Origin of the sequence: Vibrio sp. HI00D65, assembly GCF_001635455.1 — a bacterium.
Lineage (GTDB): Bacteria > Pseudomonadota > Gammaproteobacteria > Enterobacterales > Vibrionaceae > Vibrio.
Genome location: NZ_LWEH01000159.1, coordinates 1 through 170,073, shown reverse-complemented (window position 1 = coordinate 170,073; position 170,073 = coordinate 1). Strand labels below are relative to the sequence as shown.

Below are 170,073 nucleotides of genomic sequence, written 5' to 3'. Positions count from 1 at the left end.
GATTTATATAGATTTAAATCACAATTACTATCGAGCAAAAAAACAAGCAATCAGATAATTATTTTCTACTTCGCGTCACAAACTGTAAAAAAATTTCATTTTCAATCAGTTCACTTACATGTATATGGCTAAAACTGTGCTACTGAAAGTATATCCATATCGTTGCAACGAGCTAGAAACTGTCATAATTTTTATTAAAAGCGTGCATTAGATAACATAACGTTCAAATTAAGTTACAACACGAAACATGAGAAAACACCTTGTAACAATGGCATTGCAGACATGACGCTCAATTAGTTTTTCTAAAAAATAGCCCCTTGTACAGGTTAGTTTTTTTCATTCGCTCTCATTGAATTTGTCCCTTACATTACGCACTCTGACCGAGGTCAGATCAAACCCACCACCCTACTTTACGTTACTTGGAGATCGCTCCCATGCAAGGTTTAGAACTCGCAATCTTTATGCAATTCTTCCTTGGGCTTGTTGCAGCCGTAAACCCAATCGGCATCATGCCTGTGTTTGTTTCTCTTACTGCTCATATGCCGCCAGAAGAGAGAAACAGGACAGCCTTTCAAGCCAATATTGCCGTTGCTGTTATCTTGATTGTGTCGCTAGTTGCGGGTCAGTTGCTCCTCGACATGTTTAGCATTTCATTAGACTCTTTCCGTGTTGCGGGTGGACTGCTATTACTGAGCATCGCGTTTTCGATGATGAGCGGTAAGTTGGGTGAAGATAAGCAGAATAAGCAGGAAAAATCTGAGTACATCAGTAAAGAACAAATAGGTGTTGTTCCTTTAGCTATGCCTTTAATGGCCGGCCCAGGTGCGATCAGTTCGACCATTGTCTATGGATCGCGTTACCCAGCAGCAATCGATACTATCGGTATTGGTATCAGCATTATTGCGTTCGCAATTTGCTCTTGGCTTCTGTTCCGTTCAGCGCCTGTTACCGTGCGCTTTTTAGGTCAAACCGGAATTAACGTTATCACCCGTATCATGGGCTTGATTCTTGGTGCACTTGGCATCGAGTTCATTGCGAACGGCTTGCTTAACCTATTCCCAGGTTTAGCATAACCACAAATAGCACATAGTCGCTTAACTGCGGCTATTTAATGTGGAACACATCTGAGGCGAGTAAAGCAATTTGGCTTTCACTCGCCTCGTTATTATGAAGCTTGTATAATGATGGTTAACGCATTTAATAGAAGACGAACCTCCCCTTATGTCACGCAAGCCACTCAAGCATCACATGTACGTTACTATTTTTGGTACCCATACACCTGCCGGACGTGCATTTGATATTTCACTGATCATTGCAATCTTGGCTTCGCTTCTGGTTCTTATTCTAGAGTCCATTCCAAATGTGATGACAGAGTGGTCTCAAGAACTTCGTTACATCGAGTACACTTTCACCGCCCTATTCACTATCGAGTATCTATTAAGGCTCTATTGTTCTCCAAAACCGAAATCTTACGCCACCAGCTTTTATGGCATTGTTGATCTGTTAGCGATCCTACCTACTTACTTAGCGATCTTCTTCCCAGGCGCTTCGTTTATGGGCGTTGTGAGATTACTGCGTGTCATGCGTATCTTCCGAGTTCTGAAGTTGGTTCGCTATCTACAAGATTCAAATATTCTGTTGCGTTCACTATTGATGGCAAGACGAAAGATTCTTATCTTCTTTAGCACAGTTGGCATCTTGGTCGTTATCTTTGGCGCTTTGATATTTGTGATTGAAGGGCCAGAAAACGGATTCACCAGTATTCCTCACAGTATCTACTGGGCAATCGTCACCATCACCACCGTTGGCTACGGGGATATGGTGCCGCAAACAGCGATTGGTAAGGCTATCGCATCTCTCACAATGTTACTGGGTTACTCTATCCTTGCGGTACCTACCGGGATAATTACCGCCGAGCTAAGTAGTGAAATGAACTCTCACAAGGAGCTAGTCAAATGTCCGAACTGCAACCGTTCAGGGCACGACCCTGATGCCCTCTACTGTAAGCACTGTGCAAGTGAACTAGCCGACCCTGACAAACGTGTCGTCTCCGACAGGGAATAAAGTAGATGCGGGATTCGAAAGGACATAAGAGTAGGTACGAGATTCGAGTGACTGGATGAGAAGAGATATAAGAGCAGCGACGAGATTCGAGTGACTGGATGAGAAGAGATATAAGAGCAGCGACGAGATTCGAGTGACTGGATGCGAAGGGATTTAATGGCAGTTTCGAGAACCGGATAATGAGAGATTAAGGGACTAGAAAGGGTGGCGTTTATCGTCACCTTTTTTGATGTTGGTTCACTGAGCCAAAACGAGATTCCCGACTACGCCCCTTCGTTGCTATCTGGAATGACGCAATTTAAGTTAGGAGAAAAACGTCATCCTCAAGAGTGAGGAACGAACGAGTTGGGGATCTCTTCCTTGTCTCATTCCAACGAGAACATTTAAGTGAAGTCACGAGTACAATTAATCAACCTTACGCGATCACAAAGCCGATGTGTTAACACCGGCTTTTGTCTCTCACGAAGCTAAGCATTCACAAAGAATGGTGCTTGCTTTAACTTTTGGATAGAAAGAGCTTTCGATTACGCTTTCTCAGCTAGGATAATTCGCAGAGTACGACGCAGTGGTTCTGCAGCACCCCAAAGCAGTTGGTCACCAACAGTGAAGGCATTTAAGAAGTCGTTACCCATAGACATCTTACGTAGGCGGCCAACTGGCACAGACATAGTGCCTGTTACTTTAGCTGGAGTCAGCTCTTGCGCCGTGATATCACGGTCGTTAGGAATCACTTTAACCCAGTCGTTGTGAGTTGCGATGATCTCTTCAATCTCATCCATTGGGACGTCTTGCTTGAGCTTGATTGTTAGTGCTTGAGCGTGACAACGCATTGCACCAATACGTACACAGGTACCATCGATAGGAATAGGCTGACCATCTAAGCCAAGAATCTTGTTCGCTTCAACGCCCGCTTTCCACTCTTCTTTACTCTGACCGTTTTCACGCTTCACATCGATCCAAGGAATCAATGAACCCGCTAGCGGAGCACCAAACTGATCTGTTGGGAATGACGATGAACGAATGGTATCAGCAACTTTCTTATCAATATCAAGAATTGAGCTTGCCGGGTTCGCTAACTCAGAGCTCACGCTATCGTTAATCACGCCCATTTGCGAGATAAGCTCACGCATGTTCTTAGCACCCGCACCAGAAGCCGCTTGGTAAGTCATGGCACTCATCCATTCAACCATGCCCTTCTCGTATAGGCCGCCCAGTGCCATAAGCATTAAACTCACTGTACAGTTACCACCAACAAAAGTATTAGTACCGCTGTGAATACCTTTCTGGATTTGAGCCAAGTTAACAGGATCAAGAGTGATGATTGAATCAGCATCCATACGTAGAGTTGAAGCGGCATCAATCCAGTAACCTTTCCAGCCCGCTTGACGTAGCGCTGGGTAAACTTTTGATGTGTAATCGCCGCCTTGACAAGTAATAACCGCATCAAGCTGCTTTAAGCTATCAATATCAAAAGCGTCTTGAAGTAGACCCGCATCTTTACCACCTAGAAAAGGGGCAGGAATACCAATCTGAGATGTACTGTAATAAACAGGCTCAATCAGGTCGAAGTCCTTCTCTTCAACCATACGTTGCATCAGTACAGAACCCACCATACCGCGCCAACCAACTAGACCTACTCTCATCTCTCACTCTCCATGTATAAATTAAAAATTGCTCTCCCCCATCTATAAGTTTTTCAGAAACAGAACTCAAGCGCTTTTTGTCAAAAAGTGTAACTTTTTCGTTTCTTTTAAGTGAACGCGATGAATCGTAAAGTTATCTCAATAGAGAGATTCAGCCTCCACCCTATTGATAGAAACACCAACCTCCCTAAATTCAGCCACTTATCACGCTAGATCTAACAATCACCCCCTTGTCACAAACAGTAAATCCCTCTGTTAAACCATGGTTAATTGGCATTTTATTTTACAAAACGGAAACAACGCTCGATAGAATTAAACATGTAACAATCATGAATTTAACAAAAATTTAGGCTATGAGACCACAACTGGTCCGATATGCAGTCAAATATCAAAGCTTAAGCGTATTTTCTCGATATAATAATCTATTTACTGTAGTGTCCATTTCGTACCCCACAATATAATGAAGCACTATAAATGCTCGAAATCACAAGAGGCTTTTATGAAGCAGAGTAAAACTCGCCTACCGAACCTGATGCAGGTATTCATCGCGTTAGGACTATTTCTATCCCTTGCTTTTTCCTTTACAGCAAAGCTTGACCTTCCAATCCAACTTGCCTTGTACATTGGTTGGTTCATTATCATGGTGCTTGGTATTCATCTTGGACACCAATACAAAGACTTAGAAAAAGCAGCACTCAAAGGAATATCTAACGGTTTAGGCGCAGTTTTAATACTTTTAGCCGTTGGCGCTCTTGTTGGTACTTGGATCTCTGGCGGGATCGTACCGACCATCATTTACTATGGTCTAAAAGCTATCCACCCTTCTATCTTCCTTTTGGCGACCATGATCATCTGTTCTTTAACAGCGTTGGCTACTGGTACTTCTTGGGGGGCTGCTGGTACAGCGGGTATTGCGATGATGGGTATTGGCCAAGGCCTAGGTGTTCCAGCGCCAATTACGGCAGGTGCAGTACTGTCAGGTTGTTACTTCGGTGACAAGATGTCACCACTTTCAGATTCAGTAATTTTGGCTTCTTCTATGTCTAACGTAGAAGTGGTTGAACACATCAAAGGCATGCTGCCTGTTGCATTAATCAGCTACGTTATTACTGGCATCATGTTTACCGCGTTTGGCTTCCACTACGCCGGTAACGTTGACATGAGCCAAGTAGAATCTGTGATCAAAGCGATGGAAGTTCAGTTCTACATCACGCCATACTCATTTGTTCCAGTACTGATCGTATTAGGTCTACTGGCTTTCCGTATGCCTTCATTCCCGGTAATCAGCTTTGGTTCTCTGCTAGGTATTATTTGGGCAGTGATGATTCAAGAAATCGACTTCTTAACAGCATTCAACACTGCATGGGCACCATTCTCTATCTCATCTGGCGTGGACTTCATTGACTCAATCCTAAACCGCGGTGGCATGTCTTCAATGCTGGGTTCGGTTGCGGTTATCGTATTTGGTTTAGGCTTTGGTGGCTTGCTAGATAAAGTCGGCGTGCTAGAGACAATTGCGAAGGTATTCGAACGCCGCGTAAACAGCGCAGGTTCGCTAGCAACAAGCACAATCGGTACGGCTTTCATGGGTAACGTATTTGGCTCTGCGATGTACGTATCACTAATCCTTACGCCAAAAATCTGTGCTAAGAACTACGACCGTCTAGGTTACAAGCGTAAGAACTTATCTCGTAACGCTGAGTTCGGCGGTACGTTGACATCAGGTATGGTGCCTTGGAGTGACAACGGTATCTACATGGCGAGTATCCTAGGCGTTGCAACGCTGTCGTACGCACCATTCATGTGGCTAAGCTTCATCTGTATCATCGTGACTATCGTAACGTCGTACATGGGTTGGTTCGTTGATAAATGTGAACCAACAGCACCAGCTATTGAAACGGAAGAAACGGCAGAGCTGACAAAGCAACAAGCCTAGTAGTCCATCGTTCAAAAACGTTAGAACGTAAAACAAACCGTTAATTATTTAAATGCAAAAAGAGCGCCTTGGAGCGCTCTTTTTTATTGGGTTACTTATTTGCGGTTCGTTTACCCAACCAATAACCGATACCTAACGGTGCGAAGAACGCCACCAAGATAAACAGAATAAAGTAGATAATCACACCTTTGATTAGCTCCATCAGCTTATCAATCGCGAGCACAACCACTTCTTGCGAAACGCGGTCTAAATCTTGAGTGAACAATTCTCTTTCAGATGTCACGATACCGGCGATCTCGATACGTTCTTTCTCGATCATCTGAACTAACGCTTCTCTTTCACGCGTCACCATCTTTTCTAACGCCACACGCTCATCACTCAGCATAGCCAGTTTTTGGTCTGTTTTGTCGCTAAGATCATTAAGCAGCGGCCGCATCTCTGCCGACATAATAGAAGCCAATGTTTGCATGTATTCAGGATTGTTCTCAATGAAGTCCTGCATGCTTGCTGACGTTTGGCGAAGGCTTTCTAGTGTCATCGACAAATCTTCACCTGTCAGTGAGCTATTCATCGCTACTAATTCTGCTTTCCAAGACATCAGCTTTGGCGTTTGATCAGCCATCAGGCTTAAACGATCTGATGCATCGCTCATCGCTTCTGGCATGGTACCTAGGCTCTGAACAATCTGTGATTCATCTTTTCCAAGATAAGTTAACCATTCTCGATAAGCAGGCGTGCTTCTGAACGTTAGATCGTTAAATGGGTTGCTCGCAACAAACTCAGCAACGAATGCTTTGCTCTTTTTAAAGTCACTTGAGCTCAGAACGCCCTTTGCTAGCTTTTTTGCTTCTTGATCGAGAGAGCGTGCAGTGTTAACCGCATGATCCGTCGTGAACAGATCCGCTCCTTCACCTTCGGCATAGAATTGATTCATTTGCGCAGTAAACACCCAAGTATCAATGAGCGCAGACATCGGAGAGGTTTGGTAAGCCGCTTGCTGTAAGCCCTGCTCAGCATGAATCTTCCAAAGCAAAACGTAAGATTGATGTAAGGTGTCATCAGCAGGGTAAGATTGCGCGATTAAATCAGCTGAGTCTTCGACTTGTGTAAAAAACAGCTTAGCGTATTCACGCGTCATGAGCCGAGCATTCAGCTCTTGTTGAGTGAGAGGCGTAGTCTGACTATCTAACTTAACTTCCAATAGAGAACAACCACTTAGTACAATACTAAGCACCAACACCATCCAACTTCGACTCGAAACTCGTAACATATAAACCTCTGACAAAGACTAAGGGCGCGGATTGTATGAACACTTCGTCAGAGTATTGTCAATATTCCCGCAAAAGTTAACGCTGATTATCTAAATATTCGACAGCGGAATCCACCGAGGCTTTTATCGCCTGCTCGAGTTCATTCAGGTCGTGTTCACTGATCGCTCGAGATTGCTTCATTGTCATCTCAATACTTGCGGCAATAATGGCTAATCTCGACGCTTTAATGCTACCTGCCACACCTTTTAAGCTATGTACAACACGTGTTGCTGAGGTTTCATCTTTGGTCAATAGCGCTTTAAATTTCTCATAGTCGTCCGCATGGTCTTGGACAAACACCCCAAGCAACAATTCAACCGACTCTGTATCACCATCGAGTGTTTCGAGCATCTCTTCAATATCAATCGCTGGTTTCGAATCCGTCACGCTAGCAACGTGTCGCTCAGCTTTTGGCGTCTCAATCGTATTTGGTTGACTTTCAATGTTCATATTCTGTTGCTGTTGTAGATAGTCTGATGGATCGTTCACTACCGTTTCTGGTACCTCTTGCTTAGTCTCGTGCTGCTGCTGCCCGGTTGCCAAAGGAGATGAATCAAGGCTACTTTCTGAAAACAGTTCCTCATCCTTAGCAGAAAATTGAACAACCTTTTCTTCGCTAGGTTCAGGAGAGGTATTCTGGTCAGCTGCAAGTTGTGGAGAGGCCTTTCTCACACCCGCACTCCAAACAATCAGAGCGACCATAGCAGCCAAACTCAGACCTAACATTGCGACCAGCAAATTAAACTGGCGCTCATGATATTCTGACTCTAACTTAATGATCTGCTTGTTCACCGAGTTCTGCTTAATCTTATCGACTAAAAAGTTCAGTTGTGCGTAATCTACGAGCAATGCGGAAGCATCAGCCAGTAACTGTTGAATCGCGTCTTGCTCTGGAGTTTTCAACTTGTAAGATTTCTCGAGAATAGAATCAAAAGCTCGGTAGGTCGCCGACGAGCTTTGGCTGTCTGAGTACATAGCCTCAAACACCACTACTCCAAATTCATTTAGCAACGGTTTTAACTTGGGAGATAACTGCTTGTCTGCACGTAACAACTTGATGTTATAGACTATCTCTTGAACCTGACTTTCGATTGGAATGAACTCGTCAAATTTGTCCAAAAACTGGTCTGCAACATAAAGCAGTTGGTTTACGTCAGGGCGGAAAAATGCGTTTTGGAAATCGGATTCGATCTGAAGTCGGATTGAATAAACTAATTGAGCGTCAAGAGCTAGCTCATTAATGCGTGAGACGCGAAGTGGTTCCGAGAAATAGAGTGACTGTCTTAATTCGTTAACGCGAATGCCCAGCTCTTCGATTTGAGCGAGAGAGTTTGTGTAGGAACGGCTTAAGTTGAGAAGTGCCAATGAAGGAAGTAGCCACAGAACCAAAATCACAACTAAGAAAGTGGCTGGTTTATTAAAGCGAGTGGGCTTTGCTACTGATTGTTCCATCTATATTCCTTGTGCGTGTTAACTTAAAGCCATTGTTGCTATGGCGAAGACACAAAGCACAAAAACAAGCGACAGCATCCTACTGCCGCTTACCTATTCACTTCGGACTATGACTTATTACGAGTCAGTTGGTCACGTAAGTTTGGCGGTGTGCCTTTAATCGTTAGTGTATCTGTCTCCGGATCATAGAAGATACGCTCGCCTAGAAGCAGACTATCAAAACTAACATTCAAACCGCCACCCGCACCAACAAATTTTGTTAGTTTACGCATAGTTGCGCGATCTGCAGGGAAACTATCTTCTAACTCGTAGCCTTGCTCACTAGTATAATCAAAGAAGCTGGTACCATCTGAGCTTGCTGGTAATTCGCCAGACAGTTCACGTACTTGAACCTCATCACCCGCCTTTAACTGCTCATTACAGTAATCAGCAACCTGCTTTTTGTAGCTGATCGCTTCTTCTTTCTCTAATTTAGAATCAGAAACAAAATCTTCTACCGCTTGCATCAGCACCTGGTTTTGCAGTTTTGCATCCAGACCTACTTCCGCTTGAAGAAAATCTAAGAAGAAGTCAGCCACTTTACGACCAACACGTCCTTTGATGTACGTTAGGTAACGATTTGATTCTTTGTCTGTCTCGTAAGTAGAAAGATCTAAGCGAGCGGCGATGTCCATTTTAGAGATATCTAAGTAGTCAGTCGCACTGATATCTAGCCCTTCTGTTACCTTTAAGCTCTGGTTTGAAGGCAGAAGACCAATGAAAAGGTAGTCAGTTGCAAGTGACTGATATTCAGCCATTACCAAGATGCCTTCATCAGCAAATGGGTATTTTGAAAGCTCGTCTTTTAGACGTTGCGCACTCTTTTGAGAAAAATTGTAAAAGTTTGTCTCACCAGCACGAAGTTGATGCAACCACTGTTGGAATTCGCTGTCAGATTTGAAAGAACCAAACCCTTTGCCTGCTTTTGAGTTAAACACACGATGAAGTTCAGCAACTAGGCTTTCAGAAGAAGCATCGTTTTCTAGAGATTCAGCACGATAGTTAACAATCAGTTCTTCCTGATCGTTCTTGCTCAGCTGGTGTAAAATTACGTTGGAAAGGTGAAGGCTCATAGTGAAAATATTACCGTTCAGGTTTCAGTTGTCGTGCATAGTAGGTTATCATAAGCCGCTTTTACTATCATTATTAGAGTCCTTATGCCGATTATATCTAAATACACAGATGAACAAGTTGAAAAAATCCTATCTGAAGTAGGTGCTGTACTATCTAAGCACAAAGCTTCACCAGAACTTTCACTGATGATCGCTGGAAATATCGCAACCAATGTCTTAAATCAGAACGTTGCTGCTTCACAACGCAAAGGAATTGCTGAAAAATTTGCCGAGGCTTTAATTTCTTCTCTTGAAGATAAAAAGTCTCACTAAATTTGATTGACGGATAAAAGAATTATAAATGGTAGACAGCGCAAACTCATATAGCGATCGTGTATCTCGACTGGTTGGTTGGGGTCACTGGTTTGCATTTTTCAACATCATTGCTGCGATGTTGATTGGTACTCGTTATATCACTCAATCTGCTTGGCCAGAAACCCTGCTGGGTCAGTTCTACTTGGCTGCTTCATGGGTTGGTCATTTCGGCTTTTTGGTATTTGCGCTCTATCTATTAGTGCTGTTCCCGCTCACATTTATTCTTCCGTCGAGGAAGTTATTACGTTTGGTTGCCGTTTGCTTTGCGACCATAGGTTTAACTGTCCTGTTGATTGATACTCAAACGTATCAAAATATAAACCTCCACCTGACGCCTGTCGTGTGGGAGGTTTTATTCAGTGGAGAGGAATCTGCATTTACGTCTGATTTGCAGCACCTCTTCATTGTTATGCCGCTTATTTTCTTATTGCAGCTTGGCCTATCTGAATGGGTTTGGCGAAAACAACGTAAACTTTCTCATAAACACATCGGCCGTCCAATTACCGCCGTCTTCTTTTTGTGTTTCATCAGTAGCCACCTGACTTACATGTGGGCCGATGCGTATTTCTATAATCCAATTACGATCCAAAAAGCGAACTTCCCACTGTCTTACCCAATGACAGCGAAAAGCTTTATGGAGAAACATGGTCTGTTAGACCGTGAAGAATATCTAGAGCGTTTAGAAGCGAACAAAGGTAATGTAAACCTTGTTAGCTACCCGCTAGAAGAAATTCAGTACAACCGCCGCAGTGATGATTTGAACATCCTGATGGTGAGCGTGAATAACCTGCGCGCAGATGCTCTTAACGAAACATCAATGCCAAGCAGCTACGCATTTGCACAACAGTCGATCAATTTCACCAACCATTACAGTTCTAGCAACGACATGTTTGGTATTTTTGGCTTGTTCTATGGCCTTCCTAGCAGCTACGCAAGCAGCATTGAAGCTCAAGGTTCGAGTTCAGTTCTGTTGGATGTATTGGATAACCACAATTACAAGTTTGCTGCATTCAGCGGTGACAACTTTGACGATGCACTGTACTCGGACATCATCTTCCGAGGCCGTAAAATCATGTCAGAGCAAGCGACGTTTAATGACCAAAGTGCAGTCCAAGCCTGGTCAAGCTGGGTGGAATCACCGAAAGCCAAGCGTCCTTGGTTCAACTTTATTGAGCTGACAACACTGGACAATTTTGCAAGCTCAGAAGCAGAGTCAGGCTCAGCGTTAACAACCGCAGAACGTTTTGCTGCTGATTACCAAAAGTCAGCTCAAGCAGCGGACGCACAGCTTGCAACCATCTACGATGAATTGGAACGCTTAGACCTTATCGATAATACGGTAGTTATCATCACCTCTAATCACGGTACTGAGTTTAACGAAACCAAGACTAACAGCTGGGGTGCAAACTCTAACTACAGCAGTTATCAGCTGCAGGTTCCTCTGTTTATCAGCTGGCCAGGTAAATCAGAGTCTGAGTACACTCACCGCTCTAGCCACTTAGATATTTCAGTAACACTAATGCAAGAGCTACTGGGTGTATCTTCAAACCCAACTGACTTTAGCAGCGGTCGCAGCTTGTTTGATGAGAGTAAAAGAAAATGGGTTCTTGCGGGTGATTCTCGTGAGTTAGCGCTTGTGACAGATAAGCAAACTACGGTTTTAGATAAATTTGGTAACTACAAGCTGTACGACCAAGATTACCAACGACTAAAAAATGTAAGCCCTCGCTTACCAGTTCTAATGCAGGGTCTCACTGAATTACAGCGATTCTACGCAAAGAATGATTAAATGATCACCAAACAAAAAAGGGAAGCCAGTGGCTTCCCTTTTTTATTGCCGTTAATGCCTAGAAAACAGGCAACAGAACAAATTTATGTAAATTAGGGGTTTACAAGATCTTCATGCCCTTATATTATTCACGCCATTGGAGGGATGGCTGAGTGGTCGAAAGCACCGGTCTTGAAAACCGGCAACCGTTAATAGCGGTTCTAGGGTTCAAATCCCTATCCCTCCACCACATTTATGAAGCCCGAGCCAATGAAATACATTAGCTCGGGCTTTTTTACATACGTTAGTTTTTGAAAAGCGTTTGCTATCACTAACGAACGCTTCCATTTTAACTTGGCGGCAGACTTCACGAGTCAACTCATCTATCAGCTTATTGGCCAAGCTCCGCTTTGGTCGCTGAGTCCAATGGGGATTCAGCTGTAATAGCTACTAAAAATGCTTTGAGAGCCTCAGCTTCTTGATAGCTTAAATTTAAAGGTCTAATTTTCTCTGATAGTTTTGGGTAATTTGGATCATACTTGCTCCAACCAAAAGGCGCGTTACTTGCCATTCCTTCAGAGTACATTGAAATAACCCCCTCAATAGTATGCACTAAACCATTATGAAACCACGGACCATGATTCATGACATCACGCAGTGATGGGGTTTTAAATAACCCAACATCGTGGCTATTACGGCTTACATCGTACTTACCTAAATCTTCATAAAAAGCTTTGTAATAGGTTAAACCAACATTTTCGAATTTATGATTGGTAAATTCAGGTCCCATATGACAATTAACACAGCGCCCATTACGACGGTAAATATCTAGCCCCCACAATGCTTGGTCAGACAATGCATCCGTTTTACCTAACTCAGCCTCTTTAACAAATCGATCAAATTGGCTCGGTTTGCTAATTATCGTTCGCTGAAAAGTTGCTAATGCCATGCTTAGCTGTTCTTGGGTAATTGTCCCAAGACCAAAAACCTCATCAAATAGGGTCGGGTAATTAGGATGATCATTTAATCTTTTGACCAAATTCGGCAATGATTCAGCCATTTCTAATGGATCTTGAATCGGCATCAACGCCTGCTGCTCTAATGTCTCTGCACGCCCATCCCAGAATAATTGTGGTAAAAATGCGCTGTTAACTATAGTCGGCGCATTGCGCTTTCCACGTTGGCGATCATGACCAATAGAAACTTCCCTACCATCACCCCATCCTTTGTTCGGTTCATGGCAATTTGCGCAGGCAATATCCTGAGCCTGAGAAAGAAACGGGTCAAAAAATAGTTTTTTCCCTAATGCCACTTTCTTTTCATCAAAAGGATTATGATTCGGAAAAATAACATGAGGCATAGTACCGAGTTCTTGATAACTGCCTTTATCATCAACGAAAGGAGCTGGCCAATGATTAGGGTGAGCCGCATAAGCTTGTCTTAAGCGAGTAATATCAGGTTTTGTGTGATTTCTAACTGAACGCGGATCCTCTATTGCACGCGGCTCGAACTCACTCGCAATCAGGAGTAGTTTCGCAGTTTGTGTCGCTTCTTTCTGAGCGGTTAATGGTGTTGGCTGGAGCGTTGCCGCCATTGGTAATTTTAACGTGCCGAGCCCTATCTCCGTCGATGTAGCAACCCAGTAGTCTCCAGCAACTGGGGAATTTAATGATTTTGAATACAGCATTTTGTATGCTCCACCACTCACTTGCTGATGCATTAATAATGAAAGTTCATCAGCTGTAGGCAAGCGCCAATCACTACGACCACATTGCTTCGAACGATTAATCACTTTTAATGCCGCTTCTATCGAACAGTCGGTTTGACCACAGTTGCTCACACTGGTATCACTCACATAATCACGCAAAGTGCTTGTCACATCACTGCTATTTGGTACTAGCCAATATACATACGAGAAACGCTTATCCCGCAAATACAAGTTATCACGGACTAAACCTCGCATGTCATCCAAACAACGCCATGGTGAATCTTGATAATCATCTTGCTGACGGTTGCGCGCGAGGGGTTGACCTGCATTATCTAATCGAATGAAACTGGTTTCTTCTGCTTGCGGTTTTATTTGTTGATTAGGCAGCGATGGATCACGATAACTACCACTGACCAACATAACTGAAGCTGGCTTACGCTTATTCTGACCCAACGATTTCTTTCGATTAGCACCAAAACTATAGCGATAAGCAATATTATCTGCTTGTTGGGCGCTGACATCATTTTGAAGCCAGTAATTCTCGAAGCTAACATGTGGAAAGAAGAATGGATCAATAGCCGCTTGGTTACGATCCAATGCAAAATCTTGTTCACTGGTTAGGTTCTGCATTTCATAAGAATATGGTAGGCGCCAGTCAGTTTGACCGCACAATTGCTGTTGGTTGGCATAATCGATAAGATTGCTGGTTGTACATGCTTTACCACTCAAAGCATCTGAGAGCGAACAATCTGCTGCAAACCCAGGTAACGTTGCTTCCCAATCTTGCCACGAGAATGTCTCAGTATTCGGTTGAATTGCCGTTAGCCAAGTGACCCCTTCATGCGTTTCTTCGTCTGAAACGCATTGCCATACCTTGGCCGCTGTTTCATCGTTAACGGCTACAAAAGCAAATCGGGGAGTTGGCTTGTTTATACGAATCATCCAATCCAGACTTTGCGCTGATGAACTATTTAAACGTTCGAGTTTAAACTGATCCGCCCCGACTAAAGCTGATGGCGCTCGATAAACAACAAGCCCATCATCAACGCTCACATTTCCCAACGTTGCAGGCTGAATAACACGCAAGGTTTCATCTGCACTCAAAACATACTGATAAGAAAAAGTCTCTCCTTGTGTTACTTGCTGCTTAGAATACTTTTTGTCTTTATCCGGCTGCGTTGGATCTATAACGGACGTTTCAGGCTTAGGTGTCTCTGGCTTTGACTCTGTTGGTAATGCCGTATTACCCGGTGAACTGTCTGAGCCGTTACAGCCAGAAACGAATATAAGTGCTGCAAGCGCAGCACTTATTACTTTATTAAAATTAATCATTATTTTTTTGCGATGTAGAAATGAGACGAACACGGAATGTACTTTCTGGGGTACTTCCAGAATTGCTCTCTGCCCATTCGGTTTGAAAGGCAACAGCAACATTTATCATTCCGTCATAAGCACTTTCTGTAGACGTCCAGTAGTAGCTGTCAACCCCTACCATAGTGTCATTAAAGATACTCTTCGTATAACCAGCACGGTAAGAAATGCCCTCCATATCATATGCAAAGCTATCAATCAGCAATGATTTGAGCTCAGATTCAGACGGCAGCCGCCAATCATTACGACCACATAATGTTTGTGTATTAACGGTTTTAGCATAAGCTCGTGCTTGCTCTAAGGTCATTAATGGTCCTTCTTTGTCAATACGTTGCCATAAGATATTGGTATTTGGTACTACAGTCTTAAAGAAGCTATCGCTAGTACAAGCCCACTGTTCTAAATCTTGATCACGTAAGGCTTGGCCTGCTTTGCCGTTTTTAATAAAACGTTTTTTCCAATTTTTATCTTCATCGCCCGCTTTATTAATTTCAGACTTTAACTGTGCTGTTATTTCACCTGTCGAATTATCCGATTCATCAGGTATAACCGCCCCACTCACTAACATTGCAAATCGCGGTTCATTAGTAGAACGAGGTGGCATTTTTACGTGTGCGAAGTCACTGCCCATCCACATTACTAACGCGTCACCCACGGTTTTATTCGAACCTTGCCAATCACCATCAAGGCCGTCATGGCCGTTTAAATAAACAGTGAAGTGATTGGTCCAATAAGCTTCATCATAGTTAGCATCCAAGTAGGGGAAGAAGAAACGATCAATCGGCGATTGACGCTTCTCATCATTCAACATCTCAGTGGTTAATACTGTTTTCCATTCATTTCGCGTTGGCATTCGCCAATCTGTTTTGCCGCATAGCTTTTGTTCATTGGCTATTTCCACTAAATTATCGGTATTACAACTTTTATCAAGCGCACAACTTGCTGGCATATAATCACGGTGATTTAGTGTTCTATCACCCCAGTAATAGGTTGAGTCAAATGCAAAGTCACCATTCGCTTGCAAGACCTGCCAAGTGAGATCTGAGCTTGTATCGGTGACACATGACCAATCACTTTCATCACGAGTCAACACTTGCAAATCAGCGGCTAACACATCGCCCGCTGCATCTAATTTTTTAAAGCGAGGAACAATTGTATCCTTATCTTTTTGGTATAACGGCAGTGCATATCCTAGGACTTGATACTGTTTATTACCCACTTGATAACTTATTTTAAAATTATAATTATGCTCAGAAGCCAAACGTGAATATATTACCGAGCCTTTCGAGCTACTCGAACTAACATTACGCTCTCCTGCTGAATCTATCATCGTTTTTGCTTGCTGAGCTGACTTATTTAACTTGCTACTGCTACTCAGCTCAAACACCATTTTACCGGATACCTGTTTAACATAGGCTCGCCCAAAATTAGTTTTTATATCCGTGACATTCGCCGCAGTTAATGCTGATATCCCCGGAGCATCGAAGGTTACACGGTCAATCGCGATTGATTTAACTTGGTCAACAGTAAGTTCTGTTATCTGCGCTTTATCACTTGAAGCCGGTTGAGTGGGCTCTGCGGGTTTATTAGGTTGGGAAGGAGTTGAAGGCTGTTGGGTAGCAGATGAGCTGTGGAAATCATGATTACATCCCGACATCAAGATCGCAGCAATAAGTGCTAACAATTGGCTAATTTTCATACTAAAGTTCTATCGTGTTTTTAGAGTGGCGCAGAATATACTCGAGAAAACACAATTGCAAATGAAAATAAATATCATTAGTGATTACATTAACACGGTAAATCATATCCACGCAACAGCCTTAGTCAATAAAAAACCAACAGCTCTCGACGAGTTTTTGTCTAAGCTGGTGCATAAACTAAAAAATACAATTTGATCTACTATCACCATAATCATCTTAGCCCCTCGCCTAAATCTATATATAAATCAAGTAATTCTAGGTAAACATACTTTTTATTAAGTTAGCTACGACAAATCATCAGCAAAGCGCACAATAAATGGCCATTCAATACAAAAATATCGAAAAACGTTCATAAATAAAGCAGTCAGTAAATAAGGGTATTTACAAGCCAAGGCCACCCTTATATTATACGCGTCATCGGAGGGATGGCTGAGTGGTCGAAAGCACCGGTCTTGAAAACCGGCAACCGTTAATAGCGGTTCTAGGGTTCAAATCCCTATCCCTCCACCACATTAAAGAAAGCCGCTGAGAAATCAGCGGCTTTTTTGTATCTGAAGAAAACCTAGCTTAGCAGACAACTATTAACTGCTAGTGCTGCTTTCAAAAGCTGCATGTGAATCGGTACCAAATCTTGGTGCTGGGTACGATAGCCTCCCCCAACAACGCACGCCATTGGAATAGACTCTGATTTTGCTAAATTAATCATGAAGCAATCGCGTTTAAAGATCCCTTGCGTCGATACATTCAAGTAACCCAGCTCGTCATCTTTGTGGATATCGACACCTGCGTCATAAATAATCAAATCAGGTTGGTGATGCGCAATCGCCAGCTTAGTCACTTGCCCAAAACAACGCAGAAACTCTTCATCTTCCGTTTCGCGACTCAATGGCACATCCAGATCCGATAATGGCTTTCTTGCAGGGAAGTTTTTATCGCAGTGGAAAGACAGAGTAATAATCTCCTCGCTCTCTTGGCAGAGTGTCGCCGTACCATCGCCATGGTGTACGTCACTGTCTACGATCAGCACCTTATCAACCTGCTCAAAGGTAAGTGCATGCTTTGCTGCCAACACCAAATCATTCAACAAACAAAATCCGCTGCCGAAATCATGGTGCGCGTGGTGATAGCCTCCGCTCAAGTGGATCGCCAAACCACTTTCAATGGCCATATCCGCAGCTAGGCAGGTGCCGCCGCTTGAATAGAGCGTCCTTTCAATCAACTGTTCGCTCCAAGGAAAGCCGATACGTCTCATCTTCGCCGCTGGCAAACTCCCAGCAACAAGCAAATCGACATAGTCACTGTCGTGGACCTGTTTGACTTGCTCAACCGACACCGGCTTTGGTTCGAACACTTCAAACATATTCTTCCAGAGTGGATCGCCATCCATTAGCGCCTCAACCGCGCTATGTAACAACTGGTATTTGTTTATTGGGTAACGATGGCCTTCTGGTAGAGGCAGCTGCGAATAAATTGGGTGATAAATTAAAGGAATCATAATCGAGTTGATAGCTTATCTTTCTCAAAATCATAACAGCCTCAGCCTTGGCGACAACCTATATTAATGATAACAATTATCATTACCTTTCAAGTGTATTCAGAGAAAGCAATGAAAAACCTAATACTTACCCTTGGGGTGATCTGTGGCTCAGCGACAGCAGTAATGATTTTTGTCGGAATGCTAATGGCCAGTTGGTGGGCCGTTGATTTTCTGGTGTTAAGCCATCAAACTTAACTAATTGAACTGTAAAGGAATCACCATGAGCGTTATTTTTATTACTGTAGCAAACCGAGGCATTGGTTTAAGCCTTGTTCAGCAATACGTGAAAAACAATCATACCGTTTACGCTACCTATCGTGTTACCTCGTCGGCGCATGAGTTACTGGCGCTCGCAGAACATCACAGCAACTTGACCTGCATTCAACTGGACATCACTGATTACCAAGCCGCCAGCAGACTACCTGCTCAGATGCAGCACATTGATATTCTGATCAACAATGCTGGCTATTACGGTCCTAAAGGTTACGGACTGGGTAACACTAACGTAGAAGAGTGGCGACGCGTTTTTGAGGTCAACACTATTGCGCCATTAAAGTTAGTTGAAACACTTCTCCCTATGCTAGAAGCCAGTGAAGTTAAAAAGATAGTTTGCTTGTCTTCTCGAGTTGGCAGCATGGCAGAAAACACTTCTGGCGGGGGCTACATCTATCGCTCTTCTAAGGCGGCTATCAACTCGGTTGTAAAAAGTTTAAGCAACGATCTAACTAGCAACGGCTTCACAGTATTGGCACTGCACCCAGGTTGGGTACAGACAGAAATGGGTGGTCCTAATGCTCTTATTGATACAAACACTTCAGCGTCTGGTCTTATTAAAGTCATCGAATCTGCCAGCACTGAAGTAAGTGGTCACTTCTTTAATTTCGACGGCAGTGAAATAGACTGGTAGGTAACCCATGAATCTTCGCTTTCTTACAAACTTCGTACAACGCTCACCACTGCTTTTAATCACCCTGTTACTCAGCGGATGTTTTGGTGAGGAACCTGGAGACTTGTTCGACGACTATCAAACCAAGGTAGCCAGAGTGCAAGATGCTGAGGAGATCAAACAAGAATGGGAATTTGAGGGGTTGCCAAGAAAGCGAGAGCTATCGTTAAACGTCCCCTCTGTTTCTATTGGGCTCATCGACAGCTATCAGCTTCGCCAATGTGGACTTTTCAACCTGATTGCTGAGCGTAACTCAGTGCTCGGAAAAGTCGCGGACGAATTCCGCAATTACGATTATCAAGTTGCTCTACTCGAAGGCGTAGGCAAGTGCTTATCAAGTGATGAGCTAGACCCAGAAATCATCGAACTCTTGAAAGGGATCGAGCAACAGAAGCTCGCACAGTTTCCACTCCATCAATGGAACCTGATCTATGCCAGTGATGCTATGCAGTCACAGATGCGTGGAAGCCAGTGGTTGCGTCAGGATATCGGTCAACAAGTAAGGCAGACGAGCGACGCCTTGGAGCATCTCAACCTATCATTAAATACACCACTTGTTTCGGGTAATACCACAGAGGTGCAAGAGGTGTTAGAGAAGAGCTCCACCCTTGGGGATCTGTACTACTCGCTTGCGCGCGCGTCGGTTGAACTCGATATCATCACCGAGCAACTCACTACTTTTGATGCCAATATCATCTGCGGAAAACAACGCGACACCACTAAGTTCCGTTACCTCAACAATGTCTTTGAGCAACAATATATTGGTAAGGTACAGCCGTACATGGCGCAACTGGATGGCTACTATCAACAGCTCGCTCCGCAGCTGGCAATGTTTGATGCTAAACCAGAACTGCACAGCTACTACTTCCCCATCCAAGATACGCACCAAGCCTTTCGCGCATCAACTCGTCGCCATGTTGATTACTGGCAACAGTTATTTGAGCGTTGTGGACGTAAAGTCGGACGCTAAGGGGAACACTTGCAAACGCTAGCTTTTAGAACCTTTTTTAGCTGAATTGCCTTTCTTTGCATAGGAACCTTTTTTGGCATAAGATTTCTTCGTTCCACCACCTTTACGGCGTTTAAAAGCGGGTATCTCAACTTTAGGGAGATGACGGAGCGATTCAGGTACTTCCCCCGTTTTCACTCGCCCCATTAAGCCATCAATCTTGCTTTCCAGCGCTTGCATGAAAGGTTGATACGCTTGGTTGCGTTCGGCCATGCCTTGCAACTGGTGTTCCCAATGTGCTGTCATGTCTGGAAAGGTCGAATCCTCAGGTAAGGCATGAATCAAGCCTCTACCTGCAGGGCTACTATGAATACTCTTACCTTGGCGCGTTAGCAGCTGCCTTTTGAATAGCGTATCCAAAATGCCCGCACGAGTAGCCTCTGTTCCAAGGCCATCAGTCTCTTTCAAAATAGCTTTCAGATCCTTGTTCGCGACAAAACGGGCGATACCTGTCATCGCTTGAAGTAATGTCGCTTCTGTGAAATGCTTCGGTGGTTCGGTTTTCTTATCACCAATGACACCTTCACGGCAGGTCAACACAGTTCCTTTATCTAGCGGTGGAACTGTATCAGTACCATCACCTTTATCTTCAGTGTCAATTTTACCCATCAACACTTTCCAACCCGGGTTGATAAGATGACGCCCTTTCGCGATGAACACACCGCCAGCGATATCAAACACTAACTTAGCATCCGCAAACACAGCTGGTGGATAGAACTGCATCAGATACTGGCGAGCAATTTGCTGATAGATTTTCATCTCATTCGCAGACAAACCATTCACCGATGATTTCTTCGGTGTTGGGATTATTGCGTGGTGAGCATCAACCTTACTGTCGTTCCATGCTTTTGATTTCAGTGAGAGATCTGCGCCTTGAGCACCACTTTGTAGCTCTTTCGCATTATTGGCGATGGCGTCTACAATCGACTCTCGCTGAGAGTAGTGCTCTTTAGGAAGATAGCGGCTATCGGAACGTGGGTAAGTGATAAGCTTGTGCTTCTCATATAAAGACTGACAGGTGTCCAACACCTGCTGAGCGCTCATACTAAAACGTTTGGAGGCATCAATCTGCAACGCAGACAGAGAGTAAGGAAGTGGCGCTGCTTGTTTGCTTTGCTTCTGCTCTGACTCTGTGGCGGTTGCAGGTTGGTTTGCGATTCGCTGAGCGACGTTTTCAACCAACCTTCGATTGAGTACACGGCCTTCTTCGTCTTGCCACGGCTTACAGGCTTCACTTGGTTTCCAGCGAGCACGAATATCAAAGCTCTGCCCGTTATTTTGGTAAGGGATCAAGGCATGCAAAGTGAAGTAATCTTTTGGAATGAAGTTTTCGATCTCTTCATCACGTCTCACCACTAAACCAAGTACTGGTGTCTGCACACGCCCTACCGACAATACGCCTTGATAACCTGCTTTTTGACCAAGCAAGGTATAAGCGCGAGTCATATTCATACCATACAGCCAATCGGCTCTTGAGCGTGCCAATGCTGAAACAGAAAGAGGGATAAAATCACGATTGCTACGCATTTGAGAGAGTGCACGTTTTACAGCAGGTAAGTTTAAGTCGCTGATAAGCAACCTTTCCATCGATTCTTTCTTGGCTTTAGAGACTTTGCAGTAATCGATCACTTCATCAACCAGCAGCTGCCCTTCTCTATCTGGGTCTCCGGCGTGAACAATTTGAGTGGCATCCTTCAATAACTTTCGGATCACCGTGAGCTGTTTGCTTGAAGTCTTGCGTGGTCTCAACTGCCATTGCTCTGGCACGATAGGAAGATCGGCCAAGTTCCATTTCTTGTAGCGGTCGTCATAAGCGTCTGGCTCAACCTGCTCCAGTAAGTGTCCAATACACCAAGTCACTACATCACCGTTGCCACATTTGATGAACCCTTGGTCTTTCTTCTGTGGATTAGGCAGTGCTGCGGCGATCGCACGACCGAGGCTTGGTTTTTCAGCAATAATTAGGCGAGACATGTTTTTCCAGATGCTACAAACAATTAAGGCCACATTATCCAATGTGACCCTAATAAATCAAGAAAAACTGGTTGTTTATACAGTTAGCATTCAACTATTCAACTTCAGCGTTCTTTATAAGAACTCAACAAACTTAGAGAAATCACGCTCTGGCACTTTCATTGGCGTACAGCCCGGACTACCTAGATATAGGAAACCAACGATCTCGTCGTCGCCTTCTAGACCGAATGCTTGATGTACTTCTGGGTGGAACATCCATTTACCTGAGCGCCAAAAGCCTTGAAATCCTTGAGCAACAGCCGCCATTTGCATCGCTTGCGCCGCGCAGCCTGCAGAAAGATGTTGTTCAATCGCTGGTACTTTCTCATGCTCGGTGACTTTCGCAATCACGGTGATCACCATAGGAGCTCGGAACGGTGCCTTTTTCACTTTCTCGATCACTGCTTCTTCGCTGTCTTCCGCTTCAGCAGCACGAACCAAGATATTAGATAGCTTTTGTAGCCCTGAGCCTTGCGCGATAACAAAGCGCCATGGTGTAAGTGCACCATGGTCAGGGGCACGCAAGCCCGCTTTGATGATGTTTTCTAACGCGACACCTTCAGGTGCTGGATCAGAGAGTTTTGCGATAGAGCGTCGGTTGAGCAGTAGATCCAAAGCATCCATTTGAAGTCCTTACTATTTCTTAATTATTTCTATACTTGAACTTTAGCACAGAATACAAACGATAATAAATCTCAACGACTGCTCATTTGACCTAAATTAGAAACAATAAAGGCTCCTAAATCTATGACTTAGGGGCCTTGTTCAAACATCTATCTAGCAGATTAGATAAGCATATTTACCGATAAGATTAAGTCTTGATAGTTTTATCTATAACTTAATCGCTAGTTCAACACCTTGACGGATAGCGCGAACAGCATCTAGCTCACCAGCATAATCAGCACCACCAATCACGTGTAGTTTGCCACCGAACTCTTGCCACATATCTTCAAACGGTCTCACCGATACTTGACCTGCACACACGATAACCGAATCAGCATCTAACACCTGATCTTGCTTACCAACGCTGATGTGCAGACCTTGGTCATCAATTTTGTTGTAGCTCACGCCACCCAACAGATTCACGCCACGTTTTTCTAGTGTGCGTTTGTGAATCCAACCTGTAGTCTTGCCAGGTCCTTTACCAACACGACCCGCTTTACGTTGCATCACCCAAACCGTTTTGTCACTGAATGAATCCGGGTAAGGGTACAGACCACCTGGGTGTTCCATATTCTTGTCAATGCCCCACTCATGCAGCCAATCGTCTAGACTGTGTGACGTTGGCTCGGTGAGCATGGTTGCCACATCGACCCCGATACCACCAGCACCAACAATCGCGACCTTTTCGCCTACTGGTGTCTTTTCGCGAATCAAGGTTTGATAGTCAACCACGTTCTCGTGATCAATACCTTCAATATTCAGTTTTCTTGGCTCTACACCTGCCGCCATCACCACTTCATCGTACTTGAGCAGCATTTCAAACGTGGCTTCAGTATCCAGCTTAAGATTCACACCCGATGCATCGATTTGGTTGGCAAAATAACGAATCGTTTCTCTAAATTCTTCTTTGCCCGGGATCTGCATTGCTAGTCTAAACTGACCACCGATACGATCGTTCTTCTCAATCAAGTCAACTTTGTGCCCGCGTTGAGCCAAAGTCGTCGCACAAGCCAAGCCTGCAGGGCCTGCGCCTACAACCGCTATTGTTTTAGTCGCTGGTGCAGGCTGAACGACAATTTCAGTCTCGTGACATGCTCGCGGGTTAACCAAACAACTCGCGCGTTTCCCTTTAAACACGTTATCAAGACACGCTTGGTTACAACCGATACAGGTGTTAATGTACTGGGCTTGGTCCTGTGCGGCTTTGTTAACGAAATCAGGGTCAGCCAAGAAAGGGCGAGCCATAGAAACCATGTCGGCCTGACCTGAGCTGATAATGCGCTCTGCTTCTTCTGGTGTATTGATACGGTTACAGGTAATCACTGGGATAGAGACATACGGCTTCACTTTTTCAGTAACCCAAGAGAAGGCACCACGTGGTACTTGTGTCGCGATAGTCGGAATGCGCGCTTCGTGCCAACCGATACCGGTATTGATAATAGTAACGCCTGCCTCCTCAAGCTTTTGAGCCAGCAACACAACATCTTCAAAGGTACTACCTTGCTCAACCAAATCCAGCATCGACAGTCGGAAGATAATGATGAAATCCTTGCCCACAGCTTCGCGAATCGATTTCACGATCTCTAGCGGGAAACGCATACGCTTATCATAAGAACCGCCCCACTCGTCGTAACGCATGTTGGTACGCTTACAGATGAATTGGTTAATCAAATATCCTTCAGAGCCCATTATTTCAATGCCGTCGTAGCCTGCCACTTGAGCAAGTTCGGCACTGTTGGCAAAGGCATTGATGGTCTTTTTGATTTGGCGAGGGCTCATTTCACTTGGCGCAAACTTGGCGATTGGTGCTTTTATACCCGAAGCACTTTGCGCGAATGGGTGCATTGCGTATCGACCAGCGTGAAGTAGCTGCAACGCAATTTTCCCGCCGTGCTTATGTACCGCTTCGGTAACAACTTGGTGCGCTTTCGCGTGCTTAACTTTGCTGAATTCAGCACTAAACGGAGATAATCTGCCACGTAAGTTCGGAGAAAAGCCGCCTGTAACAATTAGGCCAACGCCTCCTTTTGCTCGCTCTTCGTAAAACGCGGCGAGTTTATGCAGGCCTTCTTTATGCTCTTCTAAACCTGTGTGCATTGATCCCATCAATACACGGTTTCGTAACTGAGTAAATCCAAGATCGAGTGGTTCAAGTAAATGTGGGTACATGGCAGACATCACTTCTGTTATTTATCCTTGTGGTCTGACCACAGTATAGCTCAATCACCAAAAGTTCAAACGGCCGTTTACATTTTTGTAACACCGATCATAGTGCTGAAGGTATTAATCGTTCAGAAGCCCTTAATTTGACTACACTTAATGAGAATATAAATCGATTAACGCTTCTTGGTATAGTTTGAGTTAGGGAATTATCGTAGGATACTAAGCAGTTCATATGATTGAGATTAATGGTACTGCTGCTTTTTAAAGCGACATAATCTCACTGCGGAGACAGAATGAAAAAAATATTCAAATTTATAGGCATGCTCTTCAAAGGGATATGGAAGCTGATTACGTTTGTTCGTGTTGCGCTTGTTAACCTAATCTTCTTGCTCAGTATTGCCGTTATCTACTTTGTGTACTTCCACTCAGACACAGTGCCGCCAACCACGCCACAACAATCTGCTTTAGTGCTAAACCTGTCAGGTCCGATTGTTGAACAAAGCCGCTATATCAATCCGATGGATTCCGTTACCGGTTCGCTGCTGAGCAAAGATCTGCCAAAAGAAAATATTCTCTTTGATATCGTTGAAACCATTCGCTATGCCAAAGACGATGACAATGTAACAGGTATTGTTTTGGAACTTAAAGAGCTGCCAGAGACCAACCTAACTAAACTGCGCTACATCGCTAAAGCCTTAAATGAATTTAAAGCTTCAGGAAAGCCAATTTATGCGGTGGGTGACTTCTACAACCAAAGCCAATACTACCTAGCAAGCTACGCAACTAAAGTATACATGTCGCCTGATGGTGGTGTACTTCTTAAAGGTTACAGCGCTTACTCGCTTTACTACAAAACCCTATTAGAGAAGCTCGATGTGAACACTCATGTGTTCCGCGTGGGCACTTACAAATCCGCGATTGAGCCGTTCATTCGCGACGACATGTCTGACGCAGCCAAAGAGTCGGCATCACGTTGGTTGGGTCAACTTTGGAGTGCTTACGTTGATGATGTGAGCAATAATCGCCAAATTGATGCGAAGACACTCAATCCAAGTATGGACACTTTCTTGAAAGAGCTTGAATCTGTCGATGGCGATATCGCGAAACTAGCGGAAAAGCTTGGTTTGGTGGATGAGCTAGCCACTCGCCAGCAAGTTCGGCTAAAGCTTGCAGATGTGTTCGGTAGTGATGGTCAAGACAGTTACAACGCACTTGGCTACTACGAGTACCGTGCAACTATGCTTCCAGACATGAGCAGTGAATCACACGATGTAGCTGTGATTGTTGCTAGCGGCGCTATTATGGATGGCAAACAGCCACGTGGCACCGTGGGTGGCGATACAACCGCGGCTCTACTTCGCCAAGCTCGTAACGATGACAAAGTTAAAGCCGTTGTTCTTAGAGTGGACAGCCCTGGCGGCAGCGCATTTGCTTCAGAAGTTATTCGCAATGAAATAGAAGCGATTAAGCAAGCGGGTAAGCCTGTAGTTGTGTCAATGTCTAGCCTTGCCGCTTCTGGTGGTTACTGGATCTCAATGGGCGCAGACAAAATCCTCGCTCAACCAACGACGTTAACTGGCTCGATTGGTATCTTCAGTGTCATCACTACCTTCGAAAAAGGCTTAAATGATATTGGTGTTTACACTGATGGCGTTGGCACATCACCGTTCTCAGGTCTTGGTATCACCACGGGCCTAACTGAGGGCGCGAAAGATGCGTTCCAGATGAGTATTGAACATGGCTACCGCCGATTCATCGGTCTGGTTGGAGAAAATCGTGGGATGGATGTTGATGCGGTCGATAAAATTGCTCAAGGTCGCGTATGGACAGGTCAAGACGCTATGCAAAACGGTTTAGTCGATGAAATTGGCGACTTCGATGACGCGATTGCAGCCGCCGCTTCACTTGCAGAACTCGAAAGCTACAACATCTACTGGGTAGAAGAGCCTCTTTCAGCCACTGAGCAGTTTATTCAAGAATTTATGAACCAAGTTCAGGTGTCGATTGGCCTTGATATTCAGTCAATGATACCAAGCAGTTTGCAGCCTGTTACGCAACAGTTAACTCAAGATAGCCAACTATTAAGCAACTTTAACGACCCACAAAGCCGTTACGCTTTTTGCTTAAACTGCCAAGTTCAATAATTCAAGCTCAACGCTTTATTATCAAGAGGCGCCTCTGTGTGAGGCGCCTCTTTTTATTACATAATAATTCGCTATAATCGCCCACCTGTTCCCTACATCACACTAAAGTAATAATCGCCATGGAAAGAAAACACATCTATATCGCGTACACAGGCGGCACAATCGGCATGCAAAAATCGCATGATCACGGCTATGTCCCTGTTGCTGGATTCATGGATAAACAGCTTGCTGGTATGCCTGAATTCCATCGCCCAGAGATGCCCGAGTACACCATCCACGAATACTCGCCATTGATGGACTCTTCAGACATGACGCCACTTGATTGGCAAACTATCGCTGATGACATCCGCGCGAACTACGACAAATACGATGGTTTCGTTATCTTGCACGGTACTGACACCATGGCCTACACCGCTTCTGCGTTGTCTTTCATGCTAGAAAACCTTGGCAAACCAGTGATTGTGACGGGCTCTCAGATTCCGCTTGCTGAGCTACGTTCTGACGGCCAAGCAAACCTACTGAATGCACTGCACATCGCGGCGAATTACCCAATCAACGAAGTGACCCTGTTCTTCAATAACAAATTAATGCGTGGTAACCGCAGCACCAAATCACACGCAGATGGCTTCAATGCGTTTACCTCTCCAAATCTTAATCCGTTGTTGGAAGCTGGTATCAATATCCAGCTAAGCAACAATGTTGTGGTTAACGAGCAACCTGAAGGTGAGTTCAAGGTTCATAACATCACACCGCAACCAATCGGCGTAATCACTATGTACCCAGGAATCTCTCACGAAGTGATCCGTAACACATTGCTGCAACCTGTTAACGCGATGATCCTGCTGACTTTTGGTGTTGGTAATGCACCACAAAACCCAGAACTGCTTCAGCACCTAAAAGAGGCGTCAGAGCGTGGGGTTATCGTAGTGAACCTAACTCAATGTTTAGCAGGTAAAGTGAACATGGGTGGCTATGCGACAGGCTGTGCTTTAGCAGAAGCTGGAGTTGTTAGTGGTTATGATATGACTCCTGAAGCCGCACTAGCGAAACTTCATTACCTATTAAGCCAAAACCTAAGCTACGAAGAAGTGAAAACTCAGATGCAGCAAGTACTGCGTGGTGAGATGAGCTTGTAAGCTCGTTAAGGTTCACCTTGAGGAGCTACTATTCTATGAAAAGAGCAGCAGTTTAACGTGAGCTAAATCGTTTTATTATTTATAAATAAACGACTTAACGTAAAAGGGGTGGCACTGCGCCACCCCTTTGTTGTAATTTAAAGCCTAATGATTTGGGTTAACTCTCACAATATCTTCTTGATCTGACTTAAACTGTTTTTTGAGTTCAGATTTAGACTTAAAGCTAATTTCGCCACCAGCAGCAATTGTCATGTGTTGAGCTTCAGAGTTATGTTTAGATTGGTATAACATAACCGCCTGCATACACGAATCACGCTGCTCTTTGGAAAGCGCTGTTCCTTCTGGCCATTTACCCGTTTCAACTGCGTAGGTTAAACGTTCGTAGACCTCGGGTGTCATTGCGCTAAGAAGTTGTTCTGCATCCATGGTAAAGCCTTAGTTTTAACAATTTTCATCAGAAAATAACCCGTAACAGAATTGAGTCAAGAACCTGACCAATAATAAGTGCATTTGATCACAAGTGAAGGAATATGAAAATTATGAAATGGTTGGCAATTGGCTTATTACCTTTCACTCTGGTTGGGTGTCTTGAAGGAAACAAAAATACCGACCAGCTGTGCCAGAGCAATCCTGGATTGCGATGCGAACAGCTAAACATGAACGACGGACAGTGCCGCGTGGCGCGTACTGACCTTATCTGGCATCGCTTTGAAGTTCAAAAACACCCAAGCGAAATCAATAAGATCAAAGAGTTCGAATTAGTCACAGCCTATAAAAAATGTCTTGAGCTTGCCGCACAGATAGAAACGATCGATCAATCTAAACTTCAAGAACGTCGTTTTACTTCTTTAATGCACAGCATCGAAGAGTCTGAACGTATTGTCAGTGAACTGTCTCAATCAGACACGCCAGAAACACTTTACTTCTTGTGGTCACAAACCGGAGATACCAACGCTAGACGCAGTTTCTTAAAACTGGAAGGAACGGAAGCGTTAAATACAGCAGAGATGCAATATGCCCTAGCAACGTTCTACACCACTCGAGACCATGTTAAAACATTAAAACTGCTTAATAACGCATTGACCTTATCGAGTAACTCGAACGTCAACACCGAAATTTTTAAGTCGATGGCTAGTATTAACCACAGCTTAGGTAATATGGAAGAAGCGTATGTATGGGCAATGGTCGCTAAAGACTTTAACGTACCTATCGCCTCTGAATTTGAGCTTTCAGTTTTCTATCGTTTTGAAAAGCCAAAATATAAACAGCTAAATCAAGACGCAGACAAAATCGTTGAAGCGATAGAGGATGGCACTTACACGCCTTCCATCGTACCTAGCTACTGATAGAGCGATAGCACTTTTCTAACGCAAACGTCATTTGATTCTCTCTTAAAATAAAAACAGCGACCATGGTGGTCGCTGTTTTTATTTGTACTAAAGTTAACTCTCAAGTCTTGAGTTATTCATGACTGTTTCATCGATAAATGCGATCTGTAAGGATTAAACATTAGTTACAGGTTATTTCGTACTTTCGTCATTTTTGTTGAAAATTAACGACACAGAATTAACACAAAAACGTTCGCCAGTTGTCTTCGGACCATCAGGAAAAACGTGACCTAGGTGGCTATCGCAGGCACTACAACGAATCTCTACGCGCTTCATTCCGTGACTTAGATCTTCTATATAGCGTACTGCTTCGTCGTTGATTGGTGCATCAAAACTCGGCCATCCACATCCCGAGTCATATTTATTATCCGACAGAAATAAAGGGGTTTGACAACATGTGCAGCTATAAACACCTGTCTTATGGTTGTGTAACAATTTTCCGCTAAAAGGGGCTTCAGTACCACGTAAACGACACACTTCAAACTCATCGTCCGTTAGGCGCTCACGCCAGTATTCATCAGGCTTTATCATGTTTTTTTCCTTTTGAATCACGTTAATATCTCCCCACATTATCGCTTATTATATTTACTTTTTTCTATAAAGGCTTGCATATGAGTCGTTTTGTAGCACATACTTTCTCACAAGAAAACATTGTACATATACACTCATAAGTGAATCGTCATTTAGAGGTATTTTACCCAACTGGAAGGGCACAGAACCATTAGCAATGGTCAATTTTCAACCACTTACACTCAATTGTTAAGAAAAGCGTCGCTTTTTTTTGACATTAAACAAGTTAAGTCGGATTATCTATTGCAGATTTAGACTGGATTCTGTAATTTTACTACCAGTTATCTTTAATCAGAAATTAAGTTGTGGAGCAACTACAATGACTATCAAAGTAGGTATTAATGGTTTTGGCCGTATCGGTCGTTTCGTATTCCGTGCATCTGTTGAGCGCGCAGACATCGAAGTAGTAGGTATTAACGACCTTATCGACGTAGAGTACATGGCATACATGCTTAAGTACGATTCAACTCACGGTCGTTTCAACGGTACTGTTGAAGTTAAAGACGGTAACCTAATCGTTAACGGTAAAACAGTTCGCGTAACTGCTGAGCGTAACCCAACGGACCTTAAGTGGGACGAAATCGGTGTTGACGTTGTAGCTGAAGCAACTGGTATCTTCCTAACTGACGAAACTGCTCGTCAGCACATCACTGCTGGTGCGAAGAAAGTTGTTCTAACTGGTCCTTCTAAAGACGCAACTCCAATGTTCGTTATGGGCGTTAACCAAAACACTTACGCTGGTCAAGACATCGTTTCTAACGCTTCTTGTACTACTAACTGTCTTGCTCCTATCGCTAAAGTTCTTAACGACAAGTGGGGCATCGAGTCTGGTCTAATGACTACAGTTCACGCTACTACAGCAACTCAAAAAACTGTAGATGGTCCTTCTGCTAAAGATTGGCGCGGTGGCCGTGGTGCTTCTCAAAACATCATTCCATCTTCAACTGGTGCTGCTAAAGCTGTAGGCGTTGTTCTTCCAGAACTAAACGGCCTTCTAACTGGTATGGCTTTCCGTGTACCTACTGCTAACGTTTCTGTAGTTGACCTAACTGTTAACCTAAAAGAAGCTGCATCTTACGAAGCAATCTGTGCTGCAATGAAAGAAGCTTCTGAAGGCGAAATGGCTGGCGTTCTAGGTTACACTGAAGACCAAGTTGTTTCTCAAGACTTCATCGGCGAAGTTAACACTTCAGTATTCGATGCTAAAGCTGGTGTTGCTCTAACTGACAAATTCGTTAAAGTTGTATCTTGGTACGACAACGAAATCGGTTACTCAAACAAAGTTCTAGACCTAATCGCTCACATCTCTAAGTAATTACTACTTAGATAGCGTTTAGCTAGACTGTCTTTGAGAAAAGACTGAAAAGAAAAGGCGGCTCTAAAGTCGCCTTTTTTGTACCCGTTGTTTATGAAGCACTTCTGCACCAATGAAGATGATGCTTAACAAATGGCACATTTTTCCGGTACGAGATTCAATTCAAATGCGAGAACTACCCGACTTTTTGCTTGAGTTTGAGCATCTCGAATTTGAATTCAATTTCCCTTAAGAAGGATTATGTAATGGATTTATCAACTCTTCCTGCACTGGCTGTACTTTCAGACAACGTGACAATAGTTGAGCACCAAGGTGTAAGACTGGTTCGTGTTATCCACGACAAAGCAAATGCTGCCATTTCATTGTTCGGTGGCCATGTTGTGTCATTCCAACCACAAGGCCAAGAAGACCTAATTTGGATGAGTCAACAAGCTAAGTTTGATGGCAAAACAGCACTGCGTGGTGGTATTCCAGTATGTTGGCCTTGGTTTGGTCGCATTGCTGCACCAGCGCACGGTTTTGCTCGTTCAAGTGAATGGCAATTAGTTGAACACCGTGAAAGTGAAGCGGGTGTGATTGTCAGCTTAGGCCTGAAACCTAGCGAAGAGACGTTGGCAGTATGGCCTCATCAGTTCGACGCTCAATTAAATGTTGAGATTGGCAATGAGCTTAAAGTGACTTTGGATGTGAAGAATACCGATGAGCAACCATGGACTTTCTCTGGCGCACTGCACACTTACCTGAACGTTGTAGACATCCATAACACAACCACCACGGGTATGGGCGCTGAGTACATCGACAGCCTGCAAGATGGCAAAATCTGCCAAGGCGGTACTGAGCTTATGCTAACCGACACCATTGATCGAGTGTACACTCAACCAGAAGCTCAAATCTTGGTTACGGACAAAAAACTTGAGCGTACTCTATCGGTTGAAAACCAAGGCCATAACTCTGCGGTTTTATGGAACCCATGGGCAGAAGGTGCTGCTGGGATGGGTGACATGCAAGACGATGGTTACCTGACCATGCTATGTGTTGAATCAACACTGCACGCGCCAAGTTTAGAAGCAGGCAAAATACTTCAGCCTGGCGAGAGCCACCAGCTGATTACAATGATTTCTGTTCAGTAACCTGTTCAGGAAACTATTCAGGAAACTGTTCAGTCATCAGTTCACTACGCAAGACACATTAAAGGCCGGTTCACTCCGGCCTTTTTATTGCTTTCAAGCGGCTAACGATCAAGCTTAACTCTGAGAATATCGAACTAACGTCTCTCTATAGAGTGACAGCAGCGCTTTATCATTTACTTTAATCCCGACCTTCTGCGCCGGGAATGAACTCCACTCATCATTCATGTAACTGCGCTGGTCGCTTTTCTGGATGGTCATGCCCTCTGCAGGTCCATCAGTGACCACTCTAATCGCACCACTTCGACACTCAAACAAAGAAGGTTGGATGGCATAAGCAATGGCTGATGGATCGTGAACGTGGCAGCCTTCCATTCCCACTTTTTCGGAGTAGAACTTCAAATAGTAACGGCTTATATCCCAGATGAACTGCCCGACCTCTCCAGCATCATCTCTTAATTCATCCAAGTATTGAGCAGTAAAGAAGCTCTCTTCTGTTACATCAAGCCCGATAACCGTTACAGGCCATGATGCCGTGAAGACCTTGTCTGCAGCATGAGGATCATCGTGTATGTTCGCTTCAGCAAACGGCGTCACATTGCCTCTGTGGTCATTTTCGCCAAAGGCTCCGCCCATAATGACCACTTCCTTAACCAATTCGACAATGTCAGGGGCAGCTTCCAGCGCCAAAGCAAGGTTAGTGAGAGGTCCTACAGCCACGAGTGTAATCTCTCCCGGCTCAGCACGAACACTATCAATAATGAACTGATAAGCGGGCTTCTCAATCTCTGAAACATCTAACGCGCTTGGTGCTTTCACATCACCAAAACCAGTTTCGCCATGTACGACTACAGTAGCGCCAACTGGGTCTCTGACTAAAGGCTTATCTGTGCCCTTTGCCACCAGCGCATTCATACCAAACTTTTGCTTTAGATAAAGCGCATTCTGAGTGCCGTTGCCTATCGTCGCATTGCCATAGACCGTCGTAATCCCCACCAGCTCAATCTCTGGATGAGCTTCAGCAAATAAAATGGCCATTGCGTCATCGATGCCTGGATCTGTGTCGAGGATAATTTTCTTCTTCATATCAGTTTCTTATTCACGCTATTGAAGAGTGAACCATACCCAGAAAAACGGCAGACAAACGTGACCGAAATCGAAGCAATGATTTTTAATGTTGTCAGCCCCAACACTCCGTATCTCCAAAGCCACTATGGTGGCTTTTTTATTTAGCCTGACGGAGTCCTTTTTGATAGAATCTGCCGCCCTACTCTATGCTCTGAGATCGTCATGCACTACCAATGCCCTCTGTGTCACCAACCTTTATCTCAAAACGATCGTACGTTTAAGTGTGAAAAGAACCATCAGTTCGATTTAGCAAAAGAAGGCTACGTCAACCTGACGCCTGCACATCATAAACGTTCAAAAGATCCAGGTGACAACAAAGAGATGATGCAAGCACGTCGTCGTTTCCTAGAAGGCAACCATTACAATCCTATGCGCCAAGCTGTTGTCGGATTATGCTCTAGCTACCTGCCAGACACAGATCCTAGCCTGTTGGATATTGGCTGTGGCGAGGGATATTACACCAATGAAATCGCGTTGAGTCTTCAAGATAAAAGCGGTGCGATTTTTGGTCTAGACATTTCTAAGATTGCTATCAAATACGCGGCTAAACGCTACCCAGCAGTCGACTTCTCTGTTGCCTCTAGCCATCGCATACCCTTTGCTGAAAACAGCTTAGACGGCATTCTACGCATTTATGCACCATGTAAGGCAGAAGAGCTCCAACGCACAATTAAAGACAATGGTGTCGTGATTACAGTAACACCGGCAAGCCGACACCTATATCAGTTGCGTGACGCGATTTATGATGGTGTGCGTTTACACGATGAAGATCCTGAATTGATCGAAGGTTTTACTCTTGAGTACCAAGAGCATCTAAACTATATGATGGAACTATCGGGGTCTGATGCATTCGACCTGCTACAGATGACGCCGTTTGCTTGGAAAGCGACTGAAGAGTTTAAACAACAACTCACCAACGCAGAGCAATTCAACTGTGAAGCTGACTTTATGCTAAGAGTGTATCGCAAATATATTTAATTGATATTGATTATCGTTTGCATTGAAATCTCATCTTGCCTCCTTTAGTATGCGTGTTCTTCAAGGAGGCATTTCATGCAACGTATTATTCTTATCGGATTAGCCACTCTTCTCACAGCTTGTGCTAATCAACCCTCAGAAAACAGTTCTCAAAAAGTAGTTCAACCGGAAACCGTTTCCACCTACTACGATTACCAGTTTGCCTCACCACAAGGCGAAGCACTCTCACTTAATGCTTTACCTCAAGAGTTGCTAGACGCTGACGTCATTCTTATTGGCGAATGGCACACTCACTCCGCCATCCACCGCTTTCAGACTGACTTCTTAAAAGCGCGTCAAAATGCAGACTCAAACATTGCCCTATCAATGGAGCAATTTACCCGCGAGCACCAAAATACGCTTAACCAATACCTAAATGGTGAAATTGGTGAACAGGTCCTTATTTCCAAGGCTGCCGCTTGGCCAAATTACGAAAGCGATTACCGCGCACTAGTAGAGTTCGCAAAAGCGAATGACTTAGATATTATCGCGGCAAACGCGCCCAAAACCTTTGTTCAATGTATTGGCCGTAAAGGGTTACCGTACCTAGACCAACTTTCTACAAAGCAACGTGACTGGGTGGCCGATGAAGTAAATACTGGCGATAGCCCATACAAAGACAAGTTCATGGCATCGATGCACCACGGCACACCTGAACAAACTGAAAAGCAGTTTGCCGCTCAAGTGACTTGGGATGAAACCATGGCGGAGTCGATTGTCGATTACCTAGCAACGAACCCTGGTAAACAGGTTATTCATGTCGCAGGTAAATTCCATACTGAAGGTGGTTTAGGCACAGCCGCTTCTATCTCGCGTCGCAATCCTGACCTGCAAGTTGCCATCATCACACCAGTCGAAGCCTTGTCTTCGGATTCAAGTGATTACCAACTACAAGTATTGTCTCCACCCGTGCGTTTTGTTCAGAAAGAGAACCGTATGAAGGCATACAAACACCTCTCTAAACGCAGCTCAGACCTACAATGTGACTAAGCTCGCTTAGCTTCTTAGGTTAAACATAGGTATCGGCATAGGAATTGCTTATTTAACAAGCAATTTTGATCAAGCAGAAGAAAATGTAATGTGCGAATAAAAAAACATCACTATCGATGATTAATTGCACAAGTTTTTCACACCTCTGCCGATACTATGTTTAAGGATAGGTAAGGAGATCTATATGACGCCAGTAGGAACGAGTAACACTCAGCTGTATTCACCTTCGCAGATGAACGCTAAGAGTTCAGCTAGCGAAGCTGAAAAGCCTGCGCCGCTTAAGGTTGAGCAAAACACGGTTAAGCTTTCTGAAGAGGGCAAAGCGCTCTTATCTGCTCTTAAAGAAATCGAGAAAGAAGCGAAGAAAGTTGAAGCAGAAAACGCGACCGTTACCGATAAAGTTGAATCATTTGCTCACGGCGCTCTAGGTATGGATCACCCAGACAAGATCGAAGAAGAGGATGACGGTTCTTATTCAGCGGGGCAATACTTGTCCGCAGCGGCAACGGTCGGCGGCATTCTTCTTGCTCTAATATAGCCTTACCTGCTTAGTTCTTTGATCGTATTTTATTCAAAATAAAAGCGATTTGTCGTCACGACAATAGACCCGATTAGGTCAGAAAAACGAGTTCATTCCATAATTCCGCTCTCATTTAAATGGAATAATACTCGTGAAAAACACTTTTGAGCTTATCGATAAACCAACCTTCTTTGGTGCGATTGCACTACTCCTCACGATAGTTTTCCCGCTCATTCTGTTCCCAGCTCAAGGTGCAGATTGGATTGCGATTGCGAAAACATTCATGACCGACCAACTTGGTTTTCTATACCTTGCGCTCGGCCTCGCGGCTTGTACATTTATGGTGTACGTGGTGTTCAGTGATATGGGACAAATTAAACTTGGCGAAGCTGATGAAGAACCTGAGTTTAAAACCGCTTCTTGGGCTGCAATGCTGTTTTGCGGTGGTATCGGTGCAAGTATCTTGTACTGGGGCTGTATTGAGTGGGCTTACTACTACCAATCCCCTCCTTTCCAATTAGAACCTGGCAGTGAAGAAGCAGTGCGCTGGGCTGCAACTTACGGTCTGTTCCACTGGGGACCTATCGCATGGTCTATCTACCTGATCCCGGCAATTCCTATCGCTTACTTCTTCTACGTACGTAAACAACCTGTTCTAAAGATCTCAAGTGCATTAATGCCTGTTCTTGGTGAACACCGTAGTAAAGGCGTACCAGGAAAGATCGTTGATATCCTATTCATTTTCGGCCTATTAGGCGGCGCAGCAACAACCTTAGGTTTAGCAGCTCCTCTAATCACTGAAGGCTTGAATCACCTGTTTGGCTTGCCGAAAAACAACCTGACACAAGTGACTGTTCTTTTAGTGTGTACTGCTATTTTTGCTTACTCGTCTTACGCGGGTTTAGAAAAAGGCATTAAGATCCTAAGTAACATCAACTTCTGGGGTGCAATGGGTCTATTGGCATTCGTACTGATTGTCGGCCCGACGATCTTCATGCTGGAAACAGGCTTAGATTCGATTGGTCGTCTGCTGTCTAACTTCTTCGTAATGGCGACATGGGCTGAACCATTTGGTGGCTACGGCACATTTGAAAACACGCACTTCCCACAAGACTGGACGATTTTCTACTGGGCGTGGTGGCTAGTATTTGCACCAAGCATGGGTCTATTTGTAGCGCGTATCTCTCGCGGCAGAACCATCAAACAAATGGTGTCAGGTTCTATCTTCTTTGGTTCTCTGGGCTGTTTCCTATTCTTCATGATATTGGGTAACTACGGTCTATCTCTGCAGCTTTCTGGCGAGCTAGATGTTGTAGCTGTGCTTAACGATGAAGGCGCAACCAAAGCGATCTTCTCGATGCTAGGGCAGTTACCGATGAGCACAATCGTTATCGCAGTGTTTACACTACTGTGTATCATTTTCACTGCGACTACCTTTGACTCTATCTCATACATCCTGGCTTCTGTTGTTCAGAACAACGTGACAGAAGAACCAATGCGTTGGAACCGTATGTTCTGGGCATTCACACTGTCGTTCTTACCAACGATTCTGATGTTCTTGGGTGGCTTGAGTACGTTACAAACTGCAGCGATTGTTGGTGGCCTACCGCTACTGGCTATCTCTGCGATGTTGATGATTTCAGCAGTGCGAGCAACTAGCCTCGATTTACGTCACCAAGATGCGTATATCGAACCAACCATCAATATCGAAGAGCTGCCGGACATGGACCCATGGTCAGCTGAAGGTATTGCACTGGCTCAGTTTGAGAGAGAGAGAGACGCTGCGCAAGAAGCCGCAGAGCTTGAGCGTGTTGCTTATACAGAACTAGCAACAGTGAAAAAAGAAATTCGCGCTTATGTGCTAGAACAAGGTTCACAAATGGAAACTCACGAGTTACCAGAGAACCTGCAGCAAGCACTTGAGCAGGCCGAGAGTAATCTTAGTGCCGCACAAGCGAAAAAGGTCGAGTTATCTGAGCTGGCTCAGAATGCTCGAATCGCGTTCAACCAAGTGGTTGCAGACTTACCGCTTGCTTTACTTTAGCCATGACGCTGCCCACGAGTTTCGGCCCTCCTAAATAATCCAAAGGCTCACAGAAATGTGAGCCTTTTTTATTTCTATTCCAAAGATTTGAGTTATTGCTCAATTTTATATTTATAAAATAAATATGAAACAGAGTTGACATATTAGAGTGTTTTAATCACCCTGCTTATATAAAAAGGGATAAACAATGAAGCAATTTATGAAACCTGTTATTGCCGCGGTGGCAACGTCAACAATCTCATTCAATGTACTTTCAGCAGAGATCAAAAATGTCATTCTAATGATTGGCGATGGTATGGGACCTCAACAAGTTGGCTTATTAGAGACTTATGCAAACCAAGCACCTAACTCAATCTATAAAGGTCAAAAGACCGCCCTTTATCAGCTTGCTCAAGAAGGCGTGATTGGTTCATCTCTTACCCACCCAGAAGATGCAATTGTGGTCGACTCTGCTTGTTCCGCAACCATGCTTGCTACAGGTATCTACACAGGTTCAGAAGTTATTGGTATTGATTCCCAAGGTAATCACGTAGAAACCGTGCTGGTGAAAGCAAAAAAAGCGGGTAAAGCAACCGGGCTGGTTTCCGATACGCGCTTAACTCATGCTACACCTGCCGCATTCGCCGCGCATCAGCCACACCGCTCTCTAGAAAACTATATTGCTAGCGATATGCTGGAAACAGGTGTCGATGTGATGCTTTCTGGAGGGCTACGTCATTGGATTCCTAAGTCGACCAACGACAAAGGTGAAACTTATAAGCAACTTGAGCAACTGACTCAAGGTGACGTTTACCTCAAGTCAAAACGTAAAGACGACCGAAACCTTCTTGCTGAAGCACAGAAAAACGGCTATCAGTTGGCATTTAACCGAAATATGCTCGAAAACGCAAAAGGCGACAAATTACTTGGTCTATTCGCGTACTCTGGCATGGACGATGGCATCGCATATAGCAATAAAAAGCTGAGTGGCGAGCGCACACAACCGAGCTTAAAAGAGATGACGCAAAAAGCGCTTAACGTCTTATCAAAAGATGAAGATGGCTTTTTCCTAATGGTTGAAGGCGGTCAAATAGATTGGGCTGGGCATAGTAATGATGCAGGCACTATGCTGCACGAACTGCTTAAGTTTGATGAAGCAATTCAAACGGTATACGAATGGGCAAAAGGTCGTGAAGACACCATCGTAATCGTGACTGCAGACCATGAAACTGGCTCTTTCGGCTTTAGCTATTCATCAAGTAAGCTACCAAAGCCACAAAAACGCCCGGGAGAAGCCTTTACCGATCGTGATTATGCGCCAAACTTTAACTTCGGTGCCTTCGATATTCTTGATGGTTTATACAATCAGAAACAAAGCTACTACGGCATGATCAGTGAATATCAAAAACTCGACAAAGCAGAGCAAACGCCTGAGAAATTCGCCGAGATCGTGAACAAAAATAGTGAATTTCCAATCACCGCAGAACAAGCGAAAAAGGTACTAGCAAGTAAGCCAAACCCATATCGACTGGCGCAACACAAGTACCTTTCGGAGGAGAATGTACCAGCCATCAACGATTTCGATGCCTTCTTCCCTTACAACGATCGCGGCAACCTACTTGCTCGAGAGCAAGCAACAGGTCAAAACATCGTTTGGGGCACAGGCACACACACCCATACACCTGTGAATGTGTTTGCTTGGGGACCAGCAGAAAAGATATTACCCGTATCAAAAATCATGCATCACTCACAAGTAGGCGAGTACCTTATCGAGCAAATCAAATAATCCATATTCAGCACATATATTCTTTCACGCCCTCATTTGAGGGCGTTTTTTATGCTCAAAATAGTTGACGATCTGCGTCTCAAACGCCAATATTTACAAATAATTTATAAAACAAACAACATCACATGTGTGAAATATTTGCTAGACAACCTCAGGAAAATTATCAATTTATCACCCGATCTATCCGCATTGATGGCCATGCCACCAGTGTCAAATTAGAATCGAGCTTTTGGCTAATTCTTGAAGAAATTGCTTCAGCTCAAGAGATGACAGTACCTAAGTTTATCAGTGCGGTTTACCAAGAAGCGTTAGAACACAATGGTGAAGTCAATAACTTCGCATCACTACTACGCTGTGCTTGCCTCACTTACGCGCGCCAACCGCAAACGACCCTTTCTCAAGCCTCTAACGAGCTCAGCTAAGCCCTAATTTTATTGTCGTACCCGAGTACTACCTATTGCGCGCTAAAACCAATTAGTCTTAGCGCGATATTAAGGAGTACTCATGACAAAAATGATTCATACCATGATCCGCGTAAGTGATCTGGAGCGTTCCCTTAAGTTTTACCGTGACGCACTTGAGCTAGAAATCAAAGAACAATACGTATTCGACGGCTTTTCTCTTACTTATCTAGCCAATCCCGAAACGGACTTCGAGCTAGAGCTCACCCATAATCACGATCAAAGCGAGCCTTACACACACGGCAATGGCTATGGTCATCTTGCTGTCAGTGTAAAAGACATTGCCGCAACTCACCGACACCTCACCTCACTGGATATTGAAACCAGTGGCATCAAAGTCTTTTATCATCAGGAAAGACACTTGGCGACATTTTTCTTCATTACTGATCCGGACGGCTACAAAATTGAGTTTCTGCAGCGTCAAGGTCGATACCTTTAGTAACGGTATCAGTCATAAAGATACCTTCCATAACAACAAAGAAGTAAATACAACTATGATTCATTTAACTGCTGCATTTCACGCAAAAATAGACACCATTACACAACTTAAGCAAGCGCTAGAAGCCATGCTAGAACCGACTCGAAACGAGACCGGCTGCCTACGCTACCAATTGTTCCAAGATAAAAACGATCCAAGCCAATTCTTGTTCCAAGAGCAGTTTGCAGACCAAGCTGCGTTTGACGCACATTGCAACACGGCACATTTTCAATCGCTTCTGGCTGAGATTGATGGCTTACTTGTCTGTGAACCAACAATCACTTTCTTCAACGAGATCTAATCTTGAAGCCCTATCGATGAACCAACAAAAAAGCGCTCATGTTGAGCGCCTTTTTTTGTTGGTAAAATTTATTGGATAGATAACAGACAAAGCTTACGACTCTTTCTTTTCTACCATATGCAGATGCACATCTTGCTGTGGGAATGGAATCGAAATGCCTTCACGATCGAAACGCAGTTTCACTTCTTTAGTCACATCCCAATACACATCCCAGTAATCGTCAGTCTTCACCCAAGGCCGAACAATAAAGTCCACTGATGAAGTATTTAACGTGTGCACCTTAATGTTTGGCTCTGGTGAGCGCAGTACTGATGGGTGTGAAGTAAGAATATCGTTCAACACTCCTTCTGCTTTTAGCAGGTCATCTGCGTAACCAATACCAAATACCATATCAACACGACGAGTACGTTCGTGCGTCACGTTCTTGATCACATCACCCCAGATCTTGCTGTTTGGCACGATGATGATTTGGTTGTCGAACGTTCGGATAGTAGTGTTTACCAAGCTCATGTGGCTAACTTTACCATCAACACCACCAGCATAAACAAAATCACCGACATCAAACGGACGGTAAATAAGCAGCATCATACCCGCTGCAAAGTTCGATAGCGTATCTTGCAATGCAAAGCCGATGATCACACCAGCAATACCGAAACCGGTAAGGATTGGAGCGAGGTTAAGACCGATTTGTGATAAGCCAACCATGATACCAATGACCCATACTCCTTTGCCCGACATTGAGATAAAGAAGTCTTGCATCAAATGCGACATTTTTAGGTTCTTCGATGCAACCGTTTTACTCACTACCTTGCGGGTTAATCTCGCTAAAACACGGGCAATCAAAAGAATCAGAGCAAACACAAACAGCTGAAAGATGTGTTGCGGTGCATTGTCTGCCAACCAGTCGATAGCTGAATTTGACCAATGACTTAAAATAGACAGAATAACTTTTTTATTAAGTAAATCATGGGTGATGCTACCGGTTACCTCGAAAATCTGACGTTTGTACTCCGACGTCTCAATATCAACTTCATCGCCAATTGAAATAAGCGAACGCAAACTTTCTGTAGCAATATTTAAGCGCTGTTTTACGATTAATTGGCTTAACTGCAAAGTTGCTTTTTCTGTTTCTGGGCTTGAGGAAACTTGTGAGTTGATGACCTCACTTTGCTGCTTCAGGTACTGAATCGATGCAGATAGCATTCGCATACGCTTATCAACACCCTCTTTCAGATCAACGTCCGCATCTTCGTCCTGGACACCCAGCACCCTCAACCAATTTAAATTTTGCCAACGGGACTCGTAGCTAACATCCAAATATTGCTGAAGTTCACGGTACTCGTTGACTAATGCGAGCTTCCTCTCGCCTTTCGTGGAGTTAAGATCTTCGTTCAACTTTTTGATCTTATCATCAAGGTAGGCAACAGAATCCTTTGAGTATTTTTCTTGAATTTGTACTAATTTGATGAGCTGTTCATGGGGAATCGATTTATTATTTATTGCGGTCAAAAGGCGACTTCTCAACTCCTCATTTTTTTGGAAAAGTTGTAGTTGCAGCGCATCACGCTCGTCACCACTTGCTAACTTTAAACTTTCAGACAAATCAATAATGTCTTGGTTTATATTATTAATAGCCTTTTCCGCGGCAGAAACCTTTGGTAACTTTGCTATTGCATCACCACTTTCCGTTGCTTGAACAAGGAAAGAATACGAGCTTAAAGCCAAAAACGTAATTAAAAGCAACAAGGGTGTAAGATGTACTTTCACTGGAGACAATAACTTCATTTTCACCTCGTAAGATTCTCAACCTGTAATAATTCAAAACGGCGATGTAAACAGTGATGATTTAATACTTTAAGTTTACAGCACAAGTCAAAAAACCGAGCAGCATTGAGTTAATTAAATGCAAAAGTTCCCATTAAGGCCCAAACTTCCCTCTGATGATTAAGAAGTGGGCGATGTCACTTCTAATTTTCCTTAGTTAGACTTGAATCTATAAAAGTCATTCGTCCTTTTTAAACCCCGCAATTCTCATAGCATCTGTAATAGTTGCATTATTTATCTACACTGCTTTGATAAATCTAAAACAAGATTCATTCCCTCACAAAAGAAACAAGCCCTTCACTATGAAAGGCTTGTTAAAATGCATCTACGAGCGATTTGGATGGTTAAGGATGTGGTCTTCCCAATCCACAACATCAATTTCGTACACGACTTTGTTTCGAACGCTTTCACCCGCAGCGTGCATTTCAGACTTAGAACCAGTGATTAATGGGTGCCACTCTGGGATCTGCTTAGACTCGGATAGAAGACGGTAAGCACAAGTATCCGGTAGCCAATGGAACTCGTCGATCTTGTCACGAGTCAGCTTCAAACACTCTTCACCTGAAGTGAAACGGTTTGGGTAGTCCTTACAAGAACACGTTTTGTCATTCAGCCAGCTGCACGCCACATTGGTGTAGTAAACTTCATCGCTATCTTCATCCATAAGCTTATGTAGGCAACACTTACCACAACCATCGCACAGAGATTCCCACTCTTGCTCGGACATCTGCTCTAGTGTCTTTTCTTGCCAAAATGGATTCGTCATAGGATTGCTTCTTACTCTTTTACTGGGGTGCGTGTTATACCGTTAGCCCATAAAAAGTTCAAGGATAAAAATTGTTCATTATGTGATCCAATCAATAGCTGTCACTCCCATTATTTTTTGCTACTATCGCGCACCCTGTTATTTAGTGAGTTTAATTTGATGGAATGTCGCCTAGGTTGTGGAGCATGCTGTATTGCTCCGAGTATTACGTCTGCTATTCCTGGAATGCCGAATGGTAAGCCTGCGGGTGTACGCTGCATTCAATTAAACGATAAGAATCTTTGTAAACTGTTTGGTCAAGACTCACGTCCTAAAGTGTGTCATCAATTCAAAGCTTGCCCTGTTATTTGCGGCAAAACCGATCAAGAAGCACTCGACAACTTAATCGAACTTGAGGCAATCACTTAGTCATACCTCTTCCATTTTCTGACATCTATATGCCCAAGATTTTACAATTTTGCAAAATCTAAACTATCTTCTCGATACTGGTACAGATTAATAAAGATCGTTATGAATAGGTATATAGCAGAAATGTTTGGTACGTTTTGGTTGATTGTAGTAGTGCCGTCTTAGCCGCCGCTTTTCCCGATACAGGCATTAGCCTACTAGGGGTCTCTCTTGCCTTTGGTTCAACCTTACTCACCATGGCTTTCGCTATTGGGCATATATCCGGTTGCCACCTCAACCCAGCTGTCACTATAGGCCTTTGGACAGATGGTCGTTTTATGCCAAAGATGTTGTCCCTTACATCATTGCTCAAGTACTCGGCGGCATTATTGCTGGCGGCGTATTATTTGTGATTGCCTCCGGCCAAGCTGGCTTTGATGCTGTTTCGTCAGGTTTCGCGTCTAATGGCTTTGGAGAGTAGTCTCCCGTTGGTTACTCACTAACCGCAGCACTGGCCTGTGAGGTGGTGATGACCATGGTATATGGGAGCGACTGATTCTAAAGCACCCGCGGGATTTGCACCCATCGCGATTGGTCTCTGTTTAACCTTGATTCACCTTATAAGTATTCCAGTAACCAATACCTCTGTGAAACCAGCTCGGAGTACCGGTGTAGCGGTATTTGTTGGTGACTGGGCCGTTTCTCAACTATGGCTATTCTGGATTGCTCCAATTATTGGTGCGGTGATCGGTGCGGTAATATACAAAACCGTTCGAGGCTCGTATTAAGCTCTGAGAAGAGTTGGATAAAATAAGCTGTAAATAATAAACGAAAAAGTCGCTTAGTGATGATTCACCAAGCGGCTTTTTTAGATCTTATGACGACCGAGTAATGAGTGTGAAAGCGTGGTGCCATCCACCAGTTCTAGCTCACCACCAACGGGAACACCATGAGCGATTCGGCTAGCGTTCACTTCATGGGCATTACACAGCTCAGCAATGTAATGCGCTGTCGCTTCCCCTTCAACAGTTGGGTTAGTCGCTAGGATTACTTCAGAGATATCACCACGACGTAGGCGGTAGTCCAAAACATCGAGGCCGATGTCACTTGGACCAATACCATCAAGTGGTGAAAGGTGCCCCATAAGCACAAAGTAACGACCAGAGTATTGGCCAGTTGCTTCGATAGCTGCAATATCAGCTGGGCTTTCTACTACACAGATTTGACCATTTTCCTGACGTTTAGGGTTGGTACAAATGTGGCAGGTATCTTCTTCAGTAAAAGTACGACACTCATTGCAATGGCCAATTTCTGTCATTGCTTGGCTAAGAGCATCAGCCAACTGAAGGCCGCCTTTTCTATCGCGCTGTAACAAATGAAAGGCCATACGCTGCGCCGACTTGGGACCAACCCCAGGTAGACAACGTAAGGCCTCCATCAAATGCTCCAGCATATGACTGGTACGCATATTTAACCGTTCTAATTTTCAAATAACGGTCCGCTCAAGTAAGGCAAGAACGAACCCTTAGAAATAAGTCGCTTAGAAAGGCATCTTCATGCCTGGTGGAAGTTGCATTCCGCCAGTGATGCTAGCCATTTTTTCTTTTTGAGTTTCTTCAACACGACGAGCCGCATCGTTGAAAGCAGCAGCGATAAGATCTTCAAGCATCTCTTTATCGTCTTCCATTAGGCTTTCATCGATATCAACACGGCGAACGCTGTGGCTACCAGTGATTGTTACTTTTACAAGGCCAGCACCAGATTCACCTGTTACTTCCATATTTGCGATTTCTTCTTGAAGCTTTTGCATGCGCTCTTGCATTTGCTGGGCTTGCTTCATCATGTTGCCCATACCGCCTTTACCAAACATGTTAATACTCTCTGGTCTAATTGGTTTATTAAAATTTATTACGCTATAAGCGCTTAAGTGGGGGTTAAAGCAGTGTGATTCAACCCCTCGGTGTTCAGTTCTTCGATCGACGTATCTAAGATGATACGCCCATCACTAAATCAAAATTAACGTTAGATAGGACGAACACTATCTCTGTCGAGCTCTGCAGCGAAGCGTCTTTCGATAAACTGTACGTTGGCATCGTTTTCCAAACTGGTAAACGCGTCTTTCAACTTGCCTTGGTAGAGCCTTTCTCGTAATTCTAGTGGTGTTTCACCACCATCGCCGATTTCGACGCTCAAGTGACACTCTTCTCCGAGTACCGTATTGAGAGACTGTAACAGTTCACTCTGCGCTCGATCCGTTTTCAAGTGAGCTTGGCTCGATCTCAAGGTTAGCGTTATCGATGTATCATTCTTAGTAAATACAGAGTTCAACGCTAACTGTTCAACAAGCTTAGCTGTCTCTAGCTTTTGAATCGTGGCAGACCACTCATCTTGAGCAATCGACTCGTTAAGCAACTTTTCTACCATTTCTGGCGTTTTGACGTGCTCTAGCGCTCGCTTGATCTGAGTAGGTGTAAGCTCTTTACTCGCCTCTTTTACAACAGGTTTAGACGGTTTCCAGCGATAAGGTTCATTATCATTGGTAACATTTTCTGTCGGAGAGGTTGGTGAAGAAGCTGGCGACACCCGCTCAGAACTACCGTGTTGTTGAGCAACTCGGTCAAGAACTGAAGTTTTAGCTGGTGCCGCTTTAGCTTTTTTTGGCGCTGAACCTTTGCTGTCCTGTACTGCGTTACCTCTACGCTGAGAGCGTAATTGATGGCGTAAACCACTGACAGGTGATGCCGGACGAGCAGGCTGCCCTTCAGGCGCAGACGGTGCAACATTTTGTGGCTGAGCCGGAGCTTGATTCTGATAGCTCGCTTGCTGCTGAGGCTGTGCTTGTTGAGTCATAGGACTCATCGACTGCTCTGAACCGTAGCTTGGACGTTCGTCATAAGCTGGCGGGGCATCATACTGGTTGTGCGGGTAATCCTGTTCTGGATAACCTTGATGACCAGAATGCTCAGAGTAGCCTTGCGAATTTGGATACTGAGCCGGACTTTGCTGCAGTGCTCGATGTACAGGTTGCTGCTGCATCGCTTGAGGAGCCTGCTGCTGTCTCGGAGCGGCCGTTGGCGCTGGTTGACTAACCGACTGAACTTGATTCTGAACCGGTGCAGCGACAGGGCTTGTCGACTGAGTAGAGATAGCCGTTGCGACATTTTGCTCTGCAGGCCTAAATGCCAACATACGTAAAACAACCATCTCAATACCAACACGTGCGGTTGGCGATAATGGTAAGTCTTCACGACCTTTTAGCACTATCTGGTAATAAAGCTGAATATCTTGTGGGCTTAACGCTTTGCTAAGCAGTTCAAGCTTCTCTGCGTCAGGCTGAGCTTTGTCTAAGGTAGACGGCAACGCTTGATACATGGCGAGACGATGAAGTTGAGCAGCAAGTTGATTCAGTAAACCATCCCACTCTACGCCATTCTCAGCAAGGTTTTGTATACAAGCCATCGCCTCTTGAGGCTGCTTACTGCTTATAGCCTCAAGTAGATGGATCGCTTGGTCAGTATCCAATGTGCCAAGCATGTGAGCAACCGTATCAGTCAAGATATTGCCGTTGCCTAATGCGATAGCTTGGTCTGTCAGGCTCAAGGCATCACGCATACTACCGTCGGCAGCATGAGCAATCATTCCAAGAGCACGAGACTCAAAGGTTACCTTCTCTTGTTCAAGAATATGGTCGAGCTGCTCGTGAATATTATCAACGCTGATCGGTTTCAAATGGAACTGCAGACAACGCGACAAGATAGTTACTGGCAGTTTTTGTGGATCAGTCGTTGCAAGCAAGAATTTCACATACTCAGGCGGCTCTTCTAACGTCTTTAGAAGCGCGTTGAAACTGTGCCTAGAAAGCATGTGTACTTCATCGATAAGGTAAACCTTAAAGCGACCACGCGCAGGTTTGTACTGAACATTGTCCAGAAGCTCGCGGGTATCTTCTACCTTGGTACGTGATGCCGCATCGATCTCTAGCAGGTCAACAAAGCGACCTTCATCGATCTCTTTACAAGTTGCACATTCACCACAAGGGGTTGAAGTAATGCCTGTTTCACAGTTAAGTCCCTTAGCAAACAAGCGGCCGATGGTCGTTTTACCGACACCGCGTGTTCCGCTAAATAGGTACGCGTGATGCAACCTATTTTGGCTAAGGGCATTCTCTAATGCTGTTAAAACATGGGCTTGACCAACCACTTCTTTGAATTTGGTTGGTCGCCATTTTCGCGCTAACGCAAGATAGCTCATGAATAATTCCGAAAAGGATTAGTGGCCGTCGAATTCGCAGATGCTAAACACTTCTAGACCTAAGCCTTCTAAGCGCTTGTCACCACCGATTTCTGGAAGATTAATTACAAATGCAGCGTGCTCCACCACACCACCAAGCTGACGAATCAACTTTGTTGTCGCTTCAATCGTACCGCCAGTTGCTAGTAGGTCATCAACCATCAGCACTTTGTCGCCTTCAACGATAGCATCAGTATGAATTTCTAGCGTGTCTGTACCGTACTCAAGCTCATAAGATTGTGCCACAGTTTCACGAGGCAGTTTGCCCGGCTTACGCACAGGAATGAAGCCAACACCTAGTTCTAGTGCTAAAGGCGCACCGAATAGGAAACCTCGAGCTTCAGTACCAACGATCTTAGTAAAGCCCATGTCCTTGTATGTTTCCGCTAACAACTCGATAGTCGCTTTGTAAGCTGCTGGGTCTTCCATCAAGCTTGTTACGTCACGGAACAAAATACCCGCTTTAGGGTAATCAGGAATGCTTTTGATGCTTGCTTTGATCAGAGAGATTTTTTCTGTGTTCATAATCTTATGCACTTCATTAGGCCGCTTTCCAAACTCTGGTTGACGAATCAAACATCAACGCTTGAAATTAAGGAAAGGTACGATTGGTATTCATTGCAACGAGAGTCACAACTCTGATTGCTGAAATAATAAACGCCCACTATACAAGCAGGCACACTGGCTTAATGGTAGTGATTTTCTTTGCTGTCAGCAACCAACTCATGGGTTGGAAGTCGCATAAACCATGTGAGAAGAATAACAAGTACACAAATTAGGAAAACCTTGACCCAAATGAGTGGAGCAAAGTAGATAGATAACGTAAAGCTCAACAAGATAAAGAATACGCCACGCGTTTTAACTTGCTTAGTGACAGCGCCGTGTTGATACCAGTTTTCTAACAGAGGACCGAGCGTTTTGTGCTCATGCATCCATTTGTTAACTTTAGGATTGCTTCGCATGAAACATGCGCTAGCAAGAAGAAGAAATGGAGTGGTTGGCAGAACGGGTAATACAATCCCTAGAACTGCAAGAAAGATACAAAGGCCACCAGCAATATTCAGGCTTAAAACTCGAACGCTAATTGTGGCCTCCTTGAGTTAGCTATCACCATTTGGCGACGACAGCTTAACTAAAATGTTGCGTAGCCATTAAATACTCGGATCAACGTTAGTGTTGCTGGTAGTAATGGAATCATTAAAAATGTGGCTAGAAAGCCTAAAAAGTAGAATACATTAAACGGGTCTTTAAAGTCTTGATTATCTGCCATGATTGCTTCTTGTTTTTGTTAGTAAAGGTAAGTCCAGTGGCGGACCAAACCCTCTTTGCTAAATCGACATTTAACAAAAAAGGCATAGTCACACCATTTGCGCAACTATACCTTAATCAATTATTCACAAAAACCGAGGAAATATAGGGTTAATCGGTTGTCCCTTGGTGTATATCCAAGCTGAAACTCGCCGCTCCAAGCAGGCTCAACGACAGCTGACAGCCCTGCTCTATTGGTAAATCTCTGGTGATAAAGTTCTTTTGACAGTTATCGCCTAAGCGTTCACCTGCTGCAATATGTTGATTCATTTCTCTATTTGACCAACGCCCATCTAGACCCGCAGGCAAAATTGAAATGGTGCCCTCTGCAAGGTTAGCAACACCAAACAGCGCGTTGACAGGTGTTGAGCATGCCGAGCAGCGAATCCCTTTCTCCAAAATTTCAGCGATATCTTTGAGGTCAGTACTAAAATCTTTTCTGTTTCTTAAGTAATCGTGGAACAAAGCTCTTACTAACAAAGTAGTCGCAGAGCCGCCATTTTCAGAAGACGCTGAATCGACAAGGTAGAAAGCAAACTGCCCATTCATCGTCCACGCATAATCGAAGACAAGTGGCATCATCTCCATTGATTGCAACAAACGGTAGCTACAACGCCATGAGCCTTGTCTTGTGTCTTTGTCCGGTAACAACGCGTGTAACAAATCTCTTGCTGCGCTTGGGTTGTCCTGTAAGTAATTCAGGTGCCAATGTAATTCTTGGTCTTCCGGGATCTCTCCTCCATCATCCACACAAAACCACTGGCTTGAGAAATCTCGTTGATCTGAAAGATTATCGAACGAATCTGTTAATGTGTTGGCGATCGCACTGCTTAGATGACCATGGTCTTCTAATGGCTTCGCTAAAAAGTCTTTAATACCAAATCGCAGTGCTTTTGCTACATCAGACATGTCATCTGTCGCAGACACAACAATCATAGGCAGTGATGGATACTCTAAACTGAGCTCTTCTACAAGCTCGATGCCGTCCAAGATCGGCATTGATAAGTCACACACAATTAAATCTGGCGCTGCATCTCTGAGCTTCTGCAAAGCGTCCAGTCCGTTTTCAGCCTCAACCACTTTATAACCAACCTTCTCAAGGTAAGCGCCGGTTATACTGCGAAAAATAGGGTCATCATCAACCAACATTACGCATTTCTGGTTCATCACTTCCTTTGCCGAGGTCATTACTGGCTGACTGTGAGTTTTGTACATAATTTCTAACCTCACAAAACTAAGTCGAATTATTATTGTTATCTGTTTTAAGAGCTAATATAAAACTTAGTAATAAAATGCTAAATACACAAATGTTCACTCTTTACTGGTAATTCGTGACAAGGCTTGGAATACTTGTAAATAGTGCAACAAGTTGACATGACGCAAACATTGATTTCAATGTTACGTATAAATTAGAAGAGATTGTAAACAAATGTGTCTGGATTTATGAAATTAGATGATTTAAACCTCTTTCGACTCGTCGTTGAAAATGGGAGCTACACCGCAACATCGCGCAAGACTATGATTCCGGTTGCGACCATCACACGACGCATCCAAGCTCTAGAAGACTCGCTAAACCTGAGGCTTCTCAATAGACACGCGCGTAAACTCTCCTTAACAGAGGCTGGCGAACGTTTCTTCAATGAATGCTCTCCGCTGCTCCAACGTCTCTCTTCGACCGCCGAAGAACTGACGGACGTTTGTAAAGGTGCTTCCGGTAAGATCCGCATTACGGCGCCTTCTAACCTGACTAAACGCATGATGATGCCGATGTTCAGCGATTTCATGACTCAATACCCAGATATCAATATTGAGTTGATGATGAACAACCAAGCTGATCAACTCGACCCTACAGAGTGGGACGTGATTTTCAGAGTGGGCCCGCAACGCGACTCAAGCCTCATCGCTCGAAAAATCAGTGAAGTAAAAGATATTCTTATCGCAAGCCCTGAGTATTTAGCGAAGAACCCTGCACCAAGCCATGCTGAAGAACTGGCGAACCATTCATTGCTTAAAGGCTACCCACTGATTAAGTGGCAGCTAAGTAACTCGAATGATGAGACAGTAGTTAACAGTGAAAAAGGTCGCTTCAACGCAAACGCACTAAATGTCGTGAGACAAGCTTGCTCTGAGGGTCTAGGTATCACACTGATGCCAGACGTGATGATTCGCGAGTACATTGAAGATGGTAGCTTAGTACAAGTACTGGAAGATTGGAGCGCGAACCCGCGTGACATCTACATGCTTTATAACCACAAAGACCATCTACCAGAGAAAGTTAGATTGTTTATTGATTTTGTGATCGCGTACCACATTCACTAGGTTAATCCCCTGCTTCAAAAACAAAAAACCAGAGCCGATGCTCTGGTTTTTTATATTCTGGTCACTAAAGAAAACTAAGCGCCTTCGTTGTGTAACTCTAGATTCGCTAAATCTTGTTGGATCTCACGCTGAATCTTAGAGTCGTCATTACGTAGAGAGTCTAAGAAATCTAGGTATGCTTGGTCGATATCACCTGTTACATATTCGCCATTAAACACTGAAGTATCGAAGCGTGCTATGTCTTGGTTGCCCATGCCTACCGCTGAAATCAAGTCTGGTAGCGTTTGGAAGATCAGAGCGTCTGCGCCAATCTGCTTACAAATCGTTTCATTGTCACGACCATGAGCAATCAGCTCTGTAGCACTCGGCATATCGATACCGTAAACGTTAGGGAAGCGAACCTCAGGAGCCGCTGACACCATGAACACCTTGTTTGCACCAGAGTCACGAGCCATCTCAATGATCTGTTCTGAAGTCGTACCACGAACGATAGAGTCATCAACCAGTAGAACGTTCTTGCCTTTAAACTCAGAGCGAATCGCATTAAGTTTACGGCGAACCGACTTCTTACGCTGTTGCTGCCCAGGCATAATAAACGTACGGCCAACGTAACGGTTTTTCACGAAACCTTGGCGGTAAGGCTTGTCGATAGCTTGAGCGATGCGCAATGCAATGTCGTTAGAAGTTTCTGGGATTGGGATAACCACATCAATGTCTAAGTCTGAGTACTCTTCTTTAATTCGCTTACCTAGTAATTCACCCATCTCAACACGTGCGCTGTACACTGAGATTTTATCGATGAATGAATCAGGGCGTGCAAAGTATACAAACTCAAAGATACATGGGTTGAGCTGTGGGTTGTCTGCACATTGCTTTGTGAAAAGCTCACCGTCGAATGTTACGTAGATAGCTTCACCAGGCGCCACATCACGCATGAAATCGAAACCAACAGCATCCAGTGCTACCGATTCAGATGCCACCATGTATTCCGTTTTGCCTTCAACTTTACGCTTACCTAGACACAGTGGACGAATACCGTGTGGGTCGCGGAATGCGATCATACCGTGGCCGATGATCATAGCCGTTACTGCGTAAGCACCACGAATTGTGCGGTGTACGTTTGATACAGCACGGAAAACATCATCTGAAGTCACGTTACCTTTAACCGTATCGATCTCATGAGCCAGTACGTTCAATAGCACTTCTGAATCAGAAGTAGTGTTCACATGACGACGGTCTTTTTCGAACAACTTTTCACGAACTTCATTGGCGTTCGTTAGGTTACCGTTGTGAGCCAACGTGATGCCAAAAGGCGAGTTTACGTAGAAAGGCTGAGCTTCCGACGCGCTTGAACTACCTGCTGTCGGGTAACGAACATGGCCAATACCAACGTTACCTTGGAGGCGTTGCATGTGTTTTGCTTCAAAAACATCTTTTACTAAACCGTTCGCCTTACGCAGACGAAAACGATTGCTTTCTATGGTACAAATACCAGCGGCATCTTGGCCACGATGCTGCAATACCGTTAAAGCGTCATAAATAGACTGGTTTACAGGTGTTGAACCCACGATTCCAACAATACCACACATGTCCTAATCCTCGATTTTTCGACATTAACTGGCGCTATAGCGCGCCAGATAAGAAACTAGATGTTGCTTGTAAATGCTCGAAGAACGGCGCAATGATTCGACTAAATTCCGGAACCAACTGCGAATTCTTCCACCACTCAGAACTTGGGAATGCAGTAAACGCATCCATGAAAAACAACACTGCAGAAACAATCAAAACACCACGTAAGCCACCAAAGACGACACCGAGGATTCTGTCTGTACCTGACAGGCCTGTTTTCTGAACTAGCTGACCGATAACATAGTTAACTAAAGCACCGACAACTAACGTTGCAACAAACAATGCTGCTATCGCCGTTCCGTTTCGAAACATCTCATCTTCGATATTGGTGAAGTACACCGCTAATTTTGCGTAGTACTGGCTAGCAATAAAAAATGCTCCAAACCAAATAACGAGTGACAACGCTTCTTTAGCGAAACCACGAACTAAACTGATCACGGCAGAGAAGCCGATCACGCCTAAAATGACAAAATCTAACCAATTCATGAATTCTTCATCTTAAGTTGGCGCGCATTTTAACAGAAAAAATGCTGACGCAAACGTTTTCTTATGGATTTAACGGTTTAAATTTGAGCAATTGGCCTTTTGAACCCGTAATTTTTTCTAATTCCTTAATTTGTCGCTCAAGTTTGGATTTAGAAACATCTGGGCCAATAATTACTCGCGTAAAAGTTTTTTCTTGCTTGGTGTGAGCCTGATAACCACGCTTTTGCAAATCCTTAACCACGCTTTTCGCGTTGTCAGCATTCTTCAAAGCCATCAATTGAATGATCCAAGCGCTGTCTTGGTACTCATTTTTTTCAGGTACTGGCTTAACCACAACCGCCACTTTATCCGCTTCTTTTTCAGAAGCCGATGCTGTTTGGGTTTCTGATGAACCACCACTTTCAACCACTCGCTCTACCGGAGAGTCCGGCAGTGCAATCTGATCTTCCACTGGGTCAAGCACCTCAAACACTTCTACATTGCTATCAAGTTCAGGCTTAATAGGAATGCTTGCAAACTCTTCTTTATAGTGAAGCTTTTTACCATCGAGCACATCTGGCAATACAATCACGCCAATGGCCACTAAAATGATGGTGCCGACTAAGCGGCTCTGAAATTTACTTGCCATCTAGTTTCCTTTTTTCTGCCAATGCTCTAATACTTCCCCTACTGTATGGAAAGAACCGACCACCAACACGACATCATCTTCACCTTTCGCTGATGCTAGAGCCCCCTCAAACGCCACAACCGGATTTGTATGCTGCTCAACACCTTGAGGAAGGCTTTGACAAAGTTCAGCTGCCGTTGCCGCACGTGGCCCTTGTAAAGAAGCTGGGTACCAGTGTGCTGCAATTGGCGCTAACACTTCTAATGTCGCTGGAATGTCTTTGTCATGAAGCATAGCGACTACAACGTGCAGGTTCTTGCCCGCATATTTTTTAGTAACTTGCTGTGCAAAGTATTCTGCTGAATGTGGGTTATGAGCCACATCAAGCACAATCACAGGCTGGTCGCTAATTTGTTGCATTCGACCAGGAAGCTGAGCGTTCTTCAAACCATTAACCACGTTCACATCGCTAATATCTAATTCTGATGTGCCTAGTGCCATCAATGCCGTTGCCGCGTTAGGGAGTGGTAATGTTGGGATAGGAAGCGACTCCAGTTGGAATGCACCGCTATGCCAGTTCCACGTATCGCCATCAACAGCATAGGTATATTGAATACCGACCTGATAAAACTCAGCTTTGATATCATCTGCATGTGCAGCAACCGTCGCTGGCGGCTTAGGTTGGCCACAGATAGCTGGCTTACCGCTACGATAAATACCCGCTTTCTCAAAGCCAATCACATTGATGTCATCACCAAGCCAATCTACGTGGTCTACTGCCAAGCTCGTAATCACAGAAACGTCGTGATCAACAATGTTGGTTGCGTCTAAGCGGCCACCTAAACCAACTTCTAGCAACACAACATCGACCGCTTCCGTTTGAAAAGCACGTAACGCGGCCAAAGTACCGTATTCGAAAAAACTAAGGCTGATCTCACCACGTTCTTTTTCAATAAAATCAAAAGACTGAACCATCTTTTCATCAGATAGATCTTGGCCGTTGATACGAACACGTTCGTTGTAGCGAATTAAGTGGGGAGAGCTGTAGACACCAACAGAGTATCCCGCATCTAATAGAATGGCTTCCATCAGTGCGCACGTTGAGCCTTTACCATTGGTTCCGGCAACAGTAATTACGTGTTTCGCAGGTTTGGTAAGATTTGCCTTAGAGGCGACGGCCTGAACTCGGTCTAGCCCAAGATCAATAGCACTGGTGTGGATGTTTGATAAATAATCAAGCCACATCTCCAAAGAGGATGTGGCTTGAGGAATAGGTTGTTGACTCATCTAACTCGTAACCATAATAAAGTTGGTTTGTTAGAAGGTACTTTACCCTTTTTCTGGCGCTTCTGGTACTTCATAAGCAGCTTCATTCGGTGAATCGTTCACAGAAACTACTAATGGTGAAGGCTGATTGGTCATTTTTGCAACTAGACTAGCTACGCGCTGACGCATTTCACGACGATCAACGATCATATCGATAGCACCGTGGTCTAGTAGGAACTCACTACGTTGGAAACCTTCAGGTAGGTCTTCACGTACTGTTTGCTCGATTACACGACGACCAGCAAAACCGATAAGTGCTTTTGGCTCACCGATGTTGATATCACCAAGCATTGCTAAACTTGCGGAAACACCACCCATTGTCGGGTCAGTCATTACTGAAATGAACGGCAGGCCTTTCGCAGAAAGACGCTCAAGTGCAGCACTGGTTTTTGCCATTTGCATTAGAGACATTAGTGCCTCTTGCATACGCGCACCACCACTTGCAGAGAAACAAACTAAACCACAGTTGTTTTCAATAGCAGCATCTACAGCGCGAACGAAACGAGCACCTACTACAGAGCCCATTGAACCGCCCATGAATGAGAATTCAAAAGCACACGCTACGATTGGTAGACCTAGTAGTTCACCTTTCATTGCTACAAGTGCGTCTGTTTCACCACTGTTCTTTTGAGCAGCAGAGATACGCTCCTTATAACGCTTAGAGTCTTTGAACTTCAGTTTGTCTTGCGGCTCAAGATCAGTACCAAGTTCAACACGCTCACCTTTGTCTAGGAATGTTTCTAAGCGGCGACGTGCTTTCATGCGCATGTGATGGTCACATTTTGGACATACTTCTAGGTTACGCTCTAGTTCAGCATGGTAAAGCACCTGCTCACAAGAAGTACATTTAGTCCAAACACCCTCAGGGATAGACGCTTTACGAGATGTTACGATGTTGCTTTTTTCTAAAATCTTTTCAAGCCAACTCATGGAAGACCTTTTCTTTCGATTCTTCCGCTTGATTGCGAAAGAAATAAATTTGGGAATTATGCGAGGAGATTAAAGCACATAAAACAGCAAGTGTAGATAAAAAACTGGTTGTACCTATTTTCTTGAGCTATTTTACGCACGATTTCGCAATATTTTTTGAACCTAAGTCCCACATTTAGTTCAAATTATCTGGAAGAAACAGAGGACCAATTGGCTCTCTTGGAAGACCAAATTCTTCTGGATAATCCACGTCTACTAAATAGAGACCTTCAGCTTTAGCGGTCGCTCCAGCCAACTTACGGTCTTTCGCTTCAAGCAACCACTTAATCCACTCTGGCTTCTGTTCACCTTTACCGACAGCAATTAGGCTACCCGTAATGTTTCTCACCATGTGGTGTACAAATGCATTCGCTTTAATATCAATGACGATGTAATGGCCATGTCGAGTCACGTTCAAGTGAATCATGTTTCGCCACGGGCTATGAGATTGACAATGCGTTGCTCTGAACGATGTGAAATCATTTTCACCTAGCAGGTACTGACCAGCCTCATGCATCTTTTTATCATCAAGATGACCATGATAGTGACTCACGCCTGAATTCAAGATTCCAGGACGCAGTGCATGGTTCAAAATGATATAGCGGTAACGGCGCGCTGTTGCAGAGAAGCGAGCATGAAAATCTTCATTCACTTCTGTTGCCCAACGAACAGCGATGTCCTTAGGCATATTGGCATTTGCACCCATTGTCCATGCTACCATTTTGCGGTCGACATTGGTTTCAAAGTGAACGACTTGTCCCGTACCGTGAACACCGGCATCCGTTCGTCCTGCACATTGAACTTCTACTGGGTGATTTGCGACAACCGAAAGAGCCTTTTCCAATTCTTCTTGGACACTTTTCACGTCTCGTTGGCGCTGCCAACCAAAGTAGTGGGTACCGTTATATTCAATACCTAAAGCAATTTTCATGTTCTTGTTCTCTTTGAAAATGGGCGAGAAGTATATACGGAAATGAGTGCTATCCCAAATAGGAAGGGACTAAATCTATAATATTAAAAGAACGACTCGCCAAAAAATAAAGGATAGCCAATGCTACCCTTTATATCTCGTCCAGTTTATCGTCCGTTTAACGTATCGATAAGATTCTTGGCTTCTCGACGAATATCGTCGCTTCCGTCGACTATCGCCTCTTCCAATAGTTTGATCGCGCCTTGAGAGTCACTCATTTCAATGTAAATCTTTGCGAGATCAAGCTTACCTGCAGCTTCAGCGTTGCTATCGACATCATAGTTTCCAATATCACCGATTACGTCAGGGAATTCATTCAGACCAACATCCAGCTTCAGTTCTTCTTCATCTGGGTTAATGGCATCTTCACCCTCTTGCTCAACTTGAGCCATCAATTCATCGATGGTCATGTACTGCTTATCACGACTATTCGATGATTCGGTTAAGTTATCTTGCTGCGCCCAATTCTCTTCTTTGATCTTAGGTTCAGCTTGCTGCTCTGCAGACGCCCAGATCTCTTGTTGATCATCAGGCACATCATCTTGCATGCTCGATTGCTGTTCTGGCGCAAGATTAAAACCTTTCCAATCTTCACCGCCAACTTCAAGCATTGCGTCAATGTCTAACCCGGCGCTATCAATCGATGTTGCATCTAATGGCTTTTCGAACATGTTGTCGACCGTGTCTTGAACATCTTCTGAAAGCAATTCAGCCAAATTAGTTTCATCAAAGTTATCGAAGCCCTCTAACGGCTCGTCTTCAACTTCGTTTACCTCAGCACTAGGAGCTGAAGGTGCGCTTGTTGGTTCGCTGGCTTCTGGGAATCCGGCTAAATCCGCTTCATTGACATCCGAGAAGTCATCCTCACCAACAAAACTTTGTGGGTTCGAGAACAGGTCATGCAGTGCGTCTTGCTCTTCTCCCTGCGGACTAAAGGCAGTTAATGGTGTAGGCTTTTCTGCAAATGCATCAGAGATCGCTTCATCTTCACCGTATTCTGGCAGATCCAATTCGTCAAACTGTACGCCTTGCTCTTCCGCAACAGGCTCTGCACTGCTCTGCTCAATATCATCTAAGACAGAGTCCACTTTAGCACTTTCTTCATCGTATTCTGGCAGGTCAAGATCATCGAACTCAAACTTCTCGCTGCCATCCGATAAATCCTGCTCTAACTGAGCTTCATCAGGCTCACTCACAGCCTCTGCTAATGCGTCTTCTTCACCAAACTCTGGTAGCTCAAAGTCGTCAAACGAGAACTCGTCCTCACTCTGTTGCTCTGCAGCCTCTGGTTGTGGCGCCGCTTCAGATTGAGGCTCAACTAGCGATTCAGCGCTAGCCTCGGCTTCAGCTAACGCATCTTCTTCATTAAACTCTGGAAGCTCGAAGTCATCGAACGAAAATTCTTCTTCGCTCTGTTGTTCTATAGCTTCTGGCTGTGGTGCTGTTTCAGGTTGAGGCTCAGCTTGCGGTTCAGTGGCAGTTTCAGCCTTAGCTTCCGCCAATGCGTCTTCTTCATTAAACTCTGGAAGCTCGAAGTCATCAAACGAGAATTCATCTTCGCTCTGTTGCTCTGCCGCTTCTGACTGCAGGAACGTTTCAGGTAGAGGCTCAGACGTTGGCTCTTGAGCAGTTTCAGTCACTGCTTCAGTGGTATCTTCGTCAATCAGCCAATCATCGTCTTGTGGCACACCGAATTCATTTGGAATGATCTCTGGCATGTTCGCAGCACGAACTGGCTCTGGCTCTGGCTCTGGCTCTGGCTCTGGCTCTGGCTCTGGCTCTGGCTCTGGCTCTGGCTCTGGCTCTGGCTCTGGCAAGGATTCAACAACACTATCGAAATCTTCGCTACCTTGAATCTTAGGTTCAAAGTCAAAATCAGAGTCAACGTTCGATGGAGATTCTACATCGTTGATCGCTTCAGCTAGCCAATCTTCAACTGTATCTTCATCATCGTCAGAAATGTCACCTAATGAAGCTGGAGACGGAGCCTCGTGATCAAACCGTGGCGCGCTTTCTTCTGAACTGCCTAGTTCCTGTGAAGGTTGAAGCTCAGGTTGCTCATGCTCAAACTCCTCAACATTATTATTTTCAGAGAGTAACGAATCGATATCTAACTCATCGCTTTCGATCTCTGGTTTTGTATCTTCGACCACTGGTTCAATCACGTCAGATTGAGCGGGTTGCTCAGAAACTTCTTCAACGTGTGCGCCCAATTCTGGCGTCATCAACTCATCGATAAGCGCTTCATCAGTGGTGTCCAACGGGTCATTGAGTAGTGCATCTGTAGCGGGTGCAACACCAAACATATCATCGATAAAGTCATCACGATTAAATGCAGCTTCATCATTCTTGAGCTCTGGCTCTGTAGTACTTTCTGGCGCTTCTGTGCTTACTAGCTCGTCGTTAGCTTCGATGTCGTCGACTTGTAGTTCTGGCTCAGCAACTACCGGCTCATCAAGCTCAGCTTCAGAAAATTCAGGTGCAGCAGAAGGCTCAGAAAGTAACGACTCGATATCGGCCTCTGCAAGGCTACTTACGTCATCATTCGGTGTGTCGAAGTCGAATGCAGCTTCGAGCTCTTTATCAAAGGCTTTGTCTTCAGATTCAATCTCGTCTTCAATACCACTCGTCAGTAGCTCATCGAATGGATCCAGAGATTCAGTCGCTGACTGATCGTCTTCATCCGCCGACAACTCGCTTCCTAGCCGCTCATCCAAGGTTTCATCACTGTCTAGCGCAAGCTGGGTATCATTGATATCGTCGTCAAGGAACTCATCTAATAGGTCGGTACTCTCAGCATCAATCTCAAAATCATCATCCGCGTCGCTAAGCAGCTCATCTAGCGTCTCTGTGCTGTCTTCAGAAATGTTCAGTTCATCATCGGTTGATAAGCCTGATAGTTCTTCCAATTCAGACAGAGCGTCAAAACCTAGAGGTTCACTTTCAGAATCCTCATCAGAATCGTTTTCCAACATCTCATCAAGTAGGTTTGTCGAATTACTTAAATCGACATCATCACCGGCTAATTGCTCGTCAAGCAGGTCAACACTCTGCTGCTCTTCTTCGCTTTCCAGAGGTTGGTCAAACTGAGCCAAAATGTTTTCGATATCGTCATCAGACGCCAAACCACTATTTAGGTCTTTGGCACTCTCATCGTCGCTATCAAGATTGAAAGGATCGTTCTGTTCATTCTGAGCAGCTACTTGCGCGAAGATGTCATCAATATCATCTTCAACACTTGTTGGCTCTGGCTGAGAAGTTTGCTGTTCAGAAATAAGTGCATCGATATCAAAATCATCGCTTGTAGTCGTGTCTGCACTCGGCTTCGAATCACTTTGCTCTTCTGAGATCAGAGCATCAATATCGAAGCTGTCATCGTCTTCATCATCCAATGCAAACAGATCATCGAGCATAGACTGATCCAGTTCGTTGGAGCCTAGGTCTTCCGTCTGTGACTCTTGAGATAGTAGTGCTTCAATATCATCAGCAGACATTGAGTTGTCGTCCGACAAGTCAAAGTCACCATCATCAGAATCAAGCGCGCTTTCTGCCGTCTTATCAAGCGCACGCTCCATCTCTTCTAGGCCAAGCGCTTTCTCTTCACCATTAACACTGATGCCGTTGCTGCTGTCTAAATCAAGATCATCGAAGTTAGTGTCTAAATCGCCGTTCTCACCGATGCTGGCAAACGGATCATCGTCTTCACCATCTAGGTTGAAATCAAGGTCCGACTCATCTAGGCCAGCAAACACATCGTCTTCGTCAGCCAATGCTTGGTCATCAAATAGCTTATTCGCATCATCTTCTGTACCAAACAGCTCATCATCGAGAGACAACTCATTGTCGAGGTCGTCGATCTCATCAGCCAGCATCATTGGGGCAGCGCTACTTGGCTCTGGCTGAATAGGCTGGTCTTGCGTTGGTTGCTGTTGCTCTTCATTTTTAGAGCGGCGACCCAACAAGATCACAATGATAAGACCAAGTAGAAGGCCTGGAATGATCGCAAGTGCAGCGACTAGCCAGCCATTCGACAATAACTGGTCCATCGCACTTGGTGCCATTTTTTCAATTTCAGCGTTCTTTCTGCGTTCTTCAGCAAGTAACTTTTCAACTTCACTGCGAATACGGTCTTCGTCGCTCAGCTCTGTCTTAAGCACATCCACTTCAGACTGAACATCCGACAACATCAAGCGAAGTTGATGGTTCTTCTCCTCGAGAGATAATAGCTCGCTTTCAGATAGCTCTAGCTGCTTCTCAAGATTGTTCATCTCTTTAACAGAAGAGGATGGCGAACCAGAAGCCAATTTTTTCGTGCTTTCTACAGCCGGAGCTGGCTTAGCAGGCACCGGGTTTTTCGATCCCACATTCGATTGGTTTGAAGCTTGAACGGCTTTGGGCTTAGCTGCTGGTTCATCAAGCTTTGCCAAATGCGAGCTCATGATATTGATAGCTTGCTGCGTAGAGTTCGCACGAGCTTGCTCTAAAGAAGGGACACGTAAATGGCTAGCAGGCAATAAGCTATGGATATTCTGGTTTTCAAACGCTTGTGGGTTCAGTCGGTAAATTGCCAACAAGGTTTGTTGGACGGAAACAGAGTTATCAGGACGTAGTTTTGAGGCAATAGACCACAGCGTTTCATTACCACGCGTTGGACCGTAGAAACGAGAAGGCTCTGCGCTATTCGATTGAGCTCTTTGAAGAGGTTCTGAAAAAGTAGGCGCTGATTGTATCTGACCATTAGGCCCTACAACTCGAATGGAATCTGCACGAACAACGGAAATCTGAGTCGTAATGATAACGGCAAAAGGTATTAACCACTGCTTGAAAATTTGAAACATAAAAGGCTCAGCTAGGTGCTTAAATTCGGATAATGTGATGATCTATTAAATATATCGGATAAATGACGTAAAACTATAGAAATGAAAACAAAAAATGTGTTGCAGCGACAATATTCGCAGCAATTTCACACAATTTGACCAACAATATTTTTAATCGATTAAAAAAGCCCCACCAAAGAGTGAGGCTTGTTTATCAAAGCGGTAAGGCTTAGAAGTAATCGCGAATCAGAACTTCAGCGATTTGAACTGCGTTTGTCGCTGCGCCCTTACGAACGTTATCTGCAACTACCCACATGTTGATGCCACTATGATGGCTGATGTCGTTACGAATACGACCTACCATTACGTGGTCTTTACCACCAGCATCACGTACTTGTGTTGGGAATTCCATACCGTGGAAAACTTCAACACCTTCTGTGTTCTCTAGCAATTGAACCACTTGCTCAGCACCGATTGGAGAGCGAGTCTCCACGTGCAGAGATTCTGCGTGGCCGTAGAACACCGGTACACGAACACACGTTGGGTTCACAGTAATTGAAGAGTCGTTAAAGATTTTTTGTGTTTCCCAAACCATCTTCATCTCTTCGCGTGTGTAGCCGTTTTCCGTAAACTCATCAATTTGAGGGATACAGTTGAACGCGATCTGCTGTGGGAATACTGAGTTTTCAGCTGGCATACCATTCAGAAGCTTAGCGGTTTGACCAGCAAGCTCATCGATACCCGTTTTGCCTGCACCTGACACCGATTGGTAAGTCGACACGTTGATACGCTCTAGGCCGACTTCATCGTGAATTGGCTTAAGCGCAACCAACATTTGAATCGTTGAACAGTTTGGGTTCGCAATGATGTTGCGGTTACGGAACTCAGCAATTGCTTCTGGGTTCACTTCCGGCACAACCAGTGGAACATCATATTCGTAGCGGAACTTAGATGTGTTGTCGATAACAACAACACCTTCATCCGCAGCAACTGGCGCCCATTGTTCAGAAAGGTCGCCACCAGCAGAGAAAAATGCGATATGAACTTGAGACCAATCGAAGTCTGCTACGTTCTGCACTTGTATCGTCTTACCATTAAAGCGGTAAGTTTTACCTTCACTACGTTCACTTGCTAGTAAGTGCAGTTCACCGATAGGGAATTTACGCTCTTTAAGCACTTCAAGAATGGTTTCACCAACCGCACCAGTCGCACCTAAAATAGCAATATTAAATTCTTGGCTCATTGTTTCTCTCTTTTATAAAGTTGGCTTTACCATAAAACCGAGTTTAGCTAACGGTGCTAGATTACAAGAATCATCACCTGTTAACTCGACTGCACTGTACTCTCTGCGGTCCCAATACTCTTTACGCATCTTGTCAAAAGAACCTGGCGTAGCGATATTGCGACGGAATAAGGCATCGTCTTTGCGCACATCATAGATCAACTGAGTCAAATTGTGCAGTGTTGCTTCGTCCCAAGCTCTATCTAATTGCATTTGAGGTACAGGCGCTGTCGGCAATAGATCGCTCGCGTAAGCGCGTTGTTCACTACCCAAGAACTCACAATAGCTGTTAAAGATCATCGTAGTACCGCGAGCTTTGCCCTCTAGACCGTAGCCCGCTACGTGAGGTGTTGCGAAAGCAAGTAAGGGGAGCAGTTCCATGTCCACTTCAGGTTCAAACTCAAATACATCAAGGACGGCTGTGAAACCATCAGCTTTTTGCAGACGAGCTTTTAATGCTTGGTTATCAACCACAGGGCCACGAGCCGCATTAATTAGGATCTGGTCAGCACGTAACTTATTCAGCACTTGCTCGTTGATCAAATGATGGGTTGGGAACTCACCCGTTCTCGTGATCGGAGTATGCAGAGTAATCACATCTGATTGCTCAAGCAGAGTTTCTAGTTCAGTAAACTCACGAGTGTCGCCCTCTTGCTGTTTAAGAGGGTCGTTCAATAGAACCTTAATACCAATACCTTCAAGGCATTTTGCTAAGTAGCTACCCACTTGGCCACAGCCAATAATGCCGACTGTTTTATCAAACACAGAGAAGCCTTGTTGCTGCGCAAGAACCATCATCGCACTGAACGCATATTCAGCCACACCCACTTTGTTACAGCCCGGTGCCGCAGTAAAGAAAATGCCACGCTCTTTCATCAATTCTTGGTCGACGTGATCCATACCCGCCGTCGCGGTACCGACAAACTTCAGTTTATTGGCTTTGCTAATTAATTCTTCGTTCACCTTGGTGACAGAGCGAATCATCAGTGCGTCTACGTCAACCAGATCGTCCGCAGTTAATGTGCGACCAGACTTCATTGTCACGTCACCTAGCTGGCTAAAAAGCGCTTCAGCGTAAGGCATGTTTTCGTCGATTAAGATTTTCATTTGGCGAGTACTTTTGTTGGGGTCTATCGACCTAAATGTGAATTGAAATGATTGTGCAAAATTCCACACACGGTGTCGAGTAACAAATGGAATACATTATGAATAAAGGCTTGTTGAGATAAGGATAGATTCCTAATCAGCTTTTACTACTCAAGCCTAAAACGAAAAATGCCCGATTGAATTAACAATCGGGCAAACATCCAGAACAAAAGGATCCTATCTCGCTCTCCAGGAGACAGAGTCTGCGTCTGTTCGACCAGTACTAACCAAAGCCACTACTGATCAAGCTCTGGAAACCTTTCCATTTCTAAACCTGTGTTCAGAAAGCTTTGTTCTGTGGGTCATGGTTAATGGGTTTCCTGTGCGTGTTGAAACTGCACTCGCGTCACCCGTTAACAATTAACCTTTGTCTATCTAACTCAAGCCTAATTAAGCTTGGTATTTTTTGATTACTAGCGTTGCGTTCGTACCGCCGAAACCAAAGCTGTTAGACATAACTGTTGTTAGCTCTTGTTCGCGAGCTTCAGTTACGATGTCTAGGCCAGCAGCTGCTTCGTCTAGGTTAGAAACGTTAATGCTTGGAGCGATGAAGCCGTTGTCTAGCATTAGCGTTGAGTAAATCGCTTCGTGTACACCAGCTGCACCTAGAGCGTGACCTGTCATCGCTTTAGTTGCCGAAATTGCTGGGCTGTTGCCACCAAATACTTCTTGGATAGCACCTAGCTCTTTCACGTCACCAACTGGAGTTGAAGTACCGTGAGTGTTCACGTAATCAACGCCATCAACGTTTTGCATTGCCATCTTCATACAACGAACCGCGCCTTCACCAGAAGGCGCAACCATGTCGTAACCGTCTGAAGTTGCGCCGTAGCCTACGATCTCACCGTAGATTTTCGCGCCACGAGCTTTAGCGTGCTCAAGTTCTTCGATAACTAGCATGCCGCCGCCACCAGAGATAACGAAACCGTCACGGTCTGCATCGTAAGTACGAGAAGCTAGCTCAGGAGTATCGTTGTACTTAGTAGAAAGTGCGCCCATTGCGTCGAACATCATAGTCAGAGACCAATCTAGCTCTTCACCGCCACCAGCGAATACTACGTCTTGCTTACCGAGTTGGATAAGCTCCATTGCGTGACCAATACAGTGTGCAGATGTTGCACATGCAGAACTCATAGAGTAGTTCACACCACGAATTTTGAAAGGAGTTGCTAGACAAGCAGAAACCGTTGAAGCCATTGTACGTGGAACCATGTATGGACCAACACGCTTAACGCCTTTCTCACGGATGATGTCTACTGCGTTTACTTGGTTAAGAGAAGAAGCACCACCTGAACCCGCAACGATACCCGTGCGGTCATTAGATACTTGCTCTTCTGTTAGGCCAGCGTCTGCAATTGCTTGCTCCATTGAAAGATAAGCGAATGCCGCTGCATCACCCATAAAGCGCATCTTTTTGCGGTCAATATGGTCAGCAGGGTTCATTTTAAGGTTACCCCAAACTTGAGAGCGTAAGCCATTTTCCTTGAACTGCTCTGAAGCGGTAATACCAGATTTACCCTCTTTCAGTGATGCTAAAACTTCTTCGACGTTGTTACCGATACTTGAAACAATACCCATACCGGTGATTACGACTCGTTTCATGTGACATTCCTATAATTCTAAATTCAGCTAGATGATAACTAAGAAGCCTAACAAAAGTGGTCAGCTTTCCTAGAAATTCGTACAATCCCTACCAACATATCGCTTCAAATCACAAAATGATAGATTTTATGACTTCAATTACTAATGCTGAGCTGGAATGGAATGAGTCTGGCACGCCAGTTTCAGACCAATTTGACGATGTTTACTTCTCCAACGTAAATGGTTTGGAAGAGACTCGTTACGTTTTTTTAAAGCAAAACCACCTTCCAGAGCGTTGGCTTGAACATGATCAGCGCCGTTTTGTGATCGCTGAAACTGGTTTTGGTACAGGCCTCAACTTTCTTGCGGTTTGGCAATGGTTCGATGCTTTCCTTAAAGATAACCCTCAAGCTATTACCAAAGAATTACATTTCATCAGTTTTGAGAAATATCCTTTAAACAAAGAGGATCTCATCAAAGCGCACCTAGCGTGGCCAGAATTAGCCGAGTATGCGACGCAACTCCAAGAACACTACCCTATCGCCCTGCCTGAATGTCACCGCATTGTATTGGGCGATGGTGCGATCACATTGGATTTATGGTTCGGCGATATCAAAGACTGTATGCCAAGCGTGCCTACACCAAAGCAAGGTTTGGTAGATGCATGGTTCCTAGATGGATTCGCCCCAAGCAAAAACCCAGAGATGTGGAACCAAAACCTATTCAATGGCATGGCAAAACTGGCCAAGCAAGATTGTAGCTGTGCGACTTTCACCGCGGCTGGTTTTGTGCGTCGTGGTTTGATTGAAGCTGGCTTTGAGATGAAGAAGGTCAAAGGCTTTGGTACTAAGCGTGAAATGATTGCAGGCCGACTTGGCGAAAAACGTGCTCATACCAATATCAAGCCTTGGTACGATCTATCAGAGCACAGTAACTCACTAGACATAGCTATCATCGGTGGTGGTGTTGCCAGTGCTGCATTGGCTAAAACACTGAGCCGCCGCGGTAAGAACATCACACTTTACTGTGAACACCAGCAAGCTGCAGGTAACGCCTCTGGTAATAACCAAGGTGCGATTTACCCGCTGTTGAGTGAAGCGACCTCAAACGTTTCGCGTATATTCAGTCCTGGATTGTTGTTTGCGCGCCAGTTCATCAATCAAGCCGCAACATCGATTGAATTCGATCATAACTGGTGTGGTGTGAACATTTTGATGTGGGATGAGGGTTCGACTAAGAAGCTCAATCGCATGTTGGAAGGTAATTTCCACACCGATTTGATTCAGCGTTTATCGCCAGAGCAAGCAAACGAAAAGATCGGTTTACCCGTTGATAAAGAGAGCGTCTACTTTCCTCTAGGTGGATGGTTAAGCCCACTTCAGCTTACCCAAGGCCTTATTGGTCAATTGGAACAAACCAATAAAGTAAGTACACACTATCAACATCAAGTAACTCAACTAGAGTGGCTCGAAGCTGAACAACAATGGCTACTAACGATTGAGACACCACAAGGTCAGATTCAAACTAAGCATAACCAAGTAGTGGTTGCGAACGGGCATAAGTTCACTCAATTTGAGCAAACTCAACCTGTACCTCTTACTCCGGTTAAAGGTCAAGTGAGCCACATTCCAACCACGGAAAATCTTAGCAAACTCAGAACCGTGTTGTGCTTTGATGGCTACCTAACACCACAAAACCCAAACAATGGACACCATTGCATTGGCGCGAACTACGACAAAACCAACATCGACCAAGAGTTTGATGCTGAAGTTCAACAGCACAATGGCGAGCGCCTTCATGGGTCACTGCCAAATCAAGCGTGGACAAAAGAAGTCGATACCAGTGGCAACCTAGCGCGCCAAGGTATCCGCAGTGTAAGCCGAGATCATCTTCCGTTTGTCGGTAACGTTGGTAACTTTGAAGCCATTAAAGAGCAGTACCAAAATCTGCATAAATTTAACCCACAGCGTGACTCGGTTGACGATGTTGAAACTATCACTAGCTTCCCTAACCTATTCTGCTTTATCGGTTTAGGCTCACGAGGGTTAAGCTCAGCTCCCTTACTTGCAGAAGTTTTAGCATCACAAATCTGTGGCGATCCACTGCCTCTGCCAGCTGATGTACTGGAAGCCATCCACCCAAGTAGAATGTGGGTACGTAGGCTGCGTAAAGGTAAGGCGTTAACAGCAGGGTGGGTTGCAGATAAACAAGCGAAAGCCAATCAATAGCTGACGGATTACTCGTTCGTTAATTCAGAGTATTTGCAATGAAAAAGCACGAGTGACACTGCGTCTCTCGGGCTTTTTGTATCTGATCACTTAAACTTTCAAAACGACTTTACTGGGTTTAAGTATTGATTGCGAAGTTAAAGCTTAGCGACGGCCTCTTTGATCTGTTGTGCGACCTCTTCGTTGCTGATAGCACCGGACTCAAAGTCGAAGTTATCGTGGAAGCTTGGTACAGAAACTGAGGCTTTTACGTTACCGCCAAAGTACGGTGCAGAACCTGTTGCCGCGCCAAGTACTGTTTGCGCACCACCTGGGCCAGGAGACGTCGCTAGGTATACTGCAGGCTTCTCACCAAATACTGAACGCTCAATACGTGTCGCCCAGTCAAATAGGTTTTTGTACGCTGCTGGATAGTGGCCATTGTGCTCTGCGAAAGAGATCACAAATGCGTCCGCTTCTGCTAAGTCACGCAAAAATGCTTGTGCACCTTCAGCTTGGCCAATCTCTTTTTCCGTGTCTTCACTGAACATAGGAACGTTGTAGTCATTGATGTCGAGAACTTTTACGACAGCATCTTCAATCAAGTTAGCTGCGTAAGTTGCTAGTGTTTTGTTGATAGAGGTAGAGCTTGTGCTTGCGCCGAATGCGATAACTTTCATGATGTAATCCTTTCTGTAATCTCGTTAAGTGGGATCAGAATAACGTAGTCAGAAAATGGAACCATCACAAGGATTGAACAGACTCATTCAAAAATTTCGAATGAGTCTCAAACTTCAATGCTCAGCAGAATGGAAAGGAAGGGACTGAGCAGGTATCACCAGGAATTAAGCTTGGTTTTGCAGCTCAACCCAAAGGTCATTCACAATAGTGCGATCTGCTGGTGTGAGTTCAGAGCGAGCATCATCTAGGCTCTTCTCAATACGCGCTTTCACCTCTGCCAAATCTTCTATGCCTTCTTCTTCACATGAAGCCACTGAAAGAGAGATATGACCACGTAAGTAACCACCCGCAAACAGTTCGTCGTCTGATGCGTTTTCAATACGAGCATCAATTACTTCAAGTAGTTTTTCTTCAAATTCGATAATCATAATATTCTCTTATTTCACAATAAACTGGCTAGCACACAGAGGTTCTACATCGTAGAAGTCGCGCAACGCTTCGGAAAGCATTTTAACTCTTGGTGGAAGACCAACTTCTAGGATACCCATCACTTCGTTGTGTACTTTATGCATAAAGGCCAAACGATCTGGCTCAAAATCGCCGTGTAGATTGTCACAGCTAACATTAAAAGGAAAGCCTGCACTGGTCGCAATGATCCATTCATACGCTTGCGGGCGGATTTCTACCTTTTCAAACTCAGCTTGAACCGCTTCTGTTCGGCCATCTGGCTCATACCAATAACCAAAGTCCTCCACTAGACGACGTTCAGGGCCCGCTACACACCAGTGCGCGATCTCGTGCAATGCAGAGGCATAGAACCCGCGAGCAAACACAATACGATGGTGAGGAACCTGTTCATCGGCTGGCAGATAAATAGGCTCATCTTCACCCAGTTCGAGTCTAGTATTGAAGCTCTCGAAAAAGGTTTGGTTGAAGATATTGATGATGTCTGGATATTGGTGCGTCATAGAATCAAATTAAAGTAAAAAGAACAGGCGCATTTTGCGTTTTTTTACGCGCTCGGTAAAGCCCTCTTAGGGGTAATGACATTAGCAATATCGTTATCCTATCGGTGGACAATCGATTGCAGCATCCAGATAATACCACTTTTAGGTGAATGATTAGTTTAGCTAATCTGAAATGCTTATTCACGGTACAAATATTCATTCGTCAATCGCTAATTTTGCTACTACACTCGCGCTTCATTTTTATACCTCCAAGGCCTATAAGACTCCAATTTATAGACCTAAATAATAGAGCTACAGCAATGCTACTAAGTGTTTTGTATATCATTGGCATCACGGCAGAAGCCATGACCGGTGCTCTCAGTGCTGGTAAACAAAAAATGGATTGGTTTGGTGTAATGTTGGTTGCCAGCGCAACGGCAATTGGCGGTGGTACAGTGCGAGACATCTTGCTTGGCCACTACCCGTTAGGTTGGGTTGAGAACCCTGAATTTCTTGCGATTACTTGTGTGGCAGGCGTTGTCACAACGGGCTTAGCTAAGTGGGTTATTAAACTTAAAGGTTTGTTCATTCGTTTAGATGCACTGGGACTGATTGTATTCAGTATCATTGGTACTAAAGTGGCGATGAACATGGGCCTTCATCCAATGATCTGCATGGTATCAGCACTGGTTACTGGCGTATTTGGTGGTTTGCTGCGTGATCTTATCTGTCGTCAAACACCGCTGGTGCTACATGAAGAGCTTTACGCCTCTATCGCATTGATTGCTTCAGGTTTATATCTGGGCTTACTTGAGTTTGGCATTAACGACGTCACTGCAACGATTGTAACGCTTGTGATCGGCTATTTGCTGCGCATGGCCGCAGTGAGATTCAAGTGGCGCTTGCCTTCATTCCAGCTTGATCCTGAAAGCTCTGTGCATTAATAGCAAATACCACTAAAAAACAAAAAAGGGTTGCTCCAATAGAAAGCAACCCTTTTTTCATTCACTCAATCGTTAGATTTGAGGAGTCTTCGTCGTTACGCCATGGTTCTGACCACGATGGCGTAATAGATGATCGAGTAGAACAATCGCTAGCATCGCTTCTGCAATTGGCACCGCACGAATACCAACACATGGATCGTGACGACCTTTAGTGATGAGCTGCGTCGCTTCACCATCTTTAGTGATAGTGTCACCCGGTACCGTAATGCTTGATGTTGGCTTAAGCGCAATGCTTGCCACAATATCTTGGCCAGTAGAGATACCACCTAAAATACCGCCAGCATGGTTGCTAGTGAAGCCTTCAGGCGTTAATGGATCTCGGTGTTCGCTGCCACGTTGATTAACCACTTCAAAGCCATCACCAATCTCAACACCTTTAACAGCGTTAATGCTCATCAGCGCGTGGGCGATGTCAGCATCTAAGCGATCAAAGATCGGCTCACCAAGGCCTACAGGCACTTTAGTCGCAACCACTTGAATCTTCGCACCAATCGAGTTGCCTTCTTTTAGTAGATCACGAATCAGTTGGTCAAACTCAGGTACTTTATCTGCATCAGGGCAGAAGAAAGCGTTATTTTCAATCTCGTTCCAATCGACTTTATCAATTGAGATATCACCCATTTGAGAAAGGTAAGCTTGGACTTCAATACCAAATTCTTGTTTTAGGTATTTCTTTGCAATCGCACCAGCCGCAACACGCATTGCTGTTTCACGAGCTGAAGAGCGACCACCACCACGGTAATCACGCACACCGTACTTTTGATGGTAGGTGTAATCAGCGTGGCCTGGGCGGAATTTATCTTTAATTTCGGAATAATCTTTAGAGCGTTGGTCTGTATTTTCAATCAATAGACCAATAGAAGTACCCGTAGTTTGGCCTTCAAATACACCTGATAAAATCTTTACTTCATCTGCTTCACGGCGAGCCGTTGTGTAACGAGAAGTACCAGGGCGACGACGATCCAAATCTTTTTGAAGGTCTGCTTCAGTAATTTCTAATCCTGGTGGGCACCCATCTACGATACATCCTAGTGCGATACCGTGACTTTCTCCGAACGTGGTCACGCGGAAATGTTGTCCGATACTGTTTCCTGCCATTACTTCCTCTAAATCAGCCATCAGCAGAAGGTTTGATTCCTAAACCCGCTGGTGAACAGCTTTACTTGTCTATTCTTCGTGAATTCATAGTGGCTTTATTACCAAATGATGTAAACCCCAAAAAAGGAACAATTTTAACTTTCTATTAGTAAGTTCCACAACGTCTTGAGATCTTAGCAACCAGTGCAAAGAAAATAAAAAAGTTCCAACTCAATTTCATCGACTTTAAAATGTCTCTTTATTGATGTTTTTTGTCTTTATTACAATAAAAAACCAGGAGTTTTAGCCATATAATTAAACCCATAATAGACAGGATAAATGATTAACCACATCTAACAGGACAATTGTCAATGAAACATCAAAATATAAGAAACATTGCCATTGTTGCACATGTAGACCATGGAAAAACATCGATAGTTGATACGCTCTTACGCCAAACAAATTCATTATCTCGACAAGATGAAGGTAAGCACTTATTACTCGATTCAAATGACCAAGAACAGGAACGAGGCATTACTATTTTATCAAAGGTAACTGCCGTTGATTGGAAGGATCATCGAATCAATATAATCGATACACCCGGGCATTCAGACTTTAGTGGTGAAGTAGAGCGAGTCATCGATATGGCTGACGCAGCATTAGTTGTTGTTGATGCAGTCGAAGGGCCGATGCCTCAAACTCGTTTCGTGGCTGAAAAGGCAATCAAAAAAGGGCTAAAAATTTTAGTTGCCATTAATAAAATTGACCGCAGAGAGTCTAACGTATCAAGGTGTTTGGATAAATTATATGACCTACTCATTCAACTAGGTGCAACGTTGGAACAATTAGACTTCCCTATTGTATGTTGTAGCGCTCGCTTAAACTATGCCTATAAATATTTATCTAAACCGATAAAAACAGAAGGTATGGCCCCCTTATTAGACCTAATAATAAATAATGTTGAGGCTCCAAAAGTTTTAGAAAGCTCAGAACCTTTAATGCAAATCCACCAACTTGATTATTCACCATATATCGGACTAATTGGCATTGGTCGTGTATTGGCAGGCGGATTTACAAAAGGTCAGAAAGTTATTATTACAAGTCAGGGGAAACCGGAAAGAAGTGCGACAGTAAAAGAAGTCTTTCGCTCTCATGGGCTTAATAGAGTTGCAATCCCAGAAGGAGATGTTGGAGATATTATTGCTATATCTGGTATTGATAACATATGTATTTCAGACATTATAACGACTAAAAATAACAAATTAAAACTAGGACAACTACAAATCGATAAACCAATGGTGTGTATCCAATTTAGCGTTAATGACTCTCCATTCGCAGGACAAGAAGGAAAAGTACTTCAGTCAAAAGCTCTTACAGAAAGGTTAAGGCTTGAAGCAACACATGATGTTGCTTTGAAAATAAAATCATCCAATGATGCTGGGTGTATCGACGTTTCCGGAAGAGGTGAATTACACCTTGGTGTTTTAATTGAAAAGCTGAGGAGAGAGGGCTCAGAATTTTGTATTTCAAGACCTAAAGTAATAAATAATGAAATGAATAAAAATCACCACGAACCATATAATAAGTGTTTTATCACCTGCTATAACAAAAATATCAGTGACATAATCTATGAGTTAACGAACAGAGAAGCCACTCTTATATCAAGTGAAACAGCAGGCGATGATCAAAGTAACTTAGTTTTTAGAGGGTCATTAAGAGGAATGCTTGGGTTGAGACATTGCCTGAATAACCTCTCAGGGGGTACTGCATCATTTCATTTTGAAGAGGACGGATTCGGCAATAAGAGTAGCGAGAACGTTGGGCAGAGGATCGGAAGCGTAATGGTTTCAAATGGAACAGGTAAGGCATTAAACCATGCGTTAGCTCACCTGCAGGATCGAGGTAGAATGATGATTACGCACGGTGAAAAGGTATATAAAGGACAAATAATCGGTGCAGCCATAACACCATCAGACCTTTATGTTAATTGCAGACAGGGCAAACAACTAGCCAGAGTTTGGAGAACCACTGCAGATAAAAACTATGCGATGAAAGCCACTTTCGCAATGAGCTTAGAACAAGCAATGACTTGGATTAATGATGACGAATTAATCGAAGTCACACCTCTTAATATTAGACTAGCAAAACGCAATTAAACAATATGTAAGGATAGTTTTATGATGAGTTTTATTTTCTCATTACTATTAATATCGGTAATCAGTATATTTACACGTAAAAAGCAATTAGGTTATGTAATATTTACTATATCATTAATTATAAGTTTATATTGGTTTAACCACCATGCAACAGATACCCTATCTATTTTATTATAAGGGGCAATTCAATGAATAATAAAAAAATAACCATATTCAATACACTTGGTCTTCTCGGTATTACCGTCGTTTTACTCATGGGATCAATCTTACAAGTATCTTTAAATGAATTACCTTGCCCACTTTGCTTGTTGCAACGTTTAGGTTTTGTAATGGTAATGTTTGGCTTTATGTTGAACGTAGTTTACGGTACTGAGCAACGACATTATGGCATTATTTTAATTGGTGCACTATTTGGTGCTGCTACGTCCCTTCGCCAAATATCATTACATGTTATCCCTGGTACTCCTGGTTATGGTAGCGCAATATTTGGCATGCATTATTATACTTGGGCTTTTGTTATTTTCGGTATGACAATTTCCGGAGTAGCACTCTTACTTATGCTCTGGAATAATGATTGTAAAACAAAAGAACATCAAATGACCACATTTGGAAAAGGCGTATGCATTATTGCAATTATTACAGTGCTGATAAATGTTATTTCAACTTTTTTAGAGTGTGGTCCATATGAATGCCCAGCAGACCCAATCAGTTATTGGTTTTCCGATCTCTTTATATAACTGACTATTTTAAAACCGTCAGGTCAAGATAGCAAAATAAAGGCCCAATTGTTGATGCAGTTGTGCCTTTTTGGAATGGAAAATAGTAATCAATTAACAAAGGTTAATGACCTCGGTTGAAATTGCCTCTATGTTTTAGCCCCAAATAATAAGGAGAAAGGTAATGATCGAGTGGAGAGTGAAAAAATTTGCGGAGCTATCGGTTGATGAGCTCTATGATTTCTTACGAGAAAGAGTCGATATTTTTATCGTAGACATGAAAACACCCTACAGCGACTTGGATGGCAAAGATAACCATCCCGAGACCTATCACGTCATTGGCTATGATAACGAACGTCTCGTGGCTTACAGTCGTATTATGGCTCCCAAACTTGGATACCCTTGTGATGTGCTCCCATTGATCAACGCGGATGCCGATGATGTATGTATCGGTCGTGTCATCGTCGCAAAAGAGTACAGAGGTAAGCAGGTAGGTAACCAACTCATGCAAGTAAGCTTCGATACGACTCGAAAAATTTACCCGGAAAGCTCTATTTTCATTTCAGCGCAAGCACACCTGAAAGACTACTATGGTAAATTCGGTTTCGATGTGGTGACGGACAGTTATTTAGAAGATGGATGTACTATGTTGGGCCTTAGATATATTCCAGAGGTCGTGATGGTTTAACAAAAGCAGAAAGTTTAACTCACCCTAAAATGCAAAAAACCCGACAACTCAGAGAGCTATCGGGTTTCTTTTAATAATGGCACGCCCTGTAGGATTCGAACCTACGACCACATCCTTAGAAGGGACGTGCTCTATCCAGCTGAGCTAAGGGCGCGCTACAGGAATGGATTATACGAATTCGAATCATGAAAGCAACGGCTTTATGTAACATTCTGATCTAAGTGAGTAAAAAAAGGTCAATAAACTTATAAGTGTTGAAAAACAGAGCAAAGCAATCGTTTGCTTTGTGGTAATCAAAAAGATTTTCTGGAATAATGCGCCAAAAACATCAGCCACTAACTTGAATATCAATACTAAGGAAATTCATGACTGCTCAAAATATTGATGGAAAGCTAATTTCTCAAACGGTTCGCTCCGAAGTAGCTGCACGTGTAAAAGCTCGTACTGAAGCTGGATTACGCGCTCCGGGCCTAGCGGTTATTTTAGTGGGTGAAGACCCTGCTTCTCAGGTTTACGTTGGTAGTAAGCGTAAAGCGTGTGAAGAAGTTGGCTTCGTATCTAAATCTTACGATTTGCCAGCTACTGCAACAGAAGATGAACTGTTAAACCTAGTCGACCAACTGAACCTAGATCCAGAGATCGACGGTATTCTGGTTCAACTGCCTCTACCTGCTGGCATCGATAGCACTCACGTTCTTGAGCGCATCACACCAGAAAAAGACGTTGATGGCTTCCACCCATACAATGTCGGCCGTTTGGCTCAGCGTATGCCAAAGCTTCGCTCTTGTACGCCAAAAGGTATCATCACCCTGCTTGACCGTTACAACATCGATTTACGTGGCAAGCACGCTGTTGTTGTTGGCGCTTCAAACATCGTAGGTCGTCCAATGACCCTAGAACTGCTTCTAGCAGGTTGTACAACGACTACATGTCACCGTTTCACTAAAGACCTTGAAGGCCACGTACGTCAAGCAGACGTTGTTGTGGTTGCTGTAGGTAAGCCTAACTTCATTCCTGGTGCTTGGATTAAGAAAGGTGCAGTTGTGGTCGATGTTGGTATCAACCGTTTGGACTCTGGCAAGCTAGTAGGTGACGTTGAATACGATGTCGCGAAAGAGAGCGCAAGCTTTATCACACCAGTACCGGGTGGTGTAGGTCCAATGACAGTAGCAAGCCTGATTGAAAACACAATGATCGCTTGTGAGCAATTTCACTCGAAGTAATCTATCAGCGCAGTATAAATAGAATTAGAAAGCCGCAACGTGATATACGCTGCGGCTTTTTTGCGAAAGACCACTTACTACTTATCTGGAGTCTCGACTTTCTCGACCAGCTCTGAAGGCGGCAGTAAACTGATGATCTCACATTCTGTCGATATCAGCTTTTCTAAGTCAGCCCCTTGAGTAATTAAACGGAAGTCCCCGTCATTGATGACTCCAAGCAAAATCGCTTTAGGATAAAGCGCGTTAAACTCATTCAGATCAAATGCCTCTGTCAGCCCTGTACTCTTAATTTGGCTACCTTGTGCCATTAATGAGTTGAGCTTGGAGTAGGTGACGCCTTCCTCAAATAGACTTCGGTTGCCATCTCGACTCACTTGATGCCTTTCATGCTTACTCTCTGGTGACTCAAGCTCAAAAACCTTATTGGCACCAAACTCGTCTTGATAATGCATGCTGACTAACGGGTTAGTTTGACGATAAGGCGAAACAATCATCGCTCGCCCTATCCCATCCAATTCCAAATTATTTTCGGCGTGACTGGAAGCTGGGTTGCCAAAGTAAACATTCAAGTTATCCATGCGCGCCAAGCGAATGCTCTCCCAGTTAGTATCCGCAAGCACACAATTTATGTTGTGCGTCGCGAGCACCTTGGCAAACTGCCTTACAAAGTGGGTGGCACCAAAGAAGATAACCCCTTGCGCTTTCTCTTGAGTGACTCCTAGCCTTCTCGCCCACCAGCTCGCAGTTAAGCTCTGAATAACAACCGTACCTATGATGACCAAGAACACCATAGGGACCAACAGGTCTGCGCCCTCGATCAATTGCTTCTCTTGAAGTTTGATCGCAAACAGAGAAGAAACCGCTGCCGCCACGATCCCGCGTGGTGCCATCCAACTTAAAAACCATTTATCTGCAGAACTAAGATCCGTGCCGATCCCGCTGATCCACACACTTAGCGGGCGAGCCACCAGCATAACCACCGCTAATAACCCTATACCACCCCAACCTATCGACAAAAACGCGCCCGAATCGAGTCGACTGGCCAACAAAATAAACAGCGCAGAAATGAGCAACACAGTCAGGGTTTCTTTGAATTCGATGATGTCTTCGATATCCAAGCCCTTTACATTGGCAAGCCAGATCCCCATGATGGTCACGGTTAACAAGCCCGATTCTTCGCTCAAGTCATTAGAGAAGGAGAACGCCGCCAACATTAACGTCAGTACCGCTATATTTCGTAAATAATGAGGCACCCAATGCCCTTGCAGCATCTTGGCAATCAAATGGCCACCGATGATCCCTAAGCCTAAACCAATAGCTAAGGTTAATCCCAGAGCGGAAAGGACATGTCCAGTAGGATCTGCTGAAGAGACAATGTATTCATAAACCAGAACGGCAAACAGAGCGCCTATTGGGTCAATCACAATCCCTTCCCATCGCAAAATGCTACCAAGAGAGGCTTTAGGCTGAATACTACGCAGCATAGGCACAATCACTGTCGGCCCCGTCACCACCACCAAGGCACCGAATAGCGCCGCTAATGACCAGCTAAAGTTAACAAAGTAGTAAGCACCGACCACAATGCACGCCCATGTAATCAGCATGCCTACACTCACTAGATGAGTCACCATGCGACCATGGCCTCTTATCTCCTTGAAGTTAAGCGTCAATGCACCTTCGAACAGAATAATGGCAACCCCCAGTGAAATCATTGGGAATAAAACTTCACCAAAGATGGCGTCGGGATTAAGGACATTTAAGCCGGGACCCAATAACAGGCCAACAATAAGAAGAGGGAGAATCGCGGGAAGACGCAATCGCCAGCCGAGTAGCTGACAAGCTAGAGACAAGAGTCCAATTAGCGCCAAAGAAGAAGTAATCGACAAATCCATTTATGCCCCTAAATAATTGGTGCCACGCCCTGTGGTCCAAATCTGTTGACTGAAACAAGAAAGCCTACGCCATTAAACTATAGGCTCTCTTTCTCATGCTAACCGAATATTATTGTGATTAATCAGTCACTTTACTATAGGGGAAATAAAGTGACTGACTCTTTCACTCAGTACCTATCATCGAGCTAGAGTGAAAGTACCACGCCAGCAATCGCTGCACTCATTAGGTTAGCAAACACACCTGCACAAATTGCTTTAAAGCCGTATTGTGAGATGAAAGAGCGACGCTCAGGCACCAAGCTACCTAGGCCACCAATCAAAATCGCCATTGTTGAAATGTTAGCAAAGCCACACAGTGCAAAGGTTACAATCGCTTGTGAATGCTCGCTAAGAACCTCTTTCGCATCCATTAACTGAATGAAAGCGACAAATTCGTTCACAACAATCTTGTTACCGATCAGTGAACCTGCCACAACAGCTTCAGACCACGGCACACCGATCAGCCATGCAACGGGTGCGAACACATAACCTAGGAGAAGTTCGAAGCTTAGGTTTACGCCAAACCAACCACCAACAATACCTAGCAAGCCATTCAGCATTGCAATCACACTGATAAAGGCAAGGAGTGTCGCACCCACCGCAACGGCAATACGAAGTCCAGACATAGCCCCATCTGCCATTGCCTCAACTACGTTTGTTGCTCGTGGAATTTCAACATCAGACTCAATGTTTTCTTGAACATCGTCAGCTCTGCCAGGCACTAGGATTTTGGCCATTAACAAACCTGCAGGTGCAGACATAAATGCCGCTGCAATCAGGTAGTTTAGGTCAACACCAAGCGATGCATAACCAACAAGCGTGCCACCCGCTACAGACGCCAAACCACACACCATCACTGCGAACAGTTGCGAGTCCGTCATGTGTTTCAGGTAAGGCTTAACCACCAATGGTGCTTCAATCATGCCAACGAAGATATTTGCAGTTGCAGACAGTGATTCAGCGCGGCCTGTACCCAAGAACTTCTGCAGCGCACCACCTATAAGGTTGATAACTTTTGGCATAAAGCCAATGTGGTACAAACCAGAGATAAGCGCAGAGAAAAAGATAATGATGCCCAGAACATTAATCGCGAAAACGAAACCGTTGTTCGTAAGGCCACCAAATAGGAAATTAATCCCTTCTTGACCGTAGTTGATCAAGCTAGATACCGCACCTGTGGCTGCACTCAACGCTTCTTTACCCATTGGTACATACAGAACCAATAGCGCGAATGAGATTTGTAGTAAGAAAGCCAAAGAGACTGTTCTTAGTGGAATATTTTTTCTGTCCGTAGATAGTAACCAAGCGGCAACTAAAATAGTAATAATTCCAAGTAGCGAAGCCATGTGCGTCAACCTAAAAGTTGTAGTTAGGGGAAAGGCGACGCATTCTATAGAGGAAATCGTTTGCGGCAAGCAGCGGTTGTTAATGTGATGTTGGGGTAATCACCTTTGAGTAATAGTTTTAATTAAGTCATTGAATTTTAATAATTAACTTTGATTAAAAAGCATACTATTTCCATATGGAAATTATATTTATAGATTTGGAAACAGTTAACGATGCAGTTCAACGCACGTTTTTAGGTTTTCATCCCAGTACGTCGGCGATCCAATATGATCTTTGATGAACTCAATCACCGCAGAAAGCTTCTTCGGCATGTTCTTTCGACTCGGATATACAGCATAGAACGGCATCAGCTGACTCGCTCTCCACTCCGGCAAAACTTGGATTAATTTGCCCGTTCTGAACTCTTCCTTCACTAAGTAAGTGGCTAAGTAAGCCACGCCCCACCCTGATACCGCTGCGTCTCGAACTGCCTCAGCTAAATCCACCGAATAATCACCAGCTACTTTTACACTGAGGTTCTCTTGCCCATTATCAAACGCCCACGACGTGTAGTCTCGCTCTCGGCTACGATAGATAAGGCAGTTGTGGTCAATCAGATCCGACGGTACGTGTGGCGTCCCGGCTTTAATCAGGTAATCAGGCGATGCGGCTACCACAAACTGGCTGTCAGCTAATCGCTGCGCAATATACCCTTCAGGCAGGTCTTCGTTATTGGTGATCCAAAGATCCAATCGCTCTTCAATCATATCCACTTTATAATCGAACAGGTGGACTTCGATTCTCAATTGAGGATACAACTGTCTGAGCTCATCAATCGCAGGAATGATATGTAAAGTGCCAAATGACTGCGACAGCCCGACACGCAGTATTCCAGAGATATCGTCACGCTGGCTGTCCATATCCATTTGAGCTGCTTTTACCGTGTTAAACAGTTGCTCACAGTGCTGATAGAAGACTTCCCCCGCTTCCGTTAGCGTGAGGCTACGTGTAGTTCGTTGTACCAACTTGATACCAATAGAGTCTTCAAGCAAAGCAACTTGTTTACTGATATGAGACACCGAAACGTTCAAGCTTTTCGCAGCACTGGTAAAGCCATCATGCTTAATTAGTGCATGGAATATCACCATCTGTGCAGCTCTATCTGTTAGCACAAGACCACCTTCTTAAAACTCTAAAATATAAAATCAAAAAGGACTCCGAAGAGTCCTTTAGTTCGTTCTGCCTATGGTAGACCAAATGCCATCAAAGCAAGCTCTACGAATGAATATAATTAGGTCTACTAATCAAACTTGATTCTGTCTGCTAGATGACTAACTGCCAAAGCAAAGTAGTAAGAACGATTCCACTTCATTAACACATTGTAGTTGTTGTAAACGAGGTAAGAACGGCCCGCTTCGTCATCTGGCATGATTAACCAAGCTTTAATGTCTTCATCAAGATTAGGTAATGGGCGATCGTCATAACGCTTAATACCCAGTTCAGACCACTCTTTTAGGTATTTCGCTTTGTCTTCAGAACGACCTTGCAAATCAATAGACACCGTTGATGGTACGTGAACCTGACGACCCCAAGTGTACTTGTCATCCCAACCGGATTGGCTCAGATAATTCGCCGCAGAGGCAAATACATCTTCTTCCGTACCCCAGATATCTTTCTTACCATCGCCATTGCCATCAGCGGCATACGCTAAGAATGAGCTAGGCATAAACTGAGGTTGACCCATAGCACCAGCCCAAGAGCCTTTCATCTCTTTCGGGGTGATATGTCCTTGGTCAAGAATAGTCAACGCCGCCATCGCTTCACTGCGGAAAAACGCTTCTCTGCGCCCTTCGTAAGCCATCGTCGTTAAAGCATCGATAACGCTGTAATTACCGGTGAATTTACCGAAGTTACTCTCAACGCCCCATAAAGCGACAATGAATCGCGGCTGAACGCCATATTCATCACCAATGCGCTTTAAGGCTTTGTAATGCTTCTTATACAATGATCTTGCTTGTTTCACTTTCCAATCTGGCACTGCTCGTGGAATGTACTCATCCAGAGTCAGTTTCTTTTCAGGTTGGTTTTTATCCGCTTTGACCGCTCTTGGCTTAAACGTTACACCATCAAAGGCTTCATCAATGATCGCTTCTGAAATGCCTTCTTCACGGCCTTGTTGCTTTAGTTTTTCTACATATTGCTCGAAACTCAGTTCTTGAGCCTGTACTGAGCCAATGGTCAGGCTATTACCTAAAAGTAATGCCGACACCGCCAATATGCTTTTCGAAAATTTACTCAACGATCACTCCTCCCTGAATTGAGATAGTTATCACTCTTCGTCTTGATTGTTTTGCTGAGCTTTGCGCTCTTTATACAGCTCAAGTTCGTTTACTGGTGGAGGCGGAACCTGCAAAAAGAAACCATCGGTGTTCAGTGATTCTCTCACTTTATCGATGTTCACTTGAGCCAGTTTGCGACCGTCCATTTTAATTACCATTACAAAACTAGGTTTACCAAACATTTGCATCAGTGCGTCAGGAACTTGTGAGAAATCATCCTTCTTAGGGATATAAAGGTATGTTCCTTCTTTCTTTAAGCTTTTATATATAGAACACAGCATGACAAACCTTTTTAATTGATTATGACTACAAAACTCTCACTTGCGAGATCAAGAGTTTATGTTAGGGAAATATTGGGAACAAAACGTTCATTTGACAACAAGATTACTTGCTGTGCTTGGTCTGGGAATATAACATGATAAACCTAGTTTCAGGCAATGCCCTTTATTTTATTAATAAAGAAATTGTACCAATTCGCTATTGAGGTCCTGTAGTTTTTCGATGTCTAGTAACCCAGATCTAAAAGGTAGCAGCTTTACGCTATCTGTTTTGCACTTATCCGATGATCAAGTCGAAAATGCAGTCTCTTTTCTTCAAGAGAAGGTAGACCAAGCACCCACTTTTTTTGCTGCTGCGCCTGTGGTTATCAACATCAGTAAAGTGGCTGGCGATATCGACTTCGTAAAGCTAAAAGATGGCATCTCTCAAGCGGGTATGATTCCGGTTGGCGTCGCTGGTTGTTCTGACAAGCGCATGCAAAACCTTGCTAGAGAAGCTGGCTTCGCGGTCATGACGGCAAGTAAATCCCCATCTCAAGCACCTGCAAAAATGGCACCGATTAAAGTGATTAGAACCCCGATTCGTTCTGGACAGCAGGTATACGCAAAAGATGGCGACCTATTAATCCTAAGCCACGTAAGTGCAGGTGCAGAAGTAATTGCCGATGGCAGCATCCATATTCATGGCACATTACGCGGCCGTGCGATTGCCGGTGCAAGTGGTCAAACTGAAGCAAAAATAATTTGTAATGATTTACAAGCTGAGCTGGTTTCTATTGCAGGAAATTACTGGCTCAGCGATCAAATTGAAAGCGAGTACTGGCAGAAGAAAACCATGTTCAGTATGGCAAACGATGTATTACACGTTGACGTCCTCGCAATATAAGAGAAATAAAAGGAAAAAATAATGGCACGCATTATCGTTGTAACGTCAGGTAAAGGCGGGGTAGGCAAAACGACCTCTAGTGCAGCTATTGCCTCAGGTCTGGCTCTGAAAGGAAAGAAAACCGCAGTTATCGACTTTGATATCGGTCTGCGTAACCTTGATTTAATCATGGGTTGTGAGCGTCGTGTTGTTTACGATTTCGTTAACGTTATCAATGGTGAAGCAACGCTTAACCAAGCGATGATCAAAGACAAGCGCACAGACAACCTATTTATTCTTCCTGCTTCTCAAACACGTGATAAAGATGCACTAACTAAAGATGGTGTTCGTCGCGTATTTGATGAACTGGATGAGATGGGCTTTGACTTCATCATCTGTGATTCACCTGCAGGTATCGAGCAAGGCGCGCTAATGGCGTTGTACTTTGCTGATGAAGCGATTGTAACAACTAACCCAGAAGTCTCTTCTGTACGCGACTCAGACCGTATTCTAGGTATTCTTGACTCTAAATCTCGTCGTTCAGAAGAGGGCTTAGAGCCAGTGAAGACTCACCTTCTACTGACTCGCTACAACCCTGCTCGCGTAAATCAAGGCGAGATGCTAAGCGTACAAGATGTAGAAGAGATTCTGCACATTTCACTGCTGGGTGTCATTCCTGAGAGCCAAGCAGTACTGAATGCGTCGAACAAGGGTGTTCCAGTGATCTTTGACGAAGCAACCGATGCGGGTATGGCTTACAATGATACTGTAGAGCGACTACTAGGTAGCCAAGTTGACTTCCGCTTCTTAACGGAACAGAAGAAAGGCATCTTCAAACGACTGTTCGGGGGCTAATACACAATGTCATTACTAGAGTTTTTCAGACCACAGAAGAAGACCACTGCAAACCTAGCCAAAGAGCGTTTGCAAATCATCGTTGCTGAACGTCGTAGCCATGACGATCCAGCGCCGTCTTACCTGCCGCAACTAAAAGAAGACATCTTGAAGTGTATTGCTAAGTACGTAGAAGTAGACCCATCAATGGTTGACCTTACGTTCGAACACAAAGATGACGATATCTCGGTACTAGAGCTGAACGTTAAGCTGCCTGAAGACGATAAGTAATCATTACTATCTCGTCAGCAGATTGAATAAAAAAGAGAGCTAAGGCTCTCTTTTTTGTGCCTGCGTTTTGTTCTTAAACAATCTGGCTATTTGATTGCTTTATTCAGCTTCTCGCCAACCAGATCTAAACGCCAGCCTTGCATCACATCCGGCAGTTTTTCGGGATTACGATCGTGCTTCCAAACCCAGCTCAACATTTGGTTTAGCTGTTTCTTCGATGCCAAAAACTCAGTCGCTAGGCCACTGTGTTGCGAAGCGGTTTTCACTTCATCTTTTAACACTTTAAATACTTGTTTATAGCCCGGGTAGTCCATTAGGCGTTCAACTGGTGCTGGGTACTCTTCTTCTGGCGTGTGTTCCGCTAACTTAACGATTGAGCTGATCTTCGCGCCATGACGACGTACAGAGCGAAAATCAAAACCTTCCTCTTCCATACGTTTTGGATTCTTTATCGCAAAACGCGCGACAGCCCAAAGGTCTTGTTCTTTAAAAATAAAGTTCAATGCGAGATCGCGCTTAATCGCTTCTTTCAAACGCCATGTAGCAAGCGGTCTCAAGATAGCAAGTTGCTGTGGCTTAAGTTGCCATGCGCCTTTGATATCAAGGTAAGCCGTATCTGGGTTAACTTTACGGATACGCTTCGCCACCTGCAGGTCAGACTCTTGTTGCGCTGCTTCCCACCAGCCTGCTTCCATCACTTTCTCAAGAAGCTTGTTGTACATAGGCATTAAGTAATGAACGTCTGCTGCCGCGTAGTCGAGTTGCTTTCGAGAAAGCGGACGCGCCAGCCAATCAGTGCGAGATTCACTCTTATCTAGATCCACACCAACAAACTCTGAAACCAAAGCAGCAAAGCCCGTTGATAAGCCATGCCCTAAGAACGCCGCCATGATTTGAGTATCGACCATTGGGGTAGGTGTACAATCAAACGCATTCTGGAATACTTCTAAATCTTCACCGCATGCATGTAGCACTTTCAGTACTGAAGCGTCTTTCAATAACCCAACGAACGGTGTCATTTCATCAAGAGCAATAGGGTCAATCAGAGACAGCGTTTCACCGTCAAATAACTGAATCAAGCCTAATTGAGGGTAATAGGTTCTTGTACGAACAAACTCCGTATCAAGCATAACGACATCGGCTTCACGTGCTTGTTGGCAAACTCGCTCAAGGTCTTTCAATTGGGTAATGATTTGATAATCCACAAAAACTCTCACTGGTTTCTATTTGATCGCCGGATACAAAAATGCCGACATTAACTGTCGGCATTCTAACACCATTTTATCACGCTCGCTTAGATTAAGCGTTTCAATGGTTTCAGGAGAACCTGTGTTCGTTACTCACTCGCGCGTTTAGCAAGCTCAGCATCGTTCTCTTCACGTAGTACGCGACGTAAGATCTTGCCTACGTTGGTCTTTGGAAGGTCTTCTCTAAACTCAACCAGCTTAGGCACTTTGTAACCCGTTAGGTGTTCACGACAGTGCGCAATAATGTCTTCTTTAGTCAGGCTAGGATCGCGCTTCACAACGTAGATCTTAACCAATTCACCAGATACTTCATGAGGTTGACCGATAGCCGCTACTTCAAGCACTTGGCCGTGTAGTGCCACTACGTCTTCAATCTCATTCGGGTAAACGTTAAAGCCAGACACAAGAATCATATCTTTCTTACGGTCAACAATGTGCAGCAAGCCTTCGTCATCAAACTTAACGATGTCACCCGTCGACAACCAACCGTCTTGGTCAATCACTTCTTTGGTCGCTTCTGGACGTTGCCAGTAACCTTGCATCACTTGAGGACCACGAACTTGCAGCTCACCCACTTGGTCATTAGCAACCACGTTACCTTCATCATCAATGATGCGAACATCGGTTGACGGTACGGGTAAACCAATAGCACCAGTGTAATCTTTTAGGTCATATGGGTTCCCCGTTACCAGCGGTGAACACTCGGTTAAACCGTAACCTTCTAACAGATGGATACCCGTTACTTTCTTCCATTGTTCAGCAACAGCGCGTTGAACCGCCATACCGCCACCAACAGATAGGCGTAGGTTACTGAAGTCTAATTCATGGAAATCTTCGTTGTTTACTAGCGCATTAAACAGTGTATTTACACCGGTAATTGCGGTAAACGGAACCTTTTGTAGCTCTTTGATGAAACCAGGAATATCACGAGGGTTAGTGATAAGAAGGTTACGACCACCCATTTCTACGAACAGCAAGCAGTTTACTGCCAGTGCAAATACGTGATACAGCGGCAATGCTGTTACCACTAACTCTCGACCTTCATGCAGAACCGGACCATACGCCCCTTTCGCTTGAAGTACGTTCGCGATCATATTGCGATGCGTTAGGATTGCACCCTTCGCAACACCCGTAGTACCACCAGTGTACTGAAGGAATGCAATATCATCCCCTGTCATAAATGGCTTTACGTACTGAAGGCGACGACCTTTATGCAGCGCTTTTCTGAACGAGATAGCACCCGGTAGATCATACTTAGGAACCATACCTTTCACGTATTTCACGACGAAATCGACAATGGTACCTTTTGCGCGTGGCAGCATTTGCCCTAGGCTGGTGAGTACAACGTGTTTAACTGGCGTGTTATCAACGACTTTCTCTAACGTGCTAGCAAAGTTTGAAACAATAACGATCGCCTTTGCACCAGAATCGTTCAGTTGATGCTCTAGCTCACGAGGTGTGTACAATGGGTTGACGTTCACCGCAATCATACCAGCGCGCAATACACCAAAGAGTGCAATTGGGTATTGCAACAAGTTTGGCATCATCAGTGCAACACGATCGCCCTTCTTGAGCTTCAAATCATTCTGCAGGTAAGCAGCAAAAGCACGGCTGCGCTCTTCAAGCTTACGGAATGTCATTACTGAGCCCATGTTCTCAAAAGCAGGTTGGTCTGCGTATTTATGTACAGACTGCTCGAACATTTCGATAAGAGATGGGTATTGATCCGGGTTGATCGTTTCTGGTACGTCACTTGGATAACGTGAAAGCCAAGGTTTATCCACTATGTTACTCCTCGTTTATCAGCTGACGACTGCTTCGCCACTTTTATCATTACGGTATTACAGCACAGCTTTAGTGCATGAGCACTAAAAGGCTCAAACACTTGTTTAAATTTTGTTAACTAAACCAAGAATTAGCTCTGAAACTAGCTCTGGGCTCTCTAAATGACAATGATGTCCGCCGGGAACAGTCTCGATTTTTAGAGGACTATGGGCTGATTTGTAGCGATTATGCTGCAAATGTCTAAATCCATCATTGCCCAATATTATGAGTTGAGGGCATTCAATAGCCGCCATAATCGCTTCAGCGTGCGCCTGTGACATTCGGTATAACGAGTCACATTTTAGATTAGGGTCGCATCGCCATTGCCAGGAGTCGTCTAACTCGGCAATCCCTCGCTCTACAATAGGAGCAATGAGTTCGGCATTGATTTGATTGGCGTGTGCTCTCAGCTTAATAGCACCCTCTAGGCTTGCTAAAGGACGTGAAGGTTTTCTCCGCTGTCGAAGGCGACTGAGTACCCCATCTCTTAGACGAGAGACCGTTTCTTGGGGAGCTTCAGAAAGAGGTCCGTGACCTTCAATTTGAATTAATCCTGATACTTTTTCAGGAAAGGCGGCACTATAGCAACTTGCTATCAATGCACCAAGTGAATGTCCTACTAGTACCAGTCTGTTTGACGATAATTTAGTCACAAGCTGATGTAAATCATCGATATAGTCATGAAATGGGTAGTAACTTCCCGACTTATGTGAAGAAAAGCCGTGACCAAAGAGATCAATCGCAATCAGATGACAATCGGGGAGACTGGTTTGTAGGTTGGCAATCACAGAAGAAAAACTCGCAGAGTTATCTAACCACCCATGAATAAAAACGACCGTCGTGACGGTCGTTTCTGGGTTGCCTATCTGTTGTGTGGCAAGCGTCCCGCTCGCAAGGGAATATGATTTATCAATCATCAAGCTTTAGTCACCTCTAATCCTTGCTTGGTGTAGCAATCAACATCTAATAACTAGCGTTAATTACTCGACATCCTGTATAACTCTGCCTTGTCTTGGCATCGTTTGAAAACTGCGGCAATGTAAGCTTCTGCAAGAATAGTAGGTTGGTGCGAAGTCGTTAACAACGACACGCTCCGTAATATTCCATAGTCGTTGATTATCTACCTTCATCACTGGGAAGGTGTAAGGGTACTCGCCGATTTTGCCATCTTCACTATCGTCTGATTGACCAACTAGCGTAATCAAACGACCTTCAGCAAAGCTTAACGGCTCAACGTATCCTTCAATATAACCAACAAAGCGCCCACTCGGCTCTGCATCAAGATCTGGCTTACCATTGCTTGAAATTGGCATGTTTGCAACTTCAATTCGAGTTCTGTCTTTTAGGTTGGTCACTTTAGAAATCACGCCACCTAACCGAACACTTTTAGCGTCTGGTAATTGGTCAACCCATTGTTGGTAGTCGCTAATGACAGGCTCTGATTTTGCCTCGAGTTCGCTAGGTAGTGATGAACACCCTGCTAGCACCAAGATACCAAGAGAAAAGGCAATTAAGCGTATTTTAGATAAGTAATTAGACATGGCTCTGGTCCTTAAACAAGCATTAATAAGTCGCTTCAGATGTAAATATCGACACCGGTAAGCTTTGCAAGTTCTTCTTTTTTCGCCTGGTTCATTACATCCATGTATTCTTCCATAGCCTTACGTCCTCGGCCTTCTGGAAGATCATACTGGATTTGAGCCTTGTGTAGCTCAGACTCTTTGACTTGACGAATAGAATGAGAGACAGCATTGGCTACTTTGGTTGGTTGTCCAACCGCAGTGCTAGCATCAGATTTTTTTGCCTGCTCCTTCTTTTTAACTCGATTCGGCTTAGACGTATTGCCTATCGATGAAGGAGGTAAGTTATTAATTGATACCATGACTAAATATCCGCCCTCTCAAATCTAAATAATACGCATTTAGATCTAATTTGCATCAGAACCTTGTAAAAAATTACTCGCGACCTGGTAGCTTCTTCCATGTAACTTTATCACGCAGATACACTGGCTCAGATTCTTCAGCTGGTACGGCTTTGCCTTCTGCGTAAGCAAATTGAGCTAGGAACGCCATATCTTGAGCTTCTGGAAATAGCACTTCACACGCTTTGGTGTTGATCTCTAGTGTATCCATATACTCGGCGTAAGCTTCCCAACCGGTACCCACTTTTGCCCATGTTTCAGAGTCTGCTTCAAGCTGCGCAGCCAATTCACTTGGCGGTGTTACACATTCAGCATCAACCGCAGTCCAACGACCGTCTTGTTTACGGCTGTAACGAGCCCAGTACACTTCACTCATACGCGCATCAATCGCTGTCGCAACATGAGTTTCACCAAATTTACGGTAGCTGCCTTGCGCCATTGCAGCCAGTGTAGAGACACCGATCATTGGTAAATCCGCACCAAAAGCCAAGCCTTGAGCAATACCAATACCAATACGTACACCCGTGAAACTGCCTGGACCTTGACCAAACGCGATAGCATCAATATCGGTTAAAGCGACATTCGCTTCTTTCAGTACTTCATCAACCATAGGTAGAATTTTTTTCGTATGGTCTCGAGGCGCCTCTTCGCTACGAGCGAACACCTGGTCACCAATTACTAATGCAACTGAACAGTTTTCAGTTGCGGTATCTACTGCAAGAATTTTCGCGCTCATTTGTGTCTCAAATATTCGTTATCTAATCTAAAAATAATGGCTAAGCTCAACAATGCCAGTTACTCGGCAACGGTTGAATGGTCTTTAGCTAAGAATTCTTTAATGACCCCTAAGTCACGTGTACGAGGGATCGGCGGTAAACTCGCCAAAAAGATGCCACCGTAATCACGTGTCACCAATCGGTTATCGCAAATAATCAAAGCGCCATTATCACGCTTATCACGTATCAATCGGCCCACACCTTGCTTCAAGGTAATCACGGCATCTGGCAATTGTACCTGTGCAAAAGGGTCGCCCCCTTTTAACTTACAGTCCTCAATGCGAGCCTTAAGTAAAGGGTCATCTGGGGCTGTAAAGGGCAATTTATCGATGATAACACAGCTTAATGCATCGCCCCTAACATCTATCCCTTCCCAGAAAGCACCTGTCGCCACCAGCAAGGCATTACCCAACTCCATAAACTCAGCCAAGGTTTTTTGCTTGCTTGTCTCACCTTGCAACAGCACCGGAACGGTTAAGGTTTCACGGAATCGCTCCCCTAACTCTTTCATCATGCTGTGTGAAGTGCACAAGAAGAAACAACGACCTTGGTTTTGCTCAATCACAGGCGTCAGCATACGAACCAACTTATCAGCTAAGCCCGGGCTATTCGGTTCTGGAAGATAACGAGGCACACACAAACGCGCTTGATTCGGATAATCGAATGGGCTCGGCAGTGAAAACTGAGCCGAGGGCTTTAAGCCTAGTCGCGAAGTGAAGTGGTCGAAATCGTCCGATACCGCCAAAGTGGCTGAAGTAAACACCCAAGCGCCCGGCTTCAGCTCAATCTGCTCGTGAAATTTGTCAGCAACTGACAGCGGTGTAATGTGCAGAGCAAAATGTCGCGGTGTTGTGTCATACCAATAGGAGTAACCAGTAATCGACACATCACATACACGCTCAATGCGAGACTTAATCATGTTTGCACGCTCGAAAGCGGTATCCAATAGTTGGCTTCGTCCGAGTGCTAGTTTCAATACATCTACAGCCAGTTGTAATGCATCTTGCAGGCGAACTAACTCTCTAGCGATCGACTCTGATTTTAGCGCCTCGCGCCAGTTACCACGAAAGCCAGTATCACCCAGCACAATTCTTAAATCGGATGAGGACTGAACGAGCCTGTCACCAACTTTTTGCAGTTGGCGCATGTCTTTCGCTTCGGTGCGATAGCCAATCTCAATGTCTTTGGCGAGTTCGTGAATTTGTCGACTCGATACAGACTGGCCAAAATATTGGCTCGCAATGTCGGGAAGTTGATGCGCTTCATCGAAGATAAACACATCGGCCTCCGGGATAAGCTCACCGAATCCGGTCTCTTTAATCGCGAGATCGGCTAGGAAAAGGTGATGGTTCACTACAACGACATCGGAATCCATCGCTTTTTTACGCGCTTTCAGTACAAAGCAATCGGTATAACTTGGGCACTCTTTGCCCAAGCAATTGTCGTTGGTAGAGGTAATTGTTGGGATTACAGGGCTATCTTCCGCAATATCATCACAATCACCCAAATCACCGGTTTGCGTGGATGACGACCAGCTACGAACTTTGACTAACTGAGCAAGTAGCGTTGGATCCGTATGAGTGCCATGACTTTCGATCATTTGGCGGCTCAACCTATCCAAACACAAATAGTTTGAGCGCCCCTTAAGCAGCGCAACTTGGCCATGAAAACCAAGGGCATCAATCATTAAAGGTAGATCACGGTGGAACAGCTGTTCTTGAAGGTTTTTAGACCCCGTACTAATGATGGTTTTCTTACCACTAAGCAGTGCCGGCACAAGATAAGCAAATGTCTTACCGGTACCCGTCCCTGCTTCAACTACCAGTTGGCTCTGTTGCTGAATGGCCAGTGAAACTGCTTCAGCCATGTCTAACTGAGCTTGTCTTGGCTGAAAGCCCGGGATTGCTTTACCCAGCGCGCCATCAGCAGAAAACGTTTTAGATATCATAGAGTACGAAGTTTAGAAAAAGTGAAGGCGAATTATGGCAGGTTTAGTGAGCTGGCGCGAATCAAGAATGACTTCGCGCCGGAGGTGTCTGAGTTATTTCAAATTACCAAGAGAACAGAAATGAAAATCGAGATTACTGTTTTAGCTTAGAGGTTAATTACTTATTTTCGATTGAGATAACGAGATAGCCAAGGAGCGCTTTCAAATTCATTATCATTTGGCTGCATCGCTTGGCGAGGTTTTGCTTTCTAACATTTCATCGAGAACGTTTCCATCTAGCTCTGTGCTGCTAGCCAATGAACTCACGCGTTTGCAGTACAGTTTTTTTGCTAGTAACTCTTTATCCATAAGTATCACCTCTATTTTTGGCCAAGGCGAAAATGCCTCGGTTGAAGTTCAAATGCGTACTACGGTCAAAACTTTAAAAATGAAGCTTCTGCATGATTTGCTATCTGAAAACTGATATTTCGATATCAAACAATCTATCAAAGCGATAAATGAGCGGCAGAATTTGTTGAAACCAACTTGATAATAGATTAATTATAACGGTGATATTGCGGCTCAGTTCACCGTTCGACGGCCTGTATTTAATTTAAAGAATAAAAAATATTTCATGGAAGTAAGATGCAAATGGAAAGAAAAACATTACTAACACATTGTACTGATGCCCCAGGCCTCATCTCAAAGATCACCAACATTTGTTACAAGCACCAACTCAATATTGTTCACAATAACGAGTTCGTAGATAACACCAGCGGTCACTTCTTTATGCGCACTGAGCTTGAAGGATATTTCAATGATGAAACCTTTCTAGCAGACCTAGACCAAGCCCTGCCAGAAAACGCGAAACGTAAGCTCGTTGGCTCTTCTCGCAAACGTGTGGTTATTCTCGTGACGAAAGAAGCACACTGCCTTGGCGACATTCTAATGAAGAACTTCGATGGTAGCTTAGACGTTGAAATCGCAGCGGTTGTCGGCAACTACGATATTCTACAAAGCCTAACCGAGCGCTTTGATATTCCTTACCACCATGTTTCACACGAAGGCCTGAACCGTGAAGAACATGAGCAAAAAATGCTGGAAGTGATTGACCAATACGAGGCTGATTACCTTGTTTTGGCTAAGTACATGCGAGTGCTTACTCCGGGATTTGTTGAAAAGTACAACCACAAGATCATCAATATTCACCACAGCTTCTTGCCAGCATTCATCGGTGCGAAACCCTACCAACAAGCGTATGAGCGCGGTGTAAAGATCATTGGTGCGACGGCACACTTCGTGACTAACGATTTGGATGAAGGCCCAATCATTAAGCAAGACGTTATCCCTGTCGATCACAACTTCAGTGCGAAAGACATGGCGCAAGCAGGTCGCGACGTAGAGAAGAATGTTCTAAGTAAGGCGATAAACAAGGTGATCAATGATCACGTGTTTGTTTACGGCAACAAGACTGTGATTCTGTAGGTTCGACACCTATTAGAACCCAATAAAAAACGCGTAATAGGATCGCCCCCATTACGCGTTTTTTGTATCTGGTTATCGAGTCCGTTGTTAGAGATTCCCGACTACGCTCCTTCGTCGCTATCGAGAATGACGGTGTTCTCTTGCTAGTAAAAACGATGACTCAGAAGAGATACAGTCAAACCGAATGATAGTAAGGCACAACCACTGCACACATCCGCGCTCTATCTGAAAATTTTAATATCAAATCAAGCGTTCACTAAAGTTGGTAGACCAACACATTCACTAACCGGCAACCTCGTCATTCCGACGAGCCTAGGCGAGATCAGGGCTCTCTCTTGTTAACTCAGACTAAGCCTGTTCTGACTCAACAATCTTCTTCAACGAATGTGGGTGCAGCTTGATACAAATCCCTTGATGCTTAAATGCAACCGTTGGATTGTTCAAACGCTCACCCTCACCTTTCGGGCTAGACAGCTTGATCTTAACACCTTGCTCAGCCAGCGTTTCAAAGTTAGCAGCGAATTGCGGGTAAGTATCTTTCAGATCCGCTAAGTACTCATCAGCCGTTTGAGCGTGAGACGGAATTACGAACTCAACGTGTTCCCAATCTTGGCTCGGATAAATCTTGCCCTCTGCAGGGTATGGCAACTCCAAACACTCAATGCTCCAACCACGGCTTTGCAAAGGCTCATCAAAAGCGATCACAACAATTGGACGACCATTGATCATCGCTTGTGAAATGGTAGAGCCGTATTCAGACCATGCTTGATGTGCAGCTTTCGCTAATTCCGTTTCATTGATTCTTAGCGCAATATGATCCGCTTGAGCAAAACTCAGATCCAAACCCAGTAAGTTACCTAGGTTTTCAATCTTCGCCATAAACGTATCAAGGCGGGCAATCATTTGTTGTGGCTCTAATTCGGCTTGCTTGAGGCTCATCGTCATTATCTGTGTTCTCCAAATATTGGCAGCATGGTATCAGTTTTACCTTGTTCAACAAGCGCTGCGTATACAAAAAGACAGCCGATAAGCACGTTGGCTCACATTCCTAAATACACAAACGCTGCATAGCGAAAATTGATTGCCAAAAACCCCTCAGGAAATGTTAATTTTCTATCAATTCGACCTATAAGAAACCGCACAAAATTGGTATGATTACCGCCATTTTTGTGAACTTAAACAGTGTCTGTTGTTCATTTCGGCATTAAATCGTTAACTAGACGCATAATTAACCAAGTTTGATGACCTCGAAATAACAGCCACTCTTATCATCCTTGAATTGAAGGAAACGCGTGTGAATATCCAAGCACTTATTAATGACAAAGTATCTCAGGCTCTAGAAGCCGCTGGCGCACCTGCAGGCTCTCCTGCTGCTGTTCGCCAATCTGCAAAACCACAATTTGGTGACTACCAAGCAAACGGCGTAATGGGCGTTGCTAAGCGACTAGGCACTAACCCGCGAGAATTTGCTCAGAAAGTATTGGACGTTCTAAACCTAGACGGTATCGCTTCTAAAGTTGAGATCGCAGGTCCAGGTTTCCTTAACATCTTCCTAGATGAAGCTTTCCTAGCAAAACAAGCTGACGCAGCGCTTGCTGACTCTCGCCTTGGTGTTGCAGCAGCTGAAGCACAAACAATTGTTGCTGACTACTCAGCGCCAAACGTTGCAAAAGAAATGCACGTTGGTCACCTGCGTTCAACAATCATCGGTGATGCCGTTGTTCGTACACTTGAATTCCTAGGCCACAAAGTTATCCGTGCTAACCACATCGGTGACTGGGGTACTCAATTCGGTATGCTTATCGCAAACCTTGAGCGCGTTCAGGCTGAGTCAGGTGAAGTTTCAATGGAACTTGCTGACCTTGAAGGCTTCTACCGTGAGTCTAAAAAGCTTTACGACGAAGACGAAGAGTTCGCAGTTAAAGCACGTGGCTACGTAGTGAAACTACAAAGCGGCGACGAGTTCTGTGCAGAGATGTGGAAGAAGCTTGTTGACGTAACAATGATTCAAAACCAACGCAACTACGATCGTCTAAACGTATCACTAACGCGTGATGACGTAATGGGCGAAAGCATGTACAACCACATGCTTCCGGGCATCGTTGCTGATCTTAAAGAGCAAGGTCTTGCTAAAGAAGATGACGGCGCACAAGTTGTATTCCTAGACGAATACAAAAACAAAGATGGCGACCCAATGGGCGTTATCATCCAGAAGCGCGATGGCGGCTTCCTATACACAACAACTGATATCGCTTGTGCAAAATACCGTTTTGAAGAGCTAGGCGCAGACCGCGTTCTTTACTTCATCGACTCTCGTCAGCACCAACACCTAATGCAAGCTTGGACTATCGTGCGTAAAGCAGGTTACATCCCAGAGTCTGTTTCTCTTGAGCACCACGCGTTCGGCATGATGCTAGGTAAAGACGGTAAGCCATTCAAGACTCGTGCAGGCGGTACGGTTCGTCTAGCTGACCTTCTTGATGAAGCTGAAGTTCGTGCAGCACAACTGATCGAATCTAAGAACCCAGAACTAGCAGAAGACGAGAAGAAGGCGATCGCTAACACAGTCGCAATGGCAGCGGTTAAGTACGCAGACCTTTCTAAGCACCGCACTACTGACTACGTGTTCGATTGGGACAACATGCTTGCGTTCGAAGGTAACACAGCACCTTACATGCAATATGCATACACTCGTGTAGCTTCTGTATTTGCTAAAGCCGGCGTTTCTATGGACTCTCTTGAAGGTGAAATCAAAATCACTGAAGATAAAGAGAAAGCGCTTATCGCTAAACTTCTACAGTTTGAAGAAGCGGTTCAATCTGTTGCTCGTGAAGGTCAACCACACATCATGTGTAGCTACCTGTTCGAACTAGCAGGTCAGTTCTCTAGCTTCTACGAAGCATGCCCTATCCTAGTAGCAGAAGACGAAGCGGTTAAGCAGAGCCGCCTGAAGCTTGCTGCCCTAACAGCGAAGACAATCAAACAAGGTCTGTCGCTTCTTGGCATCGAGACTCTAGAACGCATGTAAGCGATTCGAGATAATTAGAAAGGTTGACGCGAAAGTGTCAACCTTTTTTAATATAGAGGTTATATCTACTAAGCTATCGGGCTACCCGCAGACTTCCGTCGCAGAGAGCTCCTACTACGCTCCTTCGTCGCTCTAGGAGATGACGGCAGTAGATGCCGTGAATCCGAGACAGGATCAATGGCGCGTTATCACTATCCTTCCCCCGCCATCCCCTTCATTGATGAGAGAGCGTGATAGGGAACCTTCTAAAGCACGTAACAGCAGTAAACCAATTCGCTACTCCTATCCTTCACTCTATTCCCCACAGTGAAGTACGGGCGTGTTGGAGAATCTCCTAAAGCATACAACCACTGAAAACCTATCAGTTACCCTTTTAATCCACCGTTATTCCCTACAGTGAGGTACGAACGTGATAGGGAATCTGCTTATTGAGGTCGTAAGCGCTAGCCACATTCTCTTTCCAACCTTATACTCAAGTAAAACAATTAATTGGAAAGATCATGAGCTTCGAACTTCACCCTCAATTGGCAAAAGACACCACCGTTATTGGCGAATTCCCACTTAGCCTTGCACTACTGCACAAGGACAACGCTATGCCTTGGGTTATTCTGGTCCCAAAACGTGCCAACCTAAAAGAGCTGCATCATTTACCAATGCAAGAGCAACAGCAGTTCCTACATGAATCTCAAGCAGTAAGCCAGGCACTAGAAGCTACGTTCCAACCGGATAAGCTCAACCTAGGCGCGCTAGGTAACATGGTGCCACAACTGCACATCCACCATATCGCACGTTTCAAAGATGATGTGGCATGGCCTGGCCCTGTATGGGGCAACACCACAGGTGAACAGCGCAGTGAAGAAGAGCAAGCAGTTATCCTAACTCGCATTCAAAATGTACTGTCACTAAGCTCTATCTTTAAGAAAGCTTAACCTTCTGACACAGGTGATGCCTCTTAGCTAGGCATTACCATTATTACCAATTTGTAATAATGATTCAAAAAAACACCCCATTATCACAACAAAGACTCCCACGTATACTCTCTTGCACACAACATAGAGAGAGAATCATGAAACAAACCTTCAACTTATTTCGTCATATCAGCTGGATCGCCATCATCTGTTCTATGCTTGCTTCCCTACTCTTATTCTTTATGGGAGCAACCAAGACTTACTCTGCTTTTGCGATCTTCATGCTCAATCAGGTGCCACCAGAATCGCTCGCGCATTTAGACACAACAGATATCGCGATCTCATACTTGATTAAGTCTCTGGATACGTTCTTGATTGCTTTTGTGCTCTTCATCTTTTCTCATGGTGTATTCACTTTGTTCATCTCAGATAAAAGTAATGCCGCGAAAAGTGACCAACAAACCAATAAAAGCAAAGTACTTAGTTGGATAAAAACACCCAACATTGGTCACCTGAAAAACATCTTGGCTGAAGTGATTATCATCATTATCTTCGTGAAATTTTTGGAGCTTGTGCTCGTCAATTTCGACAGTATTGGATGGGATATTTTGGTTCTTCCAGTATCCATACTGTTGCTGAGTATCGGCCTTAAAGTTCTTGGGTTAGGTGAAACCAAAGAGTCTTAAGTCGAGAAACAAAAACAAAAAAACCGCAGCTCGTAGGCTGCGGTTTTTTATTAGATATTGACCAAACTACATCATCACATTCAGCGACAGACCATCTTGCTTGCTTATGGTGTAGCGAACACGCGTTGTATGACCATGTTTGTTGGTGTCGACCAAGCGAGATACTTTGCCTTTCTTGACCCACACGCTCAACATCGCATCCACGCCGTCCTCACTCATACCAAATTTCGCTGCAATCTCTTTACGAGCTGCGACACCTTGGCTGTCAATATACTGATGAAGTTCAGTTAAAATCATACGACTTGCACCTCTAATGCTTTTTGCTTGCTGCCAACTTTCTTAAATACACGGTAGGTAATCACAAAGCCACCAGCAATCGCGACCATCCACACAGCACTAGTCACAGGGTGTGCTGCAAAGTTTGCCGCTTGGTAGTAGAAAGTTGCACCAAAGTAGCCAAGCGCCATTGTCCAAACTGCAATAAAGCGTGCAAACATTTGACCAAATTCACGAACGTAGGCACCCATTGCAGCCACACAAGGTGTGTAAAGCAAGATAAGGATTAAGTAAGCAAACGCAGCGTGACCAGAAACAAATTTGTCTTTCAGGTTACCAAAGATAGACGAGTCAACCTCTTGTTCTTCGGCAGCGGCACCGGAATCACTTAAGTCACCAACCTCAATACCTAGGGGATCTGAGTAGCTCAAATCGGCTAAATTCTCAGGGATCGTCATCACCGCTTCTTCTAAGCTCGTCGCTAGGTCAAACTCCGCAGCTTCTTCATCAGAAGGCGTTGTGTAAAGACTGTTCAGCGTACCTACTACCGCCTCTTTTGCGAAGATACCAGTAATGATACCTACCGTTGCTGGCCAGTTTTCCTCTGTAATCCCAATTGGTTTGAATACAGGAGTCACAACTTGCGCTGCCTTTGAAAGTACGGAGTTTTCGCTGTCTTCGTTACCGAAACTGCCGTCCATACCCAGAGAGTTAAAGAAACTTAAGATGGCAACCACAACCACAATCGTTTTACCTGCACCAAGCACGAAGCGCTTAAGTTTCTGCCACGTTTTCAGCATCACGTTTTGTAAAGTTGGCAGCTCGTAGTCTGGTATTTCCATTACTAAGCTGTCGCTGCTACCTGGGTAGATAGTGTTTTTAAGGAACAAACCGGTAAATACAGAAGCAAGAATACCCATTATATACAGAGCAAATACCACGTTTTGCCCAGCACCAGGAAAGAACGCCGCAGCAAACAGTGCGTATACTGGTAGACGGGCACCACATGACATAAATGGTGCCATAGAGGCAGCTAGCCTACGCTCACGCTCTTGGTCAAGTGTACGAGTTGCCATAATTGCTGGCACGTTACAGCCAAAGCCAAGAACTAACGGTACAAACGCCTTACCCGGAAGACCAATCTTCTGCATCACTTTATCAAGTACAAACGCAGCACGCGCCATGTAGCCAGAACTTTCCAGTACTGCTAAGAACAAGTAAAGCGCCGCGATAACCGGAATAAAGGTCGCTACAGTTTGAATACCACCACCGATACCATCTGCAAGAATAGTGACCAACCAAACCGGTAAGTGTTCGTCTAATAAATGATGTCCACCATCAACCAATATTGCACCGACACCAATATCAAAAAAGTCGATGAACGCACTACCTATATTGATAGAAAACATGAACATCAGATACATGATGACAAAGAAAAAAGGAATACCAACCCATTTGTTCAGAATGAATTGGTCGGCTTTCTCTGTGAAGTTACGGCTTAGTTTGCCTTCACTGCGGCGAACACGCTTACACAGGTCATGTAGGAAGGTGAACTTCGCATCTGCTACCGCTAGGTCGATATCAAACTCAGCGCCAAGACGCACATTGTCAATTTGAGTACGTGTTTGCGGAGCTAATCCGTTTAGTACCAGGTAATCATTTTCTAGAGCTCGAATCGCAAGCGCGCGGCGAGAAACATCAGCATCATCAAAGTGTGATTCAACAGAAGGAATAAGTGCTTCTAATGCTTCGTCATAGTTAATAGAGATAGGATCAAGGCTAACACCTTGCACAAGAAGCTTATGCAGGCGTTCTTTGAAACGAGCCACTTGGCCTTTATCGTTCGCAGACAAGCTAAGAACCGGGCAACCTAGCTCTTTCTCTAGCGCTTTCAGATTAATCACCTGACGCTCACGCTTTAATACATCCATTTTGTTCAATACAACGATCATCGGGCGACCCAACTCTCGCAATTGCAATGTCATGTATAAGCTTCGTTCTAAGCAGCTTGCATCAACAACATTAATGATCACGTCAACAGGGTGAGTCAGAACAGCTCGCGACGCGATAGACTCATCAATACTATTCGCATCATTACCACTATCTAGTGCGTAAATACCAGGCAAGTCAGTTAGCTGAAATTGGTCACCCGCATGTGAATAGACACCCGTTTTCTTCTCAACGGTTACGCCTACCCAGTTACCAACATGCTGCTTCGCACCGGTTAGTGCATTGAATAACGTTGTTTTACCACTATTCGGGTTACCAACGGTAAGAACTTGATAATCCATTTAGATAACCTCGATTTGTTCTGCGATGCTTTCACGAATGGCGATAGAGACCCCTCTCACCTCTACTTGAAGCGGATCCCCCATCGGCGCGCGACGGATTAGTGTAACTTCAGTGTTTGGCAACATACCCATGACCATTAGCTTTTTTCTAACTTCTGGTGTTAAGCCGGTTAAGGCAACTATAGAAGCCGCTTTTCCTTGATCTAGTTGTGAGAGTTTCATAAATACCCAATTCGTGATTGATAATGAGAAAGATTGTTATTAGCGGCATGATACACATAGATGACCACAGCTCTATTGCGTGAAATCAATGTTTTCGAAAATATACCCTCGTAAGTTTCGTTAAAAATATTTACGTCAAAACCGTCACTTTCAACAACTAGTGAGAACTACTTAACTAGTACACCACAATTAAAAACGCATCAAGTCATTAAATATCAATAACTTATTAAAATGTCGCTTTTCTCATAGCCTTCTGTCGTTAATTTTATAAGTAAAATAAGTCACTAATCGTATAGTTACTCCATCGAAGAGAAACTCCTTCTCTTTAATATAATTCCAGAGGTGATGTGGCTTACCATATCACTCAGGCAGCAAGCGAAGGTGTCATTGGCACCCGTGGTATAGTCCCCCCGGCTATACCACGATATTTTTTTTCTTATCTCCCCGAACAAAACCATACTCAAACAACTCAATCGCAAATACCCCAATTATCTCGTATCTCGTATCTCGTATCTCGTATCTCGTATCTCGTATCTCGTATCTCGTATCTCGTATCTCGTATCTCGTAAAAGAATAAAAAAGCCCCAACACGAATGTCGAGGCTTCAATAAAACTATCTGTCGTTAGCGTAAGACTGGCTGGTGCAAATTGTTCGCTCTAGTCTTCACTGTTTTCAGCAAACTTAGATGGAGACATCCCAAAGTGATGTTTGAACCTTTGGCTGAAATAAGACGGATCATTAAAGCCAGAGTCAAAAGCAACGTCTGATATCTTCTCTCCGGCAAGTAACCGCTCACACGCATGCTCCAAGCGAACTTCATTCAGGTGCTCTTTAAAGGTCTTGTCATAAGCCATCTTAAATCGCCTTTGTAAGCTTCTCTCTGACATGAATAGATACTTAGCAGCAGTCGCAGTACCAAATTCAGCATCAGCGTAGTACTCACTAACAAGCTGAGTCACTCTATTTTTCCACTCTTGCTCTACACTGAGCTTTAACTGTTCAGGTGAGGCATTAGCGAGCTTGATAGTCTCAATCTGCTCTATTATATTGGTTTCGAGATTATCTAATACCTGATAGTCAATTGGCCAAGTAAGCTGTACCTTATTCTGGGATTCCGACACAAAAACATTGAGCTCTCCACCACTCTGATTCACCAGCAATGGTAACTTTTCTATATTTAAGTCGGTCGACTTTCCACTATTATCACTAATGCTAGAGGTTAGTTTAGGGAAAGGCATACCATGGTCTAAAATCGTCACGACTAGGTGCTCTTTTAGCTCTTCAACCGTAACCATCATGCTCTGCGACTTAAAGTTACGCTTGATAATGCTCACGATCAGGCTATTGAAGATAATATCGAGATTAAAATACAGTAAAGATACATGTCTGTGTTTCGTCTCTACTTTTATCTCTAGCTCAATACCCGCTTTAGCTAATTCTTCTTGCCACGCCTTAATAACCGACTCCAAGATTAAGATCATATCGTAACCAACCGCGCCACCATCCTGCCGGCTATTACTCAATTGTGCCAAACCATTCTTTAACGCAAGAATCGGTGATTTACATTGTTCATCATTCCAATTAGGGAGCATAGCTGCAACTTGGTTGACCTCTGAGGACAGTTCATCGGCGGTATGAGACACGAGCGCATTCTTAACCGATAACTGCTTCTTAAGCTGCTGATTAGTCGTCAGCAATATCCGGCTTTGGTGTCGCAACTGATCGGTTTTTAAAGCAACTTGCGCCTTTAGTTGTCGGTTGGCAAAGGTGACATAACGCGAACGCCAAAAAACTAAGATAGTGACGACACAAATAAGTAAGATCAGAGAACTTGCTGCAGCCCAGTTACTGAGGTACCAAGGTTCGGCTATTGAGAAACTTTGATTGGTGGACACAAAACGGTAGTGAGAGTCCTCAACAGGCTTAACCTCAAGTGTGTAATCGCCGGGCAGCAAGTGATCGAGGGTTAACAAGCCCCCTTCAAACTCACTCCAAGATTCATCACCATTGAGCCTATACTCCATCGCAGGTACAAACGTAGCAGGTAAAATACCGAGCTTGAACCCAATCGAGGATCCATAAGGTATCTCGGCTAGATATGCAGCCTTGCCGCCAAGAGACACGGTCTTTTGATTGACACTTATTTTGCTCAGCAAGGCACGGCTATGAGGCGTAGTCGACACCAATAACTCATTCGCTAACGCGCTCACCACCCCATATTTAGAACCCAATACTAGCCTTGAAGATTGGTTCTGTTCACTGTAGAAGAGCTCACATGCACCAGCCACGAGTTCATTGGCGATCAAACCAAAAGGTGAACCGATATGTTTATGAAGCTGTCCGTCTAGCCCGTAATAGCTAAGCCCTTTTGAAGAGCCTAACCAAACGCCATTTTCATCGCTGATTAAACAGCTAGGACTAATGTTCTCTTCAACAAGGGGAATCTCTTCAATGACTGGACGATCGTAAGGGATCCGATAGACACCATAGCTGCTAGCAAACCACTGAGAACCATCGTTGGCTTTTTCTATATCAACGACCTTGCCAAATCGCTCACTGGAACGACTAAAGCTGATTCGCTTATTAACAAACGAATAAAAGCCATGGTCTGTACCTATATAAACACTGTTTTGCAGGCCAATATTGAGGTCGGTGATTTTTGCGGGCAGAAATTTGTCCACGAGCCAATCCATTCCATAGCTTGTCAGCGCCATAGTATCTATCGATAAGGAGTAGAGACTCTGCCCTGAAGACATCCAAAGTGTGTTATCACCTTGAAGCACTAAGTTCTCAATATGAACACCTTCAATAGCTCTTGGTAGACTCGGAGCTTCGCGCTCTAATGTCTCGGTGTTGAGGCTAACGATACCCTCTTCAGTCGCTAACCAAATAGATGAACCAAAAACCTGAAAATCCCGGACCGGTTTAGGGTATACACGATTAGGTCGCTCTTCAGTTTCAGAATCAACGAGATAAAGCCCCACCGAAGAAGCCACCCAAGATAATTGGTCGCTGATTGGCTCGACTTTATTGATCACCATGCTGCTAAAATGCATGCCCATTCCGGTGAGTGGCGTTCTCGAAAATGTCTTGCTGAACAAAGAGAAATATCGAATACCGTTGTTGGTCGCGACCCACATACCACCAGTATGGTCGTTAATTAATGAATAAATCTTCTCGCCCGGTAATGAAAAGTCTTGGTTAGAGGCCTGTTCAAAACGGATGGTTTCTCCAGTAATAAAGTTATAGCTAATCAGGCCATGCTCAGTGCCAATCCAATATTGATCTGTTGTTTCAGCAAGAGAAAGAACATGCGAACCACTGATTTTGGTCTCTTTCTCTGAATTTGCCAAATCGACAATCACCATACCATTTAATGTACCAATCAGTAATTCGCGTCTTGCCTTTGAAAAGTAGAGCGTCTCGATATAGTGTTTATCTGATGCGGCCACATGGGTAAATTCTTGATTTTCAGAAAGGTAGGCACCCGAGCTGGTTGCCAGTACCCATTTGGATAGCACCCACTCCGCATCATTGATCGTAATGTCGCTGCTGTTGTTGTATCGATATAGCTTGAGGAGCGAGTAAGTATTAAATTCCAATGACTGGGTGTTGTAGGTGTAGAAGTTGTTGCCGTCTGTCACCCAGATATAGTCAGCCGATGCACCAATATTCGTGATCTCTGCACCAGGGCTCAAACTAAAGGCTAACTCGTTACCTATCCCTGGAGTATGTCGATACACCTCATTATCGAAGAACGTCCAAAACTCATCGTTAAGAAAAGCAACGCGTTCCGATGAGAACTGTAGCAGACTGCCTTTTCGTGGCATTAGCGATCGCCCATCATAGAGCAGGACTTTCCCATGCACATCATGGATCCAAAGCCCACCACCGGCGCCTAGATAGAGATTTTTAGCCGCGAGAAAATTCCCTTGCGCTTGAACAGGCAAAGGATAAAAAACAGACGGTGATGTATTTAACGCAAGAGCGCTAAATGAAATGCTCATTAACATGAACATCCGAAATACAATTCGATACAACTTCTAATCCTGAACAGCAACAGCGTATAAAGTCCGGTCGTCACAATGTCTTGTCATTGCTAAACCAGAAACTGAGTTTTTTTGTGCTTATTATTATCTTTCCATTTTAGCGGAAATTAACCAAGGAGAAAGAAGGTTTGCTGTTTGTTGAGAGGTTTTATCTTAGCGGTCACGAAAATGCCGCAAAAAGCGGCATTATTCATAAAATATCTAGAGCAAAGTGAAGTAAAAGATACTTCCTATAAATTATTTTGCGTTTAGGCAACTTGTGTAACTATCGGTAAGTTGCTGAAGGAAATCGAAATAACTTCCGCTCTTCACTTCAACTGTAGAGCCAATTGGGTCCAATTGACCTTGTTTCGCATTACTTCCACGAGTTACTGATTCAATTACTGCAGGTGTAAATTGAGGCTCAGAAAACACACATTGAACGTTTTCACGTACTATCGTTTTCTTAATCGCAATCAAGCTTTTTGCACCCGGTTTACGCTCTGGACTTACAGTGAAATGACCTAAGTTATTCAAGCCAAATTCTTCCTCGTAATAACCATATGCCTCATGGAAAACGTAGTAACCTTTGTCTTTTACTGGCGCCAATTGCTCACGAATCGACTGTTTTTTCTCTTCCAATGCAATCAAGAATGAGTCTAGATTCTCTTGATACGCCATTGCGTTATCTGGGTCAGTTTCAATTAGCTTGTCTGAAATATATTTCGCAGCAACTGCAACCTGATCGATCCCCAACCAAAAATGTGGGTCGTGGCTGCCGTGGTGGTGACCCTCATGTGCATCGTGATCATGCTCATCGTGGCCGAACTCTCGTAAGTTGATACCAGGGATTTTTCCGATTTCGATAACGTTATCATTCGATTCAATCACCTTAGTCAGAAACGCTTCTAAATCAGGACCAAACCAGACAACCATGTCTGCACCGTGAACTTTTTTGACATCAGACGGTTTAAGCGCATAATCGTGCGGCGAAGCATTGCTGTTCATCAACACATCCGGTTCACTAACGCCGTGCGTTAATTCTGTCACAATCATTTGAATTGGTTTGAAGCTTGTTAGAATAGTATTGGCACTTGCAACACTTGGCGCTAAAAGCAAAGTAGCAAGTATATAAGATGAACGTGACATAATTCCTCGATAATAGAAAAGTAGCTTAGGCTTGAGGTAAATGTTACATTATAACAATAGTGAATTGCAAATGAGTTCTATTCATGGATAACTTAATCCAACTAGATTCTGTGAGCGTCGAGTTTGACGGTCGAAAAGTCTTAGACAATATCTCTCTAAATTTAGAGCGTGGCAGAATCACTACCCTAATTGGGCCAAACGGTGCAGGTAAATCAACCCTAGTAAAAGTACTACTTGGGCTCCAGCACAAATACTCCGGAAAGATTACCAAATCAAAAAAACTAAAAATTGGTTATGTTCCTCAAAAGCTAAAGCTGAATGATTCTCTACCTCTCAATGTAGAGCGTTTCCTTAAGCTCACCGGTAAATTCAGTAAACAAGAGATCTTAGAAGCGCTAAAACTCGTCGGTGCTGAACACCTGATGAAAAGCAACATGCATCAGCTATCAGGTGGTGAAAACCAACGCGTACTGATTGCTCGGTCTCTCTTGAGAAGACCCGACCTATTGGTTCTTGATGAACCTGCACAAGGCGTTGATGTACAAGGTCAAATTGATCTCTACGAACTGATTGACTCTATTCGTCATCGATTTGGTTGCGCTGTATTTATGGTGTCACATGACTTACATTTGGTGATGGCAAAAACAGATGACGTGATCTGTCTACACCACCATATCTGCTGTTCAGGTGCGCCTGCTGATATCAAACATCACCCTTCTTATATCGCCCTCTTCGGTACCGCGGTGCAAGAAAGCTTGGCATTCTACCATCACCAACATGACCACCATCACCATGATTTAGCAGGCCAACCTGTATCTGGAGATGTACACGACTGTTCTAGCCACAAACACGGACATCAACACTAATGCTTGAGTTTCTTTTACCTTCTATTCTCGCTGGCTTAGGCATTGCACTTATTGCTGGCCCATTGGGTTCGTTCGTAGTGTGGCGCAAAATGGCGTACTTTGGTGACACATTGGCTCACGCATCGTTAATGGGGTTAGCACTTGGTTTTCTGTTCAATATTAACTTGTACCTAGCACTGCTGATCTGCTGCTTGATGTTGGCAGTACTACTTGTGACTTTACAAAAGCAAAAGCTGGTCGCGACTGATACGTTGCTCGGCATATTAGCCCACAGTGCACTGTCACTCGGCTTAGTGGCAGTCAGCTTTCTCGATAATGTTCGTGTCGACCTGATGAGCTACCTATTCGGTGATTTGCTTGCCGTTTCTCCTACTGATTTAGTGTTCATCTATACGGGCGCTGGTGTTATTGGTTTGGTTTTGGCTACCTTCTGGCGACCGCTGTTATCGACAACGGTGAACGAAGATCTTGCAGCGGTTGATGGTATCAACATTGATTTAATGCGTCTGATTCTAATGTTACTGGTCGGCATCGTGATTGCCGTTGGTATGAAGTTTGTTGGTGCGTTAATCATGACATCATTACTGATTATCCCTGCAGCAACAGCAAGAAAGTTCTCAAGTACACCTGAGCAGATGGCGTTGTTCGCTTCAATTATTGGCTCTATCGCAGTATGTGGTGGGTTGAGCCTGTCTTGGTTCTACGACACGCCTGCAGGTCCATCTGTTGTGATTAGTGCTGCAGCTATGTTTATGTTGTCTCAGATGGTTAAGAGTCGAGCTTAACGTTACGCTCTTGCATCTTAAAAACCATACAAACAAAAAAGGCTTGGTCATTGACCAAGCCTTTCTATTATTCATCGCTTAAGCGCAGATTACCAACCAGTAATCTCACGTAGACCTTTACCGATGTCAGCAAGAGACTTAACTGTCTTAACGCCTGCTGCTTCTAGTGCTGCGAATTTGTCTTCAGCAGTACCTTTACCGCCAGAGATGATTGCGCCAGCGTGGCCCATACGTTTACCTGGAGGAGCAGTAACACCTGCGATGTAAGAAACAACTGGCTTAGTTACGTTCTCTTTGATGAACGCTGCCGCTTCTTCTTCCGCAGTACCACCGATCTCACCAATCATTACGATTGCTTCAGTCTCTGGGTCTTCTTGGAACAGTTTTAGGATATCAATGAAGTTTGAACCAGGGATTGGGTCACCACCGATACCAACACATGTAGACTGACCAAAGCCTTCGTCTGTTGTTTGCTTAACTGCTTCGTAAGTAAGAGTACCTGAACGAGATACGATACCTACTTTACCTTTCTTGTGGATGTGACCAGGCATGATACCAATCTTGCACTCGTCTGGAGTAATAAGACCTGGACAGTTAGGGCCGATCATGCGAACACCAGTTTCTTCTAGCTTCACTTTTACATCGATCATATCTGTTGTTGGGATACCTTCAGTGATCGTTACGATCAGTTCGATACCTGCGTCGATCGCTTCAAGGATTGCATCTTTACAGAAAGGTGCTGGTACGTAGATAACTGTTGCTGTTGCGCCAGTTACTTCTACTGCTTCACGTACTGTGTTGAATACTGGAAGACCAAGGTGAGTTTGACCACCTTTACCAGGAGATACACCACCAACCATTTTCGTACCGTATGCGATAGCTTGCTCTGAGTGGAATGTACCTTGACCGCCAGTGAAACCCTGACAGATTACTTTAGTGTCTTTGTTAATTAATACAGACATTATTTCGCCTCCGCAGCAGCAACAACTTTCTGAGCAGCATCTGTTAGAGATTCAGCTGCAATGATATCAACATCAGAATTAGCAAGTACTTCGCGACCTAGGTCTGCGTTTGTACCTTCTAAGCGAACAACAACAGGTACTGTTACGCCTACTTCTTTAACCGCACCGATAATACCTTCAGCGATCATGTCACAACGTACGATGCCTCCGAAGATGTTTACTAGTACTGCGCTAACATTGTCATCAGAAAGGATGATCTTGAATGCTTCAGCTACACGCTCTTTCGTTGCGCCGCCGCCTACATCAAGGAAGTTTGCTGGTTTGCCGCCGTGTAGGTTAACGATATCCATCGTACCCATTGCTAGGCCTGCGCCGTTAACCATACAGCCAACGTTACCATCTAGTGCTACGTAGTTTAGTTCCCACTGTGCTGCGTGTGCTTCGCGCTCATCTTCTTGAGATGGATCGTGCATTTCACGTAGCTTAGGCTGACGGTACATCGCGTTTGAGTCGATGTTGATCTTGCCATCTAGACAAAGAAGATTGCCTTCGCCAGTGATTACTAGTGGGTTGATTTCCAGTAGAGCTAGGTCGTACTGAGCGAACATTTCACCAAGACCCATGAAGATCTTAACGAACTGTTTGATTTGATCGCCAACTAGACCAAGTTTGAACGCCAGTTCACGGCCCTGGTAAGCTTGAGGACCTACTAGAGGATCGATCGCAGATTGGTGAATCAACTCTGGAGTTTCTTCAGCGATTTTCTCGATGTCCACACCGCCTTCAGTTGACGCCATGAATACAATTTTACGAGTTGCGCGGTCAACAACAGCGCCTAGGTAAAGTTCGTTAGCGATGTTAGACGCTTCTTCAACTAGGATCTTAGTTACAGGCTGACCATTTGCGTCTGTTTGATAAGTCACTAGGTTTTTACCTAGCCACTTTTGTGCAAACTCTTTAACGCCTTCTTTTGTGTCGTGTAGCTCTACGCCGCCCGCTTTACCACGGCCACCAGCGTGTACTTGACACTTAACAACTTTTTTCTCAGTTGAGATACGACCAGCGGCCTCAAAAGCTTCTTGTGCAGTATCACATGCGAAGCCTTCTGGTACAGGCAAACCGAATTCTGCAAACAGCTGTTTGGCTTGGTATTCATGCAAATTCATTTTGATATTCCGTTTATTTTCCCTTAAGGGATTATTATTTCCATAACGACACAGTTACCTGTGTTACGTCTGTAGGGTCTTCTCAAATCAACTGCAATCCATTTTGTAATGGCTTAACAGCTCAAGTGAAGGCCAGGTGTTGAGCAGCCTAGCCTTTGAAACTTTTTACGTCTAGCTAACTTCGCTAACTAGACGCTTTAGCGATACTAAACGTCTAATAGCAGTCGTGCAGGATCTTCTAGAAGCTCTTTGATGGTCACTAGGAAACCAACTGATTCACGGCCATCGATTAGACGGTGGTCGTAAGAAAGCGCTAGGTACATCATTGGTAGAATTTCTACTTTGCCGTCAACAGCCATTGGACGCTCTTGGATTTTGTGCATACCCAGGATTGCCGCTTGAGGCGGGTTGATGATTGGCGTAGACATTAGAGAGCCAAATACACCACCGTTTGTGATAGTGAAGTTACCACCCATTAGCTCATCAACAGTTAGCTTGCCGTCACGGCCTTTGATCGCTAGCTCTTTGATGCCTTTTTCGATGTCAGCGAAACCTAGTGTGTCACAGTCTTTTAGTACTGGAGTCACTAGACCTCGTGGTGTAGATACCGCCATGCTGATGTCGAAGTAGTTGTGGTAAACGATATCATCACCGTCGATAGATGCGTTTACTTCAGGGTAACGCTTAAGCGCTTCAGTTACCGCTTTCACGTAGAAAGACATGAAACCAAGACGCGTGTCGTGACGCTTCTCGAATTGGTCTTTGTACTGCTTACGAAGGTCCATGATTGGCTTCATGTTTACTTCGTTGAAAGTCGTTAGCATTGCTGTACTGTTCTTCGCTTCTAGAAGACGGTTTGCTACTGTCTTACGTAAGCGAGTCATAGGCACACGCTTCTGGCTACGAGCTGCCGCTGGCGCTTCAATCGCTGGTGCAGCTGCTGCTGGCGCCGCTTTCGCTGCCGCTAGGTGTGCGTCGATGTCTTCACGAGTAATACGACCACCAACACCAGTGCCTTTAACGTCAGCTGGTTGTAGGTTGTGTTCAGCTAGCAGGCGACGTACAGCAGGGCTTAGCGCGTCGTTGCTCTCTTCTGTTAGCGCCGCTTTGTGACGCTTATCAGGAGATGCTTCTGTTTCTTCTGTTGTGTCAGTCGTTGGCTCACCAGCAACTGCGCCAGGTTTCAACTTAGCAATAAGCTGCTTAGAAAGTACCGTAGCACCTTCGTCTTCAATAATCGCTTCCAGAACACCCGCTTCAGGAGCAGGTACTTCTAGAACTACTTTGTCTGTTTCGATATCTACAATGACTTCATCACGTGCAACCGCTTCGCCTGGTTTTTTGTGCCAAGTAGCAACTGTTGCATCGGCCACAGATTCAGGTAAATCTGGAACCAGAATTTCAATTGTCATGTCTGTATTTTCCTTTTACTTCTAGTTCTTTGGTAGGGTCAGAGCGTCATCTACTAACGCTTTTTGTTGTTTCAAGTGTACCGACATATAGCCTACAGCTGGTGATGCTGATGCAGGACGACCTGCGTATTGAATATCAGCGCCTACTGGGATAGCAGCTCGGAAGTTATGTTGGCTGCTGTACCAAGCACCTTGGTTCTGAGGCTCTTCTTGACACCAAACGTAATCAACGACATTTGTGTATTGTGCAATTGCAGCGCGAACATCCTCGTAAGGGAATGGATATAGCTGCTCAATACGAACAATAGCAACGTCGTCTTGCTCGTTCTTACGTCTTTGGTCAAGTAGGTCGAAGTAAACCTTACCTGAACAGAATACGACGCGTTTTACGTTCTCAGGAGCGATATCGTCAATCTCTGCGATAGCTGGTTGGAACGTACCGTCTGCTAGATCTTCTAGAGAAGATGTACACAGCGGGTGACGAAGCAATGACTTCGGTGACATTACAACCAGAGGACGACGCATAGGTCGAACAACCTGACGGCGAATCATGTGGTAAACCTGTGCTGGTGTTGAAGGAACAACAACCTGCATATTTTGTTCAGCACATAATTGAAGGTAACGTTCAAGACGTGCAGAAGAGTGCTCTGGACCTTGGCCTTCATAACCGTGAGGCAGCAGCATGGTTAGACCACATAGACGTGCCCACTTTTGCTCACCTGACGAAATAAATTGGTCGATAACGACTTGCGCACCGTTTGCGAAGTCACCAAATTGTGCTTCCCAAAGGGTTAGACCGCTTGGCTCTGCTGTTGCGTAACCATACTCGAACGCAAGCACTGCCTCTTCAGACAATACTGAGTCAAATACTTGGAATGGACCCTGCTTATCATGTATGTTCTCGAGTGGAACATACGTGCTTGCGTCTGATTGGTTGTGCAGTACCGAGTGGCGGTGGAAGAAAGTACCACGGCCTGAATCTTGGCCAGATATACGAATACGCTTGCCATCGTCAACAAGTGTTGCGTAAGCCAGAGTTTCAGCCATACCCCAATCGACTTGTTTTTCACCATTCACCATGGCAGTACGATCGTTGTAAAGTTTATTTACTCGGCTTTGTAGCTTGTGGCTTTCTGGGTATTGACAGATCTTAGTACCAAGCTCTTTTAGACGCTTGATATCAACTTTGTTGTCCCAGTCGATATTCCAGTCATGACCTAGATAAGGAGACCAGTCTACTGAGTGAAGTGCCATTGGGCGCCACTCTTTCACCACAACTTCACCGTGATCAAGTGCATCACGATATTCGTTAACCAGCTGAGTTGCTGTATCTATACCAAACTCACCGCGCTCCATTAGCACGTCAGCGTATAGCTTACGTGGTGTTGGATGCTTCTTGATTTTTTGGTACATCAAAGGCTGTGTTGCATTCGGCTCATCTGCTTCGTTGTGACCGTGGCGACGGTAACAAACTAGGTCGATAACGACATCACGTTTGAAGGTATTACGGTAGTCCAGCGCTAAGCGAGCAACAAAAGCAACCGCTTCTGGATCATCAGCATTAACGTGGAAAATCGGAGCCTGTACCATCTTAGCGATATCAGTACAGTACATCGTAGAACGTGTGTCGCGAGGGTTAGATGTTGTAAAACCAACTTGGTTATTTACAACGATGCGAACCGTACCACCTACACAGAAACCACGAGCTTGAGACATGTTAAACGTCTCTTGCACAACACCTTGACCAGCGATTGCTGAGTCACCGTGAATCGTGATTGGCAGTACACGGCTACCATCAGTATCGCTTAGGCGATCTTGACGTGCACGTACTGAGCCGATAACCACTGGGTTTACGATTTCTAAGTGTGATGGGTTAAATGCTAATGCTAAGTGAACGTTGCCGCCCGGTGTCGCAAAATCCGCGGAGAAACCTTGGTGGTATTTCACATCACCAGTCCCCCACGTTTCATCGTGCTTACCCGCGAACTCGTCAAACAGGTCTTGCGGCTTTTTACCAAGCACGTTGACCAGCATGTTTAGACGACCACGGTGAGCCATACCAATAACGACTTCACGCATGCCTTGTCCACCAGCATGACGAATGATCTCTTTCGTCATTGGGATAAGTGCATCACCACCTTCCAACGAGAAGCGTTTCGCGCCTGGGAATTTTGCACCAAGGTAGCGCTCAAGACCTTCAGCAGCCGTTAGCTCTTCTAGGAAAGCTTGCTTTTCTTCTTTGTTGAAAGAGGGTTGACCAGACACAGACTCTAAACGTTGTTGAATCCAACGTTTTTGCTCTGTATTAGTCATGTGCATGTATTCAGCACCAATCGAACCACAATACGTTTGCTTTAAAGATTTATGTAAATCTTTAAGCACCATCGTCTCTTGGCCAATCGCGTAAGAGCCGACGTTGAACGTCTCATTGAGGTCTTCTTCGGTAAGAGTGTGGAAAGAAGGGTCCAGTTCATCAACTTTTGCTCTCTTCCATAAACCTAGGGGGTCTAGATTTGCTGCTTGATGCCCTCGGAATCGATAAGCATTAATCAGTTGCAGAACTTTTACTTGTTTCGCATCGACATCTGGATCACTAACTTGGACACTGTAATGCTTTGTTTCTTGAGCGAGTCGACGGAAGTATTCACGAACACGAGAGTGTGGTTGTTCCACCGCTTCTGAAGCTTGCACAGGCAACTCTTCAAAAACACTTCTCCATTCGCCACTTACCGAATCGGGGTCACTTAGATATAGTTCATAGAGTTCTTCTACGTACGTTGCATTGGCGCCAGCCAAGTGTGAAGACTCGAGCCATGCCTTCATCACGCCGTTGTGCATATTTTCCCTTAACCAGTAGTTTTCACGTTTGCTGCGGTCTATGCCGAGCTATTAAAAGGCCGCCCCAAAACTTCTAGGGCGGCAATTTTTTTATAACTTAAACCGAACGATTGACTAACATGGTCTTAATGTGACCAATCGCTTTCGTCGGATTTAATCCCTTAGGACAAACACTTACACAATTCATGATGCCATGGCAACGAAAAACGCTAAATGCATCATCAAGATCAGACAAACGTTCATCTGTCGCAGTATCTCGGCTATCAATTAGCCAACGGTACGCGGCAAGCAGACCTGCTGGTCCTATGAACTTGTCAGGGTTCCACCAGAACGATGGGCATGACGTTGTACAACATGCACACATGATACATTCGTACAGTCCATCTAAATGAGCACGCTCATCAGGGCTTTGTAAGTTTTCACGTGCCGGTGGTGTGTTACCGTCAGACACTAAGAATGGTTTTACTTTTTCGTAGTTATCATAGAACTGAGTCATATCAACAATCAGGTCACGAATAACAGGTAGACCCGGCAGTGGGCGAACAATAATTTTATCCTTGCTACTAAGAGTTGACAGTGGCGTGATACACGCAAGGCCGTTTTTACCGTTCATATTTAGGCCGTCTGAACCACATACACCTTCGCGGCATGAGCGACGGAAAGCGATCGTCGGATCCTGCTCTTTCAATAGAATGAGCGCATCCAGAAGCATCATGTCTGAGCCTTCTTCCACCTCTAGTGTGTAATCCTGCATGTAAGGCTTCGAATCGACGTCTGGATTGTAACGATACAAAGAGAAAGTCAATTTCATGGTCATGTCTCCTTAATACGTACGTGCTTTTGGTGGGAATGCTTCACGATGGATAGGCTCCATGTTTACACCTCGTTTGCTCATACTCTCTGACTCAGGGTTGTAGAGAGAGTGGCACAGCCACTGTTCATCATCACGATCGGGGAAGTCAAAACGAGCATGTGCACCACGACTTTCTGTGCGGTAATTAGCCGCAAATGCTGTTGCAAAAGCCGTTTCCATCAAGTTATCAAGCTCAAGACATTCGACACGCTGGGTATTGAACTCCGTAGACTTATCGGACAAATGTGCATTTTTCAGACGCTCACGAATCGCTTTAAGCTCTTCTAAGCCCTCAGCCATTGCTTTGCCTTCACGGAATACAGAGAAGTTGTTCTGCATACATTGCTGTAGATCTTTACGGATTTGTGCTGGATCTTCACCGTCTGTGCTGTTTTCCCAACGGTTGTAGCGCTCTAGAGAACGAGCGATATCTTCTTCCGTTGCTGGCTTAGCATCCGCTTGCTTCTTCAGTGTCTCACCTAGGTGTAGACCTGTCGCACGACCGAATACAACCAAGTCAAGCAGTGAGTTACCACCTAAACGGTTAGCACCGTGCACTGATACTGAAGCAATCTCACCACAAGCAAATAGACCTTGTATTTCAACATCACTACCATCTGCACTTTGCTTAATCGCTTGGCCAGAAACTTGTGTTGGTACACCACCCATCATGTAATGACATGTTGGGATCACTGGGATCGGCTCTTTTACTGGATCAACGTGTGCGAATGTACGAGACAGTTCACATACACCAGGTAGACGAGACTCAAGTGTTTCTTTACCTAAGTGGTCCAGTTTCAGTTTAATGTGTGGACCCCAAGGGCCGTCACAACCACGGCCTTCACGGATTTCTACCATCATTGAACGAGCAACAACGTCACGACCCGCTAAGTCTTTCGCGTTTGGAGCGTAACGCTCCATAAAACGTTCGCCATCTTTATTAAGGAGATAGCCGCCTTCACCACGGCAACCCTCTGTTACAAGCGTCCCCGCACCGGCAATACCCGTTGGGTGGAACTGCCACATTTCGATGTCTTGCATAGGCACGCCGGCACGAATCGCCATACCCACACCGTCACCAGTATTGATGTGTGCGTTAGTTGTTGATGCGTAGATACGACCAGCACCACCAGTTGCTAGGACTGTTGCTTTTGCTTTGAAGTAGCATACTTCGCCTGTTTCCATGCAAAGTGCTGTTGTACCAAGAATGGCACCGTCTTCATTCTTCACAAGATCAAGCGCGTACCACTCAGAGAACACGGTTGTTTTGTGTTTGATGTTTTGTTGGTAAAGCGTGTGTAGCAATGCGTGACCAGTACGGTCAGCTGCTGCAGCGGTACGAGCCGCTTGCTCACCACCAAAGTTTTTCGATTGGCCACCAAAAGGACGTTGGTAAATGGTGCCGTTGTCGAAACGAGAAAATGGAAGACCCATTTTTTCTAGTTCGATAACTGATTCTGGCCCATTTTTACACATGTATTCGATAGCATCTTGGTCACCGATGTAATCAGAACCTTTTACTGTGTCGTACATGTGTTGTTCCCAGTGATCTTCGTGCGCATTACCTAGAGCAACCGTAATACCACCTTGAGCAGATACGGTATGAGAACGAGTTGGGAAAACTTTAGAAAGCAATGCACATGATAGGCCTTGCTCTGAAATTTGCAGTGCGGCACGCATACCAGCACCACCAGCGCCGATAACTACGGCATCAAACTCACGAACAGGAATAGTCACTTACGCACCCCACAAAATAAACAGACCAGAGAAGAAATATCCAAGAAGAACCGCAACTACACCTACTTGAAGGCCAACACGCAGTTTAGCGCACTTGATGTAGTCGGTTAGCACTTGCCACAGACCGATCCAAGCGTGAACAAGAACCGAAGTAAGCGCTAACATGGTAAATACTTTAGTGAAGGTTCCACCAAAGAACTGAGTCCATGATACGTAAGAGATATCGGTGAAGGCACAAAAGCTCACCAAATAAATTGTATATAGCGTCATAATGATTGCAGTTGCACGGATCAATAAGAAATCGTGAACACCATTACGGCCAAATGTCGAAACGTTGTTTACCATACTAAAATCCCCGCTAGTAGAGACAATACCGCTGTCGCTGCGAATGCAACCTTAGCGCTCTTTGCGCCAGATTCCAGCTCTTCAAAGTGACCTAAGTCCATAAGAAGGTGACGAATACCACCAGCAATGTGGTAAGCCAAAGCGGTTAAAATGCCCCACAGAATAAACTTCACGAAGAAACCGTCGACAATGTCGCTAGCTTCCATAAAGCCTACTGGGGATGAGAGGGAAATGGATAGTAACCAAAGCAAAATTCCAATCGCAACAAAAGTAATCACCCCAGACACACGGTGTAGGATGGAAGCTATTGCAGTGATCGGAAAGTGGATGGTCTGTAAATCTAAATTAACAGGTCTTGTCTTTCTTTCTTTCACGGGCTTGCTCACTCAGCTCCATTGAGCATTATGGTCATTAAATAACCTTATGATATTGTTATGGACAAAATTTGATCGCAAACCTTCAAAATTTAACATTAACTTAACAAATAACTGAAGTTGAGCCTTAGATAATTGTAAAAAAATTGTTAACGGCACGGTTAAGATAGACACCTCACATTTCTTCTTAGCCTTGCATTTATAAGCTTTTAACCAAATTTTTCATCGCCACTATACGGCTCGCAACATTCTAATACAATTGACGCAACAAATAATGCTACACAGACCAGATTTTTAACGAATTTAATGTGAAAAATACTAACAAGTGCACACAAAGCTGCAGAAAAATTGACTTTCCCACGTAAGACCAGTAAAAAAATGGCTCATAAACATCCTGGACGGATTAAATAATAAACAAAGGAGATTGTTATGGCGGATAAGAAAGCTACCCTTCACATTGAAGGTCAAGCGCCAATCGAGCTGCCGATTACAGAGGGTGTACTAGGTACTCCAGTGATCGATGTTCGTACACTAGGTTCTAATGGTTTTTTCACTTTTGACCCTGGTTTTCTTGCCACTGCATCTTGTGAGTCTCAAATCACTTTTATTGACGGTGGTAAAGGTATCCTTTTACACCGTGGTTATCCAATTGATCAACTTGCCAATAACGCTGATTACTTAGAAGTATGTTACATACTTCTTTACGGTGAAGCCCCATCTCGAGCTGAATACGAACAGTTCAAGACTACCGTGACACGTCACACTATGGTACACGAGCAAATTGCTAGTTTCTTCCACGGCTTCCGTCGTGATGCTCACCCTATGGCTGTAATGTGTGGCGTGGTAGGCGCTCTAGCAGCGTTCTACCACGACTCACTTGATATCAACAACGATACACACCGTGAAATTGCGGCTTACCGTCTAATTTCAAAAATGCCAACACTGGCAGCAATGTGTTACAAATATTCTATTGGTCAGCCGTTTATCTACCCACGCAACGACCTGAGCTACGCAGAAAACTTCCTACACATGATGTTTGCAAACCCATGTGAAGAGTACGAAGTAAACCCTATCGTAGCTCGTGCAATGGATAAGATTTTCACTCTACACGCAGACCACGAACAAAACGCTTCTACATCTACAGTACGTCTCTCTGGTTCATCTGGTGCTAACCCGTTTGCGTGTATCGCAGCAGGTATCGCGTCACTTTGGGGCCCAGCTCACGGTGGTGCAAACGAAGCATGTCTACGTATGCTTGAAGAGATCGGTAGCGTAGATAACATCGAAGAGTATGTTGCAAAAGCGAAAGACAAAGATGATCCATTCCGTTTGATGGGCTTCGGTCACCGCGTCTACAAGAACTACGATCCACGTGCAACAGTAATGCGCGAAGCGTGTCACGAAGTACTTAAAGAGCTAAACATCCAAGATCCACTACTTGACGTAGCAATGGAGCTTGAGCGTATCGCTCTTTCTGATGAATACTTTGTTTCGAAGAAGCTATACCCGAACGTAGACTTCTACTCAGGTATCATTCTGAAAGCGATCGGCATTCCAGTATCTATGTTTACAGTAATCTTCGCGATGTCTCGTACTATCGGTTGGATTGCACACTGGAACGAAATGCACAGCGACCCAACAAACCGTATCGGTCGTCCTCGTCAGCTATACACTGGTGAAGAGCAACGTGACTTTAAAGCACTTCACGAACGTGAATAATTGCGATTAAAGTATGATTGTTAAAAAGGGTTGATGCGAAAGCATCAACCCTTTTTTTTATTCGAGATTCGAGATTCGAGATTCGAGATTCGAGATTCGAGATATTTTGAATCTCCATAACGGCCTGTCAAAGAGATTCCCTACTATTTCCCTCGTCAGTCTAAAGAATGACAGTAGGAACAAACTATACCGTCATCCCCAAGAGCGAGGGACGAGCAAGTTGGGGATCTCATTCAACGAGTAGATAGCCCAGAGAGATTCCATACTATTTCCTTCGTCAATCTAAGGAATGACTATAGGAACAAACTATGCCGTCCCCCCCAAGAGAGTGGGACGAGTGAGTTGGGGATCTCACGAAGCGTATAGAAAAACTTTCGAAGTTCCTCAAAGGTTTAAGGGATACTCTCCAATCGTATCCCTCATCTCGCATCTGCTCTTATACCGGGTTATCAATATCGATAAACTCAACATCCAAGCCGTGCTCTTTTGCTAACCATTCACCTAGTGCTTTAACACCGTAGCGTTCTGTCGCATGGTGACCTGCAGCAAAATAATGGATGGCTTGCTCGCGAGCCGAGTAAGTTGTGCGCTCAGAAATTTCGCCAGAGATAAATGCATCAATACCTTGAGCAGCTGCAAGCTCAATGTAGTCTTGACCACCGCCAGTACACCAACCTACCGTTTCAATCATTTTATCAGCGTTCTCCGGGGCAATGTGTAGCGGCTTACGATTCAATACTTGATCAATTTTTGCCGCAAACTCAGAGCCAGTCATCGGCGTCTTAAATCTACCAAACATAGCGACTGACTGAGGGTGCCCTTCCAAACCACCTTCAACATCGATCTCAAGTAACTCTGCCAGTTTGGCGTTGTTACCAAGCTCAGGGTGGATATCAAGCGGAAGGTGGTAGCCCAATAAATTGATATCGTTTTTGATCAACGTACGAATACGCTTACCTTTCATACCACGAATCGCTTCCGGCTCACCTTTCCAAAAGAAACCATGGTGAACTAACAAAGCGTCAGCCTTTAGCTCAACCGCTTTATTAATCAAAGCTTGCGAAGCCGTAACACCAGTAACGATACGCTTTACCTCAGTACTGCCTTCTACTTGGAGACCGTTTGGGCAGTAATCTTTAATCTGCTGTGGCTGCAGTTTTTCGTTAAGTAGCTTTTCTAACTGTAAGTTATTCATTTTTATTTCCAGCTTACCTTTATAATAACGTCGTTATATCAATTTACGGGTAGAATGTCGAAAGCCCTTCCATTCTGTTTCTAGAGAACAGATGACTGAAGTTTACGAGGAACCGATGACCGAACTGCAACGCTTTTATCAATGGGTGATTAGCTCGCCACCGCTACTAGAAATCAAACCGCCCATTTCTGATCTCACTGTGTTCTCAAACCACCAAAAGCTCGACGATGCACATACTTATGATGGAAACCCTAGATTAGGCTTCCTCTACCAACACCTATGTGAACAAGTCATCACCACTTCGGATAATTATTCAATCAAGCACGATGAGATCCAGATTAATGTTGAGGGACGAACACTCGGCGCAATCGACTTTATCCTGGAAGACACAAGTAGTGAAAAATTAGAACACTGGGAAGTGGCAATTAAGTTTTACCTACTTCACGAGCAAACATGGTTTGGTCCAAACTCTCATGACCAATTAGACAAAAAGCTCGATAGAATGCTCAGCCACCAGCTTGGTATGTCATCTTCAGCCGCCTTTGTTGAGCAGTACCCGGAGATCGATGTCGACTCAAAACACCTTTTGATGCAAGGTCGCCTCTATACCAACCCATTTCTAGAACAAAACGTACCTACGGAGTGTTTGGGATACGACATTAACCCCGGCCAAGTAAACGGATTTTGGTGCTATCAAAATCAGGCTCACCGGATCACCGATACACTCTACCCTCTAACCAAAGAGCAATGGGCCGCAGGAACGGATGATTTCAGCGGTGAACCTATCACCGAATTTGGTGACCGCTTCGTTCATGGACAAACCAAGTCTGGTCAATTCTGGTTTGTAATGCCGCAAAGCTGGCCACACGGCTAATCCATTCGTCATTGGGTTGACTTAGTCTTAGCTGGTTACTCACAGGCAAATAAAAAGGGCTGATGCTTTCACATCAACCCTTCTTCTAATCACGTAGGGACTCTAGTAATCGAGATTCGATTATAGGCCAGCGGCTGCAAATACTTGATTAACAATCTCTTGAGCTTCTGCTTCAATTGCTTTTAGGTGCTCTTCACCTTTAAAGCTTTCACAGTAGATCTTGTAGATGTCTTCCGTGCCTGATGGACGAGCAGCAAACCAACCGTTCTCAGTTGTCACTTTAAGGCCACCAATCGCAGCGCCATTACCTGGAGCATGTGTCAAGCGAGCAGTAATCCCATCACCAGCAAGTGTTTCAGCAGATACCATCTCTGGAGATAGCTTCTTAAGCACGTCTTTTTGCGCACCATTTGCCACCGCTTGAATACGGTTGTACTTAGATTCGCCGTGTTTAGCAGCTAGCTCTTCATAGTACTCTTGTGGGTTCTTACCAGTCACCGCAGTGATCTCTGCCGCCAATAGGCAAAGAATTAGGCCGTCTTTATCTGTTGACCAAGGTGTGCCGTCTTTACGTAAGAAAGAAGCACCCGCACTCTCTTCACCACCGAAACCAAACTGACCATTGTATAGGCCATCAACGAACCATTTGAAACCAACTGGTACTTCACAAAGTTCGCGACCTAAGTCTGCTACAACACGGTCGATCAATGCACTTGATACCAGAGTTTTACCAACTGCAACTTCTTTACCCCAACCTTCACGGTTACGGCATAGATAGTCGATACAAACAGCTAGGAAATGGTTAGGGTTCATTAGACCTTTTGGCGTCACAATACCGTGGCGATCGTAATCTGGGTCGTTCCCAAACGCTAGCGCGTACTCATCTTTAAGCGCAAGCAAGCCCGCCATTGCGTATGGCGAAGAACAGTCCATACGAACCACACCATCTTTATCCAGAGACATAAATTGGAAAGAAGGGTCAACCGCTTCACTTACCAGAGTAAGATCTAAGTTGTACGCTTTACCAATTTGACGCCAGTAATCGATGCCGCTTCCGCCCAAAGGATCAACACCAATTTTGATGTTCGCTTTCTGGATAGCTTCCATATCCACCACGTTAACTAAATCAGCAACGTATGGAGCAACTAGGTCGACTTCTTTCACTAACTCAGACTGTTTAGCCTGTGCGATAGGCGTGCGTTTAACACCTTGCATTTGCTCAGAAATAATAACGTTCGCACGATCTTCAATAGCTTGCGTTAGTTCCGCTTCAGCAGGGCCACCATGTGTCGGGTTATATTTGATACCGCCGTCTTGAGGTGGGTTGTGTGAAGGTGTAATAACAATGCCGTCGGCTTTTTTGTCATTCACTAGATTGTGCGTAAGAATCGCGTGCGAGATACCAGGTGTTGGAGTAAAGCCATTGTTTTCTTGAATAATAACTTCAACACCGTTCGCTACAAGCACTTCAATTACCGTAGAAAACGCAGGTTCAGATAACGCGTGCGTATCTTTACCTAAGAAAAGTGGACCTGTTGTACCTTGCTCAGCACGCACTTCAGCCACTGCTTGTGAAATCGCTAGAATGTGGTTTTCGTTAAATGTTGATTTGTCTGCAGTACCACGGTGACCTGAAGTACCAAACAGTACTTTGTGATCTGGGTTAGTCGCATCCGGTTGCTGTAAGAAATAGTTAGCCACTAAAGCCGGAATATTATGAAGATCTTCCTGCTGAGCTTTTTGCCCAGCACGAGGGTGCATAGCCATTTTTCGACATCCTTATATATAAAATTTAAAAACAAAAAAACCTCATAATATCTTCTTATCCATGGATATTATGAGGTTTAAATCAGATTTCGTTAAATTGAACCTGTTACTTTTTCGATCAATTCTGCTTGGAAATTCATACGGCTCATAAGCTGCTCAACCATCTGTCTCTTACGGCTAGTATTATTATTTGTAATAACCCAAAAAGGACTTTGTGGAATGGCTTTAGGCTTAGTCGTGTTGCCGTTTGCTAACAACGTCGCTTCGTTATCTGCAAAGTAAACACGCTTACGGCCTTTTACTTGAGTTGCTTCTGAAAAGCTTTCAGGGTCGATTTTATGCAGTGTTGATAACACTAACATGAAACGATCAATGGCTTTCTTTAGTGACGCAAACTCATCTGATATTAGTAGTGAGCGCATTTCTTTAACGCCATCGAACTTCTCTGGAGTAAAGCCTACCTCTTTGCTAACAACGATACCTTTCGGCTCTACGATCTCTTCGAGCGGAGCCATGCCTTGGCTATCAACCTGTAACAAGCGGCGCAGAATATCTGAAGCGCTTTCGCCAATACGTTCTGTCTGACCCGCAATAAAACGGTATAGGTCCTCATCAACCTCAATTGTTTTCATTCGCTTTTCACAATCTCAATGTTTAAACTCTTGGGGATTATAGCGAGATCCGCGCGGATACTCTACGTCAAACCCACCATGAATAAGATAAAAATGTCAGTACAGCTCAACTATAAAATCGAAGGTGAGGGTCACACCATAGTTTTGATCCATGGATTATTTGGTAATCTGGACAACCTAGGCTTGCTGGCCAGGGATCTAAAAGTCGATCATCAGGTACTGAGTATCGATCTTCGTAACCATGGACAATCCTTCCACAGTGATACTCATAATTACCAAGCGATGGCACAAGATGTCGCTCAACTGTTGAAAGATCTCGAGCTTAATGATGTTACTGTCATTGGTCACTCGATGGGCGGCAAAGTTGCTATGGCGCTTACCCAACATCTAGAGCTGTATAAACTGGTTGTATTGGACATGGCACCTGTCGCTTACACCCAAAGCCGTCACGACAACGTATTCGCCGGCCTACAAGCGGTCATTGAAGAAAAGCCAGTATCTCGTGCCGAAGCACTTAAAATACTCGCCAAACATATAGAAATAGACGGTGTTCGCCAGTTCTTAACGAAGTCACTGTTTAAGTCAGAACAAGGCATTATGGAGTGGCGCTTTAACGTCACTTCATTATTGAGCAACTACCCACACATTATTGGTTGGGAACCGATCGACAAAACCTCAGTCAAAACCTTACTAATAAAAGGTGGGGAGTCTGATTACCTCACGGCAAAGCACCAAACTGCGGTCCAACAGCAATTTTCTAACGCAAAGGCGCACGTTATTGCGAATACAGGCCACTGGCTACACGCAGAAAAGCCAGATGAAGTACTGAGAGCAATTCGAAAATTCATCGCTTAAGTGCGCTTTTTCATGCAGATAAATGAGAGCTGAGTAATCACTGCACATTAACTTTATCTCGCAACAGTGATATAGTGCGCCCAAGCAAAATTGGTATATAAGGTTCCCATGCTTTACGACTACATGAACATCATTGAATCTGTTGGGTTAGATCTCCTATTTGCCGCGATTTTCTTTTTGATCGGTATGGCAATTAAGGACGTTCTCAAGCAAGGAAATGTTCCTCCATTTGGTCGTCGCATTGTGTGGTTAGTACTTTTCCTTGGCTGTGCAGGTTTTATCGCCAAAGGGATAATCCAACTAAGCTGGGAAGGAACCGGGATCTAACGATTCCCCTCCAAACTTTATTACACCGACAACAGACAAAATGAAAGGTAATGATTCTATGGCAAGTGTAGGTCTCTTCTTTGGTAGCGATACAGGTAACACTGAAGCTGTTGCTAAGATGATTCAAAAGCAATTGAGCAAACAGCTCGTTCACGTTCAAGACATTGCAAAAAGCAGCAAAGAAGATATCGATAACTTCGATCTACTGCTGCTTGGTATCCCAACGTGGTACTACGGCGAAGCACAATGTGATTGGGATGATTTCTTCCCAGAGCTAGAAGCTATTGATTTCTCAACTAAGCTTGTTGCTATCTTTGGTTGTGGTGACCAAGAAGATTACGCAGAATACTTCTGTGATGCTATGGGTACTATCCGTGACATCGTTGAAGCGAAAGGCGGTACTATCCTAGGTTATACTTCTACTGAAGGCTACGAGTTCGAAGCATCGAAAGGTCTAGTTGAAGGCGATGACAGTCAATTCGTTGGTCTATGTATCGATGAAGACCGTCAACCAGAGCTAACTGATGAGCGTGTATCTAACTGGGTTAAACAAATCCACGAAGAGATGTGCCTAGCAGAACTTGAAGACTAATTCTCTGGCAGTTGTCCATTGTTACAATTAGTGACAACTCTTTAGATATGAAAAAACCTCCTAATTGGAGGTTTTTCTATTTGTCTATATAAGATCTGTTTGTCTAAATTAGCACTCTGCTTCTAGTGCTTCGTCATCATCTCTGAATTGTGGCTTCTTTCTGACATACAGCGTACGCTGAATTTCTGAGACCACATTACCCTGTTTATCTTTGACATAGATAATAAACTCAGGAAAACACTTCTCACCAAGTTGAGTCTGATGGTAAATCTCATCAAGCTGACCTTGGCTTATTTCAAAGTCTGCATACAGATCTGACTGACCAGGTTTGATGAAGTTAATGCTCGCCTCTTTGTCCCACACATAATACCTTTCACCTAAAATTCCCATTAACATCAATGAGTAAACAGGATCCGTGAGGGAAAATATGCTGCCGCCATACTGAGTACGATTGGCATTTTTGTTCCACCAGCGCAACTTAAGCACTGTTTTTACTACTCTAAAATCCGAACTAATATGGGCTATCTTTATCCCCGCTCCCCAAAATGGAGGCCAGATATTAAGAGCGAATTTTACGATGTTTGGTTTATATATTTTTGCAAGTTGCTTATTCATAACAACATTCCGTGTTCATATTAGAATTACCGCCACCTTAACTGGTCGTACCTCCACTATAAGTGAGATACTTCCAATTTACAAAACAGATTGTGATGTTGATTAGTAACCCTTTGAAGTTCGTGGTTTATTGTTATGCCTGACTAAACTATAATAGGATTAATATTGAATTCTGTTAATTGCTGCAGATCATCAACAGGAAAGTATATGTCAGACAATAATCAAGCGCTAAAAGATGCTGGTCTTAAAGTGACCCTCCCAAGGCTCAAAATTTTAGAAGTATTACAACAACCAGACTGCCAACATATTAGTGCTGAAGATTTATATAAAAAGCTGATCGACTTAGGTGAAGAGATCGGGCTTGCGACCGTTTATCGAGTATTAAACCAATTCGATGACGCTGGCATTGTGACTCGCCACCATTTTGAAGGCGGTAAGTCTGTATTCGAACTTTCAACACAGCACCATCACGATCACCTAGTATGTCTAGATTGTGGCGAAGTTATCGAGTTCTCTGATGACATCATCGAAGAGAGACAAAAAGAGATAGCGAAGCGTCACAACGTTCAGCTAACGAACCACAGTTTATATCTATACGGTAAAAGCATGACGGGTGATTGCAAAGGTAACCCAGACGCACACAAACCCAAGAAATAAAAAAAACGTTGGCCTCGGCCAGCGTTTTTTATTTGTAGCGATCATGAATACCGATCTAACCGTCACAACAGATAGAGATAATTTTGATAAATTCGATTTTGTCTCACGCCGCTAAAACCTAACCTTTTTTAACTAAATAGGGTGGCTCAGAGACCGCTCAAGCACTTTGCTTATACATTTATAACGCAGAGGGTCAACACAGAAATCCAGACAGAACGGAATATGTGTTTTGGTACAACTCCCGCAATGGAGAAATCACCAATTCTCGACCTGAAGATATTTGATGCCACATTACTAGCAACCAAAATTTACTCCCCATAGGCAGGATATACAGTGACAAAAAAACCGGCACTAGGCCGGTTTTTATTAGATAGCTTGTTAGCGTTAACAATTATGCTTCAGCTTTACCCCAAGTATCACGTAGACCAACCGTGCGGTTGAATACCAACGCGTCAGCTTTAGAATCCTTTGAATCTACACAGAAGTAACCTGTACGCTCAAATTGGAAACCTTGCTCTGCAGCGGCGTCCGCAAGGCTAGGCTCAACAAAACCTTTCAACTTAACCAGAGACTCTGGGTTGATCGTGGCAGCGAAGTCATCCGCAGCAGCAGGGTTTGCCACAGTAAATAGACGATCGTATAGACGAATCTCAGCTGGCAGTGCTTTATCAGCAGATACCCAGTGGATAACACCCTTCACTTTACGGCCATCTGCTGGGTTCTTACCTAGCGTTTCGTCATCGTAAGAGCAGAAAATAGTTGTAATCTTGCCTTCTGCATCTTTCTCGATACGTTCTGCTTTAATTACGTAAGCACCACGTAGGCGAACTTCTTTACCTAGAACCAAACGCTTGTATTTCTTGTTTGCTTCTTCACGGAAGTCATCACGCTCGATCCAAACTTCACGAGTAAATGGTACTTCACGTGTGCCCATTTCAGGTTTGTTCGGGTGGTTAGCGACCGTTAGTGTTTCTACTTTGTCTGCATCGTAGTTTTCAATCACGATCATAACCGGATCTAGTACAGCCATTGCACGTGGTGCATTTTCGTTCAAGTCATCACGGATACAAGACTCAAGTGAACCGAACTCAATCATGTTCTCTTGTTTAGTCACACCGATACGCTTACAGAATTCACGAATAGATGCAGAAGTGAAACCACGACGACGCAAACCAGAGATAGTTGGCATACGTGGGTCATCCCAACCTTGAACTAGGTTTTCAACCACAAGTTGGTTTAGCTTGCGCTTAGACATCACTGTGTACTCAAGATTCAGACGACTGAACTCGTACTGACGAGGTTGGCAATCGATCGTAATGTTATCTAGAACCCAGTCGTACAAACGACGGTTGTCTTGGAATTCAAGAGTACAGATAGAGTGCGTAATACCTTCCAGCGCATCAGAGATACAGTGAGTGAAATCGTACATTGGGTAAATGCACCATTTGTCACCTGTCTGATGGTGGTGAGCAAAACGAACACGGTAGATAACAGGATCACGCATTACCATGAATGACGAGCTCATATCGATCTTAGCACGTAGACACGCTTTACCTTCTTCAAAGCCACCGTCACGCATTTTTTCGAATAGCGCTAGGTTTTCTTTGGGGCTGCGGTCGCGGTATGGGCTTGCTTTACCTGGCTCTTTTAGCGTGCCACGGTATTCGCGGATCTGCTCAGGACTTAGCTCGTCAACGTACGCTAAGCCTTTATTAATTAATTCCACAGCATAAGCGTAAAGCGTATCGAAGTAGTTTGATGAGTAACAAATATCACCAGACCATTCGAAGCCTAACCAGCTTACATCATTCTTAATTGACTCAACGTATTCAACGTCTTCTTTTTCAGGGTTTGTATCATCGAAACGAAGATTACATTGTCCCTGGTAGTCCTGAGCAATACCAAAATTCAAGCAAATAGATTTAGCGTGACCGATGTGCAGGTAACCATTTGGCTCCGGCGGGAAACGAGTATGCACGCTACTGTGTGTACCATCCGCTAAATCTTTATCAATAATTTGGCGAATGAAATTCGATGGACGAGCCTCAGCTTCACTCATCTATAGCACCTCTATATATTTAGTATTGTCAGAGAAAGTTATCTTCCCTCCCCTAGCAAAACGCCACTTTTAACGCTAACCCTAGGTAGAAAGATCATTGTTGCTAATCATCCACAATTCTTAGCCTTTGCACAATAAGAACCATCAGTTAATTGCGATTATTTCTGCTATTCGATGAAGAATAGAACGAACCTTCTCACTTGTCCTCAAGATGCAGATACAAAAAAGCCCCCCAGATGGGAGGCTTTCAATTTGACACTTGCTTGAGAGTATTAGTTACTGCTCAGTTAAGTACTTCCTTATTATGGAAGTTTTACATCAGATAGGTCTTCACCTGCACCGATAGCTTTCATTTCGCCAGCTACGATTTCAGCAAGAGGGCCTAGGATAACTTGTAGGTTGTTTTCACCTAGCTTAACAACACCTTTAGCACCTAGTTTCTTAAGAACTGCTTCGTCAGCAACAGAGCGGTCTTTAAGAGTTAGACGCAGACGTGTGATACAAGCGTCGATTGAAGTTAGGTTCTCGTGACCACCTAGAGCTTTTAGGTATTGACGTGCAAGGTCGCCTTTTGGAGCCTCACCAGCTGGAGTCGCTGCAGCTTCATCATCATCTTCACGACCAGGCGATTTCAGGTTGAAAGCGCGGATTGCGAAAGAGAAAGTGAAGAAGTATAGAGCACCGAAGCCAAGGCCGATTGCGAGAAGTACTAGAGGTTTAGTTGCTAGACCCCAGTTCAATATAAAGTCGATAAGACCAGCTGAGAATGTAAAGCCATGCAGCGTACCAAACATGTTAGCAACAACTAGAGACAGACCCGTTAATACAGCGTGCATTGCGTATAGAGCGGGTGCGAGGAATACAAACATGAATTCTAGCGGCTCTGTGATACCTGTTAGGAATGAACAGAATGCTACTGAAAATAGTGCACCACCAACTTGGCTACGTTTTTCAGCAGGAGCTGCTAAGTACATAGCAAGTGCCGCACCTGGTAGACCGAACATCATTACTGGGAAGAAACCGTTCATGAATACGCCAGCGCCTTTATCGCCCCCGAAGAAACGGTTTAGGTCACCAGATTTCACAGTATCAGTTACTTCCTTAACAACAGTAGTGATTTCTGGAGTTACAGAATTAGCGAATGTGAATGTATGCTCTTGGCCGATAACTAGAGTTTTAGCCAGTGATGGGTCAACACAAAGTTGAGTGATGTTAGCGAATGCGCCTTGACCAGCAACGATGATTTCTTGACATGTACCCATACCGAACCAGAAGTACGAATTCAATACGTGGTGTAAGCCTACAGGGATAAGTGCACGGTTTAGAGTACCGTAAACGAATTGACCGATAGCGCCAGACGTTGATATTGCGTGAGCCAGTGCATCTAGACCACCTTGAATTGTTGGCCATATAACACCAGCAACCGCACCAGCTACTAGCGAGAATAGACCCGCCATGATCGGTACTAGACGTTTACCTGAGAAGAATGCAAGCCACTCAGGAAGGCGTGTAGCATGGAAAGCGTTGTAAGAGTGACCAGCGATAATACCTGCGAAGATACCGCCGAAGAAAGACATATTAATATCAGCGTTAATTGTTGTCGCTGTCGCTGTTAGAACAAAGTAAGCGACTGCACCAGCCAAACCAGCTGCACCGTTACCGTCTTTAGAGAGACCAATCGCGATACCTAGACCAAAGAGCAATGGCAGATTGTTGAAGATCGCGCCACCGGCTTGCGCCATAAATGCAATGTCTAATACATCACCTTGACCAAGTCGCAGCAAAAGACCAGCAATTGGAAGCGTTGCGATAGGCAGCATTAATGCCTTGCCCAGCTTCTGTGTGTACCCAAGAATATTCACCTTAAGTTCCCCCTGTAGGATTTTTTAGAATTCGTTTGAGAAACTTATTTTAGTCACTCAATTTAGTCTTAATCAGTGTATTCAATTAATTTCGCCCCGCAAATTAAAACCTTACCATTTGTGATCCTAATCACCAGTTTTCACCAAATCCAGAGGTTTTTGCTAGCGAGATCATAAAACTTATTTTATCATTCAAAAAATGAACATTTATAGATAAAATCCAAATCTCAACATTGGGTCAAAAGCGAGTTATTTTCGGCATTAAAAGCTAGCTAACCCACTGATAATTTCAACCCAAACTCATAAAAATAATGAATTGTTCACATGTTTTTCAAACACTTAAAATCGCTTCCCACTTTGAAGCCGTTTGCCCATAAAAGTTAAATCGTTACGTAAATGATGCTCGCAAACTAAGTCAACATTTAGGTAACGAACGAATTTAAAAGATCTGACGAAATAAGGATTAGCTGACTATGTACGCGCTAAGTAACTGTAAAATTTACACTGGTAGTGATGTTTTAACCGATCATGCTGTAGTAATCGAAAACGAACTGATCAAAAAAGTCTGCCCTACCTCTGAATTACCAGAAGGTATCGAGGTTCGTGACCTAGACGGTGCAAACCTAAGCCCGGGTTTCATTGACCTACAACTGAACGGTTGTGGTGGCGTGATGCTAAACGATGAAATCACTGCAGAAACAATGCAGATCATGCACAAAGCAAACCTAAAATCAGGCTGTACTAGCTTTTTGCCTACTCTGATTACTTCTTCAGATGAAGACATGCGCGCAGTTATCACAGCAGCTCGTGAATACCATAACCAATACCAAAACCAATCTTTAGGTCTTCACCTTGAAGGTCCATACCTAAATGTTGCGAAAAAAGGCATTCACAGCGTTGATCATATTCGTAAGTCTGACAGCGAGATGATTGAGCTTATCTGTAAGAACAGCGACCTTGTTGCGAAAGTAACACTGGCGCCTGAGCTGAACGACCCAGAACATATCGAACGTCTACACAAAGCTGGTGTTGTCGTTTCTATCGGTCATACCAACGCAACTTATGCAGAAGCACGCCAAGGTTTCGAATCTGGCATCACATTCGCAACGCACCTATTCAATGCAATGACACCTATGGTTGGTCGTGAACCTGGTGTGGTTGGCGCTATCTACGATACACCTGATGTGTTCGCAGGCATCATCGCCGATGGCTTCCACGTTGATTACGCAAACATCAGAATTGCGCATAAAATCAAGGGAGAAAAGCTAGTATTAGTGACGGATGCCACAGCTCCTGCAGGTGCTGACATGGAATACTTTATTTTTGTCGGTAAGAAAGTATATTACCAAGATGGTAAGTGTGTTGATGAAAATGGCACACTGGGCGGCTCAGCTCTGACTATGATTGAAGCAGTTCAGAATACAGTTGAGCACGCTGGTATCGCTTTAGACGAAGCTCTTCGCATGGCTACACTATACCCAGCTACAGCTATCGGTGTAGAAAGCAAGCTAGGTCGAATCAAAAAAGGCATGGTTGCAAACCTAGCTGTATTTGACCGAGACTTTAACGTTAAAGCGACTGTTGTTAATGGACAATACGAGCACAATTAAGTATGAATGGCGGACAAATAGGTAACGTAGACTTAGTTAAACAACTAAACAGTGCGGCGGTATACCGGCTCATAGACCAACAAGGGCCTATTAGTCGCATACAAGTGGCTGATGTAAGCCAACTCGCACCGGCAAGTGTTACAAAAATTACCCGCCAACTATTAGAGCGCGGCCTAATTAAAGAGGTCGCACAGCAAGCGTCTACTGGCGGTAGACGCGCTATCTCTCTAACCACAGAAGTAGAGCCTTTTCACTCTATCGCTGTGCGCTTAGGACGAGACTACATTCAAGTTAGCCTACATGACCTTGGTGGTCGTGAATTGGCTTTCCAACAGCAAGATCTTAACTATTCAGATCAATCAAACCTTACTCAAGGCTTGATCAATACGCTCAAGGCCTTCATCGCTGAACACCAACCGAAGATCGATCAGCTGATTGCGATTGGCGTGACTCTCCCAGGCTTAGTTAACCCTACGACGGGTGTCGTTGAGTACATGCCAAATACAGACATCGATAACCTTGCATTAAGCGACATTATTCGCGACACATTCCATGTCGCTTGTTTCGTAGGTAACGATGTTCGCGGAATGGCACTAGCTGAACACTACTTTGGCGCGAGCCAAGACAGCCAAGACTCTATCTTAGTGAGTGTTCATCGCGGTACAGGTGCAGGTATTATCGTAAACGGTCAGGTTTTCCTGGGTCATAACCGTAACGTCGGTGAAATCGGTCATATCCAAATCGATCCACTTGGTGAACAGTGCCAATGCGGTAACTTCGGTTGTCTTGAAACGGTAGCAGCAAACCCTGCAATTGTAGACCGTGTACAAAAGCTCATTAAACAAGGCTATGAGTCTTCTTTAACCGAGCTTGAGTGTATTACTATTCAGGACGTGTGCGACCATGCAGTGAATGGCGATGAATTAGCGAAGCAGAGCTTGGTTCGAGTAGGAAACCAGTTAGGTAAAGCGATCGCGATGACGATCAATCTATTTAACCCTCAAAAAGTGATCATTGCTGGTGATATTACTAAGGCACAAGAGATTGTTTTCCCTGCAATTAAGCGCAATGTAGAGAATCAGTCGCTGACGACTTTCCATAGCGGCCTGCCTATTGTAGCATCACAGATCGATAAACATCCTACGATGGGAGCTTTTGCTATGATCAAGCGCGCCATGCTCAACGGTGTGTTACTGCAGAAGCTACTTGAAGATTAAAGAACAATAATTCTGATTTTCCGCGGGCCGTGTTTGTAAAAACACGGCCCGTTTTTTTAAGCTAGGGAACTACAACAACAAGTTATGGAACTTATATTAATATCCACTGCGTTTATCGCAGGATTTATTGCTTTAAAGTGTCACCTTCCCCCACTGGTTGGCTTTTTGTTTGCGGGCTTTGGGCTTTTTGCCTTTGGTTTCGAAACCAATGAGACCATCATTACTTTGGCTGACCTCGGTGTCACCCTACTACTATTCACCATTGGCTTAAAGCTAGATATCAAAACCCTACTCTCTAAAGAGATTTGGGCCGGCGCTACAATACATAACCTTTTATCCACTCTGTTTTTTGCCGTCGCCCTATTTGGTTTTAAGTTCCTTGGAATTTCGTCACTGGCAGCTATGTCAGTCGAACAGATTGTTCTACTCGGCTTCGCCCTATCATTCTCCAGTACCGTATTTGCGGTAAAATCTCTGCAAGAGAAAGGGGAAATGAATGCCACCTACGGTACCTTGGCAATTGGTATCTTGGTCATGCAAGATATTTTCGCCGTCGTCTTTCTTACCGCTTCAACAGGAAAACTACCTGAATGGTACGCGATTGCTCTATTTGCGTTGCCATTCTTACGCCCACTGTTCTACAAAGCGCTAGATTGGGTTGGCCACGGTGAAATGTTAGTCCTATTCGGCATTTTCTTTGCCCTGGTTGTCGGGGCTGGACTCTTCCAATTGGTGGGTATGAAGCCAGACCTAGGAGCTCTTATCCTAGGTATGTTGCTCGCGGGTCATCGAAAAGCTTCAGAGCTATCAAAATCCCTGTTTAACCTGAAAGAGCTGTTCCTTGTCTGTTTCTTCTTGAATATTGGCTTATCAGAACAACCAACCATTCAAGGCTTTATGCTAGCGGTACTGTTCTTGTTGCTATTGCCAGTGAAAGGCGTGCTTTACTTCTTGGTACTTAATCGCTTCAAGTTCCGCGTTCGTACTTCGTTGCTCGCTTCACTATCACTGTTTAACTACAGCGAATTTGGCTTAATCGTTGGTGGCCTTGCCTTTAAGATGGGCTGGATGTCTGGCGATATCTTGGTTGCCGTCGCGATTGCAGTATCACTTTCTTTCCTAGTTGCAGCACCTTTAAATCGTGCAGGCCACAGGCTTTACCAACAATCCGGTAAATGGTTAAAAGAGCACGCAGCAGAAAAGCTTCATCAACGTGATAAACGAATTGACCCGGGTCGTGCTCAAGTACTTATTCTTGGTATGGGACGAATTGGTACAGGTGCTTATGATGAATTACGTTCACGCTACGGTAAGGTAAGTTTGGGTGTCGAAGTTCGTGAAGAAGCCGCACATACCCATAGAAGCCACGGTAGAAACGTGATTTCTGGCGACGCGACCGACCCAGATTTCTGGGAGCGTATTCTGGATACCGCAAATGTAAAACTGGTTATCTTAGCTATGCCTCATCACCAAGGTAATCAAACCGCTTTGGAGCAATTAAAGTCTCGAAACTTTAAAGGGCAGATTGCGGCTATCGCTGAGTACCCTGACCAACTCGATACTTTGAAAGAAAATGGGGTTGATGCGGCGTTTAACATCTATAGCGAAGCCGGTAGTGGTTTTGCTCGCCACGTTTGTGAGCAATTAAGCCCAAACATCAATAAAATCTGACCCAAACCTCCTTTAACAAAACCTCTCAAGACTGTGAACTTTCGCACTTTGAGGGGTTTTAGTTCAAAAAACAGACTGCATTTAGATACCAAATACCAAAATAACAAATTAATTAAATAATTTCTAACATAACACCCTTTATATTATTTTTTTGCTCACATCCGGTTGCTTTTTTTAGCCAGAATGGCAAATTGAATACAGTTGATTTAGAAATTATTTAAAAGGAAGTTCTATGTGTTCAGTATTTGGCATTCTCGACATAAAAAGTGATGCCGCAGCACTTCGCCCTATCGCTTTAGAAATGTCTAAAAAGCTTCGTCACCGTGGGCCAGATTGGTCTGGCATCTATGCAAGTGACAAAGCGATCCTTGCTCATGAGCGTTTAGCTATCGTTGGTCTAAATAGTGGTGCTCAACCGCTATACAGCCAAGGCAAGAAGCACATTCTTGCGGTAAACGGCGAAATCTATAACCACAAAGAACTTCGTGCTCGCTATGAAGATAAGTACCAGTTCCAGACAGACTCTGACTGTGAAGTTATCCTAGCCCTATATCAAGAAATGGGCGCAGACCTACTAGAAGAGCTAAACGGTATCTTCGCATTCGTTTTATACGATGAAGAAAAAGACGAATACCTAGTAGGCCGCGATCACATCGGTATCATCCCGCTTTACCAAGGCTACGATGAGCACGGTAACTACTATGTAGCTTCTGAAATGAAAGCTCTAGTTCCTGTATGTAAAACCATCAGCGAGTTCCCTCCAGGTAGCTTCTACTCTTCGAAAGATGCAGAGCCACAACGTTATTATATTCGTGATTGGAACGAATACGCAGCAGTGCAAGGCAACAGCACAAGCAAGGAAGACCTAACTGAAGCACTAGAGGCAGCGGTGAAACGTCAACTAATGACTGACGTACCTTACGGTGTACTTCTATCTGGTGGTCTAGATTCGTCAATCACTTCTGCAGTCGCGAAACGCTTTGCGGCAATGCGTATTGAAGATGATGAGCAGTCTGAAGCTTGGTGGCCACAACTGCACTCATTTGCGGTTGGTCTAGAAGGTGCACCTGATCTTATCGCTGCTCGTGAAGTGGCAGACAAGATCGGTACCGTTCACCACGAGATGACATACACCATTCAAGAAGGTTTGGATGCAATCCGTGACGTTATCTACCACATCGAAACCTACGACGTAACGACAATTCGCGCGTCTACGCCAATGTACCTACTTGCTCGTAAGATCAAAGCAATGGGTATCAAAATGGTACTGTCTGGTGAAGGTGCTGATGAGATCTTTGGCGGTTACTTGTACTTCCACAAAGCGCCAAATGCAAAAGAATTCCATGAAGAAACAGTACGTAAACTGCTGGCTCTGAACATGTTTGACTGTGCTCGTGCGAATAAATCACTAGCAGCATGGGGCGTAGAAGGCCGCGTACCATTCTTGGACAAAGAGTTCATCGATGTAGCAATGCGCTTAAATCCAGAAGACAAAATGTGTGGCAACGGTAAGATGGAGAAACACATCCTACGTGAGTGTTTTGAAGATTATCTACCAGACTCAATTGCATGGCGTCAAAAAGAGCAATTCTCTGATGGTGTTGGCTACGACTGGATTGATACGTTGAAAGCAACCGCTGAAGCGAAAGTAACGGACAAGCAAATGGAAACTGCGCAGTTCCGCTTCCCATACAACACGCCAACGACTAAAGAAGGCTACGCTTACCGCGAAATCTTTGAAGAGTTGTTCCCGCTAGAATCTGCAGCAGAGTGTGTACCAGGTGGTCCATCTGTCGCTTGTTCATCAGCGAAAGCCATTGAGTGGGATGAGTCGTTCCAAAACTGTGTAGACCCATCAGGTCGTGCGGTTCAAGCGGTTCACAACGACGCTTACAACGCGTAAACGCTCAGGCAAATTTGAGATATTAAAAAAGGCGCATAATGCGCCTTTTTATTTTAAGCCTAGATGTAATTATTCTTATCACTGAATTAAGCGTGTGCTTTTAGCGCCTCGTTTTCAATACTGATTGGCACCACCTGACTGATCATCTTCACTAACATGATAGAACGAGCCTCACCGTCTTTCTGATGGAAAATCGCCTCAATACCAGCAAACTGACCGCTATTAATTTTCACAACTTGACCAGGTTCGAAATCAACACAGCAATCTTCAATTTCATTGCTGCAATACATCTCAAGTTGTTTGAGCTCAAAAACCAAGTCACCTTGTACTTCATGTGGTAGTGCTCCAAACTTAATAAAGTCCACTACGCCGCGCGTTGAACGAACAGTAGTAAAACTCGGCCCTTGTTCATAATCAAATCGAACAAAGACGTATGAAGGAAATAGCGGTTCTTTGACCACCTTTTCTTTCCCTCTAACCACCTTTTCGACTTCTATTTGTGGGTAAAAGCACTCTACCCCTTGATTCTCTAAATGCTGCTGAGCGCGTTTTTGATCGCCACGCTTACAGTAGAGTAAATACCATCGTTTCATTTCACTAATCCTTTAACAAGTGCTGTACTTGACCTCTCAGTATTTGGTTGATGAATAGCAAAGAACGCCACATAACGCAAAGAATTACGTCAAATTTGAAACTTTAGTTTTCAGATGAGAAAAGTAAAGCAAAACCACCTAAAAACAACAATCTTATCAACAACCTAAAAAGCTTTATGCTTTTTTTCAAAAAAACTTCCATTTGTAAACATCATCACTGAAGTGTATACATTACGGGCATTATTTTTTCTGCTCAGCATAAAAAAAAAAACTAATGGTTAATAAGACCGCGCCTACAAAGAGCATTAACACAACAGGAAACATCAATTATGTCTGACTTGAACATACTCAAGCAACCCAAACCCTTTTATTTAATATTCTCAATTGAATTCTGGGAGCGATTCGGCTTCTATGGAATGCAAGCCATTCTAACCGTATATTTAGTAAAAGTAATGGGGTTAGCTGAATCAGACTCTTTTGTACTATTTGGAGCTTTTTCTGCTTTGCTTTATGGATTTATGGCTGTGGGTGGATGGATCGGCGATAAAATAATAGGTACTAAACGAGCTATTACTCTAGGTGCAATAATTATGATGGTGGGTTATATACTGTTAGGTATGTCAACCACCAGCAGCCATTTGGGCGGTAAAAATCTAATTTACTTGGCAATGGGCTTCATTACCGTAGGTAATGGTCTTTTTAAGGCAAATCCATCTAGCTTACTCGCAAAAGTATATCCGGAGAACGACCCTAGACTCGATGGCGCTTTTACACTCTACTACATGGCTATTAATTTAGGTGGCCTAATTTCAATGATACTGACGCCGATCGTTGCAGAAAAGGTAGGCTATGGCTTGGCTTTTGGTATGAGTGCTTCAGGATTAGCTGTTACAGCAGTTAATTTTTTAGCTTGTAAAAAAATGGTCAAAGGGGTGGGCTCTCCAGCTGACCTTAAGCCTGTCGTACTTTCTAAGCTTCTATTAGTAATCTTTGGTTCAATTATTGCTAGTTTCGTCTGTAGTTACCTATTGCAAAACTTAACACTAGCTCACGGTATATTAGTCATTGCTGGTATCTGTATCGTTACCTTGTATTTCAAAGAAGCTCTAAAAATTAAAGGCCAAGAAAGAAGTAAAATGCTAGTAGCGTTTGTTTTGATGCTACAAGGCGTTGTCTTCTTCGTCCTCTATTTTCAGATGCCTACATCTTTAAACTTCTTTGCAATCCACAATGTTAGTCACGATATTCTTGGTTTCCCTGTAGAGCCAGAGCAATTTCAAGCACTGAACTCGTTCTGGATCATGGTTGCAAGTCCTGTTATGGCAATACTTTATGGAAAACTAGGCAACCGAGTATCAATGCCGTTCAAATTTGCAATGGGTATGGTGCTATGTGCCCTTTCCTTTTTAATTTTAGGTTGGAGCGTTAGCTTCGCAAACACTAATGGTATTGTAAGTTCAAACTGGCTAATTGTAAGTTATCTATTCCAATCACTAGGAGAACTATTAGTCTCAGGCTTAGGTTTAGCAATGGTCGCACAACTAGTACCTCAGAGATTGATGGGATTCGCAATGGGGATGTGGTTCTTAACGTCAGCGACGGCCGCAGTTGTCGCTGGTTGGGTAGCGAGCCTTACTTCAGTTCCAGAAGGTGTGACGGAAACAGTGCAAACACTCAACCTATATGGAGACGTATTCAGCAACATAGGTTATGTGACAGCTCTTATTGCGGTATTAACTTTCTGTATTGCTCCAAAGTTAACAAAAATCTGTGAGACAGATCAGGAGACTGAACTAAACACAGCTCAAGCGTAAACCAATACAAAAAAGGTTCATAGCGGCTTTCCAAGGAAAGCCGCTTTTTATCTTCAAGAATAAGTAATATGTATATCGATAGTCGATGCGATAATCCGGTGAAGGTAAAAACTAGCTTTCGCGCAAACTCTTTTAATGGTTAAATTCCACTCTGTTGTACTTATACCTACTCTCCCCAGAGCCCTTCAACATACACTTCTGATTCACAGTACCAAAGCTCTTTAAGCTATGATTCGCGTATATAAGTGGTGATTGAATCCTTATTGATATTCAATATCTCGGTAAGATAGCCAATTTACTGTACAATCAAGTTGCCTCTATTTTTCAACAACACGATGCGTGAGCGCTTATCCCATTGCCTCGCTTGTTTACTTGCTTGAGTTTGTTGACTCTGACTCTATCAACCACCTTGCGATAGCTTCGATATTGTTACCATATTTTCCAAGCTGTTCGAAAACTCTCATATGTCCTTACGGCTTCGGCCTAACCCTATCCAAATAACTTGGTGAGCCTTAGTATCCTCAATGGCATAAAAATGCTCTTTAAATATTACGAATTCGTCTATGACGAGTTGCTTAGCCCCTCCTATTTCACTGGCGGGACCACTTGTCTAAGTCAGCGTTTATCTATCTATTTAATGGTGTGCTAACGAACATCCGTAAACTGGGAGGTATACTTAATGATAGAAGAGGCATTGATTAATCTATATAACCTTTTAGGCGCTTAGTTATACGAACATAAGGCTCTAACCAAAATAGAGGTTCTATTTTATGCCGCAGTAACGACACCTGACTTGCCGCGTTTAAGCAGTACGCCGAACGGCACAACCTCTTTTATATGACGCCATTGATACTCATGAATAGTCTCGACTTTGATACTACAAAGACACTTTATCTTAGAGTTAGGTTTAAGAGTCAGGGGAATAATTGATGCTGTATGATGAGGTTTTACTATTTTAATGCCTTCCCAGAGTAAAGAGCGGAAAGTATGGCTCAGCATGAAGATGGTAGTTTGTGTATGATTTTTGTTTGGCAACTGAACCGTATTACTTACTACCGTTTTTGTTTTTAGTTCCCGCGAATCCGCGATGAACTACAAAAAAGCGGGTTCAACTATTTGAGACCCGCATTGTCTATATCGTTGTAACTATGACCCTTTATTGGATAAGCTTCAGTCGCCCTGACAACCTGTTGTGCTATTAACGTTGATTTTCAACAAGTTCAGCCATCATGTCGATATGCGAATCTCTGTCGTTGAGACACATGATATAGCTAAACTCAGAACCACCAGCGTCAATGAAGGTTTCCTTACACTGATCTGAAATCTCTTCCAGCGTTTCTAAACAGTCTACAGAGAAAGCTGGAGCCATGATATCGATCTTCTTGATGCCTTTGCTTGGCAATGATTCAAGTGTCTCATCGGTATATGGCTTTAACCACTCTTCTCGACCAAATCGAGACTGGTACGTCATAGTGATATCGCCTGCAGATAAACCAAGCTCCTCAGCTAGTAACTTAGTTGTCGCTTCACAATGTTGAGGGTAGATATCCCCTTCATCTGCCAATCGCTTCGGAATGCCGTGGAAAGAGCAAACCAAATGATCCGCTCGGCCATTTTTCTCCCAGTGGCTACGAACACTCTCAGCCAATGCTTTGGTGTAGCTAGGGTGTGCGTAGTAGTCACGGATGAAGCGGTAGCTTGGAATAACAGGCATCTGTTTAAAGGCTTTGGTTAAACCATCAGAAACCGCAGCTGTGGTGGTGCCTGAATACTGAGGATACAAAGGCAGTACGATGATCTCTTCAACGCCCTGCTCCATCAGCTGCTCAATGCCCGTTTTTAGACTTGGATTACCATAAGTCATACCCAGCGCGACAGGCATCTCTAACTTCTTCTGTAGTTTCTCTGCTTGTCTTTGTGAATACACAAGAAGCGGTGAGCCGTCGTCCATCCAAACCGACTGATAAAGTTTGGCTACTTTAGGTGAACGAATCGGTAAAATCACTCCGTGCAATATCGGACACCATAGCCAGCGTGTTAGATTAACAACTCGCTTATCGTGCAAAAATTCACTCAAAAATCGACGAACACCAGCTGGGGTCGCAGAATCTGGTGTACCTAAGTTCACCAGTAAAACGCCCTGCTTTTTATTATTTTCCATAGATACCTGAGACCAATATGTAATTTTTTAGAGAGTAATATACTAATCTGCTGAAGTTTAAGATCATTGCTTGTCGCTAAATGTTGAGATAATCATTTGGCGTAACATATAACCCACATCAACTTTCGATTATGGGCGAACTTTTCAAAGCTAATGTGCGTTGAACTGAGGGCCCCTAATTATCTTAGATTAGTATCGTACTAAAAATTGAGACAAAAAAAGCGACCTTTAAGGCCGCTTCCAATATATCAAATTCTAAAACTGGCTGTTAGCCAATTATGCTAGTGCTTTCTCAAGTTCTGCACTAACTTCAGCAACTTGCTTAGTACCGTCAAACTTAAGGTACTGAGTGTTACCAGCTTCAGCTTCTTTACCGTAGTAAGAGATTAGTGGAGCTGTTTGCTCGTGGTACACACCTAGACGAGCACGAACTGTTTCTTCTTTGTCGTCATCACGTACTACTAGCTCTTCGCCAGTTACGTCATCTTTACCTTCTTCTTTTGGTGGGTTGTACACAGTGTGGTATGTACGACCTGAAGGAATGTGAGCACGACGACCAGCCATACGCTCAACAATCACATCATCAGCTACGTCGAATTCAACAACGTAATCTACAGCGATACCCATTTCTTTTAGGCCATCAGCTTGTGGGATTGTGCGTGGGAAACCGTCTAGTAAGAAACCTTTCTCACAGTCATCTTGAGCGATACGCTCTTTGATAAGACCAAGGATAATTTCATCAGAAACTAGCTGACCAGCGTCGATTACTGATTTTGCTTGCTTACCAAGCTCAGTACCCGCTTTGATAGCAGCACGTAGCATGTCACCAGTTGAAATTTGAGGGATACCAAATTTGTTCATGATGAAGTTAGCTTGAGTGCCTTTACCCGCGCCAGGAGCACCTAGAAGAATGATGCGCATGTTTAATCCTCTTATAAAATTATGATTTATACCGAAGCTCACTATCCGAACTTCCTAGTCCATCGCTTAAATAAAAAGAAAGCGTTAGGCAACCGTTGAGGTTAAGCAAAACTACAAATAGAAGCAAAACGGTAAGTTTCGGTATAACGTTTGAAAATCATACAGCTGGAACAAGTTGGATCCTAGTACCAGCTGATTAGGTCGAGCATTCTATCACATTAATATTCAATTGGGCTGAATTTACGACTAAAGAATGCATCACCTCATTTTGTTGTGACGATAACGGTGACGTTGACCACGTTTAACATATTTTCAACGACGTTCATTAAAAAAGCCCGCATTTGCGAGCTTTTAATTACAATCTTTTGTTTAAGGCCAAAGTCGAAAGACTATCGCTTTGTTAGCAACTCGTTGATTGCACCCAAGAATTGTGACGGATCTTCCATAGAGCCTTTCTCAGCCAGCATCGCTTGACCGAGTAGTAGCTCAACCCAAGGGCCAAACGCTTGCTCATCGGCTTCGTCAGCCATTTGTTTAACAAGTGCGTGCTCTGGGTTAATTTCAAAGATGTACTTAACTTCAGGTGCAGCTTGGCCCGCCGCTTCAAGAAGCTTAGCCATTTGCGTCCCCATCTCGAAGTCATCAGTAACAACAACTGCAGGTGTCGTTGCAAGTTTAAACGTAGTACGAACCTCTTTAACGCGATCACCCAGGTAAGATTGAGTACGCTCAACAACAGACTTAAACTCTTCTTCAGTCTCTTTCTGCTTCTCTTTCTCTTCTTCACCTTCAAACTTGCTTAAATCTAAGCCCGCTTTTGTGATCGACTGGAATTGTTTGCCGTCAAAGTCTGTTAGGTAGTTCATTACGTACTCATCGATGCGATCGTACATTAGCACTACTTCAATACCTTTCGCTTTAAACTGCTCCAAGTGTGGGCTGTTTTTAGCTGCTGCGTAGCTATCTGCTGTCAGGTAGTAGATCTTATCCTGGCCTTCTTTCATACGCTCAACATAAGACGCTAGGCTGATAGTTTGATCAACAGAGTCAACTTCTGTAGATGCAAAACGAAGAAGACCTGCGATCTTCTCTTTGTTTGCCATGTCTTCCGCTGGGCCTTCTTTCATTACAAGACCGAACTCTTTCCAAAATTCTAAATACTTCTCGTTGTCATTTTTCGCCATGCGCTCAAGCATAGTAAGTACACGCTTAGTACATGCACCACGAAGAGACTGAGTTACCTTGTTATCTTGCAGGATTTCACGTGATACGTTCAGTGGTAGATCGTTTGAGTCAATCAGACCACGTACGAAACGCATGTAAGATGGCATGAACTGTTCAGCATCATCCATGATGAATACACGTTGTACATAAAGCTTTAAGCCACTCTTGTGGTCACGGTTCATCATGTCCCAAGGTGCTTTAGCTGGGATATAAAGCAGACTTGTGTAGTCGTTCTTGCCTTCAACCTTGTTGTGACTCCAGGTTAGTGGATCAGCAAAGTCGTGAGATACGTGCTTATAGAACTCTTGGTACTCTTCTTTCTCGATGTCTGATTTGTTACGAGTCCAAAGCGCTTGAGCTTTGTTGATTTGTTCCCAGTGCTTCTCTTCGGTGTCTTTACCTTCGTCATCTTTAACCGCAGTTAAGATAGAAACTGGGATACCGATGTGATCAGAGTATTTACCAATTACTTCACGTAGACGCCATTCATTTAAGAATTCTTTACCGTCTTCACGCATATGAAGAATGATGTCTGTACCACGAGACTCTTTGGTGATGTCTTCAATAGTGTAATCACCTTCACCAGCTGAGTGCCATTGTACGGCTTCATTGCTTGCAAGACCTGCGGCACGTGTACGAACGGTTACTGCGTCCGCAACGATGAATGCTGAGTAGAAACCAACACCAAATTGACCGATCAACTGAGAGTCTTTGCTTTGGTCTTCAGATAACTTAGAGAAAAAGTCTGCAGTACCTGATTTCGCGATGGTACCTAAATGTTCAATAACGTTGTCGCGGCTCATGCCGATACCGTTATCAGAAATGGTTAACGTATTCGCCTCAGCGTTAAATGACAGTTTTACACCTAGATCTGCATCGCCTTGGTAAAGTTCAGCATTTGATAGCGCTTGAAAACGTAGCTTGTCCGCTGCGTCAGATGCGTTAGAGATCAGCTCACGTAAGAAGATTTCTTTATTTGAATACAGTGAGTGAATCATTAGATGAAGTAGTTGTTTTACTTCAGATTGAAAGCCACGAGTCTCTTTATTTTGCGTTGTCGTTTCGCTCATTTTTACTCCAAAACATCTATACTTTGTGGTGAAAACTATGGTGGCGGAACACGTAATGCCGCTCTGATGTTCATTAACATGAGGATGACAATTGTAAATTCAAGGTCAAAAATCATAAAAACACTGTTTTTGTTATCTATTTTTATTATCCTTGATTCTCATAAATCTAAAAGAACATAAAAGAAGCCATCGATTGGTTAAGGTTTATACAAACCCACCCAATATTTGTCTATTTAGCACCCAAAACAACCCATAGTAGAAGAATTTAATGAGCAATATCGGCACAAAGTTTATTCTCGCACAGCGGTTCGTATTCGACCCAAACAGCAACTCACTTGTAGACCAAATGAGCAATGGAGAAGTTGTGCGTCTTGGCAGCAATGAAAGCCGCATTCTCCTGATGCTATCAGAAAGACCCAACGAAGTTATCACTCGTAATGAATTGCATGAATATGTTTGGCGTGACCAAGGCTTTGAGGTTGATGACTCGAGCCTGACTCAAGCCGTTTCAACACTACGAAAGATGCTGAAAGATTCAACGAAATCTCCTGAGTTCGTTAAGACAGTCCCCAAGCGTGGCTACCAATTTATAGCTACAGTCGAGCGCTCAGCACCTCTTTCATCAAATGACCAAGCTGTGACTGTTGAAACTGCCGAAAATGAAATAGACCCAAATCCAACGTTTTCGCCTGCAACTATCCCAGAAGAAATAGGTACAGAGGCTCAAGCGCCTGAGCCAATCACTAAAATCCAAGAAGCCTCGATTTCGGTCGAACCACAGCAAATACCAGCAAATGCAGACACTAAAAAGAACAACAAGTGGTTAATACTTGGATTGCTATGTGCAGCAATAATGATGCCGATTTTGGTAATTACCTTTACTAACCCTGCTGAATCTACATTTCGTACATTGGCAGAAGTTGATGGTGTAAAGGTTCAATCACCAATCAATCATCCGGGTTTGACAAATTGGCTACCTGCGATTGAAAAATGTGTGTTGAGCTATAACACTAACCACACTGGTATACTAAAGCCAACCGAAGTGATAGCAACTGGTGGACAGGCCAACAACATAGTTCTTAACTATATTCATCCGCAAGAACACTCTAGCGAAAATATTACTCTCAGAATTTACGCAAACCAGTCGGATGTAGACGACATTTGTAAAGGTGGCCAGTAGCATGAAATTAAAAGTATCTGTTTTCTTACTGGCCCTATCTGCTTTTCTAAGTGGTTGGTTACATTGGGGTAGCGACGCAAAAGTAGCACGCCTACTTACCTCACATGAATGGCAATCAAAGATGGTTTCGCTTATCAGTGCAGAAAAACAAGCCGATTCCATAGGTCCACTCCGTAAAGTTGAGCTCTCCTCAAATGCTAAGTACCTACCAAACGGTACATACCTGAGAATGTCGGTGGTCAGGCTATACGGCACACAAACCGCACCGGCTAACGTCATCAACATTTCAGAGACGGGTCAGTGGGAAATTAACGACAACTACCTACTGGTTTCACCAACTGAGTTTAAAGATGTGACATCGGCTCAGCGCCAAGACTTCTCTCAAGAGCAACTAGAGCTGATTACTCAAGTAATCAAGATGGATGCAGAGCAAAGTCGTCGCATCGATATAATCAATCCGAAGGCACTGCTATTGACTAGTTTAAATCACGGTTCTACCGTATTGTTTTCGAACTAACATTGAAAAGCTTTTCACGATAAACCTAAAAAAGGGGCATGAAGCCCCTTTTTGTTATCTTAAACTCAAAGATAAAACTCTATGGATTGGATAAACTCACTCACCTTATTCTTTGGCTCATTAATCGCCAACACGCTTGCTTCCTTATCAGGTGGCGGTGCTGGGCTTCTACAGTTTCCACTACTCATCTTTCTGGGGCTACCCTTTTCAGTTGCACTGGCTACCCACAAAGTCGCTAGCGTCGCTCTCGGCTTAGGTGCTGCATATACCCATATCAAGGGTGGCACGTTAAGCTGGAAAATTTGTCTCTACCTAATTATCGCCGGCAGCATTGGAGTAGTGGTTGGCGCGAATATCGTACTCATGATCCCAGATGCCATTGCACAGAAGCTGCTTGGCGCAATAATCTTAGCGCTGGGCGTTTACTCACGACTAAAGAAACAATTGGGTCAAAAAGAGCAGCTTAAAAACCGAGACATAAAAGGTTGGATAATTGGTGGGGTTGGGCTAGCACTCATAGGCATCATCAACGGTTCACTCACCGCAGGATCCGGTCTGTTAGTTACTCTATTCCTAATTCGTTGGTTTGGTTTTACTTATAAACAAGCCGTTGCGTTAACCATGATATGCGTAGGTTTGTTCTGGAATGCCATCGGAGGTATTGCCATTGTTCATGCGGGTGCGCCAATATACTGGGTATGGTTACCCATATTACTATTAAGTTCGTTTGTCGGCGGAAGCCTAGGGGCATTCCTCGCTAACCGTTCAAGCAATCAGCTCGTTAAAACGGCTTTCGAAATATTGACGTTTGCCGTCGGCATCAAGCTATTGCTATAAAATCTTAAAGGTTATCTATGAATACAGAATCGAATAAAAATAGCCCAACCGTGCTGAAAGCCACAATAGCAATACACTACTGCCGTCAGTGTAATTGGATGCTTCGCTCAAGTTGGTTGTGCCAAGAACTGCTTCATACCTTCAGTGAAGAGATTAAACAAGTCAGCCTGTATCCAGATACCGGCGGACGATTTGAGATCTTTTGCAATGGAGTACAAATTTGGGAAAGAAAGGCGGACGGCGGCTTTCCTGAAGCGAAAGTTCTGAAGCAAAGAGTGAGAAACATCATTGCTCCAGACAGAGACCTCGGCCACGTAGATTCAAAATAAACCCATTACGGCCGACTCTATTGTTTAAAGCTTATAGCTGGCCGCTGACTAGTACTTCGCCACCAAAGCTGATCACTTGGAAGGTGCCATTTTCATAGATGCCATAGCTTGCTGCATGACCTTCTCGTGGGAACGTCACCGAGCTTGGGTTAAAGATGAAGATGTCCTCTTGGTACTCAGCAACGGGGATATGAGTATGACCATGAGCAATGATATCACCCGCTTTCAGTGCTGGACGTTTCGTTGTGTTATACAAGTGACCATGAGTTAAGAAGATACGTTGGCCTGACTCTAGCAGCACCCATGAATAATCCATCATCATTGGGAAAGAGAGCAACATCTGGTCGACTTCGCTATCACAGTTACCACGAACGGCAATGAGCTCTTGGGAGAATCCGTTCAGCTTGTCTGCAACTGCTGGAGGGTTATAGCCTTCTGGAATTAGATTTCTAGGGCCATGATTTAGGATATCACCCAGTAGGACTAAATATTGGGCACCCGAGGCTTGGTATAGCTCTAATACCTTTTCTGTTGCTGGTAGCGAACCGTGTAGGTCTGAAGCAAAAAATAATTTCACACGTACTTCTCCATAAAGTTTATGGGCCTATTGTACGTACCTAACGACTATACGTCATCTCTCACCATACCGTTGATGACAATATTATTTTAACTGACCATACCGATGATCTTGTTATCACGAACCACAGGTGCACGGCTAATACCAAAGCATTCAAATAGGCGCGCACAGTACGTTTGGATCACCACAACAACGTAGCCAACAATGATGTAGTAATGAATAGGGTCACCAGCCACAATCCGATACAAAATGCAAAAAGACAAACCCAGTAATAATCAAACCATGCCAGGGCTATACCAGAACTGATTTTAAATTCGGAAAGAAAAGTCGGCTCCGTCAACTGCATCGCCATGGTTTCGCCTCAAGGAAACAAAGCAAGCTCTAGTCCCATCAAGAAAAGAGACAAACCAAGAATGACGTAAAAGAATCCAGTCAAGACTTTGGGCAGGTTGTCAACGGGCCTGCGTAGCACTGCTAATTGAAAACCAAATATGATCACCGCAATCGGAATCACATCCATCACTGTGCCAAGAAAGGTGTCGATAAACTGTTGATCACTGATCATGTCACCACCATTCCATAGACCATGACAAACATCATCGGCAACAGTGAAGCAAACGCGATCAGCCCAAAGCCATCAATCATAGGATTACGGCCTTTAATGGCCGAAGCCAAAACGACACCTAATGCCGTTAACAAAGGAACAGTGATGGTTGATGTAGTCACACCGCCAGAGTCATACACGATCCCAATGATGTTTTCGGGTGCAAAAGCAGTGAGCACCACCACACCGATGTAACCACCGAATATCATGTATTGGATTGGCCAACCTTTTAGGATCCGAAGTACACCAAGCAATATTGCGATACCTACCGACAATGCAACAGTGAAGCGCAGACCATCGGCGTACTCTTCCATTTCATCATTAGAATTGGGTATCACACCGCCCTCGGCTGCCGCTTCGGCTGCCGCTTCGGCTGCAACCGCCGTCAACGCAGGCTCCGCTATGGTAGTGCCGAACCCCAGACAAAAAGCGAAGATCAATAACCAGAATACGCTACCCTTGTGGGCAAAAGCTTGCGCCATAGATTCGCCGATCGGGAAGAGCCCCATTTCAAGTCCGAAAATAAGGAAGGTAAGCCCGAGAACCACCAGCACTAAACCCACCAAAATAGACAACAGATGCGGAAGCGGCTCTTGTAAAACATCAAGCTGGAAGAGCGCGATCACCGCAGCAATAGGCAATAGATCACGAAGGCTACCTAACATAACTCGAAACAAAGCTAGCACTGCCGTCATCACAACTCCCTATCATCAATAATTACGTTTGATTATCTATCCGTAATAATCATGGCAAATCCTTATTATTTCTAATGTGATAAACATTACGCAGTTGGTAACATATGCGAGTAAATCTCTTAACTGAAATAACGATACACTTCTCTAAACTAATGAATTAAATTTCACTGTTTAGCGAATCGTTGGAGAGGTCATTTAGGCATCAAACGATTGAAACCAACTGATCGTTATAGTGATTTTTTCGTATTAGTTGGCGATTAAAAACAAGCCATGTCTATAATTATGTTTAATAAGGAGATTGGTATGAAGATATTGTTAACTGGTGGTACTGGATTTATTGGCTCTGAGTTAATCAAGAGTCTGAACACTGACGACGTTACATTACTCACGCGAAACCCTGAAAAAGCGAAACATTGCCTAAGCCACCTGAACCAAAACAACCTTCATTATATCCAATCCCTCGATGAGCTGAATGACCTCAACGATTACGATGCAGTGATAAACCTCGCTGGTGAACCTATTGCAGACAAACGCTGGAGTGATGAGCAAAAAGAGAAGATCTGTAGCAGCCGCTGGCTGATCACAGAGAAGATCGTCGAACTCATTCAAGCAAGCACAACACCACCTGAAGTCTTTATCAGCGGCTCTGCCATCGGCTACTATGGCGACCAGCAACAACACCCATTTGATGAATCACTGCAAGTCGAAGATGAGAGCTTCCCTCATAAAGTCTGTGCTCATTGGGAAGAGATAGCTAAACGAGCGGAATCAGATAATACTCGCGTTATTCTATTAAGAACAGGAATTGTTTTGGGTGAAAATGGTGGTGCACTCAAAAAGATGCTGATGCCTTACAAGCTTGGTGTCGGTGGACCTCTTGGTTCGGGTAAACAGTACATGCCTTGGATTCACATGCTCGACATGGTCAGAGCCATCAATCACTTGTTGTCAATCCCACACGCTCAAGGTGAGTTCAACATGTGTGCTCCTCACCCCGTGACCAACAAACAATTCAGTAGCACTCTCGCGAAACAATTGCGTCGCCCTCACTTCTTGTTCACTCCAAAGTGGGCGATGTCGCTTCTGATGGGCGAGTCGTCCTGCTTGCTGTTCGACAGCATTCGTTCCAAGCCTAAGAAGTTAACTGAAATGGGCTTTATATTTAGTTACTCAAGAATCGAGCCTGCATTAAAAAACTTGTTACAACATCAAGACTAATTCTTTACTCTAGGAGCAAATAAGCTCTAATAAAGGATTAAGTGTGAACAAGTCGATTCTCATCACTGGTTGCTCAACTGGCATTGGCTACACCTGTGCTCACGCACTCCACAAACGCGGTTTTCATGTCATCGCATCTTGCCGCTCCCCACAAGATGTTCAACGTCTTCAAGAAGAAGGTCTCACCTGTATTCAGTTGGATCTTGCCAACAAGGAAAGTATTGAGAACGGAGCGAAACAAGCCATCGAGCTAGCACCAAATGGATTGTATGGCCTGTTCAATAATGGTGCATATGGTCAGGCTGGTGCTTTAGAAGATCTACCGACGCAAGGGCTAAGAGAACAATTCGAAACCAACTTCTTTGGTTGGCACCACCTCGTTTGCCAGATCCTGCCTCATATGCGAGAGCGTGGCGAAGGGCGTATTGTCCAAAACAGTTCGGTACTCGGCTTTGCTGCGATGAAATATCGTGGTGCGTATAACGCATCAAAGTTCGCAATTGAAGGTTGGACAGATACTCTGCGTTTAGAGCTGCATGGCAGTGGTATACACATTTCATTACTCCAACCCGGCCCAATCGAAACCCAGTTTCGAACCAACGCCTTAAAAGCTTTCAATAAGTGGATCAACATGGAAGGTAGTGTTCATCAAAATGCTTACCAACAACAAAAAGACCGACTTGAGAAAGAGTCATCGAATAACGCGTTTGTTTTGCCTGTCGAAAGTTGTATCGAACCTGTTTATCACGCGTTCACCGCCGATAAACCCAAGCTAAGGTACAGAGTAACCACTCCTACTAAAGTGTTTGCTGTATTGAAAAGATTACTGCCGAGCCGTTTGTTAGACCCTATTCTCAGAAAAGCCGCATAAATTACTAACTTTGAATGAACAGTCGCAAACTTTAATGTAACGATGTAATTGATTCGTAACAATAAGATGTCATGATTTAGCCTATCCCATCAGTTATCCTCAATTGATGGACTAACCCTTTGGATACTTCATGACTTTAAACCGCCTTAATTTGGTAGGTCTGAGTCTGGCAATTACGTTGTTTATTCTGTTTTGAGTATCTTACGTAATACCTCACTGGCCACCTCACTGAGAACGCTGTGCCTTCCATGTTGAGTTAACAACTCTATTAACATTGAAGCATGGCGTTTTTCTATTTTTGCCTCTTTTTACCCGAGATTACCCAGTTAGATCTTGAAGTTACCCGTTTATCCCCCCATATTTGCAACGTATCCCAAAACAAATCTCAAGGAACGTAAATGCAATCTCCGCATATTGTTGAACTTAATGAGCAGAACTTTCGCCAAGTACTAGAAGGTTCGATGCAGACCCCTGTCCTCATCAATTTTTGGGCACCAATGAGCCAAGAGAGTGCTCAAATCATTCCTGAACTACAAACATTAACTCAGCAATACAATGGTGCATTCACACTCGCGCTATTAAATTGCGAACAAGAACAAGTCATTGCTAGCCAATTTGGTGTTCAAGCACTGCCTACTATTGCACTGTTTGTTAACGGTCAACCTGTCGATGGCCTAGGTGGTCCGCAGCGCATAGAAGCAATTGTGGAAATGCTTGGCAAACACCTGCCAAGCCAAGATGACTTGGCACTACGCCAAGCGCTTGAGCAAATGCAAGCTGGTGAGCACACTCAAGCTTTAGCGGCTATGCAGCAGCTTCCAGCTGAACTGACGAGCAAAGGTGAAGTTAAACTGGCCATCGCAGAGTGTTTACTAGAAACCCAGCAATTTGATCTCGCCGAAGCTCAGTTGGCAACAATTCCACTCGAGTACCAAGACAACTACTACAAAGGTTTAGTCGCCAAGCTTGAACTTCATAAGCAAGCTGCCGATAGTCCAGAGATCCAAGCATTAGAAGCGGCGCTTCAGCAAAAACCAAACGATGCGAAGACCGCATCAGAATTGGCATTGCAATACCATCAAGTAAACCGCAGTGAAGAAGCAATGGACCTACTGTGGTCTTTCCTAGTCAAAGACCTCAATGCTCTCGATGGAGACATGAAAAAAGAGTTCATGGATATTCTCAGTGCACTTGGGCAAGGCAATCCTGTTGCTAGTAAGTACCGCCGCCAGCTTTATTCTCTGCTCTACTAATTAGGTTCCTTGATTCCTAAACAGTAAGTAGTCAAATACAAATTCGACAAAGCAGCTCATAAACCTTTTGAATGCAAAACTTATAATGGGTCATAAAATCAATGTTTTATGGCCCATTTTTTATTTATAAATTTGCCTCCAATTTAAATATGCGCCAGTATGAGTAATAAACAATTCAAAACTTAAACTTGCAAAGGACTTTGTATGCCTATTGATACCTTGATTACTATTGGCGTCTTTACTGTCGTCGCGTTGCTCTTTATCTTCGCAGGCGTAAAAACCGTTCCACAGGGCAACAACTGGACTGTAGAACGCTTTGGACGCTATACACATACGCTAAAACCAGGCCTTAACTTAATCATCCCATTTATTGATAAAATCGGTCAGCGAATCAATATGATGGAGCGAGTTCTTGATATACCCGCACAAGAAGTTATCTCTAAAGACAATGCCAATGTAGTTATTGATGCGGTGTGTTTTGTACAAGTGATTGATGCACCGCGAGCAGCGTATGAAGTAAATGACCTCGAACACGCGATTCGAAACCTAACGTTGACTAACATCCGAACAGTATTGGGTTCTATGGAACTCGATGAAATGCTAAGCCAACGTGACATGATCAACACTAAGCTATTGAACATTGTGGATGAAGCTACCAACCCTTGGGGCGTAAAGGTTACCCGTATCGAGATTAAAGACGTACAGCCACCAGCAGACCTAACTGCAGCGATGAATGCTCAGATGAAAGCGGAACGTAACAAGCGTGCCGATATCTTAGAAGCAGAAGGTGTAAGACAGGCCGAGATCCTTAAAGCTGAAGGTCACAAACAATCAGAAATTCTAAAAGCTGAAGGTGAAAAGCAAGCAGCAATACTTCAAGCAGAAGCACGTGAACGTGCGGCAGAAGCAGAAGCGAAAGCAACGGAAATGGTATCCACCGCAATTGCTCAGGGTGACATGCAAGCCGTGAACTACTTTATTGCACAAGGCTATACCGAAGCATTGAGGTCAATTGGACAAGCAGAAAACGGTAAGATAATCATGCTACCACTTGAAGCGACTGGCCTAATGGGCTCTGTTGCCGGTATCGCAGAGATGTTCACACACAAGAATGATACACATAGTAAGGACTAACATATGGTCGAATTACTAGAGCAAGTAAACCACTGGCACTGGCTAGCATTTGGTCTAGCATTGCTTGCACTTGAGCTGGTTGGAACCGGTGGTTACTTTTTGTGGATTGGTATCTCAGCCATGTTGGTCGGAGCCCTTTTAGGAGCTCTACCAATTGGTTGGCAGATGCAATGGCTTTCCTTCGCTAGCTTCTCCCTCATCACTACTTGGTTATGGTGGAGAAGACAACTATCTAGTGACAAGCAGTCAGATTCAAATAGAGAGCTCAACCAAAGAGAAAAGCAGCTTGTAGGTCAGACCCTCACCCTTAGTGAAGACGTAAAGAAAGGTAGCTGCCGTATTAAATTCGGAGACTCTTCTTGGTCAGCAAAAGCTAGCCAAGATATTCCATCTGGCACAGAAATAAAGATTGTTGATTTAGACGGAATCATTCTAATAATAGAGCCTTTATAACTTTTTAATATAGAAAGCCTACATTTTCAATAAATATAGGCTTTTTTAGTTTTCATTCATCAACAACATTTTAAATATCATTATGATAGATTTAATTGATAGCAAAATAAGTTCTTATTTCATAAAGCTAAAAAATTTGAATGAATCCAAAAGGCATAAGAAAGCATAGTTTATTAGCCAATAATATATATGAATCGTTAGCATCACTATCGCTTAATTATAATTATTAAAAATGTTAAGTCCGTCAAATTTTTGAAATATTCTTCACCTTGTCCATACTTTCACTTATCTCAATCGGAGATAAAACTAATGGAGTTTGTATGAGACATTTTCTAATCATTCTTACGGCTATTTTTAGCTTGTCATTCGGAAGCGCTCTAGCGAGCAGTCAATCACCAGGTAACGGTAATATGGGACCTATTGTTAAGTGTTCAGATGGTAACGCGGTCACTCATGTACCACTACTGATCTGTAAACATTACGGCGGAAAAGTGCTGTGATAGGTAGTTAAGTCAGGCTAGTAATATCATTTACAGCCTGACTACTATTTATTATTAAAATGGTCTAAGTACGTCCAGATAAATTGTTTAAGATAGGACATTCCGTAGAAGCGTCACCAGGGCAGTCATTTACCCACGATTGCAATTGGGCCTTCATTTTATTGAGCTCCGCAAGCTTCAATTCTATTTCACCTAACTTCTGAGTCGCTTTCTTTTTTACTTCAAAGCTCTGTCTATTGGGGTTCATGGCTAATTCCACCAAGGATTTGCACTCATCCAGTGTGAAACCAACCATTTTTGCTCTGAGCACAAACTCTAGCTGCTCGATATGAATCTCGCCATATTGCCTGTAGCCGTTTTCTGAACGATGTGGAGGGCTCATCATACCTTTACTTTCGTAAAAACGAATGGATTTCGCTGTTGTACCAACACGTTTCGCTACTTCACCAATATTCACAATGTTACCTGTAAGCTTAAAATGAAAAACCGCAGTACTGCTGTTATACAATACTGCGGTTGAAAAACATAGTTTGAGGCTTAGGTTAAAGACTTACTCTTGCTCTAACAGCCAAATCATCGTTTGAGATTTTTCTTCGCTGTCTAGTTTATTGAACCAGTAAGAAACCATTTCGATCTCTTTTGAGCCTTCTAATGGTGCTGGGTCCGCGTTCTTACGATTCTTGAATGCCCAATCTGTCACTGCAGATTGCTCTTCTTTTGTTGCCTCACCATACCAGTAATTCACCATCTCTTGCGCTTGTGATGCTTTTGGCTCTTCAGCAGAAACTGCTGCTACTGGAACAGCCGCGACTGCAGCAACCACAGGACTAAAAGCAGTATTTTTATCCCCTGTATTCACGATAGCTTCAACGTAGCCTGCAGGAACAGAAAACGAAATACTATTGGCATTTGAAACCTGGATGTCAAAAACCAAGTCTTTAAAGGGGGCTTCATCGAATAATTCATTCGAAACTGGAAACTTCACATACTGAGTTTGAGTACAGATATCACTGCATGTCTCAGCTGATGCTGCATAAGGTTTTAACTGGACCTTATCGTCTGCTCCCTTAACTCGCGCAAAACGATATTCATTATAATTTTTGAAATACTGCAGCTCCATTGTGATGTATGAATCCGGAACTGCGCGATCGTTGGTTGGGGTAACATAGTTCAATTCTAGGGATGAGTTCACTAATTGTCCTTGCTTTACCTCAAGTACGTCAGGAGTTAACGACTCACCAACAACCACTTGGTAATTTTGCTTACTTTCTATTCTTTTGACAGCGTCCGTAAAGTCGCTGCTTGAATCCAATGTAGTGCACCCAATTAAGAACAAAGGAATCGACGCTAAAACTATTTTTTTCATATTAACTACCTCGAGGTTTTCACCCTAATATTATTCGATGCCTTTGATTTCTTAGGCTAGACCATAAACGAAGATGCGCCGACTTATTAGCCAGCGCATTTTTTCTTCACAATACACCTTTATTAGAAGCCGTACTCTAAACCTACGCGAGTTACGAATGTGTCAGTTTGTGCTCCGCCAGATTTAATATCACGTTGAGCCAAACGGATGTAAGGAACAAAGCCATTATGTACGTACATTAACTGACCTGAGATTACACTATCTTCATCATCCTGTTTTACGCCCGCTGTTTTTGAATCCATATTTGCCGCATAACCAAGCTTGAAGCCCCAAGGACCGTTCCAGTATTGACCAATTACAGAGTAAGAAGCTTGCTCTGACTTATCTCCACCTTGTACGTCTGATTCACCAGCTTTATAAGCAGCTGAGATACCAAAGCCTGCAGGCAGTGATGCTTCAAAGCCGACTAGGTAACCAAATGTATCAGACATTTTAGCGTCAGTTGCAGCAATAGCATCACCAAAATTAATACCAGTGCCACAACCTGACGCCTCTACACATGTACTCGCAGCTGTTGCTGCTGATAGTTCGCGATCAGATTCAACTTCTACTGCAGCATGGAAAGTAATCGTGTCTGCCAAACGATAATGAGCAGCTGCACCATAGAAGTAGTTATCTTTAACGCTTGAGTCACCACGCCCCGTTGCAAGGTTAAAAGTAAAACCATTTAAATCAGCTGAGTCGTAACGTGCCATATCACCATGACGATCGCGGTTGTATTTAACATCACCGCCCCAGTCCCATACTGCGCCCAAACCAGGGTTAGCGTAAGGCCAGTCAATTACTTCGTACATAGGAGTCAGCATACGACCAAAGCGTACTTTACCCCAGTCACCCTGAAGGCCTACAAACGTGTCACGATTACCCAATGTTGCGCCGTCACCGTTTTCACCAACATAACCAGACTCTACCTGCATAAATATGTTTAGGTTATCAAACATGTCTTTGCTTGCACGGAAGCCGATACGAGATTCATTCTCGTAATCGTAACCAGTACCTGTATCAGTTTTAACACCTGCTTTAGTTTCCTCTGAGTCATAGTTAACAACAGAGATAGCTGCAACACCATAAGCTTGTACATTAAAATCAGAAATGATGCCTACTTGAGATGATTCTGTCCCAGCAAGTGCTCCTGAAGAAATCATCGCTACTGCAGCACCTAGTAGAGTACGTTTGAAAAATTTATTTTCCATGGAATAAAACTCCTAAAAATGGATATAGCTGTTTGAATATTCCCCACCTAAAGTTGGCCGCCGTAGAGAGAAATACCTTTCTTGTTTGAGAACCCTTAATACTGAATTCTCTATTTCCTTTCTGGGTATACACATCGTGCATCCATGGCATTAAGACTAACTTCGCCCTCAAAAAGATCAATGAGAACTTAATTCTCATCTAAAAAAATATGAGTTGGTGCAAATTTACCATGTACTTAGTGATCCAGATCGATAAATTAGAAAGGCCACACACAACAACAACTAAAACCATATAAAACATAAATTTAAAACAATCCGCTTTTTATAAAAATAGATATGACTCGCATTTCTGATACAACTAGAACGCTATTTCATTAATATTGAGCACCGTCACTGTCCTGATTTTATAGTTCATATAGGAACAAAATTCTCAACAATTAAAAAGCCATTATTTTTATAGCAGATACAAAAAAGGCACTCCATTAAAGGAGTGCCTTTGAGATTTTTTTTACCTGAATTTACTTACGAAAGAAGAGCAATGAGATCTTCTTCGGTTCTTATTTCGATACCTAAATCTTGTGCTTTGGTTAATTTAGAACCTGCCGCTTCTCCCGCAAATAGGATATCGGTTTTCTTAGATACGCTGCCTGTGACTTTTGCACCTAACGCTTGCAGTACCGCTTTGGCTTCACTTCGGCCTAATTGAGACAGTGAACCCGTTAGCACAACCACTTTGCCCTCTAGAGGCAATTCTTGGTCATCTGGCGCATCTTCAATCACAGGCCAGTTCACACCCAGTTCGATAAGCTTTTCAACGACCGCTCGGTTTTTCTCTTGTGAGAAGAAAGCCGTAATATGGCTAGCGACGATATCACCAATATCAGACACCTCAACGAGCTGCTCATGAGTTGCCGCTTGTACTAGCTCTAATGTCTTGAAATGCTGTGCTAAGTTCATCGCTGTCGCTTCACCGACTTCACGAATACCGAGTGAGTAAAGGAAACGCGCTAACGTCGTATCTTTCGCTTTATTCAACGCGCTCACCACGTTTTGAGCCGATTTAGGTCCCATACGATCAAGCACCGTAATCACACCGGCACTGAGTTTAAATAGGTCTGCTGGTGTCTCGACCATCTCGCGATCGACAAGCTGCTCTATGACTTTCACGCCCAAACCATCAACATCAAGCGCCTTTCTAGATACAAAGTGCTTAAGCGCTTCTTTACGTTGAGCCTGACACACCAAACCGCCAGTACAACGCGCTACAGCTTCGCCCTCTACACGCTCGACCGCAGAACTACATACAGGACATGCATCAGGGAAAACGATGTCTTTAGCCGTCTCAGGGCGACGGTCTTTTACAACCGCAACAATCTGTGGAATCACATCACCAGCACGGCGGATAATGACACTATCGCCAACCTTGACACCCAAACGAGCAATCTCGTCAGCGTTGTGCAGCGTAGCATTACTTACTGTTACACCACCGACAAAGATAGGTTCTAGTTTAGCCACCGGCGTAATAGCGCCGGTACGGCCTACCTGAAACTCAACATCGTTAAGCAGGGTAATCTCTTCTTGAGCCGGGAACTTGTATGCAATTGCCCAGCGAGGCGCTCTAGCAACAAAGCCAAGCACTTCTTGCGCCGCAATATCATCGACTTTAATCACCACACCATCGATCTCGTAAGCCAGAGAATCACGGCGGGTCATAATGTCTTGATAATATGCCTTTACGTCTTCAAGTGAGCTAAGTTGCTTCGTCTCAGGACACATTGGCAGTCCCCAGTCTTTTAGCTGTAAGAAACGTTGGTAATGGCTACTTGAGAGCTCTGCACCTTCAACAACACCCACGCTGTAAGCATAGAAAGCTAATGGGCGTTTTGCGGTAATACGTGAATCAAGCTGACGCAAGCTACCTGCCGCTGCATTTCGTGGGTTAACAAAGACTTTCTCACCTTTCTTCAATGCCATTTCGTTCAGTTTATCGAAGCCGGCTTTTGGCATGAACACTTCACCACGCACTTCGATACGTTCAGGCCAACCTTCGCCTTGTAGCTTAAGTGGAATCGAGCTGATAGTACGTACGTTTTCGGTGATGTTTTCACCCGTTGCGCCATCACCACGAGTTGCCGCTTGAACTAATGTCCCATTCACATAAAGTAAGCTCACAGCGAGACCATCGAGTTTAGGCTCACAACAGAAAATCTTAAGGTTCGCGGTAGGTGCTCTATCGGACATCCGCTTATTAAACGCATCTAGGTCTTCATCAGAGAACGCATTATCCAGAGAAAGCATTGGGATCTCGTGAGTCACTTGCGTAAAGCCATCTAGTGGCTGACCACCAACACGTTGGCTCGGTGAGTCCACGGTTACGAGCTCTGGATTCTCTTCTTCGATCTTTAGCAACTGCTGCATTAATCGATCGTACTCAACATCAGGGATCTCTGGGCTATCTTCTACGTAATAACGAACGGCATGATAGTGCAGAGTTTCTCTTAACTGCTCTAAGGTCACTTGAATCGATTCTTTCATATCATTCTCTGTCGTGATTGAAATATCAAAAAGGGCTCCCTTAGGAGCCCTTTTCTATAAATATAGGTTATTTACTAGGCTAAACAATATGGCTAAGCGTTCGCAGCCGACATGAAATCTCTAATCTGTTTACGGTAGTCTGATAAACGGTTTGGTGTCATTAGATTGCGTGATTCATCCAAAACGTTTCCGCCCATATCATCAGCAATCTTCTGTGCTGCACTCAACATCACATTGAAGTTTTGATCAGCTTGACCATAGCATGGCAATGTCATGAAGAACGAAATACCTTTAGTCGTAAAGTCAGCTGGATCATCATGCTCTAAAGTACCAGGCTGCATCATATTTGCGACACTGAAGATAACCTTAGGCTCATCAGCTGATTGTGCAAAGCAGTGGTAAATAGACATCTCACCGTAGGTTAAGCCATTGCTCTCCATGCTGCGGAAAAGTTCAGTACCAACAAATGGGAGCTCTCCCGCACAGTGAACATTGAGGACAATCACCTCTAAGCCTAATTCTTCATCTTGCTTTGTTTCTTCAACAGGAGCTGCTGCTTGTGGAGCAACACTCTCTTTAACTGCGAATGGTTCACTTGCGACTACAGGCTCTTCAACTTGTTCAGCTGCAACTTCTTCAAAAGAACCGTACTGCTCTTTAAAACCGGCATGGCTTTCTTTTTGCTCATCGTTCAGTTCGAAGCTAGGAACCTCTGGTTCTACCGCTTGCTCAACATGTTCCGGTTCGCTATCAGACTTGATAGGGTCTTCAACACTGAAAGAAGGCAAATCATTCAACTCGATATCGTCTTGTTGCTCTTCTTTTGGTTGTGGTGCTGTAAGCGGATCAGAATCGATCAACGGATCAGCCGCAGACGGCGATACTGCAAAATCCGGCTCTTTACGCTCTTTTCGGATTATCTCAAAATCATCTTCTGGGGCGAATGAACGGTTTGGGATGGTTTCAGCATCGTCTAAGCTATCATGATCTAGCTTGTCAAGTGGCTTATCTCCAAACTTTGCTTTCACTTCTTTTTTACTCGTCCACAAACCGTGGAACAATAATGCGGCGATAGCTAATGCGCCAACAATAATGAGTACAAATCGCAATTCCTGCATTTTTCGCTCTCAGCTTTCTTAGTCAACTAGCGGAAAGACGCTGTCACTAAGTTGGGTTAATTTGACCAATCTCACTACTCTATCAAAAGTAGCCACTGTTTTAGAACAACTTAATACAATTAGTTCCTTAGATGGTGTGATTTTCGCCACGCTTTTTTTCTTAATTTCGGTCGAGTACACTAGAGGTGTTTGCTATTTAACCAAATTTACATGTGACCTTAATTAAATATGACTATTGAATCTGTTCCCCGCTCTGGCTTTGGCTATTTTGTTTTCGGTATAAAGATCGCGTTGTCTCCGAGCATTCGCAAATTTGTACTGCTTCCTCTTCTTGCTAACGTGTTACTCGTTGGCGGTGCGCTTTTTTATATCTTCTCGAATCTAAACACTTGGATTGAAGGTTGGATAGAAGGTTTACCGAGCTTCTTATCTTGGTTGTCATATGTTTTGTGGCCATTATTAGTATTAACCGTATTGGCGACCTTTTCATATTTCTTCAGCACACTCGCCAATTTCATTGCCGCTCCTTTCAACGGACTACTCTCAGAGAAAGTCGAAGAACTGCTTAGCGGTAAAAAAGTCAATGACGATGGCTTGCTGGATGTTTTAAAGGATACTCCGCGCATTTTAGTAAGAGAATGGCGCAAGCTTGTCTACGTTCTGCCAAAAGCGATCGGTTTATTCCTACTTTTATTGATTCCTGCACTCGGTCAAACCGTTGCGCCATTTTTATGGTTCATCTTCACCGCATGGATGTTAGCGATTCAATACGCCGACTACCCATTCGACAACCATAAAATCAAATTTGATGACATGAGAAATAATTTGAAACAAAAACAAGGTAAGAGCTATAGCTTTGGTGCACTTGTTTCTGTGTTTACTACCATTCCCGTTCTCAACCTTATCGTAATGCCAGTTGCTGTGTGTGGTGCAACTGCAATGTGGGTTGCTGAATTTAAAGACCAAGCTCTACGCTCTCGCTGATTTTCTCTTCTTTATTGGCCTATCTATTTGAAGTTCTGATTTCACTGTAGATAGGCGTCAATTCTGCTACATATCTATATGATATAACTTTTTAATCCTTTTACCTTTTTTTCAACTTGTTTAATCTCAATTCAAGCTAAACAAACATCGAAAGACACTAGACGGTAAAGTGATTGATATACATACGTTTAGTGCTGTCATTAAATGAAGGAATATCGCATGAGCAAGATCTACGAAGACAACACCCTAACGATTGGTAATACACCTCTAGTACGCCTAAACAAAGTAAGCAAAGGTAACGTCCTAGCTAAGATCGAAGCTCGTAACCCTAGCTTCAGTGTTAAGTGTCGTATCGGTTCTAACATGATCTGGGAAGCAGAAAAAGCAGGTACCCTTAAGCCAGGTATCGAGCTTGTTGAACCAACCAGTGGTAATACAGGTGTTGCACTCGCATTCGTAGCAGCAGCACGCGGTTACAAACTTACGCTGACGATGCCTGAGTCAATGAGCTTAGAACGTCGTAAGCTGCTTAAAGCACTAGGCGCAAATCTAGTACTAACTGAAGCGCCAAAAGGCATGAATGGTGCGATTGCTAAAGCAGAAGAAATTGTTGCTTCAGACCCAGACAAATACCTACTGCTACAACAATTCAACAACCCAGCTAACCCACAAATTCACGAGCAAACAACCGGTCCTGAAATCTGGGAAGCAACAGACGGAGAAATTGATGTGTTTGTAGCTGGTGTAGGTACAGGTGGTACTATCACTGGTACAAGTCGTTACATTAAAGGTGAAAAAGGCAAAGCCATCACTTCTGTAGCAGTAGAGCCAGCAGAATCTCCAGTAATCGCACAGGCGCTTGCAGGTGAAGAAATCAAACCAGCTCCACACAAAATCCAAGGTATCGGTGCAGGTTTTATCCCTGGAAACTTAGATTTAGAACTTATCGACCGCGTCGAGTCAGTAACTTCTGAAGAAGCAATTGAAATGGCTCAGCGACTGATGAAAGAAGAAGGTATTCTTGCAGGTATCTCTTCTGGCGCAGCAGTAGTAGCGGCAAACAGAATTGCTGATCTACCTGAATTTGCAGGAAAAACCATTGTAACCGTACTTCCAAGCTCTGGTGAGCGTTACTTAAGTACAGCGCTATTTGCAGGTATCTTTACGGAAAAAGAGAACCAACAATAATATGTGGTCAAATCAATTTTTCGTCCAAAAAAGCCCCGTTTAGGGGCTTTTTTGTTGATCCCTGCCCCACCTTTGGTAATATCGGGTCTGTTTTATTTTTCGCTTCAAAATAAAGGAAGCAATAAACAGATTCTGAAAGTCGTGAGTCCTCAACAAAAGATGACCATGGCTGGATAAAAATTTATAACCAGTCTAAGTTCTAACACGAGCATGGCGTACTAGCCTCTAGCGCATTTGGGCTAAAGCAGTTAAGCTAAACTGGTTACAAACTTACAAAAAATAAATTAATTGGGGTATATAAAATGTACGAGAAGCAAGTAGAAATCACAGCAGAAAACGGTCTTCATACTCGTCCAGCTGCACAGTTCGTTAAAGAAGCAAAATCTTTCGACGCTGACATCACAGTGACTTCTAACGGCAAAAGCGCTAGCGCGAAAAGCCTGTTCAAACTACAAACTTTAGGCCTTGTAAAAGGTACTAACGTAACTATTTCAGCTGAAGGTCCTCAAGCTCAGCAAGCAGTTGACCACCTAGTTGCTCTTATGGATCAACTACACTAATACGGTCTCCTTCTTTCAAAGCCATTTTGCATAGCAAAGTGGCTTTGTTCGAAATAGATAGGAATAAGCGCGACATTAGTCGACGACTTAAAGTCACACACTCTCCCGTTTACAGTTGAACAACTAAGGTAAGGCTATGATTTCAGGCATCCTAGCATCTCCTGGTATTGCTTTCGGTAAAGCACTACTACTTCAAGAAGATGAAATTGTCCTAAACACTCAATCTATCTCTGACGACCAAGTTGAAGCAGAAGTACAGCGTTTCTTTGACGCTCGTAACAAATCAGCTCAACAACTTGAAGTTGTTAAGCAAAAAGCACTTGAAACTTTTGGCGAAGAAAAAGAAGCAATCTTTGAAGGCCACATCATGCTGCTTGAAGATGAAGAGCTAGAAGAAGAGATTTTAGCACTCATCAAGAAAGAAAAAATGCACGCAGACAACGCGATCCACACGGTGATCGAAGAGCAAGCTTGTGCGCTTGAATCTCTTGATGATGAGTACCTGAAAGAGCGTGCAACTGATATCCGTGATATCGGTACTCGTTTCGTTAAAAACGCACTAGGCATCAACATTGTGTCTCTATCAGATATCAATGAAGAAGTTATCCTAGTAGCTTACGACCTAACACCATCTGAAACTGCACAAATCAACCTAGACTACGTTCTTGGTTTCGCTTGTGACATCGGCGGTCGTACATCTCACACTTCAATCATGGCACGTTCTCTTGAGCTTCCAGCTATCGTTGGTACTAACGATATCACTAAGCAAGTTAAGAACGGCGACATGCTTGTTCTAGACGCGATGAACAACAAGATCATCATCAACCCTTCTGAAGCTGAACTAGCAGAAGCTAAGAAAATCAAAGCAGATTTCGAAGCAGAAGCGGCTGAACTAGCAAAACTAAAAGATTTGCATGCTGAAACTCTAGACGGTCACCGTGTAGAAGTTTGCGGCAACATCGGTACAGTAAAAGACTGTGACGGTATCCTGCGTAATGGCGGTGAAGGCGTTGGTCTTTACCGTACTGAATTCCTATTTATGGACCGTGACGCACTTCCTACTGAAGAAGAGCAATACGTTGCTTACAAAGAAGTAGCTGAAGCAATGAACGGTGAGTCAGTGATCATCCGTACTATGGATATCGGTGGCGATAAAGATCTTCCATACATGGATCTTCCAGAAGAGATGAACCCGTTCCTAGGCTGGCGTGCAGTACGTATCAGCTTGGATCGTCGTGAAATCCTACGTGACCAACTACGTGGTATCCTACGTGCATCTGCACACGGTAAACTACGCATCATGTTCCCAATGATCATTTCTGTTGAAGAGATCCGTGAACTGAAGAAAGCAATCGAAGAGTACAAAGCTGAACTTCGCGCTGAAGGCTTAGCTTTCGATGAAAACATCGAAATCGGCGTAATGGTTGAGACTCCAGCAGCAGCTGCAATCGCACACCACCTAGCGAAAGAAGTATCTTTCTTCTCTATCGGTACTAACGACCTAACGCAATACACTCTTGCGGTAGACCGTGGTAACGAAATGATTTCTCACCTATACAACCCACTATCTCCTGCTGTTCTTACAGTAATCAAGCAAGTGATCGATGCATCACACGCTGAAGGTAAGTGGACTGGTATGTGTGGTGAGCTTGCTGGTGATGAGCGTGCAACACTGCTTCTTCTTGGTATGGGCCTAGATGAGTTCTCTATGAGCGGCATCTCTATCCCTAAAGTTAAGAAAGTAATCCGTAACTCTAACTTCGCAGAAGTTAAAGCTATGGCTGACGAAGCACTATCTCTACCTACAGCTGCTGAAATTGAAGCTTGCGTAGAAAAATTCATCGCTGAGAAATCTCAATAATCACCAAATTCTTAATAGAGTTAGACGGCTAAAAATAGTCGTCTAATTTGTTAGATTGGTATAGTATATTCTACAGAATAAAACTAAACGTTAGGAGCATGACACAATGGGTCTGTTTGACAAACTGAAAAAGCTTGTATCTGATGACAGCGCTGATGCTGGTGCAATCGAAATCATCGCACCTCTTTCTGGTGAAATCGTAAACATCGAAGATGTGCCAGATGTAGTTTTCGCAGAGAAAATCGTTGGTGACGGCATCGCGATCAAACCAGCTGGCGACAAAATGGTAGCTCCAGTTAACGGTACTATCGGTAAGATCTTCGAAACTAACCACGCATTCTCTATCGAGTCTGACGACGGTGTTGAGCTTTTCGTTCACTTCGGTATCGATACTGTTGAACTAAAAGGCGAAGGCTTCACTCGCGTAGCTGAAGAAGGTCAATCTGTTAAAGCTGGTGACACTATCATCACTTTCGACCTAGCGCTTCTAGAAGAAAAAGCGAAATCTACGCTTACTCCAGTTGTTATCTCTAACATGGACGAAATCAAAGAGCTGAACAAGCTTTCTGGTTCTGTAACTGTCGGCGAAACTCCAGTTCTTAAAGTAACGAAGTAATTTCGAGTACTTATCTCCTTTAATAAAAACGCTACCTGAGGGTGGCGTTTTTTATTACCTGAAACTTTTGTTCCTGAGCGATGTTCATCGCTGAAAGTCATTTAACTGAGCAAGCCAAGTGCCGAGCTTTGGCTCTGCTTCGCTTGGGCTAGCAATGCGGTAGTCGCATCTTGAAGCACTTGTGAGCGCACCATCTCCGTCGACTCACGCGCAAAATCCGTATCGCGTATCCGCCCTTTAGATTCAGTCACACTCCGGTTCACCGTATTAAGGTTCTCCATCGTGCCACTAACCCGGTTTTGGAAGCCACCTATTTCGCTTCGATGCGAATCAACATACTTAATTGCCGCGTCAATCACTCCAATTGAAAGCTGTGCCCCGCCAACAGTCAACATATCAATGTTGTCCATTGTGACTAAACCACCCGCACTAACATCAAGCTCATCCGCCAAGCTACCCTCTAACGTTACACCTTCAGGTGCATTCAATGTTGAGGCAAAAAATTGCAGCTCATTGTTTTCCGTTACTGAAGCACTCACTATCGATTGCTGCGCGTTGATGTAAGTGGCAACCTGCTCGATGCGGTCACCTAGCTTGAGTCCGATAGATTCTGTTTGGGTATACCCTTTACTGTCTTGGTATTCAAATTTAAGAGTTTGATTGTCTTTAGTCACTCGCCAATCTTTATCGACTGCGCCACCAAAATAATGCTGCCCTCCCATTTCTGGGATGTGACTGCGCATATTTCGCAGTGTCAGAGAGATAGAGTTGGCGTTGGCACCAATATGGAAGCTTTGCGAGCCGTAAGAGCCATCAAATAGGTTTTTATCTGCAAATGTCGTCGTGATCGCGACACGATCAAGCTCATCTTGCAGCGTTACGACCTCGTATTGAATACTTTGCCGATCACTTGAGTCATTACTGCCGTTTGCCGCTTGAAGCCCCAGAGAGCGCAAGCATTGCAATATAGCACTGCTCTCATGCAAAGCGCCTTCTGCGGTTTGTGCCACCGAATACGCATCGTGCGCATTTCTCAAGGCGACATCAAGCCCTCTAGTTTGAACGTTAAGAGTATTGGAGATTTGCAGACCTGCAGCATCGTCACTGGCGGAGTTAATCCGATAACCCGAGGTGAGGTTTCGCTGAGACTCTATGTTTTGCTCGGCCGCATGACTGAGATGTCGCTGCGTCATCATCGCAGTGACATTAGTATTTAAAGAGACCATCTAATCGATACTAACTCTTTGTCATCTACCCTATTCGGTGTACCTAATGCTTGATTTGCATAAACAAAAAGCCAGGGTGAGCCTGGCTTTTGTATCGCGGCATATTAGGTTAATTAACCTAGTAGGCTAAGTGCCGAGTTCGGAGCTTGTTTCGCTTGAGCAAGAATCGAGCTTGAAGCTTGAGAAAGGATCTGAGACTTAGTCATCTGAGTCGTTTCTTTCGCGAAGTCGGTATCTTTAATACGGCTCTTAGATGCGTTAACGTTCTCATTAATGTTGTCTAAGTTGCTGATTGCATGGTCGAAACGGTTTTGGAATGCACCCAGTTCTGCACGGTGGCTGTCTACGTACTTAAGTGCCGCATCGATGATTGCTACAGACTCTTGAGCACCGCCAACAGACGTTACGTCGATAGTATCAACCGTCACTTCTTTAGAAGCTTGAATGCCTAGCTCACCAGCAAGACCACCAGAGAAAGACACATCGCCGCTTACTTTGTTGTTACCAGCGAACATTTGTAGCTTACCGTCTTCAGTTACAGACGCTTTCACAGAGTCTTGTTGACCGTTGATGTATGTCGCTAGCTCTTCGATGTCATCACCCGCTTTTGCGCTGATGTCGATTTCTTGTGCTTGACCAAAGTTATCTGTAAACGACAGTTTTAGGTCGTTCGAACCCGCTTGTACGTTCCAGTCTTTGTCTTTAGCGTTCTCAGTTTGGTAGCTCTTACCACCCATCTGAGCGTTATCAGAGCGCATATCCTTCAGGTTCAGCATTACCGCTTCGCCGTTATCCGCACCGATTTGGAATGATTGTGTACCGTAAGTACCGTTAAGCAGCTTGTTACCACCAAAAGACGTCGTTTCCGCGATACGGTTTAGCTCGTCGTTCAGTGCTGTTACTTCTTCTTGAATCGCTACACGCTCAGCTTTTGAGTTTGAGCCGTTTGAAGATTGTAGAGACAAATCGCGCATACGTTGCAGAATGTTAGTCGTCTCGTTCATTGCACCTTCAGCGGTTTGTGCAATAGAGATACCATCGTTCGCGTTACGAACAGCAACGTTTAAGCCGCGGCTCTGAACGTTCAAACGGTTAGAGATTTGTAAGCCAGCAGCGTCATCTTTTGCGCTGTTGATTTTAGAGCCAGAAGATAGACGCTCCATTGATGTTTGTTGTGCGCTGTTTGCGTTGTTTAGGTAACGTTGCGCAGTCATCGCTGAAACGTTGGTATTTACATTCACTGCCATGGTGATTTCTCCAATTGATTTTCCGGTATTGCGGTTTCCGACGTCTCGGAAAACCAAGTAGTTCTCTCAAAGTTACTTTTAATAACGGCGTAACTGACGAAAC

The 170,073-nt window shown here is 44.1% G+C and carries 145 protein-coding genes, 3 tRNA genes and 7 pseudogenes; 68 read left to right on the top strand and 87 right to left on the bottom strand.

The features are described 5' to 3' along the window. Nucleotides 1-434 precede the first annotated feature (434 nt). Nucleotides 435-1,073, top strand: a complete 639-nt coding sequence (locus A3712_RS14345; protein ID WP_063524011.1) for a YchE family NAAT transporter — start codon at nt 435-437, stop codon at nt 1,071-1,073. Nucleotides 1,074-1,221: 148 nt separating this feature from the next. Next, nucleotides 1,222-2,064 (top strand): ion transporter, encoded by an 843-nt coding sequence (locus tag A3712_RS14340; protein WP_063524010.1) that lies wholly within the window; start codon nt 1,222-1,224, stop codon nt 2,062-2,064. A 524-nt stretch (nt 2,065-2,588) separates the two neighbouring features. Here the strand turns inward: A3712_RS14340 and asd are convergent. After that, nucleotides 2,589-3,707 carry an aspartate-semialdehyde dehydrogenase gene (gene asd / locus A3712_RS14335; protein WP_063524009.1) on the bottom strand — a complete coding sequence of 373 codons (1,119 nt, stop codon included), beginning with the start codon at nt 3,705-3,707 and terminating at the stop codon, nt 2,589-2,591. 460 nt (nt 3,708-4,167) lie between these two features. Between asd and nhaC the strand changes: the two genes are divergently transcribed. Next, nucleotides 4,168-5,643, top strand: coding sequence for a Na+/H+ antiporter NhaC (gene nhaC, locus A3712_RS14330; RefSeq protein WP_157618759.1), 1,476 nt, complete (start codon nt 4,168-4,170; stop codon nt 5,641-5,643). A gap of 91 nt (nt 5,644-5,734) precedes the next feature. Here the strand turns inward: nhaC and A3712_RS14325 are convergent, their stop codons facing one another. From A3712_RS14325 to yejK, 4 genes and pseudogenes are all read right to left on the bottom strand, one after another. Further along, nucleotides 5,735-6,913, bottom strand: coding sequence for a hypothetical protein (locus tag A3712_RS14325; protein WP_063524007.1), 1,179 nt, complete (start codon nt 6,911-6,913; stop codon nt 5,735-5,737). 76 nt (nt 6,914-6,989) lie between these two features. After that, a pseudogene (locus A3712_RS28890) lies at nt 6,990-7,388 on the bottom strand (Hpt domain-containing protein); the annotation flags it as partial. Nucleotides 7,389-7,642: 254 nt separating this feature from the next. Continuing rightward, nucleotides 7,643-8,405: pseudogene (locus A3712_RS28885) on the bottom strand (Hpt domain-containing protein); the annotation flags it as partial. A 107-nt stretch (nt 8,406-8,512) separates the two neighbouring features. After that, entirely contained in the window at nt 8,513-9,517 is a 1,005-nt protein-coding gene (yejK, locus tag A3712_RS14315; protein ID WP_063524005.1) for a nucleoid-associated protein YejK, read from the bottom strand. Between the two features lie 84 nt (nt 9,518-9,601). On the opposite strand from yejK, the gene A3712_RS14310 reads away from it, so the two are divergent. The 3 genes from A3712_RS14310 to A3712_RS14300 all read left to right on the top strand — a co-directional run bounded on the left by A3712_RS14310 (nt 9,602) and on the right by A3712_RS14300 (nt 11,889). Continuing rightward, the gene (locus A3712_RS14310) at nt 9,602-9,829 is read left to right on the top strand and encodes a YejL family protein (RefSeq protein WP_063524004.1); all 228 of its coding nucleotides are present in this window, start codon (nt 9,602-9,604) and stop codon (nt 9,827-9,829) included. Nucleotides 9,830-9,857: 28 nt separating this feature from the next. Then, nucleotides 9,858-11,660, top strand: a complete 1,803-nt coding sequence (locus A3712_RS14305) for a DUF3413 domain-containing protein (RefSeq protein ID WP_063524003.1) — start codon at nt 9,858-9,860, stop codon at nt 11,658-11,660. Nucleotides 11,661-11,798: 138 nt separating this feature from the next. Then, a tRNA-Ser gene (locus A3712_RS14300) sits at nt 11,799-11,889 on the top strand. Nucleotides 11,890-12,030: 141 nt separating this feature from the next. Here the strand turns inward: A3712_RS14300 and A3712_RS14295 are convergent. Continuing rightward, on the bottom strand, nt 12,031-14,679 hold the full coding sequence (locus A3712_RS14295) for a cytochrome c peroxidase (protein ID WP_063524002.1): 2,649 nt from the start codon (nt 14,677-14,679) through the stop codon (nt 12,031-12,033). Beyond that, a complete protein-coding gene (locus A3712_RS14290) occupies nt 14,672-16,417 on the bottom strand; it encodes an Lcl domain-containing protein (protein WP_063524001.1) in 1,746 nt (581 codons plus the stop codon). The genes A3712_RS14295 and A3712_RS14290 overlap by 8 nt, the downstream gene beginning before the upstream one ends. A 420-nt stretch (nt 16,418-16,837) precedes the next feature. Here A3712_RS14290 and A3712_RS14285 point away from each other — a divergent pair. Beyond that, a tRNA-Ser gene (locus A3712_RS14285) sits at nt 16,838-16,928 on the top strand. A 52-nt stretch (nt 16,929-16,980) separates the two neighbouring features. Here the strand turns inward: A3712_RS14285 and A3712_RS14280 are convergent. Further along, entirely contained in the window at nt 16,981-17,913 is a 933-nt protein-coding gene (locus A3712_RS14280) for a histone deacetylase family protein (protein ID WP_063524000.1), read from the bottom strand. 111 nt (nt 17,914-18,024) lie between these two features. On the opposite strand from A3712_RS14280, the gene A3712_RS28625 reads away from it, so the two are divergent. From A3712_RS28625 to A3712_RS14270, 3 genes are read left to right on the top strand one after another with little or no spacing between them, the layout of a single operon-like run. Continuing rightward, on the top strand, nt 18,025-18,150 hold the full coding sequence (locus A3712_RS28625; protein ID WP_258099341.1) for a hypothetical protein: 126 nt from the start codon (nt 18,025-18,027) through the stop codon (nt 18,148-18,150). Between the two features lie 25 nt (nt 18,151-18,175). Next, complete coding sequence (locus A3712_RS14275; protein WP_063523999.1) at nt 18,176-18,862, top strand: SDR family oxidoreductase; 687 nt, start codon at nt 18,176-18,178, stop codon at nt 18,860-18,862. A gap of 7 nt (nt 18,863-18,869) precedes the next feature. Further along, nucleotides 18,870-19,871, top strand: coding sequence for a DUF3080 domain-containing protein (locus tag A3712_RS14270; RefSeq protein WP_063523998.1), 1,002 nt, complete (start codon nt 18,870-18,872; stop codon nt 19,869-19,871). An 18-nt stretch (nt 19,872-19,889) separates the two neighbouring features. Here the strand turns inward: A3712_RS14270 and A3712_RS14265 are convergent, their stop codons facing one another. The 3 genes from A3712_RS14265 to A3712_RS14255 all read right to left on the bottom strand — a co-directional run bounded on the left by A3712_RS14265 (nt 19,890) and on the right by A3712_RS14255 (nt 24,764). After that, entirely contained in the window at nt 19,890-21,884 is a 1,995-nt protein-coding gene (locus tag A3712_RS14265; RefSeq protein ID WP_063523997.1) for a DNA topoisomerase III, read from the bottom strand. A gap of 114 nt (nt 21,885-21,998) precedes the next feature. Beyond that, entirely contained in the window at nt 21,999-22,547 is a 549-nt protein-coding gene (locus tag A3712_RS14260) for an NAD(P)H nitroreductase (RefSeq protein ID WP_063523996.1), read from the bottom strand. A 207-nt stretch (nt 22,548-22,754) separates the two neighbouring features. Beyond that, nucleotides 22,755-24,764: an NADPH-dependent 2,4-dienoyl-CoA reductase gene (locus A3712_RS14255; RefSeq protein ID WP_063523995.1), complete on the bottom strand. Its 2,010-nt coding sequence runs from the start codon at nt 24,762-24,764 to the stop codon at nt 22,755-22,757. Nucleotides 24,765-25,042: 278 nt separating this feature from the next. Between A3712_RS14255 and sppA the strand changes: the two genes are divergently transcribed. After that, complete coding sequence (sppA, locus tag A3712_RS14250; RefSeq protein WP_063523994.1) at nt 25,043-26,893, top strand: signal peptide peptidase SppA; 1,851 nt, start codon at nt 25,043-25,045, stop codon at nt 26,891-26,893. A gap of 119 nt (nt 26,894-27,012) precedes the next feature. After that, a complete protein-coding gene (gene ansA / locus A3712_RS14245; protein WP_063523993.1) occupies nt 27,013-28,029 on the top strand; it encodes an asparaginase in 1,017 nt (338 codons plus the stop codon). Between the two features lie 144 nt (nt 28,030-28,173). Here ansA and A3712_RS14240 read toward each other — a convergent pair whose 3' ends face one another. Next, entirely contained in the window at nt 28,174-28,455 is a 282-nt protein-coding gene (locus A3712_RS14240) for a YeaC family protein (RefSeq protein WP_010437067.1), read from the bottom strand. Nucleotides 28,456-28,568: 113 nt separating this feature from the next. On the opposite strand from A3712_RS14240, the gene A3712_RS14235 reads away from it, so the two are divergent. Beyond that, a complete protein-coding gene (locus A3712_RS14235) occupies nt 28,569-29,375 on the top strand; it encodes a DUF2989 domain-containing protein (RefSeq protein WP_063523992.1) in 807 nt (268 codons plus the stop codon). 174 nt (nt 29,376-29,549) lie between these two features. On the opposite strand, the gene msrB is transcribed toward A3712_RS14235, so the two are convergent. Next, entirely contained in the window at nt 29,550-29,948 is a 399-nt protein-coding gene (gene msrB, locus A3712_RS14230; RefSeq protein ID WP_063523991.1) for a peptide-methionine (R)-S-oxide reductase MsrB, read from the bottom strand. 358 nt (nt 29,949-30,306) lie between these two features. On the opposite strand from msrB, the gene gap reads away from it, so the two are divergent. After that, nucleotides 30,307-31,302, top strand: coding sequence for a type I glyceraldehyde-3-phosphate dehydrogenase (gap, locus tag A3712_RS14225; RefSeq protein WP_063523990.1), 996 nt, complete (start codon nt 30,307-30,309; stop codon nt 31,300-31,302). A gap of 245 nt (nt 31,303-31,547) precedes the next feature. Further along, entirely contained in the window at nt 31,548-32,432 is an 885-nt protein-coding gene (locus tag A3712_RS14220) for a D-hexose-6-phosphate mutarotase (RefSeq protein WP_063523989.1), read from the top strand. Between the two features lie 114 nt (nt 32,433-32,546). Here A3712_RS14220 and A3712_RS14215 read toward each other — a convergent pair whose 3' ends face one another. Continuing rightward, the gene (locus A3712_RS14215) at nt 32,547-33,515 is read right to left on the bottom strand and encodes a nucleoside hydrolase (protein WP_063523988.1); all 969 of its coding nucleotides are present in this window, start codon (nt 33,513-33,515) and stop codon (nt 32,547-32,549) included. 204 nt (nt 33,516-33,719) lie between these two features. Between A3712_RS14215 and rlmA the strand changes: the two genes are divergently transcribed. The 8 genes from rlmA (at nt 33,720) to A3712_RS14175 (ending at nt 41,133) form a co-directional block, all read left to right on the top strand. After that, nucleotides 33,720-34,535 carry a 23S rRNA (guanine(745)-N(1))-methyltransferase gene (rlmA, locus tag A3712_RS14210; RefSeq protein WP_063523987.1) on the top strand — a complete coding sequence of 272 codons (816 nt, stop codon included), beginning with the start codon at nt 33,720-33,722 and terminating at the stop codon, nt 34,533-34,535. A gap of 75 nt (nt 34,536-34,610) precedes the next feature. Further along, nucleotides 34,611-35,564, top strand: coding sequence for a ChaN family lipoprotein (locus tag A3712_RS14205; RefSeq protein ID WP_063523986.1), 954 nt, complete (start codon nt 34,611-34,613; stop codon nt 35,562-35,564). A gap of 184 nt (nt 35,565-35,748) precedes the next feature. After that, nucleotides 35,749-36,102 (top strand): hypothetical protein, encoded by a 354-nt coding sequence (locus A3712_RS14200; protein ID WP_063523985.1) that lies wholly within the window; start codon nt 35,749-35,751, stop codon nt 36,100-36,102. Between the two features lie 133 nt (nt 36,103-36,235). Next, entirely contained in the window at nt 36,236-38,128 is a 1,893-nt protein-coding gene (locus A3712_RS14195) for a BCCT family transporter (protein ID WP_063523984.1), read from the top strand. 187 nt (nt 38,129-38,315) lie between these two features. Beyond that, nucleotides 38,316-39,893 carry an alkaline phosphatase gene (locus A3712_RS14190; RefSeq protein ID WP_063523983.1) on the top strand — a complete coding sequence of 526 codons (1,578 nt, stop codon included), beginning with the start codon at nt 38,316-38,318 and terminating at the stop codon, nt 39,891-39,893. Nucleotides 39,894-40,018: 125 nt separating this feature from the next. Further along, nucleotides 40,019-40,315 carry a ribbon-helix-helix domain-containing protein gene (locus A3712_RS14185; protein ID WP_063523982.1) on the top strand — a complete coding sequence of 99 codons (297 nt, stop codon included), beginning with the start codon at nt 40,019-40,021 and terminating at the stop codon, nt 40,313-40,315. An 82-nt stretch (nt 40,316-40,397) separates the two neighbouring features. After that, on the top strand, nt 40,398-40,793 hold the full coding sequence (locus tag A3712_RS14180) for a VOC family protein (protein WP_063523981.1): 396 nt from the start codon (nt 40,398-40,400) through the stop codon (nt 40,791-40,793). Between the two features lie 55 nt (nt 40,794-40,848). Further along, nucleotides 40,849-41,133, top strand: a complete 285-nt coding sequence (locus tag A3712_RS14175) for a putative quinol monooxygenase (RefSeq protein WP_063523980.1) — start codon at nt 40,849-40,851, stop codon at nt 41,131-41,133. A gap of 93 nt (nt 41,134-41,226) precedes the next feature. On the opposite strand, the gene A3712_RS14170 is transcribed toward A3712_RS14175, so the two are convergent. Further along, entirely contained in the window at nt 41,227-42,918 is a 1,692-nt protein-coding gene (locus A3712_RS14170; RefSeq protein WP_063523979.1) for a mechanosensitive ion channel family protein, read from the bottom strand. 364 nt (nt 42,919-43,282) lie between these two features. Further along, complete coding sequence (locus A3712_RS14165; RefSeq protein WP_063523978.1) at nt 43,283-43,723, bottom strand: YcgN family cysteine cluster protein; 441 nt, start codon at nt 43,721-43,723, stop codon at nt 43,283-43,285. Nucleotides 43,724-43,882: 159 nt separating this feature from the next. Between A3712_RS14165 and A3712_RS14160 the strand changes: the two genes are divergently transcribed. Next, nucleotides 43,883-44,131, top strand: coding sequence for a YkgJ family cysteine cluster protein (locus tag A3712_RS14160; RefSeq protein ID WP_063523977.1), 249 nt, complete (start codon nt 43,883-43,885; stop codon nt 44,129-44,131). A gap of 102 nt (nt 44,132-44,233) precedes the next feature. Further along, a pseudogene (aqpZ, locus tag A3712_RS14155) lies at nt 44,234-44,898 on the top strand (aquaporin Z). Nucleotides 44,899-44,978: 80 nt separating this feature from the next. Here the strand turns inward: aqpZ and recR are convergent. From recR to A3712_RS14125, 7 genes are all read right to left on the bottom strand, one after another. Beyond that, on the bottom strand, nt 44,979-45,578 hold the full coding sequence (gene recR / locus A3712_RS14150; RefSeq protein WP_004740649.1) for a recombination mediator RecR: 600 nt from the start codon (nt 45,576-45,578) through the stop codon (nt 44,979-44,981). Nucleotides 45,579-45,650: 72 nt separating this feature from the next. Next, the gene (locus A3712_RS14145; protein ID WP_004740648.1) at nt 45,651-45,980 is read right to left on the bottom strand and encodes a YbaB/EbfC family nucleoid-associated protein; all 330 of its coding nucleotides are present in this window, start codon (nt 45,978-45,980) and stop codon (nt 45,651-45,653) included. A 152-nt stretch (nt 45,981-46,132) separates the two neighbouring features. Beyond that, nucleotides 46,133-48,361 (bottom strand): DNA polymerase III subunit gamma/tau, encoded by a 2,229-nt coding sequence (dnaX, locus tag A3712_RS14140; protein ID WP_063523976.1) that lies wholly within the window; start codon nt 48,359-48,361, stop codon nt 46,133-46,135. A gap of 18 nt (nt 48,362-48,379) precedes the next feature. Then, nucleotides 48,380-48,925: an adenine phosphoribosyltransferase gene (gene apt / locus A3712_RS14135; protein ID WP_004740646.1), complete on the bottom strand. Its 546-nt coding sequence runs from the start codon at nt 48,923-48,925 to the stop codon at nt 48,380-48,382. A 161-nt stretch (nt 48,926-49,086) separates the two neighbouring features. Beyond that, nucleotides 49,087-49,458: a YbaN family protein gene (locus A3712_RS14130; RefSeq protein WP_063523975.1), complete on the bottom strand. Its 372-nt coding sequence runs from the start codon at nt 49,456-49,458 to the stop codon at nt 49,087-49,089. 74 nt (nt 49,459-49,532) lie between these two features. Continuing rightward, nucleotides 49,533-49,670: a hypothetical protein gene (locus A3712_RS27815; RefSeq protein WP_197465829.1), complete on the bottom strand. Its 138-nt coding sequence runs from the start codon at nt 49,668-49,670 to the stop codon at nt 49,533-49,535. Nucleotides 49,671-49,819: 149 nt separating this feature from the next. Then, nucleotides 49,820-50,923 carry a response regulator gene (locus tag A3712_RS14125; RefSeq protein ID WP_063523974.1) on the bottom strand — a complete coding sequence of 368 codons (1,104 nt, stop codon included), beginning with the start codon at nt 50,921-50,923 and terminating at the stop codon, nt 49,820-49,822. Between the two features lie 228 nt (nt 50,924-51,151). On the opposite strand from A3712_RS14125, the gene A3712_RS14120 reads away from it, so the two are divergent. Next, nucleotides 51,152-52,027: a LysR family transcriptional regulator gene (locus A3712_RS14120; protein ID WP_004740642.1), complete on the top strand. Its 876-nt coding sequence runs from the start codon at nt 51,152-51,154 to the stop codon at nt 52,025-52,027. A 74-nt stretch (nt 52,028-52,101) separates the two neighbouring features. Here A3712_RS14120 and purF read toward each other — a convergent pair whose 3' ends face one another. The 10 genes from purF to fabB all read right to left on the bottom strand — a co-directional run bounded on the left by purF (nt 52,102) and on the right by fabB (nt 66,861). Continuing rightward, nucleotides 52,102-53,616 carry an amidophosphoribosyltransferase gene (purF, locus tag A3712_RS14115; RefSeq protein WP_063523973.1) on the bottom strand — a complete coding sequence of 505 codons (1,515 nt, stop codon included), beginning with the start codon at nt 53,614-53,616 and terminating at the stop codon, nt 52,102-52,104. A gap of 34 nt (nt 53,617-53,650) precedes the next feature. Further along, a complete protein-coding gene (locus A3712_RS14110) occupies nt 53,651-54,142 on the bottom strand; it encodes a CvpA family protein (protein WP_004740640.1) in 492 nt (163 codons plus the stop codon). Nucleotides 54,143-54,203: 61 nt separating this feature from the next. Beyond that, nucleotides 54,204-54,770, bottom strand: coding sequence for an SPOR domain-containing protein (locus A3712_RS14105; protein ID WP_008220288.1), 567 nt, complete (start codon nt 54,768-54,770; stop codon nt 54,204-54,206). Beyond that, nucleotides 54,771-56,036 (bottom strand): bifunctional tetrahydrofolate synthase/dihydrofolate synthase, encoded by a 1,266-nt coding sequence (gene folC / locus A3712_RS14100; RefSeq protein ID WP_063523972.1) that lies wholly within the window; start codon nt 56,034-56,036, stop codon nt 54,771-54,773. Nucleotides 56,037-56,078: 42 nt separating this feature from the next. Next, complete coding sequence (gene accD, locus A3712_RS14095; RefSeq protein WP_004740637.1) at nt 56,079-57,005, bottom strand: acetyl-CoA carboxylase, carboxyltransferase subunit beta; 927 nt, start codon at nt 57,003-57,005, stop codon at nt 56,079-56,081. A 175-nt stretch (nt 57,006-57,180) separates the two neighbouring features. Beyond that, a complete protein-coding gene (gene truA, locus A3712_RS14090) occupies nt 57,181-57,975 on the bottom strand; it encodes a tRNA pseudouridine(38-40) synthase TruA (RefSeq protein ID WP_063523971.1) in 795 nt (264 codons plus the stop codon). Between the two features lie 146 nt (nt 57,976-58,121). Next, complete coding sequence (locus A3712_RS14085) at nt 58,122-62,852, bottom strand: FimV/HubP family polar landmark protein (protein ID WP_063523970.1); 4,731 nt, start codon at nt 62,850-62,852, stop codon at nt 58,122-58,124. Between the two features lie 208 nt (nt 62,853-63,060). Continuing rightward, nucleotides 63,061-64,074, bottom strand: coding sequence for an aspartate-semialdehyde dehydrogenase (locus tag A3712_RS14080; RefSeq protein WP_063523969.1), 1,014 nt, complete (start codon nt 64,072-64,074; stop codon nt 63,061-63,063). 12 nt (nt 64,075-64,086) lie between these two features. Beyond that, nucleotides 64,087-65,220, bottom strand: coding sequence for a 4-phosphoerythronate dehydrogenase (locus A3712_RS14075; RefSeq protein WP_063523968.1), 1,134 nt, complete (start codon nt 65,218-65,220; stop codon nt 64,087-64,089). 429 nt (nt 65,221-65,649) lie between these two features. Further along, nucleotides 65,650-66,861, bottom strand: a complete 1,212-nt coding sequence (gene fabB / locus A3712_RS14070) for a beta-ketoacyl-ACP synthase I (RefSeq protein ID WP_063523967.1) — start codon at nt 66,859-66,861, stop codon at nt 65,650-65,652. Between the two features lie 56 nt (nt 66,862-66,917). Here fabB and mnmC point away from each other — a divergent pair, with 56 nt between their 5' ends. Further along, nucleotides 66,918-69,068, top strand: a complete 2,151-nt coding sequence (gene mnmC, locus A3712_RS14065) for a bifunctional tRNA (5-methylaminomethyl-2-thiouridine)(34)-methyltransferase MnmD/FAD-dependent 5-carboxymethylaminomethyl-2-thiouridine(34) oxidoreductase MnmC (protein ID WP_063523966.1) — start codon at nt 66,918-66,920, stop codon at nt 69,066-69,068. A gap of 137 nt (nt 69,069-69,205) precedes the next feature. Here the strand turns inward: mnmC and A3712_RS14060 are convergent, their stop codons facing one another. The 3 genes from A3712_RS14060 to A3712_RS14050 form a co-directional block, all read right to left on the bottom strand. Further along, the gene (locus tag A3712_RS14060) at nt 69,206-69,727 is read right to left on the bottom strand and encodes an NADPH-dependent FMN reductase (protein WP_063523965.1); all 522 of its coding nucleotides are present in this window, start codon (nt 69,725-69,727) and stop codon (nt 69,206-69,208) included. 165 nt (nt 69,728-69,892) lie between these two features. Beyond that, complete coding sequence (locus A3712_RS14055) at nt 69,893-70,156, bottom strand: YfcL family protein (RefSeq protein ID WP_004737967.1); 264 nt, start codon at nt 70,154-70,156, stop codon at nt 69,893-69,895. Nucleotides 70,157-70,165: 9 nt separating this feature from the next. After that, nucleotides 70,166-70,696: an elongation factor P hydroxylase gene (locus A3712_RS14050; RefSeq protein WP_063523964.1), complete on the bottom strand. Its 531-nt coding sequence runs from the start codon at nt 70,694-70,696 to the stop codon at nt 70,166-70,168. Nucleotides 70,697-70,995: 299 nt separating this feature from the next. On the opposite strand from A3712_RS14050, the gene A3712_RS14045 reads away from it, so the two are divergent. After that, complete coding sequence (locus A3712_RS14045) at nt 70,996-71,619, top strand: trimeric intracellular cation channel family protein (protein WP_063523963.1); 624 nt, start codon at nt 70,996-70,998, stop codon at nt 71,617-71,619. Between the two features lie 72 nt (nt 71,620-71,691). Here the strand turns inward: A3712_RS14045 and aroC are convergent, their stop codons facing one another. Beyond that, entirely contained in the window at nt 71,692-72,777 is a 1,086-nt protein-coding gene (gene aroC / locus A3712_RS14040; protein WP_063524014.1) for a chorismate synthase, read from the bottom strand. Between the two features lie 350 nt (nt 72,778-73,127). Between aroC and A3712_RS14035 the strand changes: the two genes are divergently transcribed. The 4 genes from A3712_RS14035 (at nt 73,128) to A3712_RS14025 (ending at nt 76,316) form a co-directional block, all read left to right on the top strand. Further along, nucleotides 73,128-74,912: a GTP-binding protein gene (locus A3712_RS14035; protein ID WP_063523962.1), complete on the top strand. Its 1,785-nt coding sequence runs from the start codon at nt 73,128-73,130 to the stop codon at nt 74,910-74,912. Nucleotides 74,913-74,933: 21 nt separating this feature from the next. Beyond that, nucleotides 74,934-75,089 carry a DUF5993 family protein gene (locus tag A3712_RS28325; RefSeq protein WP_231891811.1) on the top strand — a complete coding sequence of 52 codons (156 nt, stop codon included), beginning with the start codon at nt 74,934-74,936 and terminating at the stop codon, nt 75,087-75,089. Nucleotides 75,090-75,100: 11 nt separating this feature from the next. Next, entirely contained in the window at nt 75,101-75,649 is a 549-nt protein-coding gene (locus A3712_RS14030; RefSeq protein ID WP_063523961.1) for a disulfide bond formation protein B, read from the top strand. Nucleotides 75,650-75,812: 163 nt separating this feature from the next. After that, nucleotides 75,813-76,316: a GNAT family N-acetyltransferase gene (locus A3712_RS14025; protein WP_063523960.1), complete on the top strand. Its 504-nt coding sequence runs from the start codon at nt 75,813-75,815 to the stop codon at nt 76,314-76,316. A 77-nt stretch (nt 76,317-76,393) separates the two neighbouring features. Here A3712_RS14025 and A3712_RS14020 read toward each other — a convergent pair. Beyond that, nucleotides 76,394-76,470 (bottom strand) — tRNA-Arg (locus A3712_RS14020). A gap of 211 nt (nt 76,471-76,681) precedes the next feature. Between A3712_RS14020 and folD the strand changes: the two genes are divergently transcribed. Further along, on the top strand, nt 76,682-77,539 hold the full coding sequence (gene folD / locus A3712_RS14015; RefSeq protein ID WP_063523959.1) for a bifunctional methylenetetrahydrofolate dehydrogenase/methenyltetrahydrofolate cyclohydrolase FolD: 858 nt from the start codon (nt 76,682-76,684) through the stop codon (nt 77,537-77,539). A gap of 77 nt (nt 77,540-77,616) precedes the next feature. On the opposite strand, the gene A3712_RS14010 is transcribed toward folD, so the two are convergent. From A3712_RS14010 to A3712_RS13990, 5 genes are all read right to left on the bottom strand, one after another. Then, nucleotides 77,617-79,431, bottom strand: coding sequence for a cation:proton antiporter (locus A3712_RS14010; protein ID WP_063523958.1), 1,815 nt, complete (start codon nt 79,429-79,431; stop codon nt 77,617-77,619). A 185-nt stretch (nt 79,432-79,616) separates the two neighbouring features. Then, nucleotides 79,617-80,816 carry a NupC/NupG family nucleoside CNT transporter gene (locus A3712_RS14005; RefSeq protein WP_063523957.1) on the bottom strand — a complete coding sequence of 400 codons (1,200 nt, stop codon included), beginning with the start codon at nt 80,814-80,816 and terminating at the stop codon, nt 79,617-79,619. A 207-nt stretch (nt 80,817-81,023) separates the two neighbouring features. Then, on the bottom strand, nt 81,024-81,944 hold the full coding sequence (locus tag A3712_RS14000) for a LysR family transcriptional regulator (protein WP_080566522.1): 921 nt from the start codon (nt 81,942-81,944) through the stop codon (nt 81,024-81,026). Between the two features lie 152 nt (nt 81,945-82,096). Further along, entirely contained in the window at nt 82,097-83,095 is a 999-nt protein-coding gene (locus A3712_RS13995) for a lytic murein transglycosylase (protein WP_061033721.1), read from the bottom strand. A 30-nt stretch (nt 83,096-83,125) separates the two neighbouring features. Next, nucleotides 83,126-83,416 (bottom strand): YcgL domain-containing protein, encoded by a 291-nt coding sequence (locus A3712_RS13990; protein WP_063523956.1) that lies wholly within the window; start codon nt 83,414-83,416, stop codon nt 83,126-83,128. Nucleotides 83,417-83,636: 220 nt separating this feature from the next. Here A3712_RS13990 and minC point away from each other — a divergent pair, with 220 nt between their 5' ends. The 3 genes from minC to minE are packed head-to-tail and all read left to right on the top strand — an operon-like array spanning nt 83,637 to nt 85,403. Then, entirely contained in the window at nt 83,637-84,299 is a 663-nt protein-coding gene (gene minC / locus A3712_RS13985; RefSeq protein WP_063523955.1) for a septum site-determining protein MinC, read from the top strand. A gap of 21 nt (nt 84,300-84,320) precedes the next feature. Next, nucleotides 84,321-85,133: a septum site-determining protein MinD gene (gene minD, locus A3712_RS13980; RefSeq protein ID WP_004737950.1), complete on the top strand. Its 813-nt coding sequence runs from the start codon at nt 84,321-84,323 to the stop codon at nt 85,131-85,133. 6 nt (nt 85,134-85,139) lie between these two features. Continuing rightward, entirely contained in the window at nt 85,140-85,403 is a 264-nt protein-coding gene (gene minE, locus A3712_RS13975; protein WP_004737949.1) for a cell division topological specificity factor MinE, read from the top strand. An 86-nt stretch (nt 85,404-85,489) separates the two neighbouring features. Here minE and rnd read toward each other — a convergent pair whose 3' ends face one another. The 8 genes and pseudogenes from rnd to A3712_RS13935 form a co-directional block, all read right to left on the bottom strand. Beyond that, nucleotides 85,490-86,608: a ribonuclease D gene (gene rnd, locus A3712_RS13970; protein WP_063523954.1), complete on the bottom strand. Its 1,119-nt coding sequence runs from the start codon at nt 86,606-86,608 to the stop codon at nt 85,490-85,492. A gap of 131 nt (nt 86,609-86,739) precedes the next feature. Beyond that, nucleotides 86,740-88,434: a long-chain-fatty-acid--CoA ligase FadD gene (gene fadD, locus A3712_RS13965; protein ID WP_063523953.1), complete on the bottom strand. Its 1,695-nt coding sequence runs from the start codon at nt 88,432-88,434 to the stop codon at nt 86,740-86,742. Nucleotides 88,435-88,539: 105 nt separating this feature from the next. After that, nucleotides 88,540-89,391, bottom strand: coding sequence for an alpha/beta fold hydrolase (locus A3712_RS13960; protein ID WP_063523952.1), 852 nt, complete (start codon nt 89,389-89,391; stop codon nt 88,540-88,542). A gap of 63 nt (nt 89,392-89,454) precedes the next feature. Beyond that, nucleotides 89,455-90,015: a Slp family lipoprotein gene (locus A3712_RS13955; RefSeq protein ID WP_063523951.1), complete on the bottom strand. Its 561-nt coding sequence runs from the start codon at nt 90,013-90,015 to the stop codon at nt 89,455-89,457. 35 nt (nt 90,016-90,050) lie between these two features. Next, nucleotides 90,051-90,356, bottom strand: coding sequence for a hypothetical protein (locus A3712_RS13950; RefSeq protein ID WP_063523950.1), 306 nt, complete (start codon nt 90,354-90,356; stop codon nt 90,051-90,053). 73 nt (nt 90,357-90,429) lie between these two features. After that, entirely contained in the window at nt 90,430-91,131 is a 702-nt protein-coding gene (tsaB, locus tag A3712_RS13945; RefSeq protein WP_063523949.1) for a tRNA (adenosine(37)-N6)-threonylcarbamoyltransferase complex dimerization subunit type 1 TsaB, read from the bottom strand. Between the two features lie 59 nt (nt 91,132-91,190). Then, nucleotides 91,191-93,119 (bottom strand): ATP-dependent DNA helicase, encoded by a 1,929-nt coding sequence (locus A3712_RS13940; protein ID WP_063523948.1) that lies wholly within the window; start codon nt 93,117-93,119, stop codon nt 91,191-91,193. Nucleotides 93,120-93,280: 161 nt separating this feature from the next. Continuing rightward, nucleotides 93,281-93,467, bottom strand: a pseudogene (locus A3712_RS13935) (hypothetical protein). A gap of 282 nt (nt 93,468-93,749) precedes the next feature. Between A3712_RS13935 and purU the strand changes: the two are divergent. After that, nucleotides 93,750-94,583 carry a formyltetrahydrofolate deformylase gene (purU, locus tag A3712_RS13930; RefSeq protein WP_063524013.1) on the top strand — a complete coding sequence of 278 codons (834 nt, stop codon included), beginning with the start codon at nt 93,750-93,752 and terminating at the stop codon, nt 94,581-94,583. Nucleotides 94,584-94,931: 348 nt separating this feature from the next. On the opposite strand, the gene A3712_RS13925 is transcribed toward purU, so the two are convergent. Further along, nucleotides 94,932-95,528 (bottom strand): VOC family protein, encoded by a 597-nt coding sequence (locus A3712_RS13925; protein WP_063523947.1) that lies wholly within the window; start codon nt 95,526-95,528, stop codon nt 94,932-94,934. Between the two features lie 349 nt (nt 95,529-95,877). Between A3712_RS13925 and argS the strand changes: the two genes are divergently transcribed. The 3 genes from argS (at nt 95,878) to A3712_RS13910 (ending at nt 99,205) form a co-directional block, all read left to right on the top strand. Next, complete coding sequence (argS, locus tag A3712_RS13920) at nt 95,878-97,611, top strand: arginine--tRNA ligase (protein WP_063523946.1); 1,734 nt, start codon at nt 95,878-95,880, stop codon at nt 97,609-97,611. 500 nt (nt 97,612-98,111) lie between these two features. Beyond that, nucleotides 98,112-98,540 carry an HIT family protein gene (locus A3712_RS13915; RefSeq protein WP_063523945.1) on the top strand — a complete coding sequence of 143 codons (429 nt, stop codon included), beginning with the start codon at nt 98,112-98,114 and terminating at the stop codon, nt 98,538-98,540. Between the two features lie 137 nt (nt 98,541-98,677). Then, entirely contained in the window at nt 98,678-99,205 is a 528-nt protein-coding gene (locus A3712_RS13910) for a YqhA family protein (protein WP_063523944.1), read from the top strand. Nucleotides 99,206-99,271: 66 nt separating this feature from the next. Here the strand turns inward: A3712_RS13910 and A3712_RS13905 are convergent, their stop codons facing one another. The 5 genes from A3712_RS13905 to znuA all read right to left on the bottom strand — a co-directional run bounded on the left by A3712_RS13905 (nt 99,272) and on the right by znuA (nt 107,172). Next, nucleotides 99,272-99,502 carry a FeoC-like transcriptional regulator gene (locus tag A3712_RS13905; RefSeq protein WP_004737929.1) on the bottom strand — a complete coding sequence of 77 codons (231 nt, stop codon included), beginning with the start codon at nt 99,500-99,502 and terminating at the stop codon, nt 99,272-99,274. Continuing rightward, complete coding sequence (feoB, locus tag A3712_RS13900) at nt 99,499-101,772, bottom strand: Fe(2+) transporter permease subunit FeoB (RefSeq protein WP_063523943.1); 2,274 nt, start codon at nt 101,770-101,772, stop codon at nt 99,499-99,501. Before feoB ends, A3712_RS13905 begins: the two co-directional genes overlap by 4 nt. Beyond that, the gene (locus A3712_RS13895; protein WP_063523942.1) at nt 101,773-101,994 is read right to left on the bottom strand and encodes a FeoA family protein; all 222 of its coding nucleotides are present in this window, start codon (nt 101,992-101,994) and stop codon (nt 101,773-101,775) included. It lies immediately after the preceding gene. Nucleotides 101,995-102,651: 657 nt separating this feature from the next. After that, nucleotides 102,652-106,014: an AraC family transcriptional regulator gene (locus A3712_RS13890; RefSeq protein ID WP_063523941.1), complete on the bottom strand. Its 3,363-nt coding sequence runs from the start codon at nt 106,012-106,014 to the stop codon at nt 102,652-102,654. Nucleotides 106,015-106,281: 267 nt separating this feature from the next. Beyond that, on the bottom strand, nt 106,282-107,172 hold the full coding sequence (znuA, locus tag A3712_RS13885) for a zinc ABC transporter substrate-binding protein ZnuA (RefSeq protein WP_063523940.1): 891 nt from the start codon (nt 107,170-107,172) through the stop codon (nt 106,282-106,284). 83 nt (nt 107,173-107,255) lie between these two features. On the opposite strand from znuA, the gene znuC reads away from it, so the two are divergent. Together znuC and znuB are read left to right on the top strand one after the other, a co-directional pair. Then, nucleotides 107,256-108,038: a zinc ABC transporter ATP-binding protein ZnuC gene (gene znuC, locus A3712_RS13880; protein ID WP_004737921.1), complete on the top strand. Its 783-nt coding sequence runs from the start codon at nt 107,256-107,258 to the stop codon at nt 108,036-108,038. Beyond that, on the top strand, nt 108,038-108,823 hold the full coding sequence (gene znuB, locus A3712_RS13875; RefSeq protein WP_063523939.1) for a zinc ABC transporter permease subunit ZnuB: 786 nt from the start codon (nt 108,038-108,040) through the stop codon (nt 108,821-108,823). The genes znuC and znuB overlap by 1 nt, the downstream gene beginning before the upstream one ends. A gap of 89 nt (nt 108,824-108,912) precedes the next feature. Here the strand turns inward: znuB and sucD are convergent, their stop codons facing one another. From sucD to sdhC, 8 genes are all read right to left on the bottom strand, one after another. Then, nucleotides 108,913-109,785 carry a succinate--CoA ligase subunit alpha gene (sucD, locus tag A3712_RS13870; protein ID WP_063523938.1) on the bottom strand — a complete coding sequence of 291 codons (873 nt, stop codon included), beginning with the start codon at nt 109,783-109,785 and terminating at the stop codon, nt 108,913-108,915. Then, nucleotides 109,785-110,951, bottom strand: coding sequence for an ADP-forming succinate--CoA ligase subunit beta (sucC, locus tag A3712_RS13865; RefSeq protein ID WP_004737918.1), 1,167 nt, complete (start codon nt 110,949-110,951; stop codon nt 109,785-109,787). Before sucC ends, sucD begins: the two co-directional genes overlap by 1 nt. A 206-nt stretch (nt 110,952-111,157) precedes the next feature. Further along, a complete protein-coding gene (gene odhB, locus A3712_RS13860; protein ID WP_063523937.1) occupies nt 111,158-112,363 on the bottom strand; it encodes a 2-oxoglutarate dehydrogenase complex dihydrolipoyllysine-residue succinyltransferase in 1,206 nt (401 codons plus the stop codon). A gap of 21 nt (nt 112,364-112,384) precedes the next feature. Further along, on the bottom strand, nt 112,385-115,201 hold the full coding sequence (gene sucA, locus A3712_RS13855; protein WP_063523936.1) for a 2-oxoglutarate dehydrogenase E1 component: 2,817 nt from the start codon (nt 115,199-115,201) through the stop codon (nt 112,385-112,387). 97 nt (nt 115,202-115,298) lie between these two features. After that, nucleotides 115,299-116,012 (bottom strand): succinate dehydrogenase iron-sulfur subunit, encoded by a 714-nt coding sequence (locus A3712_RS13850; protein WP_063523935.1) that lies wholly within the window; start codon nt 116,010-116,012, stop codon nt 115,299-115,301. Nucleotides 116,013-116,024: 12 nt separating this feature from the next. After that, entirely contained in the window at nt 116,025-117,791 is a 1,767-nt protein-coding gene (gene sdhA, locus A3712_RS13845) for a succinate dehydrogenase flavoprotein subunit (protein ID WP_063523934.1), read from the bottom strand. Continuing rightward, nucleotides 117,792-118,136, bottom strand: a complete 345-nt coding sequence (gene sdhD, locus A3712_RS13840; protein ID WP_004737911.1) for a succinate dehydrogenase, hydrophobic membrane anchor protein — start codon at nt 118,134-118,136, stop codon at nt 117,792-117,794. After that, nucleotides 118,130-118,522, bottom strand: coding sequence for a succinate dehydrogenase cytochrome b556 subunit (sdhC, locus tag A3712_RS13835; protein WP_019820486.1), 393 nt, complete (start codon nt 118,520-118,522; stop codon nt 118,130-118,132). The genes sdhD and sdhC overlap by 7 nt, the downstream gene beginning before the upstream one ends. Nucleotides 118,523-118,939: 417 nt before the next feature. Between sdhC and A3712_RS13830 the strand changes: the two genes are divergently transcribed. Further along, the gene (locus A3712_RS13830) at nt 118,940-120,229 is read left to right on the top strand and encodes a citrate synthase (RefSeq protein WP_063523933.1); all 1,290 of its coding nucleotides are present in this window, start codon (nt 118,940-118,942) and stop codon (nt 120,227-120,229) included. A gap of 436 nt (nt 120,230-120,665) precedes the next feature. Here the strand turns inward: A3712_RS13830 and A3712_RS13825 are convergent, their stop codons facing one another. After that, complete coding sequence (locus tag A3712_RS13825; protein ID WP_063523932.1) at nt 120,666-121,424, bottom strand: Nif3-like dinuclear metal center hexameric protein; 759 nt, start codon at nt 121,422-121,424, stop codon at nt 120,666-120,668. Between the two features lie 115 nt (nt 121,425-121,539). Between A3712_RS13825 and A3712_RS13820 the strand changes: the two genes are divergently transcribed. Then, on the top strand, nt 121,540-122,298 hold the full coding sequence (locus tag A3712_RS13820; protein WP_063524012.1) for a DUF1853 family protein: 759 nt from the start codon (nt 121,540-121,542) through the stop codon (nt 122,296-122,298). 120 nt (nt 122,299-122,418) lie between these two features. On the opposite strand, the gene pgm is transcribed toward A3712_RS13820, so the two are convergent. Both pgm and seqA read right to left on the bottom strand, forming a co-directional pair. Then, nucleotides 122,419-124,065: a phosphoglucomutase (alpha-D-glucose-1,6-bisphosphate-dependent) gene (pgm, locus tag A3712_RS13815; RefSeq protein ID WP_063523931.1), complete on the bottom strand. Its 1,647-nt coding sequence runs from the start codon at nt 124,063-124,065 to the stop codon at nt 122,419-122,421. A gap of 92 nt (nt 124,066-124,157) precedes the next feature. Next, nucleotides 124,158-124,697 (bottom strand): replication initiation negative regulator SeqA, encoded by a 540-nt coding sequence (seqA, locus tag A3712_RS13810; protein ID WP_063523930.1) that lies wholly within the window; start codon nt 124,695-124,697, stop codon nt 124,158-124,160. 93 nt (nt 124,698-124,790) lie between these two features. Between seqA and A3712_RS13805 the strand changes: the two genes are divergently transcribed. The 3 genes from A3712_RS13805 to fldA all read left to right on the top strand — a co-directional run bounded on the left by A3712_RS13805 (nt 124,791) and on the right by fldA (nt 126,471). Further along, a complete protein-coding gene (locus A3712_RS13805) occupies nt 124,791-125,552 on the top strand; it encodes an alpha/beta fold hydrolase (RefSeq protein WP_063523929.1) in 762 nt (253 codons plus the stop codon). Nucleotides 125,553-125,660: 108 nt separating this feature from the next. Then, on the top strand, nt 125,661-125,879 hold the full coding sequence (locus tag A3712_RS13800) for a DUF2788 domain-containing protein (RefSeq protein WP_004737900.1): 219 nt from the start codon (nt 125,661-125,663) through the stop codon (nt 125,877-125,879). Nucleotides 125,880-125,937: 58 nt separating this feature from the next. Beyond that, nucleotides 125,938-126,471 (top strand): flavodoxin FldA, encoded by a 534-nt coding sequence (fldA, locus tag A3712_RS13795; RefSeq protein ID WP_004737899.1) that lies wholly within the window; start codon nt 125,938-125,940, stop codon nt 126,469-126,471. Between the two features lie 108 nt (nt 126,472-126,579). Here the strand turns inward: fldA and A3712_RS13790 are convergent, their stop codons facing one another. Beyond that, a complete protein-coding gene (locus A3712_RS13790) occupies nt 126,580-127,086 on the bottom strand; it encodes a DUF4442 domain-containing protein (RefSeq protein ID WP_063523928.1) in 507 nt (168 codons plus the stop codon). A gap of 207 nt (nt 127,087-127,293) precedes the next feature. Here A3712_RS13790 and fcrX point away from each other — a divergent pair, with 207 nt between their 5' ends. Beyond that, complete coding sequence (gene fcrX, locus A3712_RS13785) at nt 127,294-127,743, top strand: ferric iron uptake transcriptional regulator FcrX (protein WP_063523927.1); 450 nt, start codon at nt 127,294-127,296, stop codon at nt 127,741-127,743. Nucleotides 127,744-128,134: 391 nt separating this feature from the next. Here fcrX and glnS read toward each other — a convergent pair whose 3' ends face one another. Together glnS and nagE are read right to left on the bottom strand one after the other, a co-directional pair. Beyond that, nucleotides 128,135-129,802, bottom strand: coding sequence for a glutamine--tRNA ligase (gene glnS / locus A3712_RS13780; RefSeq protein WP_063523926.1), 1,668 nt, complete (start codon nt 129,800-129,802; stop codon nt 128,135-128,137). A 302-nt stretch (nt 129,803-130,104) separates the two neighbouring features. Beyond that, a complete protein-coding gene (gene nagE / locus A3712_RS13775; RefSeq protein WP_231891812.1) occupies nt 130,105-131,622 on the bottom strand; it encodes an N-acetylglucosamine-specific PTS transporter subunit IIBC in 1,518 nt (505 codons plus the stop codon). A gap of 515 nt (nt 131,623-132,137) precedes the next feature. On the opposite strand from nagE, the gene nagA reads away from it, so the two are divergent. From nagA to asnB, 4 genes are all read left to right on the top strand, one after another. Further along, the gene (nagA, locus tag A3712_RS13770; protein WP_063523924.1) at nt 132,138-133,274 is read left to right on the top strand and encodes an N-acetylglucosamine-6-phosphate deacetylase; all 1,137 of its coding nucleotides are present in this window, start codon (nt 132,138-132,140) and stop codon (nt 133,272-133,274) included. A 2-nt stretch (nt 133,275-133,276) separates the two neighbouring features. Then, complete coding sequence (gene nagC, locus A3712_RS13765) at nt 133,277-134,491, top strand: DNA-binding transcriptional regulator NagC (protein ID WP_063523923.1); 1,215 nt, start codon at nt 133,277-133,279, stop codon at nt 134,489-134,491. A gap of 84 nt (nt 134,492-134,575) precedes the next feature. Then, nucleotides 134,576-136,162 carry a cation:proton antiporter family protein gene (locus tag A3712_RS13760; RefSeq protein WP_063523922.1) on the top strand — a complete coding sequence of 529 codons (1,587 nt, stop codon included), beginning with the start codon at nt 134,576-134,578 and terminating at the stop codon, nt 136,160-136,162. A 232-nt stretch (nt 136,163-136,394) separates the two neighbouring features. Then, entirely contained in the window at nt 136,395-138,065 is a 1,671-nt protein-coding gene (asnB, locus tag A3712_RS13755; protein WP_063523921.1) for an asparagine synthase B, read from the top strand. An 86-nt stretch (nt 138,066-138,151) separates the two neighbouring features. Here asnB and rfaH read toward each other — a convergent pair whose 3' ends face one another. Then, complete coding sequence (gene rfaH / locus A3712_RS13750; protein WP_063523920.1) at nt 138,152-138,658, bottom strand: transcription/translation regulatory transformer protein RfaH; 507 nt, start codon at nt 138,656-138,658, stop codon at nt 138,152-138,154. A gap of 281 nt (nt 138,659-138,939) precedes the next feature. Here rfaH and dtpA point away from each other — a divergent pair, with 281 nt between their 5' ends. Then, entirely contained in the window at nt 138,940-140,472 is a 1,533-nt protein-coding gene (dtpA, locus tag A3712_RS13745) for a dipeptide/tripeptide permease DtpA (RefSeq protein ID WP_331710888.1), read from the top strand. A 1,198-nt stretch (nt 140,473-141,670) separates the two neighbouring features. On the opposite strand, the gene hemH is transcribed toward dtpA, so the two are convergent. From hemH to htpG, 3 genes are all read right to left on the bottom strand, one after another. Next, nucleotides 141,671-142,633, bottom strand: coding sequence for a ferrochelatase (gene hemH / locus A3712_RS13740; RefSeq protein WP_063523918.1), 963 nt, complete (start codon nt 142,631-142,633; stop codon nt 141,671-141,673). 276 nt (nt 142,634-142,909) lie between these two features. Next, a complete protein-coding gene (gene adk, locus A3712_RS13735; protein WP_063523917.1) occupies nt 142,910-143,554 on the bottom strand; it encodes an adenylate kinase in 645 nt (214 codons plus the stop codon). A 389-nt stretch (nt 143,555-143,943) separates the two neighbouring features. Next, the gene (htpG, locus tag A3712_RS13730; RefSeq protein WP_063523916.1) at nt 143,944-145,848 is read right to left on the bottom strand and encodes a molecular chaperone HtpG; all 1,905 of its coding nucleotides are present in this window, start codon (nt 145,846-145,848) and stop codon (nt 143,944-143,946) included. Nucleotides 145,849-146,116: 268 nt separating this feature from the next. Here htpG and A3712_RS13725 point away from each other — a divergent pair, with 268 nt between their 5' ends. The 4 genes from A3712_RS13725 to A3712_RS13710 all read left to right on the top strand — a co-directional run bounded on the left by A3712_RS13725 (nt 146,117) and on the right by A3712_RS13710 (nt 148,711). Beyond that, nucleotides 146,117-147,028, top strand: a complete 912-nt coding sequence (locus A3712_RS13725; RefSeq protein ID WP_063523915.1) for a transcriptional regulator — start codon at nt 146,117-146,119, stop codon at nt 147,026-147,028. Nucleotide 147,029: 1 nt separating this feature from the next. Then, nucleotides 147,030-147,545: a regulatory protein ToxS gene (locus tag A3712_RS13720; RefSeq protein ID WP_063523914.1), complete on the top strand. Its 516-nt coding sequence runs from the start codon at nt 147,030-147,032 to the stop codon at nt 147,543-147,545. An 81-nt stretch (nt 147,546-147,626) separates the two neighbouring features. Beyond that, a complete protein-coding gene (locus A3712_RS13715) occupies nt 147,627-148,382 on the top strand; it encodes a sulfite exporter TauE/SafE family protein (RefSeq protein ID WP_063523913.1) in 756 nt (251 codons plus the stop codon). A gap of 50 nt (nt 148,383-148,432) precedes the next feature. Beyond that, a complete protein-coding gene (locus A3712_RS13710) occupies nt 148,433-148,711 on the top strand; it encodes a SelT/SelW/SelH family protein (protein WP_269451424.1) in 279 nt (92 codons plus the stop codon). A 31-nt stretch (nt 148,712-148,742) separates the two neighbouring features. Here A3712_RS13710 and yfcE read toward each other — a convergent pair whose 3' ends face one another. The 4 genes and pseudogenes from yfcE to A3712_RS13695 form a co-directional block, all read right to left on the bottom strand. Next, the gene (gene yfcE, locus A3712_RS13705) at nt 148,743-149,288 is read right to left on the bottom strand and encodes a phosphodiesterase (RefSeq protein WP_063523911.1); all 546 of its coding nucleotides are present in this window, start codon (nt 149,286-149,288) and stop codon (nt 148,743-148,745) included. Nucleotides 149,289-149,377: 89 nt separating this feature from the next. Next, nucleotides 149,378-149,461, bottom strand: a pseudogene (locus tag A3712_RS28320) (CBS domain-containing protein); the annotation flags it as partial. Beyond that, nucleotides 149,453-149,853, bottom strand: a pseudogene (locus A3712_RS26790) (DUF1538 family protein); the annotation flags it as partial. The pseudogenes A3712_RS26790 and A3712_RS28320, both read right to left, overlap by 9 nt. Continuing rightward, on the bottom strand, nt 149,850-150,587 hold the full coding sequence (locus A3712_RS13695) for a DUF1538 domain-containing protein (RefSeq protein WP_063523909.1): 738 nt from the start codon (nt 150,585-150,587) through the stop codon (nt 149,850-149,852). The pseudogene A3712_RS26790 and the gene A3712_RS13695, both read right to left, overlap by 4 nt. Before the next feature lie 303 nt (nt 150,588-150,890). Here A3712_RS13695 and A3712_RS13690 point away from each other — a divergent pair, with 303 nt between their 5' ends. From A3712_RS13690 to A3712_RS13665, 6 genes are all read left to right on the top strand, one after another. Beyond that, a complete protein-coding gene (locus A3712_RS13690) occupies nt 150,891-151,805 on the top strand; it encodes a TIGR01777 family oxidoreductase (protein ID WP_063523908.1) in 915 nt (304 codons plus the stop codon). Nucleotides 151,806-151,848: 43 nt separating this feature from the next. Next, nucleotides 151,849-152,676 carry an SDR family oxidoreductase gene (locus A3712_RS13685; protein ID WP_063523907.1) on the top strand — a complete coding sequence of 276 codons (828 nt, stop codon included), beginning with the start codon at nt 151,849-151,851 and terminating at the stop codon, nt 152,674-152,676. A gap of 398 nt (nt 152,677-153,074) precedes the next feature. Further along, entirely contained in the window at nt 153,075-153,929 is an 855-nt protein-coding gene (locus A3712_RS13680) for a co-chaperone YbbN (protein WP_063523906.1), read from the top strand. Between the two features lie 204 nt (nt 153,930-154,133). After that, a complete protein-coding gene (locus A3712_RS13675) occupies nt 154,134-155,063 on the top strand; it encodes an SPFH domain-containing protein (RefSeq protein WP_063523905.1) in 930 nt (309 codons plus the stop codon). A 3-nt stretch (nt 155,064-155,066) separates the two neighbouring features. Next, complete coding sequence (locus A3712_RS13670) at nt 155,067-155,516, top strand: NfeD family protein (protein WP_063523904.1); 450 nt, start codon at nt 155,067-155,069, stop codon at nt 155,514-155,516. A gap of 320 nt (nt 155,517-155,836) precedes the next feature. Continuing rightward, nucleotides 155,837-156,016, top strand: coding sequence for a hypothetical protein (locus tag A3712_RS13665; RefSeq protein ID WP_017061927.1), 180 nt, complete (start codon nt 155,837-155,839; stop codon nt 156,014-156,016). A 64-nt stretch (nt 156,017-156,080) separates the two neighbouring features. Here the strand turns inward: A3712_RS13665 and cueR are convergent, their stop codons facing one another. From cueR to zipA, 6 genes and pseudogenes are all read right to left on the bottom strand, one after another. Beyond that, the gene (gene cueR, locus A3712_RS13660) at nt 156,081-156,473 is read right to left on the bottom strand and encodes a Cu(I)-responsive transcriptional regulator (protein WP_063523903.1); all 393 of its coding nucleotides are present in this window, start codon (nt 156,471-156,473) and stop codon (nt 156,081-156,083) included. 93 nt (nt 156,474-156,566) lie between these two features. Continuing rightward, nucleotides 156,567-157,382 (bottom strand): DUF2057 family protein, encoded by an 816-nt coding sequence (locus A3712_RS13655; RefSeq protein WP_063523902.1) that lies wholly within the window; start codon nt 157,380-157,382, stop codon nt 156,567-156,569. A gap of 122 nt (nt 157,383-157,504) precedes the next feature. Then, nucleotides 157,505-158,635 (bottom strand): porin, encoded by a 1,131-nt coding sequence (locus tag A3712_RS13650; RefSeq protein ID WP_063523901.1) that lies wholly within the window; start codon nt 158,633-158,635, stop codon nt 157,505-157,507. Next, nucleotides 158,625-158,770: pseudogene (locus A3712_RS28710) on the bottom strand (DNA ligase). Before A3712_RS28710 ends, A3712_RS13650 begins: the two are co-directional and overlap by 11 nt. Before the next feature lie 387 nt (nt 158,771-159,157). Beyond that, nucleotides 159,158-161,170, bottom strand: coding sequence for an NAD-dependent DNA ligase LigA (gene ligA / locus A3712_RS13640; protein ID WP_063523900.1), 2,013 nt, complete (start codon nt 161,168-161,170; stop codon nt 159,158-159,160). Between the two features lie 92 nt (nt 161,171-161,262). Continuing rightward, on the bottom strand, nt 161,263-162,288 hold the full coding sequence (gene zipA, locus A3712_RS13635) for a cell division protein ZipA (RefSeq protein ID WP_063523899.1): 1,026 nt from the start codon (nt 162,286-162,288) through the stop codon (nt 161,263-161,265). A gap of 228 nt (nt 162,289-162,516) precedes the next feature. Here zipA and cysZ point away from each other — a divergent pair, with 228 nt between their 5' ends. The 5 genes from cysZ (at nt 162,517) to crr (ending at nt 167,497) form a co-directional block, all read left to right on the top strand. After that, nucleotides 162,517-163,272, top strand: coding sequence for a sulfate transporter CysZ (gene cysZ / locus A3712_RS13630; RefSeq protein ID WP_063523898.1), 756 nt, complete (start codon nt 162,517-162,519; stop codon nt 163,270-163,272). A gap of 219 nt (nt 163,273-163,491) precedes the next feature. After that, nucleotides 163,492-164,460, top strand: a complete 969-nt coding sequence (gene cysK / locus A3712_RS13625) for a cysteine synthase A (protein ID WP_063523897.1) — start codon at nt 163,492-163,494, stop codon at nt 164,458-164,460. Between the two features lie 302 nt (nt 164,461-164,762). Then, nucleotides 164,763-165,020 (top strand): HPr family phosphocarrier protein, encoded by a 258-nt coding sequence (locus A3712_RS13620; protein ID WP_004734263.1) that lies wholly within the window; start codon nt 164,763-164,765, stop codon nt 165,018-165,020. 136 nt (nt 165,021-165,156) lie between these two features. Further along, nucleotides 165,157-166,881 (top strand): phosphoenolpyruvate-protein phosphotransferase PtsI, encoded by a 1,725-nt coding sequence (gene ptsI / locus A3712_RS13615; protein ID WP_063523896.1) that lies wholly within the window; start codon nt 165,157-165,159, stop codon nt 166,879-166,881. A gap of 106 nt (nt 166,882-166,987) precedes the next feature. Continuing rightward, nucleotides 166,988-167,497, top strand: coding sequence for a PTS glucose transporter subunit IIA (gene crr, locus A3712_RS13610; RefSeq protein WP_004737851.1), 510 nt, complete (start codon nt 166,988-166,990; stop codon nt 167,495-167,497). 101 nt (nt 167,498-167,598) lie between these two features. Here the strand turns inward: crr and A3712_RS13605 are convergent, their stop codons facing one another. Continuing rightward, entirely contained in the window at nt 167,599-168,723 is a 1,125-nt protein-coding gene (locus A3712_RS13605) for a flagellin (RefSeq protein WP_063523895.1), read from the bottom strand. 113 nt (nt 168,724-168,836) lie between these two features. After that, nucleotides 168,837-169,970, bottom strand: a complete 1,134-nt coding sequence (locus A3712_RS13600; protein ID WP_063523894.1) for a flagellin — start codon at nt 169,968-169,970, stop codon at nt 168,837-168,839. Nucleotides 169,971-170,073 lie beyond the last annotated feature (103 nt).

Bases quoted from the DNA above. Each gene is read 5' to 3' on its own strand.
- A3712_RS14345 (WP_063524011.1), top strand. From the start codon at position 435: ATGCAAGGTTTAGAACTCGCAATCTTTATGCAATTCTTCCTTGGGCTT.
- A3712_RS14340 (WP_063524010.1), top strand. From the start codon at position 1,222: ATGTCACGCAAGCCACTCAAGCATCACATGTACGTTACTATTTTTGGT.
- asd (WP_063524009.1), bottom strand. From the start codon at position 3,707: ATGAGAGTAGGTCTAGTTGGTTGGCGCGGTATGGTGGGTTCTGTACTG.
- nhaC (WP_157618759.1), top strand. From the start codon at position 4,168: ATGAAGCACTATAAATGCTCGAAATCACAAGAGGCTTTTATGAAGCAG.
- A3712_RS14325 (WP_063524007.1), bottom strand. From the start codon at position 6,913: ATGTTACGAGTTTCGAGTCGAAGTTGGATGGTGTTGGTGCTTAGTATT.
- yejK (WP_063524005.1), bottom strand. From the start codon at position 9,517: ATGAGCCTTCACCTTTCCAACGTAATTTTACACCAGCTGAGCAAGAAC.
- A3712_RS14310 (WP_063524004.1), top strand. From the start codon at position 9,602: ATGCCGATTATATCTAAATACACAGATGAACAAGTTGAAAAAATCCTA.
- A3712_RS14305 (WP_063524003.1), top strand. From the start codon at position 9,858: ATGGTAGACAGCGCAAACTCATATAGCGATCGTGTATCTCGACTGGTT.
- A3712_RS14295 (WP_063524002.1), bottom strand. From the start codon at position 14,679: ATGATTAATTTTAATAAAGTAATAAGTGCTGCGCTTGCAGCACTTATA.
- A3712_RS14290 (WP_063524001.1), bottom strand. From the start codon at position 16,417: ATGAAAATTAGCCAATTGTTAGCACTTATTGCTGCGATCTTGATGTCG.
- A3712_RS14280 (WP_063524000.1), bottom strand. From the start codon at position 17,913: ATGATTCCTTTAATTTATCACCCAATTTATTCGCAGCTGCCTCTACCA.
- A3712_RS28625 (WP_258099341.1), top strand. From the start codon at position 18,025: ATGAAAAACCTAATACTTACCCTTGGGGTGATCTGTGGCTCAGCGACA.
- A3712_RS14275 (WP_063523999.1), top strand. From the start codon at position 18,176: ATGAGCGTTATTTTTATTACTGTAGCAAACCGAGGCATTGGTTTAAGC.
- A3712_RS14270 (WP_063523998.1), top strand. From the start codon at position 18,870: ATGAATCTTCGCTTTCTTACAAACTTCGTACAACGCTCACCACTGCTT.
- A3712_RS14265 (WP_063523997.1), bottom strand. From the start codon at position 21,884: ATGTCTCGCCTAATTATTGCTGAAAAACCAAGCCTCGGTCGTGCGATC.
- A3712_RS14260 (WP_063523996.1), bottom strand. From the start codon at position 22,547: ATGGATGCTTTGGATCTACTGCTCAACCGACGCTCTATCGCAAAACTC.
- A3712_RS14255 (WP_063523995.1), bottom strand. From the start codon at position 24,764: ATGTCTGCCATGTACCCACATTTACTTGAACCACTCGATCTTGGATTT.
- sppA (WP_063523994.1), top strand. From the start codon at position 25,043: ATGAAAAAAATATTCAAATTTATAGGCATGCTCTTCAAAGGGATATGG.
- ansA (WP_063523993.1), top strand. From the start codon at position 27,013: ATGGAAAGAAAACACATCTATATCGCGTACACAGGCGGCACAATCGGC.
- A3712_RS14240 (WP_010437067.1), bottom strand. From the start codon at position 28,455: ATGGATGCAGAACAACTTCTTAGCGCAATGACACCCGAGGTCTACGAA.
- A3712_RS14235 (WP_063523992.1), top strand. From the start codon at position 28,569: ATGAAATGGTTGGCAATTGGCTTATTACCTTTCACTCTGGTTGGGTGT.
- msrB (WP_063523991.1), bottom strand. From the start codon at position 29,948: ATGATAAAGCCTGATGAATACTGGCGTGAGCGCCTAACGGACGATGAG.
- gap (WP_063523990.1), top strand. From the start codon at position 30,307: ATGACTATCAAAGTAGGTATTAATGGTTTTGGCCGTATCGGTCGTTTC.
- A3712_RS14220 (WP_063523989.1), top strand. From the start codon at position 31,548: ATGGATTTATCAACTCTTCCTGCACTGGCTGTACTTTCAGACAACGTG.
- A3712_RS14215 (WP_063523988.1), bottom strand. From the start codon at position 33,515: ATGAAGAAGAAAATTATCCTCGACACAGATCCAGGCATCGATGACGCA.
- rlmA (WP_063523987.1), top strand. From the start codon at position 33,720: ATGCACTACCAATGCCCTCTGTGTCACCAACCTTTATCTCAAAACGAT.
- A3712_RS14205 (WP_063523986.1), top strand. From the start codon at position 34,611: ATGCAACGTATTATTCTTATCGGATTAGCCACTCTTCTCACAGCTTGT.
- A3712_RS14200 (WP_063523985.1), top strand. From the start codon at position 35,749: ATGACGCCAGTAGGAACGAGTAACACTCAGCTGTATTCACCTTCGCAG.
- A3712_RS14190 (WP_063523983.1), top strand. From the start codon at position 38,316: ATGAAGCAATTTATGAAACCTGTTATTGCCGCGGTGGCAACGTCAACA.
- A3712_RS14185 (WP_063523982.1), top strand. From the start codon at position 40,019: ATGTGTGAAATATTTGCTAGACAACCTCAGGAAAATTATCAATTTATC.
- A3712_RS14180 (WP_063523981.1), top strand. From the start codon at position 40,398: ATGACAAAAATGATTCATACCATGATCCGCGTAAGTGATCTGGAGCGT.
- A3712_RS14175 (WP_063523980.1), top strand. From the start codon at position 40,849: ATGATTCATTTAACTGCTGCATTTCACGCAAAAATAGACACCATTACA.
- A3712_RS14170 (WP_063523979.1), bottom strand. From the start codon at position 42,918: ATGAAGTTATTGTCTCCAGTGAAAGTACATCTTACACCCTTGTTGCTT.
- A3712_RS14165 (WP_063523978.1), bottom strand. From the start codon at position 43,723: ATGACGAATCCATTTTGGCAAGAAAAGACACTAGAGCAGATGTCCGAG.
- A3712_RS14160 (WP_063523977.1), top strand. From the start codon at position 43,883: ATGGAATGTCGCCTAGGTTGTGGAGCATGCTGTATTGCTCCGAGTATT.
- recR (WP_004740649.1), bottom strand. From the start codon at position 45,578: ATGCGTACCAGTCATATGCTGGAGCATTTGATGGAGGCCTTACGTTGT.
- A3712_RS14145 (WP_004740648.1), bottom strand. From the start codon at position 45,980: ATGTTTGGTAAAGGCGGTATGGGCAACATGATGAAGCAAGCCCAGCAA.
- dnaX (WP_063523976.1), bottom strand. From the start codon at position 48,361: ATGAGCTATCTTGCGTTAGCGCGAAAATGGCGACCAACCAAATTCAAA.
- apt (WP_004740646.1), bottom strand. From the start codon at position 48,925: ATGAACACAGAAAAAATCTCTCTGATCAAAGCAAGCATCAAAAGCATT.
- A3712_RS27815 (WP_197465829.1), bottom strand. From the start codon at position 49,670: ATGGCAGATAATCAAGACTTTAAAGACCCGTTTAATGTATTCTACTTT.
- A3712_RS14125 (WP_063523974.1), bottom strand. From the start codon at position 50,923: ATGTACAAAACTCACAGTCAGCCAGTAATGACCTCGGCAAAGGAAGTG.
- A3712_RS14120 (WP_004740642.1), top strand. From the start codon at position 51,152: ATGAAATTAGATGATTTAAACCTCTTTCGACTCGTCGTTGAAAATGGG.
- purF (WP_063523973.1), bottom strand. From the start codon at position 53,616: ATGTGTGGTATTGTTGGAATCGTGGGTTCAACACCTGTAAACCAGTCT.
- A3712_RS14110 (WP_004740640.1), bottom strand. From the start codon at position 54,142: ATGAATTGGTTAGATTTTGTCATTTTAGGCGTGATCGGCTTCTCTGCC.
- A3712_RS14105 (WP_008220288.1), bottom strand. From the start codon at position 54,770: ATGGCAAGTAAATTTCAGAGCCGCTTAGTCGGCACCATCATTTTAGTG.
- folC (WP_063523972.1), bottom strand. From the start codon at position 56,036: ATGAGTCAACAACCTATTCCTCAAGCCACATCCTCTTTGGAGATGTGG.
- accD (WP_004740637.1), bottom strand. From the start codon at position 57,005: ATGAGTTGGCTTGAAAAGATTTTAGAAAAAAGCAACATCGTAACATCT.
- truA (WP_063523971.1), bottom strand. From the start codon at position 57,975: ATGAAAATTGCTTTAGGTATTGAATATAACGGTACCCACTACTTTGGT.
- A3712_RS14085 (WP_063523970.1), bottom strand. From the start codon at position 62,852: ATGTTTCAAATTTTCAAGCAGTGGTTAATACCTTTTGCCGTTATCATT.
- A3712_RS14080 (WP_063523969.1), bottom strand. From the start codon at position 64,074: ATGAGCCAAGAATTTAATATTGCTATTTTAGGTGCGACTGGTGCGGTT.
- A3712_RS14075 (WP_063523968.1), bottom strand. From the start codon at position 65,220: ATGAAAATCTTAATCGACGAAAACATGCCTTACGCTGAAGCGCTTTTT.
- fabB (WP_063523967.1), bottom strand. From the start codon at position 66,861: ATGAAACGAGTCGTAATCACCGGTATGGGTATTGTTTCAAGTATCGGT.
- A3712_RS14060 (WP_063523965.1), bottom strand. From the start codon at position 69,727: ATGAAAGTTATCGCATTCGGCGCAAGCACAAGCTCTACCTCTATCAAC.
- A3712_RS14055 (WP_004737967.1), bottom strand. From the start codon at position 70,156: ATGATTATCGAATTTGAAGAAAAACTACTTGAAGTAATTGATGCTCGT.
- A3712_RS14050 (WP_063523964.1), bottom strand. From the start codon at position 70,696: ATGACGCACCAATATCCAGACATCATCAATATCTTCAACCAAACCTTT.
- A3712_RS14045 (WP_063523963.1), top strand. From the start codon at position 70,996: ATGCTACTAAGTGTTTTGTATATCATTGGCATCACGGCAGAAGCCATG.
- aroC (WP_063524014.1), bottom strand. From the start codon at position 72,777: ATGGCAGGAAACAGTATCGGACAACATTTCCGCGTGACCACGTTCGGA.
- A3712_RS14035 (WP_063523962.1), top strand. From the start codon at position 73,128: ATGAAACATCAAAATATAAGAAACATTGCCATTGTTGCACATGTAGAC.
- A3712_RS28325 (WP_231891811.1), top strand. From the start codon at position 74,934: ATGATGAGTTTTATTTTCTCATTACTATTAATATCGGTAATCAGTATA.
- A3712_RS14030 (WP_063523961.1), top strand. From the start codon at position 75,101: ATGAATAATAAAAAAATAACCATATTCAATACACTTGGTCTTCTCGGT.
- A3712_RS14025 (WP_063523960.1), top strand. From the start codon at position 75,813: ATGATCGAGTGGAGAGTGAAAAAATTTGCGGAGCTATCGGTTGATGAG.
- folD (WP_063523959.1), top strand. From the start codon at position 76,682: ATGACTGCTCAAAATATTGATGGAAAGCTAATTTCTCAAACGGTTCGC.
- A3712_RS14010 (WP_063523958.1), bottom strand. From the start codon at position 79,431: ATGGATTTGTCGATTACTTCTTCTTTGGCGCTAATTGGACTCTTGTCT.
- A3712_RS14005 (WP_063523957.1), bottom strand. From the start codon at position 80,816: ATGGCTTCGCTACTTGGAATTATTACTATTTTAGTTGCCGCTTGGTTA.
- A3712_RS14000 (WP_080566522.1), bottom strand. From the start codon at position 81,944: ATGGTGATATTCCATGCACTAATTAAGCATGATGGCTTTACCAGTGCT.
- A3712_RS13990 (WP_063523956.1), bottom strand. From the start codon at position 83,416: ATGCTGTGTTCTATATATAAAAGCTTAAAGAAAGAAGGAACATACCTT.
- minC (WP_063523955.1), top strand. From the start codon at position 83,637: ATGTCTAGTAACCCAGATCTAAAAGGTAGCAGCTTTACGCTATCTGTT.
- minD (WP_004737950.1), top strand. From the start codon at position 84,321: ATGGCACGCATTATCGTTGTAACGTCAGGTAAAGGCGGGGTAGGCAAA.
- minE (WP_004737949.1), top strand. From the start codon at position 85,140: ATGTCATTACTAGAGTTTTTCAGACCACAGAAGAAGACCACTGCAAAC.
- A3712_RS13960 (WP_063523952.1), bottom strand. From the start codon at position 89,391: ATGATTGATAAATCATATTCCCTTGCGAGCGGGACGCTTGCCACACAA.
- A3712_RS13955 (WP_063523951.1), bottom strand. From the start codon at position 90,015: ATGTCTAATTACTTATCTAAAATACGCTTAATTGCCTTTTCTCTTGGT.
- A3712_RS13950 (WP_063523950.1), bottom strand. From the start codon at position 90,356: ATGGTATCAATTAATAACTTACCTCCTTCATCGATAGGCAATACGTCT.
- tsaB (WP_063523949.1), bottom strand. From the start codon at position 91,131: ATGAGCGCGAAAATTCTTGCAGTAGATACCGCAACTGAAAACTGTTCA.
- A3712_RS13940 (WP_063523948.1), bottom strand. From the start codon at position 93,119: ATGATATCTAAAACGTTTTCTGCTGATGGCGCGCTGGGTAAAGCAATC.
- purU (WP_063524013.1), top strand. From the start codon at position 93,750: ATGGAAAGAAAAACATTACTAACACATTGTACTGATGCCCCAGGCCTC.
- A3712_RS13925 (WP_063523947.1), bottom strand. From the start codon at position 95,528: ATGACGATGAGCCTCAAGCAAGCCGAATTAGAGCCACAACAAATGATT.
- A3712_RS13915 (WP_063523945.1), top strand. From the start codon at position 98,112: ATGAGCTTCGAACTTCACCCTCAATTGGCAAAAGACACCACCGTTATT.
- A3712_RS13910 (WP_063523944.1), top strand. From the start codon at position 98,678: ATGAAACAAACCTTCAACTTATTTCGTCATATCAGCTGGATCGCCATC.
- A3712_RS13905 (WP_004737929.1), bottom strand. From the start codon at position 99,502: ATGATTTTAACTGAACTTCATCAGTATATTGACAGCCAAGGTGTCGCA.
- feoB (WP_063523943.1), bottom strand. From the start codon at position 101,772: ATGGATTATCAAGTTCTTACCGTTGGTAACCCGAATAGTGGTAAAACA.
- A3712_RS13895 (WP_063523942.1), bottom strand. From the start codon at position 101,994: ATGAAACTCTCACAACTAGATCAAGGAAAAGCGGCTTCTATAGTTGCC.
- A3712_RS13890 (WP_063523941.1), bottom strand. From the start codon at position 106,014: ATGTTCATGTTAATGAGCATTTCATTTAGCGCTCTTGCGTTAAATACA.
- znuA (WP_063523940.1), bottom strand. From the start codon at position 107,172: ATGTCACGTTCATCTTATATACTTGCTACTTTGCTTTTAGCGCCAAGT.
- znuC (WP_004737921.1), top strand. From the start codon at position 107,256: ATGGATAACTTAATCCAACTAGATTCTGTGAGCGTCGAGTTTGACGGT.
- znuB (WP_063523939.1), top strand. From the start codon at position 108,038: ATGCTTGAGTTTCTTTTACCTTCTATTCTCGCTGGCTTAGGCATTGCA.
- sucD (WP_063523938.1), bottom strand. From the start codon at position 109,785: ATGTCTGTATTAATTAACAAAGACACTAAAGTAATCTGTCAGGGTTTC.
- sucC (WP_004737918.1), bottom strand. From the start codon at position 110,951: ATGAATTTGCATGAATACCAAGCCAAACAGCTGTTTGCAGAATTCGGT.
- odhB (WP_063523937.1), bottom strand. From the start codon at position 112,363: ATGACAATTGAAATTCTGGTTCCAGATTTACCTGAATCTGTGGCCGAT.
- sucA (WP_063523936.1), bottom strand. From the start codon at position 115,201: ATGCACAACGGCGTGATGAAGGCATGGCTCGAGTCTTCACACTTGGCT.
- A3712_RS13850 (WP_063523935.1), bottom strand. From the start codon at position 116,012: ATGAAATTGACTTTCTCTTTGTATCGTTACAATCCAGACGTCGATTCG.
- sdhD (WP_004737911.1), bottom strand. From the start codon at position 118,136: ATGGTAAACAACGTTTCGACATTTGGCCGTAATGGTGTTCACGATTTC.
- A3712_RS13830 (WP_063523933.1), top strand. From the start codon at position 118,940: ATGGCGGATAAGAAAGCTACCCTTCACATTGAAGGTCAAGCGCCAATC.
- A3712_RS13825 (WP_063523932.1), bottom strand. From the start codon at position 121,424: ATGAATAACTTACAGTTAGAAAAGCTACTTAACGAAAAACTGCAGCCA.
- A3712_RS13820 (WP_063524012.1), top strand. From the start codon at position 121,540: ATGACCGAACTGCAACGCTTTTATCAATGGGTGATTAGCTCGCCACCG.
- pgm (WP_063523931.1), bottom strand. From the start codon at position 124,065: ATGGCTATGCACCCTCGTGCTGGGCAAAAAGCTCAGCAGGAAGATCTT.
- seqA (WP_063523930.1), bottom strand. From the start codon at position 124,697: ATGAAAACAATTGAGGTTGATGAGGACCTATACCGTTTTATTGCGGGT.
- A3712_RS13805 (WP_063523929.1), top strand. From the start codon at position 124,791: ATGTCAGTACAGCTCAACTATAAAATCGAAGGTGAGGGTCACACCATA.
- A3712_RS13800 (WP_004737900.1), top strand. From the start codon at position 125,661: ATGCTTTACGACTACATGAACATCATTGAATCTGTTGGGTTAGATCTC.
- fldA (WP_004737899.1), top strand. From the start codon at position 125,938: ATGGCAAGTGTAGGTCTCTTCTTTGGTAGCGATACAGGTAACACTGAA.
- A3712_RS13790 (WP_063523928.1), bottom strand. From the start codon at position 127,086: ATGAATAAGCAACTTGCAAAAATATATAAACCAAACATCGTAAAATTC.
- fcrX (WP_063523927.1), top strand. From the start codon at position 127,294: ATGTCAGACAATAATCAAGCGCTAAAAGATGCTGGTCTTAAAGTGACC.
- glnS (WP_063523926.1), bottom strand. From the start codon at position 129,802: ATGAGTGAAGCTGAGGCTCGTCCATCGAATTTCATTCGCCAAATTATT.
- nagE (WP_231891812.1), bottom strand. From the start codon at position 131,622: ATGCTGCCTATCGCAACGCTTCCAATTGCTGGTCTTTTGCTGCGACTT.
- nagA (WP_063523924.1), top strand. From the start codon at position 132,138: ATGTACGCGCTAAGTAACTGTAAAATTTACACTGGTAGTGATGTTTTA.
- nagC (WP_063523923.1), top strand. From the start codon at position 133,277: ATGAATGGCGGACAAATAGGTAACGTAGACTTAGTTAAACAACTAAAC.
- A3712_RS13760 (WP_063523922.1), top strand. From the start codon at position 134,576: ATGGAACTTATATTAATATCCACTGCGTTTATCGCAGGATTTATTGCT.
- asnB (WP_063523921.1), top strand. From the start codon at position 136,395: ATGTGTTCAGTATTTGGCATTCTCGACATAAAAAGTGATGCCGCAGCA.
- rfaH (WP_063523920.1), bottom strand. From the start codon at position 138,658: ATGAAACGATGGTATTTACTCTACTGTAAGCGTGGCGATCAAAAACGC.
- hemH (WP_063523918.1), bottom strand. From the start codon at position 142,633: ATGGAAAATAATAAAAAGCAGGGCGTTTTACTGGTGAACTTAGGTACA.
- adk (WP_063523917.1), bottom strand. From the start codon at position 143,554: ATGCGCATCATTCTTCTAGGTGCTCCTGGCGCGGGTAAAGGCACTCAA.
- htpG (WP_063523916.1), bottom strand. From the start codon at position 145,848: ATGAGCGAAACGACAACGCAAAATAAAGAGACTCGTGGCTTTCAATCT.
- A3712_RS13725 (WP_063523915.1), top strand. From the start codon at position 146,117: ATGAGCAATATCGGCACAAAGTTTATTCTCGCACAGCGGTTCGTATTC.
- A3712_RS13720 (WP_063523914.1), top strand. From the start codon at position 147,030: ATGAAATTAAAAGTATCTGTTTTCTTACTGGCCCTATCTGCTTTTCTA.
- A3712_RS13715 (WP_063523913.1), top strand. From the start codon at position 147,627: ATGGATTGGATAAACTCACTCACCTTATTCTTTGGCTCATTAATCGCC.
- A3712_RS13695 (WP_063523909.1), bottom strand. From the start codon at position 150,587: ATGACGGCAGTGCTAGCTTTGTTTCGAGTTATGTTAGGTAGCCTTCGT.
- A3712_RS13690 (WP_063523908.1), top strand. From the start codon at position 150,891: ATGAAGATATTGTTAACTGGTGGTACTGGATTTATTGGCTCTGAGTTA.
- A3712_RS13680 (WP_063523906.1), top strand. From the start codon at position 153,075: ATGCAATCTCCGCATATTGTTGAACTTAATGAGCAGAACTTTCGCCAA.
- A3712_RS13675 (WP_063523905.1), top strand. From the start codon at position 154,134: ATGCCTATTGATACCTTGATTACTATTGGCGTCTTTACTGTCGTCGCG.
- A3712_RS13670 (WP_063523904.1), top strand. From the start codon at position 155,067: ATGGTCGAATTACTAGAGCAAGTAAACCACTGGCACTGGCTAGCATTT.
- A3712_RS13665 (WP_017061927.1), top strand. From the start codon at position 155,837: ATGAGACATTTTCTAATCATTCTTACGGCTATTTTTAGCTTGTCATTC.
- A3712_RS13655 (WP_063523902.1), bottom strand. From the start codon at position 157,382: ATGAAAAAAATAGTTTTAGCGTCGATTCCTTTGTTCTTAATTGGGTGC.
- A3712_RS13650 (WP_063523901.1), bottom strand. From the start codon at position 158,635: ATGGAAAATAAATTTTTCAAACGTACTCTACTAGGTGCTGCAGTAGCG.
- ligA (WP_063523900.1), bottom strand. From the start codon at position 161,170: ATGAAAGAATCGATTCAAGTGACCTTAGAGCAGTTAAGAGAAACTCTG.
- zipA (WP_063523899.1), bottom strand. From the start codon at position 162,288: ATGCAGGAATTGCGATTTGTACTCATTATTGTTGGCGCATTAGCTATC.
- cysZ (WP_063523898.1), top strand. From the start codon at position 162,517: ATGACTATTGAATCTGTTCCCCGCTCTGGCTTTGGCTATTTTGTTTTC.
- cysK (WP_063523897.1), top strand. From the start codon at position 163,492: ATGAGCAAGATCTACGAAGACAACACCCTAACGATTGGTAATACACCT.
- A3712_RS13620 (WP_004734263.1), top strand. From the start codon at position 164,763: ATGTACGAGAAGCAAGTAGAAATCACAGCAGAAAACGGTCTTCATACT.
- ptsI (WP_063523896.1), top strand. From the start codon at position 165,157: ATGATTTCAGGCATCCTAGCATCTCCTGGTATTGCTTTCGGTAAAGCA.
- crr (WP_004737851.1), top strand. From the start codon at position 166,988: ATGGGTCTGTTTGACAAACTGAAAAAGCTTGTATCTGATGACAGCGCT.
- A3712_RS13605 (WP_063523895.1), bottom strand. From the start codon at position 168,723: ATGGTCTCTTTAAATACTAATGTCACTGCGATGATGACGCAGCGACAT.
- A3712_RS13600 (WP_063523894.1), bottom strand. From the start codon at position 169,970: ATGGCAGTGAATGTAAATACCAACGTTTCAGCGATGACTGCGCAACGT.